174 protein-coding genes, 2 tRNA genes, 1 other RNA gene and 1 pseudogene (1 of these 178 cut by a window edge) are annotated in these 230686 nt (G+C 42.4%); 93 read left to right on the top strand and 85 right to left on the bottom strand.

Annotated elements, in window-relative coordinates; genetic code table 11:
- Positions 1-62 precede the first annotated feature (62 nt).
- Complete coding sequence (locus AB3G73_RS23620; protein ID WP_074557379.1) at positions 63-500, bottom strand: hypothetical protein; 438 nt, start codon at positions 498-500, stop codon at positions 63-65.
- An 82-nt stretch (positions 501-582) separates the two neighbouring features.
- Positions 583-3306, bottom strand: coding sequence for a transglutaminase domain-containing protein (locus tag AB3G73_RS23615; RefSeq protein WP_367745702.1), 2724 nt, complete (start codon positions 3304-3306; stop codon positions 583-585).
- Between the two features lie 324 nt (positions 3307-3630).
- Here AB3G73_RS23615 and AB3G73_RS23610 point away from each other — a divergent pair, with 324 nt between their 5' ends.
- Together AB3G73_RS23610 and AB3G73_RS23605 are read left to right on the top strand one after the other, a co-directional pair.
- Positions 3631-3768 (top strand): hypothetical protein, encoded by a 138-nt coding sequence (locus AB3G73_RS23610; RefSeq protein ID WP_167511728.1) that lies wholly within the window; start codon positions 3631-3633, stop codon positions 3766-3768.
- 93 nt (positions 3769-3861) lie between these two features.
- Positions 3862-5040 carry an aminopeptidase C gene (locus AB3G73_RS23605; protein WP_074638862.1) on the top strand — a complete coding sequence of 393 codons (1179 nt, stop codon included), beginning with the start codon at positions 3862-3864 and terminating at the stop codon, positions 5038-5040.
- A gap of 209 nt (positions 5041-5249) precedes the next feature.
- On the opposite strand, the gene AB3G73_RS23600 is transcribed toward AB3G73_RS23605, so the two are convergent.
- The 3 genes from AB3G73_RS23600 to dinB form a co-directional block, all read right to left on the bottom strand.
- Complete coding sequence (locus tag AB3G73_RS23600; RefSeq protein ID WP_074557373.1) at positions 5250-5951, bottom strand: DUF4627 domain-containing protein; 702 nt, start codon at positions 5949-5951, stop codon at positions 5250-5252.
- A 60-nt stretch (positions 5952-6011) separates the two neighbouring features.
- Positions 6012-7946 carry a heparinase II/III family protein gene (locus tag AB3G73_RS23595; RefSeq protein WP_148364414.1) on the bottom strand — a complete coding sequence of 645 codons (1935 nt, stop codon included), beginning with the start codon at positions 7944-7946 and terminating at the stop codon, positions 6012-6014.
- A 325-nt stretch (positions 7947-8271) separates the two neighbouring features.
- Positions 8272-9363, bottom strand: a complete 1092-nt coding sequence (dinB, locus tag AB3G73_RS23590; protein WP_074557371.1) for a DNA polymerase IV — start codon at positions 9361-9363, stop codon at positions 8272-8274.
- A gap of 215 nt (positions 9364-9578) precedes the next feature.
- Between dinB and AB3G73_RS23585 the strand changes: the two genes are divergently transcribed.
- Positions 9579-11006 carry a DUF4419 domain-containing protein gene (locus tag AB3G73_RS23585; RefSeq protein ID WP_367745701.1) on the top strand — a complete coding sequence of 476 codons (1428 nt, stop codon included), beginning with the start codon at positions 9579-9581 and terminating at the stop codon, positions 11004-11006.
- Positions 11007-11306: 300 nt separating this feature from the next.
- Here the strand turns inward: AB3G73_RS23585 and AB3G73_RS23580 are convergent, their stop codons facing one another.
- From AB3G73_RS23580 to AB3G73_RS23570, 3 genes are all read right to left on the bottom strand, one after another.
- Complete coding sequence (locus tag AB3G73_RS23580; protein ID WP_342989123.1) at positions 11307-12209, bottom strand: nucleotidyl transferase AbiEii/AbiGii toxin family protein; 903 nt, start codon at positions 12207-12209, stop codon at positions 11307-11309.
- Positions 12202-12966 (bottom strand): type IV toxin-antitoxin system AbiEi family antitoxin domain-containing protein, encoded by a 765-nt coding sequence (locus tag AB3G73_RS23575; RefSeq protein WP_342989122.1) that lies wholly within the window; start codon positions 12964-12966, stop codon positions 12202-12204. Before AB3G73_RS23575 ends, AB3G73_RS23580 begins: the two co-directional genes overlap by 8 nt.
- Before the next feature lie 311 nt (positions 12967-13277).
- On the bottom strand, positions 13278-13862 hold the full coding sequence (locus tag AB3G73_RS23570) for a phosphoglycerate mutase family protein (protein WP_342989135.1): 585 nt from the start codon (positions 13860-13862) through the stop codon (positions 13278-13280).
- Between the two features lie 328 nt (positions 13863-14190).
- Between AB3G73_RS23570 and AB3G73_RS23565 the strand changes: the two genes are divergently transcribed.
- Both AB3G73_RS23565 and AB3G73_RS23560 read left to right on the top strand, forming a co-directional pair.
- Positions 14191-14457, top strand: coding sequence for a hypothetical protein (locus AB3G73_RS23565; protein WP_367745728.1), 267 nt, complete (start codon positions 14191-14193; stop codon positions 14455-14457).
- Entirely contained in the window at positions 14388-14612 is a 225-nt protein-coding gene (locus AB3G73_RS23560) for a PcfJ domain-containing protein (protein ID WP_367745700.1), read from the top strand. Before AB3G73_RS23565 ends, AB3G73_RS23560 begins: the two co-directional genes overlap by 70 nt.
- 9 nt (positions 14613-14621) lie before the next feature.
- Here the strand turns inward: AB3G73_RS23560 and AB3G73_RS23555 are convergent.
- Positions 14622-15070, bottom strand: a pseudogene (locus AB3G73_RS23555) (DUF5712 family protein); the annotation flags it as partial.
- 201 nt (positions 15071-15271) lie between these two features.
- Positions 15272-15668: a transfer-messenger RNA gene (ssrA, locus tag AB3G73_RS23550) on the bottom strand.
- A 183-nt stretch (positions 15669-15851) separates the two neighbouring features.
- On the opposite strand from ssrA, the gene AB3G73_RS23545 reads away from it, so the two are divergent.
- Positions 15852-17033 (top strand): lactonase family protein, encoded by a 1182-nt coding sequence (locus AB3G73_RS23545; RefSeq protein WP_367745699.1) that lies wholly within the window; start codon positions 15852-15854, stop codon positions 17031-17033.
- 4 nt (positions 17034-17037) lie between these two features.
- On the opposite strand, the gene AB3G73_RS23540 is transcribed toward AB3G73_RS23545, so the two are convergent.
- The 8 genes from AB3G73_RS23540 to AB3G73_RS23505 all read right to left on the bottom strand — a co-directional run bounded on the left by AB3G73_RS23540 (position 17038) and on the right by AB3G73_RS23505 (position 23708).
- Complete coding sequence (locus AB3G73_RS23540) at positions 17038-17676, bottom strand: M23 family metallopeptidase (protein ID WP_148364410.1); 639 nt, start codon at positions 17674-17676, stop codon at positions 17038-17040.
- 37 nt (positions 17677-17713) lie between these two features.
- Positions 17714-18379, bottom strand: a complete 666-nt coding sequence (locus AB3G73_RS23535; RefSeq protein ID WP_195648407.1) for a B3/4 domain-containing protein — start codon at positions 18377-18379, stop codon at positions 17714-17716.
- Positions 18380-18429: 50 nt separating this feature from the next.
- Entirely contained in the window at positions 18430-19242 is an 813-nt protein-coding gene (gene pgeF, locus AB3G73_RS23530; protein ID WP_320980134.1) for a peptidoglycan editing factor PgeF, read from the bottom strand.
- Positions 19239-20405, bottom strand: a complete 1167-nt coding sequence (gene obgE, locus AB3G73_RS23525) for a GTPase ObgE (RefSeq protein ID WP_074557362.1) — start codon at positions 20403-20405, stop codon at positions 19239-19241. Before obgE ends, pgeF begins: the two co-directional genes overlap by 4 nt.
- 115 nt (positions 20406-20520) lie before the next feature.
- A complete protein-coding gene (locus AB3G73_RS23520; RefSeq protein WP_195648409.1) occupies positions 20521-21090 on the bottom strand; it encodes an adenylate kinase in 570 nt (189 codons plus the stop codon).
- 67 nt (positions 21091-21157) lie between these two features.
- On the bottom strand, positions 21158-21694 hold the full coding sequence (hpt, locus tag AB3G73_RS23515; RefSeq protein ID WP_004304676.1) for a hypoxanthine phosphoribosyltransferase: 537 nt from the start codon (positions 21692-21694) through the stop codon (positions 21158-21160).
- Positions 21695-21735: 41 nt separating this feature from the next.
- Positions 21736-23280, bottom strand: a complete 1545-nt coding sequence (locus AB3G73_RS23510) for a peptide MFS transporter (protein ID WP_367745698.1) — start codon at positions 23278-23280, stop codon at positions 21736-21738.
- Positions 23281-23483: 203 nt separating this feature from the next.
- Positions 23484-23708 (bottom strand): winged helix-turn-helix domain-containing protein, encoded by a 225-nt coding sequence (locus AB3G73_RS23505; RefSeq protein ID WP_148364407.1) that lies wholly within the window; start codon positions 23706-23708, stop codon positions 23484-23486.
- A gap of 557 nt (positions 23709-24265) precedes the next feature.
- On the opposite strand from AB3G73_RS23505, the gene AB3G73_RS23500 reads away from it, so the two are divergent.
- The 3 genes from AB3G73_RS23500 (at position 24266) to AB3G73_RS23490 (ending at position 27225) form a co-directional block, all read left to right on the top strand.
- Positions 24266-25777 carry a bifunctional ADP-dependent NAD(P)H-hydrate dehydratase/NAD(P)H-hydrate epimerase gene (locus tag AB3G73_RS23500; RefSeq protein ID WP_074557357.1) on the top strand — a complete coding sequence of 504 codons (1512 nt, stop codon included), beginning with the start codon at positions 24266-24268 and terminating at the stop codon, positions 25775-25777.
- A 72-nt stretch (positions 25778-25849) separates the two neighbouring features.
- On the top strand, positions 25850-26917 hold the full coding sequence (locus tag AB3G73_RS23495) for a DUF4831 family protein (RefSeq protein ID WP_217721614.1): 1068 nt from the start codon (positions 25850-25852) through the stop codon (positions 26915-26917).
- Positions 26918-26940: 23 nt separating this feature from the next.
- Entirely contained in the window at positions 26941-27225 is a 285-nt protein-coding gene (locus tag AB3G73_RS23490; protein ID WP_074557353.1) for a hypothetical protein, read from the top strand.
- Between the two features lie 301 nt (positions 27226-27526).
- Here AB3G73_RS23490 and AB3G73_RS23485 read toward each other — a convergent pair whose 3' ends face one another.
- From AB3G73_RS23485 to AB3G73_RS23410, 16 genes are all read right to left on the bottom strand, one after another.
- Positions 27527-27874: a PqqD family protein gene (locus AB3G73_RS23485; RefSeq protein ID WP_074557351.1), complete on the bottom strand. Its 348-nt coding sequence runs from the start codon at positions 27872-27874 to the stop codon at positions 27527-27529.
- Positions 27875-27992: 118 nt separating this feature from the next.
- Positions 27993-29381, bottom strand: a complete 1389-nt coding sequence (locus tag AB3G73_RS23480; RefSeq protein WP_074557349.1) for an MFS transporter — start codon at positions 29379-29381, stop codon at positions 27993-27995.
- 246 nt (positions 29382-29627) lie between these two features.
- Entirely contained in the window at positions 29628-30020 is a 393-nt protein-coding gene (secG, locus tag AB3G73_RS23475) for a preprotein translocase subunit SecG (RefSeq protein WP_195358722.1), read from the bottom strand.
- A 6-nt stretch (positions 30021-30026) separates the two neighbouring features.
- The gene (locus AB3G73_RS23470; protein ID WP_321020570.1) at positions 30027-30800 is read right to left on the bottom strand and encodes a tetratricopeptide repeat protein; all 774 of its coding nucleotides are present in this window, start codon (positions 30798-30800) and stop codon (positions 30027-30029) included.
- A gap of 5 nt (positions 30801-30805) precedes the next feature.
- Positions 30806-31333 (bottom strand): LptE family protein, encoded by a 528-nt coding sequence (gene lptE, locus AB3G73_RS23465; RefSeq protein WP_074557343.1) that lies wholly within the window; start codon positions 31331-31333, stop codon positions 30806-30808.
- Positions 31320-32561, bottom strand: a complete 1242-nt coding sequence (locus AB3G73_RS23460; protein WP_074557341.1) for a sigma-54-dependent Fis family transcriptional regulator — start codon at positions 32559-32561, stop codon at positions 31320-31322. The genes lptE and AB3G73_RS23460 overlap by 14 nt, the downstream gene beginning before the upstream one ends.
- Before the next feature lie 104 nt (positions 32562-32665).
- The gene (gene pdxA, locus AB3G73_RS23455; protein ID WP_367745697.1) at positions 32666-33760 is read right to left on the bottom strand and encodes a 4-hydroxythreonine-4-phosphate dehydrogenase PdxA; all 1095 of its coding nucleotides are present in this window, start codon (positions 33758-33760) and stop codon (positions 32666-32668) included.
- 4 nt (positions 33761-33764) lie between these two features.
- A complete protein-coding gene (locus AB3G73_RS23450) occupies positions 33765-34808 on the bottom strand; it encodes a DUF4837 family protein (protein WP_074557337.1) in 1044 nt (347 codons plus the stop codon).
- An 18-nt stretch (positions 34809-34826) separates the two neighbouring features.
- Positions 34827-35861 (bottom strand): 23S rRNA (adenine(2503)-C(2))-methyltransferase RlmN, encoded by a 1035-nt coding sequence (rlmN, locus tag AB3G73_RS23445; protein ID WP_148364403.1) that lies wholly within the window; start codon positions 35859-35861, stop codon positions 34827-34829.
- A gap of 103 nt (positions 35862-35964) precedes the next feature.
- Positions 35965-39315 (bottom strand): DUF4062 domain-containing protein, encoded by a 3351-nt coding sequence (locus AB3G73_RS23440; RefSeq protein WP_367745696.1) that lies wholly within the window; start codon positions 39313-39315, stop codon positions 35965-35967.
- Positions 39316-39520: 205 nt separating this feature from the next.
- Positions 39521-41662: a peptidylprolyl isomerase gene (locus AB3G73_RS23435; RefSeq protein WP_099146242.1), complete on the bottom strand. Its 2142-nt coding sequence runs from the start codon at positions 41660-41662 to the stop codon at positions 39521-39523.
- A 118-nt stretch (positions 41663-41780) separates the two neighbouring features.
- Positions 41781-43037 carry a hemolysin family protein gene (locus AB3G73_RS23430; RefSeq protein ID WP_367745694.1) on the bottom strand — a complete coding sequence of 419 codons (1257 nt, stop codon included), beginning with the start codon at positions 43035-43037 and terminating at the stop codon, positions 41781-41783.
- 53 nt (positions 43038-43090) lie between these two features.
- Positions 43091-43705, bottom strand: coding sequence for an LPS export ABC transporter periplasmic protein LptC (gene lptC / locus AB3G73_RS23425; protein WP_099146244.1), 615 nt, complete (start codon positions 43703-43705; stop codon positions 43091-43093).
- 43 nt (positions 43706-43748) lie between these two features.
- Entirely contained in the window at positions 43749-45074 is a 1326-nt protein-coding gene (locus AB3G73_RS23420) for a hypothetical protein (protein WP_099146245.1), read from the bottom strand.
- Positions 45075-45136: 62 nt separating this feature from the next.
- Complete coding sequence (locus tag AB3G73_RS23415; RefSeq protein ID WP_099146246.1) at positions 45137-46450, bottom strand: outer membrane protein transport protein; 1314 nt, start codon at positions 46448-46450, stop codon at positions 45137-45139.
- Positions 46437-47225 carry a type III pantothenate kinase gene (locus AB3G73_RS23410; RefSeq protein WP_176553111.1) on the bottom strand — a complete coding sequence of 263 codons (789 nt, stop codon included), beginning with the start codon at positions 47223-47225 and terminating at the stop codon, positions 46437-46439. The genes AB3G73_RS23415 and AB3G73_RS23410 overlap by 14 nt, the downstream gene beginning before the upstream one ends.
- Before the next feature lie 409 nt (positions 47226-47634).
- Between AB3G73_RS23410 and AB3G73_RS23405 the strand changes: the two genes are divergently transcribed.
- From AB3G73_RS23405 to AB3G73_RS23385, 5 genes are all read left to right on the top strand, one after another.
- Complete coding sequence (locus AB3G73_RS23405; protein ID WP_148364399.1) at positions 47635-48822, top strand: DUF4105 domain-containing protein; 1188 nt, start codon at positions 47635-47637, stop codon at positions 48820-48822.
- A complete protein-coding gene (locus AB3G73_RS23400; RefSeq protein WP_148364398.1) occupies positions 48822-50396 on the top strand; it encodes an alkaline phosphatase family protein in 1575 nt (524 codons plus the stop codon). The genes AB3G73_RS23405 and AB3G73_RS23400 overlap by 1 nt, the downstream gene beginning before the upstream one ends.
- 212 nt (positions 50397-50608) lie before the next feature.
- Positions 50609-53926: a preprotein translocase subunit SecA gene (gene secA, locus AB3G73_RS23395; protein ID WP_148364397.1), complete on the top strand. Its 3318-nt coding sequence runs from the start codon at positions 50609-50611 to the stop codon at positions 53924-53926.
- 181 nt (positions 53927-54107) lie between these two features.
- On the top strand, positions 54108-55214 hold the full coding sequence (locus tag AB3G73_RS23390) for a DUF6340 family protein (RefSeq protein ID WP_367745693.1): 1107 nt from the start codon (positions 54108-54110) through the stop codon (positions 55212-55214).
- A gap of 61 nt (positions 55215-55275) precedes the next feature.
- Positions 55276-55722, top strand: coding sequence for a hypothetical protein (locus tag AB3G73_RS23385; RefSeq protein WP_217721609.1), 447 nt, complete (start codon positions 55276-55278; stop codon positions 55720-55722).
- Positions 55723-55857: 135 nt separating this feature from the next.
- On the opposite strand, the gene AB3G73_RS23380 is transcribed toward AB3G73_RS23385, so the two are convergent.
- The 13 genes from AB3G73_RS23380 to AB3G73_RS23320 all read right to left on the bottom strand — a co-directional run bounded on the left by AB3G73_RS23380 (position 55858) and on the right by AB3G73_RS23320 (position 79800).
- Positions 55858-57870 (bottom strand): DUF5689 domain-containing protein, encoded by a 2013-nt coding sequence (locus AB3G73_RS23380; protein WP_217721608.1) that lies wholly within the window; start codon positions 57868-57870, stop codon positions 55858-55860.
- Positions 57870-59138, bottom strand: coding sequence for a hypothetical protein (locus AB3G73_RS23375; protein ID WP_217721607.1), 1269 nt, complete (start codon positions 59136-59138; stop codon positions 57870-57872). The genes AB3G73_RS23380 and AB3G73_RS23375 overlap by 1 nt, the downstream gene beginning before the upstream one ends.
- Before the next feature lie 22 nt (positions 59139-59160).
- Positions 59161-60912, bottom strand: a complete 1752-nt coding sequence (locus AB3G73_RS23370; RefSeq protein WP_217721606.1) for a RagB/SusD family nutrient uptake outer membrane protein — start codon at positions 60910-60912, stop codon at positions 59161-59163.
- A gap of 31 nt (positions 60913-60943) precedes the next feature.
- A complete protein-coding gene (locus AB3G73_RS23365; protein ID WP_217721605.1) occupies positions 60944-64159 on the bottom strand; it encodes a SusC/RagA family TonB-linked outer membrane protein in 3216 nt (1071 codons plus the stop codon).
- A 112-nt stretch (positions 64160-64271) separates the two neighbouring features.
- The gene (locus AB3G73_RS23360) at positions 64272-65306 is read right to left on the bottom strand and encodes a FecR family protein (protein ID WP_217721604.1); all 1035 of its coding nucleotides are present in this window, start codon (positions 65304-65306) and stop codon (positions 64272-64274) included.
- Positions 65307-65420: 114 nt separating this feature from the next.
- On the bottom strand, positions 65421-65984 hold the full coding sequence (locus tag AB3G73_RS23355; protein ID WP_120080037.1) for an RNA polymerase sigma-70 factor: 564 nt from the start codon (positions 65982-65984) through the stop codon (positions 65421-65423).
- 168 nt (positions 65985-66152) lie between these two features.
- Positions 66153-68288, bottom strand: coding sequence for an alpha-N-acetylglucosaminidase (locus AB3G73_RS23350; RefSeq protein ID WP_367745692.1), 2136 nt, complete (start codon positions 68286-68288; stop codon positions 66153-66155).
- A gap of 67 nt (positions 68289-68355) precedes the next feature.
- A complete protein-coding gene (locus tag AB3G73_RS23345) occupies positions 68356-70683 on the bottom strand; it encodes a beta-galactosidase (protein ID WP_367745727.1) in 2328 nt (775 codons plus the stop codon).
- A gap of 88 nt (positions 70684-70771) precedes the next feature.
- Positions 70772-72337, bottom strand: coding sequence for a DUF4874 domain-containing protein (locus AB3G73_RS23340; RefSeq protein ID WP_367745691.1), 1566 nt, complete (start codon positions 72335-72337; stop codon positions 70772-70774).
- 28 nt (positions 72338-72365) lie between these two features.
- Positions 72366-73676: a SusE domain-containing protein gene (locus AB3G73_RS23335; RefSeq protein WP_367745690.1), complete on the bottom strand. Its 1311-nt coding sequence runs from the start codon at positions 73674-73676 to the stop codon at positions 72366-72368.
- Positions 73677-73691: 15 nt separating this feature from the next.
- Positions 73692-75206: a RagB/SusD family nutrient uptake outer membrane protein gene (locus AB3G73_RS23330; protein ID WP_148364391.1), complete on the bottom strand. Its 1515-nt coding sequence runs from the start codon at positions 75204-75206 to the stop codon at positions 73692-73694.
- A gap of 12 nt (positions 75207-75218) precedes the next feature.
- Positions 75219-78608, bottom strand: coding sequence for a TonB-dependent receptor (locus AB3G73_RS23325; protein ID WP_309569299.1), 3390 nt, complete (start codon positions 78606-78608; stop codon positions 75219-75221).
- A gap of 169 nt (positions 78609-78777) precedes the next feature.
- Positions 78778-79800: a FecR family protein gene (locus AB3G73_RS23320; protein ID WP_217721599.1), complete on the bottom strand. Its 1023-nt coding sequence runs from the start codon at positions 79798-79800 to the stop codon at positions 78778-78780.
- 134 nt (positions 79801-79934) lie between these two features.
- On the opposite strand from AB3G73_RS23320, the gene AB3G73_RS23315 reads away from it, so the two are divergent.
- Complete coding sequence (locus AB3G73_RS23315; RefSeq protein WP_148364388.1) at positions 79935-80510, top strand: RNA polymerase sigma-70 factor; 576 nt, start codon at positions 79935-79937, stop codon at positions 80508-80510.
- Between the two features lie 316 nt (positions 80511-80826).
- Here AB3G73_RS23315 and AB3G73_RS23310 read toward each other — a convergent pair whose 3' ends face one another.
- Positions 80827-82725 (bottom strand): ATP-binding protein, encoded by a 1899-nt coding sequence (locus tag AB3G73_RS23310; protein ID WP_148364387.1) that lies wholly within the window; start codon positions 82723-82725, stop codon positions 80827-80829.
- A 117-nt stretch (positions 82726-82842) separates the two neighbouring features.
- Positions 82843-85479, bottom strand: coding sequence for a valine--tRNA ligase (locus tag AB3G73_RS23305; protein WP_148364386.1), 2637 nt, complete (start codon positions 85477-85479; stop codon positions 82843-82845).
- A 251-nt stretch (positions 85480-85730) separates the two neighbouring features.
- Between AB3G73_RS23305 and AB3G73_RS23300 the strand changes: the two genes are divergently transcribed.
- On the top strand, positions 85731-86786 hold the full coding sequence (locus AB3G73_RS23300) for a DUF3810 domain-containing protein (RefSeq protein WP_367745689.1): 1056 nt from the start codon (positions 85731-85733) through the stop codon (positions 86784-86786).
- 12 nt (positions 86787-86798) lie between these two features.
- The gene (gene mazG / locus AB3G73_RS23295; RefSeq protein WP_008775510.1) at positions 86799-87587 is read left to right on the top strand and encodes a nucleoside triphosphate pyrophosphohydrolase; all 789 of its coding nucleotides are present in this window, start codon (positions 86799-86801) and stop codon (positions 87585-87587) included.
- Between the two features lie 106 nt (positions 87588-87693).
- On the opposite strand, the gene AB3G73_RS23290 is transcribed toward mazG, so the two are convergent.
- From AB3G73_RS23290 to rpsA, 6 genes are all read right to left on the bottom strand, one after another.
- On the bottom strand, positions 87694-88161 hold the full coding sequence (locus tag AB3G73_RS23290) for a hypothetical protein (RefSeq protein ID WP_148364384.1): 468 nt from the start codon (positions 88159-88161) through the stop codon (positions 87694-87696).
- A 27-nt stretch (positions 88162-88188) separates the two neighbouring features.
- Positions 88189-88569 carry a hypothetical protein gene (locus AB3G73_RS23285; RefSeq protein WP_074557307.1) on the bottom strand — a complete coding sequence of 127 codons (381 nt, stop codon included), beginning with the start codon at positions 88567-88569 and terminating at the stop codon, positions 88189-88191.
- Between the two features lie 47 nt (positions 88570-88616).
- Positions 88617-89168: an RNA polymerase sigma factor gene (locus AB3G73_RS23280; RefSeq protein ID WP_148364383.1), complete on the bottom strand. Its 552-nt coding sequence runs from the start codon at positions 89166-89168 to the stop codon at positions 88617-88619.
- Between the two features lie 24 nt (positions 89169-89192).
- Positions 89193-90734 (bottom strand): L,D-transpeptidase family protein, encoded by a 1542-nt coding sequence (locus AB3G73_RS23275; protein WP_367745688.1) that lies wholly within the window; start codon positions 90732-90734, stop codon positions 89193-89195.
- Positions 90731-91663, bottom strand: coding sequence for a ribonuclease Z (locus tag AB3G73_RS23270; RefSeq protein WP_148364381.1), 933 nt, complete (start codon positions 91661-91663; stop codon positions 90731-90733). The genes AB3G73_RS23275 and AB3G73_RS23270 overlap by 4 nt, the downstream gene beginning before the upstream one ends.
- A gap of 324 nt (positions 91664-91987) precedes the next feature.
- Positions 91988-93790, bottom strand: a complete 1803-nt coding sequence (gene rpsA / locus AB3G73_RS23265; protein ID WP_148364380.1) for a 30S ribosomal protein S1 — start codon at positions 93788-93790, stop codon at positions 91988-91990.
- 96 nt (positions 93791-93886) lie between these two features.
- Between rpsA and AB3G73_RS23260 the strand changes: the two genes are divergently transcribed.
- A complete protein-coding gene (locus AB3G73_RS23260) occupies positions 93887-99844 on the top strand; it encodes a DUF3320 domain-containing protein (RefSeq protein WP_367745686.1) in 5958 nt (1985 codons plus the stop codon).
- A gap of 1 nt (position 99845) precedes the next feature.
- Here the strand turns inward: AB3G73_RS23260 and AB3G73_RS23255 are convergent, their stop codons facing one another.
- Both AB3G73_RS23255 and AB3G73_RS23250 read right to left on the bottom strand, forming a co-directional pair.
- Complete coding sequence (locus tag AB3G73_RS23255) at positions 99846-100976, bottom strand: retron St85 family RNA-directed DNA polymerase (RefSeq protein ID WP_148364378.1); 1131 nt, start codon at positions 100974-100976, stop codon at positions 99846-99848.
- A 204-nt stretch (positions 100977-101180) separates the two neighbouring features.
- Positions 101181-103388: a DUF5686 family protein gene (locus tag AB3G73_RS23250; protein ID WP_167511727.1), complete on the bottom strand. Its 2208-nt coding sequence runs from the start codon at positions 103386-103388 to the stop codon at positions 101181-101183.
- A 203-nt stretch (positions 103389-103591) separates the two neighbouring features.
- On the opposite strand from AB3G73_RS23250, the gene AB3G73_RS23245 reads away from it, so the two are divergent.
- Positions 103592-104779, top strand: a complete 1188-nt coding sequence (locus AB3G73_RS23245) for a DNA-binding transcriptional regulator (RefSeq protein WP_148364377.1) — start codon at positions 103592-103594, stop codon at positions 104777-104779.
- Here the strand turns inward: AB3G73_RS23245 and AB3G73_RS23240 are convergent.
- The 11 genes from AB3G73_RS23240 to AB3G73_RS23190 all read right to left on the bottom strand — a co-directional run bounded on the left by AB3G73_RS23240 (position 104768) and on the right by AB3G73_RS23190 (position 123700).
- Positions 104768-106192, bottom strand: coding sequence for a PA14 domain-containing protein (locus tag AB3G73_RS23240; RefSeq protein WP_367745726.1), 1425 nt, complete (start codon positions 106190-106192; stop codon positions 104768-104770). The genes AB3G73_RS23245 and AB3G73_RS23240 overlap by 12 nt on opposite strands.
- A 53-nt stretch (positions 106193-106245) precedes the next feature.
- Positions 106246-108570, bottom strand: coding sequence for a beta-N-acetylhexosaminidase (locus AB3G73_RS23235; protein ID WP_367745685.1), 2325 nt, complete (start codon positions 108568-108570; stop codon positions 106246-106248).
- Positions 108567-110018, bottom strand: coding sequence for a glycoside hydrolase family 125 protein (locus tag AB3G73_RS23230; protein WP_148364374.1), 1452 nt, complete (start codon positions 110016-110018; stop codon positions 108567-108569). The genes AB3G73_RS23235 and AB3G73_RS23230 overlap by 4 nt, the downstream gene beginning before the upstream one ends.
- A 15-nt stretch (positions 110019-110033) precedes the next feature.
- Positions 110034-111638 (bottom strand): trehalase family glycosidase, encoded by a 1605-nt coding sequence (locus AB3G73_RS23225; protein ID WP_367745684.1) that lies wholly within the window; start codon positions 111636-111638, stop codon positions 110034-110036.
- Between the two features lie 21 nt (positions 111639-111659).
- The gene (locus AB3G73_RS23220) at positions 111660-112802 is read right to left on the bottom strand and encodes an alkaline phosphatase (protein WP_367745683.1); all 1143 of its coding nucleotides are present in this window, start codon (positions 112800-112802) and stop codon (positions 111660-111662) included.
- A gap of 45 nt (positions 112803-112847) precedes the next feature.
- Complete coding sequence (locus tag AB3G73_RS23215; RefSeq protein WP_367745682.1) at positions 112848-113711, bottom strand: endonuclease/exonuclease/phosphatase family protein; 864 nt, start codon at positions 113709-113711, stop codon at positions 112848-112850.
- 14 nt (positions 113712-113725) lie between these two features.
- On the bottom strand, positions 113726-116659 hold the full coding sequence (locus AB3G73_RS23210) for a GH92 family glycosyl hydrolase (protein WP_367745681.1): 2934 nt from the start codon (positions 116657-116659) through the stop codon (positions 113726-113728).
- A 113-nt stretch (positions 116660-116772) separates the two neighbouring features.
- Positions 116773-118407, bottom strand: coding sequence for a RagB/SusD family nutrient uptake outer membrane protein (locus tag AB3G73_RS23205; RefSeq protein ID WP_148364370.1), 1635 nt, complete (start codon positions 118405-118407; stop codon positions 116773-116775).
- A gap of 14 nt (positions 118408-118421) precedes the next feature.
- A complete protein-coding gene (locus tag AB3G73_RS23200; protein WP_148364369.1) occupies positions 118422-121631 on the bottom strand; it encodes a TonB-dependent receptor in 3210 nt (1069 codons plus the stop codon).
- A gap of 99 nt (positions 121632-121730) precedes the next feature.
- Positions 121731-122555 (bottom strand): ROK family protein, encoded by an 825-nt coding sequence (locus AB3G73_RS23195; protein WP_148364368.1) that lies wholly within the window; start codon positions 122553-122555, stop codon positions 121731-121733.
- 152 nt (positions 122556-122707) lie between these two features.
- Positions 122708-123700, bottom strand: a complete 993-nt coding sequence (locus AB3G73_RS23190) for a phosphatidylinositol-specific phospholipase C (protein WP_367745680.1) — start codon at positions 123698-123700, stop codon at positions 122708-122710.
- A gap of 959 nt (positions 123701-124659) precedes the next feature.
- On the opposite strand from AB3G73_RS23190, the gene AB3G73_RS23185 reads away from it, so the two are divergent.
- The 13 genes from AB3G73_RS23185 to AB3G73_RS23125 all read left to right on the top strand — a co-directional run bounded on the left by AB3G73_RS23185 (position 124660) and on the right by AB3G73_RS23125 (position 144671).
- A complete protein-coding gene (locus AB3G73_RS23185; RefSeq protein ID WP_148364366.1) occupies positions 124660-126849 on the top strand; it encodes a glutamine synthetase III in 2190 nt (729 codons plus the stop codon).
- A gap of 116 nt (positions 126850-126965) precedes the next feature.
- On the top strand, positions 126966-127667 hold the full coding sequence (locus AB3G73_RS23180) for a Crp/Fnr family transcriptional regulator (RefSeq protein WP_148364365.1): 702 nt from the start codon (positions 126966-126968) through the stop codon (positions 127665-127667).
- A 34-nt stretch (positions 127668-127701) separates the two neighbouring features.
- Complete coding sequence (locus AB3G73_RS23175; protein ID WP_148364364.1) at positions 127702-128256, top strand: RNA polymerase sigma-70 factor; 555 nt, start codon at positions 127702-127704, stop codon at positions 128254-128256.
- 66 nt (positions 128257-128322) lie between these two features.
- A complete protein-coding gene (locus AB3G73_RS23170; RefSeq protein ID WP_367745679.1) occupies positions 128323-129483 on the top strand; it encodes a FecR family protein in 1161 nt (386 codons plus the stop codon).
- A gap of 29 nt (positions 129484-129512) precedes the next feature.
- A complete protein-coding gene (locus AB3G73_RS23165; protein WP_258979645.1) occupies positions 129513-133079 on the top strand; it encodes a SusC/RagA family TonB-linked outer membrane protein in 3567 nt (1188 codons plus the stop codon).
- A gap of 18 nt (positions 133080-133097) precedes the next feature.
- Positions 133098-134639 (top strand): RagB/SusD family nutrient uptake outer membrane protein, encoded by a 1542-nt coding sequence (locus AB3G73_RS23160; RefSeq protein ID WP_195648446.1) that lies wholly within the window; start codon positions 133098-133100, stop codon positions 134637-134639.
- A gap of 31 nt (positions 134640-134670) precedes the next feature.
- Positions 134671-135681, top strand: a complete 1011-nt coding sequence (locus tag AB3G73_RS23155) for a hypothetical protein (protein ID WP_195648447.1) — start codon at positions 134671-134673, stop codon at positions 135679-135681.
- A gap of 32 nt (positions 135682-135713) precedes the next feature.
- Positions 135714-136718 (top strand): peroxiredoxin, encoded by a 1005-nt coding sequence (locus AB3G73_RS23150; protein ID WP_195648448.1) that lies wholly within the window; start codon positions 135714-135716, stop codon positions 136716-136718.
- 31 nt (positions 136719-136749) lie between these two features.
- On the top strand, positions 136750-138456 hold the full coding sequence (locus AB3G73_RS23145; protein ID WP_195648449.1) for a S8 family serine peptidase: 1707 nt from the start codon (positions 136750-136752) through the stop codon (positions 138454-138456).
- 10 nt (positions 138457-138466) lie between these two features.
- Positions 138467-139606, top strand: coding sequence for a hypothetical protein (locus tag AB3G73_RS23140; RefSeq protein WP_234131898.1), 1140 nt, complete (start codon positions 138467-138469; stop codon positions 139604-139606).
- A complete protein-coding gene (locus AB3G73_RS23135; protein ID WP_229128537.1) occupies positions 139593-140768 on the top strand; it encodes a hypothetical protein in 1176 nt (391 codons plus the stop codon). The genes AB3G73_RS23140 and AB3G73_RS23135 overlap by 14 nt, the downstream gene beginning before the upstream one ends.
- Before the next feature lie 20 nt (positions 140769-140788).
- Entirely contained in the window at positions 140789-142078 is a 1290-nt protein-coding gene (locus AB3G73_RS23130) for a thioredoxin domain-containing protein (RefSeq protein ID WP_148364356.1), read from the top strand.
- A 157-nt stretch (positions 142079-142235) separates the two neighbouring features.
- Entirely contained in the window at positions 142236-144671 is a 2436-nt protein-coding gene (locus tag AB3G73_RS23125; protein ID WP_367745678.1) for a beta-N-acetylhexosaminidase, read from the top strand.
- 122 nt (positions 144672-144793) lie between these two features.
- Here AB3G73_RS23125 and trxB read toward each other — a convergent pair whose 3' ends face one another.
- Genes trxB through AB3G73_RS23110 form a run of 3 tightly spaced genes read right to left on the bottom strand, consistent with a single transcriptional unit; the run spans position 144794 to position 148940 of the window.
- Positions 144794-145744, bottom strand: a complete 951-nt coding sequence (gene trxB, locus AB3G73_RS23120; RefSeq protein ID WP_004309849.1) for a thioredoxin-disulfide reductase — start codon at positions 145742-145744, stop codon at positions 144794-144796.
- A gap of 36 nt (positions 145745-145780) precedes the next feature.
- Positions 145781-146428, bottom strand: a complete 648-nt coding sequence (locus AB3G73_RS23115) for a LolA-like putative outer membrane lipoprotein chaperone (RefSeq protein WP_367745677.1) — start codon at positions 146426-146428, stop codon at positions 145781-145783.
- A 19-nt stretch (positions 146429-146447) separates the two neighbouring features.
- A complete protein-coding gene (locus tag AB3G73_RS23110; RefSeq protein WP_234131896.1) occupies positions 146448-148940 on the bottom strand; it encodes a DNA translocase FtsK in 2493 nt (830 codons plus the stop codon).
- A gap of 125 nt (positions 148941-149065) precedes the next feature.
- Here AB3G73_RS23110 and AB3G73_RS23105 point away from each other — a divergent pair, with 125 nt between their 5' ends.
- From AB3G73_RS23105 to AB3G73_RS22995, 23 genes are all read left to right on the top strand, one after another.
- Positions 149066-149716, top strand: coding sequence for a DUF5063 domain-containing protein (locus AB3G73_RS23105; protein ID WP_217721582.1), 651 nt, complete (start codon positions 149066-149068; stop codon positions 149714-149716).
- Positions 149717-149718: 2 nt separating this feature from the next.
- Entirely contained in the window at positions 149719-150378 is a 660-nt protein-coding gene (locus AB3G73_RS23100; protein WP_148364351.1) for a 3'-5' exonuclease, read from the top strand.
- Between the two features lie 67 nt (positions 150379-150445).
- Complete coding sequence (locus AB3G73_RS23095) at positions 150446-151624, top strand: class I SAM-dependent rRNA methyltransferase (RefSeq protein ID WP_367745676.1); 1179 nt, start codon at positions 150446-150448, stop codon at positions 151622-151624.
- A gap of 408 nt (positions 151625-152032) precedes the next feature.
- Positions 152033-153271 carry a nucleoside permease gene (locus tag AB3G73_RS23090; protein WP_074558503.1) on the top strand — a complete coding sequence of 413 codons (1239 nt, stop codon included), beginning with the start codon at positions 152033-152035 and terminating at the stop codon, positions 153269-153271.
- Positions 153272-153294: 23 nt separating this feature from the next.
- The gene (locus tag AB3G73_RS23085) at positions 153295-153888 is read left to right on the top strand and encodes a bifunctional nuclease family protein (protein WP_074558501.1); all 594 of its coding nucleotides are present in this window, start codon (positions 153295-153297) and stop codon (positions 153886-153888) included.
- An 8-nt stretch (positions 153889-153896) separates the two neighbouring features.
- Positions 153897-154595, top strand: coding sequence for a 16S rRNA (uracil(1498)-N(3))-methyltransferase (locus AB3G73_RS23080; protein WP_074558500.1), 699 nt, complete (start codon positions 153897-153899; stop codon positions 154593-154595).
- Between the two features lie 51 nt (positions 154596-154646).
- Positions 154647-156194, top strand: coding sequence for a DUF4836 family protein (locus AB3G73_RS23075; protein ID WP_258979638.1), 1548 nt, complete (start codon positions 154647-154649; stop codon positions 156192-156194).
- A gap of 20 nt (positions 156195-156214) precedes the next feature.
- Positions 156215-156859, top strand: coding sequence for an ATP-binding cassette domain-containing protein (locus AB3G73_RS23070; protein WP_148364346.1), 645 nt, complete (start codon positions 156215-156217; stop codon positions 156857-156859).
- Between the two features lie 87 nt (positions 156860-156946).
- Positions 156947-158152 carry an ABC transporter permease gene (locus AB3G73_RS23065; RefSeq protein WP_367745675.1) on the top strand — a complete coding sequence of 402 codons (1206 nt, stop codon included), beginning with the start codon at positions 156947-156949 and terminating at the stop codon, positions 158150-158152.
- A gap of 47 nt (positions 158153-158199) precedes the next feature.
- Positions 158200-160851 carry a TonB-dependent receptor plug domain-containing protein gene (locus tag AB3G73_RS23060; protein ID WP_367745674.1) on the top strand — a complete coding sequence of 884 codons (2652 nt, stop codon included), beginning with the start codon at positions 158200-158202 and terminating at the stop codon, positions 160849-160851.
- 243 nt (positions 160852-161094) lie between these two features.
- Positions 161095-162015 (top strand): tRNA (adenosine(37)-N6)-dimethylallyltransferase MiaA, encoded by a 921-nt coding sequence (miaA, locus tag AB3G73_RS23055; RefSeq protein ID WP_367745673.1) that lies wholly within the window; start codon positions 161095-161097, stop codon positions 162013-162015.
- A gap of 58 nt (positions 162016-162073) precedes the next feature.
- Positions 162074-163000 (top strand): diacylglycerol kinase family protein, encoded by a 927-nt coding sequence (locus tag AB3G73_RS23050; protein ID WP_004301802.1) that lies wholly within the window; start codon positions 162074-162076, stop codon positions 162998-163000.
- Between the two features lie 144 nt (positions 163001-163144).
- Positions 163145-163945 carry a 3-deoxy-8-phosphooctulonate synthase gene (kdsA, locus tag AB3G73_RS23045; RefSeq protein ID WP_148364342.1) on the top strand — a complete coding sequence of 267 codons (801 nt, stop codon included), beginning with the start codon at positions 163145-163147 and terminating at the stop codon, positions 163943-163945.
- Positions 163946-164026: 81 nt separating this feature from the next.
- The gene (locus AB3G73_RS23040; protein WP_320974196.1) at positions 164027-166864 is read left to right on the top strand and encodes an insulinase family protein; all 2838 of its coding nucleotides are present in this window, start codon (positions 164027-164029) and stop codon (positions 166862-166864) included.
- A 23-nt stretch (positions 166865-166887) separates the two neighbouring features.
- Complete coding sequence (locus AB3G73_RS23035) at positions 166888-168381, top strand: DUF5687 family protein (protein ID WP_367745671.1); 1494 nt, start codon at positions 166888-166890, stop codon at positions 168379-168381.
- 38 nt (positions 168382-168419) lie between these two features.
- Positions 168420-169127, top strand: coding sequence for an ABC transporter ATP-binding protein (locus tag AB3G73_RS23030; protein WP_195648460.1), 708 nt, complete (start codon positions 168420-168422; stop codon positions 169125-169127).
- A gap of 25 nt (positions 169128-169152) precedes the next feature.
- Positions 169153-169776 (top strand): C40 family peptidase, encoded by a 624-nt coding sequence (locus AB3G73_RS23025; protein ID WP_195648461.1) that lies wholly within the window; start codon positions 169153-169155, stop codon positions 169774-169776.
- Positions 169777-169802: 26 nt separating this feature from the next.
- On the top strand, positions 169803-170687 hold the full coding sequence (locus AB3G73_RS23020) for a TraB/GumN family protein (RefSeq protein ID WP_367745670.1): 885 nt from the start codon (positions 169803-169805) through the stop codon (positions 170685-170687).
- Between the two features lie 38 nt (positions 170688-170725).
- A complete protein-coding gene (locus tag AB3G73_RS23015; protein ID WP_074558486.1) occupies positions 170726-171364 on the top strand; it encodes an HAD-IA family hydrolase in 639 nt (212 codons plus the stop codon).
- Positions 171365-171559: 195 nt separating this feature from the next.
- Positions 171560-171877, top strand: a complete 318-nt coding sequence (gene rplU / locus AB3G73_RS23010) for a 50S ribosomal protein L21 (protein ID WP_004316691.1) — start codon at positions 171560-171562, stop codon at positions 171875-171877.
- 21 nt (positions 171878-171898) lie between these two features.
- Positions 171899-172162, top strand: a complete 264-nt coding sequence (gene rpmA / locus AB3G73_RS23005) for a 50S ribosomal protein L27 (RefSeq protein WP_004301792.1) — start codon at positions 171899-171901, stop codon at positions 172160-172162.
- Between the two features lie 230 nt (positions 172163-172392).
- Positions 172393-173667 (top strand): serine--tRNA ligase, encoded by a 1275-nt coding sequence (serS, locus tag AB3G73_RS23000; RefSeq protein WP_074558484.1) that lies wholly within the window; start codon positions 172393-172395, stop codon positions 173665-173667.
- Positions 173668-173824: 157 nt separating this feature from the next.
- The gene (locus AB3G73_RS22995; protein ID WP_320982796.1) at positions 173825-176125 is read left to right on the top strand and encodes a bifunctional dihydroorotate dehydrogenase B NAD binding subunit/NADPH-dependent glutamate synthase; all 2301 of its coding nucleotides are present in this window, start codon (positions 173825-173827) and stop codon (positions 176123-176125) included.
- A 210-nt stretch (positions 176126-176335) separates the two neighbouring features.
- Here the strand turns inward: AB3G73_RS22995 and panD are convergent, their stop codons facing one another.
- On the bottom strand, positions 176336-176689 hold the full coding sequence (gene panD / locus AB3G73_RS22990; RefSeq protein WP_004301789.1) for an aspartate 1-decarboxylase: 354 nt from the start codon (positions 176687-176689) through the stop codon (positions 176336-176338).
- An 18-nt stretch (positions 176690-176707) separates the two neighbouring features.
- On the bottom strand, positions 176708-177553 hold the full coding sequence (gene panC / locus AB3G73_RS22985) for a pantoate--beta-alanine ligase (protein ID WP_074558481.1): 846 nt from the start codon (positions 177551-177553) through the stop codon (positions 176708-176710).
- A 142-nt stretch (positions 177554-177695) separates the two neighbouring features.
- Here panC and AB3G73_RS22980 point away from each other — a divergent pair, with 142 nt between their 5' ends.
- Both AB3G73_RS22980 and AB3G73_RS22975 read left to right on the top strand, forming a co-directional pair.
- Positions 177696-178532 (top strand): glycogen/starch synthase, encoded by an 837-nt coding sequence (locus AB3G73_RS22980; RefSeq protein ID WP_367745667.1) that lies wholly within the window; start codon positions 177696-177698, stop codon positions 178530-178532.
- Positions 178533-178552: 20 nt separating this feature from the next.
- The gene (locus AB3G73_RS22975) at positions 178553-180256 is read left to right on the top strand and encodes a DUF4270 domain-containing protein (RefSeq protein ID WP_195648466.1); all 1704 of its coding nucleotides are present in this window, start codon (positions 178553-178555) and stop codon (positions 180254-180256) included.
- Positions 180257-180478: 222 nt separating this feature from the next.
- Here AB3G73_RS22975 and AB3G73_RS22970 read toward each other — a convergent pair whose 3' ends face one another.
- The 3 genes from AB3G73_RS22970 to AB3G73_RS22960 are packed head-to-tail and all read right to left on the bottom strand — an operon-like array spanning position 180479 to position 185170.
- Entirely contained in the window at positions 180479-181933 is a 1455-nt protein-coding gene (locus AB3G73_RS22970) for a glycoside hydrolase family 57 protein (protein ID WP_195648467.1), read from the bottom strand.
- A gap of 17 nt (positions 181934-181950) precedes the next feature.
- Complete coding sequence (locus AB3G73_RS22965; protein WP_164727216.1) at positions 181951-183216, bottom strand: glycosyltransferase family 4 protein; 1266 nt, start codon at positions 183214-183216, stop codon at positions 181951-181953.
- A 16-nt stretch (positions 183217-183232) separates the two neighbouring features.
- Positions 183233-185170, bottom strand: coding sequence for a glycogen debranching enzyme N-terminal domain-containing protein (locus AB3G73_RS22960; protein WP_148364336.1), 1938 nt, complete (start codon positions 185168-185170; stop codon positions 183233-183235).
- A gap of 213 nt (positions 185171-185383) precedes the next feature.
- Between AB3G73_RS22960 and AB3G73_RS22955 the strand changes: the two genes are divergently transcribed.
- Complete coding sequence (locus AB3G73_RS22955) at positions 185384-186043, top strand: rhomboid family intramembrane serine protease (protein ID WP_367745665.1); 660 nt, start codon at positions 185384-185386, stop codon at positions 186041-186043.
- Positions 186044-186183: 140 nt separating this feature from the next.
- Here AB3G73_RS22955 and AB3G73_RS22950 read toward each other — a convergent pair whose 3' ends face one another.
- Positions 186184-186783 (bottom strand): MarC family protein, encoded by a 600-nt coding sequence (locus AB3G73_RS22950; protein ID WP_004301781.1) that lies wholly within the window; start codon positions 186781-186783, stop codon positions 186184-186186.
- Between the two features lie 137 nt (positions 186784-186920).
- Between AB3G73_RS22950 and AB3G73_RS22945 the strand changes: the two genes are divergently transcribed.
- Entirely contained in the window at positions 186921-187589 is a 669-nt protein-coding gene (locus AB3G73_RS22945; protein ID WP_148364334.1) for a Crp/Fnr family transcriptional regulator, read from the top strand.
- 90 nt (positions 187590-187679) lie between these two features.
- Here AB3G73_RS22945 and guaA read toward each other — a convergent pair whose 3' ends face one another.
- Positions 187680-189203 (bottom strand): glutamine-hydrolyzing GMP synthase, encoded by a 1524-nt coding sequence (guaA, locus tag AB3G73_RS22940; protein WP_148364333.1) that lies wholly within the window; start codon positions 189201-189203, stop codon positions 187680-187682.
- Between the two features lie 131 nt (positions 189204-189334).
- Positions 189335-189781 carry a large-conductance mechanosensitive channel protein MscL gene (gene mscL / locus AB3G73_RS22935; RefSeq protein WP_148364332.1) on the bottom strand — a complete coding sequence of 149 codons (447 nt, stop codon included), beginning with the start codon at positions 189779-189781 and terminating at the stop codon, positions 189335-189337.
- 142 nt (positions 189782-189923) lie between these two features.
- On the opposite strand from mscL, the gene gap reads away from it, so the two are divergent.
- From gap to AB3G73_RS22900, 7 genes are all read left to right on the top strand, one after another.
- Positions 189924-190934 (top strand): type I glyceraldehyde-3-phosphate dehydrogenase, encoded by a 1011-nt coding sequence (gene gap, locus AB3G73_RS22930; protein WP_143258094.1) that lies wholly within the window; start codon positions 189924-189926, stop codon positions 190932-190934.
- 172 nt (positions 190935-191106) lie between these two features.
- Entirely contained in the window at positions 191107-193167 is a 2061-nt protein-coding gene (locus AB3G73_RS22925; protein ID WP_367745664.1) for a M3 family metallopeptidase, read from the top strand.
- 24 nt (positions 193168-193191) lie between these two features.
- Positions 193192-193707 (top strand): DUF4847 family protein, encoded by a 516-nt coding sequence (locus tag AB3G73_RS22920; protein WP_148364330.1) that lies wholly within the window; start codon positions 193192-193194, stop codon positions 193705-193707.
- An 8-nt stretch (positions 193708-193715) separates the two neighbouring features.
- Positions 193716-194165, top strand: a complete 450-nt coding sequence (locus tag AB3G73_RS22915; protein ID WP_148364329.1) for a dCMP deaminase family protein — start codon at positions 193716-193718, stop codon at positions 194163-194165.
- Positions 194166-194195: 30 nt separating this feature from the next.
- Entirely contained in the window at positions 194196-195947 is a 1752-nt protein-coding gene (locus AB3G73_RS22910) for a S41 family peptidase (RefSeq protein ID WP_148364328.1), read from the top strand.
- Positions 195925-196452, top strand: coding sequence for a 5-formyltetrahydrofolate cyclo-ligase (locus tag AB3G73_RS22905; RefSeq protein ID WP_229091884.1), 528 nt, complete (start codon positions 195925-195927; stop codon positions 196450-196452). The genes AB3G73_RS22910 and AB3G73_RS22905 overlap by 23 nt, the downstream gene beginning before the upstream one ends.
- Positions 196397-197188, top strand: coding sequence for a histidinol-phosphatase (locus AB3G73_RS22900; protein ID WP_148364326.1), 792 nt, complete (start codon positions 196397-196399; stop codon positions 197186-197188). The genes AB3G73_RS22905 and AB3G73_RS22900 overlap by 56 nt, the downstream gene beginning before the upstream one ends.
- Here AB3G73_RS22900 and AB3G73_RS22895 read toward each other — a convergent pair.
- Both AB3G73_RS22895 and AB3G73_RS22890 read right to left on the bottom strand, forming a co-directional pair.
- Entirely contained in the window at positions 197175-197462 is a 288-nt protein-coding gene (locus tag AB3G73_RS22895; RefSeq protein WP_074638816.1) for a DUF721 domain-containing protein, read from the bottom strand. The genes AB3G73_RS22900 and AB3G73_RS22895 overlap by 14 nt on opposite strands.
- On the bottom strand, positions 197449-198567 hold the full coding sequence (locus AB3G73_RS22890) for a DNA replication/repair protein RecF (RefSeq protein WP_074638815.1): 1119 nt from the start codon (positions 198565-198567) through the stop codon (positions 197449-197451). Before AB3G73_RS22890 ends, AB3G73_RS22895 begins: the two co-directional genes overlap by 14 nt.
- A 160-nt stretch (positions 198568-198727) precedes the next feature.
- On the opposite strand from AB3G73_RS22890, the gene AB3G73_RS22885 reads away from it, so the two are divergent.
- From AB3G73_RS22885 to AB3G73_RS22845, 9 genes are all read left to right on the top strand, one after another.
- Entirely contained in the window at positions 198728-199411 is a 684-nt protein-coding gene (locus tag AB3G73_RS22885; protein ID WP_074638814.1) for a tetratricopeptide repeat protein, read from the top strand.
- A 153-nt stretch (positions 199412-199564) separates the two neighbouring features.
- Complete coding sequence (ribH, locus tag AB3G73_RS22880) at positions 199565-200059, top strand: 6,7-dimethyl-8-ribityllumazine synthase (RefSeq protein WP_004301766.1); 495 nt, start codon at positions 199565-199567, stop codon at positions 200057-200059.
- 50 nt (positions 200060-200109) lie between these two features.
- Positions 200110-200192 (top strand) — tRNA-Tyr (locus tag AB3G73_RS22875).
- Between the two features lie 9 nt (positions 200193-200201).
- A tRNA-Gly gene (locus AB3G73_RS22870) sits at positions 200202-200274 on the top strand.
- Between the two features lie 63 nt (positions 200275-200337).
- Positions 200338-201597 carry a Gfo/Idh/MocA family oxidoreductase gene (locus AB3G73_RS22865; protein ID WP_320978671.1) on the top strand — a complete coding sequence of 420 codons (1260 nt, stop codon included), beginning with the start codon at positions 200338-200340 and terminating at the stop codon, positions 201595-201597.
- Between the two features lie 307 nt (positions 201598-201904).
- The gene (locus tag AB3G73_RS22860) at positions 201905-203314 is read left to right on the top strand and encodes a Gfo/Idh/MocA family protein (protein ID WP_074560297.1); all 1410 of its coding nucleotides are present in this window, start codon (positions 201905-201907) and stop codon (positions 203312-203314) included.
- 114 nt (positions 203315-203428) lie between these two features.
- Positions 203429-204319: a YitT family protein gene (locus tag AB3G73_RS22855; protein WP_074560295.1), complete on the top strand. Its 891-nt coding sequence runs from the start codon at positions 203429-203431 to the stop codon at positions 204317-204319.
- A 30-nt stretch (positions 204320-204349) separates the two neighbouring features.
- On the top strand, positions 204350-207733 hold the full coding sequence (locus tag AB3G73_RS22850) for a glycoside hydrolase family 2 TIM barrel-domain containing protein (protein ID WP_367745662.1): 3384 nt from the start codon (positions 204350-204352) through the stop codon (positions 207731-207733).
- A gap of 30 nt (positions 207734-207763) precedes the next feature.
- Positions 207764-208852, top strand: a complete 1089-nt coding sequence (locus AB3G73_RS22845; protein ID WP_074560289.1) for a phosphotransferase enzyme family protein — start codon at positions 207764-207766, stop codon at positions 208850-208852.
- Positions 208853-209009: 157 nt separating this feature from the next.
- On the opposite strand, the gene AB3G73_RS22840 is transcribed toward AB3G73_RS22845, so the two are convergent.
- From AB3G73_RS22840 to truA, 3 genes are all read right to left on the bottom strand, one after another.
- Positions 209010-209675, bottom strand: coding sequence for a DUF3256 family protein (locus tag AB3G73_RS22840; RefSeq protein ID WP_074560287.1), 666 nt, complete (start codon positions 209673-209675; stop codon positions 209010-209012).
- Between the two features lie 44 nt (positions 209676-209719).
- Positions 209720-210622, bottom strand: coding sequence for a DMT family transporter (locus AB3G73_RS22835; RefSeq protein ID WP_004301754.1), 903 nt, complete (start codon positions 210620-210622; stop codon positions 209720-209722).
- 68 nt (positions 210623-210690) lie between these two features.
- On the bottom strand, positions 210691-211446 hold the full coding sequence (gene truA, locus AB3G73_RS22830; RefSeq protein WP_234131881.1) for a tRNA pseudouridine(38-40) synthase TruA: 756 nt from the start codon (positions 211444-211446) through the stop codon (positions 210691-210693).
- A 129-nt stretch (positions 211447-211575) separates the two neighbouring features.
- Here truA and AB3G73_RS22825 point away from each other — a divergent pair, with 129 nt between their 5' ends.
- The 3 genes from AB3G73_RS22825 to AB3G73_RS22815 all read left to right on the top strand — a co-directional run bounded on the left by AB3G73_RS22825 (position 211576) and on the right by AB3G73_RS22815 (position 215038).
- Positions 211576-212073 (top strand): hypothetical protein, encoded by a 498-nt coding sequence (locus AB3G73_RS22825; RefSeq protein ID WP_148364320.1) that lies wholly within the window; start codon positions 211576-211578, stop codon positions 212071-212073.
- A 20-nt stretch (positions 212074-212093) separates the two neighbouring features.
- Positions 212094-213746 (top strand): flotillin family protein, encoded by a 1653-nt coding sequence (locus AB3G73_RS22820; RefSeq protein ID WP_148364319.1) that lies wholly within the window; start codon positions 212094-212096, stop codon positions 213744-213746.
- A 161-nt stretch (positions 213747-213907) separates the two neighbouring features.
- Entirely contained in the window at positions 213908-215038 is a 1131-nt protein-coding gene (locus AB3G73_RS22815; protein WP_367745660.1) for an ATP-binding protein, read from the top strand.
- 378 nt (positions 215039-215416) lie between these two features.
- Here the strand turns inward: AB3G73_RS22815 and AB3G73_RS22810 are convergent, their stop codons facing one another.
- Positions 215417-215854 (bottom strand): DUF6078 family protein, encoded by a 438-nt coding sequence (locus tag AB3G73_RS22810; protein ID WP_008775467.1) that lies wholly within the window; start codon positions 215852-215854, stop codon positions 215417-215419.
- A 91-nt stretch (positions 215855-215945) separates the two neighbouring features.
- Here AB3G73_RS22810 and AB3G73_RS22805 point away from each other — a divergent pair, with 91 nt between their 5' ends.
- The 15 genes from AB3G73_RS22805 to AB3G73_RS22735 all read left to right on the top strand — a co-directional run.
- Positions 215946-216623, top strand: coding sequence for a DUF5715 family protein (locus tag AB3G73_RS22805; protein ID WP_234131880.1), 678 nt, complete (start codon positions 215946-215948; stop codon positions 216621-216623).
- A gap of 113 nt (positions 216624-216736) precedes the next feature.
- Positions 216737-218293, top strand: coding sequence for an ATP-binding protein (locus AB3G73_RS22800; RefSeq protein ID WP_167511724.1), 1557 nt, complete (start codon positions 216737-216739; stop codon positions 218291-218293).
- Between the two features lie 74 nt (positions 218294-218367).
- A complete protein-coding gene (locus AB3G73_RS22795; protein WP_217721564.1) occupies positions 218368-219360 on the top strand; it encodes a PhoH family protein in 993 nt (330 codons plus the stop codon).
- An 86-nt stretch (positions 219361-219446) separates the two neighbouring features.
- Entirely contained in the window at positions 219447-220391 is a 945-nt protein-coding gene (locus tag AB3G73_RS22790; RefSeq protein WP_074560066.1) for a phosphoribosylaminoimidazolesuccinocarboxamide synthase, read from the top strand.
- Between the two features lie 162 nt (positions 220392-220553).
- Entirely contained in the window at positions 220554-221291 is a 738-nt protein-coding gene (gene ubiE / locus AB3G73_RS22785; RefSeq protein WP_148364314.1) for a bifunctional demethylmenaquinone methyltransferase/2-methoxy-6-polyprenyl-1,4-benzoquinol methylase UbiE, read from the top strand.
- Between the two features lie 42 nt (positions 221292-221333).
- Entirely contained in the window at positions 221334-222080 is a 747-nt protein-coding gene (locus AB3G73_RS22780) for a shikimate dehydrogenase (RefSeq protein WP_004304542.1), read from the top strand.
- An 18-nt stretch (positions 222081-222098) separates the two neighbouring features.
- On the top strand, positions 222099-223049 hold the full coding sequence (locus AB3G73_RS22775; protein ID WP_074560070.1) for an alpha/beta hydrolase: 951 nt from the start codon (positions 222099-222101) through the stop codon (positions 223047-223049).
- A gap of 72 nt (positions 223050-223121) precedes the next feature.
- Positions 223122-224039, top strand: coding sequence for a YgcG family protein (locus tag AB3G73_RS22770; RefSeq protein WP_148364313.1), 918 nt, complete (start codon positions 223122-223124; stop codon positions 224037-224039).
- Positions 224040-224086: 47 nt separating this feature from the next.
- Positions 224087-224668 carry a LemA family protein gene (locus tag AB3G73_RS22765; RefSeq protein WP_004304537.1) on the top strand — a complete coding sequence of 194 codons (582 nt, stop codon included), beginning with the start codon at positions 224087-224089 and terminating at the stop codon, positions 224666-224668.
- Between the two features lie 210 nt (positions 224669-224878).
- On the top strand, positions 224879-226045 hold the full coding sequence (locus AB3G73_RS22760; RefSeq protein WP_004320904.1) for an AIR synthase-related protein: 1167 nt from the start codon (positions 224879-224881) through the stop codon (positions 226043-226045).
- 3 nt (positions 226046-226048) lie between these two features.
- Positions 226049-227161, top strand: a complete 1113-nt coding sequence (prfA, locus tag AB3G73_RS22755) for a peptide chain release factor 1 (RefSeq protein ID WP_074560074.1) — start codon at positions 226049-226051, stop codon at positions 227159-227161.
- Between the two features lie 76 nt (positions 227162-227237).
- Positions 227238-228062: an orotidine-5'-phosphate decarboxylase gene (gene pyrF / locus AB3G73_RS22750; RefSeq protein WP_074560076.1), complete on the top strand. Its 825-nt coding sequence runs from the start codon at positions 227238-227240 to the stop codon at positions 228060-228062.
- A gap of 30 nt (positions 228063-228092) precedes the next feature.
- Positions 228093-229322: an HD domain-containing protein gene (locus AB3G73_RS22745; protein ID WP_148364311.1), complete on the top strand. Its 1230-nt coding sequence runs from the start codon at positions 228093-228095 to the stop codon at positions 229320-229322.
- 82 nt (positions 229323-229404) lie between these two features.
- Positions 229405-230445: a UDP-3-O-(3-hydroxymyristoyl)glucosamine N-acyltransferase gene (gene lpxD / locus AB3G73_RS22740; protein WP_074706692.1), complete on the top strand. Its 1041-nt coding sequence runs from the start codon at positions 229405-229407 to the stop codon at positions 230443-230445.
- Positions 230446-230448: 3 nt separating this feature from the next.
- On the top strand, positions 230449-230686 hold the beginning of the coding sequence (locus AB3G73_RS22735) for a bifunctional UDP-3-O-[3-hydroxymyristoyl] N-acetylglucosamine deacetylase/3-hydroxyacyl-ACP dehydratase (RefSeq protein WP_148364309.1). 1148 nt of this gene lie beyond the right edge of the window; the window shows 238 of its 1386 coding nt (coding positions 1-238); it begins with the start codon at positions 230449-230451; the stop codon falls past the right edge of the window.

Below are 230686 nucleotides of genomic sequence, written 5' to 3'. Positions count from 1 at the left end.
AGAGTGGCAGAGAGGTATCAGAATAAGACACACCTCACCCAACCAAAAGAAAAGAATATTGTCTAAATGAGAATATGCGCCAATGTGTAGACGTAATACTTACACGAATATTTAGTGTAATTGACATCAAGGTCGGTATGACCCAAACGGTTCTCCGGAAGCTGAACATTCAGAGAGCTCAATATCTGTATAATCACAGTATTTGTATTGAACTTCAAGTTCTTGAAAGGAACAATGCTTCTCGGAAAAGAGATATTATCAAAAATGCAGTCACTGACTTTACAATTGGATGTCTCATCAACAAACTGCGAATGCGATTTTTTACTTGACTTATCGAAGCCGGCAGAAGAGACACAACAACATGACTCTACTTTATATTGCATATCATTAACCCGGATTTCAGTTTCTTTCTGAAATCCCTGCAAATCTTTATCGGAAACATTACTAAATCCCAATACCAGAAATGCGCATGCTAATATGCAAAAAATATACTTAGTCATAATTTGCTGCAAACGTAATCATTCTTTTCCGAAAAAAGCATATTAAGAGCAAGAATTAACGATTATTCATACAGCCTCTTTCCTATAATCCATGTACAACTTTCATCAATTGTTCCCCTAAACCGATTGTATATCCTTGAGAAACAAAGACTATCCTATTAAATGTGTCGGCAATAATAAAGACCGGCAGGATGGAATTATTCAAGTTCATAGCTGCCACAATTTCTTTCCGAATGCTGTCATCAGTATCAATACCGTAAGTGATGGTAGACGGAAGTCCCTTGAATTCGTCAGCATTAAATTTCTTGTATTGTTCTTCCGAAGGGAAAAGAAAGACCATCTTACGCCCCCACTGTTCAAAATCATTGCCTAGAGCGGCTATGTCTCTTAACGCATGATTGGTAGGTTCCTGCCCTGCCCCGAGAACAGCCACCACAAAATAGCCACGACCGCAGGTTTGCAAAATACTTTGCAGCCCGGTGTCACCGACCGGCCGATAGATCGCTTCTGAATTAAAATTGCCGATCACCTGTACCTGATCTTTGCTTTCACGCATCACAAGATCAACTGTCGTTGTCTTACCCGGTTCTATCGTAAAAAACGTAATGTTGGAAAGCACCGCGCCACTTGCCAGACGGGTTCCGGTCACCATCATATAATAGCCTTCATCAAACTCTCTCCCATATCTTAATAAATTATGCCATGTAGTCCCATCCCCCATATCTGTCTCTCCTTCGTCATAATTCAACAACTGGAAGGTACCATCTTTAAACTTGGAAAGAGTGAAATGCGAATAATATTTAGGATTATCTAATGAACGGATAGGCGTATAGGTAGCTTTCAATACTCCTTTTTGGGACAATGCGGATTCTGCTGTCTCGAAATCGACATCTTCCGGAGCAAATTCTTTATTTAAGACCTGTACCTTTCCGGTCACTTCATCAATCCAGGCAGACGCCCATCCCATGCTCCGGCAAGCTGCTACAAAGAAAATATCACGTGACTTTTCATCAGCCACCCGTGCTTTCCACACACCCATCGGAGAGATCGGAATCTGTTGGGAATTCAATTCATTATTGATTTTAATTTCTTTTCTACACCATTCTATTAATACCTTAGGATCACGCTTCATGCTATCGGGAACAGACTGGTAAACAGTTTTTTCAATCGCTTCGCGAAGTACCTTTTTATAAGGAGTCAGCATTTCATTGGCTACACGAGGAGGATTGAGGTACATTCTTTTAAAACGTTCGGTATCTATCTTTTCCCAATCCGAAAGATTCGTTTGCAAATGATCATTCAATACATCCAGAGTTACATCACGGAGGTCTTTTGCCGAAAGACTCTCTAATATCCACATGGCACGTATTTCTTCCCATGAGACAGCATCTTTCTCTTTCCTGACAGGCAAAAGGAAGTCTTTCAATGTTTGGTAGTTTCCGCGCGAAGCAACCAGAAAGTCTGCCAGTTTTTCTTTCTTTTCCGATTGTAAAGCATTTCCATACAGCTTGTCTACCCACTCTTCGGCTTGTTTTTCCGTCATCATTGTTGCCACATACGCATTACGGATGGAGTCTTCTTGCGCCATTCGCCGATCATTCTCTGCACGCTGTTCGGGAGTGACTTCGGGGATATTCGCCCCTTCTACCGGAGGAATAAGATCCATTGGCAAGGAATAAGTTTCCCCTTCTTTCTTATCTAAAGAGAGATGCAATGCATTGTCTTTTCCAAAAGATAATTTAGCATAGCCAAATCGTCCGTCACGGGATGCCCAAACCAGCATATCTCCTTTACCGGCAGTCAGGCTGGCTTTCCCTTCTGCATCTGTATACTTCGTAGCTACTGTATAGAACTCTGCATAATTGTATATCTTAAATTCAACTTTAGCGTCTGCTACCGCTTGTCCTTCGGCATCCGTCACCGTCACGATAGCCTTAGCGGTAGGCGCATAATTATCAATCACATTGATTTCCGTATAATTCGGCGTTTCAAGCATCATTTCCTCCGGACCGTTATAACGCCCGAAGACTTTCGTATGCATCAACATTCCCCGACTGGCAGGAGCATTGAACCATCCCAGATTCAAAACCGGCTCCGGCTCACAGGCTCCGAAGAAATACCAATGTCCATCCGCCCATGCTTCCACCCAGGCATGATTATCATCCGTATGCGCCCAACGAGGCGTATACACCTGACGCGCCGGAATACCAACCGCCCGGAGAGCAGCTACCGTAAATGTAGACTCTTCACCACAACGCCCATACGCCGTCTTGACGGATGCCAATGGCGAACTGGTACGCGCATCACTCGGACGATAGACTACTTTCTCATGACACCAGTGATTCACCTCTAATATAGCCTCTTTCATCGGCAGTCCCTTCACCCTATCTTTCAGCTCGCCATAAAACACACGACGGGAATCGTCCAGATTCTCATTATTCACCCGGATCGGCAAAACAAAATGACGGAACACTTCATCGGGAATCTCCTTTCCCCAAGGCATTTCGCTACGCGTCTGCTTTGACAGCCGGACATTTTCCAGATAATAATCTCCTGAATAGTCCGTCACATCCCCTATCGGCATATAAGCATAGAGAAACATCAATGCTTCGCGCTCGTAGACTGATAAAACAGAATCGGCAAAGATCGCAAATAAATCTCCATGAGGAAGTGCCTGTTTTTTCAGTTCAAAGTCTTGAGCCACTTGATTCCGGTAGGCTTCTTCTTTGAGAAAATGAGCGTTGTTACAAGCAAACAGCACAATTGACAAAATCAGGATGCACAAAAGATGGGTGAATGTTTTCATACGAGTGTTTGGTTTATTCTAATAATAAGGTTGCTGACTGACAAAAATACAAGAATATTTTCTGAAAGCCTAGATAAGTACATAAAAATGTGATAGATAAGAATAATATTGTCATCAACGGAGAATTGCGGGCATTTTGTAACAGGTTTGTAACATGGACCGTGTTCGAACCCTTATAAAAAGAAAATTCAAATGAAAAAGAAGATTTTTATGTTTTACAGCATATAATTCAAAAACAATTCGTATCTTTGCAGTGTTATTAGAGAAAACAAGATGTAAAATCGCTCTTCAAAACGTGGAGGGCAAAAAAAGAGGAAACAAATTATGAAAAAGAATGCAAATGAAAAAATTATGATGTTACAGTACCGTATTAAACGCTATCAAGCAATGGGAAATGGTGCTATGTGTCAAACCTTGAACGGTAAACTTCAAAAACTGCTGTCACAGCAGGTTGTCATGTAAATAAACACACTAATTATAATAAATAGAGCGAGGAACTTTCGAGTATCCTCGCTTTTTTTATACATTTGCAGAAGAAAGATAATAAAACACATTATGAAAAAGCTATTTATGTCGGTTGCGCTGCTTTTACTAGCCGTAACCTCTTTTGCACAAACACCCGGTTATGAATTCACAACCGTTGTATCTCACAAAGCAACACCTGTCAAAGATCAGGGCTCCACAGGAACCTGCTGGTGCTTTGCCACCGCTTCTTTTATGGAATCGGAACTGCTCCGTATGGGAAAAGGAGAATATGATCTCTCGGAAATGTTTATCGTCCGCCAGAAGTACATGAATCAGATCGAAGATAATTATCTGCGTCGTGGTAAAGGAAGCATTGGGGAAGGAAGTTTGGCACACACTTTCAAGAATGCTTATAAGAAAGCGGGAATCGTTCCGGAAGAAGTATACACCGGACTGCTAAACGACAGCAAAGATCATAACCACGGAGCACTGTCACGTTACCTCAAAGCATTGGTGGATGCAAATATTGCTTCTAAAAAGCGTACTCCGGAATATGATGCGCTCATCAACAATCTGTTCGACATTTATTTGGGCAAGCTTCCTGAAAAGTTTACTTATAAAGGCAAGGAATATACGCCTCAATCTTTCACTGAAAGTTTGGGATTGAATATGGATGATTATATCGAGCTGACCAGTTTCACTCATAAACCTTATTATGAAACCTTCTCACCTGAAGTGCCTGACAACTGGGAGAATCAACCGATGTATAATCTTCCGCTGGACGAACTGATCGGGGCTATTGACTATGCATTGAACAAGGGATATACCGTATGTTGGGATGGTGATGTCAGCGAACAGGGTTTCTCTTTCAAGAACGGAATCGCCATCAATCCGCAAGTAGAGGACGTGAAAGATTACTCAACTACCGATCGTGCCCGTTTTGAAGCTATGCCTAAATATCAGCGTATGGATGAAGTGTTCAAGTTCGAGCATCCTTATCCGGAAATCAATGTTACATCGGAAATCCGTCAGGACGGTTATGAGAAGTTTGTAACGACCGATGACCACCTGATGCACATCACCGGCATTGTAAAAGACCAGAATGGTACTAAATATTATATTACCAAGAATTCCTGGGGAGCAGAAAGCAACAAATCCGGAGGTTATCTGAATATGTCTGAAAGTTATGTACGTGCCAAAACTATTTGTGTCATGGTTCATAAAGATTCTCTGCCAAAGGGTTTGAAGAAGAAACTCGGAATCCAATAAGCCGCTTGGTATCACCCTAAATAGAGGGTTGATTATTCTATGGATGTCTATATATTAAGTATGTGTTCTTAATAATTTAGGCACGGATTACACGGATTAACACGGTTACTTTGTAGCAATGACAATACTTAAGACCGTGAAATCCGTGTAATCCGTGCCTAAAAAAGATAGCAATTTATGAGTGACAGGCACTTACCCACCCTTAGTTTTTATTTTTTTCTCAATGTCACGTCGCTGATTTCTACAACGCCACCTTTGTTTTGTGAAAGAATAGCCAGATAGCAATCTTTCAGAATAGCAGCGTCATCATCCGTGTCAGATACTTCCAAGTCAGCATTTGCCTTCTTGCTGCTAATAGCATTAACCACTTGTCCCATATCATAATAAACCACTACTTTAGTCCATTTATCAGCATCTTTAATCTTAAAGTTATACTGTGCACCCGAAGCATTCGGTTGAGCATCCGCATCATAATCTCTACGCATGAAGAAAGTGGTATTGTACTTACCATTATCGTTCTTTTCTTCATTGGTCTGTTTGATGTATACACCTACCGGAGTACCAGCTTCTTTAGCTTTTGCATAGAAAGTAAGAACATAGATGCCTTTTTCCAAACCATCGGTAATACGTTGTCCCAGAAAAGCCTTGTACCAAGAGATATTTTTTTCGGCACCGGAATTATCAAATTTCATCGCATTCGGATATTTGGCATCTCCCGTTTGTTCCCAAGCAATAGTAGTTACTCCGTCAGCTTCATTATTCAAAATAAACCACTCTCCTGCGGCAGCTTTGTTAGCGTTAGTCACTTTAGTCTTTACTTCGGTAGCGAATTTTTCATTCTTTATCAGGTTCTGTGCACTTACACTTACTCCTGCAATGACCAAAAGGCCGGCAAATAAAACTTTTTTCATCTTACTGTGATTTAAATGTTTATACTTTATTTTTTCTTATTTAAAAGAATCTACTTCATCTTACTTCACTTGTTGGATCACAAATTCATATTTACCAGTCGCTTTCTTTTCTTCTGTCTTTAGTGTGATGCGGTAAATCTCCTTGCCCCATACGTTAGACAGGCGCGGATCATCTAATTTGATTGTTTCCAGTTCTGCTTTAAATTGTGACGGATAATGCATTTCCACCTTTTGTCCCTTCACTTCGATTCGGATTTTCCCTTCAGACGGGAAAGTAACATTGCCCCAAGTTAAGAAATTCAGTTGATTAGGAGCAACAACCTCATCCAATGTATAAGTATCGCCAATAGTTAATTTATTATTATCAAGTGCGTAAGAGCGAATCCAACTTTTCACTTTCGCCTCTGCCGGATAAGCAGTAGCTATATCAGTAGAGAATGTCCGTTTCTTCTCATTGCAAACTGTATTTGTCGCTTTATACTGCTGACCGAATTTTTGCGGTACTCCGTTAATCATCGGCAAGTTGTGATAATTGCTCTGCATGGTCCAGATAGTATAGCGGTCTTTACCGAACGTCTGTTTGGTATAGGTACCTACACCGGCATCAATAATCACGGGAATCGTATTCACGTATAGAGAGAAGGTCCCTACATCATTGTGATTATGACTTTCGTTATTAAATCCGCCTTTAGCGGCAACGAACATACCATTCTTGTTCTTCATATAGCAGAATTCCGTTTCGGGATACCAGGTAACATCCGGCATATCATGTTTCGGAGTTGCTTTTGCGAGTTCATTACAGCAAAGCAGAGACTGGAGCGAACGGAAAGCATCGTTGCCCATGGTGGCATACGGCTTTCTCCCATTCAGCAGGTAAGCGGCAAAATGCATCATTTCATCGCTGTTTACAGCTTTACCGAAACGATAGATTAATAAGGGATCACCTCCTCCTTGTGCCGATGCGTCAGCAAAGTTCACCACCCAGCCATTACCCACGTATGAGCGGGACATATATTCTCCCATCCGGCGAATCATCGGTTCATTGAACAGAGACAGTTTACCACCTGTACCATCGGAGAGTATCTGCAAATAATCATAGAGTTTTCCGGCAGCATGTCCCCAGTAGGATGTACCTTCTTCACAAGCACCGTCAGACTTCACGAAATTGATAAATTTGTCGACTGATTGCATGGAGCGGTAAACGGCTTTTGCCAACTTGTCTTTATTGTTCTCCATCAGGAAGAAACATTGCAGGGCATTTGAATTACACCAGGGATTCCAGTTGTTGATGATTTCCCCCGGTTTCCAGTTAAAAGCCATCCACCACATTTCATCGTCGTTCATATATGGATCGAGAATACGTTCTTTGATTGCTTTACGCATTTGTAAAGATACCACGGGATTGATTTTGTCGAATGGTTTACGGAAGAAATAGTGTACCCAAGCCATTAAAGCTCCATATCCGCCTGAACCGAGGTCAATAATCTGTTCACGGAAATCGGGCAGTGAACGTTTGCTGCTCTGGCGAGGCAAGTGTGCGGATAAAACCCATGAATTCATTTCACAGCTCATATATGCTCCGTTCAGTAGCTGGTCGATGAAGCGTCCTTTTCCTTCAGCCAGTTCGGCGAGCATCAGGGTGTTGAGTGCCTGACGGTTGGCGTCATAAGGAACTTCCATCACTTTCCGGTTACCGCTACGTTCGTACTCCAAATAAGCAGTGGCAGGTATCAGCTGCCATTTATAGTCGAGGAGTTTTTCACCGGCTTCGATGAGGCGTTGTTTGTTAGGACCCATCAACGAGTCCCAAGCGGCGCGATCTGTATAAGCAGGGTAAGGCACCCAAGCCTGTTTCATTACCAACACGTTTTTCAACGTAGTTTCGTCTGCCGCTTTCTGCAGCATATTGCGTTCGGTATATGCGTTTGCCTTGAAAGAAAGACTTCCCAAAGCTGCTACCAGAAAAACACAAAGCAAATGTTTCATTCGAGTCATGGTATTTTCATTCATTTAAGTATTGCAAAGATAGTGTATCTGATAAAAAATGAGGTGAGCAAATCATACGAACCTAATGACAAAAAAGTACATACTTCAAAATTTGTACTCATAATTGCTTCATTTTAAGCTTTTAGGTTATAGAATAATCGATTTCACTCATATTTAAACAGAGATTTCTTCTCAAAATACAGAGATTCCGTTCCAAGAAAACAGAGGTGCAATTTTAGCTAAACAGCGGCTCTGTCTTCCTTAAACAGAGCCGCTGTTTAGTCCAAATAAAGGCTCTATTTTGACATCCTGTTCTCTTCCCGTTTTTCATACCTTAATCCCAATCGCTAAATTCAAAACTCAACTGTTCCCAAACACCGTGTTGCTCATCGGCTTCTTCTTTCGGATTGGAGACAGAAAGCCCGATGAGACGGATTGGATGTTGTTCATATTCCACACTTTTAAGCAGTTCCTTGGCAAGCGGGAGTACCCGGTCTAAGGTAGTCAGTTCCTGCGATTGAGTAAGGCTTCGGGTGATCTGGCTAAAATCATGAAACTTAATTTTCAAGGTAAGCGTGTTTCCTTTGAAGTCTTTTCGCTGGAGACGTTCAATCAGTTCTACTGCAACGTGATATAATTCGATTATGACCGATGAACGGGCCGAAATGTCCCGTTCCAATGTACGTTCACAGCCGATAGATTTACGAATACGAATTGCTTCGACAGGGCGTTCGTCAATGCCTCGCGAACATTCATAATACAGCGTACCTGCTTTTCCAAAATGACCAGTCAGCATTTCAAGAGAACATTTCCGTAGTTGAAGTCCGTTGTGGATACCCAGCAAATGCATCTTCCTGGCAGTCACAGGTCCCACTCCCCAGAAAGATTCAATAGGAAGACAGGCGATAAAATCAAGAGCTTGTTCCGGGTGAATAGTACATAAGCCGTCCGGTTTGCGATAGTCCGAAGCTATTTTAGCTAAAAATTTATTATAAGATACTCCGGCAGAGGCAACAAGGTTGAGTTGCTCGCGAATCTTCAACTTTATTTCCTTGGCTATATCCACAGCCAGGGAAATATCTTTCTTGTTTTCAGTAACATCCAGAAAAGCCTCATCCAGAGACAGAGGTTCGATGAGGTCTGTATATTCGTGGAAAATCTCATGTATCTGACGGGAAACGGATTTATAAACATCCATCCTGCCGGGTACAAAGATGAGTTGGGGACAAAGGCGTTTCGCCTTTTGGGAGGACATGGCCGAACGGACACCATAACGCCGGGCTTCATAGCTGGCAGCAGCCACAACTCCCCTCTCTTCAGCATGACCTACTGCCAAAGGTTTGCCACGAAGTTCAGGATTATCACGCTGTTCTACAGAGGCATAGAAGGCATCCATGTCGATATGTATAATCTTTCTCTGCGTCATTCTTTAGGATTAGCAGAGCAAACTTACTACAAATTCCCGAATAATTCCCGCTTATCGGCTCAAGAAATAATACGCTTATGTTTTTTATAGATATAAATCAAAAAACATTTAATATCCTGTTTAATCTACTTCTTATAATGTTATATTTGCATATCGTCTATGAAAAGCATAGACATACCTGATAAGTTTATGCCACCATAGAATCATTTAAGATTATGAAAAACATACTTTTTGGCTTATTAATATCTTGCAGTGTTCCCATATTCGCTCAAAATGGAATCACCTTTAAAGTTGAAAAGCTTTCAAAGCCTGAAGAATTACTCCATTTGAATTCCCAAGACGACATTTATAAAAGTCTTATATTATCGTACATGAACATAGAGCCTTATGAAATAAAAAAGAAGCATATCGAAATTCCTTATCATATCATTGCAGAGAGCCAATCTCCTGACAGTCTGGTATCTTTTGGTCCTAATTCTTTTTTCAACGGTATGTATCAGGCTTATGCAGATCACAGGCCATTTGTTCTGTCCCCAGACATGATTTGGCTACTAATCAGCCAGGGATTTGCCCGGCATATAAATGCCAATCAGGAATCGATGAGAAATGATCTCGTTGACTCCTCCGGCAAACTGTCCTTAATTGTAAGAGCGGACAAGAAACTGGAAGACCCTACTTTTTCATGGGAAGAGATCTTTCCCCAATTCACAAAACAAATATCAGAACACGTCGGTAACCATCTGACTGAGTTGCTTACCTGTAATTTTTCAACAACCACCTCCTTAGAGAAAGTTGCTTCTGAAATAACAATCATGGAAGCTGTGAAGCCATACTTTGAGTTTATAATCATACGCATTGTCTGTGGAATACCTGAAATAACCCTCGAAGGAACTCCGGAGGACTGGGAGAAAGTTCTACAGAAAGCCAGAAGCCTGAAAGAATATAAACTTGAATGGTGGATTTCCGAACTGGAGCCTCTTCTGGAAGAATTTGTCAAAGCCTCCAAAGGCCAGGTGGACAAAAGCTTCTGGCGCAATATGTTCAAATATCATTCACAGAAGCAATACGGCGCTCCGAATATTATTGACGGATGGATTGTTAAATTTTTCCCGTATGACAAGAAAGGAAGAAGAAATAATCTGAAACAGCTTGAAGGCAGAAATTGTCTCCCCGATGAAATAGTGAAGGTAGATGTAAAGTATCAGGAAGTATATCCCGATGCTGTCAAAGAGACCCCATTGGAATTTTGGGCAGGTTTCATCGGACTGGAGCAAAATAGTAAGAATTTTGCTCTGCGACCACAAATAGGTTGGATGGTCAGAAAGAAAGACGTTAACAATGACGGATTAAAAAACAAGTTGAGTGCTGACGCCCAAAATGATGGCTGGGGCAGTGGTATTAACATTAGGGTAAAGAAGTTTCCTACTGTCTTGTTAGAACTGAAGGAGATAAAAAGACTGGATATCCAGTTTATCGATAAGATTGATATACCGGATGAAATATCAAAGATAAAAATCAAATCGTTGAACCTATATGGAAAGATAACCAAAGAGGGAATAGAGCACATTAAAAAGCTATTGCCTGATACGGATATAAAGATTAATGGCTCACGAGGGGGAATAAATTCATTGATAGCCCCATAGAAAAGAACACTCAATGTTACTTTTGCAACATTGAGTGTTCTTTTTATAGATACTAATGATCAGTACAAAGTGGAGCTGGAGGGACTTGTTCCCAATGCTCCAAATATAGTCATATCAGATAGTTGGCTATCGCCATTTTTTCTTTGAAACGATTTGGTGACAAATCTCAAATTGGTGTTCTTGCATTCCGCGACCCTGACTCCTCGGCGGTCTAACCGTATTGCGAATACGGTGAATTTCGGACACATACACAAGTCCGAGGGTTCATTTTAAGCTTTTATAACAAGCAGATACTTACTTTCATAACCCGAAATGTCGACGCAACTTATCTACACCATCTTTGTGCTTCTCTGGATTTTTCTTTTTCAGAGTACAGATGTTCTGTAGCTTCCATTTCACCGATGGATAGGCTTCAAGATTTCCGGCGCAGCATTTCGACCAATCCGGGTCCCCTTCCTCAAAGCCGATGAGGAATTGCTTGTCCCCCTCGGTAAGACCGCCGTTCACTATCGTAATGAGTTTTGTCCTTGCTTCTTCATAATCTTGGTAAGAGAATGGGGTGTCAGTCATTCCGTTAAACTGGTTTTCCATTGCTTCTGATTGGTCTATTGGATTCGGAGCGAAAGATTCCACTATCGGCTTGTCACTTCCGAGCAGACAAAGCATGAATCCTGATTTAACGGAGTCAAATTCCTCAGCTGTTATTCCGCGGCAATCAAAGAGGTCGCGTGGATGCTGGCGGCTAAGTGCCGCGCAAATCTTGCCTCCGAACAGCTGCCCCCATGACACGATGTTGGCATAGCAGTTGAGATGAAAAGTTTCCCTTGCAGTTTCGCATAGTTGCATGATTACTGGTGGCTCGATCACGCCACGCTTTGTGCCATTGACTTCCAATTTTATCTTTGTGCCTTCCTTGAAACATTCCAGTTTCCATACATTCGATTTATGGATAACATTGATTCCAGGCACAGCTTGCTCTATTTCCTTTTTCAATCGGGATAGATGGGTGTTAATTTCATTCAGGCTTTCTTCCCGTTCCTTCAGTGGTATATAAGTCAAGTCTATATCCACCGATAGCCGTTCAAGGTTTCGATAGAATAGGTTGATTGCCGTACCGCCATGCACCGCAAAATCTTTTATACGGAACACAATAGGCATTATACGAATCAGCAACGCCACTTGGCGGCGATAAACATCATTCATAGCTTTCCAATTCTTTAGGCACGGTTATACGATAGGTTGAATTATAGACACCCTCTTTGACAAGCTGCAACTTTGATGTCGTCAATCCGATTTTTTTCAAATCAAGCATCTCCACCCAATAATGGCCGGCTTTCGATGCCATATAAAGAAACATCCTCTTTATTTTCTGTGAAGAAGTATTTTCCAATGTCTGTTGCACTCTTTCGGGGTCAAGCGCCGTCAGTTGCTCCATTATATAGTATAAATCCATATAATTATAATATTTTGGAACAAGGTACAGGCATTCCATAAATGCGAGTTCAGGTGATGATACCGACACTTCCAACTCTCCTACTTTTACATCAACCGTCATCGGCGATTTGAATACCGTTGTTTTGAAATGTACCATATTCATGTCGAATCTATCGGAATTCATCCATTCCAACTTTCCTGATTCTGCTCCTGTAACCATAAGATTAGGTTTGCCCATAGGCACATAGTGGCTGAATCCCTGTAATTCAAGTGCTGAATGAGCAGCGATTCTTGCAGACTCTCCAAGCTGACGATTATATGAGCTGACAGCGGCGAATGCCGACAACTTCTCATTATGCCTATACATCACACCGGGTACAAGCATGTCGAGCCAACCCGAATCGCGATAGCTTTTCGTAAGTTGTGCTGAATAGTCATTCTTGGCCAACCATCCTGAAAAGAACAGCCCTCCGGGAGTATGCCCCGTCAACAATCGGTTGAGTTTTGATGCTATTTCTAAAGTCATACTATATTATTCTTCTAAAATATCAACCACAAAGTTACATGAAAGGTTTGATATAACCAAATTTACTGTTGAAATAATCTTGAAATAATATAGTGTTGCTGTATTATTAGAAATATTTATCAACTCTATCCGCTTGTCAAAAGTGGTGAGAGACGGAGCTGTCTTCCGTGTTCCTGAACGCAGCAACCTGTAAGGAACTTACGACCGCTCCGTCACTCTCCGCTTGTCAGCAGTCCACGGGTCGAGACAGTGCCGACTCCGTTGCTCTACATCGTCACAGACTCACCTTTACCGGGACTGAGCGATTCCATTTAAGGAATCCAGTAATAGGGATTCTTCTTTCGGTGTTCTTTTACCCAGTTTTCAAATTCAGGCATTGTTGTTATGCCGTCGGCGATGACGGCTTCATAGTATTCCACGCCATGATAATCCTTTTCTTCCGGGGTCTCAAACTTCAGACGGAGGATTAAATCCTTTTGCTCCTGCGTCATGACCTCGACAATTCTGTCGGCCATTCTCTCGAAGTAACCGTCATATTCAGTTCCCTCTTCGATATGGATAATGTCGAACTGCCATATTTCCCCATCATCAGCCTTGTAGAACACATGCCATGCTATGCAGTGTTCATCAGTATGCAGGGCATTGATGCACTTGATTTCAGTTACTTTCGGGTTTGTTGCAATCTTAGAGGCTATTGCGAAACTGCTGTCGGTGGTGATACCGGAAGTATAGACATGTAGGTCTATATCCCGATGAGAAGCGAGTAATCCCATCCTCAGTGAACCGATTAGATTTACCCGGCAACCTGCTTTTTCCCAGATTTCAGCGATGCCGGATTCTTCCAGTGTCTCACGGGCTTTCTTTTGATTGGCGAGAGCCAGATCATTGATTTGAATTTGATTCATCGTTGTTGCGATTTGCTAAATCTGCAAAGATAATTCTTTTTCATGGATTTCAGTACCAATATGTCGTGGTTCGTTTTCCCCGGGGCGTAAACTTAGCTCCAGTTTTATGCAGTCAGTACGGCTTAGGAAGCTCTGCTTGCTCGTAGTTGAGAACGTGCGGAGAAGGGATATTCTATATCCTTTCGGCGAAAAAATCTCCAGACCTCCCGTTGGTCAGCTCGTATTTTTTCACCGAAGGGTGAACATCCCTCTAATCTCTCCGCACGGGACGGTTTCAACGAGCAAGCAAAACTTCGATAGTCGATAGACGCATAAAAAAATGTCGCACAATGAAAACGAACTACAACATATCAAATTTCCGAGGCAGAGCATCCATCTCCAGTCTCAACCGCATAAAAAGGTTCGTCCTTTGGGTGGTGGCGATAGTTGGCGTAATCATCTATTGGGTGCTGATACGACCGATATTCCGAGGTGTCGGTTGGATAATATCAATACTCATAGCGATATTGACAATCTTTGGGTGAGGATATTCGTAATCCAAAAAACATCTGTCCCCAAGATCTCAAAGACGCCCACGATGTTATGACACGGCGTGTCAATGCCAAACGAGCAAAGGAAATCGCAGAGAGAAAGCGACAAAACGAAATAGAAAGGTGTGAACGAGAGCAACAGAGGTTACTCCAAGAAAAGGAAAATGAAGATAAATTCATTGCCCTAAAATCCAAGTTCTTGTTCCTGTAATTTAAGTTATTCAGATATAAAATAGTTTTTTATTGTAATAACTAAACAAATTTTTCTGTAGACGTTGGTAACCAAATATTTTATCAAAGCCTTGCTTTACTTGTTAGAATAGACCCACACGATCAAAACCATCTTTGATTATCTTGTTCTTAGTATTTTAATGATTAGTAAGTAGTGATAGTTTCTTTTTATTGGCTTAGTCTTTCCCGTTCACTATCAAATGACAGTGCATATTCAGTTCGTTATTAGAACGGTTATGGTTAGAATGAATCTTACCGTAAAACTTTATATCTTCAGCAGAAAGTTCTTAGCATATTTAGGAATCATATATATCGTTTCATAGTCTCGTCTTGCTCTCGTCTTGTATTACTCATCGTTCGAAGTTCATATTCGGACAGACTGCCATGAATAGCATAAAACTTAGCATCTGTTTTTTGTAGAGTCTCTTTTATTGAGGATGGGGGTGAAAGGGGTATGATATATTATGTTCTCTTTTTATCATGATATCGATTAAAAAAAACGATTTTATGATGCTAGTAAACTAATTGATAAGTTAAAGTAGCATAAATCTAAAGTTCTTTTAGTGGGGAATAGAATGGGGGAATAAAGAGATTGATAAAAAGAAAAAGCTCTGATAATCAGAGCTTTCATTTGTTTTAAAGTGGAGCTGGAGGGAATCGAACCCTCGTCCAAACGAGGAAATCATAAGCTTTCTACATGCTTATCTTTGCCTAAATTTTCGTGCAGGAACAGAACCAAAGCCATCAATTCCTGCCTTATCCTCTTAAGTTTCATCAAAGGTGCGAGGCCGCCTTTGACTATCCCCGATGTAACTGCACCACTGAACCGGAATGCTTCGGAGCAACAGCTTCCGAGTGATGTCTCGTCCTGGCACCTAGTGCCTGGATTAAGCTAATCTACTGTGATTCGATTAAGCAGCAAGAGCGTAATTAGTTTCGCCAGATAAAATTTTGATAACTGATATTTAAGTGGAAATTACCGACCCACTGCATGCTTACCTACCATTTCTGCCCGCTGTCAAATCCAGTCAACCCCAAATTCTTATTCGTACAGAATAGCGATTATTTAGAACGCTTTCCAAGGGTACAAAGATAGGAAATGTTTTCTAAATTACGAGAAGACGTTAGCAAATATTATATCAAAGCATTATCTTTACAGAGCTATTTTATACTTAAAATGAAAAAGCATCATGAAGAACCAACCAATAACATGCTACTTATGAAGAAGAGATTTTTATCTAAAGCATTTATATTCAAGTCATTCGCTGCTATTTGTCTATTCGGAATCAGTATCAGTAGCTGCACATCTAAAAAAAAGACTCATATGGAAACAACCGATACTACGGAAAATGAATTAACGATGTTAGTAGGTACTTACACTTCAGGAACCAGTAAAGGTATCTATAGCTTCCGCTTTAATGAAAAAGACGGAACTGCTGTCCCGTTGAGTGAAGTAGAAATAGAGAATCCTTCTTATCTTGTTCCATCCGCTGACGGAAAATTCGTTTATGCAGTCAGTGAATTTAATGATGAGCGGGCTACTGCCAATGCATTGGCTTTCGATAAAGAGAAAGGCACTTTCCAACTATTAAATTCACAGAAAACCGGAGGGGAAGACCCTTGCTATATTATCACTAATGGTAAGAATGTGGTGACTGCCAATTACAGTGGAGGCAGTATTTCTGTTTTTCCTATTGCTAAGGATGGCTCTCTCCTTCCTGCTTCCGATATCCTGAAGTTTGAAGGTTCGGGAGTAGACAAGGAACGGCAGGAAAAATCTCATTTGCACTGTATACGGATTACTCCGGATGGAAAATACCTGTTTGCTGATAATTTAGGAACAGACCAAATACATAAATATGTCATCAACCCGGATGCAGATATTGCCAACCAAGAGAGTTTCCTTAAAGAAGGACAACCAGCAGCCTACAAAGTAAAAGCCGGTTCAGGCCCCCGCCATCTGACATTTGCCCCGAACGGTAACTATGCTTATCTGATAAATGAGTTGTCGGGCACAGTCATTGCTTTTGAATATAAAGACGGAAACCTGAAAGAGATTCAAACGATAGCTGCTGATACTGTGGGAGCCAAAGGAAGTGCAGACATTCATATCAGCCCGGATGGAAAATTCTTATATGCCAGTAATCGCTTGAAAGCAGATGGCATCGCTATCTTCCGGATTCATCCGGATAATGGAATGTTGACGAAAACAAGCTATCAACTTACAGGGATTCATCCGCGTAATTTCATCATCACGCCTAACGGTAAATACCTGTTAGTCGCTTGCAGAGATAGCAATGTGATACAAGTTTATGAAAGAGATGCAGACACGGGATTGCTAACGGACGTGCACCGGGATATTAAAATAGACAAACCGGTTTGCATACGGTTTGTGCCATAATAGTTTACTTCTTATTCTGCGCAACCCGACTATCAGGAGTGTGAGTCTTCACAACGATTTTACCCCCATTCTTGGTACACTTGATACATTCTTTCCGCAATGTTCTCTCTTTCAGGTTGAAAATCAGATTCGGATTGAAGTGCTCTCCGTTGATACGGGTTTCGAAATGCACATGTTCGGTAGTGGCACGGCCAGTACGCCCGGTTAGTGCGATAGGCTGTCCGGCTTTTACGATATCACCGCTTTTAACCAGATTCTTGAAATTGTGGCTATAAAGAGTTTCCAATCCGTTAGCGTGACGGATAACGACTAGATTCCCGTAGGCATAATATGGTTTCGACATACGTACCACTCCATCAAAAGCAGCACGAATCGTATCTTTTGCACAAGTTTTAATGTCTGTTCCCGAATGTCCTCCACGAGTTCCATAGGCGGAGATTACTTTTCCTCCGGGTAATGGAAAAGCATATTCATGGTCTTTCAAGGAGTCCAAATGCAGATAGATGTGATTCCCTTTAGCAAATAGTCCGGGAGTAGCTACCCGGACATCGCTCACTTCCCGGGCAGAGAATGAAGGTTTATTCTGTCCGTTGACAGCCAGTGGCAATAATAAAACAGTCAGTAAAATAAGTATGTTTTTCATGTGTTTTTTCTTTTTCAAGCCGGAAAAAGGAGCCTCATTATTCAAAGAACATGATTTCGCCTCCATCCGATTCTGCATAGTTTCTTAATAAAGTCTGAATCATTTCAGCAGCTTCTTTCAAGCCTTCTTTCCCGTTATAACCGTTGACTATCGCTAAAATATGAGTAGTTCCGAGATCCATTTTCGTACGTTCGTGATCGCTTGTCGGGGTTCCGATTCCTCCGAATGAATCGCGATATACGGGTAATCCTTCAATATTCAACACACCGCGCCCGATGCCTTCAAACGGTTCTCCAGCTTTACCGATACCGAGTTCAAGGTGTGTACCTTGTATTTTATCCGCATCGAAGCCACCGATAGAATGTCCCGTACGAAGAGACACGAGGTTAATCAGGTCTACCAATGTATCAATCTGATATAATGGGATTCCGCGCATCAGGCGGCGGCGCAAAGCTTCGGCTGACGGACGATAACGTCCGGGGTCTTTGCCACAACGTTTATAAGCCTCACGGGTAGCAAAGATAACAGGTTGATGTTTGATGTCTTCCATCTGTGTTGTGGAAGTCAGTTGTTCGGTGAAAGCATTGATTTCGTGCCAAAGACCTTCGCTGTAAGCAGTATTCTTCACTGCAGCATACACGGCGGCTCCGGCGAAAACCGGGCATGCGTCTTTTATTTCTTTAGATACTTTTATTTCAAACATAACTTATCATAAACTAATCATCAGTGCTATACGGTTATAGGTACTGATTATTACTTTCTAATCATTATTCCCGACAAGATACGGCCGGAGTCTATACCCAGCCTACGTGCAGAGAAGAATTCATCATGATGAATATAGGTACAGATGCCAGCTACTTCTATCTGTTCTGCAGGCACTCCGGCATTCAGTAATTCAATCCGGTTTGCTTCCCACAGGTCGATATGATACTTTCCGGTTTTCCTCTTTTTAACAGAAATAAGGGACATATCGAAACCACTTTCTTTAAAAGCTTCGTAGACCTCATCGCCTACTTCAAATGATTCGAGCGAAATACTCGGTCCGATGCAAGCTACCACATCTTCGCCTTGCGTTCCGAACATCTCATTCATGTGTTCGAGTACATTGCTGACAATATGCTCCACCGTTCCTTTCCATCCGGCATGAATGGCAGCTACCACTTGCAACTTCTTGTCATACAACAATACGGGTACGCAATCCGCAGTCGTGACGCAAACGCAATACCCCGGTATATTGGTAATTAAAGCATCGGCACCTCTCAAAACATCCTGCCTCATTCCTTCCGGAGCATCAAAGTACCATTTATCAATCACTATGCTCACGGCACCGTGTCGCTGCTCTGCAAAGAATAATTCTTGTATTTCCCACTTCATCAATTGAAGCAACCGATGCCGGTTACGGACAAGATTCATACACGTGTCATTCGTATAAGGCGAGCAGTTGAAAGAGGCATAAGTCCCGGTACTAACACCTCCGTGACGTGTAGTTACGAAATGAGCTACTTCGGGATATGACATGAGTGACTTATATCCCTTCAACTCTTTATTTTTTGTAAGTGAAATCATTTTTCTTCCCAATCTTCTTCCTCATATTCATAGTCGATATCATCGTCGTCATCATCAACATTGTCATCATATTCATAAACGATGTCTTCATCTTCGCCCATGTCTTTGAGCTCCTGTTGCAGACGGGTCACGTCCTTCGGACGGTGAACGATGTTCTCTATCTTATTACTTTCCTTATTCAGTTCTTCCCAAAGAATGTCTTTCAACACCGAGATACCCAAACCGGAAACAGAAGATATGAATACGTGGGGAATGCCTTCCGGCAATGTAGGTTCTATTTCGTCCATCAATTCCTGATCGAGCATATCGCTCTTGGTGACAGCCAACACACGTTGCTTGTCCAACATTTCAGGATTGAAAGTACGCAGTTCGTTCAGCAAGACTTCGTATTCCTTACGAATGTCGTCACTGTCTGCCGGAACCATAAACAGCAGCAATGAATTGCGCTCGATATGACGCAGGAAACGCAGTCCCAAGCCTTTACCCTGACTGGCTCCCTCGATAATACCCGGTATGTCCGCCATTACGAAAGACTTTCCACCATGATAGGAAACGATACCCAGATTGGGTTCGAGCGTAGTAAACGGGTAATCAGCAATTTTCGGTTTGGCAGCTGAAATAGAAGAAAGCAAAGTTGACTTACCCGCATTCGGGAAACCTACCAGACCAACATCGGCAAGCAGTTTCAGCTCCATGATAACGGTCATTTCCTGCATCGGTTCTCCCGGCTGCGCAAAACGTGGAGCCTGACGGGTTGCCGTCTTGAAATGCCAGTTACCCTGACCACCGCGACCGCCTTTGAGCAAGATCACTTCCTGTCCGTCTTCTGTTACGTCACAAAGATATTCCCCGGTTTCGGCATTATAAACGACCGTTCCGCAGGGCACTTCTATTACTTTATCCGCACCGTCTTTTCCGAAACTACGTCCTTTGCTCCCCGATTCACCATGACCGGCCATTGCATGACGGTCATACTTCAAGTGCAGCAATGTCCAGTAATTACGGTTACCGCGCAAGATGATATGACCTCCTCTTCCACCATCGCCCCCATCGGGACCTCCGTTAGGACAATATTTCTCGCGCCTCATGTGCGTAGAGCCTCTTCCGCCCTTACCCGAGCGACAGTATATCTTTACGTAATCAACAAAATTCGATTCAGCCATATTCTTTTTAAGTAGTTAAAGTAGTCAGTAGTTAGAGTAGTTAAGTAGAATACTCCGGCCACTGACTGACTTATTCATTTATAATAGTGTATTGATAATTAGTAAGATTACTAAATTACAATTTATCTACTGCTTCGCAGATTTCAGCAAAGATACCTTCCATAGTACCCAAGCCGTTGATGTGTTGGTATTTCTTTTCGTTCTTGTACCAGTCGATCAGTGGGGCAGTCTGTGAATGATATACGTGCAGACGTTTTTTGATGGTCTCTTCATTATCATCAGCACGACCGGAATCCTTACCACGTTTAATCAGACGTACCATCAGTTCTTCCTCCGGAACATCCAGGTCAACCATTACAGAAACATCCTGTCCTCTTTCTGCCAACATTTTCTTTAATGCTTCAGCTTGTGCAATTGTTCTTGGGAAACCGTCGAAAATTACACCTTTGCTATCTTCGAAGCTGTCGAATACGCTTGCCAGAATATCAATCATTAATTCATCAGGAATCAATTGACCTTGGTCGATGTAACCTTTAGCTGTTTTACCCAGTTCTGTGCCATTCTTGATTTCAGCACGCAATACATCTCCTGTTGAGATGTGATTGATTCCATACTTTTCTACAATACGTTCGCTCTGTGTTCCTTTTCCTGAACCCGGAGCACCGAAAATTACGATGTTCAACATTTTGTTATTTACAATTTAACGATTTACTATTTACCATTTAAACTGGTACCTATTTAATATTAACTGTTTAATCTACTACTGTATAAATATCGGGATAGTTACGTCCGAAACCATCATAATCCAATCCGTAACCTACGATAAAGTCGTTCGGGATTTCCATTGCTACGTATTCGATGTTCAGATTGACCTTGAGTTTTTCAGGCTTCACTAGCAGAGAAGCAATATGGATTGCTTCAGGGTTGCGTGTACCCAGTGTATCCAACAGGCGTTGCATGGTCAGCCCGGTATCCACAATATCTTCCACAATAACTACTGTGCGTCCGGCAATGTCTTCATTCAGTCCGATCACTTCCTTAATCACTCCCGAGGAAGTCACTCCCTGATAAGAAGCCAGTTTCACAAACGAAATCTCGCAAGGGATGGTGATATGCTTCAACAAGTCGGCGGTAAACATAAATGAACCGTTCAACACACTAAGGAAGAGCGGATTCTTACCTGCCAAGTCGCGGTTGATTTCGTTCGCTACGCGAATCACTTCTTTCTGAATATCCTGTTCCTTAATAGAAACAGTGAACTGTTTGTCTTTTATCTGAATGGTATCCATAACCGGTAATTTTAAAAATAACCTTGCAAAAATACGATTTTTTATTCTACCCCGTGCATCATCTTCTGTAATTTCTTCGAGAGAAGGAACAGAATCAATGAAGCAACACCGGACATGACAACGAATACCATAAAGAAATCGTACATGGTAGCAATCTGATAACCAAAGATTGATTTCACTTTTCCGGCTTCCGGATAAAGTCCGCTCAGCATGCCTGCAAATTTATTGGCTGTGGCAGTAGACAGATACCAGATTCCCATCATCAAAGAGGCGAAGCGTAACGGACTCAACTTATTTACCATTGAAAGTCCGATAGGTGACAAGGCTATTTCACCCATTGTATGAATAAAGTAAAGTCCTGTCAGCCAAATCATACTTACCTTCACTCCGGGGATGGCATCTTTCACTCCGAAACAGATGAAAAGATAACCTAAAGAAAGCAGTAGCAAGCCAATCGCTTGTTTGGTAGGAGAAGCAGGTTCCATCTTTCGTTTGTTAAGGAAGCTCCACACACCCGGCATTATATATGCCAGAACAACAACAAACAGAGGATTGAAGGATTGAAACCACGAAGCCGGCATTTCCCAACCTAAAATATCGCGGTTGGTCTGTTCGGAGGCAAAAAGGGTTAAAGAGGCTCCTGCCTGTTCGTAAGCCGCCCAGAAGAAAATGACAAAGAAAGCTACTATATAGATAACAAAAATACGGCTACGTTCGATCTTAGTTAATGATCCGTCCAGCAGGATGAGGACAGGGAAAACAATGCAGGCGGTAAAAATACCGATGCTCACCCAATCACCCTCAAAAGCATAATTAAAGAAGGCTATTAAAGCAACTGTAAGAATAGTGATTACAAGGGTATTACGTATCTTGATACGCTTATCCATCTTCTGGTGTGAGATATGCTCGGCTATCTCCTCTTTCTTTTCACGTTTGGCATCGGGAATAATACCGATTGGTTCTCCGGAGGGAGAGAAAAGATATTTATTCTTTTGAGTTTCAAAAAGTACAACGGTGAACAGTGTCATGATTCCGGCTGCAAGAAATCCCCATTTAAAGTCGTGCGGATCACCGGTATCACCCAGATAACCACAAATCAAAGGGGCGGCAAAGGAACCGACATTCACTCCCATATAGAAAATGGTATATGCAGCATCCAGCCGTCTGTCTCCCGGTTCGTAGAGTTGCCCCACGAGAGAAGAAACGGTAGGTTTGAAACAACCATTTCCCAAGATCAGGAATCCGAGTCCGCCATACATCATCCAGTGAGCAAGTTCCGTATTATCCAAAGTAGAGGCACTCATGAACATCAGGAATTGTCCGACTGCCATCATCACTGCTCCCCAAAACACAGAGCGACGGATTCCCCAATATTTATCAGCAATGTATCCGCCAATCAAAGGAGTTAAATAGACTAATCCGGTATAGCTACCGTAAATGGATGCTGCCGCTTCTTTGTCAAACAATAATGCCTGCGTCAGGAAAAGAATAAAGATCGCGCGCATACCGTAGTAACTGAAACGCTCTGCCGTGCTTGTCGCGAAAATCAGATAAAGACCTTTCGGATGCCCTTTCAATGCACTCATAAATTTATGTGTTTAGTAGTTTATGGGGTGCAAAGGTACGAAAAATAGATTAAATGCTTTAAAAAAAGAAAGTTCTTATCAAACAGGAATACAGGGGAATAATAAAAATGAGCATAAAAAATCCTACCGGTCCACTTCATTATTTTTTCAGCTGTATAAATAACAAAATGGAGATCCATCTTACATGCAGGTTACTTACCACTTTAGCCAAAAGTAAATTCGACATTTTCGACACTGGCAAAAAGCATTCCTTCCCTCTTCCTCAAAAAGACTTTGCTTTCTCTAGCCAGCCAACCAATAGCAAGAGCTACGTCTTCGAACGTCAAACCTAATTCACGGCACAAATCGAACATGGAAAGTTCACCTTTTTCATTTAAGATGCGCCATACTTTCCCGGCATTCAAGCCAATCTTTGTCTTTTCCATCATGCAAACTTTAAAAGATTAAACAATCTATTATTTATAATCTTATTCATTGTGAGCATAGGAAAATGATGCAATACACATCACCTACCCCAAAGATAGTATTTTTATTGGAAACCGCAAATAATCAAACACTTAAATTGTTCAAAAGCAGATTTTTCCCCAAACCAAACAGACTATGTCCGATACATTTACAGATCATTCCCAATCTATTCATAACAAAGTTACTCTCTATCAATGATAAACTTACTAATGACTCATTGAAAAGTTCCTTTTCACTAACTAAAATCTATAAATGCAACTTGCATTTATAAAAACAAAGCTTGCGTTTATATAAATGAAAGCTTCATTTATATAATCAAAAGTTGCAATTATAGTTTTCTTCCTATACTCAAAAACTTTGCAACCTATAGAAAAGAACTTTGCTATGGGTCACGGACAACTTACTTCCCTATTCCCTGCAGCTCATCTCCTTATAATTAATAAGTTTTCTTCCCACAACAAACGGGAAAAGTCAGAAGAATCATGTACATTTGTAATCCGAAAACTAAAAGAACATCGCAATGAAAATATTTCCAAGCAGCAGTATCAAGAAATTGGACGCTTATACCATTGAGAACGAACCTATTGCATCAATCGACCTGATGGAACGTGCAGCAACTGCATTAACTAAAGCCATCACAGACAGATGGAATACGGAAACACCGGTCACCATCTTTGCCGGACCGGGAAATAATGGCGGAGACGCCCTTGCCGTAGCCCGCATGATGGCTGAAAAAGGGTATAAGCTCGAAGTATATCTCTTCAACCCAAAGGGAGAACTTTCACCTGACTGCCAGACCAACAAAGAACTGGTAGAAATGATGGAAGAAGTGGCATTCCATGAAATTAGTACCCAATTCGTCCCTCCTGTCCTGACACCCGATCATCTGGTTATTGATGGATTGTTCGGTTCCGGCCTGAACAAACCATTGAGCGGAGGATTCGCTGCCGTAGTGAAATACATTAATTCTTCCCCTGCCATGGTAGTAGCCATCGACATTCCTTCGGGATTAATGGGAGAAGAAAACACATTCAACGTAAAAACCAATATTATCCGTGCCGACGTTACTTTCAGTCTGCAACTGCCGAAGCTCGCCTTTTTGTTCGCAGAAAACACTGAATTTGTAGGAGAATGGGAATTACTGGATATCCAATTGAGCGAGGACGGCATTGAAGAAACGGAAACAAACTACGAGATGTTGGAAATAGAGGAGATCCGTTCACTCATCAAACCACGCAAACAGTTTGCCCACAAGGGAAACTTTGGTCATGCACTATTGATAGCCGGTTCAAAAGGAATGGCAGGAGCTTCTGCTCTCGCCGCCCGTGCCTGCCTCCGTTCGGGAGTAGGACTGCTGACCGTTCATGCACCAATGTGTAACAACGACATCTTGCAGACTTCCATACCTGAAGCAATCGTAGAAACCGACGCCAACGAGACCTGTTTTGCCGTACCCACCGACACAGATGATTATCAAGCAGTCGGCATCGGTCCGGGACTGGGACGAAATGAAGAAACGGAAGCTGCCCTACTGGAGCAACTGGAACACTGCCAAGCCCCTGTTGTAGTAGACGCCGATGCACTTAATATCCTTGCCAACCACCGCCACGCACTTACACATCTGCCGAAAGGCTCCATCCTCACCCCGCATCCGAAGGAGCTGGAACGTCTGACCGGCAAATGTCAGGATTCCTACGAACGTCTGATGAAGGCTTGCGAGTTGGCTCATGCCGCTCATGTCCACATTGTTTTAAAAGGAGCCTATTCCGCCATCATCACCCCCGAAGGCAAATGTTTCTTCAATCCGACCGGGAATCCCGGAATGGCAACCGGAGGTAGTGGTGACGTATTGACCGGAGTAATCCTGGCACTGCTCGCCCAAGGTTATCCAACCGAAGAAGCCGCTAAAATCGGCACTTACATTCACGGATTGGCGGGCGATGTCGCTCAAAAGAAGCAGGGAATGATCGGAATGATCGCAAGCGATATTATCACCTGTCTGCCGACAGCATGGCGACTTGTAAGCGAATAAAAGTTAAGAACTTACAGTTTTTTCAATAACTTCATTAACTTTGTTTTCAAAACCAGTTAAAAAGAACCGAATATGAAAAAGTTGATTATAGCAGCGGGACTACTGATGGCAACATCCGCCTATGCACAAACCGAAGTACTGACGGGAGTTACCCGGGGAAAAGATTACGGAGTAGTCTACAGCCTTCCCAAAACCCAAATAGAGCTTGAAATAAAAGCCAACAAAGTCAACTATACTCCAGGAGAATTCAGCAAATACGCTGATCGTTACTTGCGATTGGCCAACGTCTCCACCGAACCCGAAGAGTATTGGGAACTGGCTAGTGTGAAAGTGAAATCCGTAGGAGTACCCAACAGCGAAACTACTTACTTCGTAAAATTGAAGGATAAAACAGTAGCACCGCTTATGGAACTGACAGAGGACGGCATCGTGAAAACCATCAATGTGCCTTACAGCAAAAGCAGTTCAGACAAGAAAACAGCTCCTGCTCCCACTGTCCTCTCAAAAATAGCGAATCCCCGCGAATTCCTGACCGAAGAAATCCTGATGGCCAGCTCTACCGCGAAGATGGCTGAACTGGTAGCTAAAGAGATCTATAACATCCGCGAAAGCAAGAATGCCTTATTGCGCGGACAAGCTGACAATATGCCTTCAGACGGAGCACAGCTTAAAATTATGCTCGATAATCTGAATGCACAGGAAGAAGCCATGACTCAAATGTTCTCCGGCACTCGTGATAAGGAAGAGAAGACATTCACCGTCCGTCTTACTCCGGACAAGGAATTCAACAACGAAGTTGCTTTCCGCTTCTCCAAGAAGCTAGGCGTAGTTGCTAATAATGACCTGGCAGGAACTCCGTTTTATATCAGCTTGAAAGACCTGAAATCTGTCAAGATCCCACAGGAAGACGGTAAAAAGAAGAAAGATTTGGATGGAATCGCCTACAACGTGCCCGGACAAGCAATGGTTACATTGACCGACGGTAAAAAGAAACTTTACGAAGGTGAACTTCCTATAACTCAATTCGGTGTGATAGAATATCTGGCTCCTGTCTTATTCAATAAGAATTCTACAATCAAAGTTTATTTTGATCCGAATACGGGAGGATTGTTAAAAGTGGATAGAGAAGAAGGTAAATAGTAAAATTCTAAAAGACAAAGAATATGGGTGGTGAAGGACATATGCTCGACATGATACGCCGGCTTAGCGAAGGACGGGAGGCTTCCCGTCTACGCCGTGAACGTGCCAACAACAAACTGAAGCACTTAAACCGCACCAACGAGCCTTATCCACTGCCCAACACCACTCCCGAGGAAATGGGACGTATCATCCACGACTCGGAAAAAAAGAAAGAAAAGGACAGTAATTATTTCGTTTGGGGGACGCTTATTATCATGGGAGCCCTCATAGCAACTGCTGTCATATTCTGGGCAATCTTCCTTAATTAGATAATTTATGATGATAGATGATAGATGATAGGTGATAAATGATAGATGGGAGATGGGAGATGTTTCCTAAATGATAAGGGATATTTAGTAAATAAGAAATATAAGTAACTAAAGATATTCTCAAAATATTAAAAAGGCAACTAATTCGTAATGAATCAGTTGCCTTTTTTCATGTCTTTAAACGAGATATTTAATAAACCTCCTTAGGAGGGCTGTACTACGCATATAACCAGCTATTATGCCACATAGTAACTATCATTTATCATCTATCAACTATCATTTATCAACTATCTATCACCTATCATCTAATTAAGAAAAGTTTTATAAATCCATCTTTCTGCATTTGAGAAAGATAAGCCGATACACGAGACTCGTATCCCGCTTCATTTTGAAAATGCTCTGCGAGTTCTTCTATGATCTCACGAACAGTACGTTTTCCATCTATCAGTTCCCATACAGCCGTACCGTGTTCTTCCAATCGTACATGAAGTTCTTTCGACATTCCTGCCGGTACAAGGAAGCGTTGCATCCACGGATATTTAAAACGGGGAAAGGAGAGCACAATCGTCTCCCCTTCCCTTTCTGCTGTAATATGTTCACTGCGACAGGGAATAACCTCTAACAGGTTGGTTTTCTCTTTGGCAGCCATAGTTCTTATTTCTTATTTCAAAGCATTAATACTGATTCTCTTTTATTTCCGAACCTTATACTTTCGGATTTATAGCGTTACTTTGAATCACAACAGTTACTTCGAATTGTAGCAACTGTTACTTCTGGATATTTGCCTCTTCCAAACCGTATCCTTTCTTCTTGTTCTCTGCTTTCAACATCAAAGCAACAACCAGAGCAAGTACACCAAAGAGAGCAAAAATAGTCATCGGCAATGTGTAATCATAAGTCTGTGCACCGTCTACCACCGGACCTTTACAATAAGTATTCAATACCCATCCGATTAACAAAGGAACACCCATCAATCCCCAGTTCTGTACCCAGAAAATCAAAGCGTAAGCAGTACCCAACTGTTTTTCCGGAATAATCTTCGGAACAGAAGGCCACATAGCCGAAGGCACCAGTGAGAAAGCAAATCCCAATATAATCATTATAATAGTAGCAAACCACCATATATTCAATATAGGCAGGGCAAACATGGTATGTACAAAAATCAGCATCAATGATCCGATCACCATCAATGTGGCTCCCTTACCGATACGGTCATATAACGAACCGAACAACGGAGTCAGGATAATAGCACCAATCGGCAATAATCCGGGAATCGTTCCCGCCAGTTTCGGATCCACATTATATTTCTGCACCATCAAGTCGGCAGCATATTTGATAAAGGGGAACACGGCCGAGTAGAATAATACACACAGTAATGCAATCAACCAGAATCCTTTATTTGTGATGATATACACAATGTCTTTCATGCGGAACGGCTCTTCCGGTTCCAAGCCTTCTGCATCCAAAGAAGCATCCAATTTCTTATCGTAGAAAGTATAAAGGAAGAAAGCGATGGTACCTACACACAACATAATCAGACAAAACAGAATAGGAGCAGGAATATTGGTATGGAATGCACCACTCTCGTCCGTATATCCGAAGAAGTCTGCCAAAGGAACTGTCAACACCATCGCCAGAGTTGTTCCGATACGTGCCGTAGCCATTTCAAGTCCCATAGCCAATGCCATTTCCTTGCCCTTGAACCATTTCACTATAATCTTGGAAACAGTGATACCGGCAATCTCCACACCTACACCAAAAATAGCATATCCCAATGCAGCCAAAGTCACCTGTGTTTTGAATCCGAAGAGCATGGCACCTTCCGGAAAAGTAGTAGAAATCGCATAGTATTTCAATCCACAACCAAACACCATCAATAAACAAGCTCCCATTCCGGTGAAACGAACTCCCATCTTATCCAAAATGATACCACCGAAGATCAGCATCAACAAGAATACGTTAAACCAACCGTAAGCGCTTGTGAAGAATCCATAATCAAGACTATCCCATAGTAGTTCTTTCTCAAGCATGGGTTTTAGAGGAGACATTACGTCGGTGAGGAAATAGCCGCATAGCATAGTAAATGCGACCAATGCTAGAACACTCCATCGGAGTACGGCGGAGTCATTCAATTTCTGTTTCAAATGTTCTGTCATTGTTATATTCAAAAAGTAGTTAATAATCTTATACAGCCCACAAAGGTAGTTAAATCTCGTTTGTTTCTATCACAAAGAGATTGTTTTTACAAGAAAAAGTTAAGTGCGGATTACACTGACCACTCGGAACATTGAAAATCCGTGTAATCTGCGTAATCCGCACTTAAATATCAAAGAAATGCAGCATCCGTCTGCACCTTCCCTTAAATGGTTTTATCCCAAAGCCTTACCTGACGGCGGAGCAAATTACTCTGCTTTAGGAGCAGGAGTTTCAGCCGGTGCCGGAGTTTCTGTTGCAGGTGTATTGGTAGCAGGAGCATCAGTTTGCGGTGCAGCCGTACCTGCGGGTAAGTTATACGGGTTAGTCTGTTGTTCTTTCTGTGCCTGTTCCAACACTGCGTCTTTAGCAACTGCAGAACGAGGAACTACATAAGCAGTAGCAATGCTCATTACAACCATAAAGATGGCCAGGCCCCATGTTGCTTTTTCCAGAAAGTCTGTAGTCTTGCGCACGCCCATGATGGCGTTAGATGAAGAGAAACCAGAAGCAAGTCCGCCTCCTTTTGAGTTCTGAATCAGCACGATGAAACACATCAACAAGGCTGCAATAACCATTAAGATAACGAATAATAAGTACATTTTTAGTTATTTTGAATTAGCGTTAATAATCAATTTCTCCAAAAATCTGATTTGGTCTGCAAAGTAAGCATTTTTTTTTGGATATTTCAAGCTTAATTTTTTAATTATTTCAAGAGCTTTTGAATATCGTTGCTGTTTAACATAGATTTTTGCTAAAGTTTCCGTGAAACAGCTGTCGTCTTCCTCTTCTTCCTCCATCGTTTCTTCTTCGCATACCTCGTCCGAAGCAGCTACGGAAAATACCGCTTCTTCTCTTAACGGCTTCATGCAGAGGGGGGAGTCACTCTCACTCTTTTCTATAAAATCGTCAATCAGTTCGTATCCTTTGAGTTTGGGCGTTTCTTCCGATGGCTGTTCCGTAGCCGGAGTCTCCTCCAAAAGATAGGAAGTATAATCCATCGAATAGTCGAAGCCGGTCTGGGCCGCTACTTCTTCGGGGACTGTGGACAAGAAAGCGTCAATCAATGCCAATGTGCGGTCTACAGACGGCTCGTCTTTCAGTACCTCCGTGAGAGGTACTCCTTTTTTCCGCGCCTGCACATCATAGCGGTCACCTTCAATCAACTGGAACAACTGTCGTCTGTCTGCGATGTAAAGAACCGCTTTTCGCAGTTCCCCACCAAAACTAATATCATGGAGAACATACAGGTTTTTCAAATACAGCAGACGGAGCGACTGAAAATACGGATATCTCGCAAGAAGATTGCGCAGTTCGTATAAAGTATCCCTATTCAGCATCTCGGGATGCTGTATCCATTGTTGAAAGTTAACAGAAGTCATTTATATTACCAGTTTGCTACAGTTGCATTAAAAATTTGGTCGGTGATCTCTTTAGACATTTCAGCAATCAATCCGTCCTGTACGGCAGTCAGCAACTGGGTAGAGTCGTAGGTACGGAAAGCAGAAAACTGTTGTTCAAAGTCTTCGGCATGATTGGTATTGTTGACAAAGCGTACATTGACGGTGATAGTCAATTTTGTTTCCGAAGAGTAACCGTCGGCAGATACTGCCTGGTTATACTGATTGTATCCTGTGATTTCTCCGTCAATCTGCAAGTCGGCATTCTGATTCGGCTTGAGCAGTTGCAGACGGGTTTGCCGGATGAAGATATCTTTCAGGTCTTCATTGAACTTGGTCGCCAACGGAGCATACACATACTCCGACTTGATCGGGAAATCTGCTATCGAAATAGTCTTTACCTTATCATAATTGATAGACGATCCGTTAAACTTATAGGAGACAGTGCACGCAATGACTACCACCGGTAAAACGAACAGTACCAAAGGGCGTATTATTTTCTTAATCCAATTCATATTCTTTTATTTTTCTATAAAGTGTACGCTCGGAAATATTCAAGTCCTTAGCCGCACTTTTCCGCTTTCCATGATGCCTTTCAAGTGCTTTGCGTATCATTTCTTTTTCCACTTCGTCCAGTGACAAAGGAGGTTCTTCTACATATTCTTCCGTGTCTTGTATGTCATCATCATCCTTACAAACCGCAGGCTGCATGGTATGAATGATAGCAGGTACCGAAGGCTGGTGTGTCGTCACCACCGGGGTAGTAACCACCGTTCCCACTTGTCCTACCTGCCCCACCTGTCCGGCACGTTCAGCCATCAGGTTGTGTACCATCTTCTTCAACTCCGCTACCTCCTGGCGCATATCGAACAGAACGGAATAAAGAATCTCCCGTTCACTTTCAAAGCCTTTACTTTCGCGTGTTCCCATCAGTGCCGGAAGACGTTGTATATTTTGTGCGGGAAGATAATTCTGCAAGATGGCGGCAGTGATCTCCCTGTTTGTTTCAATGATGGATATTTGCTCGGTGATGTTCTTCAGCTGGCGCACGTTACCGGGCCACGGATAAGCCAGCAATTCTTTCTTGGCATCCTCCGTCAGCTGAATAGCGGGCATCCGGTATTTCTCTGCAAAGTCTGCGGAAAACTTACGGAACAACAGGAGCACATCGTCCCCACGTTCACGCAAAGGGGGAATCTGGATAGGTACCGTATTCAACCGGTAATATAAATCTTCACGGAAACGTCCTTCGGCAATCGCTTGTGTAAGATTGACATTGGTAGCTGCAACAATACGTACATCCGTCTTTTGTACTTTGGACGAACCTACTTTTATAAACTCGCCACTCTCCAACACACGAAGCAAACGTGCCTGGGTAGGCATCGGCAACTCCCCTACTTCGTCAAGGAAAATAGTACCACCGTCGGCTTCGCCAAAGTACCCTTTCCGTTCGCCAATCGCACCGGTAAACGCACCCTTCTCATGCCCGAACAGTTCGGAATCAATCGTACCTTCCGGAATAGCACCACAGTTGACAGCAATATACTGCCCGTGCTTCCTCCGGCTATATTGATGAATAATCTGCGGAAAACTTTCTTTTCCGACTCCACTTTCTCCGGTAATCAGCACAGACAAATCGGTAGGAGCTACCTGAATGGCAACATCTATGGCGCGCAACAATGCTTCGGTATTACCTATAATACCGAAACGTTGTTTCACTTGTTGTATCTCTGCTTTTGTCATCTATTTTAAGTATTAAGCCAGTATAAAGTATTAAGTATAAAGTATTAAGTATTAACCTTGCAAATGATCGACTGTGATAATACTTAATACTTTATACTTAATACTTATTCTTCGTCTACTGTATCCAGTTTCAGTTTATCACTATCATCACGTTTCTCGTAATACTGTTTACGCAACGGATTGGCACGAGCCACCTTTTCCCGCTGACGATTACGGAACACGTCGATGGCAACATAAATTGCCTGACGGAAAGAATCTTCACAAGCCACTCCCTTGCCTGCAATATCATAAGCAGTACCATGAGCCGGAGAAGTACGTACCACCGGCAGACCTGCCGTATAGTTCACTCCATCTTCCATAGCCAATGCTTTGAACGGAGCCAGCCCCTGATCGTGATACATTGCCAGGATACCGTCAAAATAAGTATAATTGCCTGAACCCATAAAGCCATCGGCCGCATAAGGACCGTAACTAAGGATTCCTTTCTCTTCCATTTCTTTCATGGCAGGAATAATCACTTCCTGTTCTTCCATTCCCAACAAACCACCATCTCCGGCGTGAGGGTTGAGAGAGAGTACCGCGATACGCGGAGCACCAATGCCGAAATCCTGTTTCAAGCAACGATGGAATATCATCAGCTTCTCCTGAATCAGTTCCTTGGTAATCGTAGTGGCAATCTCTCTGACAGGGATATGCGTCGTAACCAAAGCTACCCGGAAGTCATTCTTCATCAAAATCATCAATGATTTATTACCGTTACCCAGACGTTCTTCGATATATTCCGTATGTCCGGGGAATGAAAATTCTTCCGACTGAATCGTATGTTTGTTGATCGGAGCTGTCACGATGACGTCGATCAAACCTTCGCGATATTCTTCAATGGCACGTTCCAAGGCTCCCAACGCAGCTTTACCCGCTTCGGGATCGGGTTTGGAAAATTCCACTTTCACCTCATCATCCGTGCAGTTCACCACACTCAAGCGGTTGTATCCCGCTTCGGTAGCAGAGTTGACAATACTGAAATTCGTCTGTATGTCCAACGCTTTACGATGATAAGCCGCTACTTTTGGTGAACCGTAAATGATCGGAGTACATAGTTCCAACATTGTAGGGTCGGAAAATGTCTTCAGAATCACCTCATAGCCCACCCCGTTAATATCTCCCTGGGTGATACCTATTCTTATCTTGTTATCTTCCATGTTTTTATTTTTTAGTTTGTTCCGCTGCCTCCTTGGATACACCTCCCAATGGAATTTGATTCTGCTGAACTTCATTCGGAAGTTTCAGTGTATAAAGAGATGCTTCCATCTGGCGTACCAGGTTGCGTTTCATTTTATCAGGTGAATAAACAAATATTTCTGCTGTAATAATTCGTTGGTTTTTCTCGTCCAGGCGAGTGTGGGAAACGTATGGGCCACCCATAAAATCACCCTTCATACGCCACAAGCCGCGTGCTTCCATCGTGTAGCTGTTCTGTACATTGATGGGACGAACGTCAGTCAGCAAGCTGTCAGTCGACATATAAACGCCTTCTTTGAATCCGGGGATATTGGCTTGCATCACAGAGTCACGCTTATGCACAAAATATTCTTTCGTAAATGTATCCTTGTCAGTATAAGGATAAGAGTACATCACAAAATTACGGTCGGCAGTACCTGTGTTGGTAGAAGCCCAGAAAAAGTTCTCACCGGTTTTAGAATTGGTCAGTTCGGAAGGCAACCAGATATTGCAGCCGAACAGGCTATCCACTTTGTTGGAGATAAAGTTACTGTGTTTTTCTTCCAATAACGTAATCTGACGGTTCATTTCCGCACGGGTAAAGAAGTCGACAATCGTCTTTTTATTCTCTTCTACAAACTTTTCAAACTCTTCTTCGTTCGGAGCCTGGATAGTCAATATCATTTGCGGATTGGCATATACGTCTTTCGCATATTTGAAAGATGCTTTCGTATATATATCCTGTATATCTACAATAATAATGTTACGTATCAGCTTCAATGTAGAATCATAGTCTTTCGGTGAAGTATACATAATCCGGAAAGAAGGTTCCGACTGCGGCAAACCGGGCATATCGGAATCGAGCGCATCATGTAAAGCCCTTCCGGCAGCACGATCCCAAACACCGTGATCTACTACAACCAGAAGCTCATAGGCACGACCACTAGAGGTGTGATTTCCTTTCAGACCACAAGAAGCAACGACAAAGGCTACCAAAGCGATGCTTAAATAAAAAAAGTACTTTTTCATGATGTTCGGTTTTATATATTAACTCTCATTATTTTCTTCCTGTTTCGCTGTCGACAACATACCACAAGCTGCAAAAATATCTTCTCCTCTTGAAGAACGGATGGTGGTGAAAAGCCCGTGTGACGTCAGATAATCACGAAAACGGGTCATCGTTTCCATGTCCGCTCCTTCGAGGTCTACTCCCGGTATGGCATGAAAACGAATCAGATTCACCCTGCAATCCAGTCCGCGAAGAAGCTTCAGTAGCTCTTTGGCATAGACCTGCGAATCATTAAGCCCTTTAAAAACAATATATTCAAATGAAAGTCGACGTTGTTTGCTAAAATCATAGTTTTTTAACAGTTCCACCATCTCGGTGATCGAATATGCCCTTTCTGCCGGCATCAATTCGGAGCGTTGAGCTGTCAATGGAGAGTGAAGACTGATGGCGAGATGGCAATCGTTTTCTTCGATAAAACGCTGCAATCCTTTCCGTAGTCCGACTGTAGAAAGTGTGATACGCTTCGGGCTCCAAGCATAGCCATAGGTAGCGGTCAGTAGTTCCAATGCTTTCAGCACCTCATCCAAATTATCAAGCGGTTCGCCCATTCCCATCATCACGACATTGGTCAGTTTGTCGCGTTCCGGCAACGAATGAATCTGGTTGATGATCTGACTGGCGGTCAGGTTGGCGGTATAGCCTTGTTTACCCGTCATGCAGAACTTACAGTTCATCTTGCAACCTACTTGTGAAGACACACACAACGTTGCCCGGTCGTCATCCGGAATATAAACCGACTCAACAAAATGATTCTCACCAACTTTATAAAGATACTTCACCGTACCATCTACAGAGCGCATTTCATCTACCGGAGCAGCTGCTCCCACCTCATAGTTCTGCTTGAGCAACTCCCGGTGTTTCAACGACAAATTAGTCATTTCATCAATCGAGGCTACCTTCTTTTCGTAAAGCCATGATGCAATCTGTTTGGCAGCAAAGCCGGGCATACCCAGTCTTTTTGTCAATGATTGAAGCTCTACAAGAGTCATTCCTAAAAGGGGATATTTAGACATTCTTCTTTCTGTTGATGGTTTATATTTGCAAATGTAAGGAAATAAAGTCGATTTCTATATAGCGAGAATGCAAAAGTTAACAAAAAAGGGAAGTAGCCCCAAGTTATGAACGAACCACATCTATATATTGAAGCAGCTTTTTCGCCATTTCCGAGTCACTACCATTCCTTTTCACTTCATGATCGTACGCCTCACGAAAACAGGACAACGCATCTTCCCGTTCATTACAAAAACTGTGTAAAACCCCTAGATTTTGACAAGCCAGAATCGTATGATCATCCTCCCATCCCAAGTACTTCTTCCGTAGTTCAAACTCTTTTAAGAAAGCATCTTTCGCCATTGGATAATTTTCCATCTTTGCATAAGCTTGCGCTTCGTAGTAACAGACCTCACTAGAAACATCAGGATCAATATCCTCGTGAATATCTAAAGTCGTTGCAATACGAATTACGTTCCCATACTCCTTATTCTCGTAATATTGTCGCATAATATCACATCTCAATGCCTCGTAACGGACAGTTAATTCAGCCAGACGCGGCTTTTCACTGAAAAACTTTTCATGCAGAAGAGACTCACGAAAAAATAAAGTAGAACTTTGTTCATCTCCACGCTCCTTCATCACCCGTTTAAACTCTTTGCACAAATGATACAACTCTTTGTGACAAGCCACGATCTGTTTCCTATTATCTATCTGTATAGCAATACCCAACGCCTCATTCACCAAACTCCACGCTTCATCATATCGCTTAATATAATAAAGACATTTTCCCTGCATACGCAAACATTTAGCCACTCCACTCGACAGTCTGCCATTCAAAGATTCGTGCATTTCAGCCACTTTCCGGAATTTCTTGGCGGCACTCTCTTCCTCATCCCTATAATAATCACAATAAGCCAAAAATTCGGAAAGTTCAATAACTTCTGCCTGACTCTTCTCGTCAGTAGAAGCCGCATGATAATTAAGCGCCCTATTCAAATAAATCGCAGCCTCATTGTATTGCTCATTGTAGTAATATGCCAGAGCCAGATTCCGACAGGTATTGGCAATCTCCAATTCCGGAGTTGGTACAATACTTTCCTGCATCACCAATGCTTTCAAGAAACAGTCGCATGCCGTTTCGTATTCTTCATTGCGGGCGTACCGGCATCCTTCATTCATCTTTAATACCGACTTGGCAATTAACGGTATCGCTTCTCCTTCCATACTTTTCTCGCTCACCTCCATTGCCGCCTTCGTCAGATGGAAAGAGCTGCTTAAGAAAGTAGCCATGTCATTAGCAATGACAGGAATCAAAAAAGAGTCAATCTGACCAAAGTCCAATTCAGCATAGGCTGCAGGCGTAAGCGAAGGGTTATCGTTCATTATCGCCTTCCAACAATCTTCTAATAGAGAATAATTAGTGCGATACAGGATTTCGAAGGTTTCCGCATCACAAATCCAATCTCTTAAAAAGTCCCAATGTTGCATCTTATAACTTTGATAAGTAATTTCCACTTGATAGCGATAAGAATCATGGTAACAAAACTGCTTCATGCGATAGTTATAATCAGCAAAAGTCAAAGGATGCGAAAGAGTATCGCTATCATCCAGAAGAGCAACAATTATTTCCTTGCGACACTCGTCTATAGACACGTCATCTTGAGCAAAACACCGTTCAATCGCCTCTATCATTTGTGTATCACAAATGCAATATCGCCCCCCTTTGTTGGTGAGCCAACTACTCATTTCCACTCTCAACTGCGACCAAAGCAGCTGATTAATACCTGTCATACTCTTTACCTCATCTTCGGTAAATCCTTCTAAAGTAAGTGAAAGCATTAAAAGCGCTCTTCCAATCCTATCGAAACCATAATCAGACGACAAACGTCGGAGCACACTGTCGTAGAATTGGGCAATCTCGTTTATCTGACAATATCCACTCATATATTCACTAAGAGTATCATATTGACCAAACGAAACTAATTCATTGAGCAATACATTTAAGCAGCGCGGTTGTTTAGCCAGCCCCCATGAGCTAAGAATATCTTCTTGCTGTGCAGACAGAGCTTTAGAATAAGTAGACAAATATTGTTTTGAAAACGACTTTGCATCAGTCTGCGAAAAGCCATTCAACCGGTAATGAACGTACCCGTTCCGGACAAAAGGCAGATATGCAGTAGATGATGCAGCAAAACTTAACACGACCTTCACATTAGACGGTATAGATCCGAATAAAGAAAACAGAGATACTTCCGTTGAATTTAGATAACTGATATCATCAATCAATAAAATGATAGCATATTTTGATCTCCCCAGCGCAGCCCATAACTGACTGAACTTTTGAATAGAATTCAAATCTTCCTCAATTTCTTTAATGTTTCGAAGTGTGTTTTCTGAAAAACCGTCCAATACATTATTCCCAAACACCATTGATTCTCTCACAATATCCAGAATCGATCTGGCTGTACCTTGAGTTGAATCTGATTCCTTTGAAACTTCAGCGGTAAACAAATCTTCTTCACCTAAAGTCTGACATTTAAGTGCATTCTGACATTTGGCAGCTAATGCCCTCACCAAAGTCTCCGGATAAGAAGACAGCGTAGTATTGTCCAGTCGATGATATATGGGAATCATCTGCGTATCATTGTTCACCCAATCACTCCAATGAGCCAGCAGAGCACTCTTACCAAGACCACGATCACCCGTTACAACCAGACACCGTTGCTCATCCGCAGCTAAGAAATCGGAAAAAGCCTGATCCGCTTCAGGTATTGGATGATAATTAAATAAGAGTTCATTACGGGTTAACTGTTCTTGCAATGCCTGGTTATCTTCCACAGTCAATACACTAGGAAACTCTTGTTCGAGCAGTTCTGTGAAAGCAGATTCTACAAATTGACATAGCTGCTCGGGCGAATCATACTCTTGCACAGGATAGCGATCCTGCTGCAAAAGACACTCTTTAAGATGCTGCAGCTTATGAAGCTCCTCTTTAGGACAAGAGGGATCAGTAGCAGACTGTTTGATATAAAAATAGGCATGCAACGGATCGGGATTGCGCAGTACTCCAAACTGCATTTCCATCTCTGTCACACTCAAGTGGTTATTCAAATCATCTTCCACCCAACTATATTCCAGGCTATCACTGAAAGTCTGCGATATATCTTCATAACTGGGACACCATCCATAGCGTTCACCTACCATGCCAATGAAGAAAGGCCGGGAATGCACTATTTCTTTCAAACAGATTTCGACCACCTTGCCACTTTTTGCATCTTCTTCTGTGATGCCCCAACGCAGGTCGACCAATGAAATGGTAACACCACGGCTGGCAGCCTTCACTTGCAAGCCCTTAAAAAGTTTGACTAATGCAGAGCGTTCCATCTCCATGTCTCTGAACGTTGACGAAAGGAATACACGAATGATACGTGAATTTTCAGTGGGAACTGAATACTGGGCTAGTTGTTTGGTCATAATATAGATTCATATTAGTTAATGAAGTATTTCACAAAGCCAATTAAAGATTGGCAAGGTATGGAAAATTTATCAGATAACAAAGATCGTAAACGAAAATGAGAATAAAAAAGGCACGGATTACACGGATTTCGCGGTTCTCTCATAAGTTAAAACCGTGTAAATCCGTGTAATCCGTGCCTGAATATCTATTCCTATTACTTCTTTAGAAGAACAGGAAGCGTGTATCTTTTACGTTTGCTTTCAGATACAAGTCGTTCATCAGACGGCTGGCAAAACGTGCGTGCATGTTAGTCAGCGTAGCTTCTTCAGCTTTTGCGTCGAATGTTTCGTTCAACTTGTCTTTACCGTATACTTGCAATACAAATACTCCGGCGTTACCTTTAATAGGAGCACTCAACTGATTTTCCGGAGCAACAGAAGCATAAGCACCTACCAGCGGCTCGCTGCTGCGCAATGCTGATACATAAGCAGGGGCTGCAAAAGTAACCATCTTCAAAGAGTCGCTGACTGCATTAGCCATATCTTTGTACTGGTTGAATGAAGTTGCATTGGCAGCTTTCATGTCAGCCATGATCTTTTCAGCTTTCTTGTCTTTCACGATTTCAGCTCTCAACTGATCCTGTACAGCTTTCAACGGACGGTATCCTTCCGGTTTAATGCTTACCAGACCTACCACCATCAGGTGATCGCTTTCGCCACATTCGTACAAGCCGGAAACATCACCCGGTTTCGCTTTATCAAATGTCCATCTCAAAGCCTCTTTTGTACCTCTCACGCCACCGATGTTATGTTCTGAGCTGCTCAAATCCATTCTGTCGAGCAATCTGTAACCAGCTTCTTCAGCGTTAGCCACCATCTTTTCTACACTAGGGTTAGCAGCGATAAACTGGCTGAAATCATTATAAGCACGGTTGTAAGTTTCTTTGCTGAACTCTACTTCACGCTTGATAACAGCTACTTTATATTTATCTTTCACAGATTTCTTGTTAGTCACCTGAAGGATTACATTTGCTTGTCCCATCGGCAAGTTCACCAGTTCGTTCACACCTGCATTGTTGATAGCAGAGATGAATTTCAGGTTGTCACCATCTAGCTGTGCACCTTCATACTGTGCAGAAGTGATCCAGTTAGCATCACCAGTCTGGCCATATTTCTTTGCAACATCTGCAAAGTTAGCACCGCCTTTAATAGCGTTATAGATACTGTCAGCCAATGTCTTTGTCTTCACTGCATCTTCTGCGTATACCTGAATCTGACGGAATTCCACAGAGTCGGCAGCAGCAGCCTTAGCAACTACTTTAAAAGAATTGATTGTATTGTCGGCTCCGTTATAGTAAGGACCATAAATAGCACCAACAGAAGCAGAGTCCAAACGTGCAACTACATCTGACGGGAAAGCTGTCTTGTTATAGAACAAGTCTACATAAGGAGCTTCCGAGCCAACCGAACGGATAAAAGAAGTATAATCATCCGTAGTGGTAGCCAACTGTGCAGTAGCTTCGTCTACTTCTTTCTGGATAGCTGCTCTGTCTTCAGCACTTGCAGTTACCTGTACATCAATATATTTGACGTCACGAGTTTCCTGATATTGCTTGAATTGTTCTTTCTTCTTGTTATACAAATCTTTCAGTTCCGATTCTTTCACTACAATTGTAGAATCTACCACAGAAGAGTAAGGAATACCAGCCATCAACACATTGTACTGGTTTACTCTTGCATCGAAAGCATCCTGTGCTTCCACCGGATTAGAAAGAAGAGCTTTAGAAACCAATGCCTGGTATTTTTCAGCCAGACGGCTCTGAATCAACGTTTTCTGGATGAACGACCAGTATTTATACATATTGTTGTATTGTTCAGCATACTGTGCCGGCATCTGTGACTCGCTCATCTTGGCATATTCCACGAGGAACTTGTTCAACATATCCTTGTCGAAGTTGCCTGTTTGCGGATTCTGGAAAGGAGTTTGTCTCAACAAAGGATGAACGCCAGCTTTCAGGATGTCCTGAATTTCAGCAGCAGAAACAGTCAGTCCCAGTGCTTTTGCTTCTTTTTCAACCAGTTTATTGTTTACGTAGGAACGCCATACTTCATCGCGCACCTGATTGGTTTGTTCGTCATTCAAGGCGGTCACCCCACGCATGAGTTTCACCACTTCGGTATATTCTTCTACCAAATTCTGATACTCTTGAGCGGAAAGAGCGTCTCCGTTCACCTCACCTACGTCATGTGCCTGATGCGGCTGCATCACCTTCCATGCGTCACCCGCAATGAAAGCAAACAGCGCCAAGCCGATAACAATCACCAATAGAGGTCCTTTCGACCTAATGTTTTGTAACGTTGCCATTTTGATTAATACGATTTATGTTATTATTATTTCTTTCTTTTGTCGTTTTAGCGCACGAAGATACAAAAAATGCTAATATGCATCTATTTATTGGCTAAAAATTTCTTGATTATCGTCATTATTCCAAGACTTTTAATCGCACGAGTTCTATTTTTGTCGCTGTGACCTTAATTATCTTGAATTGATAACGTCCTACCCGCACCACTTCATGCAGCTTCGGGAAGCTCTGGTATTGGTTCAGAATCAGCCCTCCTACCGTCAGATAATCGTCCGATTCGGGCAAATCAAGTCCGAACGTCTCATTGACTTTTTCTATCTCCAAGCGGGCGGACAACACATACTCGCGTTCGTCGATCTGCTTGCTGATGTAGGAAGTATTATCGTGCTCATCCTCTATATCTCCAAAGATTTCTTCCACGAGGTCTTCCAGAGATACGATGCCGGATGTTCCGCCAAATTCATCCACCACTACGGCAATCGTTTTCTTTTGCTGCATGAAGAGTTTCATCAATTTATGGGCGGACATGGTTTCGGGTACAATCGGCACTTGCTTCACATTCTCATGCCAGTTTTTCGGAGCACGAAACATTTCTGACGAATGGATATAACCCACTACATTATCGATATTTCCATCATACACAATGATCTTGGAGATTCCGGATTCGATGAAGCGGCTTTTCAACTCGTCCAGTGAAGTTATCAGATCAACGGCCACCACTTCAGTACGGGGAACGATACAGTCACGGATTTTTATGCTCGAGAAATCCAAAGCGTTCTGGAAGATTTTCACTTCCGTATCCAGTTCTTCCTCATTCTCGGCATTATCAATACTGCTTTGCACGAAGTAATCCAAGTCTACTTTCCCAAACGCTCTATCGGACGCATCCTTGTTGACCTTCATTCCAAAGACACGAAGAAATAAGCAGGACAAACCGGAAGCCAGTTTGGAAATAGGATATAGAATGACATAACAAACAATAAGTGGAATGGCAAAAATATTCAATACCAGATTGGGATTGATTTTGAAAATAGTTTTCGGCAGAAACTCTCCGGTCACCAGAATGATAAGGGTAGAAATTATAGTCTGCGCCAGCACCATCAGAAAATGATTGTCAATGAATCCTGCCAGCAAATTATCACCGATAATCTGTGCCATCAGGATACCATAGATGACCAGGGCGATGTTATTCCCCACCAACATGGTAGAGATAAATTCATTCGGGTTCTTGAAGAAGATGGAGAGGATGCGGGACGTAATTCCCCCCTTACGTTCCATCTCAAAACGCAGTTTGTCTACCGACACAAAGGCGATCTCCATTCCTGAAAAGAAGGCGGAGAAGACCATGGTGATAATTAGAGAGATATAAATATTCATAAGTTCTGATTTACGATTAGACGATTTACGATGTACGATTGATAGTACTTCGCCTATTTCGCTGAATCTTTTTTCACTGAATCCGGCAGTGCTTTTGTTTCCGGTTGGGGCGGACCACCCGCTTCCTCATCCACATAGAAAATGCCTTCGATATTATGGATGGTATATATGGTCATTTGCTGGTTCGAGTCGAATCCATGCCCTGTAATAATTCTGTCCGGTTGTTGAATACGTATAAACTTGTCAGAATACACCTTCTGGGTAGCTTCGTTCCAGTACAGCAGTTCCGTATTAAAACGCTCTCCTTTCCGGTTCTGTATATCTACGTTCCCTATCAGCTTCCAAAGCCTTTCTTTGTCATAATAGTAGGCAGTATCCGCTTTGATACTGGCTTCTATATGAAAGATAGAGTCGAACTGTTCCAGATATACGCCTTTCTCAAAGGCCCAATAGGATGGTTTCTTACGGTCGTACACCGACCATTCTTCCGTATTCACTCTGTAGCGTGTCACTCCGGAATCGGAGATAAGGGTGGTGACTCCCAATGTTGTCATCATCGGAAGGGAATCACGTTCAGTGATGGCCTCACCCATAGCTTTCTTCTTTCCGCCACAGGAAGATAATAAAAGAAGCATAACAATCACCCCGAAGGTGATTGTTATGCTCATGCTTTTATGCAATAAACGGTTTCTTCGTTTTCGCAACATACATTTATCTAATCGTTGTAGTCTCTCCTATCCAACCGCCGATAGTGATGCGGTCGCCTTGCTTGTAACCTAACATAAATAGGTCTTTAGCTTGCGGAGTATGACCTGAATATCTACCGATCAATTTGTTAGCTTCTTCAGCTACGCTCGGATCCACTTGTTTTGCACGTTGCAGTTTATCGATCACTGCAAAGTAAGTACACTTGTTCAGAGCAGATTCGTCGCTCCAGTTAGGACTCATTGCATAAAGGTTAGCAATCAGGATATAAGGAGCACCATAATTCTCGTTGAAACCAATTGCTTTCTGGCAATAAGCTCTTGCTTGAGACAGTTTCTTGGCAGAAGCCAGTACTGCTGCAGCAGCGTATGCTTTTTCAGCCTTCTTCATATTGTCTGTTTCCAGATTCACTGCTTCATCGAAGAATTTCACCGCACCGTCAATATCACCTTTCTTAAATGCCTGATAAGCACATCCGGTAGCTGCTTCTGCAGTAGGTTCTATCTTATAAGAATAGAAAGAAGCCTGTTGATAAGCGTCACTTTCAGTACATTTCATCATTTTCATGATATCGATTACTTTCTTCAAGTAAGCCAAGTCTGTTTGGTTAGCTTCTACTTTCGGTCCATAGATGCTTTGCAATGATTCACAATCAGCTGTTCCACTGTTCACAAACAAAGCAACCAAGTTGTCTTTGATACCCAGCAAAGATTTCTTTTTAGCTTCACTAGCCTCGGCTGCAATAGCAGCATCTACATATTCAGAAGCAGCCAGATAATCCTGAATGAACTGTTCTTTATGATTCGGATCCGTTTTCAGTTTATCCAAAGACATTTGCAGGAAATAGAAGATAGTTGCACCTGCCGATTCACCTTTCACAGCGTTTACAGACTGGCTCAACCATTGATAGGCCTGATTCACATCAATCTTCGGAGCAAAAGCAATATAATCTACCGCTTTGATACCCAGAGCTTCATCAACAGAAGACACTTTTGTACCTTTAGACAAGAATTCATCCGTATATTTGATACGCAGGTCATGCGTATTCATCAGTTCATTAAAATATTTCTGATAATCCGCACTATTCCGGTCTTTAATTTGTCCCATCAAGCCTTTCAGAATTTTATATCCGTCAGTAAAGGTATAGAAACGAAGCGTCGGGCAGTTTTCCAACACAGCTTTCCAAGGAGTATACGCATCTTTAAAATTACCAGCACGCACAGCTTCATGCGAAATACTACTGTTTGAGTTACAGTTAGACGCATCCTGTGCTACCACAGTGGTTGCTCCTGCCGAAAGGAACAACATAGCCACAAGCGTTTTAATTTTCATTGTATCTAAATTTTAGTTGTTATTATATAGTCGTCTATTCTCTCTCACATCGATTCATCCCATTATTCCACTCTGCGTTTGAAGAACCAACGTTCGTTGAACGTCAATCCGATACTCACGCGGAAGATATTTTCATTTACAAAAGCCGCTTCCTGTCCACTGATGCGAACAAACTGCCCGCTAATGCTAAGAATGGAACGGGAACGGGGTACAGGCAGACCGAAACCAGCAGTTACGCCATATTCACGGGTAGCCTCTTTGCCGCCGACCTTATAATACGGAGTCGTATAATAAGCTCCCAAACGGTATTTTATATGGGATAAATAGGAACGTCCAATCAAATTAGGAATGTATTCCGCACCCACTGATATTTTATGACGGTCGCAATACGTGTATGTTTCTTTAAAGTCTTCACGTACAGCTTCATCTGGTGTATTTACGTCAAATTTCGTTTTTGACCATTGTTGCAAACTATAATCCAGACCAACTGTTAGGCGTTTGTCATAGTTATATGTAAATCCGACGCCAAATGTATTAGGAACTTCAAACGTTGCATCCGGTTTCAATGTTGTAGTAGAAACCGCTGTGCCCGTAGAATTTGAAACCATTTGTGTCGTTACACTATAGTCATTACCCAATTGCAACTTCGGAGAATATATAGCTCCAATTGTCACTGAATGTTTTTTATCAATATCCAATGTATATTGTGCTCCAAAATCTAGTTTATAACTCGATACTGATGCAACCGATTGGTGATTATAATTATAAGCACCTGATACACTGGGATAATAAACGACACGTGTACGGTTTATATCTCCCCAGAAATAAGACGCATTCACACCTACCGAAAGATTTTTAAGAACCTTCACACCCAAACCGGCATATAATTGATGCAAACCTCCATCGCCAGTATAACTTCTGGCATAATCAGCCGTAGCACCGGTACTCGGATCTGTTGCAGTCTGTGTATCCGACACAGAATACCCCACATTGGAGAACGGCAGCAATCCGACACTCATCGCTATCCTCGGATGCAAACGAAATTGCATAGCCAGATAGTCAAAACTGGAGTTTTTAGCGTTCAGTTTCACACCGCTACCGCTAATATTCATATTTTGCAGACTGACACCTCCTTCAAAGAGGAATGTCAATGAGTCAATGGCTGTATACGAAGCAGGATTCAGCGGATTGATCTGTGCTCCATCCCGAAGTCCAAAAGCAATTCCCCCCATCGCCTTGCTGTTACCGAAACTCTGATCGGACAAGTCGCCATAGCCATATCGTGTATAAGGAGAGTTTGTATTATTTTGAGCGATTGCCATTCCGGTAACCATCGTGAGCAAAAGCGCACAAAGTGTGTGTTTAAATCCTACCATTATTATAGTTTAAAATTCTATTTAATCCTTTCAACACTAAAAATCTATCTGCAAAGATGATACTTTTTACGCTGCTATCAAAAGAAAAATCATCTCCGCCCGTTAAAAAAACCAAAAGTTCAGGATATTTATGCTTCATAGACTCAATATAACCTGAAATTTCGTATTCCATCCCTTTCATCACTCCGGCACGTATAGCCGTTTCGGTGTCCCGTCCCATCGGGAGTTTGCGCCCGTTGGTGTCTACCAGAGGCAAACGTCCTGTAAACTGATGAAGTGCTTTGAAACGCATTTGCATACCGGGAGAAATATTACCGCCATGATACTGACCTTTTGAGTCAATAAACTCATAAGTAATGCAAGTTCCCGCATCAATCACCAATATATCCCGATGAGGAAACTGCTCATTAGCACCCACTACGGCAGCCATACGGTCATATCCCAATGTTTCGGGAGTTTCGTACAGGTTGACAACCGGAAGCGGAGTCTGATGATTGAGCCAAAGCAAAGGAAACGGCAAAGCTGCCAAATCAGCTAATACCTTTTCGCTTAAATCAATGACAGTAGCCACAATCCCCTGTTCAACCGGATATTGGGAACAAAAAGCCTTCAAGCAACCCAACGACTGATTGGATTCAGCTACTACATCCACGATTTCTCCGCCGTCGAAGAAAGCAATCTTTGCCTTTGTATTTCCTATGTCGATTATTAAATTCAAATCTTTTGATTCTTTAGTGGGCGCAAAGGTAAAGTAAAAAAAGAAAAGTTGAAGCATAGAAGAGGAATTATCTTCTTTTTTCATTTTAGAAATCCCCAAAAACAAAAAAAATCGAACTATCTATTTTTAAATAGATCAATTATCTTTTATTGTTTATTATGTATTCCACTTTGCGTTCGGCAGTCTTTTTTTATTACATCATAAACAGCTAATAAGCAATAGATTACAAGAGAAAAACAGTGTTCCAAAAAGTGTTCCACTATTTTGTAATCAATTTTCCGTTCAAGCAGAAACATTATTTCACCCCAACAGAGGCTCCATTTAAAGAAAACAGAGCCTTTGTTTAAGCCATATAAAGCTTCTGCTTGTATGAAACGGAGCCTCTATTCTGATAAAATAGAGGCTCCGTTTTCCCGAATCCAACTATTCTTCATATATTTGCCACCGAAATAAAACGAACCAGCTAATGAAACGGTTTTTCTCATGCATCATCCTCTCCTTCTTCCTGTTGCTTTTGCCCGCCGGACAAGCATCTGCCAACAACAACGACTCCATCCGTTTGAGCCTGTTGACTTGTGCCCCCGGAGAGGAAATATATTCCCTGTTCGGACACACTGCCATCCGTTACGAAAATCCTTCACAAGGGATTGACGTTGTATTCAACTACGGATTGTTCAGTTTCAACACTCCCAACTTCATCTTCCGCTTCTCGCTCGGAGAAACAGACTACCAACTGGGAGCAACGGATTATGAACGTTTTGCAGCTGAATACGCATTTTTCGGACGCAGCGTATGGCAGCAAACGCTGAATCTGACCGATGAAGAAAAGACAGAACTAATCCGGCTATTACAAGAAAATTACCGTCCGGAAAACCGGGTGTACCGTTATAATTTCTTTTACGATAATTGTGCTACCCGCCCCCGGGACAAGATAGAAGAAAGCATTGCAGGAAAAGTGATTTATCCCGCAGAACCGCAGGATGGCTCCCACACTTTCCGCGACATCGTACATCAGTATTGCAAAGGACATCCGTGGGCACGTTTCGGCATCGATCTCTGTATCGGAAGTGAAGCCGATCAGCCCATCACACAACGTCAGATGATGTTTGCCCCTTTCTACCTGATGGATGCTTTCGACGGTGCACAAATTAAAGGCGATTCTATCCAGCGTCCACTCATAACGGCCAACGAGCTGGTAGTCGATGCCACTCCCGAACCGGATGAAAGCAGCCGGATGCCTACTCCGCTTCAATGCTCCTTACTCTTATTTATACTGACAGCCGCCGCCACAATCTATGGAATCCGCCGGAGAACCGGATTATGGGGAATCGACCTCTTTCTTTTTGGTATGGCAGGCATTGTGGGATGCGTCCTCGCCTTCCTCGCACTCTTCTCCCAACACCCGGCAGTCAGCTCCAATTTCCTATTATTGGTATTCCATCCGGGGCAACTTTTTTTCTTGCCATACATTATATATTGTGTCCGAAAAGGAAAGAAATGTTGGTATTTAACCCTGAATCTGATGGTTTTAACACTTTTTATAGTGCTTTTTCCTGTAATTCCGCAAAGATTTGACTTTGCTGTTGTACCTTTGGCACTCGTTTTGCTGATACGTTCAGCGAGCAATCTGATTGTGACATCTAAAAAGAAATAATGAAAGGACTACTAACTTCCCTCATCACCGTACTGACTTTCACCGGGCTACAAGCCCAGTCACTGCCTGCCGCCCCTAAATTAGTAGTAGGGCTGACGATTGACCAATTACGTACGGACTATTTGGAGGCTTTTTCGTCACTCTACGGTGAGAAAGGCTTTAAACGTCTTTGGAAAGAGGGAAGAGTGTTCCATAACGCCGAATATACCTTCTGCGGTATAGACCGTGCTTCTGCCATAGCGGCTATTTATAGCGGTACGACGCCTTCCATGAACGGAATTATTTCTCAACGCTGGATGGATGCCTCTACCCTTCGCCCCGTCAACAGCACAGACGACACGGCATTTATGGGGTATTACACCGACCAGACTGTCGCCCCCACCAAACTACTGACTTCAACCATTGCCGACGAGCTTAAAATAGCGACACAAGGCAAAGGACTCGTATATGCCATTGCACCAGATTGCGATGCCGCACTTTTCGCAGCCGGACATGCCGGAAACGCTGCTTTCTGGATCAATCCCAACACCGGAAAATGGAGCGGAACCACCTATTACGGAGAGTTTCCGTGGTGGGCAAGCCAATATAACGACCGTCAAGCGATTGATTTCCGTATTGCCGGTATGACATGGGAACCTATATTTCCCCGGGGCATGTACACTTTCCTGCCAGATTGGCGGGATATGCTCTTCAAATATAAATTTGATGATGATCGCAATAACAAGTACCGCCGCTTCATCACCAGCCCTTTTGTAAACGATGAAGTGAATGCGCTTGCCGAAGAAGCATTAAACAAAAGTTCGATCGGCATGGATGACATTACTGACTTATTGGCACTCACTTACTATGCCGGAAACTATGCGCATAAATCCGTACAGGAATGTGCCATGGAAATACAAGACACCTATGTGCGTCTTGACCGCAGCATTGCCGACCTGCTCGAAGTTCTTGATAAGAAAGTAGGACTGCAAAACGTGCTTATTTTCGTCACTTCCACCGGATATATAGACAGCGAATCGCCCGATTCGGGATTGTACAAGATTCCTGGCGGAGAGTTTTATCTCAACCGTTGTGCGGCTCTATTGAATATGTACCTGATGGCTACGTATGGCGAAGGAAAGTATGTGGAAGCTCACCATAACCAGCAGATTTATCTGAATCATAAGTTATTGGAAAAAAAAGAACTGAATCTGGCAGAGATCCAACAAAAGTCAGCAGAATTCCTGATGCAGTTCAGCGGAGTGAACGAAGCCTATTCGGCTAACCGGCTATTACTGGGTTCATGGACTCCGGAAATCTACAAAATACGTAACGGCTACCACCGCAAACGTTCGGGTGACCTCGTAATCGACGTCCTCCCCGGATGGACGATCGTCAACGAGAACGGCGGCGACAACAAAGTGGTACGTCATTCTTATATTCCCTCACCGCTGATTTTCATGGGACATTCCGTGAAACCGGCCATTATCCAGACACCTGTAACCATTGACCATATTGCGCCTACACTGGCACATTTTATGCGCATCCGGGCTCCCAACGCCTGTACTTCTGCTCCTATTACCGACCTTCGGTAAAAATTTACTCACAAAAACAGGGAGCAAAACATAAATAAATCAGCATTTTAATGTAACTTTGCGGAGGTTTCTTGATATAAAGATTCCCCAACGCGGATTAACGCAGATTTATGCGGATTAAAAAAAATCCAATTTAATCTTTCCTTTAACCTGCGTAAATCTGCGTTAATCCGCGTTGAAATTGAAATAAATAATAAACTAAATAATATAACATGGGATTTAATGAATTTTTAAGCTCGATTTTCGGAAACAAATCCACACGAGACATGAAAGAAATCAAACCCTGGGTGGAAAAGATCAAAGCTGCTTACCCGGAGATTGAAAAACTAGACAACGACGCCCTCCGTGCCAAAACGGAAGAACTCAAAAAATATATCCATGAATCGGCTACCGCTGAACGTGCGAAAGTGGAAGAGTTGAAGGCAAGCATTGAAACTCTCGAACTGGAAGACCGCGAAGAAGTCTTCGCACAAATCGATAAGACAGAAAAAGAAATTCTGGAAAAATATGAAAAAGCACTGGACGAAGTACTACCTGTTGCTTTTTCTATCGTAAAGGCTACTGCCAAACGTTTTACTGAAAATGAAGAAATCGTTGTAACTGCTACGGACTTCGACCGTCAACTGGCTGCCACGAAAGATTTCGTACGTATCGAAGGTGACAAGGCCATCTATCAGAATCACTGGGTAGCCGGTGGTAATGATACTGTATGGAATATGGTTCACTATGACGTACAGCTCTTCGGTGGTGTCGTTCTGCACAAAGGTAAGATTGCGGAAATGGCAACTGGTGAAGGTAAAACACTGGTAGCCACGCTCCCGGTATTCCTCAACGCATTGACCGGAAACGGTGTACACGTAGTTACCGTGAATGATTACCTCGCCAAACGTGACTCCGAATGGATGGGTCCTCTTTATATGTTCCACGGTTTGAGCGTAGATTGTATCGACCGCCATCAGCCGAACTCCGACGCACGTCGTCAGGCATATCTGGCTGATATCACTTTCGGTACAAACAACGAATTCGGTTTCGACTACCTGCGTGACAACATGGCTATCAGCCCGAAAGACCTTGTACAACGTCAGCACAACTATGCCATCGTCGATGAGGTTGACTCGGTATTGATTGACGACGCACGTACTCCGTTGATTATCTCCGGTCCTGTACCTAAAGGCGATGACCAGTTGTTCGAGCAACTCCGTCCACTAGTGGAACGTCTGGTAGAAGCACAAAAGGTACTGGCTACCAAATATCTTTCCGAAGCAAAAAAACTGATCGCATCCAACGATAAGAAAGAGGTGGAAGAAGGATTCCTCGCTCTATACCGCAGTCACAAAGCATTGCCGAAAAACAAACCGTTGATTAAGTTCCTTAGTGAACAGGGAATCAAGGCCGGCATGCTCAAGACGGAAGAGATCTACATGGAACAGAACAACAAGCGTATGCATGAAGTGACTGATCCACTGTACTTCGTGATCGACGAAAAGTTGAATAGCGTAGACCTGACAGATAAGGGGGTAGACCTGATTACCGGTAACTCTGAAGATCCGACTTTATTCGTTCTTCCGGATATCGCCGGACAGCTTTCGGAACTGGAAAACATGAATCTGACCAACGAGCAACTGCTTGAAAAGAAGGATGAGTTGTTGACTAACTATGCCATCAAATCGGAACGTGTACACACCATCAATCAACTGTTGAAGGCTTACACAATGTTCGAAAAAGACGATGAATACGTAGTAATCGATGGTCAGGTGAAGATTGTAGACGAGCAGACCGGTCGTATTATGGAAGGTCGTCGTTACTCTGACGGATTGCACCAGGCTATCGAAGCCAAGGAACGTGTGAAAGTGGAAGCTGCTACACAGACCTTCGCTACCATTACTTTGCAGAACTACTTCCGTATGTATCACAAACTATCCGGTATGACCGGTACTGCTGAAACGGAAGCAGGCGAACTTTGGGACATCTATAAATTGGACGTAGTCGTTATCCCGACCAACCGTCCGATCTCCCGTAAGGATATGAACGACCGCGTTTACAAGACGAAGCGCGAAAAGTATAAAGCTGTTATTGAGGAAATCGAAAAATTGGTTCAAGCAGGACGTCCGGTACTGGTGGGTACTACTTCGGTAGAAATCTCCGAAATGTTAAGCAAAATGCTTACCATGCGTAAGATTGAGCACAAGGTATTGAATGCTAAGCTGCACCAGAAAGAAGCAGACATCGTTGCTACTGCCGGTTTGAGCGGCACGGTAACCATTGCTACCAATATGGCAGGTCGTGGTACCGACATCAAACTAAGTCCGGAAGTAAAAGCAGCGGGCGGTTTGGCAATCATCGGTACGGAACGTCACGAATCCCGTCGTGTAGACCGCCAGTTGCGTGGTCGTGCAGGACGTCAGGGCGACCCGGGTTCTTCTGTATTCTTCGTGTCATTGGAAGACGACCTGATGCGTCTGTTCTCTTCCGACCGCATTGCCAGTGTAATGGACAAGCTCGGTTTCCAAGAAGGCGAAATGATCGAACACAAGATGATTTCCAACTCCATCGAACGCGCACAGAAGAAAGTGGAAGAAAACAACTTCGGTATTCGTAAACGTCTGTTGGAATATGACGACGTAATGAACAAGCAACGTACGGTGGTTTATACGAAACGTCGTCACGCTTTGATGGGTGAACGTATCGGTATGGATATCGTGAACATGATTTGGGACCGTTGCGCCAACGCTATCGAGAACAACGATTATGAAGGTTGCCAGATGGAATTGCTCCAGACATTGGCCATGGAAACTCCGTTCACTGAAGAAGAATTCCGTAACGAGAAGAAAGATAAGTTGGCCGAAAAGACTTTCAATATTGCTATGGAGAATTTCAAACGCAAAACTGAACGTCTGGCACAGATCGCTAATCCGGTTATCAAACAGGTATATGAAAATCAGGGACACATGTACGAAAACATCCTGATTCCTATCACAGACGGTAAACGGATGTACAATATCTCTTGTAACCTGAAAGCGGCTTACGAATCGGAATCTAAAGAAGTGGTGAAATCGTTCGAGAAATCAATCTTGCTCCACGTAATCGACGAAGCATGGAAAGAAAACTTGCGCGAACTGGACGAACTGAAACATTCCGTACAGAATGCAAGCTACGAACAGAAAGACCCGCTATTGATCTATAAACTGGAATCCGTGACTTTATTTGACGCTATGGTGAACAAGATCAACAACCAGACTATATCTATCTTGATGCGCGGACAAATTCCTGTACAGGAAGCTCCGGATGAATCAGCTGCACGCCGTGTAGAAGTGCGTCAGGCTGCTCCTGAACAACGCCAGGATATGAGCAAGTATCGCGAAAACAAAGAAGATTTGAGTGATCCGAACCAGCAGGCTGCTGCAAGTCAGGATACTCGTGAACAGCAGAAACGTGAACCGATTCGTGCAGAGAAGACAGTAGGTCGTAACGATCCTTGTCCATGCGGAAGCGGCAAAAAGTATAAAAACTGCCACGGAAAGAACCTTTGATTAATTAATAATTAAAAATTATAAATTAAAGGTTGGAAATTGTAGGGTAATGTGCTTTATGGCATAGTCTCTCTATATTCAACTTATAAAAGAAAGTCTCAAACGGTTAAAAACTGTTTGAGACTTTCTTTTATTCTTCCAAAGTTGTACTTTTGTTCAAATTACTAAATAGAACAAAACTATGGCAAAATCTTATTCACTGGCTTTCATCGTTTTATTCCTGCTGACTCTGGGTAGCTGTCAGAGTCTGGAACAGATCCCCATTGATTATCTGCAACCTGCCGACTTGAGCTTTCTTCCGCAACTCCGGAAAGTAGCTATTGTGAATAACACCAGCGACGCCCCGGATAATAAACTGATAACAGAGACTGAAAAAATGAAAGAAGGTACACCATTGATAAGTCGTGCAACGGCTTATGCCAATGGAGATCCTAAGACGGCCACTGAATCACTGGCAGAAGAAATTGCACAGCAGAACTACTTCGATGAGGTGGTTATCTGTGATTCTGCCTTACGTGCCAATGATAAACTGGCCCGCGAAAGTACATTGAGCCAGGAGGAAGTGCGTCAACTGGCTTCTAACCTGGGAGTGGACTTTATTATTGCACTGGAAAACCTGCAACTCAAAGCAACAAAGACGGTCCGTTATCTGGATGAGTTCAACTGCTTTCAAGGAGCGGTAGACGTGAAAGTTTATCCCACGGTGAAAGTTTATCTTCCCGAACGTAGCAGGCCGATGACTACGCTCCATCCTACTGATAGCATTTTTTGGGAGGAGTTTGGAGTTACAGCCATAGAAGCTGCCACTCGCATGATTCCCGACAAGCAGATGCTGGAAGAAGCGGCAGCATTCGCAGGAACGGTTCCGGTGAAATATATTGTCCCTATTTGGAAAAAAGGAACACGGTATCTTTACACTGGCGGTTCGGTTCCCATGCGTGACGCTGCCATTTATGTACGCGAAAATTCATGGGACGACGCATACGAACTTTGGCGTCAGGCTTTCGAAGGAACCAAGAACCAAAAGAAAAAAATGCGGGCAGCTCTCAACATCGCTGTTTACTACGAAATGAAAGATAGTTTGGCTAAAGCGGAAGAATGGGCAGAAAAGGCCCAACAACTAGCCAAGAAAATAGATAAAAAGAACATCACAGATAGTCCTCAAGCTACCATTGATGACGTGCCGAATTATTATCTTACTACCTTGTATTTAGCTGAATTAAAGGAGAGAAATGCTCAATTACCCAAGTTAAAATTACAAATGAGCCGATTTAATGATGATTTTTAAGGAAATTGTGTATCAAATCTTATTTTTTTTATACCTTTGAACTTATAAAAAGAAGGAACCCATGAAATTGAGCCAACAATCATTATCTATTATCGAATCGGCTATCCAAAAGGTAGTCGCTAAATATGCATGTAACTGTGAACAAACAGTCGTAACCGATATCCATCTCCAACCGGATCAGGCATCGGGACAACTTAATATTTACAACGATGATGATGAAGAACTGGCAAACATCATGATCGAAGAATGGGCTACTTATGAAGGGGATGATTTCCTTGAAAACGTGGAACCTTCTCTTCGCAACATTCTTTGCAGAATGAAGGATGCCGGAGATTTCGACAAAGTGACTATTCTAAAACCTTATTCTTTCGTCTTGGTAGATGAAGAGAAAGAAACCGTAGCAGAATTGTTGTTGATTGATGACGACACCATACTGGTAAATGATGAATTGCTGAAAGGGTTGGATAAGGAGTTGGATGACTTCTTAAAGGATTTGTTGGAAAAATAAAGAAGAATTGTTGGAGAAATAAAATACCGTTCTTTTTTTAATAGAGATCTTCAAGATCCATATAAAAAGATAATCGGAAGCAATCAGGATATGTCCTTTATTGCTTCCAATTATTTTATATATATTCCCTATTGATTATTTGTTGTATTTGATTGAGATATTAGCAAGTCTAAGCGGCATGAAGCTGGATACCCCTGCCGGGAGTCTGACCGGTCGCAATCTGATGCAAATATTATCACGGTTCAATAAGGCATCCGGCAACTTAAAGTCATAGACTTTATAACCAGGAATATTCTTCTCCGTCTGTCCACCTGCAGCCGTTCTATCAAACTGTCCCAGAATGGTAAACTCAGAATTATCTACTTTAATCCATTCACCATTCATCGAATAAGCATATTCAACCACTGCAACAGGGCCACCTCCCCAACTTGCATTCATTTCAACCTGAAGAGACAAGGATGTAGAAATACCTACTGTCGATATTTTGTCTACGTAGAAATATGAACTTGTAGACCACGGTTTGCTATTAAAAGCACCGCCTCGCATACGACCATAGTATCCGTCGGTCGTGTTAAGGTTAACATCTCCTCTGAAATCGTCCTGGAATCCCAGAATGTAGTCTGCATAGGTTTGCTGGAAATATTTATTTCCGTCTTTGCTAAGAAGAGCATTCGCCTGCGATGCCTCGCCACCCGTAGGATGGTAATCCGTAAAAGTAGAAGAGCCTATTTCTTTCCAATCGGGTACATTACAATCCCATTCTACAAGCACATCAGTGATCTCGTTTATATCACTGATGTTAATATCTTCTCTGTTAAGCGGAAGAATACATAACCGGCTTTCAGAGATGTCGAAATTTGTAAGTTTCACTTTCGCCACCATTCCTGTTATGCTTCCCGAACCTTTAGGAAGTGTTTCGTGAGCATAAGGAGCTTCAAACGCAGTAAGCATATATGTATTAGAACCGTTTTTATCTCTTATACAGGTCGGATAGTATCTGTAATATGCAGGGAACTTTTCTACCCAATAGTTTTTATTAATCTTACGATCGGCAGCTCCCGGGTCAGTAGTCTTGAAATTAGTGAATGCACCTACCGGAGATGCAATCTCGACATCTTTCAGGGTCACAAGACTAAATACCATATTATCCGTAAGTTCAGCAATCGTTCTTTCAGGAATTGTGAAGGTAGAAAGTTCCGAGCTGATTACGTGGGCAGCAGTGATACCGCTAATCAGTCTATAAGTAAAGCTACCCTCTGATTCTTCTCTTATCATTCCATCTTTCAGACACAATGACACTTTGGCAAATTGTGCAAACGTAATTAAAGATTCGGACTCAAACACAACTGTCTCTCCTGCCTCATTCTGAATGACATAGCGATTGCTCGGGAAGTTCTTCGAAGTGCCATTGGCTACGATGGTTCCTTCAACATATACATTGTTAGTAATTCCACCGACAGCATAACCATGTACGGTTGGATAACTGACAAGTTCCGCATTCGCATATTCAGAATATGCTTGCGAGAGATTAATGGTAGTCGTGACCTTACGCTGGTACTGATCGTCATAACTCAACACAATACTTCCTGTACGGGGTGATTGCGAATTTGTTTCCGTATTAAAATAAAGCTTTCCATCACTTATCCGATACTCCTGCACCCAGTCCACCGTTGGCGTAATAACGATATCCGTTTCGGGCACATTGGTAGAGATCTCCATTTCATATTCACCTCCTTTGGTAAACAGCTCCATCTTATCACTGGCAGGAACAATAAATGGATAACGGGATAATTGTTTTATCTTGATTACATCCGCAGTCTTACCATCTTTCGTAAATACACGAATATCACAGAAACGTTCGGAATCACTGATATTCTCATCAAAAGTCACAGTGAAATAAGTTCTTGATGACTGGGCTCCACGTATATCCGTAGAAAACCAGGTTGATTCTGCAAAATCAATGCGCCACTCGGTATTGGACTTTACCTCCACCTGAACCGGATCACCTTCCGCCTGAAGAATAATCTCATTATTTGTTATTTCCAATATGCCGGCTTCATTTTCGTCAGAGCATGACGGAAACATTATGATTGCCATCACAGCCAGAAAAGCTGTCCAGGCTATTGAATCTTTAATTTTCATGTTCATCAATTATTAGATTTAATCTCACCTGTTTTATATAGTATCTCATAAGCTTCATTCCGATCATTTAATACAAAGATCTGAAACTTCTCTCCACCCGGATAAACACGCGTAACAACATGTCCGGCAGGTTTTATCTTCAAGCCGTCCTCTCCCAACCGACTTCTGTTGCTGTCTACCAGACCGGCAGCAAAAACAGACCGTTCACCGGCATAAAGACTTTGAGATAACATCCGGCTTAGCGGGGCCGGTTGAGGATGATAGTAATCCCATACGGGAATCACGTAGGCTTGGGCTTTCACTTGGGAAATGTAGGTATCGCACATAGCGTCAGAGTATGCATGATGATTGGCTACTACCACATCTGTTTCACCCAGTAATGTAGCTACAGGTGTTTCTATATCAAACCATTCCGGTGCTTTTTCCACTCCAAGAATATCCCCGCCCGAGAAGTAATCGAAATTACCGTATGTGATACGTATTCCGCAACTGCAACGGTTCTCGTTCAACTGTTCACTCGAAGAAGCGGTAGATGGAACAAGCTCTTTGGAAGTCGTTCCGCTGCCTGTCCATATTTTACCGTTACCCACTATATTACGAACTTCGAATGTAGGATAGGAACCTGGAGCTTTCAATAGTTTGATTTGTGTGTTACTTCCTGTCACAAACCCTTCATTCTTTTTACCTTCCCGGTCACGAGCAGCAACATATAATTTATAGTTTGAGATATGAGCACCCGTGACTTTAGCCGCTGTCGGATAATCATAGGTAGGGTAGCCACGATCTATCAATGTGGAAATATCCAGAAGATTACCCACATGAGTTATTCCGGTGAGTTTGTAGTCCAGCCCTACTTTTTCGATTGCCAGTTTTCCATTCTGTCCGATATGGTCTGTATCGAAGTGAGTGAGCAGGGCATAATCAATAGCACCGTTATTTTTCAACGGCAATGAGAAATGTTTTATATATTGGGCAATCCATTCAGCAGGCCGTTTAGAGTCATTAGGAACTGCTTTCATGATCTCCTGGGTACCGGTGTGCACTCCCAAATCGCCTGCGTCCAGCAACATGGTAGTCCCGTCCGGGAAAATAAGATAGGCTGCATTCCCTCTTCCCGTGCTAATCTGATGAATGTCCAAATAACCTGCCTGCCACTCCGGAAGGTATTCATACACTTTATCTACAGCATCATCCGGAAAAGGCTTTTCCTGTTGGCAACTAGCGAATGTAGGCAGCATCATAACAGCCCCTAGAAATAATATCTTACTATTCATTGTTTTATTCTTTAATATTCTATTAATCAATTTGTTTAACACTGTATATACCGGCTTCTTCTTTAGTCATTTCATTGCCGCCTCCGTATCCCGGATTTTGCTTCAAGACATTGCTGACAGAAATTGACTTTTCCGGAATAGGAAAAAGTTCATAATGATCGTCGTTAGTAGGTTTATGATCCCACCAGGAACCTGTTGTATACAACCCCCAACGACGAAGATCGGTACGACGACGCTGTTCACCCAGAAACTCGACCATCCACTCATCAAGAATCCGGTACTTGTCGATATTCGTTTCGGTCACCGGATCAGGATCGGCTTTGTTCTCGAAATTGCGTTTACGCACTTCATTGAAAAGATTGGCTGCTTCCTTTTTATAGCCGCTTCTATATTTACATTCAGCAAGCATATAATAGATTTCAGCAAAACGAATAACTGGATAATCTGGATTAAAAGCAATGGTTTTGTCGATATTATCGGGAACCGGCAGTTTACACAAACGTATTCCGGAATTCTCTTCCCCAGTACTTATATTGGAGGGAAGTTCATTCACTGAAGAATATTCTCCATCTTTCACTTTCTTGAATTGTGCCACCTGATCGACAAATTCAAGAACCTCACCCGGATATTCGTACAGTCCCGTGCACTTCACCTCTGTGCCACTTCTTGATGTACGCTGTAATTTTCCATAAAGGAACATTCCTTCGTATTTTCCATTCCCTTTATACAAGTACAATTTTTTACGAAGATCTTTATTATTGAACTTAGCAAAAGGTCGCCCGAGCTTATCCGTATAGGGATCGCCATTGGGTTTAAGAGACGGCTGAAGATGCATACCGTTAGTAGAAGAATAGCCGCTTAGATCAAAATAGTTCTTTGCATTATAATGATTATAGCGTTCGAACTGCCATTGAAACAAAGTACCTTTTGCATATTGCGATTGAACAGACCACATTACTTCCTTAGATTTATTATTATCGAAAGTGAAAGGACCGAACCAGTCTTCCTCCAATTCGTAATAACCGTATTTACCATCTAATAAATCCTGGCAAACCTGCGCACATTCAGCAAAACGGCTCTCTCCCATGTAGACTTCCGCATTAAAATATAATTGAGCAAGAAGGGCGGCGGCAGTTCCTTGACGTAAATAGCCTTCTTCCAGCATATCTGCTCTTTTTTTCTCTAATTTGGGAATAGCGGCAAGCAGCAGTTCTTCCACATAATTAAAGGTTTCGCGTGCAGTGGAACGTGGAACCTCCTCGGTAGTAGAGCGCCGGTAAATAGGCATACCCCCATAGAAATCAAGTCCCCGCAGATAAAAATAGGCAACCAATGTCTGAAGCTGCATCTGATGATCCGCTTTCAATTCTTCCGTCATACCCAGTGATACATAATCCACACCGGATAAGTCTTCCTTACAAGCTAAAGCCATTGCCACTCCCATGCCTACCCCACGCCAGGTTTCTTCGTTGTTGGGGTGAAGAGGTGTCCAGTCGTGATGCTGCAGTTGGGAATATCTGACATCATTATAATGTATTCCTTTTTGTGTGACACACATCTCGTCCGTTGTACATTCCTGAAGAATGGCACGGTCGAATCCGTGAAACCAACGCCAATGTGTGAAAGAGCGTACCAAGAAAGAGTAGACAGTTTCCTTAGATGTGAAATAAGTGTCCGGAGTGACTTCGGAATACCACTTCTCATCCAGATTTGTACAACCGGATGACACCAGAAGGGTGAGGAAGGAGATGATGATTAAAATATTTCGTCTCATATCATTTTATTAGTTTATAGGTACTTTAATATTAGAATTGGATTTTCATACCAACGGTATATCTACGAGTTTCAGGATAAATATTATTAAACCATTCATAACCGGGGTCCAGTCCGTTGACATTTACTTCCGGGTTAAGTCCTGAATATTTCGTGAAACATGCCACATTCCGGACGGTCAGGTAAAGATCAATCTTATCTATATATTTCTGCCACTTTTTCATGTTAAGAGAATATCCCAAACTAATGGCGTCTATCTTTAAGAAAGTGCCATCCTCAAGCCAGTAATCGCAAAGCTGCTTTACTTCTTTGATGTGGCGGTTATCAATGTACGCATTGCGAAGAACGTTCTGGCCTGCTACTTCAGAAAGTCCATAGTACATATTTATGGTATTAAACACGTCGAAATCGATCCAGCTACGCAGGTTGATACCTAAAGAGAGGTTCTTGTAAGTGAAGGTATGATCCCACGATACCATCAATGCAGGAATAGCATTACCGATGTACCGCTTGTCATCATAGGTCTTCTTATCGCTAAGAATTACATTGTCGTTCTTATCATACAGAAGCCATCTTCCATTATCCGTGATACCGGCATATTTCCAAATATAATAGCTTCCGATCTTTGTTCCTGCTTCAATTCTTCCGGCTGATCCGTTCGTTCCCGGTGACGGGAATCCTACCCGATCCTGGTAGGTATTATTCCCCCACAAAGAGGTGATTTTGGAAGAAGAATGGGATAGACGCATGGTAGTTGTCCAGTTAAAGTCTTTGGTTTTGACAGGCACTCCACCAATCTCAAACTCCCATCCGGTATTCTCAAGATTACCATAATTCATAGTCGTTTTCTCGTAAACGGCAGGAGGATTGGGTACACTGATATTGTATAACATTCCGGAAACTCTTCTTTTATATATATCGAACTTTCCAAAAAGCCGGTTATTCAGAAACGCATAATCCAAACCGATGTTAAGCTCTGCTTTCTTTTCCCAGTGCAAGTCATTATTGACATTACGAGCCGGTCCATAAGAAGTGATCCACGTACCGTTATAAGGCCACATTGAATTGGAGGAGTACATGGCTGTGGATGCTCCTGCAGAGAAATTGTTATTTCCCGTCACACCATAACCGACACGTACTTTGAGGTCATCAAGAAAACTGACATCACGCAGAAAGGTTTCATTAGATATACGCCATCCACCTGATACAGCCCAGAATGTCCCCCAACGATGATTCTTTCCAAATTTGGAAGATCCCTCATGACGAACGCTTCCTGTAACCATATAACGGTCTTTATAGCTATAATTCGCCCGGCCAAAGAAGGAGATAAGACGTTCACGAGGATATTTGTGGGAAGACATAGCTGCTTTTCCATCAGAAAGCCAGCTACCTGTTCCCATGTCCCAAGCTCCTACTCCATCCACAGGGAAATCGAAATTAGACATATCAAAGTTTTCAGAATTGTTTTCCCAATAGCTATATCCGGCCACCGCACTGACCGTATGGTCTTCTGCAAAAACACGCATGAAATTAATAGTAGGTTCAAAAGAAACATTGACTGTTTTACTATATCCGTGAAATCCCTTTCCTTTATAACTTCCATTCAAAGATGTTCTGTGTAATGCGGATACATAATGCGTCTGCTGATACTGGCGATCTTCCCAGCCGAGAGTGGCTTGCGCCGAAAATCCGGCAGGCAAATTGAGCTTTACCGTAGCATCCGCCTTGAGCCATTTATCAACATTATCCGTCTGCTTGAGCATAACTTCCGCTAATGGATTATAATATTCACTGCCACCAACCAATACATTATAGCCTGTTTCACTAGTACTATCATAAACATGTTCCGTCGGATTCATCTTCAATGCCATATCGAAACAAGAACTACTGCTCCGCTGATCCCGATGTGCTTCACGGTATTCTGTGTGTAAACCTATTTCCAATAAGTCATTGAGAAGATTAAAGTTTGCATTGATACGCCCCGAATAATCTTTACGATTATCGCCTATCGCAATACCTTTCTGATCCTGTGCCATAATAGTAGCATATATTCTGGCTGTATGTCCACCTCCCGAAAGGGTGACAACATGACGCTGCGAAAGTGCTCCCTCATTTAAAAGTTCACCGTACCAATCGGTAGACGCTCCCAGATCTGTTCCCACACCGAACCTCACGAAAGCATCGCGATCCAGAACCTGTGGCCTTCTGGAAACTTGTTCGGTGGACAGTTCTCCTGTATATGATAATGTGACAGGACCTTCTTTCGCTTTCTTGGTAGTCACGAGAATGACACCACCGGCCGCCCTTGTTCCGTAAATAGCACCTGCAGAGGCATCCTTCAAAACATCAATGGATTGAATATCTTCTTGACTGATGGAACGCAAATCACCACCGGGAATTCCGTCTATCACAATCAAAGGGGAAGAAGAAGCATTGATAGAAGCTACCCCACGAAGCTGGAAACTAGCAGAGGCATTCGGACTGGAAGTTTCGGAAACATTCATACCGGAGATTTTTCCTTTCAGAGCAGTCGCAATGGTAGAGCCTCCCAATCCGGTCACTAAATCTTTTGAAGATATGGAAGTAATGGAGCTGGTCACAGCACGTTTCTCCATTGTTCCATAACCGATAACGACTACTTCATCCAGCAACTGATGATCTTCTTTTAATACCAAAGACAAGTTTGTCCGATTTCCCACCTTTACTTCAAGAGACTGAAAACCGATATATGAAATCAGTAATACAGCATTTGACGCAACTGACAGGTTAAATTTTCCATCCAAATCAGAAACTGCACCTTTCCCAGCCACTCCTTTCTCCTGGATACTGGCACCAATTACCGGATCTCCATTCGTATCTACAATCACTCCTTGTATCTTTTTCGAAGTTGCTTCCGTTTGCTCTTGTTTTACCGGTACGGGAACCAGAACGATATACCCTTTTTCTATCTTATAGGTAAATCCCGTTCCCGCGAGCAACTTATCAAGAACAACAGAGAGTTTTTGTTTCTTAAAATCAACACTCAACGTCCGATTCACATCTATTTTAGTCCGACTATAAGTAATGCTTAATTGCGTCTGACTTTCAATAGCATCAAAAGCTTTCAACAAAGTTATGTTTTTTCCGGCAATGGTAATCAACTGATTCTGCCCATAGATAGTGCCCAAAGGGACTATAAAGAATAAGGTTAACAATAAAATGCGCAAATTACTTGTATGTTTTATAGTAAAATAAGAATTAAAATTCATACTTTTGTATATTAAATGAATACTACATTTAAGGTTCACTATTTCCTAAAATTTTAAATGATAACGGTATTTATTTCGGGTTGGACAAAAGGATCAGTTTTGTCCAACCTTTTTATGGATGGGTACCTCCTTTCTTACTCTTATTCGCCGGTGAAGCTGCTGTCAGTATCACAACCTTATTGTCTGTGACCTTGCTTTCCATACCTCCGACAGTCATTGTTACAATATGAATTGCCGCTTGAAGAGGTTCACCCTTTCTAAGCTTAATGGTATATAAATCATTTGTGTATAAATGCGGTTCTGCCTTTATTTCTACATTATAATGTCGTCCCAATGTGTTCAGAATATCTTCCAGATGGCAATCGACAAAATTCAATTCACCACGTGTCCAACCGGAAGCCATCATCACATCTATTTTTCGTTTTTCATAATTCTTAGTCAAGTGATTGTATTCAAGTTGTTCACCGGGAGTAAGAATAAAACAGCTGTCTGGTGCCAGCAGGTTATTGATTTGCACTTTTCCATTTTCAAGAGTTGTAGTCGTTTTCCTGTCTTCCGAATATGCCTGTATATTAAACTTCGTACCTAAAGCACGAACTGATAACAAAGATGTCTTGACAATAAACGGATGTTTCTTATCCTTATGGACATCAAAATTCGCCTCTCCGGAAAGATAAACAGTACGTGTATCGCCTCGAAAGCTTTTCGGATAAATGATACTGCTCTCTGAATTGACCTGTACCTTTGTCCCATCCGGCAAAATCAATTCTCCCCGTTCACCCATGGGAACAATATATTCTACCAATTTGCAAGAATCAGTATAATCATTTATATAATACCACGACAATAGCACTGAAAATAAGGGGATTAATATCATAGAAGCAACGCGAAGAAGCGGTTTGATTTCCCAACGCGGTTTTATTATCGGATTTGCAAGTCCCGCTTTACGCCGAACCTCATACCATGAACGCCGGGTGGCCTCATCAGGTTCAGCGATGATATTCGTCCACTCTTCCTGTATAGCTTCTTCTTTATCTTCTGCATCAACAGGAGAAACCAGCCAACACCAAAACTTCATCTGCAAAGAGTTTTGCAGGGGATGGCGAACAAAAAAATGTATTAGTTCTGATATGCTTTTCTTTTTCATTATTCTATTCGTTTATTAATAAGATGCACGAGATAGAATACACGCACAGTCTAAAAGCTATTTTTTTCTACTTTTTTGAAAAAGGAGAATAAAAGAAGAGTTTTGTGGTCTTATTTAGAAAAGATAAAAGTGTTTCAGCATCTTGCGGATATCAGCCAATGCTTGTGTGAGATGGTTTTCTACAGTCCGTTTGTTTATTGCAAGCAGTTGCGCTATCTCATCATTGTTTTTGCCTTCTTTACGGCTCATCTCATAAATTCTTTTTCGTTGAGCGGGCATTTGCTCTACCGTATGCTGTATCAACAGCAGTAATTCTTCGGCAAACATATTTTCCTCAATGTTTTCCGCATCCTCATTCTGCTGACGGGAAAGATTCTCCTGTTGCTTTTCTCCATATTCATTCACCAAAAGTATATGTCGTAAATGCTGGTACACAGCATTCCGGGAAGTCCGATAAAGGTAGGCATTCAGATTTTCAATTTTTGCCATCTCCTCACGCTTCTGCCATAGTTTAAGGAGAATATCTTGTGCAAAGTCCTCTGCTGTTATATCATCCTGAAGTAAACCGGATATAAAACGTTTCACTCTCGGGAAATAACGCATAAACAAAACCTCAAAAGCTTTCTCATCTCCTCGTGACAAAGCTCTCAACAGTATTTGCTCTTCTGTAAATTCCATTTGCAACTATTGTGTTTAAGTATTAGTTGCAGCAAATATAAGAAATTTCCTATTAGCAATGAAATTAGAAACTCTTTATGAAAGGGGGCTAAGACAAATATAGCCGGGTAATGTTTCATACCCGGCTATATATTATGTGCATATTACTTATATATCACTTACTTTTATTTAGTTCTTCAATGTCTGTGCCTTACTCTTCTCTGCCCAGGCTTTCTCCATCCCATAGAAGTTTATTTCCTGTCCTGCAGGCTTCCCGTCCAGCTCCGCCTGTTTCTGCTCAAAGAAGGCTTTCCAACGCTGATAATACAAGTCTTTCAAGAGTCCGCTCCATTCCCGATGCGAATAATCATGTAGTCCGCCTTGATTGGCAGCAATGCTATCTCCCCAGACTGTGATTAATGCGGAAGCATTCCATTCGTACAATCGCTTTTCTTCTTCTGTAGTTCCCAAAGAACGAGCTGCATTCAACCAAGAGGAAACGGAGAATTCTTTCCGGGTAGATAACAAATGATCCTGTGCCAATATCAAGTCCAGGAATTGCTGTGTTTGTCTGCGGAAATTCTCTTTGTCCTTTCGGTCATAGCTATGTGATATTTCTTCAAGTAACACATTTCCTTTATCGGCATTACTCTGACGTACGATGTCTACCAAGTCATATTCAAAATTATTGTTTCCTTTATACTGGTCGGCAACGGAAGTAAATAGCAGGGCTGCCTTTGCTGTAGAATCCGGAGCATAAAATAGTTTGGAATATCCCCAAGTGGAAGTTCTATCCAGATGGAAACCCGGACGGGCACATAACAAAGACTCAATGGTTCCTTCACCCTGATAATCTTTCGGAGCATTGTAAACGGTGTGTTCCAATGCACGCCAAGCCTCCATTATTTCCGGTGAAACTTCTCTGCCATAACGAGCTTTCAAGTAAGTCTGCAACCATTCATCGGAAGAAAAGCGTTCTTCACGCCAAGGAAGTTCGTAAAGTAGTTCGAACATCACCGGATTATTCTCTATGCCCTCCGGGGTTGCTCCTACTCCATGCAACGTTTTCCCGTTAGTGTGTGCACAAGCATCATAATAACCGTTCACCAACTGATTCATCCGGCCGTGCAAGCCGACATTACCTCCAAAATTCAGCAACATACAATAGAGCCAGTCGTGTTTGCCAAAGCCTTTTTCCCGATACCACATGGAGTCCGGATCTCCCCATTGGGGACGTTTCTCGCTATACAAATCTAAAACGAGCAAATCTCCCTGATTAAGAGAAGCAATCATTTCTTCCCGAGGATTCGCCTGCCAAGCCTGAATGATCCAAACAGCCTTCGGATTGGCTTTCTTCATGGCTGCCATAATGGAAGCACCCGTTTTCGCCAAGTCGACTCCTTCCGTGTTGCCTCCCTCATGGAATGGGTCCATACTGTAATAGTTGGCTTTTCCATAAAGTCTCTCCAATTCCTCATAATACATAGCGGCAAAAGAATCGAAATGTTCATCTTCCGTAGAAAGGAAAGCCGGACGGGGGAAACCGCACCATTTACCGGGATCAGCGATCTGATAACCCAGCTTTTCACCAATGTTACGGGGAACCATTCCAGCATATCCGGGGAATACGGGTTCAATACCCAACTCCCGCATGCGGGCTACGATCTTCTTCTGAAGCGCTTCTTGTTGCTGATACCAGCTATCGGGGTTCGGTCCGCCCCAACCCTCGAGATTATTCATTTGCCACCAAGCCATAAAGGCCGGGCCGGAAATAAATTCATTGACTTCTTCTGTTGTGTATCCCAAACGTTTCAGCAAATTGTACCAGACCACCTCCATTCCGGTGATGCTCAAAGGCATATTGATGCCATGCATTGCCATCCAGTCTATTTCTTTTTCCCAACGCTCCCAATCCCAGAAAGCCATGGAATAAGAATAGGTACAATAGTTCAGATAATATCTGTCCTGCATGGATGTTTCCTTACGTATCTTTTCCTGTGGAAGCGGTAGTATTTCCGGTAACTTCTGCGAAAGATTATTCCAGGAAAGATGAATACCGGCTACATATTTCAGATACCAGTTCAACCCCGTAGCCAGAGACAAATCAGAGTTTCCGGTTATCAGCACTTTACCCTCTTCAGAAGATATTTCAAAATAATCTCTTAACGGATTGTTTTCATCAGCAATCATCCGAAAAAGAATACGATCTTTCGAAGTACCCTCCGTCACACGATCTGCCAATGCATTGACAGGCGACTGTTCGGTTTGGCAGCTACATATCCATGTAGCCCCCAATAATAGAATGAATAAAAGACGTGTATACATAGCTTTATTTACAATTTATCAAATATAATAATTAAGAGTCGTATTTTATCTATTTACTACGTTTTATTCAATGAAATAAGAAGAATTGTGGACGGCCATATACATTTATATCTTTCACCTTTCCTGACAAGAATGAACCTTTACGAACTTTCACGCGAAAAGCCGAAACCTTATAAATTTCTTTCAGATCTATAATAACCCGGTGAGGATGATTAGGTTCCATAGCCGCATCCGTATGCCAAAAAGAAGAGATATCTCCATCAAACAGGTTTTCCGCTATTCCCAAGTTCTTATCAGCTTGTTCGCTGCTTACATAAACGACTTCCCATTTAGTTTTGTCAATCGGTTGTCCCTTATCATCTATCAGTTCCACTTCCGAAATGCAGGCCTGATTATCCTCTGTGTAGGAAGACAGAGTCTCTATACAGAAGTGGCGGAGAGTAGTCGCAACCGGTAAATCGAATGACTGCCACTCATTAGTCTCCTGCAAAGTAGTTTTTAATGCAAGATCACCGTCTTCCAGAATCGGAGTGCCTGCCACTGCACGACGCTGGCCCTTCTGATAATTCTTATCAATACCTAGACTATCCAGAATGGGTTGATTCAATCCTTGCAAAACACGCTTACCCGTATCTTCCATTTCAAACACTACAATTTCGTTTTCTCCCTCTTTCAGCCATGGAGCGGGCAGATAGAGTGTTTGTTGAGGGCCGATATTCCAGAAACGTCCCAGAGATTTGCCATTTACCCAGACAGCACCTTTGCCCCATTGACTCATATCCACAAAGCAGTCACCTTTCTTCTCTACTGTAAACGTTCCTTTATGGAAAGCGGGAACGCCTTTGATGGTTTCGCCAAACTCCATTTCCGAAACTTTTTCTTTATACAGAGGCAATGGAGTAATAGACCATCCGGTCAACTTTTCATTTCCCCACAAAACTTGGCTGGTGATACCTTTCCGGTTAAACAGTATATCGGGGCCGTAGTTGACGCGTCCGGTATTTTCTACCAGAATCTCCAGTGTGGCAGGTGTCTTCGGCACATTCAAGGTCACACTGTTCTGATTGTAACGACGATCCAGACTGGCTACCTGCTTACCATCAATGAGGATCACAGCATAGTCACGCAAATCCTGTATGACAAGTTTCTGTCTTCCCGCTTTGGGGAGTGTTGCCTGATAATGAATATATCCGAAATCAACCCCCAAGTCTTCCATCGACAGCACATTTTCCGACTGGGTAGTCTGATGAAATGCAGTCCTTAATGGAGCACTTTCCTTTAATTCGACTGTTGCAAAAGTGGTAATCGGATTATCTGCCGGAACTTCCGGCAGTACTGTTCCCGCAGGCAGGTATTTCTGAATCACTTCCCTGAATGCATGATATTTGGGATAACAATTTCCCCATTCACCCAAGGGAGCGTCATAATCATAGCTTGTGGGCTGGGGCTGATAACCGCCTCCGGTATTGGCTCCATTGGTATACTCAAAGTTTGTACCACCGTGGAACATATACATGCTGACAGAAACACCGTGGCTCAACATCCAGTCCAGCTGTTCGGCAGGACGTTCATAAGCAACAGAGGAATGCCGTCTGCCCCACTCATCAAACCAGGCCGGATAAAACTCCGCTACAAAATAGGGACCGCCCTTTTGGTACTTATCTACCACTTTGAATATATCTTCACCAAACACTCCGTTCAATGTAGGCAATGCACCCTCAACATGTCCGGCTTCCACCTGTCCACCACCGTCACAGGTAAATAGCGGAACATTGAATCCTGCTTCTTTAATCATATCGCGGATAGCGGCAAGATACTCTTTATCCGCAGCATACGATCCATATTCATTCTCCACCTGCACCATAATAATATTACCTCCATTATTGATGGTCAAAGGAGACAGTTGTTTGCCTAGTTCTTTGATATATCGTTCACAATAGGACAGGAAACGCGGATCTTTACTACGATAAGTCAGATCCTTTTCTTTCAGCAGCCACGACGGGTAACCTCCGAAATCCCATTCTGCACATACATACGGACCGGGACGAAGAATCACATACAGTCCCTCTTCCTGTGCCGTACGGATAAATTCTGCAATATCAGCCTGTCCGCTAAAGTCAAATTCTCCCGGCTGACGTTCATGGAAGTTCCAGAAGACGTAGGCAGACACCGTATTCAGACCCATCGCACGCGCTCTCTTCAAGCGGTCACGCCAATACTCGTGCGGAATGCGGGGATAGTGCATTTCTCCACAAATCAACTGGATATCCTTTCCCTCGATAGTAAAAGTACCATTTCCTATTCTAACCTGTTCCTTGGGGGAGGAACAGGATGAAATTAGAAATGATACTATGATGTTAAGTATAACAAGTACGGTTTTATGATTTTTGTTCATCTTCATTCAAATAAGATGTGAATTCCGAATACTCCGACCGCAACATGAAATCCATTCCATACGGTCGGAAGTATTCATCAATTTATTTTTAGAATGTAACTGTTCCGAACAGGTTTACAGCGTATTTTTTTGCATCATCATACCAATGAGTCACATTTTCTGTTTGAGCAAACTTAATGGCATATACCGAATTGTATTTCCAATCGGCTACTTTTTCCGGCATCCAGATTCCTACTTTATAAGTCCCGCTCACACCGGCTTCCACACTTCCTTTGATAGTGTATTTCGCAGCCTGATTCGGTTCCTGATCAGTAGACGGAATCCAAGTCTTAGGATCCACATCCAGTTTAAATTCTTTCACTACCTGACCGCTTTCGGAAACCAGTACGAGATATACCTCTTTCGGATTAATCACCGTAGCAAAACCGGTATTCGTAATCGTCAGATCATATTCCAGATTTCCACCTTTTGCTTCTACTTTCGATTCACTTTGGAGATTCAGACGATAGCCCAAATGGTCGCGGACAAAATCATAGAATGAACGGACAACGTCATTGCCCTCCTCATCTTTAAAATAACTTTCATCGAACAGAATGTGATTATCATTTAATAAAGCGGGATTTACCTTTACCCGTTTCCAACTCATGATATTCAAATCATAGTTTTGCGTCACATCAAATGCCGAGTAACGGTGTTCGCGCAAAATACGCAGTGATTTTATCGGACTAATCAACTCTGCCAATCCCCATTCTGTATCCTCATTATAAGGGATCTCACCACTCATATAGAAATTGTTCACTTTCACCTCTTCCGTTATCTGCTTGTAATCATCCGTATTAGGAACAAAGTCATTGCCCGGTGCAAGCGGATGTTCGCCAGCTGTAAAATAATCATTCGCATATCCGATGCGTCCACGAGATCCTTCCTGTTCCAGTGTCAACGCTTTCTTATGATTCGGATAACGCATTTCTACACAATAAGGTGCAGGCAAGGCTCTCAATAAAGCACTGACGATTGCATTCTTCGCACTCTGGTCATTCATCAACGGAGAAGTATGCCACTCTCCCCAAGCACCGATAAAACCAACCTGCATGGTAGCAATTTGTCCAATGTATTCATTCAACAGAGGAGTAAGTTGCTCGATGTGCCGGAGAATCCATTGTTTGGATTCGCCACCGGAAGTATTCAGCCCGGCGTGATTGTATGCAAAACGAAGAATGGCTTTATACCCCTGCGCTTTCATCAACTCGAATATCTTGCGGATATTCGACAGAGCTTCAGCATCCAGGTCTTTACTCACCCAGTTAGTTAAGTAGATATATTGCTGTACAAGAGTCAGGTTGTCGTCCTTTGCATCAAATTGCTCTACTTTCTTCGTATACAAATCATTGCCATAAACCTCATAATCATTATATGGACTTTTCATTTGGTCGGCAAGCAAATTACATTCCAAGTGGAATCCCCTATCGGGATTCCTAAGCGACTCGATCGGTACAATATTTCCTGTTACCTCCGGAGTTTCCGGTTCACTCGTTCCGTCTTCTTCTCCATATTGTCCCGCATATACATCTATTGTATCAGAACAAAAGCTACACATAATACCTAATAATAAGGTAGATAATATGGTCATAGTTTTCTTTATATTGATTAACATGATTGATATACTTTTAATTTTCACCCGATTAATTTTCATTGTAGATAAAACGTGCAGGAGCACCGGTTGTCCAAGGACTCCACAATGTTGCCCCTCCATCATGAAGAATACATTGATGAGACATATCATCAGTGACCAACAGATAAGAATACGGTCCGGTATGATTAGTGATTGCATCACCGCTCCATTGACCGGAAGCACACAAATTGAATTTCCAGTCGTTCAAATGCGCCTGCCCTTTTACTGATTCATAATATTCAGGATCTTTCAATACATTCCATTGACCTTCGGCAGTTCCGGCTTCCGCAAACAAATTCTTATATTCCTGTATGGTCGGCAAATGCCATCCCTTAGGTGCTATCTTATCACGAATATCGTAATGATAATGCACTCCATAGGCTTTCACTCTACCTTCTCCGAGCGATGCAGGTGTATTTTTGAAATTATTCGCTTCAATATCTGTACCATCAGCATATTTAGTCGCACGCAGATTATCCGCCAACCAAACCAATGACGTTTTATCACTATAAAATATACGAACAACACGGTAAGTAATCTTTTCATCTCCACGAACATCGACGAAGCGCATCATTTCTGTCATATTCAATACTCCGGAAGAACGCGATACCCATTGCCCATCATCAGTCTTCACATTCCAATACACAGAATTGGAAGTCCAACGTTTGATGGAAAGTTTATCGAGCAGTGCCTGAAGTTCTTCATGAGTCAATGATGCTTTACCATTCACAACTCCCACACTCTGTTCGGCAACCGTCTGTATCATTTCGGGATCCAGTGAGAAACAAAGCGAGTACGAGGTGGATTCAGGCCATTCCTGGGTATTCCATTCAAATTGCACAGCAGTCTCCGGGGCATTTTCAGCCAAGGAAATCTTAGTCAAATCTTCCGGCTGCACTAATTTGCTAGTCATACGTTTCACCCGAATGGTGCGTGCTTCCGAAGCTGCTGCGGTTATATTACCTGTTTCTTTGACCGTCCAATACAGTATTGCTTCCTGTCCCGCTTTAATTCCCAATTGAGAAAAACTCTGATCGGCAGTCAATGCAGATATCGTAACAGAAGTCGATTTTCCTGCATCAATTATCACCGGTTCTTTGAATTTCCTGTCAGCACAAATAAGCAGCTTTGCTCCATTTTCCAGAGGCTTCTCCCAAGAGAAACTATATTTCTCAATCGATAAATCATTCAAATCAATGATCGCTCCATCTTGAGGTGTGCTCAAGTAAATATCCGACATCGGAATGATCACATTGTACTTGTCTTCCTTACATCCGGCAAGCAACAATATTCCTAATAGACTATATAATAAATGTTTCATAATGCTATCTATTTTTTAGTAACCGGGATTTTGAATTATAATGCCTTGTCCTTCAGTTATCAGATGAGTAGGCAACGGGAATTTCTCATATTTATATTGTCCATCCACTTTCGTTTCTATTTTACCTGTCGGTTGTCCGGCAAATCTTGCTTTGGCAAGTGCTGCTTCAATAAATTTTCCATGGCGGATCAAATCCTGACGGCGCACTCCTTCAAAATAGAATTCATGTCCACGTTCTTCCAACAGTTTATCCAGAAAATCTTCTACTGATGAGAAATCACTCAGTTGATAAGCTTTCAATCCACCATGAGTAACCCGCACCTGATTCAACAGGCCAATCGCCTCTTGAGTGATACTGTTTCCATTGCGAACGATAGCTTCCGAAAGTAAAGTCAATACATCCGCATAACGATAGATGGGCATATCTATTTCGCACTTCTCTCCTATTACACCCTCAATTTTATATTTCACCGGAATTGCACCGTAGAAAAGTATACCTGTCGTACCACCGTCACGGTCAAGCGCCCGGCTATGGTGTACGCCCTCCGTACCTGTATATTCACCAATAATTCTTTCGCGTCTCTTGTCTTTTGGATCATACGATTCGTATGCAGGCCAGGAAATTTTATACCCTCCCCAGGCAGTTACCGACATTCCGGCTGGAAGAGGATAGTCTGAAGTCAGTACGTGAGCGAACCATTTCTGTTCCATCACACCGGCCTCGGCCACACATGAGAATATGACTTCCGAATTCTTTTCACCAGATAAAGAGAACAGAGAGTTATAATCGTCTACCAATTTATAACCATATTCCGGTTTTGTCAATTCACGTCCTATTTTCTCCGCCTCATCCCATTGCTTAGTCATCATGTAGAATTTCAGCAATAATGTATTGGCCAATCCTTTGGTGAAACGTCCGTAATTTGTATCTTCATACTTATAAGGCAACACATTAGCTGCATCTTTCAAGTTGGAAACAATGTATTCACGCATGGCTTCTTCCGACAAACGTGGAATAACAATCTCCGCTTCCGGTTTTTGCAAAGTCTCCAGATCAGCAATAGGTATCGGACCGTACATATCATACATCAGGAAAGCCAGGAAACCACGTCCGCATTTCAATTCCGCCATATAGCGAGCTTTCAAGGTTTCATCCATATTCACGTCCTTGATGCGATCCATTGTCAAAGTCATGGAAGCCAAATACTGGGAATAGTCATACACACGACGATAGTCACCGTCGATATGCCAGTCATTAGCTTCATACGAATTGTATACGGTAGTCCATCCCCAAGTGTTTTCCACATAATCGGTTACCATTTCCGAAGTCGTCACATAGCCTGCCGCTACTTCAAAGATCCCCCACGGAGAGAACACATAATAAGCACTCGAATTGACCAAAGCATTTACGTCTTCAGCATTTTGGGGAAACATTCCCGGATTAATTTTATTATATACTTCCTGCTCCAGCGTACAAGACGAAATGAGGAACAAGAGAGTTGCTATTGCAGTATAAATTGTCTTTTTCATATTCATCACTTATTAGAAAGATATTGATACACCAAAATTATACGAGGTTACATTCGGATATGCATAGGTCCCGTTGTCCGTTTCCGGGTCCAGACCTGTCCAGTTAGTAATCACAAACGGATTGTTCACGTCTACATATACACGAAGATTCTTGGCAATCTTCTGGCTGACAGGCACTTTATATCCCAATGTAATGCTTCCACAACGAACATAATAGATAGATTTCACATAATAGTCACCCCATCCGCTTCCACCTCTGACGAATGTCGGATCAGTGGCTGTCAGGTTATTGCTATTGAAAGCTTTCAGGGCATAAGTAGAAACATTGATACCATTGTCCATACGTGTCCAGCCCTCATAATAACTGGCTCCTCTCTTTCTGCCGGCTTCTCCATAGAAATAGATATTCAAGTCAAAGTTCTTATATCTGAACGAGTTGTTCAGACCGTAGATTATTTTGGGGTCACCATTACCCATATATACTTTATCCTCATCTCCCAATACTCCGTTTCCATCGCGGTCTTTCAGTTTCATCATACCCGGAACCAAGTCTTTTTGAGCGTCCGGAACTTTTTCTCCCGGTTGCAGGATACCAAGCGCTTCATATTCCCACCATGCACGAATCGGATCATTTTCTTTTTCATAAGGTTTGGGTTTCCAGTTCGGGTCACGTGTCAGCCAACGGTCATTGTAATGTGACAAGGTTAATGTCGTATCCCATTCAAAATCTTTAGTAACGATATTCACCGTATTCACTGTGATTTCCACACCCTGACTTTGTGTTGATCCTATATTACCCGCTATTTTATTTATCTCATTATAAAAAGGCAATGGTTTATTTGTCACCAACAAGTCTGTAATCTTACGTTTGAAGTATTCGGCTGTCAACTTAAACCGGTTGTTGAGTATGCCTAGATCCACACCTACATTAAATTCCGTGGTCGTTTCCCAAGTCAGGCTCCTGTTACCCAAATCCGAAGCATATACTCCTGTTGATTCTGCACCTCCGATAATAGCACTTCTTCCCACTTCATAATAGTCGTAAATGCGATAACCGACATTAGAGTTACCTGTCTGTCCGTAAGAAGTTCTTAACTTCAACATAGACAACCAGTTTGAAGCTCCCTTCATGAACTTTTCTTCACTGATCATCCAACCGGCTGATATGGACGGGAAATACCCCCAACGATTTTCCGGGGCAAAATTGGAAGCAGCATCAGCACGAACTGTAGCTTCCAGTAAATATCTGCCTTTATACGAGTAATTGGCACGGGCAAACAGAGAAGCAATACTGTTAATAGAAGCCCATGAACCTACAGAAGGTTTCTTGTAATTTCCTGAACCCAAACTATTATATCCGAAACCATCTACAAGAAAGTCTTCATTTCCGGCACTCAATCCATCATTCTTAAATTTCTGGAATGAATAACCACCAATAGCTTTCACGTTATGATCGCCAAAACTCTTGGAATATTGTGCTGTCAGCTCCATCAGATAGGTAGTACTTGTTTCCTGCGAAATATCCGCTCTTCCGTTTTTGGTCTTTCCCTGCAAAGTTGTTTTAGGCAAATAGCTGGAACGTTTCTGGAAACTACGGTCGACGCCTAACTGCAACTTCACTTCCAATTCTTTCAAAGGTTTCACGGATACGAATGCAGAGCCTATGATCCGGTCTTTTACAGTGTTATCCTTTATATCCAACAGAGACACCGGATTTGCAACAAAAGGACGTTTCGGATCAATATAATAATTTCCTTCAGAATCATAGATAGGAATAGTAGGATTGGACTGGATAGCACCGGTCAATACACCGGAATATTCATTGGCATTGTCTCCCAGCGGAACATTATCATACTTATTCTGTGAGTAAGTAGCAGTCAGTCCGAAAGAAACATATTCACTCAATTCCTGATCCAGATTCAAACGGGCAGAAAAACGGCTGACACCATTATTCTTGACAATACCCTCCTGATTCATATAGTTGACAGAAGCCAGATAACGGGTTTTCTCCGTACCACCATTCACAGAAAGATTGTGCTGTTGCGTATATCCATTGCGCATCACCGCATCCAACCAATCGGTACCGCTAGCTGTCAATATTTCATCATTATTGAAAGTGGGTTTATATTGAGTAGGCGGAGTGTCCTGCTTTTCAACATATCCTTCATAGATACCCATTCCGTTCAACTTTAACCACTCTTCATACATCTGTTTATTATACATATCCATATACATACGGGTATCAAGCATCTTATAGTTGGAACGGGCTACCTGCACCGATCCCATACCGGAATAAGTCACTCTGGGCTTCTGACTCTTACCGCGTTTGGTGGTAATCAAAACAACTCCATGTCCGGCACGCGCACCATAAATAGCCGTAGAAGCAGCATCTTTCAACACAGAAATGGATTCAATGTCATCCGGATTCAATGATTCCAGTACATTATCGATATTACCCGATTCGTAGAAACCATTACCCGAACTTAAATTGGAAGTAGAAGATACCGGAAAGCCGTCGATTACAAATAAAGGTTCATTACCAGCACCTGTAGACGCCTCTCCACGAATACGGAATTTCGCTTCACCGCCCGGCTGCGCAGAAACCTGGTTCACACGGAATCCTGCTGCTTTACCTGCCAACGCACGAGATACATTCGGTACGGTATTCATCTCCACATCTCCCATGTTTACCATAGAAACGGCACCGGTCAATGTCTTCTTGCTCTGTGTACCGTAACCCACCACTACCACTTCGTCAAGTTGTTTGGAATCTTCCTGCAAAGTGATTCTCATGTTTTTTCCGGGTTGTACGGCAACCGTCTGCGACTGATAGCCGATATAGGAGATATCGAGCTGTGCCTTCGATGAAGAAACGGAGAGTTTGAAATTCCCGTCAATATCTGTTATCGTACCGTTACCCTGTACTCCTTTTTCTAACACACTGGCCCCGATAATCGGTTCCCCCTGTGCATCTGATATAGTACCGGATATGGTTATTTTCTTTTCTTGTTCCGGAGACTGTGCCTCGATGGATAATATTATCTTCTTGTCCAGTACCGAATATTTTACATTAGTGCCGGAAAAGATTTCTTTCAACACACTAAAAATGTTGCTTTTATCAGCGGAAACTGATACGCGACGATTCAAATCGACATGCTTATTATTGAAGAAAAAATCGAAATCAGACTGCGCTTCAATCTCTTTCAAAATGTCCTCCACTCGCTGATTACGTACATCAATACTGATTAAAGCCTTTTGAGCGTAACTATCGGCTGCATAGCTCAATCCGATAGAACATACAAAGAACAAAACCAATAGTCTCATAGATAATGGGATTTTTTTTGAGGTTAGCCAAAGTGACTTTACCACCCACAAAAATTGGATGCTAAAATAATTTTGCATAAATTTGTAATGACTTAAAGTTAATAAAAAGTTTATCTAAGCTTGTCGCCAAACAGGCATCAAAAAGATTTACCGATTTCCATACGGGGAGATACGCCAATATCCTCCCGTATGTTTTTGTTTAAGGGGATCTGTCTTTCATTGCATTTTTGTTTTTAAGGTTAATCAATCAATATATTTCAATTTTACTCTTTTCATCTTTTATATCCGGCGAATCAAGATAACGCCAACGGATTTGAGAAGAAAGCTGGAAATATTCCAGAATACGCTCCAAGCGTTGATTAGTAAACGTACCTGTAAATGAGTCTCCTTTCAAACGGTCGTTTTTAATAATGAATTCCACGTTATACCGCTTCTCCAACATTCGCAATCCCTCTTTGAGAGGAGTATTCTTGAATATAATCTTTCCCTCTTTCCATGCTATTTCCGACTCGCCGGAGGTGGCATAAAGCTGTACTTTACTGTCTCTTGTATCATAGACCAATTTCTGTCCGGGATCCATCAGTACTTTTTTCGAACCATTGTCAGATGAATAAATAAAACCTATCTTTCCTTCAACCAATGTTGCTGCAATCCGGTCTTCTTTTTCATAAGCCTCTACATTAAAATGAGTTCCCAATACCTCGATCTGTGACTGGTGGGAAGTAGAGACTATAAATTTCTTTTCCGGATTCTTGGCTACTTCAAAATAAGCTTCTCCCTGCAATGTTACATTTCTCGTGTCGCTATCGAAGCGTGAGGGATAACTTAAGGTAGATTCGGAATTCAGGAAAACCAATGTGCCATCGGGCAATGTCAGAGAAGTCATCATTCCGGGATTTGTCTTCACTTCCATCATTTGTGCCAATTCCTGTTCGCTTCCTCCCCAATGTTGTACCATCAGAGTAACGAGAAGTGGAATGAACAGCACTGCTGCCGCATGTTGCGCCCATTCCCACCATGTCGTTTTCCTTTGTCTGTTACCTGTCATTCTACTTTTCACCTTTGTCAATGCTTTCTCTGTGTCGACTTTCGTCATGATGTGAACGGTATCTGTGGCAAGATAGAGAGCATGTATCTGTTTGGCCATCCGCCGGTTTTCTTCCGACTCATCCATCCACGTCTCAACTTGCAGACGCTCTTCTTCCGTTGCCAGTCCCTCACAATAACGGGGAAGCAATTCTTCTATTGTATTTTTATCAGTCTTATCCATATTCGTATTTTATTGCCTTTTACTATAAGACAAGGGAGACTTTAGAGATTCCTAAACCAAATCTCATTTTTTTTCAGAAAATCTTTGTTTTCTTATAAAAAAGCTATATTTGCAGTGAAATATCGAACTAATGCATGAAAGAAATTCACCTGTCAGACAACAATTTCCTATTATCTGCCATACAACAGGGAGACCAAAAGGCATTTGACGCACTGTTTCGGAGATATTATCCGGCACTGTGCGCCTACGGCCATCGCTTCGTCGATCTGGAAGATGCGGAAGAAATTGTGCAGGATTCTCTTTTATGGATTTGGGAAAATAGAGAAAATCTGATTATCGAAACCTCGCTTAGTTCATACCTCTTTAAAATGATATACCGCAAAGCTCTGAACAAGCTTGCACATATTGATGCCACCCAACGTGCCGACACTCGATTTTATGAAGAGATGCAGGAGATGCTACAAGATACGGATCTTTATCAAGTCGAAGAGTTGACACAACGTATCAAAAATGCCATTGCCACATTGCCGGAAAGTTACCGGGAAGCTTTTGTGATGCATCGGTTCCGGGATATGAGTTATAAAGAAATAGCTGAGATTTTGGGAGTATCTCCCAAAACTGTAGATTACCGCATTCAACAGGCACTAAAGCAACTACGTGTAGATTTAAAGGATTATCTGCCGTTATTGCTACCGATTCTATTTCCTTAAAAATAAGCCAGCCATCTATTTTCTTATCTATTACTATCTATTTACTAAAGTACTGATAGATAACTTCTGTTGCATTAGAGGTAAACTTACATTCCCCTGCTGACAAACTTCTTTTTGACCGAGAGAAAACTATAATTGCAAGCTTCATTTATATAACTGCAAGTTCCGGTTATATAAATGCAACTTGCAATTATATAATCAGAACTTGCGTTTATAGTTTCTTCTTAGTCAAAGACAACTTATCCAATAAGGGAAAGGAAGTTTGCAATAAGAGCATAGCAACTTATCTACTGATAGATTGGAGAGAAGTAAAGCACTAATTCTGCCGATAAGGTAAGGTAAACCAGAAAGTAGATCCTTTGTTTTCTTCCGACTCCACTCCTATTTTCCCTCCCAGGCGATCTACAATCGTATGGCAGATAGAAAGTCCCAGTCCGGTACCTTGCACAAAGGAATTGTACTTCACAAACCGTTCGAATACATGGAGACACTGTTCAGGAGACATTCCACAGCCGGTGTCCGACACATAAAAATAAATCGTTTCAGGATCGAGCAAACGATACCCCATACGGATAGTACCCACCTCTGTAAACTTAATGGCATTAACAGTGAAATTGGCAAGTAACTGAATCAAACGGTTCTTATCCGTATACAATGTACATTGGGGCAGTCTTTCCGCAAATGTGAAAGTCACATTATTGTATCGCAGACGTAGCTGCATACTCTGCTCGATTTCTTCAAGCGCCTGGTTCACATCAATCAAGGCAGGGTAGAAATCGAATGTACCGGCTTCAATCTTCGACAAATCCAGAATATCATTAATCAACTGAAGCAATAAATCTGTATTTGTTTCAATAAGATCTGCATATTCGGACATTTCTTCACGGTTTTCGACATGAGGAAGCATATTCGAGAACCCTACAATAGCATTCAAGGGGGTACGTATCTCATGACTCATATTAGCCAGGAATGCGGATTTCAATTGATTAGCCTGCTCCGCTTTTTCCATCGCTTCATGCAGACGACTATATGCTTTCCGAAGAATGCTGATATAATATACAATAGCAACAATCAATATCAATAAAAAGAAAGAGCAGGAAAGGATTTGAACATAATACTGCTGGAAAAAAGTCCTGGGTTCATTGACATATACCGCATCGTCCGGATAACGGGAAGAAGGTATATTGTAGGATTTCAATACTTGATAGCAGAGATTGGCACTTCCTTGTCCTCCCACCTCACCGGGAATATTACGTGCCTGCTCTCCATCCAAAATACGACCGAGTATTTCCAACAAAGATTTACAGAACGATTCTGTCGAAACGTAATATCCTCCTGCAAAAGTATTGTTCGACAAGTCTTCGGGAGAAAGTAAAAACAATGGAGACGGAGTAAAATTGACAATCACCTCCTGAATATGATCGAAAAGATAGGTATTGTCATTTTTGTTATGTGATTCAAACCAAGAATAATAAATGATCCCCGTATTCGGTTTATAACCATGTAAAGTATCCAGCAACATTTCCGTAGACAACTGAGTGGTGGAAAGTAAATCCAGACGCAAGTCCGGAAAGTTCTCCTTTACAGCTTCCTGTACATCTCTGCGAGTTTCTTCACTGATATACCGATCGTCCGAAATGAATGCCAGACGTTCCATATCAGGTATCAGTTTGTAAATTAAGTCGATTGTCTCCTTTACATAATAATGTTGCTTCAAGATGGTTATATTATATCCGCGCCTCCATTCATCACCGGAAAGGGTATTGGCTTCCGTCAACGGAACGTGAGATAACAAGACCTCAAGGGAAGCCGGTAAATGGTCGCGGGCATTTGTCACGATTACCGGAACTTCTTTCCATACGTCATCAAACAATTCACGGCAGACTATCCATCCCGGATCTCCAATCAACACAACCGCAGTGGGAGGAGTCGGATATTTCTGGCGCAAATGGGTAACCAGAGCATTCACTTCCATCTCATTTTCCAAAGCAGGTACAGAAAGCGACTCCGCTTTGACAGAGATTCCCTGTTTCTGAAGAGCATCATGAAGACACCAATAAAAGTTTTTAGCCCAAGGCAGATTGAAATTAATCGAGTTTAAAACCAGTACTTCTTTATTTGTTTTTTCGGTTCGGGCTGACGCAGGGGATAAGAATCCTTCAATGAAAAGGAATAATCCAAGGAAAAATGGGATGATCCGCAGCGGTTGTTTCATTTGTGATATTCTATAAATAGCGAAAGCAAAGATAGTATTAATTTCTTTAGCGCAAAAAAAAGGCATCCCAAAACGAATTGAGATGCCCTTTATTATATAAAATTAAGTATCAGAGGACTATGATTTCTTCAAAGCCGCAATACTTTCTTTCAAAGATTTGATGATACTCTCCGCATCGGCCTGCTTCTTACGTTCCAGTTCAAGAACGGCAGCCGGAGCATTATTGACGAATTTCTCGTTGCTAAGTTTCTTCATCACTCCCTGCAAGAATCCTTCTTTATGTTTCAATTCGGCTTCCATACGGGCGATTTCGGCTTCCACGTCAATCTTATTGCCCAATGGCACGGCAAATTCGGTCGTTCCTATCATGAAAGAAGCAGCACCTTCTGATTTGCTTTCTACCACTGTTACGGAAGACAGGTTACACATCTTGATAATCACCGGATTCAATTTCTCCACCGGATGAGTACCTACAACCTGCAATTCGAGTTCTTCTTTCAGAGCAATGTTCTTCTGCAAACGGATGCTACGGACATTACTGATGATTTCCTTAGCTACTTCAAACTCTGCCAGGAACTGTTCATTTGCTCCGACCGGTTCAAACAGTTGAGTAACCATCAGGCTTTCACCCGGTTCACGCTCACGCAATTGTTGCCACAGTTCTTCTGTGATAAATGGCATAAAAGGATGCAGCAATTCAAGCAGACGCTCGAAAGAGCTAAGAACCATATCATAAACAAAGCCATTGACAGGCTGTCCATAAGCAGGTTTCACGATTTCCAACAGCCAGGAAGAGAATTCATCCCAGAATAGTTTGTAAACCAGCATCAACGCTTCGCTCAAACGATATTTGGAGAAGAGATCGGCCACTTCAACAGCTGCCGCATCCAGTCTTTGGTCAAACCACTGAACTGCCAGATGTGCATCGGTAGGAATTTCAATAGTGCCTTTGGCATTTGTCCAGCCCTTAATCAGACGGAAAGCATTCCATATCTTGTTGCAGAAGTTACGTCCCTGTTCGCAAAGTGCGTCATCGAAAAGAATATCGTTTCCGGCAGGAGCAGAAAGCATCATACCCATACGTACTCCATCGGCTCCGTATTTCTCGATCAACTCCAACGGATCGGGAGAATTACCGAGTGACTTGGACATCTTACGTCCCAGTTTATCACGAACGATCCCTGTGAAGTAAACGTTCTTAAACGGCATCTTTCCTTCATACTCGTAGCCTGCCATAATCATACGGGCTACCCAGAAGAAGATAATATCCGGTCCTGTCACAAGGTCGCTGGTCGGATAGTAATAGTTGATTTCTTCATTACCCGGATTGTTGATTCCGTCAAACAAAGAGATCGGCCACAACCAGGAAGAGAACCAAGTATCCAGACAATCTTCGTCCTGACGGAGATCTTCCATTGTCAGGGCAGCATTGCCAGTCTTTTCTTTTGCTTTTGCCAATGCTTCTTCTGCTGTAGCAGCTACCACATAACCTCCCTCCGGAAGGAAGTAAGCAGGAATGCGATGTCCCCACCACAACTGACGGCTGATACACCAGTCTTTGATGTTCTCCATCCAGTGACGGTAGGTATTCTTGTATTTTGCAGGATAGAACTTCAGTTCATCGTTCATTACCGGAGGCAATGCCATGTCAGCAAAATGCTGCATCTTGAGAAACCATTGCATAGACAGTTTCGGTTCGATCACTACGTTGGTACGTTCCGAGTAACCTACCTTATTTGTATAGGCTTCTGTCTTGTCCAGCAGTCCGGCAGCTTCGAGGTCTTTCTCTATTTGTTTACGGACGTCGAAACGATCCATACCGATATACATACCGGCAGCTTCGCTCAATGTACCGTTATCGTTGAAGATATCAATGCTAGGCAGGTTGTACTTTTCACCCAGCATATAGTCGTTTACGTCATGAGCCGGAGTCACTTTCAGGCAACCTGTACCAAATTCGATGTCTACATAATCATCTTCAATCACAGGGATGGTGCGATTTACCAGCGGAACGATCACTTTCTTGCCTTTCAGCCATTCGTTTTTCGGGTCGTTCGGATTGATACACATCGCTGTGTCACCCATAATTGTTTCGGGGCGGGTAGTTGCCACTACGGCATAGCGTCCTTCCGGATCACCTTCCACTTTATAACGGAGGTAATATAGTTTTCCGTGCTCTTCTTTGTAGATCACTTCCTCGTCAGAAAGAGCGGTCAATGCCTTCGGGTCCCAGTTCACCATACGGACACCGCGGTAGATCAATCCTTTATCGAACAGGTCTACGAAAACTTTCAGTACACTTTCACTGCGTTTCTCGTCCATAGTGAAAGCAGTACGATCCCAGTCGCAGGATGCACCGAGTTTGCGGAGCTGTTTCAGGATGATACCTCCGTGTTCGTCTGTCCAATCCCAGGCATGTTTCAGGAATTCCTCACGAGTCAGGTCAGTTTTCTTGATACCTTGAGCGGCGAGTTTGTTTACTACTTTAGCTTCAGTAGCAATAGAAGCATGGTCAGTTCCCGGTACCCAGCAGGCATTCTTGCCTTCCATACGGGCACGACGAACTAAAATATCCTGAATGGTATTATTAAGCATGTGTCCCATGTGCAACACACCGGTGACGTTCGGGGGCGGAATGACGATGGTGTAAGGTTCACGGCCATCGGGTTTCGAACTGAATAAATGATGGTCCAGCCAATACTGGTACCATTTTCCCTCCACGTCAGCGGGATTGTACTTACTTGCTAATTCCATATTGTTTTATGTATATATGATAATGTATATTCTAAAAATAACGGGTGCAAAATTAATAATTTAAATTCAAATCTTACCACCCTCGGGGTGTTTCTTCCTACTTGTAGCCATCTTTTATCCGGTTTATGTTGAATGACTTTTCCTATTACACAAGTAATAAAGCCATTGTTAACAGATTTTTTGCAAATATAGAGGTATTTTTTCGCGCGACGTCTATTTAATGCATATTTTTGTTGACTGATATTAGACAAATGATGAAAAAGAAGCCAAATGTAAGATATTTAGCCCTAGGAGCAATCTTAATCCTGGTGTGGCTAACGCAATGGATTCCTGCTCTGGCAACAATCTATTCGCAAACAATCTATCCTTTTATCTCTTACGTTTTGTCGTTTTTTTCCAATTTATTTCCTTTTGCGATAGGAGACTTATTCATCTTCCTTAGCATCACGGGGGTGATTATTTATCCTATTTACGCCCGTCTCCGCAAGAAGTTGCCTTGGAAGAAAATTTTATTGCACGACGGCGAATATCTGTTGTGGATTTATGTATGGTTCTATCTGGCTTGGGGACTGAATTATTCTCAAAAGAACTTTTACCAACGAACTGAAATCCCGTATACAGCCTACACTCCCGAAATTTTTCAGGAGTTCGTTGACGACTATATCACCCAATTAAATCGTTCGTATACCCCTATAAATAGTATCAACCAGGATTTGATACGGGAAGAAACCGTACGAATCTATAATCAGTTAAGTGATAGCTTGGGCGTGCACCGACCTCCACATGATCATCCGAGAGTAAAGACCATGTTGTTTACTCCATTCATTTCCATGGTAGGAGTAACCGGTAGCATGGGGCCTTTCTTCTGCGAATTCACCCTTAACGGAGATTTACTTCCCGCCAACTATCCTGCCACTTATGCTCATGAACTAGCCCACTTGTTAGGTATCACCAGCGAAGCCGAAGCCAATTTCTATGCCTATCAGGTTTGCACCCGTTCACAGGCAATGGGTATCCGTTTCTCCGGATATTTCTCTGTACTGGGGCATGTATTGGGAAATGCAAAAAGATTACTTTCAGAAGAAGAATATGCAAAACTCTTTCAACGCATCCGACCGGAAATTATTGAATTGGCTAAGAATAATCAAGCCTATTGGGCTGCCAAGTATAGCCCGGTAGTGGGAGCCGTACAGGATTGGATATACGATCTTTACTTGAAAGGAAACAAGATAGAAAGTGGCCGCCAAAACTACTCGGAAGTAGTAGGGTTGTTGATTTCTTACCAGGAATGGAAAAAAATGAATTAAATAGATAGATTTATGTCACATACCAGACAAGAACAGATGGAAGCCTTCGGACGCTTCCTGGACATTCTCGACGAACTGCGTGTTAAATGTCCCTGGGACCGTAAACAGACAAATGAAAGTCTGCGTCCCAACACCATAGAAGAGACTTACGAACTTTGCGATGCCCTGATGAGGGATGACAAGAAAGAGATCTGCAAAGAATTGGGAGACGTATTATTGCACGTTGCTTTCTATGCCAAGATAGGTTCGGAAACAGGAGATTTTGACATCAAAGATGTTTGCGACAAGCTGTGCGATAAGCTGATTTTCCGCCATCCGCATGTGTTCGGAGAGGTGAAAGCAGAGACAGCCGGACAAGTTTCCGAGAACTGGGAACAGTTGAAACTCAAAGAGAAAGATGGCAACAAGAGTGTATTAAGCGGTGTGCCCGCTGCCCTACCCTCACTAATCAAGGCTTACCGTATTCAGGACAAAGCCCGCAATGTAGGCTTCGACTGGGAAGAACGGGAACAGGTTTGGGATAAAGTAAAAGAAGAAATCGGTGAGTTTCAGGAGGAAGTAGCCAACATGGATAAAGAGAAAGCGGAAGCTGAATTCGGCGACGTGATGTTCAGCCTCATCAATGCGGCACGCCTTTATAAAATCAATCCTGATAATGCACTGGAACTTACCAACCAGAAGTTTATCCGCCGCTTCAATTATCTGGAAGAGCACACCATCAAGGAGGGAAAAAGTCTGAAAGATATGTCTCTCGAAGAGATGGATGCCATTTGGAATGAAGCAAAGAAAAAAGGACTGTAACTTCCTTACCGGCATAAAAAAACAGAGGCTCTATTCCCACCGGACAGAGCCTCCATTTTACTCAAACAGAGCGTCTGTTCATACGAATCAGACGCTCTGTTTTTCTTTATTTCTTCTTTGAATCGTCTCCCTTGTCTTTGCTACGATTCATACCTTTTATCATTTCACGGTGAAAACGCATCTCTGCACGTTGCACGAGAAAAATCTTCTTGCTTGAAAGAATCTTTTTAAACTTACCCAAATAAGTTTTATCAAGCTGGTCGGCAGCAATACGGTTGTTGGCCACTTTCTCGTTGATTTCTGCATATTGAGCTTCCGTTGTTTTATCATCCTTGCCTTTGCGCATCAAATCCCATGACTCATCATTCAGTTTCTTCTTTTTATCCTGGAGTTCAAAATAAACGGGAAAGAACTTGGCTGCTTCTTCTTTATTCAATCCAGCCTGTTCGATAATGAAAGCTTTTTGTTTTTCCCTGAACTCCTCCCGGGATAAATGCTGATCACATCCATCAGCAGCCCAAAGAACAGGCATAAAGCCACACAACAAAACGATCCATGCGATTAGTTTTTTCATTTTCTGTATTCAATCAGTTTTTATAAATCATTCTACACTTGCGTCACTCAAATAAACATATAACGAATAATCATCCAGCATGGCACGATCCACTGCTACATCAATCATTTCGTCAGATACAACTACTTCAGTATCTACTTCTGTCACCGCTACATCATCTGCCGTAGCAGGCTTATGGTCTGTTGACGCCACCCGGATAATCAAGGCCGCCCCTACAAACATAGCTGCCATATAGAGCAATGGTTTCAGTCTTGTCCATGTGCTGACAGGTTCTTCCTTAAAAGCGACTTTCTCTTTTTCAGGAAGTTTATTCATTATCTCCGAAGTCAGGTTCTCAAAGTAACCATCGGGCACTTTGAAGGAATTTTCCTTTCCAAGCTTCTTCAATAAAATATCTTCTTCTTTCATACGTTTTTCTCCTCTCTTTTCATTAGACAGTGTCTCATTTAAAAGGTTTAATCTATTTCTTCTAAAAACTTCTCTATTTTCTTCACCGCATGATGATAAGATGCTTTCAGTGCACCGACCGACGTGCCGAAGATTTCCGACATCTCTTCGTACTTCATTTCCTGATAATATTTCAGGTTGAACACCATACGCTGCTTTTCGGGCAAAGTCTGCAAGGCTTTTTGTAAGCACATCTGTATCTTGTCGCCTGAAAAATAAGCGTCACTCTCCAGCCTTTGCACAACTACTGCTTCGGGATCGTCAATATCTACGGTAGTCATGGCACGCTGCTTATTCAGAAAGGTAAGACACTCGTTCAGCGCGATACGATAGAGCCAGGTTGACAGCTTCGCCTCAGCACGGAAATAATCAATACTCGTCCATGCCTTGATGAAAGTGTTTTGCAGGAGATCGTTCGCATCCTCATGCGACAGTACCATCCGGCGGATTTGCCAATACAATTGCTCGCTATACTGCCCCACAATCATTTCAAATCCTTTCCGCTGTGTACTCTCCTCCTGAAGGAGTTTCAGAACTTCTCGTTCGTTATAAGGGGTCATAATCTCTCGTATCTGTATGTTTATTTATGGTTTCAAATTCAGGTTATTCATCGCCTCTAGTAAGGACGGATCATATTTATAAATGTCCTCACAATACCTCAATTTATTATCGGCAGACAGGTAAACCGTCTGATAATCTATAAATAAAGGTATATATTGTTCCAAACTATAATGTTTCAATTCACGATAAGCCACACTGATGGGCAGCTTCTTTCCCTCTTCGCTCACCGGCTTGATATCCATTGCAATACGAATACGGTCTTCCAACAATTCATCCGGCTCTTTCAACAGGAAAAACGCAAAGTCGAGGGCTTTTTGAAGACGGACACAACCGTGACTCACCGCACGATTATTCCGTGTAAAAGCCCACCGGGAGGGAGTGTCATGCAGATATACGGAATGAGGATTGGGAAAACGGAAGATGATACGTCCCAACGAATTCCCCGTTTTATTGTCCTGTTTCACCGTATAAGGTACGCCACTTCCTGCATACTTCGCCCATTTAATACTACGGGGATCTACCTGCGTACCATTCTTATCGTACACTTTCATGCGGTTACGGGTAAAATATGTCGTATCTCTACGGTAAGTAGGGATAATCTCTTTCCGGATAATGCTTTGAGGCACATTCCAGTACGGATTCAATTCCATATAATAAATCCTGCTTGACAATAGGGGAGTTTTATTCTTCACAGTCCCCACACAAATACGCATCTCCAGAATAGAGTCCGTTTCTTCGTTGACGGCCTGCAACATAAATGCCGCCACATTGGCTATCACATATTTCTGTCCTTTATCCAATGCATATTGCCAACGTGCCCGCTCCATGTTTACCAATAGCCGATCCCGATAATAATCCGTAGTATCTGTCATTCCCCAGCCATTCACACGAACCAACTCTTCCTGCATCTTATGATAAAGCGGAGAAGAGGGTTGCGCCCGACGAAAAGCAGCGTTAGGGTTTGCACGCAAAGAATCAAGGGCAGCCATTGCAAACTCCGTATCACAATGTTTCAGAGGAATGTGGTCTATCGAGTCGTTCCATCTGCGTTCCGAAGGCAGGAATCCAAATTTCAATTGACACACATACGAAAGATAGGCGGCTGTCAACTGATATTCCACGTCTGCCAGCAGACGGTTCATCGTCTTCCCTTCGCGCAGATTCAAGGTACGTATCTGTTGCAATTCTCCACGAATACTATCGACAGGATAATAATCCGGATTAATTCCATGCTGTGAAATATTTCCTAACCAGAATAACATCGAGTCCGCCACCTGTACGGCAGGTTTATCGGATATGAGAGAATCATTCAGCCAAAAGAATTCATCCTTTTCCTGATAATGTGCCAGCAAAACCGAATCCCAGGGAGTTACCGGATTTTCGTTCAGGCAAATACGAATCATCTGATGAATGCTGTCCGCATTTATTTGATAAGCAGGATGGAACAGTTCCCGGAGGGAAGACAAAGAGTCGGGTATTGGAGATTGAGGCTTCTCTTTTTTACAGGCTGCCAAACAACCAAAGAACAGGATGATTACTCCCCAAAGCAATCGACTACTTTTCATAGACAAGTCCCTCCATCAACGTCAATACACAAATTTTCTTTCGCTAAAATGGTTTGTGGGAAAATGGCGGACGCTTCATTAAGTAAGACAGATTCATCTTCATAACGGGCGGAAAAATGTCCGATCACCAGTTGTCTCACATTAGCATCCACAGCAAGCTGTGCAGCTTGTGCAGCAGTGGTATGATAAGTTTCCCTAGCGCGTGCCTGCTCGGTCTGTGCAAAGGTAGCCTCATGGAAAAGCAAATCTACATTTTTAATCTGTTCAGCAAGGGACGGACGATAGATTGTATCGGAACAATAAGCATATTTACGCGCCGGAGCCGAAGGGCGGGTTAAACGTAAATTGGGTATTACTTCTCCCTCAGGAGTTACAAAATCCGCTCCGTTCTTGATGCGGTTCAGTTCATAGACCGGGACTTTATAAAAGTCTACCATGTCTCTGATGATATGATTAGGACGCTGTTTTTCTTCAAAAAGGAAACCACAACAGGGAATACGGTGTTTCAAGGGAATCGTCGTTACAGTCACCGAACGATCATCGTAAATGAGCACCGGTTCCTTCGTTTCAAATTCATGAAAGAATACCTTGTAAGTCAGTGTCTTGCAAAAGAAAGCAAGCATCGGGGCAAACAACTCTTCCAATCCCCGTGGAGAATGGATGTGCAAATCGGCAGTTCTCCCCAATAATCCGAATGTAGAGATCAATCCCAGCAATCCGAAACAGTGGTCACCATGTAAATGAGAGATAAAGATATGATTCAACCGGGAAAATTTCAGCCGGGAACGGCGTAACTGCATCTGTGCCCCTTCACCACAATCAATCATAAAAAGCTTTTCACGCAAATTCACGACTTGAGAGGTCGCAAAATGTCGCGTGGTAGGCAAAGCGGAGCCGCATCCCAATATATGTAACTCGAATTTTTCCATGGTATGCAAAGATAGGACATTTCACATTTAATCTTGCAAAGGAAGAAACTTTTTTTCTATTCACCACAGAGGACACAGAGGACGCAGAGGGTAAAGAGGATATGGAGAGGATGCGGAGGAGAAGAGGGTAGTTTATATAAATAAATATATTACCATCGTTAGTTTGTTAAATCAATCCTTCAATCCTCTGTATTCTCCATATCCTTCCTGTCCTCTATATCCTCTATATCCTCCCTACCCTCTGCGTCCTCCGTGTCCTCTGTGGTGAACAAAAAAAGCGCCCCCAAACGGGAGCGCCTTTCACTGGAAAATATTCTATTCAGATTATTTCTTTCCTTCCAACTGTTCTTTCAATGCAGCAAGAGCGTCGATATCGCCCAGCGTAGTTGAAGCAGCTTGGTTTTGGATCATCGGAGAATCTTCTCTCTTGTTGCTGGAAGATGACTTCTTAGCACCAGAAGCAGCTTTCTTTTCTGCTCTTTCTTCAGCCTTAGCTACATCTTCGAAGATACGGCTGTGAGACAGAATGATTCTCTTAGCGTCTTTGTTGAACTCGATCACTTTGAATTCAAGTTTCTCATCCAACTGTGCTTGTGAACCGTCTTCTTTTACAAGGTGTTTCGGAGTTGCGAAACCTTCTACACCGTAAGGAAGAGCTACAACAGCACCCTTATCCAACATTTCGATGATTGTACCTTCGTGTACAGAACCTACAGTGAACACAGTTTCGAATACATCCCAAGGATTTTCTTCGAGTTGTTTGTGGCCAAGGCTCAAACGACGGTTTTCTTTGTCGATTTCCAATACCTGAACTTCGATGTCAGCACCAATCTGAGTAAATTCTGATGGGTGTTTTACTTTCTTAGTCCAAGAAAGGTCAGAGATGTGGATCAAGCCGTCAACACCTTCTTCGATTTCTACGAATACACCGAAGTTAGTGAAGTTACGAACTTTTGCAGTATGCTTAGAACCTACAGGATACTTTTCTTCGATTGTTTCCCATGGATCTTGTTTCAGTTGTTTGATACCCAAAGACATCTTACGTTCTTCGCGGTCAAGTGTCAATACAACAGCTTCTACTTCGTCGCCTACCTTCATGAAATCCTGTGCAGAACGCAGGTGTTGGCTCCAAGACATTTCTGAAACGTGGATCAAACCTTCTACGCCCGGAGCAATTTCGATGAATGCACCGTAGTCAGCCATAACAACCACTTTACCTTTCACCTTGTCACCTACCTTCAAGTCAGTGTCAAGAGCATCCCATGGGTGCGGAGTCAGTTGTTTCAAGCCAAGAGCGATACGTTTCTTTTCGTCATCGAAGTCAAGGATAACAACGTTGAGCTTCTGATCCAGTTCAACCACTTCTTTCGGATCGCTAACACGTCCCCAAGAAAGGTCAGTGATGTGGATCAAACCGTCTACGCCACCAAGGTCGATGAATACACCGTAAGATGTGATATTTTTAACAGTTCCTTCAAGAACCTGTCCTTTTTCAAGTTTACCGATAATTTCTTTCTTCTGTTGTTCCAGTTCAGCTTCGATAAGAGCCTTGTGAGATACAACAACGTTTTTGAATTCCTGGTTGATTTTAACCACTTTGAATTCCATTGTTTTGCCAACGAATACATCATAGTCGCGGATCGGTTTAACGTCGATCTGAGAACCCGGCAAGAATGCTTCGATTCCGAATACGTCTACGATCATACCACCCTTCGTGCGGCACTTGATGTAACCCTTGATAATTTCTTCATTTTCCAGAGCAGCGTTAACGCGATCCCAAGAACGAGTAGCGCGGGCTTTTCTGTGTGACAGAACGAGCTGTCCTTTTTTGTCTTCCTGATTTTCGATGTACACTTCTACTGTGTCACCGATCTTCAGATCCGGATTGTAACGGAATTCATTCAATGGGATGATACCGTCTGATTTGTAACCGATGTTCACAACTACTTCACGCTTGTTCATTGCGATTACGGTTCCGTCAACAACCTCACGGTCGTTCACCTTGTTAAGCGTACCGTCGTAAGCTTTTTCAAGTTCTTCGTGGCTTGCATTGGTTACTGATTCGCCATTTTCATAAGCATCCCAGTTGAAATCTTCAATAGGAGCTACGTTCTTTAAGTTTTCCATTAATAAATAAATTGTTTAATACTTTAATTAAATAAGACATTATATTATCTATAAATCGGGCGCAAAGGTAGAAATATTTTCTTGATTGACAAAAGAATGGCAGAAGAAAAGAGAATTATATCCGTATTTTTTGTAATATTGCAATCTTTAATTTATACAGTTTTTGCCATGGACGAGAGATTGGACAAAGTCAAGGTGCAATGCGACTATTTACCGCTTATTAATTTTGCGATACAACAAAACGGTGCATCGGTCATTCATCAGCTTTCTATTGAGAATACGACACCTGCCCCACTGAAGGACATTCAGGTACAAATCACAACAGAGCCGACTTTCGGAAACGCCGTTCCGATAGCTGTGGAACAGATTCCGGCAAACAGTTCGATCTGCCTGTCATCATTCAACCTCACTTTGTCCGCCAACTATTTCACACAGCTGACCGAACGTTTATCCGGCAATCTGAAAATTGAAATTACTTCCGAAGCAGTTTCCGTATTCAGCCAAACCTACCCTATCGACATTCTGGCATACGACCAATGGGGAGGAATCAATGTATTGCCCGAAATGCTGGCCGCTTTCATCACCCCCAATCATACAGCCATTCTGCCGATCATCAAGAGAGCCGCTTCCATCCTGGGGCAATGGACTGATAATCCGTCCCTCGACGAATATCAAAGCCGTACTCCGGACCGGGTAAGGAAACAGATGGCCGCCATCTACACGGCTATCACGGAACAACAGATTATATACAGCACCATCCCCGCCAGCTTCGAGGAATATGGCCAGCGTGTCCGGCTAGCCAACTCCGTGATGGCACAGAAACTGGGAACCTGTCTGGATATGGCCTTACTCTATGCTTCCTGCCTGGAGGCAATCGGACTGAATGCACTCATTATCATCACTCAAGGGCATGCTTTTGCGGGAGCCTGGCTAGTGCCGGAAACTTTCCCTGACCCTACCATTGACGATGTCTCTCTGTTGACCAAACGGACTGCCGAAGGGATCTACGACATAACGTTAGTCGAAACGACCTGCATGAACATGGGACATTCGTCCGATTTCGACGATGCAGTGAAGCAAGCGAACGGAAAGCTGACGGATGGAAATAACTTCATTCTTGCCATAGATGTGAAAAGAGCGAGACATTCGGGCATCCGCCCCATCCCCCAACGCATTCTGCACGGGCAGGTATGGGAAGTAGAAGAAAAGGAGACCGACATTCCCAAAAGTGCCGTTCATGCCACTCCGCAAAGTATCAATCCGTATGATTTGTCAGGCAATGAAACCCAGACCGTAATTACCAAACAACTGTTATGGGAAAGACGGTTGCTGGATTTAAGTCTGCGCAACAATCTGCTGAATATCCGGATCACCAAAAACACGCTCCAACTCATTCCGGCTAATCTATCCTGCCTGGAAGATGCATTGGCCGACGGAGAAGAATTTCGCATCCTTCACCGTCCTGCCGATTGGGAGAGTCCGGCAATGGACTTCGGGATTTATTCCTCCATACCGGAATCTGATCCTGTAGTTGGTTTCGTCAACTCTGAACTTTCACAGAAAAGACTACGTTTCTATCTATCCGAAAACGATTTAGGCAAAGCACTGACCCATCTATACCGGTCTTCGCGTACCTCTATTGAAGAGAATGGAGCCAACACGCTCTATCTGGCTCTCGGACTTTTAAAATGGTACGAGACCCCCTCCAGCGAACGCCCCCGCTACGCTCCCATCCTGCTGTTGCCGGTTGAAATCATCCGTAAATCGGCAGCCAAAGGTTATGTTATCCGTTCTCGGGAGGAAGAAACGATGATGAACATCACCTTATTGGAAATGCTCCGCCAAAATTTCGGAATCGCCCTATCAGGGTTAGACCCGCTGCCTACCGACGGAAGTGGTGTAAATGTCAAACTGATTTATTCCATCATTCGCAACAGCATCAAGAACCAGCGCAAATGGGACGTGGAAGAGCAAGCGATTCTGGGTATTTTCTCTTTCAACAAATTCATCATGTGGAACGACATCCACAACAACGCCAACAAACTGGTTCAGAACAAGATTGTGTCCAGCCTCATCAACGGAAAGATAGAATGGGAAGCCGCCACAGAGGAAATAGATGCAACGGATATGGATAAGCAACTGTCGCCCACAGACATTGTATTACCCATCATCGCCGATTCCTCACAACTGGAAGCCATCTACGAAGCCGTACATGACAAGACTTTCATCCTGCACGGCCCTCCGGGAACAGGAAAATCGCAAACGATTACCAATATCATTGCCAATGCGCTTTACAAAGGAAAACGCGTCTTATTTGTTGCGGAAAAGATGGCTGCCCTCTCCGTTGTACAAAACAGACTGGCGGCTATCGGCCTGGCTCCGTTCTGCTTGGAGATTCATTCCAACAAGACAAAGAAATCCGCCGTTATCTCGCAACTGAAAGAAACTACGGAAATTATCAGGCAGACACCTCCCGAAGAATTCAGAAAGGAAGCGGAACGCCTGCTGAATTTACGGGCGGAATTGAATCAATATATCGAAGCCCTACATAAAGAATACCCGTTCGGGGTTTCATTATACGACGCCATTATTCATTATCAATCCGTGGACGTCGAATCTTGTTTTGATATTCCACAAGTTTATCTGGATACATTAGATAAAGAAACATTTGCCCAATGGGAAGAAGCCATCGAGCTGTTAGTCCGGACGGCCAATGCGTGCGGACATCCTTATCAGCATCCATTAACGGGCATCTCGATTACCGAATATTCATCAGCCGTTAAAGAGGAGTCCTCCCAACTGCTCACCGGATTTGTCGACTTGTTAACCACCATCCGGCAGAAGCTGAATGTATTCTCCGTACTTCTAAAAGATACGGATATACGCCCTACACGCAAGGATTTCCGGACGATTGTCCACATCATCCGAAAAATACTCGACATTCCGGAACTGACTCCCGGATTGCTGACTCTGCCATTGCTCAACGAAACACTGAATGAATACCGGGAAGTAGTGGTTCACGGACGGAAACGGGATGAACAAAGGAAAGAGATAGAAACCGGATTCACCCAAGAAATCCTGTCCATCAACGCAAAGCAGATGTTAGCCGAATGGAACCGGGTATCCGACCAGTGGTTCCTTCCCAGATATTTCGGACAGCGGAAAATCAGAAAGGCAATCAACATATATGCTTTAAAAGCGATTGAAACAGAAGACATCAAACCTCTGCTTCACCGCATTATCAGGTATCAGGAAGAAACCGAAGCCGTTCAGAAATACACCGGACAACTTCCCTCCCTATTCGGACGACCCGGCAAGAACGAGGATTGGAACACCATTGAACAGATAATCGACGACATGACTTCCCTTCATTCGCATTTGTTGAACTATGCTAAAGACATTGCCAAAGTTTCGCAAATCAAGCAGAATTTGTCCGCACAACTCACAGAAGGAATTCAAACATTCAGAGACATTCATGCCCATTCCTTCAATGAACTGTATCAACTCGCAGATACACTCACAACCACCGAAAAGAAACTGTCCGACATGCTGGGTATCTCGACTGAAGAACTTTATACCGATTCAGCCGACTGGATAACGATTGCCTTGTCTAAAGCCCTGACCTGGAAAGAGAACCTCGACAAGCTCAAGGACTGGTATCAGTGGCTACAAGCCTACCAAACCCTGCATAGCCTGGGAATTGGATTTATTGCGACGGAATATAAAGAAAAGAATATTCCTACCGGGCAACTTACAGACAGCTTCCGCAAGAGTTTCTATCAGGCGGCTATCCGGTATATCATCGACAAAGAACCGACTCTGGAATTATTCAACGGTAAGATATTCAATGACATCATTGCTAAATACAAACAAATATCCGCCAAATTCGAAGAAACGACCCAAAGAGAATTGTATGCCCGGTTGGCCTCCAACATTCCGTCTTTCACTCAAGAAGCCATCCAAAGTTCAGAAGTGGGTATCCTCCAAAAGAATATCCGCAACAATGCCCGCGGCATATCCATTCGTAAGCTGTTCGACCAGATTCCCACTTTGTTGTCGCGCATGTGCCCGTGTATGCTGATGAGTCCTCTTTCCGTCGCTCAATTCATTGACACGGACGCTGATAAATTTGATTTGATAGTCTTTGATGAGGCCTCACAGATGCCTACTTATGAAGCGGTGGGCGCCATTGCCCGGGGTAAAAACGTCATTATTGTAGGCGACCCGAAACAAATGCCTCCTACGAGTTTCTTCTCGGTCAACACCATTGATGAAGACAACATTGAAATGGAAGATTTGGAGAGTATCCTTGACGACTGTCTCGCCCTCTCTATTCCTTCCAAATATTTATTATGGCACTACCGGAGCAAGCACGAGAGCCTCATCGCTTTCAGCAACTCCGAATATTACGATAACAAACTGATGACTTTCCCCTCGCCGGACAACATCGAATCGAAAGTCAGGATAGTCAACATCAACGGTTACTATGATAAAGGCAAGTCGCGCCAGAACCGGGCGGAAGCTCAAGCAGTGGTGGACGAAATAGCGAGAAGATTGAGAAGCGAGGAATTAAGAAAGAAAAGTATCGGTGTAGTCACTTTCAGCATTGTCCAACAAGCCTTGATAGAAGACTTATTATCCGACCTCTTTATCTTTTACCCCGAACTGGAAACTCTGGCGTTGGAATGCGACGAACCGTTATTTATCAAGAACCTGGAGAATGTGCAGGGAGACGAACGCGATGTCATTCTTTTCTCTGTGGGCTATGGTCCGGATGCAGAAGGGCGCGTCAGCATGAATTTCGGGCCCCTGAACCGGGCAGGCGGTGAAAGAAGATTGAATGTAGCCGTTTCCCGTGCCCGGTATGAGATGATTATCTATTCCACCCTAAGGTCGGATATGATCGACCTGAACCGTACTTCTTCCATCGGAGTAGCCGGACTAAAACGTTTCCTCGAATATGCGGAGAAGGGAACCCGAAACACCATCAACAGCGTGACAAGACAACAGTCGGAAGCAACAGTCTCCATCGAAACGATCATTGCCGACAGACTGCGCTCACTGGGTTACACCGTGCATACAGACATCGGTTGCTCCGGATACAAGATAGATATAGGTATCGTCGACACCGAAAACACCTCTAACTATCAGTTAGGTATTATCTGTGACGGCAAAAACTACAAACGCACCAAGACCGCACGTGACCGGGAAATTGTGCAGAATAATGTATTGAAAGCACTCGGATGGGACATCTACCGGATATGGACAATGGACTGGTGGGAAAAGCCGGACGAAGTAATGGCAACTATCCAAGAGGCTATCGCCCGGAAAAAGAGTTCAAAAGTCGGCTCAATGACAGCAGCCGGAACCGGCTCTGCTCCGACAGAAGTGGCAGAACCTGCACCGGCTGCACAAATAACCAACAATGAACATTCATTCGTGCTCAAGGCATCGCCTGCTACTCCTGAAAAGCAAACAGCTTCCGTTCTTTCTACTCAAAACCGGATAGAGCAAAAGTACAAGTTTGCAAAGATTACCCCATACAGTTATTCACCGGAAGACTTTTTCTTTACGGACAGTTACTCTATCCTCCTCTCCCAAATACGGAAGATTATGGAAAGCGAGGCGCCAATCAGTAAATCCCTGCTCTGTAAGAAAATCCTGTCCGAATGGGGAATCAGCCGCTTGGGAACACGGGTAGAAGCACAGATAGAAACAGCACTCGACACATTGAATATCTATCGCACAGAATACGAAGGACTTGTTTTCTGCTGGAACGACAAAGAACAATGCGCTTCCTATTCAGTCTATCGCCCGGTTTCCGACCGGGAAGCGACAGACATACCACCTGAAGAGATAGCCAATGCCATCCGGCAACTATTGACCGACTCCATCAGCCTGCCTGCAGCAGATTTGATAAAAGCATGCGCGCAACTGTTCGGCTTTGCCCGTATGGGATCGAACATAGACGCTGCCATGCAAAGAGGTATTCGCGAAGCTGTGAAAAGGAATTACGCCAAGATAGAAAATGAACGGGTAACGATTGCCAATTAGATTAATACCCTTTCTCCAAACATCTCAAACGGTTAATAGAATCGGATACATACGCATTGTCCGGTTCTATTGACCGCCAATAACAAAGTTCTCCAATCAGCCGTTTCAGATAGACAGGATCACTCGAGCCAATCCGGCGCTGATGTTCCGCCAAACCTTTCGTCAGGATAAAATAGACATTCTTCCGGATTTCTCTCTTTCTGGCTTTAGGGATTGTCAGTTTCGCACCGGAAGAGACAGATACTCCTGTAATAATCTTCCTGCCATACTCATTGATAAAACGGGTCTTCTTATGATTCGGTTCGAATTTCTCATCGCGGATAATTTGTTTGATTCGAGGAATGATTTGTTCTTTGGGAAACACATCTCCCGAAAAAGTCAGGTCATCGGCATAACGGGTGTAAGCCAGTCCGTATTCCGCTGCCAGTGCCGCTAATTTCCTATCCATCTCATACCCGACGATATTGCTCAACGACGGACTTGTAGGCGCTCCCTGCGGCAAGTGTCTGTGTAAACAACACAATGTTCCCAATACTTTAGACACATTTTCCGGATAACCGATCTTCTCAAATGTCTTTTTTACCCTCCGGCTCCGTATCGAAAAGAAAAAATCATGAATATCCATTTTCAACACATACCGTTTTCCCAAATGAGGACTGGCATTATCAACCACAGAATGACCGTTCCGGAAGCCTACTGCTGCCGGATGAATCAGTGTCACAGATGATAATATTCGAGAATTAATAGTGGTTTGAATAGATTGCAATTCTTTGTCAGGAGCAGAAATCATCCGATAACCTCCCTTTCTTTTTCTCATCCAGAACTCCCGGTAATGTTCGGAAACATCCCGTAATATTTCCTTCAACCGCACCGTTTCCACCCCCAACAGGTTGGCGCACCAGACAACAGCCGATTCATCAAACTTTTGAACATACTGCGCTCTCGGAACAGTTCCCCCCAAAGCATGCCTAAGCCAGGCTCCGTGTTCCCATTTTACCTTAGTAGTCTTTTCTTCCTTACCACTGCTTGTTGCTTTCCATCTTTTATACCCCTCCTGTTTCCTGCTTGAGGAAATCATCTTATAAACCAGGAAAGCGGTAATAACAATGATCGTTATTAAAATTCCGTCCATTTTGTATATGCATATAAAAAAAGAGAAGAGAGGATGAGTTATTTACTAAAATAAATTTAGGTATTTATACCTTAGAATTTATTTTCTAGGAAAATACCTGTGCTTACAAGGCGACTACACCTCTTTGATGCTAAATTCGGTCCTCATCCTCTCTTATACAAAGATAAGTAAAATCTTTCGATAAAACAACCGGAACAAAGAAAACTATCGGTTGAACAACTCAAACGTGAACTTACAGCCTATCCCCCCGAATTTCCAGTTTTCGCTGCTCACAAAAACTCCTACGTCAAAAATATGCGTACCGATGCCATATCCTACTTCCAAATAAGGTTGAAGGTGCGGCATAGAGAGGGCACTGATATAAATACGTTCATTCTGCACATAACGGGTGTACTTCATCAGATGCCTAAGAATGAGAAACGGAGCTTCGTAGGTGAAATGCCCCCGTACATAACGGCGGGAGGAGTTATACCAACGTGAGTCAAGCACCTGAAATACTCCGCCGATTTCATCATTCCAGCCTACGGGAAGATTATGGCGGGAAAAATTGGCAAAGTCCACAAAATACAACTCATCCTGATTGGTGAATGCTCCGAATCCGAAACGATAATAAATGTTACGCATCAATCCCATCCGGATTTGATGTTGAAGGTCAAACTCTATTCTTTCATATTCGCCCGTACTCTTGAACACTCCTTTAATACCCCGTTCATAATCAACCGAGAAAGTCGGATATAAAGAATGAAGGTTAATCTTTCGTTTTCCGTTCATATAATAATAGAGTCCCGGAGTCCACTCTATCCGGATGCGGGGAGCGAAACTGATATAAGTGTTCTTGAATTTATCCATAAATTCCGGGGGCGGCATCGGATAGTCACCGGTGATTACAAAACGTGAAGGCTCTACCGCTGTTCTTTTATGGGCGGAGAACCCCAGACCGATATCCAGTCCGTTGACTACTTCAACGGTATGTCGGAAATTGAAATACAAGTCCTTGAAATAATCGAGATGAATTAAATCGAAATTAAAGATACTGTCCGGCATAGCTTTCAGTTCGTCCAACACTTTACTACTATAAATACGGTTACCGTTACCCACATTCAACCGGAAGAATCCCCGTTTCTGCGGCCAGTATTCAAAGTCGGCATTCAGTGACCAGTAGAATTCCTTACGCGTAAAGTTATATCCGAGCTTAGGCACAATGCGAAGTAATTTATCCCCTCTGAAAAGACGGTTATAACGGAAGTCCTGTCGATAGGACAAACCGTTGCTTCCACTATAACTGAATAAGAGCGGATTGATAAACGGAGAGAACCGTACGCTTCCGATATTGGACAAATTGAATTTATAATCTTCTACCATCAAATCACCCATCGTTCCCCAAAAGGCCTGACTCTTGGATTGCTTTTGTACCGTAGTCGTGTCACGTCTAAGGGTATAGTCATGGTATAGTTTTTTCTCACTTTCATCCAAAGGGATCGGCCGCATGATAGCAAAAGTAGAAGCATCCGTCTTATATGCATTCGTATCACACTGTAAAGAGAAAGATTCCGAAAGATTATATTTTCTTTTCTCTTTCTTGCGTACTTTTTTTTCTTTCAGTTCGATGGATTTATAGTCTAAAGAAGCGGTATAATTACCATCCACCTTATTTCCGAGAAATTTAAAAAGAGCTTCTACGTCATAGCGCACCGGCAGGAATTCATTTTTCTTACCTACATCCCCCATCTTAATCCAACAGGTAAATGTTATCAGTTCCGATCTTCCCGAAAAACGAATTTCACGAACACTCCAAACGTTACTACTGACCACCATATATCCACCCACCAACTGGTCACTCTTGGTACGGGGAATAAAACGTATCCGATAATCCAGATTGTTAGGATCTCCCATCACGCTGTCTATCCGGTATTTATAATATTTCTGTCCGTTTTTAGCCAGTGGTGATAATAAGCGTTCATCATTCAACAGAGACGAAGAGTAGATATTTACATTAAAGTATTCAAGCAAACCCGGCAATCCCCTGTTTCCTCTCACAGTTCCCTGCGAGGCCTTTACTTTCTGATCGTAAATATTGGGAGCCGTATAATGAAGGTCACTGTATGTTTCAAGCAGATATTCGCGAACACCCTTTTGCAAACGAAACATAGAAGGTACATAACGGAGAATAAAATTCTTCTTCTGAATGTCCATCTTACCTTTTATATATAAGTTCGCACGATAATCGCTTACGATTGTTTCATACAAAGGTGCAAAAGTCATCACACGTTCTATGATGGAGTCAGCAGAGATTTCCTGGTGGGTATAAGGATTCATTATATAATTATTGGCTGCCCCCTTTGGAATAAAAGAGAACAGACACAATATGCATCCTATCAATATTTTATCTCTCAATCGTCGTATCTCCTTCATTAACGTAGGCAAATATAAAAAAGAATATCGAAAAGCAAGGAAAGTTAGACACTAAAAAGAGTTATCAGAAGAAAACCTTCATACAGGATGAATACATAACGGTAGATTATTAATTATAAAACATCAGACATTTGTTAGGAATATAAAAATAGAAATCTTATATTTGTGTAATCAAAATAAACATCTTTATATAACCGACGACCATGATTCGACTGATATTACTAACCGACTTCACAGAAACCTTTTCATATAATTTGCTAAAGGGTATACTCGCCTATTCAAAGAGTCATGATCCATGGGTAGTTTGCCGGATGCCACCTTCCTATAAGAACAGCTATGGCATAAAAGGAGTGTTAAAATGGGCAAAGGCTTGGCAAGCAGATGCTATTATCGGAAGATTTGACAATAATGATAATGTAGATATATTTCGCGAGAATGGTATAATTGCTTTAGCACAAGACTACAAATCAAGGTTCAACAATATTCCTAATATCACCGGCAATTACCGCGCAACAGGAAAAATGGCGGCAGAATTCTTTCTGAGTAAAGGATTTCAGAATTTCGCGTTCTATGGTTATCGAGATGCCGTATGGTCACAAGAACGCTGTGAAGGTTTCTACGAATGTATATCTGCTCATGGTTTCGGCAGTAACTTTCATGTATATCAGGATCAATCATTGGATGACTTATGGTTTTATGAATCTCCCCCCTTGCTTACATGGCTGAAATCGTTGCCAAAACCAACAGCACTCATGGCGTGTGATGATAATCAGGGAAACCGCATCACAGAAGTCTGTCGTGTGAACAATATCAGAGTGCCGGACAAAATAGCGATATTAGGGGTTGACAATGACGACATCATATGTAATCTCTCCGAACCTCCTTTGTCCAGCATCAACCATAACATCGTAAGAGGTGGATTCGAGGCTGCCGCAATGATAGATCGCTTATTAAATGATGAAGAAAGAGACTGTCGGGACGTAGTGTTACAACCGGTAAATGTTGTAAACAGGCAATCAACAGATTTCTATGCGACGACTGATGTACACATTCACACAGCCTTGACCTATATTCATCAGAATCTGGCTTCTGAAATTACTGTATCGGATATTGTCAGACAAGTACCATTATCACGCCGTTTGTTGGAAATCCGCTTTAAACAAGTTACAAAACAATCCATCCATAAATACATCTTCAATCTTAGAATGGAGCGTTTTGCGCAGATGTTACTGGCCAGCGATGCCCCTATCGCAGACGTGGCGGAACAAGTCGGAATCAGTAATTTTAAGAACTTGTCCCGCCAATTCAAAGCTTTAAAAAACGTCTCTCCCAATGAATACAGAAAAGAACACCGGATGATGAACTGTATTATCGGTGAATCAATCGGGTAAGAACAGCATACTGTCCGGCAGGGTAGTTTCCGGAACATTCCGGCCCGCATATCCTACTTCCAGTTCCTGCCCCATATAGTCTTCAAAGTACAGCAAGTGTAACTCATGAAAGCCTTTTTCAAGAGCTACCTTTCCTTCAACACGGCGAGCACTATGTCCGCCGTCATTATCAACAATCAATTTACCATCTATGTAAAGTTGGGAACCATCGTCGGAATAAGTATAGAAACGATAGACACCTCTTTCGGAGATTCTTACCAATGTACGAAAATCATAAGCAAAGTGATCGGTAACGGCAGCCTCTTTGATTGAGAAGTTACTCATTACCCCTGACTTTACTTTACTGCAAGTATCTATATCAGCAACACGCTTGCACTTTCCTTCGTAGTAAGTATATGCCACTCCGGGATTCCCGGAAGATGTTTTCACTCCCGGCAGATAAGTCATAGTCTGTTCTTCTTCAGAATTCATGCCCGACGGGTAATAATAGGAAGCTTCGCGTCCGGCAGGTGTAGTTATCCATGTATCAAATTTAAACTGATCTTCATACAGTTTAATGATACGGCCCCCTCTGGTCAATGAGCCGTAAGCATCCGTACCGGTCACCCGTCCGTACCCCAGTAGGATTCCCTTATCCATTCCAAGAAAGTCATTGTCATGATCATGTCCCACAAATACTCCCATCACATCTTTCATATCAAGAAAGGAAGAAAACATACCCGAATTAATGTTCGCTGCGGCCACTCCACCTTCCTTATCGTTTCCATAAGTTTTTCCGTCACTTCTGATTTCGTTATACTCAATGAGCGGAATATGAAAAAAAGCCAGTGCTGGTACAGGCTTTCCACCGTTAGCGACAGTGAAGCCTGCACTCTGCCTGCGATACCATTCAATCTGGTTGAAATGAATCCAATCATACGCACCATAAAGTTTATTCGGCTGATAATCATTGGAGTCCAAACAGTAAAGTAATGCTTCTACCGTTCCTTTCCTTTGCGAACCATAAACAGGAATGACACAATTGCCACATCCCATAATATCCGCCGGTCCTTTTGCTCCTACATAATAAGGGGACTTCAGAAGAAAATCATAAATATCGTCCCGCGTCATATACTCCGCATCATGGTTGCCCATAGTCACAACGAAGGGGGTTTTGGTTTCATTGAAGATATTGACTACATCCACCCAGCCTTTAAGGGCTGGATCGTCAGTCACCACATCACCGGTCAATATGGCAAGATCGGGGTGTTCGGATGCCAGAACAGCACGGATAGTGGCAGCAGTTTCAGCACATTTCGGTGATTCCGGTGTCCAGTGTAAGTCCGTAAACTGTGCTATCACAAATTTCCCGTCTTTAAAAGCAAACCGGCCCGGAGCTTGAGCCGACAGCAGAACAGGAAGAAGCGTACACATCCACAAAAACAGAAAAGAAGTTTTCTTTTTCATAACACACATTTTTTTTAAGATCAATATAATTCTATCTCATCAATAGCCAGTCTGCTTGGCTGTCCTTCGTGATAGTAACCTTTCGGGCACGGGCCGCCGTAGACAAATTCAAGGCAGACATATCGTGCCATTATCTCCGGAAACGAGAGCGATGCCGGAAAACAAGTGCCTTCGGTAGGCGTGAAATCATAGGTGAACTTTCCACTGTGCGCAGAAGTAAACACCTTGTTGTCCGCAGAAGTGGAAATATGCAGTTCGCTTACCGGCCAAAGCATATCATAGGGACGCCACAAAGAAGCGAAAGCTACTTTGCTTACAGGCATAGTCCTACCAAGATCGACTGTCACCCGAACAGTATCTCCCCTGAAGATGACCCAACGACGCAAATCACGTGCATAACCGCGAATCCCGTCCGTCAGGCCGATGCCCTCATTTTCTTTCTCTGCTGACGGAAGTGGCTTGCATTGATAGGGACGTCCGGTAGCTTTGTTTACAACAAAAGATTGATGAACAGGCTTTCCCAATGGTTTTCCATCTCTATATACTACCGCATAAACAGTAGCATCTGCGCACAAACCGACGGGCTTCGTGTAAAAACCGGAAGAGGAGGGAGACAGTACAGAATCATTCACTGCATAATATATCTCCGCATTGGGACAGAATGTCTTCATAGTCACTTCATAAGTTTGGAGAAACTCGTTCCATGCTCCTGTGAAGTTCACTTCATAAAAGTTCCGGCAAGCATTAACTCCGCAAAAATCCAGTCGCCTGAACTCTTTGTCCAACCTGCGGAGGAATGAATCGAAATTCTTATTTCCCGGTTGTGTCCATTGCACTTCAGACATCGCCAACAGGCGGGGGAAAGCCATGTATTCAAAATATTCAGGGGTCTGGATATACTCTCCCCAGATATTAGCTTGTGTACCTATGATGTAAGACTGCTCTTCGGAAGTCAGTACGGCAGGAGTCGGATCATAAGCATACACGCTGTCCAATGGAAGAAAACCGCCGATAGCCAACGGTGCAAACTCCGGACTTTCCTGATAATGGTCAAAATAACATCTATCTCCGGGAGTCATAATAACCTTGTGTTTCTGACGGGCAGCTTCAATACCTCCCTCTTCTCCACGCCACGACATTACCGTAGCATTAGGGGCAAGCCCCCCTTCCAAAATCTCATCCCAGCCAATGATATCACGCCCTTTACTATTCACGAATCGCTCCATCCGATGAATAAACCAACTCTGCAAAGCCTCTTCATCTTCCAGTCCTTCACGCTTCATCAATGCCTGGCAATGGCTGCATTTCTTCCACGCTTTCTTCGGACACTCATCGCCACCGATATGAATGTAATGACTGGGAAACAGTTGCATAACCTCTGTCAGTACATCTTCCAGAAAGGTGAATGTATTTTCTTTCGGGCAATAGACTTCATCAAAGACATCAAAATAATCGCGTACAACGTACGTTTTCCCCAATCCGCAAGAGAATTCCGGATAAGCCGCCAATGCAGCGGAAGCGTGTCCCGGCATTTCAATTTCAGGAATAACGGTAATAAAACGGTCGGAGGCATATTTCACGATTTCTTTTATATCTTCTTGCGTATAGAACCCTCTTTGTTCTTTTCCGTCGAAACGCCGCGGATAATAGTAGTCGCAATGCCCTACTTGGGTCTGGTTGCGATGAGAGCCGACTTCGATAAGTCTGGGGTATTTCTTAATCTCTATCCTCCACCCCTGGTCATCCGTCAGATGAAAATGAAACTTATTGAGTTTATACATGGCCATCAAGTCGAGAAACTTCAACACCTCTTCTTTAGGCTGAAAATTACGGCCTACGTCCATCATGGCCCCGCGATGGGGAAACCGGGGAACATCTGTCATGTTGACTGCTGGTATTTCTATCTTTCCATCATACTTCCTGCCGGCATTATAAATCTCCGCCGGCATAAGTTGCAACAGAGACTGGATAGCATAAAACAATCCTGCTGCAGTTTCATTGGAACTTATTTTTATGCCACCGGAGGAAACATCCAATGTGTAAGCCTCATCCGGCAATAAACTGTCTGTCAGAAAACAAATATCCCCCGGCTCTGTTTGAGACACACGCTTCAGGGTGACAGAAGTGTTCTTCAATGCATCAGCTAAGTAGCGGAAGACTTTCTGTGAGGCTTCATCCTCCGAGATGGCCACACTCGTTTCGCCTTGCAGAATATAGGTTCCCCGTCCCATAACCATTTCATTGGGAAGGGGAATAATGCCATTAGCCTGTATGGAAGTATGACAGCCCTCCCCACAAGAAATCAGTGTTAACAAAACGGCAATTATCCAATATACTTTCTTCATAATCTTTGTGTTAAAATATCAGGGAATTCACGAATGGTTCTGAGCACAAGCTCTCCAAACAAAGTATTCACCCATGCAAACCAAGAACGGGTGAAATCCGAAGCATTCTCCGAATGAAAAGATTCATGCATAAAACCAGTTCCTCCGTCCGTGTCACGAAGCTGCCTCAAGCAAGCCGCGATTTCCTCGCGATCGTCCGTAGTGAAAGCTTTTATTATGATGCTCATGGGCCAAATATAGTTCAGTCCTACATGAGGTCCTCCCACTCCTTCACCTGCCTTGCCTTTGAAAAAGTAGGGATTGTTATCACTCCAGATCATTTTGCGGGTATTCTGATAGATAGCATCCTTGATAGAACAGTAACCGAGATAAGGAGCAGCCAAAAGGCTGGGAACGTTGGCATCGTCCATGCAAAGCGCATTGCCGAATCCATCAACTTCAAAGGCATAAATTCGTCCGCAGACGGGATGGTTGAAAGTTCCGTATTTACGAATAGCGGCATCCACTTCGTCGGCTAACGCCGCGCATTCTTCGGCAAAGGTTTCATTTTTGCATACCTTGTGCTCTATCTCCGCCAACTGCCTCAACGATACAACTGCAAACATATTGGACGGTATCAGAAAACCGTATTGGGTAGCGTCGTCCGAAGGCCGGAAAGAAGAAACGATGAGCCCGACGGGCTTGACAGGTGCTCCCCAGCCATTATTTATCTGCGAATCAGTGGGGCGGTCACAATCGCGGGTAAAGCTATAGGGTCCCAAGCCCTGCTTGCGTTGTTGTTCCTTGAAGGTTTGCACTACCAGCTTCATGGCTTCATGCCAGTTCGTATCAAACACTGAAACATCGGCCGTCAATTGCCAATAGTGATATGCCAAACGGATGGGATAGCATAGAGAGTCTATTTCCCACTTGCGCTCATGCAGTTCTTTCACCATGTGCTGTGTGTGATCCGTTTCCCAATAACTACCCAACGGACCGTCATTGAAAGCATTGGCGTAGGGATCTGTCAGTATACATTTCACCTGTCGGTTGACCAATCCTGCCACCATCCACTGAAGGTCGCTATCGCCTTTCATCAACGGCAGGTAAGGCCATACCTGTGCAGAAGAGTCACGTAGCCACATAGCGTCAATATCACCTGTGATAACAAAAGTATCGGGACGTCCATCTTTCAATCCGTGTCTGACGGTGGTGTCGAGTGTATTAGGAAAACAGTTCTCGAACATCCAGCGCAGCTTTTCATCCTTTATCTTTTGCTTTGTTTCTTCAATGGTTGCTTCTACAGCCTTGGAAACAAAATGCCTCTTCTCCTTAGGCGGACGCAAGGAAACATATTTCAAACCAGGGATTGAAGACGCGGAAAACATGGAAGAGGGCTGCACGGTCATGGCTGCTAAAGCAAGCCCTCCGGTCTTCAGGAATTGGCGTCGTGACATTTTCTTTTTCATGGTCAGTGTTGGTTGTTAGTAAGTATGCTTACCGGGGGTAACTTGAATCCTCTTCTCTTTTCCACCATAGAGCACAAGCAACTCGAATTCTATATTTGAATCTACTGTGATGTGAGGTTCATCGCTTGCTGAACGGCGTGCTTCCGCCTTCATGCCAATCACTCCATCAGGACCGAAAGGATATCGTTCGATTCCGTTAGTCTCGGTCAGATTCATATCCCAGACAATCTGCTTTGTGGCATAGTCTCCCTGAATACCAATGATAAACTCTATCAATTCGGCAATGGGCGGCAGACCGGTCCATCCTACAAATTCTTTTCTTGCCATAAATCCCGGTTCGGCACTTTCCGGAGCATAATATTCCCAAAAGGTTCCTGTCTTCTTAAATACTTCCAACACCTGGGAATAGTGGTTGAGGGAAATTTCTCTGGCTAGTTTGCGATAGCCCTTCTTTACAAGCCCCTGCATCACCATGTAGTTAGTACCCGGCCATATTCCACCTTGCCAATAGCGGCCGTTATCCTTGTACTTGGGGTTATCGGCGGATAAAGAAGGAATCCGGTATTTACGTTTGAAGGTGGCGGGGTTATCCAGTTCTTTCACTAAACGATCCAGTCGGATGGTATCGAGCACATCGGTGAACAATGCCCAGTAAGCCCCTATCCCCTTCGTTTTGCAAAGTGTGCCGTCGGCATACTGGTCATAAAGGAAACCGGACTCTTCATCCCAAAGATTGTCATGGATGTATTCTTTCAGCATCTGAGCTTCGCTTTCAAAATCTTCTATTTCTTGCCAGCGTTCGAGGTAGAACCCCATTTCGAGAAGGAGATTGGCTGTGAACAGTTGTTGCAGGTTGGTGTCCAGCCAAATCATGTGCCCATGACTGTAGATAGGGTTATAACCTGCCGGTACGCGAGGCATATTGTCCATACCAGTCCCCCATCCGCTCGACCAATAGGTTCCGTTGCGCCAGGTACGGTTCAGTTTCAGCCATTTGTAATAACCGCAAAGCACCGGAAATATTTTGTGCAGGCGTTCCATATCACCGAACTGGTGATAATAGACCATTTCGCACCAGGGAATCAGATTGGGGCCGGTGCTGGTGGGGTCGTAGCGTTCGAAGCAGTCGGCACCGTCCGCCTTTATTTCGCGACAGATAAAACCGTCGGGATGTTGTTTGGCATAGAAATTGTTCAATGTTTGCTGGAAAGGAAAGAAGCGGGTGCCGTAACGGGCAAACATCAGAATGAAAGAGGTATCCCACATAAAAATATTTCCGTTATAGGCGGTATCCAGATAACTGGAAACAAATCCGGAACCCGGTTGGGGAGCACGGATATTGCCGATAGCTATTTCCCATGCTCTCCAATACATCTCCAGTTCCTTCTCGTGCCCGCTCCAAATGGGACACGGCAGAATTTTCCGGGCTTCTTTAAAGCTCTTCGGTTCTATTGTCTCGGGTTTTGCCACACGGTACTCATTCTCGGTGACTAACGGTTCTTTGACATAGGTATTTTTATAAGGCAGATGATATTTGTCATCATTACCACAGCTTTGAGCATTCAGCACAGTCATTGCCGGGCAAGAAAGCAAGCATGCAAATATAATGTGTTTCAGCATGGGAAATAGTTGTTTATGAATTTATAGACCGAGTAATTTCTTTATTTTGTCGCAAACAGCAGTATTCTCATAAATACCGGTGAATTCTTCGGCTCCGGGACCAAAAGCATAGACCGGAACCATCACGCCACTATGACCACCCGTAGAGAACTTACATACAATCTTACCTTCCTGCAAGTCACCGTCCACCAACGTAAGTCCACCGGTTTCATGGTCGGCGGTAACTACCACCAACGTCTCTCCATCTTCGGCAGCCCATTTGTAAATAGCACCGATCGTACGGTCGAAGTCATGCGTTTCCTGCATCAACAAGTCAAGGTCGTTAAAGTGACCGTAATCGTCCAACTGTGAGCCTTCTATCATCATGAAGAAACCATTCTTGTTCTGGTTCAGCAACTCGATGCCTTTCAGCGAAGCGCGTGCAAGGAGATCACCGCGTTCTGCCGGAAGCGGGGTGTCTACCGGATAAGGAACAGCAAATACTTTTCCGCTCTTTATACCTGCCAATTCCTCCCAACTGCGAGGGGTCTGATAACCATTGGCATGCAGTTCCTCGAACAGATTGCGACCGTCTTCACGATTTTCGAAAAGCTTGGCACCACCGCCAAAAGCGTAATCCACGCCGCAATTCACATAATCCGTCACAATCTCCGCTTCGGCATCCCTATCTTTATTGTGACAGCAGAAGTCGGCAGGAGTAGCGTCCCAAAGACGGCAAGTCACTGCTATACCGGTTGATTTGCCTTTTGCGGCAGCATAATCCACCAACGACTTCAAGGGACGTCCTTCCGTATCTACGCCTACGGCATGATAATTCGTCTTGTGTCCGGTAGCCAACGCAGTACCACCTGCACCGGAGTCAGTAATCAGTTTATTGGAGCAGTAAGTTTTAGAAAGACCTACTGTCTGGCAATTATCCAGATACAACTTTCCACGGTTGGCAGTCCATGCAGAATAAACATGCATAAGACTCATGCCGTCACCAATCATCAGAATAACATTTTTAATCTTCTTCCCTTTGGGCGGAGCTATCTTGGTTACTTCATAAGGATGTTCCAACACATACGTTTGTTCCTTGTCACGACGATCTTGCGCAAATGCGCAGGCAGGCAATAATACAACTACCAATACTGCCAATATGCAGTTTTTCCACATCTTCTTCATTGTCATTATTTTTATCAATAATTTCTTTTGTACAATTTAAAACTCTCATTCAACTGTCACTAAAACCGGTGCATGGTCTGACAGAAAAGCCTCATTTTCCGTTTCGGCGAGTACACCATATCTAAGCACATCGAATCCATTGCGAATGAACACATAGTCAATCAACGGGCGATGCTGATAAGGAATCTTGCCGAAGTCGTGAAAACTCCATGCCGGACCGTAAACAACAGGCGACGCAAGACGAGCATCCGTCAGATGTTCCGGATTAGCAGGATCAGTCACGTGCTTGATGACATCCGATTCCGGTTCCGAATTGAAATCCCCTGTAACAATCACCGGCAGTCCGCCACTCAATTGGTTCACTCTGTCCAGCATAAGGCTGATTCCTTCGCGCCGTGCCACTACGCCTACATGGTCCAGATGAGTGTTCAAGGCAAAGAATTCCTTGCCGGAAGTCTTGTCCTTCAGTTTCGCCCACGAAGCGATACGTTCGCAAGCACCATCCCATCCTTTAGAACCGGGCACTTCGGGCGTTTCGCTCAACCAAAAATATCCCGAATCAAGTAAATCAAAACGATTCTTCTTATACCAAAGAGCACTATACTCTCCTTTCTCCTTTCCATCCTCACGGCCTACACCTACGACTCCGTACTCCGGCAAGCGCTGCTTGAGGTCTTCCAATTGATTATGAAGCACTTCTTGCGTGCCCAATACATCGACATCGTAGAATCGGACAGCATTAGCCGCACGGTCCTTCCTGAATTTCCAATTGTCCAGACTGTCTTCCGGGTTGTCATAACGAATGTTGAATGACATTACATTGATTGGTGCAGGCTTGGTAGGCTGCTGTTTCACTTGGCTGCATGATGCACCAAGTATTAGCAAAGATAAAAAAGCTATTTTTTTCATGGTAGTATTGTTTATTATTTCACATATAAAGTTGAAGCAGGAACGGGTTCAAACTCTTCTGCAGAAGGAAGTTTCCACGCCCAACTGAGATGTTCGCCTTCATAATCTTCAAAATAGTAGAGTTTGTAAGGATGAAAACCTTTTCTTAAAGCAACACGTCCGGTAGCAGGAATGGCGGCATGAGAACCGTCGTTATTCACCACCTGTTCATTGTCTATATACAAAACACTGCCGTCGTCCGAGCGTGTCTGAAAAGTATAGACTCCATCTTCGGGGACGTTGATAAGCCCGGTAAATATATAACCAAAGTGATCTTCCTGTTTGGCATCCTTGATGGAAGGTTCCGACATGATGCCCGTTTCAAGCAAAGGTGTCTTTTCAATATCCGCCACTTTCTGATATGTACCCTCGAAATACTTATAAGAAGTACCGTTTAAAATGGGATTCACCGGAAGTGCAGCTTTCAATTCGGCTTTGGTAGCCTGAATAGACAAGACTTTGCTTGGGCGGAAACCTTCCTTAAATCCCTTTGCCTTTATCTGAGTGGTCTTATCCAACTCGAACGGTTTCTCATAAAGTGGAGATGACTCTGTCGGCTCACTTCCGTCTAACGTGTACCGGATTCCGGCTCCTGCGGTTGCCGTAGCAAGAGTGATTTCTGTTTTATCCATAAAGAGATTCAAATCTCTATCCACATAAGGAATGGACACCACATTTTCGCGGGTATAGGAATAAGGAGCGGCCTCTGCTGAAATTCCCCGGGTCTTATCCGGTGTATCGGTTAAAGTAAAACGAAGTTCACCACCTTCCATCAGTTGTGCATAAGTGATGAAATTGGTATCTATCCGCTTGCCGTTCAGCTCTACTTTACTGATATAAATATTCTTCTTCGGGTTGTTGGCAAGAATAGTCAGCGTCTTTCCGTTTGCCAAATTGACAACCGCTTTCTCGAACAGAGGACTGGTCAGCGCAAATTCATTACTTCCGGGACATACAGAATAGATACCCAGACTGGATAGTATGTACCAGGCAGACATCTGCCCGCAGTCTTCATTACCTATGATTCCCCCGGGCACAGGCTTATACATTTCATGAAGCAACCGGCGTGTCATCTCTTGTGTCTTCCAAGGCTGTCCTACATAATCATACAAATAAGCGATGTGATGACTCGGCTCATTCCCATGAACATATTGTCCTATTAGGCCAGTAATGTCCACAAGGTCGCCTTTCACACCCGATTCTACAGTGAAAATAGAATCAAGCGCAGTGATAAACTCTTCCTCTCCTCCGAACAGTTGTGCCATTCCGTTCACATCGTGAGGGGCGAAAAAACGATATTGCCAGGCAGTAGCTTCGGTATAGGCACGTCCCACTTCAACAGGATTGAATGGCGTTTCCCAATTACCATCCATCCGTTTGGGGCGGAAAAACTTTGTAGAACCATCAAATACGTTGATATAGTTCTGCGAACGCTCCATGTACTTTTGACAAATATCTTCTTTTCCCATCTCCTGTGCCATACGTGCAATACACCAGTCATCATAAGCAAATTCCAACAGACAAGATATGGATTCTTTTTTAATGTTCGAAGGAATAAAGCCATATTTTATATAGTAATCCGCACCTTTCTTATTCTTCTCAGAAGAAACAATCATTGCTTCCAATGCTTTTTCCGCATCAAAGCCTCTGATTCCCTTCAAGTAGGCATCCGCAATAACAGAAACCGAATGGTATCCTATCATAGTTCCCGTTTCTCCGGCAGAAAGCGGCCAGATGGGAAGTTCACCTGAAGCATCGTAAATATCAAGATAAGAATCGATCATATTAGTGACCAATGTAGTATCAATCAGCGTCATCAAGGGATTCCACGCACGGAAAGTATCCCAAAGGGAAAAAGTGGAATATTGCATTTTACCTTTAGACAACTGACCTATTTCCATATTGTGCCGGCGAAATTCACCGTTGACATCACTCACGACATCGGGCACAACCATAGCGTGATACATAGCGGTATAGAAGTTCTTCAAATCGTCTATATTGCCTCCCTCCACAGTAATGGATGAAAGTGCCTGTTCCCAAGCACTACGGGCGGCAGCACGCACTGCGTCAAAATCGAAATCTTTTACTTCAGCGTCAAGGTTCTCACGCGCGTTGTCCACACTGACTATGGATAGTCCTACTTTGGCTATAACAGGCTCACTGTCTTTATCGTCAAACGTAAGAACGGCTTGCAAATCCGTGCCGGTCAATTTAGCCTCAGCAGAAAACATCTTTCTATCCTGTACAAAACCAACAGTTTGAAAAGGTTTCGAGAACCGGGCAACAAAATAAACATATTGGTTATCTGTCCAACCTCTGGTTCTTCTCATTCCTGCAATTTCATTGGAAGCCGTCTGTTCTAACTCGGCTTCATAAATATATTCATTATCAAGCAAATGAGCCAAATCTATGATAATACTTACGGGCTTGGCAGAAGGAAATGTGTACCGGTGCACACCGACATGAGCGGTTGCAGTCAACTCTGCTTTTATCCCTTCATCTCTCAGCAATACCGAGTAATATCCGGCTGATGCCTTCTCATCTTTGTGGGAAAAAGCTGTCGGTCGGCAAATACTTCCTTCTGCTGTTAAGTCCGGTCTTTGAGTGGTGGGACGAAACAGTATGTCGCCCAGATCAATACATCCCGTTCCGCTAAGATGAGTGTGCGAAAAGCCTTTTAAAGTAGTATCACTGTAATGATATCCCGCACAAGCATCCCAGTTTCCAGCACGGGTGTCGGGACTCAATTGTACCCCACCGAAAGGAACGGTTGCACCCAGATAAGTATGACCATGAAACCCCGTCCCTATAAAGGGATCGACATAGTCAACAGGGGATTGTTTACCGGACGAACAAAAACTGAAAACAAAAAATGCAATGACTGCACATGTAAGAATTTTAAATTTCATCAAATTACATGTTTGAAAGTTTTATCTGCAAGGATTGCTACCTTTTGGGATGTCAATCCTTGCAGATCAGACTAATGTTCTATTTCATGATGGATATCTTTCAAAAAGAAAGATTAATTATAGCCGTCATTCTGTTTCAACTTACCATTAGACTTAGTTATCTGGTCATACGGATATGGGAATACCATCATATAATCTTTATAAGTACTCTTTACCTTATAGTCACCATAAGGTTCTATAGTAAAGCTGGATTCAGGATTAGAACGGTCTGCATACTTACGGATACGTGGACTAGCGTTCAGTTCCTTCTCTGCCAGTTGTTTAATTTCAGCATTTGAAGAACGATGCCAACGCTTGAGGTCGAACAAATGGTCGGTATATTCAAAAGCTAATTCACAACGGCGTTCGTGATACAAATCCGCCATAGTAGGGTTTTCAGTCAATTCTGTCAGGTTAGACCGTTTGCGAATACGGTTCAAGTCCTCTTTGGCTTTACCCGGTTGGTCTGTCATCAGATAAGCCTCCGCGCGGAACAGCAACATTTCAGCAAAACGAATCAACGGGAAGTTTATACGGGCAGTCGGCCAGTTTCCATTCGTGTTTACATACCCCTCTTTATCGGCATCCTTATGCTTAAAGGGATCCATATACTTATTGATTTGGAAACCTACATCCAGGTTCGTATCAGAATAGAACTTACGTTTTTCGCCAAAGAACTGGAATTCCTGATTATATTCCAAAATGGAACGTACCAGACGTTCATTACCTACACCGTCTTTCACCATCTCTTCATAAATATCATAAGATGGCTTAATCTGTCCCCAGCCGTTATACACACCCCAGCCTTTGTCTTCAAGAATCACACCTACAAATTCAACACCACCACCGGAAGAACCGCCGTTGGAAGGAATAGACCAAATATACTCCTTGTTCCAAAAATCTTTAAAATCAGAAGAGAATATTTCAGCAAAAGTGTCAGCCAAGTCACGGTTATAATCAGTTTCCAATGAATTAACCATAGTAATCACATTATTCCACTGGGTTGCATCCCAAGTAGCCCAATAAGCATATACTTTAGCCTTGTAAGCCACAGCGGCAGCTTTATGCGGACGCCCTTTATCGTCATCTGTATATTCCTCAAATTTAGGCAAATAAGAGATAGCTTTATCCATATCTTCTATAATATACTTATAGTCATCGATTACAGAGGCCTGCTGTGGAGGAATAGAATTATCATAGTCCCCCTCAAAATCTTCGTAGCGTACGAAAGGAACTCCCTGTTCTTTCGTTCCGTAACGGTAAGCAATCCAGAAATGGGCCATGCCACGCATAAAAAAGGCTTCGCCCAAGCTACGATGTTCTATTGCGCTCAATCCACTTTTCTTCTCTTTGTCAAGCAACTGCTTGATAATCCAGTTGGAACGAGCCATATTTTGATAGAATAAATCAAATCCTCCCTTAATAGGATCTTCATTACCGGTATAGTCAAATGTTGCCAATGAATTGTAACCGCGTGTCTTAGCCCAAACAATATCGCAGGCTGCCCCTTGTTCCCAAAACAATTCACGTCCGAAGCCCTTTTCCTGATGGATAGGCGCATAAAGTCCGTCGATGGCATCAATTGCTTGTTCATCATTCAAAAAATAGGATGTAGTAGCAGGATTTCCTTCCGGTTGCACATCCAGAAAGTCGGCGCAAGAGCATAATGACAAGGCCGATAAAGCCAATAATGGTATATATTTTTTCATAATCTCTGTTTTTATTAATAAGTTAATTTCACGCCAAAAGAGAATACCCTGGATACAGGATATTTCATAGCATCCCAGCCGCCACATTCCGGATCCATACCCGAATAATCGGTTATTGTAAAGAGATTCTCACCACTGAAGTAGACAGACATACGACTACTGCGCTCTTTCAGATGCGACCACTTTTGCAATACGCCTGATAAGTCATAGGAAACAGTCAGGTTTTTCAGGCGCAAATAAGAAGCATCCTCCAAATACCAATCAGATGCCGTACTGAAGTTTGAATTCGGATCATTCTTTGACAGTCTGGGGATATTTGAAGAGGTATTCGTCGGACTCCAGGCGTTCAGAATTTCCTTTGTACGGTTAAAGTTACCATCTACATCGCTCAACGTCATATATTTCGCAGCATAGAATGCCTGAGCACCACCTACACCCTGAAACATAGCGCTGACAGACAGTTTTTTATAAGTAGCTCCTAATGTGAAAGCATATGTTGTCTTCGGAGTAGCACTACCGCAATATTGGCGGTCTTTATCATCAATCTTACCGTCATTGTTGTAGTCTACGAACTTTAAGTCACCGGCTTTGGCATTTGCCTGAATGCCTTTCCACTCTTTGTTACCATTAGAGTCGGTAACATAAGTACCATGCTCCTTATTCCAGGCAGCAACTTCGGCATCACTCTGGAAAATACCGGCAGTCTTAATCAAATAGTACGAATTCAAAGGTTCTCCCTCTGCAGTCTGACGAGTAAAAGGAATATTGCGGAATTTAGAATCACTATCAGTCCATACGCCAGGAGTACCATCGGCATTCTTCACACCTATGTCGGAAACCCAGTTCTTCAAATACGAAAAGTTACCTGATACAAAATAAGAGAAATTCTTGTTGATACGATCGCTCCAGTTTGCTGATATTTCAAAACCACGATTGCGAACTTCACCTTGATTAATCAACATCGGATCCAATCCGATAGTACTCGGCCAATCCATGGTCTGTTCCTGAATCAGGTTAAAAGTACGCTTATCAAAGTAGTCGAACGACAAAGACAAACGGCTATTGAACATTTCGACATCCAAACCTAAATCGTACTGTTCAGAAGTCTCCCATGTCAGATTCTTGTTCATGGCAGTAGAGTTATACACGAAATTATTCCAGGTTGTATTATTCATCACACCATATTGAGCTTGTTCCTGCCAATACGTTGTTCCCAACAAAAGCGATTTGTAATTATAGTTAATAGAGCCCAAGTTTCCAACACGTCCCCAAGAAGCACGCAATTTCAGCAAACTGATGAAATCATTTTTCTTAAAGAACTTCTCGTTAGAAATCTTCCATGCCAATGTAACTGCCGGAAAGTCACCAAAATTATTTTCTTTAGGTAAACGGCCTGCATAATCGCGCCGCCAAGAGGCCGTAGCAAAATAGCGATCATCGTAAGAATAAGCCAAACGGGCCACCAATGAGACATTGGCATCAGGACCTGTCATATAATCGGTAGCCGAAGTAGAACCTGCATATGCCAGATATTGCAAATATGGGCTTTCATCGGTAAAGTTCTTACCGTTAACATCAAGACCGCGCGTTACAAAATGATCAGCTGTAGTAGAGAACAATGCGCCTACTGTATGTCTTCCGAAAGTATTATCATAAGTCAGCGTATTCTCAGTTTTCCATGCATCTCTACGATAATTCGTTATATCCATGTTATTTGAGTTATTGGGCTTACCCGGTTCATCCTGAATAGGACGGAAATTTTTATAATTATTACTCTTCAGATTGTAAGTGAAACGGCTGGTAAACTTTAACCCCTGTAGTACATTGGCTATTTGCAAACTTGTAGTACTCCAAACATCACTGGTTCTGTTAAAACGGTTTTCCGCTTTCAACAGACGTACCGGGTTAACAGCATCACCATGGGCACCTGCAAAATTGCTTCCATACTTAGCTATGTATTCAGGATCTTCAGTAGTGGTTCCTCCCCAAGTTCCATCCAACGGATTATATACAGTAGCACTGGCTGGCATATAGATTGCTGATAAAACAGGACCTGTATATGCATCGTCTGTATCCTTTGTGCGGCTCTCCGTATTTTTCCAAACAAAATCTTCGCTGATAGACACCCATTTATTCAAGTCGAACTTACCATTGTAACGTATCGAATAATTCTTATTATAAGTATTGATCAATACTCCTTCGTCATTATCAAATGAGAAAGACAAACGACTCGAAAAATTCTCTGTACCTACATTCAACGCTATGTTATGGCGTTGATAAAAAGCTGTACGGAAAATCTCGTCCATCCAATTGGTACGAGTGGTGCCAATCCACGGATTTTTTGCCACATCCCAACCATCGGGAAGTGACATATCCGCATTGGCATAAGAGCGTTTACGCATCTCTAATTCACCCTCAGCATTCAGTGGCTCCGGCAAATTTGTAGCCTGACGAATCCCATAAGTACCTTCGTAACTAAGAGTGGGCGTACCTGCCTTAGCCTTTTTGGTAGTGACCAAAATTACACCGCCTGCACCTGACTGCGCACCATAGATAGCAGCAGAGGCAGCATCTTTCAATACTACGATAGATTCGATATCACTCATTGAAGCAATAGGAGCGCCGGGAACTCCGTCAACTACCCAGAGTACGTTATCCCCACCTTGTTCAACACCAGCAATTTTACGTTTGTAAGAACCTTGTCCACGGATAGTAATCGTAGGAGTAGCAGTAGGGTCACCACCGTTGGCTTGTACCGTGACACCAGCCAGCTGACCTTGCAGCATACTTTCTGTAGAGCTGACCGGACGAGTGGTTAATTCCTCGGTATTGCTCAATACACCTACAGCCGCCGACAAATCCTGCTTACGTGAATTCGCACCGTAACCTAACACAACTACTTCATCCAGAAGTTCCGAATCCTCTTTTAGAATAATCATTAAGGGTTTACCGGTAACCTGCACTTCCTGGTTTGCATAGCCAACATAACTTATAACCAATACGGCATTTTTATCAGTTGACAACTCGAACTTTCCATCCACATCTGTAATGACTCCGTTAGAAGTTCCCTTGATCAAAACATTGGCTCCGATTGCAGGCTCACCCGTTTGATCTTTCACTGTTCCTTTCACTGTGATTTGCTGTGCATAAGCACTTGCAGACAAGAACAGCACTAACAAAATAGTCAGAATCTTTCGATAGATCCTAAAATTTGCTTGTCTCATACATTTAAAATTTAAAGTTTATAATATTGATAATTATAAATCTGCCCCAAAGGTCACAAGACAGAATTATATTCGATTTACAAAAAGATTATACTTTGATTACTTTATCAGAACAGAAGCTCCCAACAAACTAGCATCTTTCTGATGGGAAACCTTCACCTCTACTCTATCCAATATAACTTTGTAAGGAAAAATCCGCATCTCATTTTCCATAGCTCCTCTAAATAAAGGAAATGCTGGTGCAATACCTCCTCCCAAAATAACAGCCTGCGGAGCATACACCAGAAGAACTGCTTTCATAAGGTTACCCAAATGAATTCCAAATTCTTTCCATATTTCCAATGCAGCCCTGTCTCCACTATTTGCCTTTTCAGCAGCCTCAGCACCAGTAGTATTGTACCGTTTAAAAAAGAAACTACTACAATATTGCTCAAAGTCGGAATCTAAATATGGCAATGTTCCTATTTCGCCTGCTCCCATAAATTCGCCGCCATAGAGACGATGATCAATGATGACCCCTGCCCCGATACCAGTTCCTATCGTCACTCCCACCATGTTGGCATAAGGTTGCCCTTCACCGAACATTTTCACCCCCAAAGTGAAACAATTAGAATCGTTGTTGATAGCAACAGGTACTCTAAACTCACTTTCCAAAGCCTCTTTCAAATGAATTTCCTTCCAGGAGGAGATGTTTGCCACATTATAAACAACCCCTTTTTCCGAATCTACAATAGAAGGGACACCTATGCCAATGCCTTCTACATGTTCGTTCATCATTCTTTCAATAAGCTGAGATAGTAAATTGAGAATCGTAGAAGCATCTTGCTGCGATGGACAAGCAACCGATATCTTATTAAGACACCTGCCATTCTCCACTTGTGCTATCCGAACATGGGTTCCACCTAAATCTATTGACAGTTTCATAGCATTACACTTTTTTATTTTTAATTATAGACAAATGTAGGAATTGGACACCCTTTATAAAGTACCAAATGCGTATAATATTCTTCACTTTGCGCATTTCTGCTAAAAGAACTTCATAATAAAGAGATTTTGTTTGCCTCGGTAGAGTAGCCTCACTTGATATTGCTTTCAATTAAATATTCCACCAGTTCTTTACCGCCTTTATCATTAATAAAATCAATAAAAACAATGCCACAGTTCCGTTTGTGTTCCTGCTCCAGATAGTCTGCTACAGGTTGATTAATTTGGTCTGCAAAGATCTTAGGTGTTCCCAAAGGTAATCCGGTTGCACTGACAAAGCTAATACCCCACTTACGTGAAGAAGCGGGCTGGTCAGACACTACATCAATATTACGAATAATTGTTGTTATTTTCTTTCCAGCATCTTTGCCTGACTCATATTGGTACTCATCTTGAAGCAACACACGACCTTCTTTCCCATCTTTATTGCAAAGAATAAGCAGACAGGTTTTATTATCTTCCCAACCTACACAAGCAGCACCCGGATAATTAATCATTGCAGAATCCCTATGTAAAAAAAGAATCTTTCCGCGACAGTCTTTCAATGTCAGTTCAGGGTGAAAATCTGTTACGAAATAATCTTGATATACAGGATTACTCAAAGAAGCAGACACTAAAGATGCATAATCCTGCAACTCTCCGCCCTCCTTTTTCAGTGAGACAATCAATGTTTCAGAAGGATACGCCTGCAAAAAAGAAATGAAGGCGGGCAAAACATCATCTTCCCAATATAGATCCTGAAAAGCATAACTATGGAAGATACCTAATTTATTATTTTTCTTTTCCAAACGAATATCGAAAGCGCGAATTCCCAACTGCAACTGGACAGGAATGGTTTCAGACTGTGTTTTCAACATATCTCCACCTTTGGTAGTGCCACTGTCATGCGTACCGGGAATGGATATTTTGCACATTAACAGTGTATCATGAAGACACTTCATCCACGTTGTTTTTTCCACACTACCATTCAACCACATACTCGTTTCGGTACATCGAGGAGCGGCCTCAGTGCATAAGCCCGGAAAAACTAATACAAATATGGTCAAAGCTAATATATAACACATTCGTGAAAATTTTCGTCCCATAATATATTGCTTAATAGGTTATAATAAGCGCAAAGTTAAAAGGTTCATTTTTCTTATCTATTCTCAATTGCGTATTTAGTTCTTCATTTTGCGTAAACATTTTCCCCAATTACAATCAATAAAAAATGAACTAGCTGATATCGGTTCGGAAATAAACTAAACACAATCTTCCTATCAGCTTCAGAGACCTCTTTTCTGAATTTTTCGTTTCCATTTCTCATATTCTCATAGTATCCATATAAAGCGAATATAATCAAATAGATAGATTATGAGAAATGATTTCCTAAATAGGCATTTCTCATAGTTTTTCAGCAAAACACCCCCGATTTCACCTCATTTCTCATACTCGTTGGCGGTATTTCTCATAGTATATCTGGCGTGTTTTCCATCAACAGAACTGATTGCTTCTTTCTGTGTGTACTGCTTTTATTCCTACGGCAATAGCATTTTGCAAACAAATCATTGTTTGTTTATATGAAATATACTAGTTAACAATTTATTATTCAATGGATAATACCGTTTTCTCTAAGGGAGAAGTCAATCTTTGCACTCCAGTGAACGGTTCTTTGCACTCTAGTGGAAAAAACCGTTCACTGGAGTGCAAAGGTCTATTCACTAGAGTGCAACAAACTAAATGTTGGTAAGATAATACGGCTTACTATAATGTATGCATCTTGATGCCTTCAAAGGGGTACTTCACCTAATACTACACTAAGATAGACGGAGTATAGGTATGATAGATACCCATCTTTTATAGTAAAAGTATGATAGATGTTCTTCATTATATGAAATTCCGACATGGAACCCAAACGCCCTACAGTTTTCGTAAGTGCCAAATTCCTGAGGGGGCATTATCAATAAAAAATAAGTTATTTCTGAAAATACCCCCTCAAAAACAGGGGTACTTTCAGAAAAAACATATAATTTTGCGCCATCAACCGATAAAAAATAGACCATTTATGTCAAAAATGCGTTTTTTTGCTTTACAAGAGCTTTCCAACCGGAAACCTCTGGAAGTTATTGCCCCTTCCAACAAACTCTCTGATTATTATGGTAGCCACGTGTTCGACCGCAAGAAGATGCAAGAGTATCTTCCTAAAGAAGCTTACAAAGCTGTAACCGATGCTATCGAAAAAGGTACGCCTATCAGCCGTGAAATAGCAGATTTAATTGCTAACGGTATGAAAAGTTGGGCTAAGTCACTCAACGTCACTCACTACACACACTGGTTCCAACCTCTGACAGACGGAACAGCCGAGAAGCACGACGGCTTTATCGAATTTGGCGAAGATGGCGGAGTGATCGAACGCTTCTCCGGAAAACTACTGATCCAACAAGAGCCGGATGCTTCTTCTTTCCCTAACGGCGGTATCCGCAACACTTTCGAAGCGCGAGGATATACGGCCTGGGATGTTTCTTCACCAGCATTCGTAGTAGATACCACTCTTTGTATCCCCACTATCTTCATTTCTTATACAGGTGAAGCGCTGGATTACAAAACTCCATTATTGAAAGCACTTGCCGCCGTAGACAAAGCAGCAACGGAAGTCTGCCAGCTATTCGACAAGAATATCACACGCGTATATACCAATTTAGGATGGGAACAGGAATATTTCCTTGTAGACTCTTCCTTATATAATGCACGCCCCGACCTCTGTCTGACAGGACGGACACTGATGGGACACTCTTCTGCCAAAGACCAACAGTTGGAAGACCATTATTTCGGTTCTATCCCTCCACGTGTCACTGCATTTATGAAAGAACTCGAAATCGAGTGTCACAAACTGGGTATTCCCGCCAAAACCCGTCACAACGAAGTAGCCCCCAACCAATTTGAGTTGGCCCCTATCTTCGAAAACTGCAATCTTGCCAACGACCACAACCAGCTCGTCATGGATTTGATGAAGCGTATCGCCAGAAAACATCATTTTAATGTACTCCTGCACGAAAAGCCATATAGCGGAGTAAACGGTTCGGGCAAGCACAACAACTGGTCGCTCTGCACAGACACCGGCATCAATCTGTTCGCTCCCGGAAAGAACCCGAAAGGAAATATGCTATTCCTCACTTTTCTGGTGAACGCCTTAATGATGGTTTATAAAAACCAAGATTTATTGCGAGCCTCCATCATGAGCGCCAGCAACAGCTACCGTTTGGGAGCCAATGAAGCTCCTCCTGCCATCCTCTCTTGCTTTCTGGGTTCACAACTCTCGTCCACTCTTGACGAAATTGTCCGCCAAGTAGGAAACGAAAAAATGACGCCGGAAGAAAAAACCACGCTGAAGTTAGGCATCGGACGTATCCCCGAAATTTTACTGGATACCACCGACCGCAACCGTACTTCTCCTTTCGCATTCACCGGAAACCGATTCGAATTCCGTGCCGCAGGTTCTTCTTCCAACTGTGCCGCCTCCATGATTGTAATCAATGCGGCCATGGCAAACCAGCTGAACGAATTCCGCGCATCGGTAGAAAAACTGATGGAAGAAGGAGTAGGCAAAGATGAAGCCATCTTCCGCCTGCTGAAAGAAACAATTATCGCCTCCGAACCGATTCGTTTCGAAGGGGACGGCTATTCCGAAGAATGGAAACAAGAAGCCGCACGCCGCGGACTGACGAATATCTGCCATGTTCCGGAAGCTCTGATGCATTATGTAGATAATCAATCGAAAGCAGTACTCATCGGTGAACGTATTTTCAACGAAACCGAATTGAACAGCCGCTTGGAAGTGGAATTGGAGAAATACACCATGAAGGTGCAGATCGAAGGCCGTGTATTAGGCGACCTCGCCATCAACCATATCGTACCTACTGCCGTTGCCTATCAGAACCGTTTGCTCGAAAATCTTCGGGGACTGAAAGAAATATTCCCGGCTGAAGAATACGAAGTATTGAGTGCCGACCGTAAAGAATTAATTCGTGAGATTTCACACCGGGTCACTTCTATCAAAGTACTCGTGCGCGATATGACCGAAGCAAGAAAAGTAGCCAACCACATGGAAAACTACAAAGAAAGGGCATTTGCATACGAAGAAAAAGTACGCCCGTATCTTGACCAAATCCGCGACCACATCGACCACCTGGAGATGGAAGTAGACGACGAAATATGGCCGTTGCCTAAATACAGGGAACTACTATTTACTAAATAAAACGTCCACAAGATTGCACGAAAGCTCCCACTTTTGTGCAATCTTTTTATAGATTCGTTCATTTTCTCATTTTTTCTTTTTACTTTTGTGCTGTATAACACAGTTTTGTAGCACTCATGGTAAAAATGAATATGTCAGACATCGATATTTCGGAACCGTTATCCGATATGTTAGCTCCTCTAAACAATGAGCAAAAGGAGTTTCTGATGAACAATTATACGATACAAACCTACAAAAAGAATGAAACCATCTACTGTGAAGGAGAGACACCGTCTCATCTGATGTGTCTCATCAGTGGTAAAGTGAAAATCTTCAAAGATGGTGTAGGGGGGAGAAGTCAGATTATCCGCATGATTAAACCACGCGAATACTTTGCATATCGTGCTTATTTTGCCAAACAAGATTTTGTAACCGCAGCAGCAGCTTTCGAACCCTCTGTTATTTGCCTGATTCCTATGAGTGCCATCACTACTCTGATTGCCCAAAATAATGATTTGGCCATGTTCTTCATCCGCCAACTCTCCATTGACTTGGGTATCTCCGACGAACGTACCGTTAATCTGACACAAAAGCATATTCGCGGACGCTTGGCCGAATCACTCATTTTCTTGAAAGAAAGCTATGGTCTTGAAGAAGACGGTTCCACTTTGAGCATTTATCTTTCACGTGAAGATCTGGCAAATCTTTCCAATATGACTACTTCGAACGCTATCCGTACCTTGTCGCAATTCGCTACGGAAAGACTAATTACTATCGACGGAAGAAAGATTAAAATTATCGAAGAAGAAAAGCTGAAGAAAATAAGTAAGATTGGGTAAGAGAGTTTCTGCACCAATCGCTCCACCCTAAATAGTGAACATACATATAGAAAATATAATTGCAGACATAAAACGTGGTAACAAACAGGCTTTCAAAAAGCTATTTGATGACTACTATCCTATTCTTTGTGTTTTTTCATCCCACTATATCGATGACAAAGAGGTTTGCAAAGACATCGTACAAGATGCATTGTTGGTTTATTGGGAGCGAAAAGAAGATTTTGATGACATTCTGAAAGTTAAGAGCTTCCTCTATACCGTCACCCGAAATAAATGCCTGAATCATCTCAAACATGAACAATTGGATATTCCAGATTTTCCGGAACAAGAAAAGTTTGACAGCGGTTTTGAAGCTGCAATTATCGAACAAGAAACTTTCCGCATAGTTCGCAAAGCGGTAGAAGAATTGCCTACCCAAATGCGAAATATCATCTTATATTCCATGAAAGGGTTAAAAAACCATGAGATTGCTGACAAATTGCAAATTTCAGAGGGTACTGTCCATACGTTAAAGAAATTCGCCTATCGCAAACTTCGCGAAAGCCTCAAAGGCATAAACTACGCCTTATTACTATTTTTATGCAAATAAAGTAACTTTTTGATTACCCCGTTTTTTCGATTGGATTGTTTTATATACAAACAAATCCTAAAAACGATGAATTCATTCAAAGAAAACTTTAGAATTGCAAAATTCCTTGCTTCCCTATTCACTCATTCGGCTATCCCGGAGGAAGAAAAAGCCTACCGTGAATGGATTAATGAAAATCCGGAGCATCAAAAGCTAGCCAAACGAATATTGAATGAGGAAACGTATGAAAAAAACACTCAGTTAATCAAAAGTTTCTCTTCACAAAAAGCATGGGACAGAATCTACCCGCGATTGGGAGGAGAAAAAGCATCCGGTTTTCTTTCATGGAGAAAGAGCCTGAAATATGCAGCTCTTATTTTGCTTCTGATAATACCGGCTTCCTACCTTATATATAATTGGGTAGCCGGAGAACCAATCGGCGAAATCACTCCAGGAACCCATGGCGGAGAACTGACTTTAAGTAATGGCAACACCTTCAATCTTTTCGATAATGCCCTCCCGGAAGGTGCAGCTGAAATATTCATCATTGATTCTAAAGGGATCAATTATCAAACTCCTGCCAACAAGCCCAAAGTGAAAGAGATCAAGAATACGCTCCGTACACTGCATGGTATGGAATGTCACATTGTCCTTTCGGATGGAACAAAAGTACATCTGAATGCAGAATCTCAACTGACTTATCCGATTTGTTTCAACAATAAGGAACGTATCGTACAAGTTGAAGGTGAAGCCTATTTTGATGTTGCTCCGGACAAAGCACATCCATTCATCGTGCAAACACCGCATACTTCAATCCGGGTGACAGGAACCTCTTTCAATGTAAGGGCCTACGCAGATGAAGGAGTGGAAAGTACAACATTAGTGAGTGGGGGCGTAAAGATAAACAATGAAAATGAAGACTATGAATTGCTTCCAAACCAACACTTCCTTTATGACAAAAATAGCCAGAAAGGTATCGTCTCCAATGTAAATGCTGAATTATATACTTCCTGGGAGTCTGGATCATTCATCTTTATAAACATTCCTCTTGAAAATGTCATGTCATATCTATCCAAATGGTACGGATTCAAATACACTTTTGAAGACGACGCAGCCAAGCAGGTAAAAATCGGAGCTTATCTCAACCGCTATGCAAACATGAACCCTATTATCGACATGATAATGGAACTGAATATGGTAGACATCAAACAAAGGGAAGGGGTACTGCACATTGCTTATAAACAATAACTATTAATACATATTATAACTAACGCATTATGAAAAAACGAGCACAGTCCTTATCAAAGGGAGTATCTTGTGTAAGCAGACATTTCATTAAATCCTGTCTTTTATGCATATTCTCCCTTTCTTCACTTATGATTCAAGCACAAGACAATCAGCGAATCTCCGTTGATTTGAGAGGCGAAAGCCTGGAATCCACGCTTTGGTATTTGCAAAACCGCACAAAGTTCATCTTTATGTATGCAACAGAAGATATCGCTAACATAACCGATATCAGCGTAAGGGCAAAAAACAAAACGATCACCGAGATTCTGGATGAATGCTTGGAGGGCACCAACCTGACTTACGAAGTGTCAGGCAATGCCATCGTTATCAAGAAAAGAAAAACGAACAAAATCACTATCAGCGGATGGATACGTGACGCTAGTGGTGAAGCCCTTCCCGGGGCCACGGTTACCGTACGGGGTTCAAAGCACGGAGCCATCGCCGGGCTGGACGGAAACTACACTTTTAACATTCCGGCACAGGAAGGACTGATATTGACTTACTCATTCATTGGAATGGAGAAAAAAACCGTAAGATATACAGGAAAGAAAACGATTAATGTCACTTTAAACAGTTCCAGCACGGAAATCGACGAAGTAGTTGTGACCGGTTACCAGAATATTCAGCGCCGTGACTTGGTAGGTTCCATTACTACAGTAAAAGCAAAAGATATTATAATGCCTTCGTATACCACTATCGACCAAATGCTGCAAGGACGTGTAGCAGGTATGATTGTCACTAATACAAGTAGCCGTGTAGGTACTGCCCCGAAAATTCAAATCCGCGGTACAAGTACCTTACTGGGTAATCAAGATCCACTTTGGGTAGTTGACGGCATTATTCAGGAAGACCCACTGGAGCTGAATGCATCTTCTTTAATGACAGAGGACTTAAAAAACATCATCGGTAATCAGATTTCCTGGTTGAATCCTGCTGATATCGAAAGCATCAGTATTCTGAAAGATGCTTCCGCAACCGCTATCTACGGTTCGAAAGCATCTAATGGTGTTATTGAAATCACAACCAAAAAGAATACGACTGACCGCCTAAGCGTCAATTACACATCTAATTTTGTAATAGGTACGCGTCCTAACTACGGACAGTTCAACTACATGAACTCCAAAGAAAGAGTACAGTTTTCACAAGAAGCTTTTAACTGGGGAACTCCGTATGGCGCAGAACCAATCAAACAAATATATACTTATGAAGGATTATTGAATATGTATCTGTCGCATGATATATCTTCTGAAGATTTTTTGGCACAACGCAATGTTTTGGAAACACAAAACACGGATTGGTTCAAACTGCTAACCCGCCGCTCTTTCAGTCATAACCATAATATAAGTGTTTCCGGTGGAACAAATAAATACAGTTATGCAGCTTCTATGGGATATTCCAATAGTGAAGGACAGGAAATTGGAAACGACAGTGAACGTATGACCGGACGCGTTGCCATCACTATACGCCCGGTACAAAAACTGACAATTAATGCAACGATTAACGGTAGCGTAACGACGAATAATGGCTTTGCCGGGGGAGTCAACCCTATGGGGTATGCTACTACTACCAATCGCTCAATAGATCCCGATGCCTACTATCAAAAGAACGCCACATATACATACAATAGCGGAGTAAAATCATTATCATACAATTTCGTAAATGAACGGAACAATAGTGGGTCAAAATCCAAATCAAGCTTTATGTCAGCTTCATTGGACTTGAAATGGAATATTCTGGACTGGTTGACTTACCAATTCACCGGAGGATATTCTGATAATAACAGTACGAACGAAGCCTGGGAAACCGAACAAACGTTCTATATTGCTGAAACATATCGCGGCTATGATTTCAACTCTGTCTCACCAAACAGTAAAGAGTTTGGAGCAGCCTTACTCCCATTTGGAGGTGAATTATTCACAAACAACGCACAGCAGTACTCTTACAACATTCAGAATAAACTGCAATTCAGTAAAGCCTTCAATAACGAGAACCGAATTAATGCCTTAGTAGGTATGGAATTACGTTCTTCCACCAATAAAGGTGTCAGCAATACTGTATGGGGATATGCCCCGGATAGAGGAGAAGTAATAACATTGCCAACCACTCCACAAGCTTTTACACCTATTACAGGTTCTAAAGACGAAGGATGGGGGCTTTTAAAAAGGATATATGACGGTGGATGGAGAAAAGTCAATACTACAGACAATTACCTTTCCGTATTCGCCACATTGGCATATTCACTCAAAAACCGATATGTCGTTAATGCAAACATACGTAATGATGCCTCCAACCGTTTCGGTCAGGATGCTAATCACCGTATTGATCCTACCTATTCATTCGGTTTCTCCTGGAGAGCTTCAGAAGAGGACTTCATGAAGAAATATGTAAAATGGATAACAACCTTAAATTTCCGCGGCACCTATGGTATTCAAGGAAATGCAGTAACGCGGATTAGTCCGGATTTGATTTTAAATCAAGGGAAAGTAGCTAATCTATACAACAGATATCAGTCTACCATCTCCCAAATCCCAAATCCGAATCTATCATGGGAACGTACCAAATCATGGAATTTCGGTGTAGACCTGGAGTTATTCAGTATGTTTTATATGAATCTGGAATATTATACACGACGTTCCAATGCGATTGTTGAGTTGGAATTACCTTATGAATATGGAATAACATCCATGAAACGCAACGGTGGTATTATCCACAACAGAGGTATCGAATATACATTAACTTTCACCCCGATACAAAAACGAGACTACGCATTAAGTGTCAGCCTGAATGCTTCCAAGAACTGGAATGAAGGAGGACATACAGACATTGATGTCAATGCAGCTTCTTTTTTAAGCGGGCGTTCAGATATTGTACTAAAAGAAGGATATCCGCTCAGCAGTTTCTGGTCATACTCTTTTGCCGGATTAGACGGGAAAACCGGTGAAGCTTTATTCAATCTTTTGGATATTCCGGAAGAAGAACGTAGCAGACAAATCGATCCGACTACTTATCTGGTATATTCTGGTCAGAAAGAGCCTTATTTCACCGGTGGATTGAGCTTAAGTTTCCGCTATAAATCATTGACTTTAAACACAAGTTTTTCACTTCTACTTGGTAACAAGAAACGTCTACCATCGCCATATGAACAGTTCGCAAGTTCATATTATATGCCAGATCCGTATACAAATATAAACCGTGATTTACTGAACCGTTGGAAAGAACCGGGAGACGAAGCACATACAATTATTCCTTCTTTACCCAGAGCAGGTATGGCCTATGTGGAATTGCCCAATAATGAGAATGTTTATAGAATTCCATTATGGGAACAATCTGATGCTATGGTGGTCAGCGGCTCTTTCTTACGCTGTCGCAACATCGGTTTATCCTGGCAAATGAAACGCGAGTGGTGCGAAAAGATATATATGAAAAATCTATCACTCAATTTTAACATGGATAACATCTTCGTTATCGCCAGCAAACGTTTCAACGGTTTCGACCCGGAAGTTAGTAACAGTGTACTTCCACGGAATTATTCATTAGGTATTAACATTGGTTTCTAAAAAATAAAAAGATAAACAATGAAAAGAATTATATATATACTAACAGGAATAGCCTTACTATCGCTATCCTCTTGCTCAGATTTTCTAGAGCCTAAATCTCAAAGTGAGTATGTTCCTAAAGATGCAAATGCTTTGCAGGAAATGCTGATAGGCTCCGCTTATCCCAAACAAGACAAAGGTAATAGCCTGCTAGCCTTTCTTAGTTTCTTCGACGATGATATTCAGTTTCATAAAACCGATTATGAATTTAGTATTAACTCTCTAAAAGAAGTAGAGGCCAAGCAAGCTGTTTATACATGGCAACCGGATATGTTTTTCATTATGGAAAGAAATGGTTACAATATTCAAAATGTCTGGGAGGGATACTATAACTATATTTTAGGTGCCAATGCCGCTCTCGATTATATCGGTGACGTAAGTGGTACGGAAGCTGAAAAAAATTATGTAATAGCTCAATCTCTCGGATTAAGAGCTTTCTATTATTTTATGTTGGTTAATCATTTTGGAGCACCATACAACTATAACAAACAAGCTTTAGGAGTTCCGCTCAAACTAGACAGCAACCTGCTCCCTGAAGACCAACTGTTAATGACACGAAACACCGTTGAGGAAGTATACAACCAAATTGTGGACGATCTGAATGAAGCTGAACGTTTATTCCTTACTTTGAGCAAAGATAAACAATATGAGCCCAATTATCTGGTCAACCTTCCAATGATACAATTACTGAAATCCCGTGTTTTTCTTTATATGGAAAACTGGAAAGATGCAGCTATATACGCCAATAAAGTAATAAATGACTGGTCTTTCTCTTTAATAGACTTAAACGCCCTCCCTTCTCCAACAGTGGCAGAGCCTTATTATAATTTTACATCTTTAAAATCATCTGAAGTTATTTGGTTATACGGAAGCGTTTCAGACCTTACCGTGTTCAATGATCAGTCGGTAGAGTATGAGGAAGAAGGTTACTTCGGTAATACCACCTACTACAGAGAAGCTTTTATCGCTTCTGATAACCTGATTGAAAGCTTTGAAGATGGAGATTTAAGAAAAGAAAAGTATATAGCGAAAGAGTACAATAAAGATGATTACGTTTTCTATGAAGACTCTTACACAACTTTTGGCAAGTACAAACTTTCGGCTACAGGTGAGCCTAGTGGATCGGAAAACTTTGCTTTATCCTTCAGACTAGGCGAAGCCTATTTAAATCTAGCAGAAGCAGCTGCTCATAATAATGACGAAGGTACAGCACTCTCTGCTTTAAAAACCTTACTGGCTAAACGTTATGCCCCCGACAAATTTGTTGAACCTACCGGATTAACCGGCGATGCGCTCAAAACTTTCATCAAAAGTGAAAGAAGAAAAGAACTTTGTTTTGAAGGGCAACGATGGTTTGACCTCCGACGCTACGGAATGCCACAAATTATTCATAGATGGGGAGAACAGGTATATACATTAAAACAGAATGACCCTTCCTATACTATGCCTATACCAGACGCTGTCTTGATTAAAAATAAGAAACTGGAACAGAATCCTTTAGCTCCAAAACGGGAAAGTTAATAGTATATATCTGATGAATTAAACAAAGGAAATGAATATGAGAAATATATATATTTTATGGGGATTACTTGCTTGTATGGCATTCACCTCATGTTATGAAGAAGATACACTGACTCCTACAGAAGGAGGCGTTGAATTACGCTTCAAAGTACCTCAAGGAAATAATAGCTGGGACGATGACATTGCCCAAATATACGAAGACTATAATGTATATCTGATTTATAAAGATTTGCAAAAGGAAGATTTTAACCGGAGCTGGACAGGTACAACATATGGTAGTGGCTACGAAGGCCAAGGCTGTGTAAATGATGAAATGACCAATTACTATGTCGAATTTATGAAAAAGCAAATCTTTGCATACTTGAATCCGCCGATCACTTCTAAAGTTCTGCCTATGTATTGGTATTTGGGATACAATGTCCATAGCAAAAGCGTATTAGAAATTGGAGGCGTGATCCTAGCGAGTTGGATTGTGCCCATACACGAGAATCGCGATGGGTTGGATTATTGGTGCACTTGTATGTTCGGAGAAGATAATCCCGGCGATCCTTATTTAATACCTACAGACAGGGCAGTGCTTGACAGACGCCGGAAAATGATATTGGGTCCCATATTGGAAAAAGCTGTAAAAGCCGGAAACATTGTTATACCTGAAGAATTTGAGGCAGGATTCGACCATGTCACCAATCTGGTAAGAGGTTTGGGAATGGAAGATGACCCAAACTATTATCTTACCAGAGGATATCCGGGAAGTGTCAACACATATGTATTCAATAGTATCAGCACACCGGACAATAACTCTTATCCTCCAACCAATGAAGAGACTTTTATAGGATATATGCATCTTTCCATGTTCTATAACCAAGCTCAATTAGCAGAGGAATATCCGGCTGATAAATATCCTTTTCTTGCCGAAAAGTTCGCTTTCGTACAAAAATATTTGAAAGATAAATATCAGATTGATCTGGAAGCAATAGCCAACGGACCGGAAAATTGGGATTTACCTTTACCTCCAATACCGGAAACGCCCGATGAAGAATAACAACTCTGACAATTAACTATAAACTTATAATAATGACAAAAGTAAGAAATTCATTGCTAACCATATTACTCTTATGCAGTGCCACTGTATGGGGAAATAACGGACTGAAAATATCAGGAAGAATAAAGGTATTAAAACCAACGACTTTGCAAATAAAAGACATGAACGAAAGCGTTGTATTAAGCTGTCTCATCGGCACGAATGGCACATTCAGTACCGACGAGACAGACATCCTCCCTGATGTCTATAAACTTTATTTAGGAGAAACCGAGCAGGATATTTATCTAGAGAATACTCCGGTAACAATCAATGGTTACTTTGATGAAAAGAACCCCGAACAAAGTTCGCTTTCATTCACCGGCATCGATTCGTTTCTGACTTTACAAAACTATATGCCTACAGAAAGAGATCCGGATATAGCAACGATTTCTGCTTCTGTCAAAGGGAAACTGACTCCCGGCATGGCAGCCGCACTGGCCTATCTGGCAAATATAAATGATTACCAATCCAACAAAATGTTGTTGGATATGATACCGGAACAAGACAGAAAGTCTTTATCTGCCAAATGGCTGGTAAATCGGGTAGAGGTCCTCTCCCATCAAATTATCAGCGCGGAATGTCCCGACTTTACATTCATAGATGCCAACGGAAAAAATGTAAGTCTGAAAGATTTCCGTGGGAAAATTGTCGTACTGGATTTCTGTGCTTCCTGGTGTGGTCCCTGTCGCAAAGAAATGCGTAGCATGCTGACAATATACAATGAACTGAAAGCTGACGATCTGGAATTTATCAGCGTCTCATTAGATGACAGCGAAGCTAAATGGAGAAAAATGCTGGACGAAGAAAAACTCCCGTGGGTGATGCTGTGGGACAAGACAGGCTTCCCTAAAAACAGTAAAACTCCAAGTGCTATCCAGAATGCTTATGGCTTCTACTCTATCCCCTTCCTTGTAGTCATTGACAAAGAAGGCAAACTCGCAGCACGCAACGTCCGGGGCGAACAGGTGCGCGAAGCCATTTTAAAAATAAGAAAGTAACTAAACTGTATAAATTATAACTCATCCAACAATGAAGAAACTTATATTTCCTATCGTATGCTGTTTTGTCAGCATGGCAGTATCGGCCCAGTTAGTCAAACAAAAGGTAGAAACACAAAAGAAACAATCCGAACTGGACTGGTTTAACTGTTCTTTCGACCAAGACAGTGTGTACGGGGCTGAAGTAAACAAGGCCTATGATTACCTGAAAGCCAACAAAAAGAAAGCTAAAAAAAGACCGGTCGTCGCATTGATCGGAACAGGAATGGACGTAGAACACGAAGATCTGAAACAGGCTATCTGGGTCAATCCCAAAGAAAAGCTGAACCAGAAAGACGATGACAAGAATGGTTTGATAGACGACATCAATGGATGGAATTTCATCGGCGGTAAAGATGGTCAGGTCATGGAAGCCCTGACACGTGAAGGAGAACGTGAATTCTTCCGCCTCAAAGATAAATACGCTGATTATGTCTTTGATGGAAAGAAATATTATAAAATCGTTAACGGAAAACGTCAGGAGGTTCCCGCACCGGAAAATATGGAAGAATACAATTATTATCGTTTTAAGGTTATGCCGGAATCCAGAATTGGCGGTTCATACGGTGGCTTGCAACTTTCCTATGTAATTGAGGAATATATCGAAAAGTTCGACAAGGACATGAAAAAACGTTTTCCCGGAAAAGAACTGACTGTTGAAGAATTCCAGAGTTGTTATAATCCTAAAGCGGAAAGAGACAGTCTTTCTGAAGTTGCTTTTGTTTTTACAGCTTACTCATTCAGCATCTATAATACAGACAAGTGGGAAACTGTATATCAGAGAATGGGAAAGAAAAGCGCAGAAACTGCCAAAGCATCCTACGAAGATGCATTGAAGAAATATGGTACAGACAACCGGAGAGAAATTGTAGGTGACAATCCTTTGGATATTAATGACATGCATTACGGCAATAATGTACTGTTGACATCGGATGCAGCAACCGGTGTAATGAAAGCTGGTGTCATCGCAGCCAAACGTGACAATGGTATCGGAAGTAACGGTATTGCCGATAATGCCGAAATCATGACCTTGCGCATCCATCCGGGAGAAGGAGAACCTTACCTGAAAGATATGGCATTGGCCATCCGCTATGCAGTAAATCACGGAGCAGACGTTATCTTACTGCCGGAACAGAACTCCTTATATCCTGAAGAGCAGAAACAATGGGTAACAGATGCGCTGAAAGAGGCAGAAAAGAAAGGAGCATTAGTTATCGTTCCTGTTTGGGATCTGTCGATAGACATGGATAAAAGTGAATTCTTCCCGAACCGGAAGATGGGCAAGGATGGCGAGCTTACCAATTTCATGGTGGTTGCTTCATCCGACAAGAAAGGTAATCCGGTACTGAACACGAACTACGGCGCAACGACTCTTGACATCTATGCTCCGGGAACGGATATTTATTCTTCTTATATGGGCGATACTTACCAGAAAGGAACCGGTGAAGGAATGGCCTCGGCTACCGTGGCCGGTGTAGCTGCCCTTGTAAAATCTTATTTCCCCAAACTGACCGGCTCTCAAATCCGTGATATATTACTGAAAAGCGTCACCTCACGCAAAGGAGTAGAGGTAGAAAAAGGAATCCGTGTGAACGATAGTCCTTCACAAGATTTGTTTCTTTTTGACGATTTATGTATTTCCGGAGGTATCGTAAATGCTTATCAGGCAATTTTGGAAGCGGAAAAAGTCAGCAAATAAAGATTAGTCTATGAAGTATACTCGTATAACAGGAACCGTCATCGCCTTTTGCATGGCGGTCTCTTTATTCGCCCAACAATATAAAGCAACCATACCTTATCAAATGGTAGGCGGAAAAATGGTTATCGAAATGAAAGTGAACGGCACCGCACGTCCTTTTATCTTTGATACCGGGGGACGTACCGCACTCACGACCAAAGCCTGCCAAGTACTACAGATAGTGGCTACGGACTCGATGAAGGTGACGGATGTAAACAACGTGGAAAGCTATTACAAAACTGCGCGGATAGAAAATCTGACAACTCCCGATAATATTATCAACTTTAAAAATGCACCGTCGCTGGTTATCGATGAGGTAAAAGGTTGGGAATGTTTTGGAGTAGACGGTATTATCGGCAGCGATTTGTTTGCCAGTACCATTGTCAGCATAGATTCACAGACAAAAAATATCATAGTCACATCTGCAGAAAAGCCTTCTACGGTATCTTTACGGAAAATGCTGAATTTCACGAAAGATGGTGGTATGCCGATTATCAATATACAGATAGCCCCGGTGAGCAACATAACTGTATTATTTGATACAGGTAGTCCCAGTCTGTTATCTCTTATTGAAAGCGATTTTGAAAAAATCAAACCCGAAGCCTCTATGGAAGTGGTTTCCGAAGGATATGGAGAAGGGAGTATCGGAGTATCCGGTCAGGCGAACAAGGCATCTTCTTACAGGGTTCGTATTCCATTGTTATCAGTCGGAGCCACCAAATTCCGTAACGTAACAACCAGCACCAACAATCACCCATACACATTATTGGGTGTCAAGCTGTTGCAATACGGTAAAGTGACCATTGACTATCCACGCGGAAGATTCTATTTTGAAGCATTTCAACCGGACAATGAAATAAACAATCAAGGTAATAATTTTGACTTGACGGTCAAAGACGGAGACTTATATGTATCTACTGTATGGAGCAGTACGAAAGGTAAGATAGCAGTCGGAGACAAGGTGATTAAAATCAATGGCAAACCTGCTAAGAAATATGACTTCTGCGAAAGTATTCTGAACGGAATACCGGAGTTGAAAGAGAAGAAGAAAACGAAACTGACGATCAAGACAGCTTCTGGAGTAAAGGATATTATCTATGAAAAAGAATAATATGAAAAGAATAGGAATACTGACCGGCTTATGGTTGCTGTTATTTCTAAACTGCGGACAAAGAATGGCAGCGCAAATCCGGAATAAGGTTTGCGACACCATTCCTTATGAATTTATACAAGAGAAAATCATTATCCCCGTCACCGTTAACGGTATAAAAGTGAAATATATCGTCGACACGGGAGGAAGAACCGGAACTATGTATGATGCTGCGACGGAAATGAAAGCTACTGCCGCAGGATATATGCGTATTTCCGATGTGAATGCACAAGGCTCCAATTATCAGGAAGCACATGTACAGAATGTATCTATCGGGGAAAACTATAAAATCAAGCAGTTGAAGACAATGGTACTGCCAAAGAATCCATTCTTCACCGGACTAGGGGTTGTCGGTATTCTTGGAGGAGACGCTTTCGCACAGTCGGTAGTTACATTCGATTCCCGTTCTAAAATAATGGTTATCAATTATCCGTATCGTCCTGAAGGACTAAAAGTAACGGATGGGATTCCACTGTTGGATGAGACGGAGCATCATTCCATCGTCAACGTCCGCTTAGGGGATAATGATTTCAAGGTTCTGTTCGATACGGGTGCAGATGGATTTCTGCTTTATTCTACAGAAGATTATGAGAGACTGTCTGACATTTCAAAAGTTACTAATCACGGATATGGTATCGTAGCTGCCGGAATAACAGGTCTGGGCAAGCCGGTAGATATAAAGAAGGTGACTGTTCCCCCCATCAACATCATGGGGAAAGAATTCACAAATGTGGGTAGTACGACCACGGTGATGAATGGAAGCATCATCGGAGTGGATTTATTGGAATACGGTAAAGTAATTATCGATTATATGCGCAGACGGTTCTACTTTTTTCCGTTTGAAGAAGGAAAAACCGACATGGGCGGTGCTCCAGCTCTCTGGAACGTAAGTATACTGCCGCGCAATGAGAGATTTGAAATCACAACGATCTGGGACAGCATGAAAGATAAAGTAGCTTTCGGCGACCAGGTGATTAACATCAACGGTACTTCTCTGGAAGATTGTCCCATGAGCCAGATGGCTGTAGAAGATATCATGAATGCCATCCCCGGTGATACCGGTTATATTATTGTCAAGAAAGACAATCAAGAGAAAAGAATTGAAATCAGGAAAGAGAAATGAACTTTAAACAGAAAAAAGATATGAAGCGAATAATAACAAAGATGTATCTCTGTCTACTTGCATTTTGTATTGCCGGAGGAATCAGTGCACAGACACAGAACAGTATGACAGAGGTCATTCCATTCAAAACCATTGATGGAAAGATAATCGTAGAAGCCGCCATAAATGGCGAAGTGGCAGACTTTGTCCTCGATCTGTCAGGACATAACGCCCTGCTTCCTGAGGCCATCAAGAAGTTACACATCGACACGGGGAAGAACGGTACTTTTAGTGCTTATCAGGATTTTGTATTCAAACAAGTACCTGTTGGAAAAGTATATGAAATGGCAACTGTTGCTATTGGCAACAATACGTTTAGCAACGATCTTCCAGCTTTCGTTCTGGAAGACGAACCGTATCTACGCAAGCTGGGAGTGATGGGTGTATTAAGCGGTGCCATTTTCCGCACTTCTGTTCTGACCATTGATATGCAACGGAAAAAGCTCACAATTACGCAGCCCTATCGTCCCTCTTATATGAAATTAAACTACCGGGAGAACTTTGATCTGATTACAGGATTAGGAATCGTATGTCCGATATCCATTCAAGGGAAACCTGTTTCTCTTGTTCTGGATACGTGGAGCGAAGGACTGGTAAATCTTACCGAAAAAGATTTCAATACATGGAGCGCACAATACACCAAAGGAACCAACCAAAAAGTTTCCAATGGATATAAAGAAGCCACTCAAGAAGAGGAAAGCCTCATCTTACCAGAAACCATGTTCGTAAAAACAAAGATTGAAGATGCCATGGCAGTGAAGAACCCGTACTTGAAACGCTCTGTATTAGGCAAAAAAATACTGGACTACGGAATCATATCCATTGACTATATTCATCAGAAAATTTATTTCCAGCCATTTGACATGGTTCCCATACCGGAAGCGGAAGCTAAAGTAACGGAAACTAAAATTGAAGACGGTAAACTGAATCCGATTACCCGCCAATTCTTCCTCGAACACATCTTCGACTACAGAAAAGGGAATGATTTCGTTTATAACGGCGACAAACCGGTTGTGATTGATTTCTGGGCAACTTGGTGCGGACCTTGCATGCGCTTACTTCCGGAAATGGAAAAGCTGGCCGAAAAGTATAAAGGTAAAGTTGTATTCTACAAGGTTAATGCGGACAAAGAAAAGGATTTATGCAATCACTTCGGTGTACAGGCATTGCCTACCTTATTCTTCATACCTGCAGGCGGCAAACCGATTATTGAAGTCGGAGCCACTCCGGAGAAGTACGTACAAATCATCGAAGAACAACTACTGAAATAAAAACTCTCTCTTAATTATATAACTAAATTAATCTGAAACTTTAGCTAAAAGCCGGACATCGTTCCGGCTTTTTTATTTCCATATTATTGGAACTTATCATATAAACAAGTACATTTGCCCTGTCAAACCTATTTATAACTTAACACACATTTTGACCATGAAGAAAAGTATTTCTCTTCTTCTTTTGTCCTTATTAATGATTACCCCCAGTTGTCAGAAGACAAAAGAAGCGGTGAACGAGTACAACATCGTTCCCAACCCCAACCAGATTCTTCCACAGGAAGGACGCTTTGAACTAAACAACAAAGTCTGCCTCGTAGTTCCTTCGGATGCTCCGGAAGTAAAAAGCATTGCCGACAGCTTAGCCGGACAACTAAAACTGACAGCAGGAATTTCCTTGAAAGAAGCTGAAAGTGCAGACGGAAAAACAGCAATCTCTTTTGTTGTACAGGAAGGTATGCCGAAAGAAGGTTATAAATTGTCGGTTACTCCCAGTCTCATTACACTCACCGCTTCCCAACCGAACGGATTCTTTTATGGAGTGCAGACTCTTTATCAGTTACTCCCTCCGGCAATTTACGGAAAGCAGTTGGATAAGAAAGCTGACTGGTCGGTTCCTGCCGTAGAAATTGAAGATTCACCCCGTTTTGTTCATCGCGGACTCATGTTGGATGTTTGCCGCCATTATGTACCGATTGACTACATTTACAAGTTTATCGACTTACTGGCTATGAACAAGATGAATGTCTTCCACTGGCATTTGACAGACGATCAGGGATGGAGAATTGAGATCAAGAAATATCCCAAATTGACGGAAATCGGTTCCAAGCGTGAAAAGACATTGGTAGACTATTACTATGTAAACTATCCGCAAGTATTCGACGGAAAAGAACATGGAGGTTATTATACACAGGAGCAAATCAAAGAGGTAGTGGCTTATGCTGCAAGCAAATATATCAATGTCGTTCCCGAAATAGAAATGCCGGGACATGCATTGGCTGCACTTGCTGCCTATCCGGAATTGTCATGCGACTCGACACAGACTTACAAGGTATCTCCTACCTGGGGAGTATTCGAGCAGGTATTCTGTCCAAGTGAAACGACTTTCAAATTCTTTGAAGGAGTGATAGATGAAGTGATAGAATTATTCCCCAGCGAATACATTCACATCGGTGGCGACGAATGTCCCAAGACAGCATGGAAGAACAGTGCTTTCTGCCAGCAGTTAATCCGTCAGTTAGGATTGAAAGATGATACGACTCCCAGTAAGATAGACGGAATAAAACACAGCAAAGAAGATAAGTTGCAGAGCTATTTCGTTACCCGCATGGAGAAATACCTGAATGGTAAAGGCAAAAACATCATCGGCTGGGACGAGATTCTCGAAGGTGGTCTGGCTCCCAATGCGACTGTTATGTCATGGCGCGGTGTAGAAGGAGGTATGAATGCAGCCAAAGCTGGGCATAATGCCATCATGACTCCGAATCCTTATGTATATTTGGACTACTATCAAGAAGAGCCGGAAATTGCTCCGACTACTATCGGCGGATACAATACCTTGAAGAAAACATATAGCTACAACCCTGTTCCGGACGACGCTGACGAGCTTGCCAAGAAACATATCATCGGAATACAAGGTAATATCTGGAGAGAGTATATGCAAACTTCAGAACGTACAGACTATCAAGCTTTCCCGCGTGCAATGGCTATCGCCGAAACGGCCTGGACACAAAACGCAAACAAAGACTGGAAGAATTTCTGCGAACGGATGGTGACTGAATTTGAACGTTTGAAAGTTATGAACACCCAGCCTTGTCTCAATTTCTTTGACGTAAATATAAATACGCACGCAGATGAGAACGGTCCTTTAATGGTATTGCTGGAAAGTTTTTACCCGGATGCGGAAATCCGGTATACAACGGACGGCAGCGAACCGTCCAAAGCGTCCGCTTTATATGAAAAGCCTTTTGTTCTTGAAGGCAATATCTTTCCGTCTTTGAAAGCTGCTGCTTTCAAAGACGGAAAGATATTGGGCAAAGTAGCCCACAAGCCACTGTATGGCAATTTATTGACAGGAAAGCCCTATACGGTTAATTATACGATGGGATGGACAGGCGATATATTCGATGAAAACGATGTATTAGGAGCCGACCAGACTACTTTCGGACTGACCAATGGTAAACGAGGTAACAACGCTTCGTATACTCCATGGTGTAGCTTCGGTATCGTTGAAGGTAAGGATTTGGAATTTATCGTTCACTTGGATAAGCCGACACAAGTCAGCAAAGTTATTTTCGGTTCTTTATTTAATCCTGCCATGAGAATTCTTCCTGCAGGAGGAGTTGCCGTAGAAGTATCAGCAGACGGTAAGCAATACACACCGATAGCCGAAAAAGCTTTGAAACACGATTATCCGGAAACAGGAAGAATTGCATTCACCGATTCCATTGAATTTGAACCGACACAGGCTACGTTCCTGAAAGTCAAAATCAAGAATGGCGGCACACTGCGTAATGGTGTCAACTTTGAAAAGAATAACGGTCCGGAAGTCATTCCTGCCGAATTATGGATAGATGAAATAGAAGCATATTGACCAAAGACAATCGGCAAATGCTGTTCTACAAAATCACCCACGCTACAGATTAAACTCTAACGTGGGTGATTTTTATATTTATAAGGGTTTTAATCCCCTTCTATGATCGGATATAAACCGGATTAAATAAGTCCTTTGGCAGAAAGATAACGTTCTGCTTCCAAAGCAGCTTTGCAACCACTTCCAGCAGCCGTAATAGCCTGACGATAATGCGGATCGGCAACGTCTCCTGCTGCAAAAACTCCGGGGACTTTTGTACGGGGACTATCACCTTCCGTGATGATATAACCCACTTCGTCCGTATCAACGTATTCTTTAAATATTTCAGTATTCGGCTGATGTCCGATAGCCAGGAAGAAACCGTCGATAGGCAAGCTATAACGTTCTTCATCCGGTTCACCCCAACGTTTCACCAGGTTTACACCTTCTACCCCATTATCGCCAAACAAACCAACCGCATTGTGTTCAAAAAGAACTTCAATCTTCTCGTGGTTCATTACTCGCTCCTGCATAATCTTCGATGCACGCAGAAAAGGTTTGCGGACAATCAGATATACTTTGGATGCAAGTCCGGCAAGATAAACAGCTTCTTCACACGCTGTATCACCGCCACCGACTACAGCTACAACTTTCTTACGATAGAAAAATCCGTCACAAGTAGCGCAAGCACTTACCCCCATTCCGGCATATTTCTTCTCATCCTCCAGTCCCAGATATTTAGCAGTAGCTCCGGTAGCAATAATCAATGATTCTGTTTCAATAACCTTATCACCGTCGATTGTTATTTTATAAGGAGCTTTGCTCAAATCGGCCGCTGTAGCAATACCGAAACGAATGTCTGTTCCGAAACGGCTTGCTTGTGCACGCAAGTCTTCCATCAACTGCGGACCACTGATTCCTTCCGGATAACCGGGGAAGTTCTCCACATCCGTAGTAGTAGTCAACTGGCCACCCGGTTGCAATCCTTCATAAAGTACCGGACATAAATTTGCACGTCCTGCATAAATCGCTGCCGTATATCCGGCAGGTCCTGAACCTATAATCAGGCATTTTACTTTTTCTATTTCTGCCATTTTAATTTATCTTTTTCGTTTTGTTATAAACGTATATTATCTCAAATCTATCACCTCCGCATTGGGATATTGCTTTTTATCAAACGTAAAAACCTGATCCGCATAATTCTGCTTTGTCTGATAACTTGTAATGGTTATCTCATTACGTGTCTGTTGACCACGCTGTTGAAGCAAAATATACAAAGGTTCATAAGTATCCTTCGTCACAAAAAGAGTGATACGTTCCAACTCCTGTTTCTTATCTCTGGCAGTCAAAACGACTTCCCAAACAGCTTTTCCACGATACGTCTTAGTTGCTCCCAACTTATAAGAGAATCCTTTCTGATACATATATAGAAATGTATACGGATTAATCTGCTGCAACTCTTCCTGTGTCGGATTGCTGACGTTCACTTCATCATTCTTTGTCACATAACTCCACTGCGTTTTTCCATCAAACCAAGTGATGATATCCGACGTTTTCAGTACGAATTTCTCTCCTTTCAACTGAATCGTTCCATTTTCAACACCTTCTACCAGACCGTTCGTCACAGCCTTTACAGTAAAATCGGCCTTTACACCACCTGCTTTACGAAACGCCTCTGCCGTCTTATCAAGAATGACTTTAGCCTGCGACTGCTGTTGTTGGGCAATCACAGGCAAAGACAGTAAAGCTATTAAAACACTAAAAATGTATTTTCTCATTTGATTAATAAACGAACGGTTACTGTAAATTGTTCAATCGCATTTCAAGATCATTATCATCCATGCACAAGACATCGCGTGCCTTGCTTCCCTGGGTAGGGCCTACGATTCCCGCTTTTTCGAGTTGGTCCATAATACGTCCGGCACGGTTGTAACCGATAGCGAATTTACGCTGAATTAACGAAGTGGAACCTTGCTGATGAATCACTACCAATCGGGCTGCATCTTCGAACAACGGATCGAGACGTCCCATATCAATATCTCCTACTTCACTACCACCATCTTCGCTCACGAATTCAGGCAGGAAGAACGGAGTAGGATAACTTTGCTGACGAGCGATGAACTTCGTAATTTCTTCCACTTCCGGCGTATCGATAAAGGCACATTGCACACGCACCGGATCGGCTCCCTGCAAGAAGAGCATATCCCCCTTACCAATCAGGCGGTTAGCACCCGGACGGTCGAGAATGGTACGGGAGTCCATCATGGCGGATACACGGAATGCGATACGCGCCGGGAAGTTGGCTTTGATCGTACCCGTAATAATATTTGTAGTCGGACGCTGTGTAGCAATAATCATGTGAATACCGACAGCACGCGCCAACTGTGCAATACGGGCAATCGGAAGTTCCACTTCCTTACCGGCAGTCATAATCAAATCTCCGAACTCATCAATCACCACTACGATATACGGCATAAACTTATGTCCCTTTTCCGGATTCAAACGACGGTTGACAAATTTTTCGTTATATTCTTTGATATTACGCACATGCGCCATCTTCAAAAGATCATAACGGGTATCCATCTCCACACAAACAGAGTTCAAGGTTTGCACTACTTTCGTTACGTCCGTAATAATAGGTTCGCCTCCATCAGGAAGTTTGGCAAGGAAGTGATTTTCAATCACCGAATAGATACTGAATTCCACTTTCTTCGGGTCGACCAGTACAAACTTCAATTCTGCCGGATGTTTCTTATATAATAAAGAAGTGATAATAGCATTCAAACCGACAGATTTACCCTGACCGGTTGCACCTGCCACCAATACGTGCGGCATCTTGCAAAGGTCGAACATAAAAACTTCGTTCGTGATCGTCTTACCCAATACAATAGGCAAGTCATATTTGGATTCCTGAAATTTCTTGCTTCCGATCACACTTTGTCCGGAAACAATCTTCGGATTCTTGTTCGGTACTTCAATACCGATGGTTCCTTTACCCGGTATCGGAGCAATAATACGGATACCATCAGCGGAAAGGCTCAATGCGATATCATCTTCCAACCCACGGATTTTAGAAATACGCACTCCCTGTTCCGGAGTAATTTCATATAAAGTTACCGTAGGTCCTACGGTTGCTTTAATCGTACTGATTTCGATTCCGAAGCTACGTAATGTATTGATGATGCGGTCTTTATTTGCATTCTGCTCGTCCATGTCAATCGTCGGATCATCATTTTCGAAATGCTTCATCAGGTCGATAGTCGGGAAACGGTAGTTCTCCAGATCTTTAGTAGGATTATAAGGTTCAAGTTCAGGTCCCTGATATTCTTCTTCCGAAGCTGCCGGTTCTACCTCAAACCCAGGTTCCGCCTCTTCCAAAGAGTCTTCCTGCACAATAGGAGCAGGATTGGAAACTGTCGATTCAAATACCATAGTCACTCCTTCACTTTCGTCAGATACAGAAGTATCTTCCTTTTCCGGTTTATTAATAGGGAGGTTTTCTTCAGGTTCTTCAGCCTGAATATCCATCACTGGTACCGGAGGAGGTGTCTGTTTATACGTCCGTTTCAAATTGAACTCCACTTCTTGCGGTTGGGAAGTTGTAAATTCCGGATCGTCTTCTCCTTCCGGAACGTTCTCTTTTTCTTCTTTCTTTTCGCGTTTCAGGAAACTCAATGCAAAAAGTTTACGCAACCAGATAACGGTACGTGCACTTATATATATAAAGAAACAGATAGCGGTTATCAACAGGATCATCCACACACCGGGTACTCCTACTTGCGAAATCAGCCAACGACTGACATTATATCCGTGCATACCTCCCAAATAAATGAAAGAATCCTGATAATGATCCATAAAGGCAAATCCGAAGAATACGGAGAACCAGACCAACAAGAGTGTGCAGCCGATAAACCACTTCCACAGACGTACAACACGTACACGCATCAACTTCAATCCTGCCACTGCCAGGAAAACAAGTATGAAAAAAGAGGAAACACCGAAACAGTCATTAATCAAATAACTGGCCAACTGCGCTCCACGTGAACCTGCATAATTCTTCACCTGATTATTAACGGCTGCCAAGTCTGCCGAACTGCCACTATCGATAATACTTTGGTCGGCAGCCCCCGTGAAGAAGAAGGAAGAAAAAGCCAACAACAGGTAAACGGAAAAGATGACCAGCATCAATCCGATTACAAAATGAATGGTTTCATTCTTACATACAGCCACAATTTTACTGGGGGAAGAGGGAGTACGTTCCGCCTCCTTATCTAATTTCTTCTTTGCCATGAGTCTTTAATTCTTTTTTATAAAACTGGAATGAGATTCTAAGCTGCAAAAATAATAAAAAAATAACGAGCACTACGCTCATTCAATCCTTTTTCTTACCTTTGCGTTTCAAATCAATATAGATCATGGAAAAAGAAAGCCAAACGATATTTGATAAAAACGTAATTGAGTTCGTAACGGTAGCTGCCGAATTTTGTGCATTTCTCGAACGTGCCGAACGCATGAAGCGTAGCACTTTCGTTGATACATCATTAAAAATACTTCCCCTGCTCTATCTCAAAGCATCTATGCTGCCCAAATGTGAGACTATCGGGGACGAAGCGCTCGAAACGTATGTCACAGAAGAGATTTACGAAATTCTGCGCATCAACCTTTCCGGATTGATGGCCGACAAGGATGATTATCTGGACGTATTCGTACAAGATATGGTGTATAGCGACCAGCCTATCAAGAAGTCTATATCGGAAGACCTGGCCGACATTTATCAGGATATTAAAGATTTCATATTTGTCTTCCAACTGGGACTGAACGAAACGATGAATGATTCATTGGCTATCTGCCAGGAGAACTTCGGTACACTGTGGGGACAGAAACTGGTAAACACGCTCCGTGCCCTTCATGATGTGAAATACAACCAGGAGGAAGAAGAGGAAGAAGGATTTTACGAACCAAGCGACGACAACGATTGTTGTGAAGAGGATGGCTGTCATTGCCACGATGATGATTGCCACTGCCACGAAGACGGTTGCCATTGCCATGATGATGAATTAAAATAGAAATGATTGTAAGAAGAACCATAGATAAAGATGAACTAAAAGAACTCCCGAAAACTGTCTTTCCGGGACGTATTTATGTTATCCAGTCGGAAGCTGAAACGGAAAGAGCAGTAGCTTACCTCCAATCCAGACCTGTGATAGGTATCGACAGCGAAACTCGTCCTTCCTTTACCAAAGGACAATCGCACAAAGTAGCACTTCTCCAGATTTCTTCCGAAGAATGCTGTTTCTTATTCCGTCTCAATATGACGGGATTGACCCAGCCATTGGTTGACTTGTTAGAAAACCCGGCTGTTATCAAAGTGGGACTTTCACTGAAAGACGACTTTATGATGCTGCATAAACGCGCACCTTTTACCCAACAAAGCTGTATCGAGTTGCAGGACTATGTGCGTCAATTCGGAATACAAGACAAAAGTCTGCAAAAGATTTACGCCATCTTATTCAAAGAAAAAATATCCAAATCACAACGCTTGTCCAACTGGGAAGCTGATGTATTAAGTGACGGACAGAAACAATACGCTGCTACCGATGCATGGGCGTGCCTCAATATCTATAATCTGCTGCAAGAGCTGAAACAGACAGGAGATTGGGAGGTTTCTCCGCTAACAGCTACAGTCTCTCCCACGGAGGAAGTGATAGGTAATAAAATAAGTGATTAATAACCAATAATAAAACCATCTAAAACCCTTTCCCCGTTGGGAAAGAGGGTTGAGGAAAGACTACATTATGCATAAAGTATATCTCAAACCTGGTAAAGAAGATTCTCTTAAGAGATTCCACCCGTGGATTTTTTCCGGTGCTATCGCTCGTTTTGACGGAGAGCCCGATGAAGGTGAAATTGTAGAAGTATATACCTCAAAAAAAGAATTTATTGCCGAAGGACATTTCCAGATCGGAAGTATTGCTGTGCGCGTACTGTCTTTCCGCCAGGAACCTATCGATCACGATTTTTGGAAACGCAAACTGGAAATAGCATATGCTATGCGTTGCAGTATCGGCATCGCCACCAATCCGGTCAACAATACTTACCGGCTTGTTCACGGTGAAGGAGACAATCTCCCCGGACTGGTGATTGACGTGTATGCCAAAACCGCTGTTATGCAGGCACACTCTGCAGGAATGCACGTAGACCGCATGACAATTGCCGAAGCTTTATCCGAAGTAATGGGTGACAAGATCGAAAATATCTACTATAAATCAGAAACAACTCTTCCTTTTAAAGCAGACCTTTTCCCTGAAAACGGTTTTCTGAAAGGAGGAAGCAGTGACAATATCGCACAAGAATATGGATTGAAGTTCCATGTGGACTGGCTGAAAGGTCAAAAGACCGGGTTCTTTGTAGATCAGCGTGAAAATCGCTCTTTGCTGGAACGTTATGCCAAAGACCGTTCGGTACTGAATATGTTCTGCTACACTGGCGGATTCTCATTTTACGCCATGCGCGGAGGTGCGAAACTCGTCCACTCTGTCGACAGTTCAGCCAAAGCGATTGATCTGACTAACAAAAATGTGGAACTAAACTTTCCCGGTGATTCCCGTCACGAGGCGTTTGCCGAGGATGCTTTCAAATATCTCGACCGCATGGGCGACCAGTATGATTTAATCATCCTTGATCCGCCTGCATTCGCCAAACATAAAGATGCATTGCGGAATGCTTTGCAAGGCTACCGTAAGCTGAATGCCAAAGCATTCGAGAAAATCAAACCGGGCGGTATCCTGTTCACCTTCTCTTGTTCGCAAGTGGTAAGCAAAGATAATTTCCGTACTGCCGTATTTACCGCTGCAGCCATGTCAGGGCGTAGTGTACGCATCCTACACCAGCTGACTCAACCGGCTGACCATCCGGTAAACATCTATCATCCCGAAGGAGAATATTTAAAAGGGTTGGTACTCTACGTAGAATAATCGGTAAGGTGCCGGAGTCAAGTTTCCATTCGGATATCAGACATTTCTCCGGAAATATAACTGATTAGAGAAGGCAATAACAGAAAAATGGAAGATTCAAAGTTAATTAGAGTTAACAAATAAAAGATTTCCGAGAAAACATTATGTTGTATAACATAAACCCCATATCTTTGCACTGTGTTTTTCATGGTATTAGATTTAAGGTTAACAAAGATTGGCTGTCTGGGATAGATAGCCTTCTTTTTTTTATACCCTCTTCATTTGTTTTTTCACACCCAAATCTCATCTATTCTTCGCATTTATACCATTTTTATCCCCTTTTTATCAAATTACTTATCCACCTATTCAACGAAAATATTATATTTGCAAGGTTTATGAACGTGAAGAGAAACACAAATTAAAAAAGTCATGAGTATAAAAGTTCGTTTGATTATTATGAACTTCCTGCAATTCTTTGTATGGGGGTCATGGTTAATATCACTAGGTGGTTATATGGGAAGAGAACTTCATTTTGAAGGAGGACAGATCGGAGCCATTTTCGCCACCATGGGGATTGCCTCTTTGGTAATGCCGGGTATTATCGGTATTATCGCTGATAAATGGTTTAATGCAGAACGTTTATACGGACTTTGCCATATTGCAGGGGCAGGATGTCTCTTCTACGCTTCTACCGCAACGGGATACGACCAGATGTATTGGGCCATGTTGCTCAACTTGTTAGTATATATGCCTACTTTATCCCTCGCTAACACAGTATCGTACAATGCACTGGAACAATACAAATGTGACCTGATTAAAGACTTCCCTCCTATCCGTGTATGGGGAACAATCGGTTTTATCTGTGCCATGTGGGCTGTCGACCTTACCGGATTCAAGAATTCAAGTGCGCAACTTTATGTGGGCGGTGCTTCCGCATTGCTACTCGGACTTTATTCATTTACCCTCCCGGCCTGTCGACCGGCTAAATCTGAAAACAAATCATGGCTCTCCGCTTTCGGACTGGATGCGCTGGTATTATTCAAGAAAAAGAAAATGGCTATTTTCTTCCTTTTCTCCATGCTTCTAGGTGCAGCATTGCAGATTACGAATACTTACGGCGACCTTTTCTTAAGCAGTTTTGCCAGCATCCCTGAATATGCAGATTCTTTCGGAGTGAAACATTCAGTCATCCTGTTATCCATTTCACAGATGTCCGAAACATTGTTTATTCTTGCCATACCTTTCTTCCTGCGTCATTTCGGAATCAAACAAGTCATGCTAATCAGTATGTTCGCTTGGGTGTTCCGGTTCGGGCTGTTCGGTTTTGGAGATCCGGGATCGGGACTATGGATGCTGATCCTTTCCATGATCGTTTATGGTATGGCCTTTGATTTCTTCAACATTTCCGGTTCGTTGTTTGTTGAACAAGAAGCCAATTCTTCTATCCGTGCCAGTGCACAAGGATTGTTCTTCATGATGACTAACGGATTGGGAGCCATCATGGGGGGATATGCCAGCGGTGCGGTAGTTGATGCATTCTCGGTGTATGCTGACGGTAGACTGGTGAGCCGCGAATGGATGGATATCTGGCTGATCTTTGCCGCTTATGCGCTGGTGATCGGTATTCTGTTTGCCCTGATATTCAAGTACAAACACCAGCGAAAGTAAAACAAATTAAGTAAAAGAGAACGATGGACAAAAAGATAGAATTACAAGTTATAAATATCACAAACAGCCAGGCGCAAGTAGGCGCGTTTGCTATGCTATTAGGCGAAGTGAACGGTGAGAGGCAACTGCCTATCATCATCGGCCCTGCGGAAGCCCAGGCTACAGCTTTATATCTGAAAGGAGTAAAAACTCCCCGTCCGTTGACACATGATTTATTTATAACAAGCCTTACTATACTGGGAGCCAGCCTGATACGTGTATTGATTTACAAAGCAAAGGATGGTATTTTCTACTCCTATATTTACCTCAAAAAAGACGAAGAGATTATACGTATCGACGCACGGACTTCAGACGCAATTGCCCTGGCAGTGCGCGCCGACTGCCCGATTCTTATTTATGAATCTATTCTTGAACAAGAATGTCTTCATATGTCATCAGAAGAAAGAACCCGTTCTGGAAAAACGGACAACGACGAAGAGGCTGAAGAAGAACATGATTTGCCCGGTGCTACTTCCAGAACACTTGAAGAAGCACTGGAACAGGCTATCAAAGATGAGAATTATGAATTAGCCGCCCAGATACGTGACCAAATCAATTCAAGAAATAAAAATCAGTAAGTAATATTATGCACGTATTTTATACTCCCGATATACAGAAAAGCAACGAGCTTCCCGAAGAGGAAGCACAACACTGTATCCGTGTTCTGCGGTTAAGTATCGGAGACGAAATCACTCTTACCGACGGTAAAGGTAACTTTTACAAAGCTGAAATCACTGTTGCAACCAACAAACGTTGTTTCGTAAACATCAAAGAATCCATTTTCCAGGAGCCTTTATGGCCATGCCATTTACACATTGCCATGGCACCGACGAAAAATATGGACCGTAACGAATGGTTTGCAGAGAAAGCCACCGAAATAGGTTTTGACGAACTGACTTTCCTCAACTGCCGTTTCTCGGAACGTAAAGTTATCAAGACCGAACGGATTGAAAAGATTCTGGTATCAGCCATTAAACAATCTCTCAAGGCACGACTGCCAAAGTTGAACGACATGATCGAGTTTGACCGGTTCATCGGACAGGAGTTTAAAGGACAGAAATTTATCGCACACTGTTACGAAGGGGAGAAACCTCTATTGAAGAATATCCTGAAACCCGGAGAAGATGCTCTTGTCCTGATAGGTCCCGAAGGGGATTTCAGTGAAGAGGAAGTGAAGAAGGCCATCGAACGGGGATTCGTTCCGATCAGTCTCGGCAAATCACGGCTCCGTACAGAAACAGCAGCACTAGTGGCCTGCCACACGCTGAATCTGCAAAATCAATAACAGCAGTAAATATCTGAATCAATGATTATACAACTTTTAAATAACATAAGTATGGCAAAGAAAACGATTTCACGACTCTCGGTACTGGCAGTACTGATTGTTTTCCTGGCAGCATGTTCCAAGACATCGGAATATACAAATGTGATACCGGCTGACGCTTCGGTAGTTGCCTCTATCAACCTCAAATCCCTCGCAAGCAAAGCAGGATTGGATGATAAAGAGAATGAAGCTGCTAAACAAAAAGTACTGGAAGCACTGAAAAGTGGAATGAATGCCGCCACATTCCAACAACTGGAAAAGGTTATGAAGAATCCGGGCGAATCGGGAATCGATGTTGAATCTCCATTCTATGTATTCTCTTCATCTTCTTTCCCTTATCCCACCGTTATAGGTAAAGTGAACAATGAAGATAAGTTGCATGCTTCACTCGACGTGATGGCAAAAGAACAAATCTGCCAACCGGTAGGTGAAGCTGACGGTTACAGTTTTACAACGATGAACGGCGGTTTGCTCGCTTTCAATAATTCTACTGTACTGGTAGTTAACGTAAGCGGAACGACTCAAACTGATAAAGCCAAAGAAGCCATTACTAATTTGTTGAAACAGACAGCAAGCAATAGTATCGTGAAATCAGGAGCTTTCCTGAAAATGGAAAAACAGAAAAGTGATATTAACTTCTTCGCTTCCATGACAGCTATCCCTTCAACCTACCGCGATCAGATAACCATGGGATTACCTACCGAAGTGAAAGCGGAAGACATCACTCTGATAGGAGGACTGAACTTTGAAAAAGGCAAGATTGCCCTCAAAACAGAAAACTATACTGAAAACGAAGCAGTGAAAGCTCTCCTGAAAAAACAAATGGAATCTGTTGGAAAAGCGAACAATACTTTCGTTAAATACTTCCCGGCTTCTACCCTGATGTTCTTCAACGTAGGTGTAAAAGGAGGCGAACTGTATAACCTGTTGAGTGAAAACAAGGAATTCCGCAACACTGTATCTATCGCTAAGGCAGACGAAGTAAAAGAGTTGTTCAGCTCGTTCAATGGTGATATTTCAGCAGGGTTAATCAATGTTACCATGAGCAGTGCCCCTACTTTCATGATGTATGCTGACGTCAAGAACGGCAATGCACTTGAAACTATTTACAAGAACAAGCAATCATTGGGACTAAAAAAAGGAGAAGACATCATACAACTTGGCAAAGACGAATACGTCTACAAGACAAGAGGCATGAATATATTCTTCGGCATCAAGGATAAACAAATGTATGCAACCAATGATGAGTTACTTTACAAAAACGTAGGTAAAGCTGCCGACAAATCAGTCAAAGATACTCCTTATGCATCGGATATGAAAGGAAAGAGCTTATTTATAGCAATCAATGCCGAAGCAATTCTTGATTTGCCTATAGTTAAAATGGTGGCAGGTTTCGGAGGACAGGAAGCTAAGACATATATCGAACTGGCCAACAAGGTTTCTTACCTGTCTATGAGTTCGGAAGGAGAAATCAGCGAGATCGACCTTTGCCTGAAAGACAAGGATGTAAATGCCCTCAAACAAATTGTAGACTTTGCCAAGCAATTTGCCGGCATGTAATAAATGTATAAACAAACGGTATGAATAGTATTCACCTACAGCAAACACTTCCCCAAGTGTTTGCTGACCGTAATTCGGTGACTTCGGACGTATGGCATCAGGATCTTTTCTTCCGGAAAGGAGAGATGTATCTGATTGAAGCGGCTTCCGGCACCGGCAAATCTTCGTTGTGCAGCTACATCTATGGTTACCGCAACGACTATCAGGGGATTATTAATTTCGATGAAACCAATATCAAAGCATACTCCGTGAAGCAATGGGTCGACCTGCGAAAGCATTCACTAAGTATGCTTTTTCAGGATTTACGCATCTTCACCGAACTGACCGCTCTTGAAAATGTACAATTGAAGAATAACCTCACCGGATGCAAAAAGAAAAAAGAAATCTTATCATTCTTCGAACAACTGGGGATCGCAGATAAAATAAATGTGAAAGCCGGTAAGCTATCTTTCGGACAGCAACAGCGCGTCGCCTTTATCCGGGCGCTCTGCCAGCCGTTCGACTTTTTATTTCTGGATGAACCGATCAGCCACCTGGATGATGATAACAGCCGCATCATGGGTGAACTTATCATTGCCGAAGCAAAGGCACAAGGAGCCGGAGTGATCGCCACTTCCATCGGTAAACATATCGAGTTGCCTTACAACCATACACTTCAACTGTAATAAGCTGGTTAATAATAGGTAGCAGGTAATAAACAATCTCTTTTCACAGCATCATTTCAAATCGTAAATTGTAAAATCGTAAATAAAATGCCAACTCTTGTCTGGAAACTCCTTCGCCAACATATCAGTATCGGTCAATTAGCCGGTTTCTTTTTAGCCAACCTATTCGGCATGATGATTGTATTGCTTAGCGTACAGTTTTATAAAGATGTCATTCCGGTATTCACCGAAGGAGACAGCTTTATGAAAAAGGATTTCATCATAGCTACAAAGAAAATCAGCGCTCTCGGTTCTTTTGCGGGAAAGAGTAATACATTCTCTGCCGAAGAAATTGCGGATCTGAAAAAGCAACCGTTTACCAAAACAATAGGAGCTTTCACTCCTTCCCAATTCAAAGTTTCGGCAGGATTAGGAATGAAGGAAGCCGGTATCCATCTTTCCACAGATATGTTTTTTGAGTCTGTTCCCGATGAGTTTGTCGACATCAAACTCGATAAATGGCATTTCGATGAATCTACACATACCATACCCATTATCATTCCCCGCAACTATCTGAATCTTTACAACTTCGGTTTTGCGCAAAGCCGAAGCCTTCCCAAACTATCGGAAGGATTGATGAGTCTGATTCAAATGGATATTATAATGCGTGGCAACGGACGGGTGGAACAGTACAAAGGCAACATTGTCGGCTTCTCCAATCGCCTGAATACGATTCTTGTCCCCCAGTCTTTTATGAAATGGGCTAATGAGAATTTTGCACCGAATGCAGAAGCCCAACCGGCACGATTGATTATCGAGGTCAGTAATCCGGCAGATTCCGCCATCGCCAGTTATTTTCAGAAGAAAGGATATGAAACGGAAGACGGCAAGCTGGATGCCGGAAAAACAACTTATTTCCTTCGTCTTATCGTAGGTATTGTATTGGGAGTGGGTCTATTTATCAGTATCCTTTCATTCTATATACTGATGTTGAGCATCTTCCTGCTCTTACAAAAGAATACGACCAAGCTGGAAAGTCTATTACTAATCGGATACAGTCCCAACAAGGTAGCATTGCCTTATCAGTTGCTCACGGTAGGATTGAACGTTATCGTGCTTGTATTATCCATCGGATTAGTCTCCTGGTTACGCAGTTATTATATAGACAGCATCCGCTTGCTATTCCCACAACTGGAAACCGGATCATTATGGGCAGCAATCAGCATGGGCATTGTATTATTCATTGCCGTATCGGTTATCAATATAGTGGCAGTGAAAAGAAAAGTGCTTTCCATATGGATGCATAAGGCGTAGATGGAAAAGACTCGCTAAAACAAAGTTTTCACAAAGACGTATAATATATGAAAAGCATAACTACATTTTCGATTAATAGGGTTTCAATAGCTTTCTTTTTCGGAATGCTGTTCTGTTTTGCTCCATTGTCGGGGCAAAACGGACAAGATACAATCATTGCGTATTTTAATCTGCTGGAAAAGGTCCCACAGGAAAAGCTGTACCTGCATCTGGACAAGCCATTTTATGGGGCAGGAGAAAAAATATGGTTCAAGGGATATCTGGTAAACTCTGTTACACATCAAGATAATACACAAAGCAACTTCATCATTACAGAGCTTGTCAACCGTTCCGACTCTATCGTAGAACGTAAGAAGATTCGTAGAGATTCATTGGGTTTTCATAATGCTTTCACCCTCCCTCCCACTCTCCCGGCAGGTGATTATTATTTGCGGGGATATAGTAACTGGATGCTTAATCAGGAACCGGAATTCTTTTATTCACGCAATCTGAAAATCGGTAACTCGATTGATAACACGATTGTCTCGAATATTGAGTATCAGCAAGAAGACGAATCACATTATACAGCCAAGGTAAGATTTACCAGCAATGTCCAAGAGGCTTTCGGAAATACTGCTATCCGCTACCACTACTTTGAAAATGGAAAGATAAAAGATAAAGGTAAAAGAAAGACAGACGAGAATGGGATGATTTCTATTTCCCTGCCGGATCTGAAGCCTATTGCCACACGCCACATTGAAGTAGAATTCGATGATCCCCAATATATCTATAAAAAGACTTTCTATCTGCCTTCGTTTACAAAAGACTTTGACGTTAAGTTCTTCCCGGAAGGGGGAGCTCTCCTGGCCGTTGCTCATCAGAATATAGCTTTCAAGGCTCAAGGATCGGACGGCTTTTCCACAGAAATAGAAGGCTGCCTGTTCGATGCCAACGGAGACACATTAACAGTCTTCCGCTCAGAGCATGACGGCATGGGAGTTTTCACACTGAATCCGACTATAGGGAACTCTTATTATGTGATTGCCAAATCCGGTGACGGTATCAGTAAACGATTCGACCTCCCAGCTGTAGAAGAAAAAGGAATCACACTTTCCATGACACATTATAAAAAGGAAATCCGTTACGAAATCCAGAAAACAGAAGCTACCCAGTGGCCTCAAAAGTTATTCTTGATTGCACATACTCGCGGAAAGCTGATCATCCTGCAGCCAGTCAGTGTCGACAGGACTTTTGGAAGAATGAACGACAGTTTATTCAACGCAGGCATCACCCATTTCATGCTGATCGACCAACAGGGCAACGCACTTAGCGAACGCCTGGTTTTCGTACCCGACCGGAATCCGCATCAATGGCAAATTCTTGCAGATAAGCCGACATACGGAAAAAGAGAAAAGGTATCCCTGCAAATTTCAGCAAAAGATGATAACGGTACTCCGGTAGAAGGTAGTTTCTCCGTCAGCATTACCGACAGAAAGAGTATCCGTCCGGATTCGCTTGCTGACAATATCGTATCGAATCTTCTATTAACCTCCGACTTAAAAGGATATGTAGAAAATCCCGGATATTATTTTCTGCAGCAAGACCTCCGGACTCTCCGCACGGTAGACTTCCTGATGATGACGCACGGATGGCGCAGACACCATATCCGGAATGTACTGACTGCACCTTCAATGAACCTCACCAACTATATGGAAAAGGGGCAAACTATCAGCGGACGTATCAAAGGCTTCTTTGGGGGTAACGTTAAGAAAGGACCTATTTGTATTCTGGCTCCCAAACAGAACATCATCGCCACTACCACCACAGACGAAAAAGGAGAGTTTATCGTGAACACATCTTTCAGAGATAGCACGACTTTCCTTGTTCAGGCACGTACCAAAAGAGGATTTGCCGGAGTAGACATTGTGATTGACACTCCTCAATACCCGGCAACTTCACACAAGTCTCCTTTCCATGATGGAACAGCAACGTTTATGGAAGATTATTTGCTCAATACCCGCGACCAATATTACATGGAAGGTGGAATGAGAGTGTACAATCTGAAAGAAGTGGTAGTCACTGGAAGTCGTAAAAAGGCCAGTTCAGAAAGTATTTACACAGGAGGTATCAACACCTACACGATCGAAGGGGACAGATTGGAAGGATTCGGTGCACAAACAGCTTTCGATGCAGTCACCAGACTTCCGGGCATTAGCGTGACAAATGGAAATGAAATACATATCCGCAACAATCCCGAGCAACCTGTCATTGTCGTTGACGACGTGGTATATGAAGACGATAACGATATCTTGACCATGATACAAACCAGTGATATGTCGAGTTTGAGCCTTCTCCGCGGTGCCGATGCAGCAATCTTAGGCTCCCGCGGTTCGGCAGGTGCTATCGTTATTACGCTGAAAGACGGTAAAGATATCCCGGCAAGACCGGCACAGGGCATTATCACGTGTACTCCACTGGGGTACAGCGACTCGGTCGAGTTCTATCATCCTACTTATGATACGCCCGAAAAGAAGAATGACCAACGCTCGGATTTACGAAGTACAATCTATTGGAATCCTACCCTACAACTGGATGCTAATGGAAAAGCAATCATCGAATACTATACTCCGGACAGCACTGCACCGGAAGATATAACCATAGAAGGTGTGGATAAAAATGGAAAGGCATGCCGGATCATACAGGCAATAAGCAACAGATAAATGTGAAAATGATTTTGAACTAAAGGCACTTTAGCTGAACAATGCCAGTATCTTCAAGCTACTTTACCCGTATCTATGCGTTATTCTCACACGCTTCATCATCATTAGATTGAATACCAGCAATTAGAGGTTAAAATACAAATTAACCTTCCCTACTCTCTTATTTATCTTGATAAAAAAGCGATTGAATACCAAACAGGTTAAAAATATTTCGTAATTTTGCAGATATAAAAGAATGAAGCTATGCCGGACTATGATTTAATCGCCATACTCGGACCTACAGCCTCGGGTAAAACTCCCTTTGCCGCTGCCTTGGCCTATGAACTCAACACAGAAATTATCAGTGCCGATTCCCGTCAGATATATAGAGGAATGGATCTCGGTACAGGAAAAGATTTGGCCGACTATACCGTAAACGGACGTACAATCCCCTATCATCTGATTGACATTGCAGACCCCGGATACAAATACAATGTGTTTGAATATCAACGTGATTTCCTGAATTCTTACGAAAGCATCAAACAAAAAGGCTGTCTTCCCGTTTTATGTGGAGGGACAGGTATGTATCTGGAATCCGTGTTGAAAGGATATAAACTGATGCCCGTACCGGAAAATCCGGAATTACGCAACCGTTTGGCAAATCATTCGCTGGAAGAGTTGACGGAAATATTAAGTCAATACAAGGCTTTGCATAACTCCACCGACGTGGATACCGTGAAACGGGCGATACGTGCAATAGAAATTGAAGAGTATTATGCAGCCCATCCGGTTCCCGAAAGGGAATTTCCGGCACTGAACAGCCTCATCATCGGAGTGGATATTGACCGGGAACTGCGCCGTGAAAAGATCACCCGCCGATTAAAACAACGATTGGATGAAGGAATGGTGGACGAGGTAAGACGATTGATCGAACAGGGAATTGCACCGGACGATCTCATCTACTATGGACTGGAATACAAATACCTGACATTGTACGTCATAGGCAAACTGACTTATGAAGAAATGTTCAACGGTTTGGAGATAGCCATCCATCAGTTTGCCAAGCGACAAATGACCTGGTTCCGTGGCATGGAAAGAAGAGGATTTACGATCCATTGGATGAATGCAGAGTTACCAATGGAAGAAAAGATAGCTTTTGTAAAAGAGAAACTGCAAGGGAATTAGTATCTTTGGCAGTTATTATAGTGCGATTTTTAATACACAATAGGATAGATATACAAATATGAGTGTAGAACCGAAGAAATGGGGAGTGATTTACAACCCAAAAGCTGGTACCCGAAAGGTAAAGAAGCGCTGGAAAGAAATTAAGGAGTACATGGACAGTAAAGGTGTAGACTATGACTATGTACAATCCGAAGGTTTCGGTTCGGTAGAGCGTCTCGCTAAAATTTTGGCCAACAATGGTTATCGCACGATTGTCATTGTGGGAGGTGATGGGGCATTGAATGATGCCATCAATGGCATTATGCTATCCGATGCCGAAGATAAAGAGAACATTGCCCTCGGTATGATTCCGAACGGTATCGGAAATGACTTCGCCAAATATTGGGGACTTAGCACCGAATACAAGCCGGCTGTCGACTGTATCATCAATCATCGGTTGAAGAAAATAGACGTAGGCTACTGCAACTTCTACGACGGAAACGAACACCAGCGTCGCTATTTCCTCAATGCCGTTAATATCGGACTGGGAGCACGAATCGTCAAAATCACCGATCAGACCAAGCGTTTCTGGGGAGTGAAGTTCCTTTCATACGTTGCCGCCCTGTTTTCTCTTATATTTGAACGGAAGCTTTACAGAATGCATCTCCGTATCAATGACGAACATATCCGCGGACGCATCATGACCGTATGTATAGGCAGTGCCTGGGGATGGGGACAAACACCCAGTGCCGTTCCATACAACGGATGGCTGGATGTATCCGTAATCTACCGCCCGGAATTCCTGCAAATTATTTCCGGACTATGGATGCTGATTCAGGGAAGAATCCTGAATCACAAAGTGGTGAAAAGCTACCGGACGAGAAAAGTAAAGGTACTCCGGGCACAGAATGCAGCGGTGGATTTGGACGGGCGTTTGTTGCCTAAACATTTTCCTTTAGAAGTAGGCGTGCTCCCGGAAAAGACAACGCTTATTATTCCAAATTAAATATAATTAGGCACGGATTACGCGGATTACACGGTTTTCTTAATATAACCGAATTGGCAAGAACAGTGTAATTTACAGTATCTGCAAGAACCGTGTAATCCGCGTAATCCGTGCCTGAAAATAAACTTATAATAGTAGTTAAGTATGATAGAACTTAAGAACAACCCCACCGGCAACTTTTTCCTGTTGGCCGGTCCGTGTGTGATAGAAGGTGAAGAAATGGCAATGCGCATTGCCGAACGAGTAGTAAAGATCACCGAAGCACTGCAAATTCCTTATGTATTCAAAGGTTCTTACCGCAAGGCAAACCGCTCACGTCTGGATTCGTTTACCGGCATTGGCGATGAGAAAGCACTCAAAGTATTGAAAAAAGTACATGAGACTTTCGGAGTCCCTACCGTAACCGATATCCATACCGCAGATGAAGCTGCAATGGCAGCCGAATACGTGGACATACTTCAAATCCCGGCTTTTCTTTGTCGCCAGACCGACTTGTTGGTTGCCGCAGCCAAAACCGGAAAAACGATTAACATCAAGAAAGGACAGTTCCTTTCACCGCTGGCAATGCAGTTTGCTGCCGACAAAGTGGTGGAAGCCGGAAACAAGAATGTGATGCTTACCGAACGCGGAACAACTTTCGGCTATCAGGATCTTGTTGTGGACTATCGTGGTATCCCCGAAATGCAATCATTCGGCTATCCGGTGATTCTGGATGTCACTCACTCCTTGCAGCAACCCAACCAGACCAGTGGGGTAACGGGAGGAATGCCGCAGTTGATAGAAACTGTCGCCAAAGCAGGTATCGCCGTAGGTGCCGACGGAATATTCATCGAAACGCATGAAAACCCTGCCGTGGCAAAAAGCGATGGTGCCAATATGCTAAAGTTAGACCTCCTGGAAGGACTGTTAACTAAGCTAGTCAAGATACGGGAAGCTATAAAATAACTCTTTTCCCTGTCTATTTGTGATTTACAACCAAACACAACGACAAATAACACAGAAATATTTATTTAAACTAAATAGAACATGAAACATTTATTACGTGGATTATTTATTGCAGTCCTTTTTATATGCTGCAATTTCCAGCTCGTACTTGCACAACCCATGCAAGAGTTACCTGTAGACAAGAATGTCCGCATCGGTAAACTAGACAACGGGCTTACCTATTACATTCGCCACAATGCCCTTCCCGAAAAACGAGTTGAATTCTACATTGCCCAGAAAGTAGGTTCTATTCTTGAGGAACCGCAACAACGTGGTCTGGCTCACTTTCTGGAGCACATGGCTTTTAATGGCACAAAGCACTTCCCGGGTGATGAAACCGGACTTGGCATCGTGCCCTGGTGCGAAACGAAAGGTATCAAATTCGGCACGAACCTGAATGCATATACCAGCGTCGACCAGACGGTGTACAACATCAGCAACGTACCGACTGAAAATATAAACGTGGTAGACTCTTGTCTGCTGATCCTTCATGACTGGTCGAATGCTATCAACCTTGCCGACAAGGAAATTGACAAAGAACGTGGTGTTATCCGCGAAGAATGGAGAAGCCGCAACAGTGGTATGCTTCGCATCATGACTGATGCACAGTCTACTCTATATCCGGATTCTAAATATTCAGACTGTATGCCTATCGGAAGCATTGATGTTATCAACAACTTCCCTTATCAGGATATCCGCGATTATTATGCGAAATGGTATCGTCCGGACTTGCAAGGAATCGTTATTGTAGGTGATATCAATGTAGATGAAATTGAAGCCAAACTGAAAAAGGTATTCGCAGATGTAAAAGCTCCGGTAAACCCGGCCGAACGTATCTACTATCCAGTGGCAGATAATCAGGAACCGCTTATCTATATCGGCACAGACAAGGAAGTGAAGAATCCTTATGTGAACATCTTCTTCAAACAAGACGCTACACCGGATTCTTTGAAAAATACCATTGCTTATTATGCTACCCAGTATATGGTCAGCATGGCTATGAATATGCTGAACAACCGTTTGAACGAACTCCGCCAAACTGCTAATCCTCCTTTCACTAGTGCAAGCGCAGAATATGGAAACTATTTCCTTGCCAAGACTAAAGAAGCACTCGCACTTGATGCAAGCAGCAAAATAGACGGCATCGATTTAGCAATGAAAACAGTTTTGGAAGAAGCTGAACGTGCACGCCGCTTCGGATTTACCGCATCAGAATATGAACGCGCACGCGCCAACTATCTGCAAGCCGTAGAATCTGCTTACAACGAACGTGAAAAGACTAAAAGTAGTTCTTACGTCAACGAATACGTTAACAATTTCCTTGAAAAAGAACCGATTCCGGGAATCGAAGTTGAATATACACTGGTAAACAAACTGGCTCCGAATATCCCTGTAGAAGCTGTCAATCAGGTGATGCAACAACTAATCACTGACAACAATCAGGTGGTTTTACTGGCCGGTCCGGAAAAAGAAGGCGCTAAATATCCTACTAAAGAAGAAATTGCTGCTTTATTGAAACAAATGAAGTCATTCGATCTGAAACCTTATGAAGATAAAGTTTCTAACGAACCGCTGATCTCTGAAGATATTAAAGGTGGCAAGATTGTTTCTGAAAAAGCTGGTGATATTTATGGTACGACTAAGTTGGTGCTTTCCAACGGCGTAACTGTATATGTGAAGCCTACTGATTTCAAGGCTGACCAGATTGTAATGAAAGGTGTAAGCTTCGGTGGTACCAGCGTATTCCCGAACGAAGAAATTATCAATATCTCTCAATTAAACGGAGTAGCTCTGGTAGGTGGAATCGGTAATTTCAGCAAAGTGGATCTGGGTAAAGCTTTAGCCGGCAAACGTGCAAACGTAGGTGCGGGTATCGGCAACACTACGGAAACTGTTTCCGGTAGTTGTGCTCCGAAAGACTTTGAGACAATGATGCAGCTTACTTATCTGACTTTCACATCTCCGCGTAAGGATAATGAAGCATTCGAATCTTACAAGAACCGTTTGAAAGCCGAACTTCAAAATGCGGACGCTAATCCGATGACTGCTTTCAGTGACACAGTTACAAGTGTACTATACGGTCACCATCCGCGTGCCATCAGAATGAAGGAAAACATGGTAGACCAGATCGACTATGACCGTATTCTTGAAATGTACAAAGACCGCTACAAAGATGCTAGTGATTTTACTTTCTTCCTGGTAGGAAACGTAGACTTGGCTACAATGAAACCGTTAATCGCCAAATATCTGGGAGGTCTGCCATCTATCAACCGTAAAGAGACTTTCAAAGATAACAAGATGGATATCCGCAAGGGAGAGATCAAAAATGTATTTGCAAAGACACAGGAAACTCCAATGGCTACCATCATGTTCCTTTATAGCGGCACTTGCAAATATGACTTGCGCAACAATGTCCTGCTTAGCTTCTTAGATCAGGCTCTGGATTTGGTTTACACTGCTGAAATCCGTGAAAAAGAAGGAGGTACATACGGTGTAAGCTGTAACGGAAGCCTTGGTAAATACCCGAAAGAGGAACTTGTTCTTCAGATTGTATTCCAAACTGACCCTGCCAAGAAAGATAAACTGTCTGCTGTTGTTGTAGAACAACTTCACAAAATGGCAAAAGAAGGTCCGTCTGCCGAGCACATGCAGAAGATCAAAGAATATATGCTGAAGAAGTATAAAGACGCCCAGAAAGAAAACGGCTACTGGCTTAATAATATGGACGAATACCTCTACACGGGTGTGGATAATACCAAAGACTATGAAAAGTTGGTCAACAGCATCACAGCGAAAGAAGTGCAAGAATTCCTCGCCAATTTGCTGAAACAGAACAACGAAATTCAAGTCATCATGACCGTGCCGGAAGAAAACAAATAAAAATTCTCTAGTATATCTACTGAATGATGATATTCAACGAATTACGCAAACATGGAAGGCTTGCCGCCAAACGGCATCCGATGTATGAAAAGAACAAAGTTGCTAAAATACTCGGTTATGTCATGGGCGCATTCTGGGCCGGTTACCTGATATTCTTCGGTACGACGTTCGCGTTCGGATTTTCTGATATGGTTCCCAACCGGGAACCATATCATGTGATGAACGCAGTGGTTCTGATCTTTATCCTGGCACTGGACTTTCTGTTGCGTGTTCCGTTTCAAAAAACACCGACACAGGAGGTAAAACCTTACCTCCTGCTGCCGGTTAAACGAATTCGTGTCATCGACTTTTTACTAATCCGCTCGGGACTAAGTCTGTTCAACCTGTTCTGGTTGTTTCTGTTTGTCCCTTTTTCCTTCATCACTATTACCAAGTTTTTCGGTATCTCCGGTGTCATCACCTATCTTATCGGTATCTTGCTATTGATTATTGCCAATAATTACTGGTACTTGCTTTGCCGCACTCTTATCAACGAACGTATTTGGTGGATTCTATTACCTATCGCTTTCTACGGTGGAATAGGCTGCCTTCTTTTCATTCCCGAAGATAGCCCCCTCTTCTATTTCTTCATGGATCTGGGAGACGGATATATACAGGGCAACATTCTATATTTTCTCGGCACCATACTTGTGATTGCCATTTTATGGCTGGTTAACTGCAAGATCATGTCCGGACTTATCTATGCAGAGCTGGCAAAAGTAGAAGATAGTCAGATTAAGCATGTCTCCGAATATAAATTCTTCGAACGCTACGGGGAAGTTGGCGAATATATGAGATTGGAACTGAAAATGCTTTTACGTAACCGCCGCTGTAAAGGTGCATTACGCAATATCGCTATTATAGTGGTGGCTTTCTCCGTTGCACTTAGCTTTTCCAGTGTCTACGACGGCAATTTCATGACTTCCTTCATCTGTGTATACAACTTTGCCGTATTCGGAATGATTATCCTTTCACAGATTATGTCCTTCGAAGGCAATTACATTGATGGCCTGATGTCTCGTAAAGAATCAATTATGAGTCTGCTGAAAGCCAAATATTACACATACAGTATTGGTGAAATCATACCTTTCATACTCATGATTCCCGCCATCATCATGAATAAACTCACTTTACTGGGCGCCTTCGCCTGGTTTTTCTATACCATCGGCTTTATTTATTTCTGTTTTTTCCAACTGGCTGTCTACAACAAACAGACGGTACCCTTAAACGAGAAAGTGGCAAGCCGGCAAACGAATAGTGCTATACAGATGGTGGTTAATTTCGCGGCTTTTGGTGTGCCTCTCATCTTATACAGTCTATTAAATGCATTTTTAGGTGAAACAATCACTTACATAATTCTGTTAGTTATCGGTCTCGGATTTACCCTGACTTCTCCTTTATGGATTAAAAATGTATATCATCGTTTCATGAAACGGCGATACGAAAACATGGAAGGCTTCAGAGACAGCCGCCAATAAACGCTCATGAATCATTAACCATATAAACATTGAAGATCATGATTATCATTGACAAACTTAAAAAGAATTTCGGTGAGAAGATTGCCGTAGACATAGAACACTACGAAATCAATCAAGGCGATATGCTCGGATTGGTGGGAAACAACGGTGCCGGTAAAACAACTCTCTTCCGAATCATGCTGGATCTGCTAAAAGCAGACGATGGTAAGGTGATTATTAATGATATTGATGTCAGCCAAAGCGAAGACTGGAAAAACATTACCGGTGCTTTCATTGACGATGGTTTTCTGATTGATTATCTCACTCCGGAAGAATATTTCTATTTCATCGGAAAGATGTACGGACTAAAGAAAGAAGAAGTGGACGAACGTCTGATTCCTTTCGAACGTTTTATGAGTGGAGAAGTGATCGGGCACAAGAAGCTAATCCGCAACTACTCCGCAGGTAATAAGCAAAAGATCGGAATTATTTCTGCCATGCTTCATTACCCGCAATTACTGATACTGGACGAACCGTTCAACTTCCTCGATCCAAGTTCTCAGTCTATCATCAAACATCTGCTCAAGAAATATAATGAGGAACATCAAGCTACGGTTATTATATCCAGTCACAACCTCAATCATACCGTAGATATATGTCCGAGGATCGCTTTATTGGAACACGGTGTCATCATCCGGGATATTATCAACGAGGACAACTCCGCAGAGAAAGAACTGGAGGATTATTTTAATGTAGAAGAAGAGTAAACGGTAAATAGGGAATGATAAAATAATGAATGGTAAGTATTCATCCTTACCAAAATTATTGCATAAACTAATTATGATGAGATATATAACAGAAAAGTCTGATACCCATAAGTCTAGTATAAAGAAACCTGATAGAAAGAAAAGATACTTCCTGCAATTCGTCCTTTTATTAGGACTGGTTGCCAGCCTTAGCTCCTGCCGCACCTCCGCTCCCCGGCTGGATTATCAAGCATTGGCGCAGGCTTCTATATTGTTGGGGGTAGATATCAATATGGAGGATAACCATAAGCTCTATCTGGAAGCAGCCGACTGGATAGGAGTTCCCTATCGTGGTGGAGGTGATTCGAAACGAGGAGCCGACTGTTCGGGATTAGTTTATCAAGTGTACCGTAAGGTATACCGCACCCAAGTGCCGCGTAACACGGAAGATCTGAAAAAAGAAAGTAATAAAGTCGCCAAACGGAATCTCCGGGAAGGAGACTTGGTATTCTTCACCAGCAGCCGTTCAAAAAATAAAGTAGCTCATGTAGGCATTTACCTCAAAAACGGAAAGTTTATCCATTCCAGCACCAGTAAAGGAGTGATCGTCAGCAACTTGAACGAGAACTATTATAGCAAACACTGGATAAGCGGCGGCAGGATACGTTAATTATCAACTTCTAATGATATAAAATTATGAAATCATTCATCGGAGCAATTCTATTTATTTGCGTGGCATTCAGCGCCAATGCACAGCTTTTATGGAAAGTGTCCGGCAACGGACTGAACCAACCGTCCTACATCATAGGCACTCACCATCTGGCACCGTTCAGCATCATGGACAGCATTGCCGGACTTAAAAAGGCTATGAATGAAACCCAACAAGTATATGGAGAGATGAAAATGTCGGAAATGCAATCGCCCGCCACCATGGGAAAGATGCAAAAGGCAATGATGATTGAAAGTGATACCACGCTGAACTCTCTCCTTTCTCCGAAAGACTTTGAGACTGCTAATAAATTCTGCAAAGAAAACCTGATGGTAGATTTAAATATGGCTCCGAAGCTAAAGCCTGCCTTCTTATTAAATAATGTAGTGGTGATGGCTTACGTAAAACATATAGGGAAATTCAACCCGCAAGAGCAACTCGACACATTCTTTCAGAGCCAAGCCATCCAAAACGGAAAAAAGGTGGACGGACTGGAAACTGCAGAATTCCAATTCAACCTGCTTTTCAATGGCAGTTCACTACAACGGCAAGCACAACTATTGATGTGCACTCTTAACCATATAGAGACTGAAGTAGAAAATCTGAAAAGGCTCACAAATGCCTACATGAAACAAGATCTGAACACCATGCTTAAAATCAGCGAAGAGCGTAAAGGTGATCAATGTGACGCACTTCCCGGCGAAGAAGATGCTATGATTTACAACCGTAATAAAGCGTGGGCTGAAAAACTACCGGCAATCATGAAGGCTGCCCCGACTTTTGTCGCAGTAGGCGCCCTGCACCTCCCCGGAGAAAAAGGATTATTAAACTTACTAAAAAGACAAGGATACACAGTAGAAGCTGTGAAATAAGAAAAGTATTTAGTACTTTTGCGGAAAAGTTTTCCCCAATGAACTACAAAACCTATTTATTCGATTTCGACTACACACTAGCCGATTCGTCGCGTGGTATCGTTAAGTGTTTCAGAATTGTGCTTACCCGGCATCAGTATTTAACCGTTACTGATGAAGCTATCAAGCGTACAATCGGCAAAACATTAGAAGAATCATTCAGTATCCTTACCGGAATTACCGACCCGGCACAGCTGGAGGCCTTCCGGCAGGAGTACAGACTGGAAGCTGATGTACACATGAATGTAAATACCCGTCTTTTCCCCGACACATTGTCTACGCTGAAAGAATTGAAGAAACGGGGTGCCCGTGTCGGAATTATCTCTACCAAGTATCGTTTCCGGATATTGAGTTATCTGGAAGAATATCTGCCTGAAAATTTTCTTGATATAGTAGTGGGAGGAGAAGATGTAAAAGCACCGAAACCTTCGCCGGAAGGAGTTAAATTTGCATTGGAACATCTAGGAAGTAGCCCCGAAGAAACATTATATATTGGAGATAGCACCGTAGATGCCGAAACAGCGCAGAATGCAGGAGTCGATTTTGCAGGTGTGCTGAACGGAATGACAACAGCAGAAGAACTTCGTGTTTATCCACACAAAATCATTATGCAGAATTTAGGAGAATTAGTCCAATAGGCTACAATGAGAGCTAAAATGCTCATTTATTTGCCGTAATCATTTTATCTCCTATAAAAAAATAAAAGAAATATTTGTCGGGAACGAATAAAAATAGTACTTTTGTGCCCGATTATTCCGCAACGGGTTCGATAAAGAGTTCTTTAAGTGATTAAAGACCACCCGCCGGAGCTAACTTATACATTTATATATAAGATGTACGCAATTGTAGAGATTAACGGTCAGCAATTTAAAGCAGAAGCTGGTCAAAAGTTGTTCGTTCACCACATCGAAGGTGCAGAAAACGGTTCAACAGTAGAATTTGAAAAAGTTCTTTTGGTAGACAAAGACGGAAACGTAACAGTAGGTGCTCCTACCGTAGAAGGCGCTAAAGTTGTTTGCCAGGTTGTTTCAAACTTGGTTAAAGGCGACAAAGTTCTTGTTTTCCACAAGAAAAGAAGAAAAGGACACAGAAAACTGAACGGTCACCGTCAACAGTTCACTGAATTAACAATTACAGAAGTAGTAGCTTAATCAATTAAAAAGTAAGAAGAAATGGCACATAAGAAAGGTGTCGGTAGTTCTAAGAACGGCCGCGAATCACAAAGTAAAAGATTAGGCGTTAAGATATTTGGTGGCGAAGCTTGCAAAGCAGGTAACATCATCGTTCGTCAAAGAGGTACTGAATTCCACCCGGGTGAAAACATCGGAATGGGTAAAGACCACACTCTTTTCGCTTTAGTAGATGGTACAGTTAGCTTCAAAGTTGGCAAAGAAGACAGAAGATATGTTTCTGTTGTTCCTGCTACCGAGGCATAATTGCACAACTGAAAATATTTAAGAGAAGGAGATGTAATCCAATGGATTACATCTCCTTTCTTTTTATATCTAATTCACTTCATTGTATCAGCACCTAACTAAGATTTCCCTCATAAAATGTGTATTTGATATGCATATATGTATCAGATAATACACATATACTTGCTTGATTATTCGTTTTTTCTTTATCTTTGTAGCCTTAAATAAGAAAGTTCATAAAAAGTATAGATATGCTTACCATTAAACAAATTACAGAAAACACAGAGGCGGTACTCCGCGGACTGGAAAAGAAGCATTTCAAAAATGCAAAGGAAACGATCGATCAAGTGATCGCTCTTAACGACAAGAGACGTAGCACACAAAATGAATTAGATAAGAATCTGGCAGAGGTTAACTCGCTTTCACGCACCATCGGTCAACTGATGAAAGAAGGCAAGAAAGAGGAAGCTGAAACTGCACGTGCCCGCGTTGCCGAACTAAAAGAAGGTAACAAAGTATTAGACGCCACCATGACACAGGCTGCAACAGATATGCAGAATGTACTTTATACCATTCCTAACATTCCTTACGACAGTGTGCCCGAAGGTGTAGGCGCTGAAGATAACGTAGTGGAAAAAATGGGAGGTATGGAAACTGAACTTCCTAAAGATGCACTTCCTCACTGGGAACTGGCTAAGAAATATGATTTAATAGACTTCGACCTGGGTGTAAAAATCACAGGTGCAGGTTTCCCTGTATATAAAGGTAAAGGCGCACAACTCCAACGCGCTCTTATCAACTTCTTCCTGGACGAGGCACGCAAATCCGGATATACTGAAATCATGCCACCGACAGTAGTTAACGCTGCTTCCGGTTATGGTACAGGACAGCTTCCTGACAAAGAAGGACAAATGTATCATTGCGAAGTAGATGATTTATATCTGATCCCGACAGCAGAAGTGCCTGTAACCAACATCTACCGTGATGTGATTTTGGAAGAAAAACAGTTGCCAATCATGAATTGCGCCTATACACAATGTTTCCGTCGTGAAGCTGGTTCCTATGGTAAAGATGTACGCGGACTGAATCGTCTGCACGAATTCTCCAAAGTAGAATTGGTTCGTATTGATAAACCGGAACACTCCAAACAATCTCATCAGGAAATGCTCGACCACGTAGAAGGTCTGTTGCAAAAACTGGAACTTCCATATCGTATCCTCCGCCTCTGTGGTGGTGATATGAGTTTCACTGCTGCCCTTTGTTTCGACTTCGAAGTATATTCAGAGGCACAGAAACGCTGGTTGGAAGTAAGTTCCGTATCCAATTTCGACACCTATCAGGCCAATCGTCTGAAATGCCGTTACCGTAATGCAGAAAAGAAAACCGAACTCTGCCATACATTGAACGGTTCAGCATTAGCATTGCCACGTATCGTTGCCGCCCTACTTGAAAACAACCAAACTCCGGAAGGTATTAGAATTCCGAAAGCATTGGTTCCATATTGCGGCTTTGACATGATAGACTAATATTTGACATGACAGACTAATAAAAGTACCGTATATAAAGAGCCACTCATCAAAAGAGTGGCTTTTCTTTTATATTTCGTAAATTAGCTGTATCTTTGCCAAAATTTATATCATTCTGATAGCAGTTACGTAATAAAAACAACAAATTAATTAGATAATGAACAAAATCATTAGCAAGGAACGCTTTTCTGAAAAAGTATTCAAATTTGAAATTGAAGCTCCTTTAATTGCTAAATCTCGTAAGGCCGGACACTTCGTCATCGTACGTGTAGGCGAAAAAGGAGAACGTATGCCATTGACTATCGCAGGTTCCGACCTGAAAAAGGGCACCATTACTCTGGTAGTACAGGAAGTCGGGCTTTCTTCTACCCGTCTCTGCGAGCTGAATGAAGGCGAATCTATTACTGACGTAGTAGGCCCACTCGGACAAGCTACCCATATAGAGAAATTCGGAACAGTAGTCTGCGCTGGTGGTGGTGTAGGTGTGGCTCCGATGCTTCCTATCGTACAGGCTTTGAAGGCTGCCGGCAACCGTGTTATCACCGTATTGGCTGGACGCAATAAAGACCTTATCATCTTGGAAAAAGAAATGCGTGAAAGCTCTGACGAAGTAATTATCATGACGGACGACGGTTCTTACGGTCGTAAAGGTCTGGTGACAGAAGGTGTAGAAGAAGTTATCAAACGTGAGAAAGTAGACAAATGTTTCGCTATCGGCCCTGCCATCATGATGAAATTTGTTTGCTTGCTGACTAAAAAATATGAAATTCCGACAGATGTTTCGCTAAATACGATCATGGTGGACGGAACTGGTATGTGCGGTGCTTGCCGTATCACTGTGGGAGGAACAACAAAGTTCGTTTGTGTAGACGGTCCGGAATTCGACGGTCACCAGGTGAATTTCGACGAAATGCTGAAACGTATGGGCGCGTTCAAGAATATCGAACGCGAAGAAATGCATAAGCTGGAATCGGAATGTGAAGCAACCAAAGAAATCGATGAAAAAAGTCGTAATGCTGCTTGGAGGCAGGAGTTACGTAAATCCATGAAACCCAAAGAACGTACAGCCATTCCTCGTGTAGAGATGAATGAACTCGATGCTGAATACCGTTCACATAGCCGTAAAGAGGAAGTTAATCAAGGATTAACAGCAGAACAGGCTGTTACAGAAGCCAAACGTTGTCTCGATTGTGCTAATCCGGGATGTATGGAAGGCTGCCCGGTAGGCATTGATATTCCCCGCTTCATTAAGAATATCGAACGCGGCGAATTCCTCGAAGCTGCCAAAACATTGAAAGAAACAAGTGCGCTTCCGGCTGTTTGCGGTCGTGTGTGCCCGCAAGAGAAACAGTGCGAATCAAAATGTATTCATCTGAAAATGAATGAAAAGCCGGTAGCTATCGGTTATCTGGAACGTTTTGCAGCTGATTATGAACGCGAAAGCGGACAAATCTCCGTACCTGTCATTGCAGAGAAAAATGGTATCAAAATAGCAGTTATCGGTTCAGGACCTGCAGGATTGGCATTTGCCGGAGACATGGCTAAATATGGATATGATGTAACTGTATTCGAAGCGTTGCATGAAATTGGAGGTGTATTGAAATACGGTATTCCCGAATTCCGTTTGCCAAACAAGATTGTAGATGTAGAAATCGACAATCTTGGCAAGATGGGCGTTAACTTCATCAAAGACTGTATTGTAGGAAAGACTATCGGTGTAGAAGACTTGAAAGCGGAAGGTTTCAAAGGAATATTCGTGGCTTCCGGTGCCGGACTGCCAAACTTTATGAATATCCCGGGAGAGAACTCCATCAATATCATGTCTTCAAATGAATACCTCACCCGTGTCAATTTAATGGATGCCGCCAGCGAAGATTCGGACACTCCGGTAGCTTTCGGTAAGAATGTGGCAGTAATCGGTGGTGGTAACACAGCTATGGACTCTGTCCGTACAGCAAAACGTCTTGGCGCTGAACGTGCTATTATTATCTATCGTCGTTCGGAAGAAGAAATGCCGGCACGTATCGAAGAAGTAAAACATGCCAAAGAAGAAGGAGTTGAATTCCTCACTCTGCATAATCCTATCGAATATATTGCTGATGAACAAGGTTGCGTAAAACAGGTTATTCTGCAAAAGATGGAATTAGGAGAACCGGATGCTTCCGGACGTCGTAGCCCTATAGCTATCCCGGGAGCAACAGAAACAATCGATATAGACCTGGCCATTGTCAGCGTTGGGGTATCTCCTAACCCGATTGTTCCAAGCTCTATCAAAGGACTGGAATTAGGACGAAAAGGAACTATCGCAGTAAATGACAACATGGAATCTTCTATCCCAATGATTTACGCAGGTGGCGACATCGTTCGCGGCGGAGCTACTGTAATTCTGGCGATGGGTGATGGCCGTAAAGCTGCCGCTGCCATGAATGAGCAACTGAAAACAAACGCCGGCAACTAACTGCCGCTTATTAACACCCGGGCTAAACTTCCCTAACACGTGGGATAACTACATCTGACACGTGGGCGGAAGTTTATCGAGAGGTGGGCTAAAGCCAACTCATATGTGGGTAGAACACCGATCATCCCCGGCATAAAAAATAGAATAAGAAAAGCCCCGTTTACGAAATGTAAAACGGGGCTTTTCTTATTCAAATATCAAAGATACTTTCTACTTTACCACTTTGTTCGTCGCAGGATCAGGGAAAATTACAGCCGGTTTAAACGACTTGGCTTCCTCAAAATCCATCAATGCATAAGACATGATTATCACAATATCATCCGGTTGCACCTTGCGGGCAGCAGCACCATTCAGACAAATTTTGCCCGAACCGCGTTCACCTTTGATAATGTAGGTTTCAAAGCGTTCACCGTTGTTATTATCAGCAATATACACTTTCTCTCCCGGAATCATGTTTGCAGCATCCAGCAGGTCTTCATCAATCGTGATACTACCCATATAGTTCAGATTTGCCTCTGTGACACGTGCACAATGAATTTTCGACTTCAACACTTCAATCATCATAAGGTTTCGTCTTTTTAGTTATTCTTTATATTTAATGTTATCAATCAGCCGGACTTCTCCACAGAACACTGTGATGCATCCCACCGCATAGGAAGTATCTTCCCAATTACTAATTTTCTGCAATGTGTTTCCGTCTACGATCTCAAAATACTCCATACGCAAACCCGGAGCAGCTTCAATCGCATCTTCAACCATCTTTTGCGTCTCGCTCACTGTATGAGTGGCTGCAAAGTTACGACTTTTAAATAAGGTGCGAGAAATATTTAAAGCATTTTCACGTTCTTCTGCAGATAAACGTTTGTTCCGGCTACTCAATGCCAGTCCATCTTCCTCACGTACAATTGAACAACCTACAATTTCAAGATTATATTTCAATTGCCGAACCATTTCACGAATAATCGCTAACTGCTGGAAGTCTTTCTCTCCGAAATATGCCCGATCCGGCAGTACAGCATCAAACAGTTTACTGACAATTTGGCAAACACCGTTAAAATGTCCCGGACGGAAAGCTCCTTCCATCACCGTATCCAATGGTGCATAGCTAAATTGACGAGTATCCGGTTCCGGATACATTTCGCTAACTGAAGGAACAAAAGCGAAATCCGCCCCGCATTCTTCCAACAAACGACAATCTGCATCCAATGTACGCGGATATTTCTCCAAGTCATTTTTATCGTTAAACTGTGTGGGATTCACAAAAACACTCACAACAGTTACACCATTCTCACTTACGCTGCGCTTTACCAGAGATGCATGTCCCGCATGTAAAGCACCCATTGTAGGAACCAGTCCCACCTTTTTACCTTGGGCTCTTAGGGCAGTCAATTCTGCCTGTAAGTCCTTGATAGTGTGCACTACTTTCATTTTCGTCAATTGGTTTATGTTTTACTCGTTTGCAAAAACTCTGCAAAATAAACTAATATTTGCCACATAAAGAAAGAATATCTTATTTAATGTGTCTTTTTTTTCGTATCTTTGCAGAATATTATAGTGAACTATTGTTATTATGACAAAGGCGAATAAAGTTTTATTTATTACTCAAGAGATTACACCTTACGTTTCAGAATCCGAAATGGCCAATATAGGTAGAAACCTTCCACAGGCGATACAAGAAAAAGGCCGTGAAATCAGAACCTTTATGCCTAAATGGGGAAATATCAATGAGCGCAGAAATCAACTGCACGAAGTGATCCGCCTCTCTGGTATGAACCTGATTATCGATGATACTGACCACCCCTTGATTATAAAAGTTGCTTCTATCCAATCCGCACGCATGCAGGTATATTTCATCGATAACGATGACTATTTCCAGAATCGGATGCAGACAACGGATGAAAATGGTATAGAATATGATGATAATGATAGCCGTGCCATTTTCTATGCACGCGGTGTATTGGAAACAGTGAAAAAGCTCCGCTGGTGTCCTGATGTCATTCACTGTCATGGCTGGATGACAGCTTTAGCTCCTCTTTATATTAAGAAAGCCTATAAAGACGAACCTTCTTTCCGCGACGCTAAAGTGGTATTCTCTGTTTATGAAGATGATTTCAAGAATACACTTAGCGACGATTTCGCAACAAAACTGATGCTGAAAGGTATTACCAAGAAAGATTTAGGTGATTTGAAGGAACCGGTAGACTACGCCGCTCTTTGCAAACTCGCTGTTGACTATTCAGACGGAGTAATACAAAACAGTGAAAAGGTAGACGAGTCTATTATTGAATATGCCCGCCAATCTGGCAAATTGGTACTTGACTACCAGAACCCGGAAAACTATGCGGATGCCTGCAACGAGTTCTACGATAAAGTATGGGAAGCCACTGCAAACGAAGAAGAAGAATAAAAAATCAAGATACGACGATCATGAAAGCAAAATACGCCTTAATAGCTTTACTGGCAATCACCTTTTGGGGTTGTGATGACAACACTGCCGGACTGGGATTGGGAATGTTTCCGGGAAGCGACCAAAATATCAATGGAAAGCTATCTACATTTGATGTAACTACCGAATCCGTTCATGCCGGTAAGATATATGCAATGACCAATGTGGGGTATGTAGGAAAGTTCACTGATGAAACATTCGGAACTTATCAGGCAGGTTTCTTGGCGCAACTTAACTGTCCGACTGGAATGACATTCCCCGGAGTATATGATGGTACTGCTTTGGACAGTAAAGGGAAAGCTACCCGGGTAATGGTAGGGGACGATAATGAATATAATAAAGATGTGACTTTCATACGCGATGATAAAAATAATATAATTGGCAACATCCATACAATTGAACTTTATTTGTGGTACAGCAGTTATTTTGGAGATTCATTAACAGCCTGCCGCCTAAGTGTTTATGAATTAGGAGGTGAAGGGAAGAAAGAACTAAATGCAGATAACGCTTACTATACTGATATCAACCCAGAAGAGTATTACAATTCTCAGAATATATTAGGTACTAAAGCATACACAGCTGTTGATCTTTCCGTAAAAGACTCTATCCGTAACCTTAGCACATATGTCCCAAGTGTACATGTTTCTTTCAAGAATGAAGCTGCAATAAGAATAGGTACAGAAATAATAAAAAAATCCAGAGAATTAGGTGTCAATCTTGATAATAAAGCATTCAAAGATATATTTAAAGGAATCTATATAAAAAGTGATTATGGTGACGGTACGGTACTTTATATAGATCAAGCACAAATGAATGTAGTATATAAATGCTACGCTGTTGATACACTTAAGGGTACTATCCTACCCAAACAAGTAGTAAAAGAAGGAGAGTCTAAAGATTCTACTTATTATGGCTATCGTACCTTTGCTACTACTCGTGAAGTTATTCAAGCTAATCAATTAAACAATGACAAGGATGCTATTCAAAAGTGCATTGATGAAGATACTTGGACATACCTAAAGAGTCCAGCAGGAATTTTTACTCAAGTAACCATTCCTGTTAGCCAGATAGCAGAAAAACTCCAAGGTGATACATTAAATGCTGTCAAGTTAGGAATGCCTATCTATAATGAAACCAATGATAAAAAGTTTGGTATGTCTACTCCTAATAACGTTTTATTGATACGTAAAAAGTATAAAGACAGTTTTTTCAAAGACAACCAGCTAAGTGATGGTATAACCTCATCTCTATTTACCCCTACCACAACCAACTTTACTCAATATACATTCAATAATATCACTCAAATGATAAATGATTGTTTAGCAGATAGAGAGAAAGCTGAGAAAGAAATACGGGAAAAGGGATCTATAACAATCAAAACAACTGATTTAGAAGGAAACAGCAAAAATGAATCGGTCAATGATATTAAAGACTGGGAAAAGTTAAGTGAGTGGAACAAATTCGTACTTATCCCAGTACTTGTGACTAAAGATTCTTCTTCAAGTAATAGCTACTATGGTTCCAGTAATATTATCAGTATACAACATGATTTAAAACCTGGTTATGCACGTTTGAAAGGAGGTAGCAAAGGAAGTATACAAGATACTCATGGTAACCCTTCATATCCAGAGTATTTACTCAAACTTGAAGTTGTCTCTACAAACTTCGGAACAAAATCGAAATAAAAGACAAGTAAAATAATCTATAAAATAATAGCACAGGTAACATTAGAGTAACCTGTGCTATTATTTTATAGATATATTCAGATGAAGCAGCCAAGGCAAATTTCACTCTTTGTATTATAAAAAAAGACATTCATTGAAATCCCTTAAAATCTCTATCATAAAAAACCGTGAGTGTCTTTTATCTTACCCACGGTTCCAATATATAATAATTCTTATACTCCCTTATTTAGCAGCAGCCTTTTTAGCTTTACCTGTAGCCTTCTTCGGCTCCGCAGCTGCTTTCTTAGCTTCAGCTTTCTTTGCAGCAGGCTTTGATTTAGCAACAGCTTTCTCTTTTACTGCCGGTTCTTTAGCATCAGCAGCCTTTTTGACTGTCGTTTTCTTTGCCGCTTCTGCTTTTGCCTGCCATTTAGCCACTTCTTTTTCCAACTCGGTAATCTCATCTCCCTGGTTCTTAATTGTAGTCAACAAAGAATTTAATTCTTCACTGTCTACATCAGCAGGATATAGTGCATCTACCCGTTTGATAAAGTCACCCAGAATATTCATATAGTTGGTGAAAGCATCATAAGGAGAATCATAGATCCCACGATTCAGCCACATACCATTATTCTTCGTTGTCATGAAACGGAAGTTATTGCTAGCCTGCAAATAATCCCAATCCTGTTTGATACGACGGTCGTCACACAAATGCACACGTTCAGCTACACTATACAATTTATTGAAAGCCTCGCGTTGCATAACATTACCTAGCCAACAACTAGTATCTCTTTCTTCATCTACCCATGACATCGGATATGCAACATCAAGCTGTGACACTGATTTCAACTTCGTTACAATTTCTGTCGGTGTAGAGAAAGTGATTCCCTTAGCCTTTGCGCATTCCGGCAACGCTTTCAAGAATTCAAGAATATTAGAAGATAACGGTTGAGCCATACCAAGTGCGCTCAATTCCATGAAGATATTAATTACTTGTTCTTCTTGCGGTAATGCATCGATCCAATTAATATATTTATCAGCGAACAAAGGATATTCCGCCCAATCCGAATTGGAGAAACGCAAGCTGATATCGTCAGAAAGTTTGAAATCTCTCAACAAAAGCTTAAGACTGGGAGCTTGATTACAGTGATAGACATAATGCGGACTCTTCCATCCCAACACATGTTTAGCACCTTCCGTTAACATCCCCTTAAAACCCATAGAAGCTACCAAGCCACCAATTTCATCAGAATAAATCAGACTAGAATTGCGGAACACTTTCGGTTCTTTACCAAACATCTGTTTCATCTTATCACGTTGACGAAGCACTTCTTCGCGGAAGCAATCCTCGTTGGCAAGTGAAGACAAACCATGTGAATAAGGTTCACACAAGAACTCACAACATCCTGTTTCATTCAACTGATGCAATAAATCAATGACTGCCGGAGCATGAATTTCCAATTGTTCCAAGGCTACCCCCGAGATAGAAAGCGCTACTTTAAAGCCCCCCCCCGAGTTCTTCACCATCTCAATTAAAGTATTGAGAGCAGGAATATATGAACGTTCAGCGACCTCATTCATACCCGTTTCATTCGCATAATCATCGTAATAATAATGATCATTACCAATATCGAAGAAACGATAGCGTTTCAAATGGATAATTTGATGTATTTCAAAATAAAGACAGATAGTTCTCATTTTTATTTATTGTTTTGTTATTTACCATAGTTTCTTAACACAGCATCATAGAGAGCACGGATTCTCAAGCCGACTTTTTCCCAAGTAATCCCATCCACTTCTTTCTTACCTTCTTCCTTGAGGTATTCGAAAAGAGACGGATTAGTACAAAGAGAGTGGATAGCGTCAGCCATTGCATGAATATCCCAGTAGTCAGTTTTTATCACCTTATCAAGAATCTCGCCACACCCTGACTGCTTAGAAATGATGGAAGGCGTTCCACACTGCATCGCCTCCAATGGAGCAATACCGAAAGGTTCAGAGACAGACGGCATGACAAACACATCACTGTTCTTATAAACTTCATATACCTGCTTACCTTTCATAAAACCAGGGAAATGAAACCGGTCAGCAATACCACGCTCGGCCACCAGATTGATCATGGCATTCAACATATCACCCGAGCCAGCCATAACGAAACGAATATTACGAGTACGACGCAACACAAGAGCAGCAGCTTCTACAAAATATTCCGGCCCTTTCTGCATCGTAATACGTCCGAGGAAAGTGACCACCTTTTCTTTTGAATGATCGGGACGTGGAATGTCCAGCAGCTCCTGCGACAATGGATAAACAGCATTATGCACTGCAAATACTTTTCTAGGGTCCTGATGATACTCGTTAATAACAGTGCGGCGAGTCAACTCGGACACGCACATGATACAATCGGCATGATCCATACCATTCTTCTCAATCGAATAAACAGTAGGATTGACTTTGCCACGAGAACGGTCAAAATCAGTGGCATGCACATGAATACAAAGCGGCTTTCCACTTACCATCTTGGCATGTACACCGGCAGGGTAAGTGAGCCAGTCGTGAGCATGAATAATATCAAACTCCTGCTGACGGGCTACTACTCCGGCAATGATCGAGAAATTATTAATTTCTTCGTGCAAGTTCCCAGGATAGCCACCTGCAAATTCCATACATCCCAAATCATTCACATGCATATAAGAAAAATCGGCATAGATATGATCACGGAAAGAATAATACTCCTCCGGTGTCATTTCCAACAAACGGGACTTCAAGTAATCGTAGTGGACATCACGCCATACGATGGGTACTTGATTCATACCGATTATTTTCAAGAACTTTTCTTCTTCGCCGCTAGGCTTAGGCATACAGAAAATCGTCTCCATATCACCTTGCAGACTCAATCCTTTAGTTATTCCATAAGAAGCAACCGCAAGACCACCATATATTTTGGGAGGGAATTCCCATCCAAACATTAAAACTTTCATCTTCGTTCCTCCTTTTTTAATAATACTTAGACAGTAGCTTTAAGACACGCAGTATTTCTGCTACATTCATCGCGAACGACACCGCGCCACGTCCTTTAAAAGGCGGGTTCCCATCGAACAACTCGGGAATGGAACCAACACAATGGCTTGTCATCTCGTCATCATAACTAATAAGCTGGCGTTCAACAAATGACAATCCGCTCATCTTATAAATTCGAAGATAAGCTTCCAGATAGAATCCCATCAACCAAGGCCAAGCAGTTCCCTGATGATAAGCATAATCCCGTTGTATCTGCGGACCCACATAGTTAGGATTATATCCACCACTCTTCGGACTCAACGAACGAATTCCTTTCGGAGTGAGCAGCTCTTTGGTCACAATATCAAGCACCTGTTTCTTTTGTGCACGATCCAAAGGAGAATAATCAAACGCTACGGCAAATATCATGTTAGGACGTACACTCCAATCCATCATATTACCGTCAACATAATCAAGCAGATAACCATATTCGTTACGGAATACCTCGACAAAAGACTTTCCGGTTACTTCCGCCTGCGCATCGAGTTCATCCGCCAAGTATACGTCTCCCCCTTCGCGCACCAAATCAGCGATGAAACGCAGCGCATTATACCACAACGCATTAAATTCAACAATATATCCTGTACGAGGAATCACCGGATGTCCGTTCACAGTAGAGTTCATCCATGTAATCGCCTTATCCGTACCGTTAGCAAAAAGTAATCCATTGTCATGCAAAAAGAGATTCTCATGTTTCCGCTGACGGATAAACTCCATCATATCTTTCAGGAGTTCTCCATATTTCTGACGACATTGCTCACGGGAAGTCTCTTTTGCATATTGCTGCAAAGCCCAGACAGCCCAAAGCAAAACGTCCGGATGCTCCATTTCATAAATCTTGTATCCGACAGGTTCTTCATTAATAAAGTTGCGAATCGCTTTTTCCGCCGTTTTCATCACATCCTCAAACTGGTCGACCTCATCGAGCGCAAGCGTCAGCCCCGGCAGTGCAATGAACATATCACGCGCACGACACTTAAACCACGGATAACCGGCAAGAATATAATGTTCGTCTTCCTGTTGGTTATGGAACTGATGAGCGGAATTCTTCAGGCAGTGATAAAAGCTATCACGCGGGGTACGATCAGCCACTTCAGCCTCAAATGTCTGTTTCAATCTACGGGGAGTCACTTCTGAAGTTCCGGCAGAGAATACGATACTCTCCCCTTTCTTTATATCCACCTCAAAATAACCGGGAACATAAAGGTCTTCATTGAAGTCATACCCTCGTTCTTGCTCTTTCGGGTATTCAATCCCCCGATACCAGTCAGGCATGAAATGGAACTCACACTTTTTATTCAACTGCATATAAAGTTCCGGATAGCCGGGATACATACAGGTTTTAATACCATTTTCCACAAGTTGATACTCGCGGCTTGCCTGCCCATTTTCATGTGTGTACTCGCGTACACTCCTGAAAGCGAGGAACGGGCGAAAGCGCAAGGTTGTGGCCGAATGCGCATCAAGTAACGTATAACGAATCAGGATTCTATTTTCATGATGTACAAAGATTTTTTCTTTGCGGAGGATAACACCTCCGACACGGTAAGTTGTTGCCGGGATATGCTCACAGTCAAACTCACGGATATACTTGTGTCCGTTAGGACTAAAGTTGTTTCCTTGATATTTGTGCAACCCCAAGTTAAACTCCGCACCGTGTTGAATTACCGTTTCATCAAGAGAAGATAGCAGCACATGATTTTCATCGTCGAGATTGGGAACTGGAATCACCAACAGGCCGTGATATTTGCGTGTGTTACAATCAACAATCGTCGTACAATGATAAGCTCCTGCTTTGTTCGTCCGGAGGATTTCTCTTTGAAGAGATTCTTCCAGATTCGTCATGAGGGTCTTGTCAAATCGTAAATAACTCATAGTTGTGCATTATTAAAGGTTAATTATTGGTCATTATATCGTATATCTATTTATTGTTACATACCGTATATATTGGCTGTAGCATCATATACAACGGGTATAACGCCCAAATGTACAAATTATAGATAAAAACAAAAATAAAAAGGCTTTTTATTTTCAGATTTTGTGCAAATATTCGTAGTATTGCGTAAAATATCTAAAGAAAAGAATGTCATGAAGCAAGATATTCAGCGTATCATGCTGGCTGCAGCAAAGCCTTTGTTCCTTATTTTTATCCTCTATTTACTCAAGATTATGGAAGTCGGAATGGACTGGGACTTCTCTCGCTTGGGGGTATATCCTATGGAGAAACGGGGACTGGTAGGTATTTTAACTCACCCGCTGATACACAGCGGATTCAGTCATTTACTGGCAAACACAATCCCTTTATTTTTCTTGTCATGGTGTCTTTTTTACTTTTACCGGGGGATAGCAAATAAAATTTTCATCCTAATCTGGCTAGGAGGCGGACTACTAACTTTCCTGATCGGAAAACCGGGATGGCACATCGGTGCCAGCGGATTGATTTACGGACTTGCCTTCTTTCTCTTTTTCAGTGGTATTCTCCGCAAATATGTTCCACTCATTGCCATTTCTCTACTCGTCACCTTTTTGTATGGAGGAATTATATGGCATATGTTTCCTTATTTCTCCCCCACCAATATGTCGTGGGAAGGTCATCTCAGCGGTGGAGTTATAGGAACATTCTGTGCTTTCGTTTTCGTCAATCACGGTCCACAACGACCGGAACCTTTTGCAGACGAAGCGGAAGAAGAAGAGAATATAGAAGAAGCAACGGCAGAAGAGGAAAAAGAAGAGAAAGAACCATTATAAATGCCACCTCATGCCACCGTACTGTCACAACTGTGCCATCGTATTGGCACAATTATGACATAGGCGTGGCACAACTGTGCCACCATGGTGGCACAGTTAATATAATAGCTTTCCAGTTCAATAAGATAATCTGAATTCAATCAAGACCGATGCAACGCCTCAATCAATAACGTTATATTTGCCGTAAACAATCTTACAGATATAGCCAATAAGATGATGCCGAAGAACTTACGAATAATATAAATACCTCCTTTTCCCAGGAAACGTTCTACACGACCGGTCATACTCACTACAAAGTAAACCCAGATCATGTTCAAGACTAAAGCTATAATGATATTAACACTGGCATATTCCGCCCGGAGAGAAAGCAAAGTGGTGAAAGCTCCGGCACCTGCCAACAGAGGAAAGACGAGCGGTACCAAAGTTGCTTCTTTGATAGGACCTTGGTTCTTGAAAATCTCAATATCCAGAATCATCTCCAAAGACATGAGGAAAATGACAAATGCGCCGGCTACTGCAAACGACTCAATATCTACATGGAAGAGTTTCAGCATCATATCTCCCGCATAGAAAAATCCGATCAGCAAAGCAAAAGAGATGACAGTAGCTTTCATTGCATTCACATCTTTCCCTTTTTCTTTCAGGTTAATTATAATAGGTATAGAGCCGATAATGTCTATCACGGCAAAAAGTACGATAAACGCACTGATCATCTGTTGCCAATTGAAGCCTGCGAACATAATTTCCTCCTTTTTTTCTGCAAATATACTCTATTTTTATGCATTCAAACAATAAAAAAAACAAAAAGAACGCTCAGATATTGACAGCAGTATTGTATTATGAGTAAATTTGTACGATTAACAAGAGATTACAACATATGGAAACAATGTTCGACACTTTGCTCCAATTGCCTTTATTTCAAGGTCTTTGTCATGAAGATTTCACAAGTATTCTGGATAAGGTCAAGCTACACTTTATCAAGCATAAAGTGGGAGAAACTATCATAGAAAATGGTAGTCCGTGTAAACAACTCTGCTTTCTGTTAAAAGGAGAGGTTTCTATCGTCACAAGTTCCAAAGAAAATATATACACCGTCATTGAACAGATGGAAGCACCTTACCTGCTGGAACCACAGTCGTTGTTCGGCATGAACACCAATTACACTTCCGCTTATATAGCACATACGGAAGCACACACTGTCAGCATCAGCAAAGCGTTTGTACTTAGCGACCTGTTCAAATATGAAATATTCCGGCTCAACTACATGAACATTGTCAGCAACCGGGCACAAAATCTTTATTCCCGTTTATGGGAAGAACCGACACAAGACTTACAAGAGAAAATCATTCGCTTTTTCCTGCTACATTGTGAAAAAACGCAGGGAGAAAAGATATTCAAAGTAAAAATGGACGACCTTGCCCGCTACTTAGATGACACTCGGTTGAATACATCAAAAGCACTCAACGAGCTACAAGACAAAGGATTATTAGAGTTACGCCGGAAAGAGATTCTTATTCCGGACGCACAAAAGCTGATAAGCGAATAGATACGAATTAACCAACAAAAGAAATTATCTATCACAAAAATAGCCTCAACAGGAATTTCCATTGAGGCTATTTTTATGATACAAAGTGTATTATTCCCATTCAATAGTTGCCGGCGGCTTGGAACTGATATCATAGGTGACACGGTTCACTCCTTTCACCTTATTAATAATATCATTCGATACCTTACCCATAAATTCATAAGGCAGATGTGCCCAGTCAGCTGTCATGGCATCAGTAGATGTCACAGCACGCAAAGCAACCGCTCTCTCATAAGTACGTTCATCTCCCATTACACCCACGGACTGTACCGGCAACAAGATAACCCCCGCCTGCCATACTTTATCATACAATCCCCAGTCACGCAATCCCTGGATAAAGATATCGTCAGCATCCTGCAGAATACGTACTTTTTCAGGAGTAATATCTCCCAGAATACGCACTGCCAGTCCCGGTCCCGGAAACGGATGACGGGTAATCAGATGCTCCGGCATACCCAACTCACGGCCCACCCGGCGAACTTCATCCTTAAACAACAAACGAAGCGGCTCACACAACTTCAGATTCATCTTTTCAGGAAGTCCCCCTACATTATGATGGCTCTTTATTACCGTACCCGTAATAGACAATGACTCAATGCAGTCCGGATAAATAGTACCCTGCGCCAGCCATTTCACGTCTTTTATCTTATGAGCTTCTACATCGAACACATCGATAAAGCCCTTACCTATAATTTTACGCTTACTTTCCGGTTCAACCACCCCAGCCAGTTCTGCGAAGAACTTTGCACTGGCATCAACGCCAATCACATTCAAACCGAGACACTCATAATCCTTCATCACATTCTTGAACTCATTCTTACGCAGCATACCATGATCTACAAAGATACAAGTCAAGTTCTTGCCAATAGCCTTGTTCAGCAACACTGCTGCAACCGAAGAATCGACTCCGCCACTCAAACCGAGAACGACTTTATCATCCCCCAACTGCGCTTTCAGCTCGGCAACCGTACTTTCAATGAATGAAGCCGGCGACCAGTCTTGTTTGCAACCGCAAACATCTACCACAAAGTTCTTCAGGATTTGAGTTCCGTCTTCACTATGGAATACTTCCGGATGGAATTGAACACCCCACACTTGCTCACCTTCTACCTGATAAGCAGCAATCTCCACTTTATCTGTTGAAGCTATTTTCTTGAAATTATCGGGAATAGCAGTAATCGTATCTCCATGGCTCATCCATACCTGCGACCCATCACGCACTCCTTTAAACAGCACATTATCTTTGCAGAATGAAGCCAAGTGAGCACGTCCATATTCGCGTGTTCCGGCCGGTTCCACTTTTCCGCCATTAGTGTATGACATAAATTGTGCACCATAACAAATACCCAATATCGGATATTTACCACGAATTTCACTCAAATCTACTTTGAAAGCATCTTTATCGTAAACCGAGAAAGGACTTCCGGAGAGAATAACCCCTTTAATAGTCGGGTCTTCTTTAGGAAATTTGTTATAAGGAACAATTTCACAATACGTATCCAATTCGCGTACACGACGACCTATAAGCTGTGTTGTCTGCGAACCGAAATCAAGAATTATTATTTTTTCCTGCATATCAATGGTTGGATTTTGAATAAATTGAGTTGCAAAAGTAGAAAAAAGTACGCAATCTATATTAATAATGAAGAGAAAAATAAAGGAGATTCACCAGTTTACACTTGGAACCTCCTTTATTTCAATTAGAATCAACGATTCTTTTCTTTCAATAAATCACGTATCTCCGTCAACAAAACCTCCTCCTTCGTTGGCGCAGGAGGAGCTGGAGGAGTGGCTGCCACTTCTGCCTGTTTTTTAGTTGTCAACTTCGTAATCAACCGTATAAATAAGAATATAGCGAAAGCTATAATCAGAAAATCAAAGGTGGCTTGCAGAAACTGGCCATAATCCAACGTCACGGCCGGAGCTATCTCCTTGCCGTCAGCACCAATCTCCGCTGCTTTCATCACCCATTTCAAATCTGTAAAGTTCACACCGCCAACCAGTAAACCAATCGGAGGCATGATAACATTAGCAACCAATGATGATACGATTTTTCCAAATGCACCACCAATAACAACACCGACAGCCATGTCAATGACGTTACCTTTCATAGCAAACGCCTTAAAGTCCTGTAAAAATGTGTTCTTTCCCATCTTTTTTCAATATTTAATGTGAATTTAATATGCGAATATAAAAACATTTTTGTAATTTTGCACCGCATTTGAAAATAAAACAAGTGCGAAGGCTGAGAGATATTTGAACAAATATTATAAAACCCTTAAAAGTTTAAACAAAATGATTAAAGTAGGTATTAATGGATTCGGACGTATCGGACGTTTCGTTTTCCGCGCTGCAATGACAAGAAACGATATTCAAATCGTAGGTATCAATGACCTTTGCCCGGTTGATTACTTGGCTTATATGCTGAAATACGACACAATGCATGGTCAATTCGATGGTACTATCGAAGCAGATGTTGAAAACAGCAAACTGATCGTTAACGGTCAAGCTATCCGTATCACAGCTGAAAGAAACCCGGCTGACCTGAAATGGAATGAAGTAGGCGCAGAATACGTTGTTGAATCTACAGGTTTGTTCTTGAGCAAAGACAAAGCTCAGGCTCACATCGAAGCTGGTGCAAAATATGTTGTAATGTCAGCTCCTTCTAAAGATGACACTCCGATGTTCGTTTGCGGTGTAAACGAAAAAACATACGTAAAAGGTACTCAATTCGTATCTAACGCTTCTTGTACTACTAACTGTTTGGCTCCTATCGCTAAAGTATTGAACGACAAGTTCGGTATCCTTGACGGTTTGATGACTACAGTTCACTCTACAACTGCTACTCAGAAAACAGTTGACGGTCCTTCTATGAAAGACTGGAGAGGTGGTCGTGCTGCTTCTGGCAACATCATCCCTTCTTCTACTGGTGCTGCTAAGGCTGTAGGTAAAGTAATCCCTGCATTGAACGGCAAATTGACTGGTATGTCTATGCGTGTTCCGACTTTGGACGTATCTGTAGTTGACTTGACAGTTAACTTGGCTAAACCGGCTACTTACGCTGAAATCTGCGCTGCAATGAAAGAAGCTTCTGAAGGCGAATTGAAAGGTATCCTGGGTTACACTGAAGATGCAGTAGTTTCTTCTGACTTCTTGGGTGACACTCGTACTTCTATCTTCGACGCTAAAGCAGGTATCGCTTTGACTGATACTTTCGTTAAAGTTGTATCTTGGTATGACAACGAAATCGGTTACTCTAACAAAGTTCTTGACTTGATCGCTCACATGGCATCAGTTAACGCTTAATTAGAAGCCTGAACAATATAGAAACCGCTGCGGGAAACCGTAGCGGTTTTTTTATACATTTCATTTTATATATTGTTAAAAAGCAACGTGTTATCCGTTGAATAAGCTACAATTTTAGTAGCTTTGTACCTCTATGAAGAGATTAATACTAACATTGATACTAGTTTGCACTATGAACAATATAATAAATGCCCAGAATCCTTTCTACGGGCAATATCATACGCCGCACGAAACCGTGCCGTTCGACCGGATTAAAACCGAACATTATGAACCTGCTATTCTGGAAGGAATCAGGCTGCAAAATGCTGAAATAGAAGCTATCATACAGAATCCGGAAAAGGCTGACTTCACCAATACAATAGAAGCTTTCGACGAATCCGGAGAATTACTGGATAAAGTAGTAGCCGTCTTCGGCAATATGCTAAGCGCAGAAACGAATGACGACCTGCAAGAACTGGCTCAAAAGATAATGCCGTTGCTTAGTGAACACAGCAACAATATCACACTGAACGAAAAGTTATTCGCACGTGTGAAAGAAGTGTATAACCAGAAAGAGGCTTTGCAACTGACACAGGAACAAAAACAGTTACTGGAAAATGCATATAACAGCTTTGTACGCCATGGCGCCAACCTGGAAGGAGAAGCACGGGAAGAATACCGTCGCCTGACTACCGAATTGAGTAAACTGACTCTAACTTTCAGTGAAAACAACCTGAAAGAGACGAATGCTTATCAAATGCTGTTAACAAAAAAAGAAAGCCTCGCCGGACTACCCGAAATTATCATAGAAGCAGCTGCAGAAACAGCCAAGAGCGAAGGAAAGGAAGGATGGGCATTCACGCTTCACGCTCCGAGCTATGTTCCTTTCATGACGTATTCCGATAATCGGGATTTACGTCAAAAACTGTATATGGCTTATAACACCAAATGTACACACGATAACGAATTCAATAATATCGACATCGTAAAAAAAATAGCCAATACACGCATGAAAATAGCCCAATTACTGGGATACAAAGATTATGCGGAATATACGCTAAAGAAAAGAATGGCTGAAAACAGCAAGTCGGTATACAAGCTACTCAACCAACTGTTGGAAGCATATACTCCTACTGCACAGCAAGAATATAAAGAGATACAAGAACTGGCTCGTAAAGAACAGGGAGCTGATTTCGTTGTCATGCCTTGGGACTGGAATTATTATTCAAACAAACTGAAAGACAAAAAATTCAATATCAACGAAGAAATGCTTCGCCCCTACTTCGAACTGGAACAAGTGAAGAAAGGAGTGTTTGGTCTGGCTGAAAAGTTATATGGAATCACGTTCCGGAAAAACACAGAGATTCCGGTTTACCATAAAGAGGTGGAAGCCTTTGAAGTGTTTGATAAAGACGGTAAATTCTTAGCCGTCCTATACACCGACTTCCATCCGCGTCCGGGAAAACGTGCCGGAGCCTGGATGACGAGTTACAAGGAGCAATGGATAGATAAAAAGACCGGTGAAAACAGCCGTCCGCATGTATCCGTTGTAATGAACTTCACCAAGCCAACCGAGAATAAGCCTGCTTTATTGACTTTCAATGAGGTAGAAACATTCTTACATGAGTTCGGACATAGCCTGCACGGTATGTTTGCCAATTCCACTTACAGGAGTTTAAGTGGAACTAACGTATATTGGGATTTCGTGGAACTTCCCTCACAAATTATGGAGAATTTTGCCATAGAGAAAGATTTCCTCAATACCTTTGCCCGCCATTATCAGACGGGAGAAGTTTTGCCGGATGAATTGATAAAACGTCTTGTAGATGCATCAAACTTCAATATTGCGTATGCTTGTCTGAGACAAATAAGTTTCGGTCTACTTGATATAGCATGGTATACGCGTAACACTCCTTTTGAAGGAGATGTGAAAGCTTATGAACAGGAAGCCTGGAAGGATGCGCAAATATTACCGGTAGTACAAGAAGCTTGCATGAGTACGCAGTTCTCCCACATCTTTGCCGGTGGATATGCCGCTGGGTACTACAGCTACAAATGGGCGGAAGTATTGGATGCTGACGCTTTTTCATTATTCAAGCAAAAAGGGATATTCAATCAGGAAGTGGCAGACTCATTCCGCAATAATATTCTGTCGAAAGGAGGAACGGAACATCCGATGGTACTTTATAAACGTTTCCGCGGACAGGAACCGAGCATTGATGCTTTGCTAATCAGAAATGGGATAAAGAAATAAGTATTAAGTTATTAGATATTAAATATGAAGAGAAGTATATTTCAAATAGTAGGATTGCTTTTATTGCTTCCTTTATTTTCTGGATGTAATGATTCGGACGATGTAGCTGCTATCTTTACAGGAAAAACTTGGAAACTAAATTATATCACAGTAGATGGAGGTCATGAGATGTTTGGCTTTTGGGAGAATGAAGAACAAGAAAAAGCAAGTATTGAAGAGCTTAATAAAAACGGTACATACAACATCGTATTTGATGGTACAGTAGATGGAGATGTTATCAACGGAAATATAAAAGGAAGTGTAATTGCAACCAGTACTTTTGAAGGGAAATGGAATGCCAACGCCAAGAACAACAGTTTTAAAGCTACAGTCACCACCGCTGGTAGCTATGGCAACGATAGACTCGCCAAAAATTTTATAGAGGGACTTAATACCGCCACATCTTACGAAGGAGACAGTAACAACTTATACCTTTTATACAAACCGGCATCCGGAAAACAAACTTTCCGCATGGTTTTCCGGGTAGTCAGCAATAAATAGTAAACAACATGGATACTAAAAAGAAACAATTAGAACTTGACAAACGTTATATACGCATGGCCAGCATATGGGCTGAAAATTCCTATTGCCAACGCCGTAAAGTAGGAGCTTTAATTGTTAAGGATAAAATGATTATCTCCGACGGATATAACGGGACACCTTCCGGATTCGAGAATGTATGTGAAGATGAAAACAACCTGACAAAACCATACGTTCTGCATGCGGAAGCCAATGCCATTACCAAAATAGCGCGTTCAAACAACAGTAGCGACGGTGCTACCATGTACGTCACCGCCTCTCCTTGCATCGAATGTGCAAAGTTAATCATACAGGCAGGAATCAAACGGGTAGTTTATTCCGAGCATTACCGCCTGGAAGATGGAATAGAGTTATTAAAACGGGCGGGAATCGAAGTTATCTACACAGAGTTAGATGATAATTCCTCTCCCAATAAATAAGAAGACGAACGTTTTAAAAAAGGAATAGACATGAGTACAAAAAACTCTTCACGTTTCACACCTGTCATCATAGCAGTCAGCGTGGTAGTCGGGATTCTTATCGGTACATTTTATGCCAAGCATTTTGCCGGCAACCGTTTGGGTATCATCAACGGTTCCTCCAATAAGCTAAACGCATTGTTACGCATTGTAGACGATCAATATGTCGACACCGTAAACATGGCCGATTTGGTAGAAAAAGCCATGCCGCAAATTCTAGCCGAACTGGATCCGCATTCAACTTATATCCCAGCCCAAAATCTCGAAGAAGTCAACTCTGAGCTGGAAGGCAGCTTCAGCGGAATTGGCATCCAGTTTACCATACAGAATGACACCATTCATGTCAATGCTGTTGTTCAGGGAGGTCCTTCTGAAAAGATAGGATTAATGGCGGGCGACCGCATTGTTACTGTAGACGATAGCTTGTTTGTCGGCAAGAAAGTAACGAACGAACGGGCTATGCGCACCTTGAAAGGTCCGAAAGGCTCACAAGTAAAATTGGGAATCAGACGAACAGGAGAAAAGGACTTATTACACTTCAACATCACGCGTGGAGACATTCCTCAAAATACCGTAGATGCCGCTTATATGTTAAATGACAATATCGGTTATGTGAAAGTCAGTAAATTCGGACGTACCAGTCATGTAGAATTGCTGAATGCATTAGCACAGCTCAACCATAAAAAATGCAAAGGTCTAATCATTGACCTACGCGGTAATACCGGAGGATATATGGAAGCAGCCATCCGCATGGTTAATGAATTCCTGCCCGAAGGCAAGTTGATCGTATATACTCAAGGCCGTAAATATCCACGTGCAGAAGAATTTGCTAACGGTACAGGTAGCTGTCAGAAAATGCCGCTTGTTGTATTGATTGACGAAGGTTCTGCTTCTGCCAGTGAAATCTTCACCGGAGCTATTCAAGATAACGACCGGGGTACAGTTGTAGGACGCCGTTCCTTCGGTAAGGGACTTGTGCAACAGCCCATCGATTTCAGTGATGGATCGGCTATCCGCCTGACAATCGCCCGCTACTACACCCCATCCGGACGTTGCATCCAACGCCCGTACGAAAGTGGTAAAGACCGTAACTATGAGCTGGATTTATATACCCGTTACGAACATGGAGAATTTTTCTCACGTGATAGTATCAAGCAGAATGAGAGCGAACGTTATAATACCAGCTTGGGACGTACTGTGTATGGCGGTGGTGGTATCATGCCGGATATATTCGTACCGCAGGATACGACGGGAGTCACTTCTTATCTATCGACAGTTATTAACCGGGGATTGACTATTCAGTTCACATTCCAGTACACCGACAACAATCGGAAGAAATTAAGCCAATACGAAACAGAGGAAGAATTGCTGAATTATCTTCGTCATCAGGGTTTGGTGGAACAGTTTGTCCGTTTTGCTGACAGTAAAGGAGTGAAAAGAAGAAACATCCTCATTCAGAAATCATACAAATTATTGGAAAAGAACCTCTTCGGCAACATCATCTACAACATGCTTGGATTGGAAGCTTATCTCCAATACTTCAACAAGACAGATGCTACTGTTATTAAAGGTATTGAGATACTTGAAAAAGGAGAAGCTTTCCCAAAAGCTCCGGTAGCCGTTGAAGAGGAAGAAGTGACGAAGGATAAAAAAGATGGAAAGAAAAAAAGAACTGCGCAAGCATATAGCATTACTGAAGACCCGACACGCGGATTCAACTATGCGAAAGCTGCAATCAGCTAACATACTTGCCGCCCTCGAAGCCCATCCGGCTTTCAGGGCGGCAAATACAGTATTACTATACCATTCGCTGAATGACGAAGTAGACACACATGCCTTTATTCAAAAATGGAGGACTGAAAAGCGGATCCTACTCCCCGTAGTAGTAGGCGATGATTTAGAACTACGGATATACACCGGACCGGAAGACATGTCAATCAGCGGTATCTACGGTATAGCAGAACCAACCGGAGAAATATTCACAGACTATGCAGCCATAGACTTCATCGTCGTTCCCGGAGTAGCTTTCGATGCTAAAGGTAACCGTCTGGGACGGGGAAAAGGATATTATGACCGTCTCCTGCCACGCATACCATCAGCCTACAAAGCAGGAATCTGTTTCCCATTTCAATTAGTAGAAGAAGTTCCGGCGGAATCATTCGACATCCGCATGGATATAATTATAACAATCAATGAAGACGAATTATCACACCCATACCACCCGCTGCCATCATGCGACAGGGAGTGACGAAGAATTTGTTTTAAGTGCCATCAAAGGCGGCTATCAAGAATTAGGTTTTTCTGACCACACTCCGTGGAAATACCACACTGATTATATATCCGACATCCGGATGCTTCCCGAAGAATTAGCGGAATATGTGGAAAGCATCCGTTCGCTGCAAGAGAAATATAAAAATCAAATCAGCATAAAAATAGGATTGGAATGCGAATATTTTCCTGAATACATACACTGGCTAAAAGGAGTCATCAAAGAATATAAACTGGACTATATCATCTTCGGAAACCACCATTTTCACACAGATGAGAAGTTTCCCTACTTCGGCCGGAATACAGACTCGGTAGACATGCTCGAACTCTATGAAGAGAGTGCTATTGAAGGAATGGAAAGCGGACTATTTGCCTACCTTGCCCATCCGGATTTATTTATGCGTTCTTACCCCGAGTTCGATCGTCATTGTAAGCTAGTCAGCAGGCATATCTGCCGGACAGCAGTACGGTTAAACTTACCGTTGGAATATAATATCGGATATGAAGAATATAATGACATTCATGGTATTACTACCATTCCTCATCCGGATTTCTGGAAAATAGCCGCCCATGAAGGTTGCACCGCTATCATCGGCGTGGACGCCCATAACAATCAATATTTGGAAAATCCTTTTTATTACAACCGTGCAACCGAAACACTCCGGAAGCTAGGCATAAAGGTGATAGACAGAATATCTTTCTTCAACGAAAAATAATATTTGTAATAACGGTAGCCCCGACTTTCTGATTCAGCGTGCGTACCAATACCTCACGCCCCATCATCAATTCCTGACGAAGAGCAGCAGAAGTCAGATGCACATACAATGTCTGATTACGAATATAAAGATTGCTGGTATAAGCCGCCGCCGGTCCCAAGATTTGAGGCCAGGCATCCAGCAGCCTTTGTTCGTTCAGCGGAGATTCCAAACTCTCCTGACGAAGAAACTGTTGAATCAGTTTTCCTATTTGTTCGGCATCATTGCGCTTCATTTTCAGCCTCCGTTTCTTGAATTGTACCCTCCTCTACACGAAATATTTTATAATCGCTGCCTACCTTATGTAAAATACGATCGAGATGTCCTCGGTTCGTATCCGTTATAAATATCTGCCCGAAATTGTCTCCGGCCACCAGCTTCACAATTTGCTCTACACGGGAAGCATCCAACTTATCAAAAATATCATCCAGTAATAATAAAGGAACAGTCCGACCGGTACGTTTCAAAAAATCAAACTGTGCCAGTTTCAATGCTACCAGATACGTTTTGTTCTGTCCCTGCGAACCTTCTTTCTTTATCGGGAATTCACCCAACAACATATTCAACTCATCTTTATGAATGCCACGCAAAGAGAATCCCATTATCTTATCCCTCTCCCTGCTTTGCTTCAACACTTCCAACAAAGAAGCATCCCGCGCATGAGACTCATAAGATAGTCCCACCACCTCTTTATCTTGCGAAATAAAGGAATAGAAAGATTGGAAAATAGGAATAAACTCCCGGATAAACGCTTCACGCTTCTGGAATACGATTGCACCGGCTTGCGCCATCATCTCCTCCCATACAAGAAACAGCTCCTCCTCCACCGGAAACTCACTCTTCAACAATGTGTTACGCTGCGCCAATGCTTTATTGTACCGTATCAGCGCTTCAAGATATTCCTTATCATACTGCGAAATCACTACATCCATAAACCGGCGGCGCTCCTCACTTCCTCCGGCTATCAATTCGGAATCGGCAGGTGAAACCATCACCAGGGGCAGAAAACCGATGTGGTCCGAAAAACGACTATATTCTTTCTTGTTCCGTTTAAATTGTTTCTTCGAACGGCGTTTCATCCCACAATAAATCTCTTCAGGAGTTCCGTCCTCCGCTTCATAAAAGCCCTGAATCACGAAAAAGTCTTGTTCATGACGAATATTTTGAGAATCAATCGGGTTTCCGGAGCTCTTACAGAAAGACAAGAAATACACCGCATCCAGCAGATTCGTCTTTCCCATTCCATTCAGTCCGAAAAAGCAATTCAGCTTAGCAGAGAATCCCAGTTCTACCTCTTCCAGATTCTTATAGTTTAATACAGATATTCGTTTCAGTATCATTGTGTACACGTTAATTTGTTCACAAAAGTAGCAAGATTTTCGTGGTTTTCGGGTGTAAAACAAAAAAAGATGCTTCTAAATTTCGTTTGTAGATATAAAAAAACTACTTTTGCGAGTCGAAATATCAAACGGTGAATAATAACAAAAAGAATCATATAAAATGGCAGAACAAAAGAATCAGAACGAACATCTGAACGTAGAAGATGCACTGACACAATCGGAAGCATTTCTTATCAAGTACAAAAACGCAATTATTGGCGGTGTTGTTGCTGTGATTATTATTGTAGCAGGTTTTATCATGTACAAAAACCTCTATGCTGAACCACGTGAGGAAAAAGCACAGGCAGCTCTTTTCAAAGGACAGGAATACTTTGAACAGGATGCTTTTGAGCAGGCTTTGAATGGCGACAGCATCGGTTATGCAGGTTTCCTGAAAGTTGCCGATGACTACAGCGGAACAAAAGCGGCAAATCTGGCAAAAGCTTATGCTGGTATTTGCTACGCACAACTTGGCAAATATGAAGAAGCAGTGAAGATGCTGGACAGTTTCAATGGAAAAGACCAAATGGTTGCCCCGGCAATCTTGGGTGCTGCAGGTAACTGCTATGCACAACTTGGCCAATTAGACAAAGCGGCTTCTACTTTACTGTCGGCTGCAGACAAAGCAGACAACAACACATTAAGCCCGATCTTCCTGATACAAGCCGGTGAAATCCTGGTAAAACAGGGAAAATATGACGATGCTGTAAACGCTTACACTAAGATCAAGGATAAATACTTCCAATCTTATCAGGCTATGGACATCGACAAATATATCGAGCAAGCTAAATTGATGAAAAAATAATATACCTTATTATATAAGGGAATCGAGGCACGGATTACACCGGATTAAGCGGACTATCTATTAAAACCGTGGAATCCGTGAAATCCGTGCCTTTCTTCTTAATCTCTCATACTCTCAAATTTCCATTTTATAATCCTCAACTTTTAATTAACTATGGCAACAGCTTACCATAACTTATCCGAATATGATTTCAATTCCGTTCCGAATGCAGAAGCAATGAAATTTGGTATCGTCGTATCCGAATGGAATTTCAATATTACCGGTGCTTTACTGAAAGGTGCAGTCGATACATTAAAAAAACATGGAGCAAAAGACGAAAATATTCTGGTGAAAACTGTACCGGGAAGTTTCGAACTTACTTTTGGAGCCAACCAAATGATGGAAAATTGCGATCTTGATGCAATTATTGCAATTGGTTGCGTAATTAAAGGAGATACTCCACATTTTGATTATGTTTGCATGGGAGCAACCCAAGGAATTACCGAATTAAACGCAACTGGCGATATACCAGTTATTTACGGATTAATTACCACAAATACAATGGAGCAAGCAGAGGATCGTGCCGGTGGCAAACTGGGTAACAAAGGAGATGAATGTGCAATTACTGCAATAAAAATGATCGATTTTGTTTGGAGTTTAAATAAATAGTTGTATCTTTGCACCGCAATTGAGAAACAAACCTCCTCAAAAGCAAAAAAGGGCAAATACCAGAGTGGCCAAATGGGGCAGACTGTAAATCTGCTGTCTTTCGACTTCGGTGGTTCGAATCCATCTTTGCCCACAAAAAATTGCGGAAGTAGCTCAGTTGATAGAGCATTAGCCTTCCAAGCTGAGGGTCGCGGGTTTGAGCCCCGTCTTCCGCTCTCCAAAGAGAATCTGAGAAATTAGATTCTCTTTTTTTTGTTTAACTTTAGTCCGCTAAGCTTATGAAGAATTCTCCGGTACAATCGCACGTACTCCGGCTAGCACATCCCCCTATCCCCACTGTCCGCATCGGGATTATAGGACTGGGCAATCGAGGATTGCTCACCTTACAACGTTATCTGCAAATCGAAGGAGTAGAAATCAAAGCTCTTTGTGAAATAAGAGAAGGAAATTTAAGTAAGGCTCAACAACTATTAAAAGAAGCCGGCCGTTCCGAAGCCACCGGATATACTGGAGTGGAGGGATGGAAAAAGATGTGCGAATCGGACGAAGCAGATTTAATATTCATCTGTACCGACTGGTTAATGCACACTCCAATGGCAACCTTCGCAATGGAATGCAATAAGCATGTAGCCATTGAAGTTCCGGCTGCTATGAGCGTGGAAGAATGTTGGCAGTTAGTAGACACTGCAGAAAAAACCAGGAGACACTGCATCATGCTCGAAAATTGTTGTTATGATCCTTTTGCACTAATGACCCTCAATATGGCCCAACGAGGACTGTTCGGAGAAATCATGCATGTAGAAGGAGCCTACATTCACGATCTTCGTTCAATGTATTTTGCCGAAGAGAGCGAAGGCGGCTACCACAACCATTGGGGAAAAAGATACAGCATCGAACATACAGGCAATCCTTATCCCACTCATGGGTTAGGCCCCGCCTGTCAGATACTGGATATTCATCGCAGCGACAGAATGGAATATCTCGTTTCCATGTCTACTCATCAGGCAGGAATGAGCGAATATGCCCGCAGACTATTCGGCGAATATTCACCGGAAGCCCACCAGAAATATCAATTGGGAGATGTAAATACCACTCTTATCCACACGCTCAAAGGGAAGACGATCATGCTTCAATACGCCATATCCACCCCACGTCCTTACAGCCGCCTTCAAACAATATGCGGCACACTGGGATTCGCCCAGAAATACCCTGTCCCCTGTATCGCCCTGGATCCTAATGGAGACACTCCACTTGAAGGAGAACTGCTAGAAAAAATGATGGCACGCTATAAACATCCTTTTAGCGCAACCATTGGCGAAGAAGCACATCGCAGAGGCCTACCTAATGAGATGAATTATGTAATGGATTACCGCCTTATTCATTGTCTGCGCAACGGGCTTCCACTGGATATGGATGTATACGACGCTGCCGAGTGGTCGTGCATCACAGAACTAAGTGAAAAATCTGTACTGAATAAGAGCATGGCAGTAGAAATTCCGGATTTCACCAGGGGAGCCTGGAAAAAATACAAATACTAGGTTCCAACAGAAGTACAGCTGAAGCAGGTAGCTTACCCCAACAAGAGTAGTAAACGTTAAGCAATTCTAAAAAGGTGACTTTTTTTTAGGAAGAGTCTCTTTATGACATGTCTTTTATATGTATTTGACGTCACATAAGCCTACACAAAATCAGGTAGAAAAAGCCTGACTCATTTTTTTACCTCATAATAGAAACTTATCTGATGAAAATATCGATTATAAATACAAATAATTGGCTAATTAATTACTATTTTTGACACGTAAATGAAAAACAGCGAATAACCCCTATTAAAAACTTTAAAATATGATGAAGAAACTACTTACAGTCACTGCCATCGGCTTGGCTTTGTTAACTTGGCACACCAGTTGTACTCAACAACCAAAGGCTCCGGAAGCCTTTACTCCCATCAAAGTAGAAACTCCTGCCCGCCCTGCCGGACAAGAAGATGTAATCCAACTCGTTACTCCTAAAATTGATACCGTTCGTGTCGGTTTCATCGGATTAGGAATGCGTGGTCCCGGCGCCGTGGCACGCTGGACCCATATCCCGGGAACTAAGATTGTAGCATTATGCGACCTGCTTCCCGAACGTGTTGAAAAATCACAAGAAATTTTGAAGAATGCCGGACTTCCTGAAGCTGCTTCTTACAGCGGTTCGGAAGAGGCATGGAAGCAACTTTGTGAACGAGACGATATTGATCTGGTATACATAGCCACCGACTGGAAACATCATGCAGCAATGGGTGTTTATGCCATGGAACATGGCAAACATGTAGCTATCGAAGTTCCTGCCGCCATGACACTGGATGAAATCTGGCAGCTAATCAATACTTCCGAAAAGACCCGTAAACATTGTATGCAGCTCGAAAACTGCGTATATGACTTCTTTGAACTGACCTCTTTAAACATGGCACAACAAGGCGTATTCGGAGAAGTGCTTCATGTAGAAGGTTCATATATCCACAATCTGGAAGATTTCTGGCCTGAATACTGGAATAACTGGCGAATGGATTATAATCATCTGCACCGTGGCGATGTATATGCTACCCACGGCATGGGTCCTGCTTGTCAGGTACTTAATATCCACCGTGGTGACCGCATGAAAACATTGGTATCAATGGATACGAAAGCTGTCAACGGACCGGCTTATATTAAGAAACAAACAGGAGAAGAAGTGACCGACTTCCAGAATGGTGACCAGACTTCTACCCTGATTCGCACAGAGAACGGAAAAACAATGTTGATTCAGCACAACGTAATGACTCCACGCCCATACAGCCGTATGTATCAAATAGTGGGAGCCGATGGTTATGCAAGCAAATATCCGATTGAAGAATATTGCCTGAGACCTTCACAAGTTGATTCAAAAGATGTGCCTAATCATGAGAATCTGAATGCACATGGTTCTGTACCTGAAAACGTAAAGAAAGCCTTGATGGATAAATATAAAGATCCTATTCATATAGAGCTGGAAGAAACAGCCAAGAAAGTAGGTGGACACGGTGGTATGGACTTTATCATGGACTACCGCCTGGCATATTGCTTGCAGAATGGACTGCCATTGGATATGGACGTTTATGACTTGGCAGAATGGTGTTGCATGGCTGAACTTACCAGACTTTCTATCGAAAACAATTCAGCTCCGGTAGAAGTACCCGACTTCACTCGTGGTGGATGGAATAAAGTACAAGGCTACCGTCACGCTTTTGCAAAATAAAACAGAATATTTCCTTTTAGCACGAGCATAATGAACCAATCCGGCTTCTCCCCCAAAGCCGGATTATTCATGGGTTCGTGTTTGAACATTTTATAGATTATCATTATCACGTTTATGAAAACAGCTATTCCAAAGCCTTCTAAGCAAAGCATTATCCGTGAAGCCAGAGATTATGTAATGATTGCCATCGGCATGATTTTGTATGGTATCGGTTGGACCGTTTTTCTGTTGCCTAACGATATCACCACCGGGGGAGTACCGGGTATTGCTTCTATCGTATATTGGGCCACAGGTTTTCCGGTACAATATACGTACTTCAGCATCAACCTCTTCTTGCTGTTACTGGCACTCAAGTTGCTGGGACTAAAGTTTTGCATCAAAACTATTTTCGGTGTATTTACTCTCACCTTCTTTCTGTCCGTCATTCAAAAACTGACGGCAGGTTTCGGTCTTCTCCACGACCAGCCTTTTATGGCATGTGTCATCGGAGCATCCTTCTGTGGAGGCGGCATAGGTGTTGCCTTTTCGGCCAATGGAAGTACGGGAGGTACAGATATTATTGCAGCCATCATCAACAAATACCGGGACATCACATTAGGAAGAGTCGTGCTTATCTGCGATATGATTATCATTTCTTCCAGTTATTTTGTCTTAAAAGACTGGGAAAAAGTGGTGTATGGGTTTGTAACTCTTTATATTTGTAGTTTCGTTCTCGACCAGGTAGTGAATAGCGCCCGCCAATCCGTACAGTTCTTTATCATATCTAACAAATATGAAGAAATAGGACGGCATATTAACGAATATCCACACCGGGGAGTGACGATTATCAATGCAACCGGCTTTTATACAGGACGAGAAGTAAAGATGATGTTTGTATTAGCCAAGAAAAGGGAATCGCCTATCATCTTCCGGTTGATAAAAGACATAGACCCGAATGCATTTGTATCGCAAAGTGCTGTCATCGGAGTGTATGGAGAAGGATTCGATCATATCAAAGTAAAATAAAAAAGAAATGAAAAACCAATATTGAGATACATGAAATTTCGACCAACCCCCAATTTATTAACAGGCATTTTCATGGGAATATTTTCCCTGACAACACTTAGTACAATGGCTGAGAAAGCCGTGAAACCTTATTGGCAGGACGTGCAGGTAGTTGAAGTCAACAAAGAGTATCCACGTACTTCTTTTATGACATACAACAATCGCGCTGATGCTTTGAGTGGCAAGTTCGAACGAAGCAAGTATTACCGCTTGTTGAACGGAACCTGGAAATTCTACTTCGTAGACTCTTATAAAAAGCTTCCCGACAACATTACCGATCCGAACACCAATACAGATTCGTGGGATGATATTCAGGTGCCCGGAAACTGGGAAGTACAAGGACACGGAATAGCCATCTACACCAATCATGGTTATGAATTCAAACCTCGGAACCCGCAACCTCCTACTCTTCCCGAAGCCAATCCGGTAGGAGTTTATCGCCGGGACATCGATATTCCGGCAGACTGGGACGGGCGGGATATCTACTTGCATCTGGCAGGAGCTAAGTCCGGCGTATATGTATATATCAACGGACAAGAAGTAGGATATAGCGAAGACTCCAAGAATCCGGCAGAATTTCTTATCAACAACTACGTGAAGCCGGGAAAGAACGTACTCACAGTTAAAATCTTCCGTTGGAGCACCGGTTCCTATCTTGAATGTCAAGACTTCTGGCGTATGAGTGGCATTGAACGCGATGTTTTTCTGTATTCACAACCTAAAGCCGCTCTCAAAGATTTCCGAATTAAGTCTACGCTGGACGACAGTTACAAAAATGGAATCTTCAGTTTAAATGTCGATTTGAGAAATCATGAAAAGGCTGCAACTAATCTTACATTAGTTTATGAACTATTGGATGCACAAGGAAAAGTTGTAGCTACTGAAGAGAAGACAGCCTATATTCCATCGAACGAAGTGCGTACACTTTCTTTCGATAAGAATCTGACAAATGTCAGCACATGGACTTCCGAACATCCGAATCTATACAAACTGTTGATGACAGTAAAAGAGAATGGCAAAGTCAATGAAATCATTCCTTTCAATGTAGGATTCCGCCGGATTGAGATCAAGCCTATCGAACAGAAAGCTGCTAACGGAAAACCATATGTCTGCTTATTCATCAACGGTCAGCCTCTGAAACTGAAAGGGGTAAATATCCACGAACATAACCCGTCAACAGGTCATTATGTAACAGAGGATTTGATGCGCCGTGACTTCGAATTGATGAAGCAGCATAACTTAAACAGTGTACGCCTTTGCCACTATCCGCAAGACCGCCGTTTCTATGAGCTTTGTGATGAATACGGACTTTATGTATATGATGAAGCCAATGTGGAAAGCCACGGAATGTATTATGATCTCCGGAAAGGCGGTTCACTGGGAAACAACCCCGAATGGCTGAAACCACATATGGATCGCACCATCAATATGTTTGAACGTAATAAGAACTACCCGAGCGTTACATTCTGGTCGCTGGGAAATGAAGCCGGAAACGGATATAATTTCTATCAGACTTATCTGTGGGTGAAAGAGGCTGACAAAGACCTGATGAATCGTCCGGTCAACTATGAACGTGCTCAATGGGAATGGAATTCCGATATGTATGTTCCGCAATATCCGGGTGCCGACTGGCTGGAAAATATCGGAAAGAATGGTAGTGACCGTCCTGTAGCCCCTTCCGAGTACGCACATGCCATGGGAAACTCCACCGGAAATCTGTGGGGACAATGGCAGGCAATTTACAAATATCCGAATCTCCAAGGCGGATATATCTGGGACTGGGTAGACCAGGGCCTTCTCCAAAAAGATAAAAATGGAAGAGAATACTGGGCTTACGGAGGTGACTTCGGGGTAGACGCACCGAGCGATGGTAACTTCCTCTGCAACGGTCTTGTCAATCCGGATCGTGGTCCGCATCCGGCAATGGCTGAAGTGAAATATGTACATCAGAATGTAGGTTTTGAAGCAGTAGATGCCGCAGCCGGTATATTCAAAATCACCAACCGTTTCTATTTCACTAACCTGAAAAAGTATCAGATTCACTACCATATACTCGCTAACGGGAAGACAATAAAAGGTGGAAAAGTATCTTTGGATATTGCTCCGCAAGCCTCTAAAGAGTTCACCGTACCGGTAAATAGTCTGAAAACCCAACCGGGAACAGAATATTTTGTCAACTTCAGTGTAACAACCACAGAGCCTGAACCGCTGATTCCAACCGGATATGAAATTGCATACGACCAGTTCCAACTTCCTATTCAAGCAGAGAAGAGTATTTATAAAGCAAACGGTCCGGCATTGAAAACAACAACCCAAGGAGATGAATTAATCGTTTCTTCCTCCAAAGTAAACTTTGTATTCAACAAGAATAGCGGATTAGTAACCTCGTATAAAGTAGACGGTACTGAATATTTCAAAGACGGATTTGGTATTCAGCCTAACTTCTGGCGTGCTCCTAATGATAATGATTATGGTAACAGCGCTCCTAAACGCTTGCAGGTATGGAAGCAATCAAGCAAAAACTTCCGCATAACGGATGCTACCATGACAACAGAGGATAGAGCAGTTTCTTTAAATGTGACCTACTTATTGGCTGCCGGCAACTTGTATGTCGTCACTTACAAAATCTATCCGAACGGAATAGTCAACGTAAATGCCAAGTTCACATCAACGGATATGCAGCCTACAGAAACAGAAGTTTCCGAAGCTACCCGCATGGCTACATTTACCCCCGGAAGTGATGCTGCCCGCAAGGCTGCCTCCAAATTGGAAGTCCCCCGTATCGGGGTGCGTTTCCGCTTGCCGGCACAGATGAATAATGTACAATACTTTGGCCGTGGCCCGGAAGAGAATTATATCGACCGCAATCACGGAACGCTCGTTGGCGTATATAAGACAACAGCGGATCAAATGTACTTCAACTATGTGCGTCCACAGGAAAACGGACATCACACAGATACCCGTTGGATCGCCTTATCTCCTAATAAAGGAAACGGTCTGGTTTTGGTAGCGGACAGTCTTATCGGATTCAATGCCTTGCGCAACTCTATCGAAGACTTTGACTCTGAAGAAGCTCTGCCCCACCCTTACCAATGGAATAACTTCAGCCCGGAAGAGGTTGCCAATCACGATGAAAACGCTGCCCGCAACGTATTACGTAGAATGCATCATGTCAACGACATCACTCCCAGAGATTTCGTTGAAGTTTGTGTGGATATGAAGCAACAAGGAGTAGGCGGATATGACAGTTGGGGCGCTCGCCCGGAACCTTTCCACCAAATCCCGGCTAACCGTGATTACCAGTGGGGCTTCACATTAGTGCCCGTTCGCTCGGCTAACCAGGCCAACGAAGCTGCTAAATATGATTATCGATAACCTTTGTATAAATTTTTAAAGAAAAAAAACATGAAAGATTTATCTAGCATCGTAGCTAAATTTAAAGTCCAAGGTACGATAGAAGAAATCAAACCTTTGGGTGCAGGACTTATCAACGACACTTATAAAGTAAATACCAAAGAAGCAGATGCTCCCGACTATGTTTTGCAACGCATCAATCATGCCATTTTCCAGAATGTAGAAATGCTTCAATCCAATATTACTGCTGTTACCAATCACATTCGCAAGAAACTGACGGAAGCCGGAGAATCGGATATAGACCGCAAGGTGTTGAGTTTCCTCGAAACAGAAGAAGGTAAAACATACTGGTTCGACGGTGACAGCTATTGGCGTGTGATGGTATTCATCCCACGTGCAAAAACGTATGAGACGGTGAATCCCGAATATTCCAACTATGCAGGAGAAGCCTTCGGCAGCTTCCAGGCTATGTTGGCCGATATTCCAGAAACATTGGGTGAAACCATACCCGATTTCCACAACATGGAGTTCCGCCTCAAACAACTACGTGAAGCCGTTGCAAAGGATGCTGCCGGACGGGTATCAGAAGTGAAGTACTATTTGGATGAAATAGAGAAACGCGCAGATGAAATGTGTAAAGCTGAACGTTTATATCGTGAAGGAAAACTTCCCAAACGCGTTTGCCACTGCGATACGAAAGTGAATAACATGATGTTCGACGAGGATGGTAAAGTGCTTTGTGTCATCGACCTGGATACGGTAATGCCTAGCTTTATATTCTCCGATTATGGTGACTTCCTACGTACAGGTGCCAACACAGGTGATGAAGACGACAAAGACCTTGATCGTGTAAACTTCAATATGGAAATATTCAAAGCATTTACCAAGGGTTATCTGAAAGGAGCTAAATCATTCCTGACGCAGATCGAGATTGAAAATCTTCCTTATGCGGCTGCTTTATTCCCATACATGCAGTGCGTACGATTCCTGGCAGATTATATCAACGGAGATACTTATTATAAAATCAAATATCCGGAACACAACCTCGTTCGCACCAAAGCACAATTCAAATTACTTCAAAGTGTGGAAGCAAACACACCGGAAATGACAGCGTTCATCAACGAATGCTTGTTAAATTGAGAATTAAAAATTGAGAAATAGGGATTATTCAATAATCCCGCTGATTAAAAATATCAAAAAGGCAACTAACTCGTAAAGAATTAGTTGCCTTATATTTTTTTATTTTGAGAATATCCAGAGATAGCCACAGCGCAGCTTATTTCTCAATTTTTAATTCTCAATTCTCAATTCTCAATTTAACAAATGCTCCATTTTTCCAATGGTAGACTACAGGGCGGCGGAGAAACGGTTTCAGTTTCTCTGCTGTTTCTTTTGACATATAGTCGGGGGTTGTTAACGTAAGTGTCAGTTCCGTATTTTCTTTATTAAAATCGGCTTTCATCAATAGCATATCTGCCGAACGACGTGCTTCATCAAACTTATAAACTCCTATTGAATCAGGAGCATTCAGAAAATCATCCATCAAGGGCAAGGTAATAAAGAGAGATGTAGTAAGCGGTTTCCAGTCGTCCGTATAGAAACGGATGCTGCTATCACAAGCAGGAGCACAAACAGTAGAGACTGTACAGATTACGTTCGTTGAATCATTTAGTGCCAACACTTTCATCTGCCAGGTAGATTGAGCTGACATTTGCATACGGATATAGTCTTTACCAAGATCAGTCATCTCCGACTTCTTGCCGAAACGGTTTTCCACTTGCGCTTTCATCTTACTTTCCAGAAAGTCTATACAATCTTCACGATTCACTTTTGTAAGCAAGGGACTTAAAGAATCCGGCATATTCACAAACAAAGTTTTGGCTTCTTGCGCCTGAAGAGCAGTCGAAACAAAAAGTCCGACAGCAGAGAAGAATATAGTGATAACAAGTTTATTTATTTTCATATCTGTCTTATTTAACCTATGACAAACAGTCTTGTGTTACTGTTTTAACTTTTAGACCCCAAATATAAGAATATCATTCCGATTAACACCAGTATAAGGTCAATCGCTTTGCTTTTTAAATTCTTTTCACGGAAGAAAAGCGCACCGAAAGTGAAAGAAACAACCACACTTCCCCGACGCACCATCGAAACGATAGAAATCATCGAATCGTCGTAACTTAATGCGTAAAAGTAAACAAAATCGGCAGCAGAAAGGAAAATGGAAATCAGGATAATCGTCCAATCCCAGCGGAACGGAGTAGTGGACTTTCTTTTAGGCCACCAAAGCAACAGCAGGATAGGACACATGATAAACACCTGATAAACATTATACCAAGATTGCACCAGCATCGGATTCAGAGACTTCATCAGATATTTATCATACAAACCGCTGATAGCACCTGTAATGGCAGCCAGTACAATAAAAAAGATCCATTTGTTATGCTTAAAATCAATTCCTTCTTTCTTTCCCGAACGGCTCAACATAAAGAAAGAGGCAATGGCCAGCATCACGCCAATCCATTGATAGAGATTCAATCGTTCACCAAATACCAGCATAGCTCCCACGAGCACCATCACCGGACGGGTGGCATTGATAGGTCCCACAATGGTTATGGGTAAATGCTTCATTCCGAAATATCCGAATATCCACGAAGACAATACGATGAACGACTTGATGATAATATATTTATGCTGTTCCCAACCAGCAACGGGAACATTGAATATCGTTCCTCCCAACAAATCCGGTTGATAAACGGATATCAGGATAAACGGTAGAAAGATGAGACTGGAAAAAAATGTATTTAGAAACAAGACAGGAAGTACTGCATTATCTTTCAACGATTTCTTCTTGAATACATCATAAAAGCCCAGCAAAGTAGCCGATAGGAATGCTAATAATAACCACATAAGATGATTTACGATTTGACGATTTACTATTTACGATTGAAATTTCCTAAATGATAAGATGCTATTGGTCAGGTAGATTCAAATATATTTTCCGGATACTCCACATTGACTAAAAACAGGGCTTGCCCCGGAGCAGATGTCCCGGCTTTGCAACGGTCCTGCTGTTCTATAATCCGCCGGAAACCTTCAACAGTCAGTTTCCCGCGTCCCACTTCAATGAGTGTGCCTACGATGGCTCGCACCATATTCCGCAGAAAACGGTCGGCACGAATCGTAAATACCCAGGTAGCATCTTCTTCTTGCGTCCATTCGGCATGGGTGATATGACAAATATTGGTCTTTACATCCGTATGAAGTTTACTGAAACTCGTAAAATCGTTGTACTCGAAAAGGATACGTGCAGCTTCGTTCATGCGTTCATAATTCAACTGGTTATAAAGCCGCCAGCGATATTGCCTGTTAAAAGGATATTTCGATGTCGTCACATAATATTTATAAGTTCGCGCAGTCGCATCAAAGCGGGCATGGGCATCCGGCCGAACCCGGCAAACACGATAAATGGAAATATCGGGAGGCAGCAGACGATTTAATTTATCAGTAACAGAAGTAGTATCCAACGGTTCATCGGAATCAAAATGAGCAACCATCAGAGAGGCATGCACTCCCGCATCCGTCCGGCCTGCTCCTATTACTTCAATTTCGCGACGCAGAAAGGTAGACAATGCTTTCATCAGACATTCCTGCACACTAATCCCATTCGGTTGAATCTGCCAACCGTGATAGTTGGTTCCGTCATAAGCCAAATAAATAAAATACCTTTGCACGCTAATTCCTCTCTTTTAGGGTTTTCGCGCGCAAAAGTAGTCATTTTATCTCATTTATCTTTGTATAATTCGCATAAACCTGTATATTTGGAGAACAAAATAATCATGATTCACTAATACCTCACAATTATGAGTAGTACCATTTTCCTTATTATTGCCCTTGTGACAACAGGAATATTTGTAATCCAATTCGTTCTATCCATCTTTTTCGGAGACATAGATGCCGATGTAGACGTGGATGCTGACATCAGCAGCGTAGTTTCTTTTAAAGGACTAACTCATTTTGGAATCGGATTCGGTTGGTACATGTATTTAGCGGGAAACACTGAAATTCAAAGTTATGTCATCGGTATTCTGGTGGGTCTTTTCTTTGTTCTGGCTGTGTGGTTTCTCTATAAGAAAGCTTATCAACTGCAACAAGTGAATCATTCTGAACAGACAGATCAACTTGTAGGACGGGAATGTACCATCTACTTCAAGCAAAGTGACAGCAAATATACAGTACAGACAAGCCGGGACGGAGCAATGCGCGAAGTAGACGTCATCTCCGAATCCGGAAAAGCATATCAGACGGGTGACAGAACAATCATCACCCGTTATAAAGACGGAACGCTATTCATTCAATAACTATTCAAATACACAATTCTATGACACAAGAAATGTTGATTATGGCTGCTATATTAGTGGCAGTCATCCTACTCACTTTTATTGGTATCCTTTCTCGTTACCGCAAATGTAAGAGTGATGAAGTCCTCGTTGTATATGGTAAAACAGGAGGAGATAAGAAGTCAGCGAAGCTATATCACGGTGGTGCAGCTTTCGTATGGCCGATTATCCAGGGATATGAATTCCTTTCCATGAAACCCATGCAGATTGAATGCAAACTGACGGGTGCACTGTCTGCTCAGAATATCCGTGTGGACGTGCCGACTACCATTACTGTAGCTATCAGCACTGATCCCGAAGTAATGCAAAATGCTGCTGAACGTATGCTGGGTTTGACGATGGACGACAAACAGAATTTAATTACCGATGTCGTATATGGTCAGATGCGTATGGTGATCGCCGATATGACTATCGAAGAATTAAATTCAGACCGCGATAAGTTTCTGGCTAAAGTAAAAGACAACATCGATACTGAACTTCGCAAGTTCGGTTTGTACCTGATGAACATCAATATCAGTGACATTCGCGATGCTGCCAACTACATTGTCAACTTAGGTAAGGAAGCTGAAAGTAAGGCTCTGAACGAAGCACAAGCTAACATCGAAGAACAGGAAAAGCTGGGTGCTATCAAAATTGCCAATCAGATTAAGGAACGCGAAACCAAAGTTGCAGAAACGCGTAAAGATCAAGATATCGCCATCGCAGAAACGAAGAAACAACAGGAAATCTCGGTTGCCAATGCAGATAAGGACAGAATTTCTCAAGTAGCCATCGCCAATGCGGAAAAAGAATCACAAGTAGCAAAAGCTGAAGCTGAAAAGAACATCCGTATCGAACAGGCGAATACCGAAAAGGAAAGCCGTGTTGCCGAACTTAACTCGGATATGGAAATCAAGCAGGCGGAAGCTGCCAAGAAAGCTGCCATCGGACGCAATGACGCACAGAAAGAGGTGGCTCTGTCAAATTCAGAACTGGCCGTGACGCAAGCTAATGCCGACAAGCAAGCCGGTGAAGCTGCCGCCAGATCGGAAGCTGCCGTACAAACGGCACGTGAAATTGCCCAGAAGGAGGTAGAAGAAGCCAAAGCACGTAAAGTGGAATCTTCATTGAAAGCTGAAAAGATCGTTCCTGCGGAAATCGCCAGACAGGAAGCTATCCTACAGGCTAACGCCATTGCCGAAAAGATTACTCGTGAGGCAGAAGCACGCGCAAAAGCTACTTTGGCACAAGCGGAAGCAGAAGCAAAAGCTATCCAGATGAAACTGGAAGCAGAAGCGGAAGGTAAGAAACGTTCATTACTTGCTGAAGCGGAAGGTTTCGAAGCAATGGTAAGAGCAGCCGAATCGAACCCGGCCATCGCTATCCAATACAAGATGGTAGACCAATGGAAGGAAATCGCCGGCGAACAGGTAAAGGCATTCGAGCACATGAACTTAGGAAATATCACGGTATTCGACGGAGGAAACGGTGGCACAAGCAATTTCCTGAATACATTAGTAAAGACAGTAGCTCCGAGCCTTGGTATATTGGACAAGCTTCCTATCGGTGAAACAGTGAAAGGCATTATCAATCCGGACAGTAAAACGGAGGAAGAGCCTGCAACGAAAGCTGAAGAGAAGAAGGATAAGAAATAATCCTGCTCCGACAAATAATAGTGCGCTGATGAAAGAACAATCATTTTCTTTCATCAGCGCACTATTTATATACACATAAACAAAAAAAGTCTTTGAATATTCCCCAATTATTACGTTCTTTGTATTACATAAAATATGTAACATAAAAGATATAATAAGATATGAAACTATATAATCCATTCCTTGTGTACGGTTACAACAGTCCGGAATACTTTTGTGACCGGGAAAAAGAAACTGATAAAATGATTTCAGCGTTACAAAACGGGCGGAATCTGACATTAATATCTCCTCGGCGTATGGGAAAGACGGGACTCATCAAAAATGTATTCTACCGGATGAAACAGGAAAAGAATCCGAATACCGCCTATTTCTACATGGATATCTATCCCACACGCGACTTAAAGGCATTCATACAATTGCTTGCTCAAAATGTTCTCGGAAAATTGGATACCCTGTCCCAAAATATACTCAGGCAAATGACCGCTTTCTTCAAATCTTGCCGCCCCATAATCAGTACTGACGAAAGAAGCGGTATGCCTACCGTAACTCTGGACTTTGCCCCTGCTCATGCCGAACAGACACTAAAAGAAGTGCTCGACTATATGGCAGCTTCAAAAAAACATTGTTACCTTGCCATTGATGAGTTCCAACAGATTACAGAATATCCGGAAAAAGGTGTAGAAGCATTGCTCCGTTCTCATATCCAATTCATGCCAAATGTACACTTTATCTTTTCCGGAAGTAAAAAACATGTAATGGAAGAAATGTTCAGTTCTGCAAAACGACCTTTTTATCAAAGTACCCAGATTATTGTATTAAAGGAGATTCCATTGGAGAATTATTATTCATTCGCACACTCATTCTTTGCCAAAGAAAAAAGAGAGCTACCGTTAGAAACATTCTCCTACTTATACCAACTTGAAAACGGACACACCTGGTACATTCAAAGCATACTCAACCGATTGTATGAGAAGAAAATCAACCCTATTGATAACCGACTGGTAGATAGCTGTATAAACGACATTTTAGATGAACAGGAAACCATATACCAAAGTAACCTGACACTACTAACCAACAATCAAGTGGATCTATTGAAAGCTATTGCCACAGAAGGCTGTATAAAAAGTATAAATGCCAATGACTTTATCAAAAGGCATCATCTAAAAACGCCCAGCAGCGTTAACGTGGCACTGAAGTCCTTACTAAATAAAGAACTGATATATAATACACCGGATGGTTATATTGTCTATGACCGTTTTTTCGGAAAATGGCTGAAAGACACAGTGATCTAACCACACTAGAAATGATTTGGCAATTTCATTTCTCATATTCTCATAATATTTGATTAATAATCTACTAATCAACAATATATAATATGAGAAATACTTTTCAATAAGGTATTTCTCATATTATTTTGCCTGAAAAGTCGTAAATAAACGGTATTTCTCATACTTATCATCATGCATTTCTCATACCGAAACTGATATTCAATAAACGGAAGTATATACCTTCTTTTTACTTTCATCACAGACTTCCTTTGTCCCATATATTGTGGGAAGAGATTCCCTAGCTGGAGGGAAAAGATTCCCCCATTTTGTGGGAAAGTATTCCCACATTTTATGAGAATACTTTCCCACAATATATGGGACTATCGGAACTAATAGATATCCTTAACCTAGATCATAGTATTCTATGTATTCGTCAAATTGAGGTGATCCGGCAACGCCCCTCTTGCGGAAAAGTCCTTGTATATATTCCTGCTCCTTCGGCTTTATCAATCGCTCTTTGTTGCAGCAACGGTAATAAACAGTCTTGCCGAAATAGGAAATCATCTGCCGTTTAATAATGTTGGCATCAGCAAGGGGCACACGATCCAATATATGTTTCATTCCCCGTGCAAAAAGCAAAGGCTTTTCATCAATAAAGTAAGTGCAGTCTCCGCCATCGGAAGTGATATGTTCGGGATTGATAACCGTTACAGCAGCCCGTTCTTTCGGCATCCGGAGAGTTACTTGTCGACGCAGACATTTGTCCGCGCGCAAACAATGTCCATTCAAGCAATGAGCAAAGCTGACGGGCATAGAATTGTAATCGAAATCTGTTTTCATGTGTGTTATGTTTAGTGTGAAATGGTCTATTTTTATAAACCGCTACAAATGTATAAAAAAATAGCGTATATTTGCGGGCAAAAAATACAAAATGACTATTTATAAGCTTCGCATATTACCGCTATTTTTATTAGTTATTGGGGTGACAACGCTTACTTCGGGCTGCAAAAAGAAAGATATGTCACTGAAACTGAATGAGCCACGCAACATTCGGGGTGTTGTCAGCTACAAACGTTCTTTCCCTGATTTGAACGACGCACATCTGAAAGCCGCTAAAAAGATCGGTATTAGTCCGCTGGCAGACCGAGAGGAAGCGGAAGCAATGAAAGAAAAGCTGACTCATATCACTGATAATGAATTTTATGCAGTGGATTCATTAACACACTCCATTCCCTACCTCGTTCCACGCGCCAGTGCATTGCTCGATACAATAGGTTCCAACTTTCTCGATTCATTGGCTGCCAAAGGTTTGAATCCTAATCAGGTAATCATCACCTCCGTACTACGCACCGAAAACGATGTGAAACGTCTCCGCCGCCGCAATGGAAATGCCTCCGCCAACTCTGCACATTGCTTTGGAGCAACCTTTGACGTCAGTTGGAAACGTTTCAAAAAAGTAGAAGACAAAGATGGAAGACCGTTGCAAGATGTAAGTGCCGACACACTGAAACTTGTCCTGTCCGAAGTTTTAAGAGACCTGCGACAAGCCGAAAAATGCTACATCAAATACGAATTGAAACAAGGTTGTTTCCATATTACTGCCCGATAAATATCTTTTTCCAAAATCTTTGACCAGCATATCATAAAACCTTCAAGGTAAATTTTGCGTTAAGATGAAAAACTGCTATCTTTGTATGATTCCAACGCTAAAAAAATCAGATTATGGGCAAGCTTTATCCTATCGGCATACAGAATTTTGAAAGTCTTCGCAAAGACGGTTATCTCTATGTAGATAAAACCAAACTTATCTATCAATTAGCAAAGACCGGCCGTTATTATTTTCTTAGCCGTCCCCGCCGTTTTGGAAAAAGTCTGCTGATATCTACCCTTGAAGCTTATTTTTCGGGGAAAAAGGAACTTTTCAAGAATCTAGCCATAGAGGAACTGGAAAAAGAATGGATCAAACATCCCATCCTCCACATTGATCTCAACACCGAAAAATACGATACACCGGAAAGTCTGGAAAATATCTTAAACTTCACACTGGTAAAGTGGGAGCGACTGTATGGCACCTCTTCATCAGAGACCACCTTTTCTTTGCGCTTCCGTGGAATCATCGAACGGGCTTATGAACAAACCGGGCAACGTGTCGTCATTCTTATTGATGAATACGACAAACCCATGTTGCAAGCAATTGGCAACGAAGAACTTCAACAGAAGTTCCGCAACACAATGAAGGCTTTCTACAGTGTATTAAAAACAATGGACGGATTCATCAAACTCGCTTTCCTGACAGGTGTCACTAAGTTCGGAAAAGTGAGTGTATTCAGCGATCTCAACAATCTGATTGATATTTCAATGGACGAACAGTACGTGGAACTCTGTGGTATCACAGAGAAAGAAATCCACGACAATATGGAAGAAGACTTGCATATATTGGCAGACAGACAGAAAATGACTTATGAAAAAGTATGTTCTGAATTGAAAGAATGTTATGATGGTTACCACTTCGTAGAAAACTCCATAGGAATATATAATCCTTTCAGTCTACTCAATACGTTCTATAAAATGAAATTCGGTAGTTACTGGTTTGAGACCGGCACTCCGACTTATCTGGTAGAATTACTTAAAAAATCCAATTATGATCTTCAACGTATCACGCATGAAGAAACGGATGCAGATGTACTGAACAGTATTGATTCGACTTCCCGAAATCCGATACCGGTTATTTACCAAAGTGGATATCTTACAATCAAAGGATTCGACAATCGTTTTGGGATTTATAAATTGGGATTCCCTAACCGGGAAGTAGAAGAAGGCTTTGTTAAATATCTTCTTCCTTTCTATACGAATATAGATTTAATTGAATCCCCTTTCCAAATACGTCAATTTGTGGATGAAGTGGAACAAGGTGATTACAACGCCTTTTTCCGCCGCCTGCAAAGTTTCTTTGCCGATACACCTTACGAATTGATACGCAATTTGGAGCTGCATTATCAAAATGTGCTTTTCATCGTATTCAAACTCATTGGGTTCTATGTAAAAGCAGAATATCATACTTCTCGGGGACGCATTGACCTCGTCTTACAAACCGAGCGTTTCATCTATGTTATGGAATTCAAGTTGGATGGAACTGCCGAAGAAGCTCTGCAACAAATCAATGACAAACATTATGCACAAGCATTTGCCACAGACAAACGACAAATATTCAAGATAGGCATCAATTTCAGTAATGAAACAAGAAACATCGAAAAGTGGATAGTGGAAGATTTGCAGTAAAATTCACCTCTAAACAATCAGAGAATCCAAAACGTTTCATTAAATTTGCAGAAATTTTTCTTTAATACAATTGAATGATAGAGAAACTGATTGTTCTTGAGGATATTGATCCGGTTATTTTTTACGGCGTAAACAACGCCAACATACAGTTAATTAAAGCTTTATATCCAAAGCTACGCATAGTTGCCCGAGGTAATGTCATCAAAGTGCTGGGCGATGAGGAAGAAATGTGTGCCTTCGAAGAAAATATCACCAAACTTGAAAAGTACTGCGCCCAATATAATTCACTGAAAGAAGAAGTTATCATTGACATTATAAAAGGAAATGCGCCGCAAACGGAACAGACAGGAAACGTGATTGTGTTCAGCGTCACGGGAAAACCTATCATCCCCCGAAGCGAAAACCAGTTGAAACTGGTAGAAGGATTCGCCAAGAATGATATGGTATTCGCCATCGGTCCGGCAGGTTCGGGAAAGACATACACCGCTATCGCTCTCGCCGTACGTGCATTGAAGAATAAAGAAATCAAAAAAATCATCCTTAGCCGCCCCGCCGTAGAAGCCGGAGAAAAGCTCGGTTTCCTGCCCGGCGACATGAAAGATAAGATCGACCCATACCTGCAACCTTTATACGATGCCCTGCAAGATATGATACCTGCTGCCAAGTTAAAGGAATACATGGAATTGAACATTATCCAGATTGCCCCGTTAGCCTTTATGCGCGGACGCACGCTGAATGATGCAGTCGTGATTCTTGACGAAGCGCAGAATACTACCGCACAGCAAATCAAAATGTTCCTCACCCGCATGGGTATGAACACCAAAATGATTGTGACGGGAGACATGACACAGATTGACCTTCCCGCTTCACAAACGTCAGGATTGGTGCAAGCTCTCCGCATCTTGAAGGGAGTGAAAGGTATCAGTTTTGTTGAACTGAATAAAAAGGATATCGTACGCCATAAACTGGTGGAACGTATCGTGGATGCTTACGAAAAATTCGACAAAGAAACGAAAGCCGAACGTAATGGTTCACCACAGAGGACACAGAGTACACAGAGGATTTAATCCTGATATTTCAATAAACTCTCTGTGTACTCCGTGTCCTCTGTGGTGAAATTAAAGAAAGAAGCATAATTTTAATATATATCATTATGAATGCATTAACAAAAACAGATTTCAACTTTCCGGGACAGAAAAGCGTGTACCACGGAAAAGTGCGCGATGTATACAACATCAACGGCGAAAAACTCGTCATGGTAGCAACCGACCGTATTTCGGCCTTTGACGTAGTACTTCCTGAAGGTATTCCTTACAAAGGACAAATGCTGAACCAGATTGCAGCTAAATTCCTCGATGCCACTACTGACATCTGTCCGAACTGGAAAATAGCTACTCCGGACCCAATGGTAACGGTAGGTGTATTGTGTGAAGGTTTTCCGGTAGAAATGATTGTACGCGGTTACCTGTGTGGTAGCGCATGGCGTACTTACAAAAGCGGTGTACGCGAAATTTGTGGCGTGAAGTTGCCGGACGGAATGCGCGAAAACCAGAAATTCCCGGAACCCATCATTACTCCGACTACGAAAGCTGAAATGGGATTGCACGACGAAGACATCTCTAAGGAGGAAATCCTGAAACAAGGACTGGCTACTCCGGAAGAGTATGAAATTCTCGAAAAATATACATTAGCCCTTTTCAAACGTGGTACTGAAATCGCAGCAGAGCGCGGACTGATCCTCGTAGATACAAAATACGAATTCGGTAAGCACAACGGTACTATCTACCTGATGGACGAAATCCACACTCCGGATTCAAGCCGCTATTTCTACTCTGAAGGTTATCAGGAACGTTTCGAAAAAGGCGAACCGCAGAAACAACTTTCTAAAGAATTCGTTCGTGAATGGTTGATGGAAAACGGTTTTCAGGGCAAAGACGGTCAGAAAGTACCGGAAATGACTCCGGCTATCGTACAAAGCATCAGTGACCGTTACATCGAATTGTTCGAAAACATCACCGGTGAGAAATTTGTGAAAGAAGATACTAGCAATATCGCTGAACGTATATTCAAAAACGTCGAAACTTTTTTGAATAGCTGATTAGCGATAAATGACAGATAATAAATGATAGTTGATAGATGATAAATGATAGTTAATATGCAGCTTATCGCATATAACTATTGACTCTGTCATCTTACAACTATCATTTATCAACTATCTTCTTCAACTATCAACTATCATTTATCAACTATCAACTAAAAAATGGATTACCCGCAACAACATATCAAGCCTTACGACGAAGAAGGGAAAAAGACCGAGCAAGTGGAACGTATGTTCGACAACATCGCACATGCCTACGACAAGTTGAACCATACCTTATCTTTAGGTATCGACCGCAGCTGGCGCAGAAAAGCTATTGCCTGGTTACGCCCTTTCCAACCGCAGCGCATGATGGATGTAGCGACCGGCACAGGGGATTTTGCTATCCTCGCCTGCCGCAAACTGCAACCTGCCGAACTGATCGGCACGGACATCTCGGAAGGTATGATGAATGTGGGACGTGAAAAAGTAAAAAAGGAAGGACTGTCGGATAAAATATCTTTTGCCCGAGAGGACTGTACTTCACTCTCTTTTGCCGACAATAATTTTGACGCTATCACTGTAGCTTTCGGTATCCGCAACTTCGAAGATCTCGACAAAGGGCTCTCCGAAATGTGCCGCGTACTGAAACCGGGCGGCCATCTTGTAATTCTGGAACTAACCACTCCGGACCGTTTCCCGATGAAACAACTGTTTTCCATCTACTCTAAAGTCGTCATTCCATTATTGGGCAAGCTTCTCTCCAAAGACAACAGTGCCTACCACTATCTGCCGGACACGATCAAAGTATTTCCTCAAGGGGAAGTTATGAAAGGAGTCATCGCACGAGCCGGATTTAGCGAAGTCAACTTCAAACGGCTGACTTTTGGCATTTGCACTCTTTATACCGCGACAAAATAGCACCAAATCATTATGAATGATTAATTTAATCCTGATTGCATTATGGAAAAATATGGTTTAATCGGCTACCCTCTGCGACATTCATTTTCTATCGGATACTTTAATGAGAAATTCAAATCCGAAGGTATCAATGCAGAGTATGTGAATTTCGAAATTCCCAGCATTAATAACTTCATGGAAGTCATCGAAGAGAATCCCAATTTATGCGGGCTTAATGTGACTATCCCCTACAAAGAACAAGTGATTCCTTTTTTGGATGAACTCGACCGTGATACCGCAAAGATAGGTGCAGTGAATGTCATTAAAATCATCCGCCAGCAGAAAGGAAAAGTCAAACTGGTTGGCTACAACTCCGACATCATCGGATTCACTCAATCCATTCAGCCTTTATTGCAGCCTCACCACCAAAAAGCTTTGATTCTGGGTACCGGCGGAGCTTCCAAAGCCGTCTACCATGGGCTGAAAAACTTGGGTATTGAAAGTATATTCGTATCACGAACCCACAAAGCCGATGATATGCTGACTTATGAGGAACTGACTCCCGAAATCATGGCAGAATACACAATCATCGTCAACTGTACTCCCGTAGGAATGTTTCCCAAGGTAGATTTCTGTCCTAATATTCCTTATGAGCTACTGACTCCAAACCATTTGCTCTACGATTTGTTATATAATCCTAATGTTACGCTGTTCATGAAAAAAGGAGAAGCACAAGGGGCTGTCGTTAAAAACGGTCTGGAAATGTTGCTGCTCCAGGCATTTGCCGCATGGGAGATATGGCATAAATAAGGATTAGAAAGAATTTTTATGAGGAGAAAAGTTGTATATAGCATCATTATTATCATGCTGGCATTGACCGGCTGCACCATCGGAGGAAGTTTTTATATGTTAAACTTTTCATTGACTCCGAATGCCAAGATTTTGTCTAAAGATGCCGACTCTTATCCCTTCATGTATAGAGACTACCCTTTCCTACGTCCATGGGTGGACAGCCTGAAACAAGTGGACGCACTGAAAGACACTTTCATCATCAATCCGCATGGAATACAACTTCATGCGTATTATGTTGCTGCTCCCCAGCCCACCAGTAAGACAGCAGTCATTGTACATGGATATACAGATAATGCTATCCGTATGTTTATGATTGGTTATCTATATAATCGAGATTTAGGATATAACATATTACTTCCCGACCTGCAACATCAGGGAGAAAGTGAAGGTCCGGCCATCCAGATGGGATGGAAAGACCGTTGGGACGTATTGCAATGGATGAACATTGCCAATGAAATTTTCGGAGACAGTACGCAAATGGTTGTACACGGCATTTCAATGGGAGGTGCGACAACCATGATGGTGTCCGGTGAGAAACAGAAGCCATTTGTTAAATGCTTTGTTGAGGATTGCGGCTACACCAGCGTATGGGACGAATTCTCACATGAACTTAAAGCCAGTTTCCACCTTCCTCCTTTTCCACTAATGTATACCACAAGCTGGCTCTGCGAAAAGAAATATGGATGGAATTTCAAAGAGGCATCCTCACTGAAACAAGTAGCTAAGTCACAACTTCCGATGCTGTTTATTCACGGGGATAAAGATACGTATGTACCGACCTGGATGGTATATTCGCTCTACGAAGCCAAACCGGAACCCAAAGAACTATGGATTGTGCCGGGAGCGGCTCATGCTGTTTCATACAAAGAGAATAAACAGGAGTACACCGACCGAGTCCGTGCATTCGTCGGGCGATACATTCATTAAACCTATTATAACAACGAGTTGTAGATTCATAACAGAAAAAGTTTCTATATTTGCATACATAAAATATTCGTTATGAAATCAATATTGACTTTTATACTAGCAACTATTCTTCTGTTCCCACTACAAGCTCAAGAGAAAGTATACACGGTGGACAACCTCCCGAAAGTTCACCTGCAAAACAAAATGCAATATGTTTGCAACCCGGCCGGCATACTTTCACAGGCAGCTTGTGACAGTATAGACTCCATGCTTTATGCCTTGGAACAACAAACAGGAATTGAAACGGTAGTTGCCGTAGTTCCTTCAATCGGAGAAGAAGATTGTTTCAATTTCTGCCACCAGCTACTCAACCAATGGGGTGTTGGGAAGAAAGGCAAAAATAATGGATTGGTCATTTTGTTGGTCACAGATCAACGTTGTATCCAGTTTTATACCGGTTATGGACTGGAAGGAGTGCTCCCCGATGCGATCTGCAAAAGGATTCAAACCAAATATATGATTCCTTACCTGAAAGACGGAAATTGGAATGCAGGAATGGTGGCTGGTCTTAAAGCAACTTGCCAGCGTCTTGACGGTTCCATGGAAAACGATGCCCTCTCCGATTCGAACGACGGTGGCTCCTTTGATTTTGTTCTTGCCATCCTTTGCTTTATTGTCATCGGTGGAGGTCTTGCTTTCTTTTCTGCACGCAGGCAAAGCCGTTGCCCGAAATGCGGTAAACACCAATTGCAGAGAACAGGAAGTGCAATCGTATCCCGGATTAACGGAGTGAAAACTGAAGATGTCACCTATACATGTAGAAACTGCGGACATACCATCATACGTCGTCAACAAAGTTATGATAGCGACTACCATCACCGGGGAGGTGGCGGAGGCGGTCCATTTATCGGCGGCTTTGGCGGAGGTAGTTTAGGAGGCGGAGGCGGTTTCGGTGGAGGCAGCTTCGGCGGAGGAATGGGAGGCGGTGGTGGTGCCGGCTCACGTTTCTAAAGAAAATAAGAAAAAACAGATTATCAAATTCAATAAAAACAAGAAACATGAAGAAGTCAATTATTATCATCTTAGCCGTTGTGGCTATCCTTGTCATATGGGCAGTAAGTGTATATAACGGTCTGGTAACTATGGACGAGAATGTAAGTGGTCAATGGGCAAATGTAGAAACTCAATACCAACGCCGTGCCGACTTGATTCCTAATTTGGTAAATACCGTGAAAGGATATGCAACACATGAAAAGGAAACATTAGAGGGAGTTGTTGCCGCACGTAGCCAGGCAACTCAAATTAAAGTGGACGCCGCCGATCTGACACCGGAAAAGCTGGCGCAATATCAAAAGGCGCAAGGTGCTGTAACATCAGCACTGGGCAAGTTATTAGCTATTACCGAGAATTATCCCGACTTAAAAGCTAATCAAAACTTCCTGGAATTACAGGCTCAACTGGAAGGAACTGAAAACCGTATCAATGTAGCACGCAAAAATTTCAATGATGCTGCACAGGCTTATAACACCAATATCCGCCGTTTCCCTAAGAATATCTTTGCAGGAATGTTCGGCTTTGATAAGAAAGCATATTTTGAAGCAGAAGAAGGAAGCGAGAAGGCTCCGAAAGTAGAATTCTAAAAAAGATCAGATAAAGCCCTTACATATTAAGAGTTAAAATCACAGTTCTCATTACTATGATTTTAACTCTTAATTTTCTATTATTATTCTCCTTTTCAAGAGAATATTCTAAAGTAAAATAGTTAATGATTAACATTTGCCAGTACCTAGTTGGCTGTACCAAAAAAAAGCAGTACTTTTGCAGCCGTATACAATATAATTCTATAACTCATGAGTAATCAACGATACATGATGCGTGGAGTAAGCGCATCAAAAGAAGATGTGCACAACGCCATCAAGAACATCGACAAAGGAATCTTTCCGAAAGCATTCTGTAAAATTATTCCCGATATATTGGGAGGTGACCCGGAATATTGCAACATTATGCACGCCGATGGTGCCGGAACCAAATCATCTCTTGCTTATATGTACTGGAAAGAAACGGGTGATTTGTCCGTTTGGAAAGGTATCGCACAGGATGCATTGATTATGAATATCGACGACCTGCTTTGTGTAGGTGCCGTAGACAATATTCTTGTCTCTTCTACCATTGGACGTAATAAACTGTTGATTCCCGGAGAAGTAATTTCCGCCATCATCAATGGAACAGATGAATTGCTGGCCGAACTCCGTGAAATGGGGGTAGGTGTATACGCAACCGGTGGTGAAACAGCTGATGTCGGCGACTTGGTTCGTACAATCATCGTTGACTCTACCGTAACTTGTCGCATGAAACGTTCAGACGTTATCGACAATGCCAATATTCGTCCGGGTGACGTGATCGTCGGTCTGGCTTCTTACGGACAAGCTACTTACGAAAAAGAATACAATGGCGGTATGGGCAGCAATGGTTTGACAAGTGCCCGTCACGATGTATTCGGAAAATATCTTGCTGAAAAATATCCGGAAAGCTACGATGCTGCCGTTCCCGAAGAATTAGTTTACTCCGGCAAGTTAAAACTGACAGACAGTGTAGAAGATTCTCCGATTGATGCAGGTAAGTTGGTGCTCTCCCCTACTCGTACATACGCACCGGTAGTGAAGAAATTACTCGATGCACTGCGCCCGGAAATCCATGGAATGGTACACTGTTCCGGTGGTGCACAAACCAAAGTTTTACACTTTGTTGAAAATGTTCGTGTAGTAAAAGATAATCTTTTCCCCGTTCCTCCTTTATTCAAAACTATTCAAGAACAAAGCGGTACGGACTGGGCAGAAATGTACAAGGTATTCAATATGGGACATCGCCTCGAAGTCTACTTGTCACCGGAACATGCAGAAGAAGTAATTGCTATTTCCGAGTCATTCGGTATCCCGGCACAGATTGTAGGACGTGTTGAAGCATGTGAGCAAACAGAATTAATCATTAAGAGCGAATTCGGAGAATTTAGATACTAAAGAATGGCAGATAACAGTACCATATTAGAAAAATTAGACGGACTCGTAGCCCGTTTTGAAGAAATATCTACCCTTATCACAGACCCGGCAGTGATTGCCGATCAGAAACGTTACGTCAAGTTGACTAAAGAATATAAGGAATTAGACGACTTGATGAAAGCAAGGAAAGAATATATCCAATTACTGGGTAATATTGAAGAAGCTAAAAATATCCTTGCTAATGAATCGGACACCGAAATGCGCGAGATGGCAAAAGAAGAAATGGACAATAGTCAAGAGCGCCTTCCGGTATTGGAAGAAGAAATCAAACTGATGCTTGTCCCTGCCGATCCGCAAGACAGCAAGAACGCAATTCTTGAAATCCGTGGTGGTGCAGGAGGTGATGAAGCAGCGATCTTTGCCGGTGACCTCTTTCGTATGTATGCCAAATTCTGTGAAACCAAAGGTTGGAAGATGGAAGTCTCCAATGCAAACGAAGGGACAGCAGGAGGATTCAAAGAAGTTGTTTGTAGCGTCACGGGCGATAATGTATACGGAATCTTAAAATATGAATCGGGAGTACACCGCGTACAGCGTGTTCCTGCTACCGAAACACAAGGACGTGTTCATACTTCTGCCGCATCAGTGGCGGTACTTCCCGAAGCTGAAGAATTCGATGTAGTCATCAACGAAGGAGAAATCAAATGGGATACTTTCCGAAGTGGTGGTGCCGGTGGACAGAATGTAAATAAGGTAGAATCCGGAGTACGTCTGCGTTATATCTGGAAGAACCCGAATACAGGTATTGCCGAAGAAATACTCATTGAATGTACCGAAACACGTGACCAACCGAAAAATAAGGAACGTGCTTTGGCCCGTCTCCGTACGTTTATCTATGACAAGGAACATCAGAAATACATCGATGACATTGCCTCCAAACGTAAAACAATGGTATCGACCGGAGACCGTTCTGCTAAAATCCGCACCTACAACTATCCGCAGGGACGAATCACCGACCATCGCATCAATTACACGATTTATAATCTTGCTGCATTCATGGACGGGGATATTCAAGACTGCATCGACCACCTGATCGTAGCAGAAAACGCGGAACGCTTGAAAGAAAGCGAGCTTTAGAAAAATGAAGAGTTGATCGTTGAGAATGATTTCTTAGAAATAGTCAATAGTAAATTGTATAATAGTAAATAACAAGATGGATAAGCAACAATTATTTGAAAACATAAAGCGCAAAAAATCATTCCTCTGTGTAGGACTTGATACTGACATCAAGAAAATCCCGGAGCATCTGTTGAAAGAAGAAGATCCGATCTTTGCATTCAACAAAGCCATCATCGACGCGACAGCAGATTTGTGCATCGCCTATAAACCCAATCTGGCTTTCTATGAAAGCATGGGCGTAAAAGGATGGATCGCATTTGAAAAGACAGTAAAATACATCAAAGATAACTATCCGGATCAATTCATCATCGCTGACGCAAAGCGTGGTGACATCGGAAATACTTCTGCCATGTACGCCCGCACCTTCTTTGAAGAGCTTAATATCGACTCTGTAACGGTAGCTCCTTATATGGGCGAAGACAGTGTTACTCCGTTCCTTACCTATGAAGGTAAATGGGTGATCCTGTTGGCATTGACTTCCAACAAAGGTTCGCATGACTTCCAACTAACAGAAGATGTAAACGGCGAACGTCTGTTCGAGAAAGTATTACGTAAATCACAAGAATGGGCTAGTGACGACCGCATGATGTATGTGGTAGGTGCCACTCAAGGACGCGCTTTCGAAGATATTCGTAAAATTGTTCCGAACCATTTCCTTCTCGTACCAGGTGTAGGAGCACAAGGCGGCTCGCTCGAAGAAGTTTGTAAATACGGAATGAACAGTACATGCGGAATCATTGTTAATTCCTCACGTGGTATCATCTACGTAGATAAAACAGAGAAGTTTGCAGAAGCTGCCCGCACCGCCGCACAAGAAGTACAGGCGCAAATGGCTGAACAACTCAAAGCAATTCTCTGAAAAGAGAAAAAGGATCTCTAAAGAAAACGAATGCCTTACGAAAGAAAGATAATTAACGACCCCGTATTCGGGTTCATCAATATTCCAAAGGGGTTACTGTACGATATAGTACGGCATCCCCTTTTGCAGCGTCTTACCCGCATCAAGCAGGTAGGATTATCATCTGTTGTATACCCCGGTGCACAACATACCCGCTTCCAACACTCTTTAGGTGCTTTTTACTTGATGAGTGAAGCTATCAGCCAACTGGCTTCTAAAGGTAATTTCATCTTTGACAGTGAAGCGGAAGCTGTACAGGCCGCCATCCTGTTACATGATATAGGACATGGGCCTTTCTCACATGTACTGGAAGATACTATAGTAAAAGGGGTCTCCCACGAAGAGATTTCCCTCATGCTGATGGAACGGATGAACAAAGAGATGAGTGGTCAGCTTAGTCTTGCCATTCAAATCTTCAAAGACGAATATCCAAAACGCTTTCTCCATCAACTTGTAAGCGGTCAGCTGGATATGGACAGATTGGATTATCTTCGCCGCGACAGCTTTTACACAGGTGTGACAGAAGGAAATATCGGTTCCGCACGGATTATAAAAATGCTTGATGTAGCGGACGACCGCCTGGTTGTCGAATCCAAAGGAATCTACTCTATCGAGAATTTCCTTACGGCACGTCGCCTGATGTACTGGCAAGTATATCTGCATAAGACGTCCGTCGCATACGAAAAAATGCTTATCAGTACCCTATTACGTGCTAAAGAACTGGCATCACAAGGAGTGGAACTGTTCGCATCACCCGCATTGCGTTTTTTCCTTTACAATGATATCAATCCTACGGAGTTCTATAACAATCCCGACTGTCTGGAGAATTTTATTCAACTGGACGACAATGATATATGGACAGCCTTGAAAGTCTGGAGTACTCATGCAGACAAGGTACTTTCTACTTTAAGCATGGGAATGATAAACCGAAATATCTTTAAAGTAGAAATTTCATCGGAACCGATTAGTGAGGACAGAAAAAAAGAATTAACTTTGCACATCAGCCAACAATTAGGTATAACCCTTTCCGAAGCGAACTATTTTGTCTCTACCCCCAGCATCGAAAAGAATATGTATGACCCGGCAGATGACAGTATTGACATTATCTACAAAGACGGCACTATCAAAAATATTGCCGAAGCATCGGACATGCTGAACATCTCATTATTGTCCAAAAAGGTAAAGAAATACTATCTCTGCTATCAGAGATTACACAGATAAGTATAAAATATTCATGCAATAACACGGAAATCTGAAAAAAAAATCCGTTATTTGTGAACTAATTAAATTTTAAATTAAAGACATGGAGTTCTCGGCTAAGCAAATTGCAGCATTTATCCAAGGGGAAATCATTGGAGACGAAAACGCTACGGTACACACATTCGCTAAAATTGAAGAGGGAATGCCCGGAGCAATTTCTTTCCTGTCAAATCCCAAATATACACCTTACATCTACGAGACACAATCAAGCATTGTCCTGGTTAACAAGGACTTCACTCCCGAGCACGAAATAAAAGCTACTCTGATTAAGGTAGACAATGCATATGAAAGTCTGGCTAAATTGCTCAATCTTTATGAAATGAGCAAACCTAAGAAACAAGGTATAGATTCATTAGCTTTCGTTGCACCCAGCGCCAAAATTGGTGAGAACGTATACATCGGTGCATTTGCCTATATCGGTGAAAATACCGTGATCGGAGATAATACCCAAATTTATCCACACACTTTTGTTGGAGACGGCGTGAAGATAGGCAACAGTTGCTTGCTTTACTCCAATGTAAATGTTTATCATGATTGCCGCATAGGTAACGAATGTATCCTGCACTCGGGTGCAGTGATCGGAGCTGACGGATTTGGCTTTGCTCCCACTCCGAACGGATACGATAAGATTCCGCAAATCGGAATTGTCATTCTGGAAGATAAAGTAGATATAGGTGCTAATACTTGTGTAGACCGTGCTACAATGGGAGCTACGGTAGTGCATAGTGGTGTCAAATTAGACAATCTGATACAAATAGCACATAATGATGAAATAGGTTCGCATACCGTAATGGCTGCACAAGCCGGAATTGCCGGTTCTACCAAAATTGGTGAATGGTGTATGATCGGAGGCCAGGTAGGTATTGCAGGACATTCCAAGATAGGAGACAAAGTTGGTTTAGGCGCACAGTCAGGTGTACCCGGAGACATCAAATCCGGTAGTCAACTTATCGGAACTCCTCCCATGGAACTGAAGCAATACTTTAAAGCATCCGTCGCACAAAGAAGCTTGCCGGATATGCAGAAAGAATTGCGTAATCTGCGCAAAGAAATAGAAGAATTAAAACAACTATTAAATAAGTAACCAATGCTGAAACAAAAAACGCTGAAAGATAGCTTTTCACTGAGCGGGAAAGGTCTTCACACTGGACTTGATCTCACTGTAACATTTAATCCTGCTCCGGACAATCACGGATATAAGATCCAGCGCATTGACGTAGAAGGACAACCAACTATCGATGCAGTAGCCGACAATGTGACAGAAACCACTCGTGGTACTGTATTGTCGAAGAATGGAGTCAAAGTAAGCACCGTTGAACATGGTA

The sequence above is a fragment of the Bacteroides sp. L008 genome (genome assembly GCF_040812255.1).
GTDB lineage: Bacteria > Bacteroidota > Bacteroidia > Bacteroidales > Bacteroidaceae > Bacteroides > Bacteroides vicugnae.
This window is presented reverse-complemented; position numbering and strand designations above follow the sequence as displayed.

Excerpts from the sequence above, each read along its gene's own strand:
- AB3G73_RS23620 (WP_074557379.1), bottom strand. The coding sequence starts at position 500 with ATGACTAAGTATATTTTTTGCATATTAGCATGCGCATTTCTGGTATTG.
- AB3G73_RS23615 (WP_367745702.1), bottom strand. The coding sequence starts at position 3,306 with ATGAAAACATTCACCCATCTTTTGTGCATCCTGATTTTGTCAATTGTG.
- AB3G73_RS23610 (WP_167511728.1), top strand. The coding sequence starts at position 3,631 with ATGAAAAAGAATGCAAATGAAAAAATTATGATGTTACAGTACCGTATT.
- AB3G73_RS23605 (WP_074638862.1), top strand. The coding sequence starts at position 3,862 with ATGAAAAAGCTATTTATGTCGGTTGCGCTGCTTTTACTAGCCGTAACC.
- AB3G73_RS23600 (WP_074557373.1), bottom strand. The coding sequence starts at position 5,951 with ATGAAAAAAGTTTTATTTGCCGGCCTTTTGGTCATTGCAGGAGTAAGT.
- AB3G73_RS23595 (WP_148364414.1), bottom strand. The coding sequence starts at position 7,946 with ATGACTCGAATGAAACATTTGCTTTGTGTTTTTCTGGTAGCAGCTTTG.
- dinB (WP_074557371.1), bottom strand. The coding sequence starts at position 9,363 with ATGACGCAGAGAAAGATTATACATATCGACATGGATGCCTTCTATGCC.
- AB3G73_RS23585 (WP_367745701.1), top strand. The coding sequence starts at position 9,579 with ATGAAAAACATACTTTTTGGCTTATTAATATCTTGCAGTGTTCCCATA.
- AB3G73_RS23580 (WP_342989123.1), bottom strand. The coding sequence starts at position 12,209 with ATGAATGATGTTTATCGCCGCCAAGTGGCGTTGCTGATTCGTATAATG.
- AB3G73_RS23575 (WP_342989122.1), bottom strand. The coding sequence starts at position 12,966 with ATGACTTTAGAAATAGCATCAAAACTCAACCGATTGTTGACGGGGCAT.
- AB3G73_RS23565 (WP_367745728.1), top strand. The coding sequence starts at position 14,191 with ATGTCGCACAATGAAAACGAACTACAACATATCAAATTTCCGAGGCAG.
- AB3G73_RS23545 (WP_367745699.1), top strand. The coding sequence starts at position 15,852 with ATGAAGAAGAGATTTTTATCTAAAGCATTTATATTCAAGTCATTCGCT.
- AB3G73_RS23540 (WP_148364410.1), bottom strand. The coding sequence starts at position 17,676 with ATGAAAAACATACTTATTTTACTGACTGTTTTATTATTGCCACTGGCT.
- AB3G73_RS23535 (WP_195648407.1), bottom strand. The coding sequence starts at position 18,379 with ATGTTTGAAATAAAAGTATCTAAAGAAATAAAAGACGCATGCCCGGTT.
- pgeF (WP_320980134.1), bottom strand. The coding sequence starts at position 19,242 with ATGATTTCACTTACAAAAAATAAAGAGTTGAAGGGATATAAGTCACTC.
- obgE (WP_074557362.1), bottom strand. The coding sequence starts at position 20,405 with ATGGCTGAATCGAATTTTGTTGATTACGTAAAGATATACTGTCGCTCG.
- AB3G73_RS23520 (WP_195648409.1), bottom strand. The coding sequence starts at position 21,090 with ATGTTGAACATCGTAATTTTCGGTGCTCCGGGTTCAGGAAAAGGAACA.
- hpt (WP_004304676.1), bottom strand. The coding sequence starts at position 21,694 with ATGGATACCATTCAGATAAAAGACAAACAGTTCACTGTTTCTATTAAG.
- AB3G73_RS23510 (WP_367745698.1), bottom strand. The coding sequence starts at position 23,280 with ATGAGTGCATTGAAAGGGCATCCGAAAGGTCTTTATCTGATTTTCGCG.
- AB3G73_RS23505 (WP_148364407.1), bottom strand. The coding sequence starts at position 23,708 with ATGATGGAAAAGACAAAGATTGGCTTGAATGCCGGGAAAGTATGGCGC.
- AB3G73_RS23500 (WP_074557357.1), top strand. The coding sequence starts at position 24,266 with ATGAAAATATTTCCAAGCAGCAGTATCAAGAAATTGGACGCTTATACC.
- AB3G73_RS23495 (WP_217721614.1), top strand. The coding sequence starts at position 25,850 with ATGAAAAAGTTGATTATAGCAGCGGGACTACTGATGGCAACATCCGCC.
- AB3G73_RS23490 (WP_074557353.1), top strand. The coding sequence starts at position 26,941 with ATGGGTGGTGAAGGACATATGCTCGACATGATACGCCGGCTTAGCGAA.
- AB3G73_RS23485 (WP_074557351.1), bottom strand. The coding sequence starts at position 27,874 with ATGGCTGCCAAAGAGAAAACCAACCTGTTAGAGGTTATTCCCTGTCGC.
- AB3G73_RS23480 (WP_074557349.1), bottom strand. The coding sequence starts at position 29,381 with ATGACAGAACATTTGAAACAGAAATTGAATGACTCCGCCGTACTCCGA.
- secG (WP_195358722.1), bottom strand. The coding sequence starts at position 30,020 with ATGTACTTATTATTCGTTATCTTAATGGTTATTGCAGCCTTGTTGATG.
- AB3G73_RS23470 (WP_321020570.1), bottom strand. The coding sequence starts at position 30,800 with ATGACTTCTGTTAACTTTCAACAATGGATACAGCATCCCGAGATGCTG.
- lptE (WP_074557343.1), bottom strand. The coding sequence starts at position 31,333 with ATGAATTGGATTAAGAAAATAATACGCCCTTTGGTACTGTTCGTTTTA.
- AB3G73_RS23460 (WP_074557341.1), bottom strand. The coding sequence starts at position 32,561 with ATGACAAAAGCAGAGATACAACAAGTGAAACAACGTTTCGGTATTATA.
- pdxA (WP_367745697.1), bottom strand. The coding sequence starts at position 33,760 with ATGGAAGATAACAAGATAAGAATAGGTATCACCCAGGGAGATATTAAC.
- AB3G73_RS23450 (WP_074557337.1), bottom strand. The coding sequence starts at position 34,808 with ATGAAAAAGTACTTTTTTTATTTAAGCATCGCTTTGGTAGCCTTTGTC.
- rlmN (WP_148364403.1), bottom strand. The coding sequence starts at position 35,861 with ATGTCTAAATATCCCCTTTTAGGAATGACTCTTGTAGAGCTTCAATCA.
- AB3G73_RS23440 (WP_367745696.1), bottom strand. The coding sequence starts at position 39,315 with ATGACCAAACAACTAGCCCAGTATTCAGTTCCCACTGAAAATTCACGT.
- AB3G73_RS23435 (WP_099146242.1), bottom strand. The coding sequence starts at position 41,662 with ATGGCAACGTTACAAAACATTAGGTCGAAAGGACCTCTATTGGTGATT.
- AB3G73_RS23430 (WP_367745694.1), bottom strand. The coding sequence starts at position 43,037 with ATGAATATTTATATCTCTCTAATTATCACCATGGTCTTCTCCGCCTTC.
- lptC (WP_099146244.1), bottom strand. The coding sequence starts at position 43,705 with ATGAGCATAACAATCACCTTCGGGGTGATTGTTATGCTTCTTTTATTA.
- AB3G73_RS23420 (WP_099146245.1), bottom strand. The coding sequence starts at position 45,074 with ATGAAAATTAAAACGCTTGTGGCTATGTTGTTCCTTTCGGCAGGAGCA.
- AB3G73_RS23415 (WP_099146246.1), bottom strand. The coding sequence starts at position 46,450 with ATGGTAGGATTTAAACACACACTTTGTGCGCTTTTGCTCACGATGGTT.
- AB3G73_RS23410 (WP_176553111.1), bottom strand. The coding sequence starts at position 47,225 with ATGCTTCAACTTTTCTTTTTTTACTTTACCTTTGCGCCCACTAAAGAA.
- AB3G73_RS23405 (WP_148364399.1), top strand. The coding sequence starts at position 47,635 with ATGAAACGGTTTTTCTCATGCATCATCCTCTCCTTCTTCCTGTTGCTT.
- AB3G73_RS23400 (WP_148364398.1), top strand. The coding sequence starts at position 48,822 with ATGAAAGGACTACTAACTTCCCTCATCACCGTACTGACTTTCACCGGG.
- secA (WP_148364397.1), top strand. The coding sequence starts at position 50,609 with ATGGGATTTAATGAATTTTTAAGCTCGATTTTCGGAAACAAATCCACA.
- AB3G73_RS23390 (WP_367745693.1), top strand. The coding sequence starts at position 54,108 with ATGGCAAAATCTTATTCACTGGCTTTCATCGTTTTATTCCTGCTGACT.
- AB3G73_RS23385 (WP_217721609.1), top strand. The coding sequence starts at position 55,276 with ATGAAATTGAGCCAACAATCATTATCTATTATCGAATCGGCTATCCAA.
- AB3G73_RS23380 (WP_217721608.1), bottom strand. The coding sequence starts at position 57,870 with ATGAACATGAAAATTAAAGATTCAATAGCCTGGACAGCTTTTCTGGCT.
- AB3G73_RS23375 (WP_217721607.1), bottom strand. The coding sequence starts at position 59,138 with ATGAATAGTAAGATATTATTTCTAGGGGCTGTTATGATGCTGCCTACA.
- AB3G73_RS23370 (WP_217721606.1), bottom strand. The coding sequence starts at position 60,912 with ATGAGACGAAATATTTTAATCATCATCTCCTTCCTCACCCTTCTGGTG.
- AB3G73_RS23365 (WP_217721605.1), bottom strand. The coding sequence starts at position 64,159 with ATGAATTTTAATTCTTATTTTACTATAAAACATACAAGTAATTTGCGC.
- AB3G73_RS23360 (WP_217721604.1), bottom strand. The coding sequence starts at position 65,306 with ATGAAAAAGAAAAGCATATCAGAACTAATACATTTTTTTGTTCGCCAT.
- AB3G73_RS23355 (WP_120080037.1), bottom strand. The coding sequence starts at position 65,984 with ATGGAATTTACAGAAGAGCAAATACTGTTGAGAGCTTTGTCACGAGGA.
- AB3G73_RS23350 (WP_367745692.1), bottom strand. The coding sequence starts at position 68,288 with ATGTATACACGTCTTTTATTCATTCTATTATTGGGGGCTACATGGATA.
- AB3G73_RS23345 (WP_367745727.1), bottom strand. The coding sequence starts at position 70,683 with ATGAACAAAAATCATAAAACCGTACTTGTTATACTTAACATCATAGTA.
- AB3G73_RS23340 (WP_367745691.1), bottom strand. The coding sequence starts at position 72,337 with ATGTTAATCAATATAAAGAAAACTATGACCATATTATCTACCTTATTA.
- AB3G73_RS23335 (WP_367745690.1), bottom strand. The coding sequence starts at position 73,676 with ATGAAACATTTATTATATAGTCTATTAGGAATATTGTTGCTTGCCGGA.
- AB3G73_RS23330 (WP_148364391.1), bottom strand. The coding sequence starts at position 75,206 with ATGAAAAAGACAATTTATACTGCAATAGCAACTCTCTTGTTCCTCATT.
- AB3G73_RS23325 (WP_309569299.1), bottom strand. The coding sequence starts at position 78,608 with ATGCAAAATTATTTTAGCATCCAATTTTTGTGGGTGGTAAAGTCACTT.
- AB3G73_RS23320 (WP_217721599.1), bottom strand. The coding sequence starts at position 79,800 with ATGGATAAGACTGATAAAAATACAATAGAAGAATTGCTTCCCCGTTAT.
- AB3G73_RS23315 (WP_148364388.1), top strand. The coding sequence starts at position 79,935 with ATGAAAGAAATTCACCTGTCAGACAACAATTTCCTATTATCTGCCATA.
- AB3G73_RS23310 (WP_148364387.1), bottom strand. The coding sequence starts at position 82,725 with ATGAAACAACCGCTGCGGATCATCCCATTTTTCCTTGGATTATTCCTT.
- AB3G73_RS23305 (WP_148364386.1), bottom strand. The coding sequence starts at position 85,479 with ATGGAATTAGCAAGTAAGTACAATCCCGCTGACGTGGAGGGAAAATGG.
- AB3G73_RS23300 (WP_367745689.1), top strand. The coding sequence starts at position 85,731 with ATGATGAAAAAGAAGCCAAATGTAAGATATTTAGCCCTAGGAGCAATC.
- mazG (WP_008775510.1), top strand. The coding sequence starts at position 86,799 with ATGTCACATACCAGACAAGAACAGATGGAAGCCTTCGGACGCTTCCTG.
- AB3G73_RS23290 (WP_148364384.1), bottom strand. The coding sequence starts at position 88,161 with ATGAAAAAACTAATCGCATGGATCGTTTTGTTGTGTGGCTTTATGCCT.
- AB3G73_RS23285 (WP_074557307.1), bottom strand. The coding sequence starts at position 88,569 with ATGAAAGAAGAAGATATTTTATTGAAGAAGCTTGGAAAGGAAAATTCC.
- AB3G73_RS23280 (WP_148364383.1), bottom strand. The coding sequence starts at position 89,168 with ATGACCCCTTATAACGAACGAGAAGTTCTGAAACTCCTTCAGGAGGAG.
- AB3G73_RS23275 (WP_367745688.1), bottom strand. The coding sequence starts at position 90,734 with ATGAAAAGTAGTCGATTGCTTTGGGGAGTAATCATCCTGTTCTTTGGT.
- AB3G73_RS23270 (WP_148364381.1), bottom strand. The coding sequence starts at position 91,663 with ATGGAAAAATTCGAGTTACATATATTGGGATGCGGCTCCGCTTTGCCT.
- rpsA (WP_148364380.1), bottom strand. The coding sequence starts at position 93,790 with ATGGAAAACTTAAAGAACGTAGCTCCTATTGAAGATTTCAACTGGGAT.
- AB3G73_RS23260 (WP_367745686.1), top strand. The coding sequence starts at position 93,887 with ATGGCAGAAGAAAAGAGAATTATATCCGTATTTTTTGTAATATTGCAA.
- AB3G73_RS23255 (WP_148364378.1), bottom strand. The coding sequence starts at position 100,976 with ATGGACGGAATTTTAATAACGATCATTGTTATTACCGCTTTCCTGGTT.
- AB3G73_RS23250 (WP_167511727.1), bottom strand. The coding sequence starts at position 103,388 with ATGAAGGAGATACGACGATTGAGAGATAAAATATTGATAGGATGCATA.
- AB3G73_RS23245 (WP_148364377.1), top strand. The coding sequence starts at position 103,592 with ATGATTCGACTGATATTACTAACCGACTTCACAGAAACCTTTTCATAT.
- AB3G73_RS23240 (WP_367745726.1), bottom strand. The coding sequence starts at position 106,192 with ATGTGTACGCTTCTTCCTGTTCTGCTGTCGGCTCAAGCTCCGGGCCGG.
- AB3G73_RS23235 (WP_367745685.1), bottom strand. The coding sequence starts at position 108,570 with ATGAAGAAAGTATATTGGATAATTGCCGTTTTGTTAACACTGATTTCT.
- AB3G73_RS23230 (WP_148364374.1), bottom strand. The coding sequence starts at position 110,018 with ATGAAAAAGAAAATGTCACGACGCCAATTCCTGAAGACCGGAGGGCTT.
- AB3G73_RS23225 (WP_367745684.1), bottom strand. The coding sequence starts at position 111,638 with ATGCTGAAACACATTATATTTGCATGCTTGCTTTCTTGCCCGGCAATG.
- AB3G73_RS23220 (WP_367745683.1), bottom strand. The coding sequence starts at position 112,802 with ATGAAGAAGATGTGGAAAAACTGCATATTGGCAGTATTGGTAGTTGTA.
- AB3G73_RS23215 (WP_367745682.1), bottom strand. The coding sequence starts at position 113,711 with ATGAAAAAAATAGCTTTTTTATCTTTGCTAATACTTGGTGCATCATGC.
- AB3G73_RS23210 (WP_367745681.1), bottom strand. The coding sequence starts at position 116,659 with ATGAAATTTAAAATTCTTACATGTGCAGTCATTGCATTTTTTGTTTTC.
- AB3G73_RS23205 (WP_148364370.1), bottom strand. The coding sequence starts at position 118,407 with ATGAAAAAATATATACCATTATTGGCTTTATCGGCCTTGTCATTATGC.
- AB3G73_RS23200 (WP_148364369.1), bottom strand. The coding sequence starts at position 121,631 with ATGAGACAAGCAAATTTTAGGATCTATCGAAAGATTCTGACTATTTTG.
- AB3G73_RS23195 (WP_148364368.1), bottom strand. The coding sequence starts at position 122,555 with ATGAAACTGTCAATAGATTTAGGTGGAACCCATGTTCGGATAGCACAA.
- AB3G73_RS23190 (WP_367745680.1), bottom strand. The coding sequence starts at position 123,700 with ATGGGACGAAAATTTTCACGAATGTGTTATATATTAGCTTTGACCATA.
- AB3G73_RS23185 (WP_148364366.1), top strand. The coding sequence starts at position 124,660 with ATGTCAAAAATGCGTTTTTTTGCTTTACAAGAGCTTTCCAACCGGAAA.
- AB3G73_RS23180 (WP_148364365.1), top strand. The coding sequence starts at position 126,966 with ATGGTAAAAATGAATATGTCAGACATCGATATTTCGGAACCGTTATCC.
- AB3G73_RS23170 (WP_367745679.1), top strand. The coding sequence starts at position 128,323 with ATGAATTCATTCAAAGAAAACTTTAGAATTGCAAAATTCCTTGCTTCC.
- AB3G73_RS23165 (WP_258979645.1), top strand. The coding sequence starts at position 129,513 with ATGAAAAAACGAGCACAGTCCTTATCAAAGGGAGTATCTTGTGTAAGC.
- AB3G73_RS23160 (WP_195648446.1), top strand. The coding sequence starts at position 133,098 with ATGAAAAGAATTATATATATACTAACAGGAATAGCCTTACTATCGCTA.
- AB3G73_RS23155 (WP_195648447.1), top strand. The coding sequence starts at position 134,671 with ATGAATATGAGAAATATATATATTTTATGGGGATTACTTGCTTGTATG.
- AB3G73_RS23150 (WP_195648448.1), top strand. The coding sequence starts at position 135,714 with ATGACAAAAGTAAGAAATTCATTGCTAACCATATTACTCTTATGCAGT.
- AB3G73_RS23145 (WP_195648449.1), top strand. The coding sequence starts at position 136,750 with ATGAAGAAACTTATATTTCCTATCGTATGCTGTTTTGTCAGCATGGCA.
- AB3G73_RS23140 (WP_234131898.1), top strand. The coding sequence starts at position 138,467 with ATGAAGTATACTCGTATAACAGGAACCGTCATCGCCTTTTGCATGGCG.
- AB3G73_RS23135 (WP_229128537.1), top strand. The coding sequence starts at position 139,593 with ATGAAAAAGAATAATATGAAAAGAATAGGAATACTGACCGGCTTATGG.
- AB3G73_RS23130 (WP_148364356.1), top strand. The coding sequence starts at position 140,789 with ATGAAGCGAATAATAACAAAGATGTATCTCTGTCTACTTGCATTTTGT.
- AB3G73_RS23125 (WP_367745678.1), top strand. The coding sequence starts at position 142,236 with ATGAAGAAAAGTATTTCTCTTCTTCTTTTGTCCTTATTAATGATTACC.
- trxB (WP_004309849.1), bottom strand. The coding sequence starts at position 145,744 with ATGGCAGAAATAGAAAAAGTAAAATGCCTGATTATAGGTTCAGGACCT.
- AB3G73_RS23115 (WP_367745677.1), bottom strand. The coding sequence starts at position 146,428 with ATGAGAAAATACATTTTTAGTGTTTTAATAGCTTTACTGTCTTTGCCT.
- AB3G73_RS23110 (WP_234131896.1), bottom strand. The coding sequence starts at position 148,940 with ATGGCAAAGAAGAAATTAGATAAGGAGGCGGAACGTACTCCCTCTTCC.
- AB3G73_RS23105 (WP_217721582.1), top strand. The coding sequence starts at position 149,066 with ATGGAAAAAGAAAGCCAAACGATATTTGATAAAAACGTAATTGAGTTC.
- AB3G73_RS23100 (WP_148364351.1), top strand. The coding sequence starts at position 149,719 with ATGATTGTAAGAAGAACCATAGATAAAGATGAACTAAAAGAACTCCCG.
- AB3G73_RS23095 (WP_367745676.1), top strand. The coding sequence starts at position 150,446 with ATGCATAAAGTATATCTCAAACCTGGTAAAGAAGATTCTCTTAAGAGA.
- AB3G73_RS23090 (WP_074558503.1), top strand. The coding sequence starts at position 152,033 with ATGAGTATAAAAGTTCGTTTGATTATTATGAACTTCCTGCAATTCTTT.
- AB3G73_RS23085 (WP_074558501.1), top strand. The coding sequence starts at position 153,295 with ATGGACAAAAAGATAGAATTACAAGTTATAAATATCACAAACAGCCAG.
- AB3G73_RS23080 (WP_074558500.1), top strand. The coding sequence starts at position 153,897 with ATGCACGTATTTTATACTCCCGATATACAGAAAAGCAACGAGCTTCCC.
- AB3G73_RS23075 (WP_258979638.1), top strand. The coding sequence starts at position 154,647 with ATGGCAAAGAAAACGATTTCACGACTCTCGGTACTGGCAGTACTGATT.
- AB3G73_RS23070 (WP_148364346.1), top strand. The coding sequence starts at position 156,215 with ATGAATAGTATTCACCTACAGCAAACACTTCCCCAAGTGTTTGCTGAC.
- AB3G73_RS23065 (WP_367745675.1), top strand. The coding sequence starts at position 156,947 with ATGCCAACTCTTGTCTGGAAACTCCTTCGCCAACATATCAGTATCGGT.
- AB3G73_RS23060 (WP_367745674.1), top strand. The coding sequence starts at position 158,200 with ATGAAAAGCATAACTACATTTTCGATTAATAGGGTTTCAATAGCTTTC.
- miaA (WP_367745673.1), top strand. The coding sequence starts at position 161,095 with ATGCCGGACTATGATTTAATCGCCATACTCGGACCTACAGCCTCGGGT.
- AB3G73_RS23050 (WP_004301802.1), top strand. The coding sequence starts at position 162,074 with ATGAGTGTAGAACCGAAGAAATGGGGAGTGATTTACAACCCAAAAGCT.
- kdsA (WP_148364342.1), top strand. The coding sequence starts at position 163,145 with ATGATAGAACTTAAGAACAACCCCACCGGCAACTTTTTCCTGTTGGCC.
- AB3G73_RS23040 (WP_320974196.1), top strand. The coding sequence starts at position 164,027 with ATGAAACATTTATTACGTGGATTATTTATTGCAGTCCTTTTTATATGC.
- AB3G73_RS23035 (WP_367745671.1), top strand. The coding sequence starts at position 166,888 with ATGATGATATTCAACGAATTACGCAAACATGGAAGGCTTGCCGCCAAA.
- AB3G73_RS23030 (WP_195648460.1), top strand. The coding sequence starts at position 168,420 with ATGATTATCATTGACAAACTTAAAAAGAATTTCGGTGAGAAGATTGCC.
- AB3G73_RS23025 (WP_195648461.1), top strand. The coding sequence starts at position 169,153 with ATGAATGGTAAGTATTCATCCTTACCAAAATTATTGCATAAACTAATT.
- AB3G73_RS23020 (WP_367745670.1), top strand. The coding sequence starts at position 169,803 with ATGAAATCATTCATCGGAGCAATTCTATTTATTTGCGTGGCATTCAGC.
- AB3G73_RS23015 (WP_074558486.1), top strand. The coding sequence starts at position 170,726 with ATGAACTACAAAACCTATTTATTCGATTTCGACTACACACTAGCCGAT.
- rplU (WP_004316691.1), top strand. The coding sequence starts at position 171,560 with ATGTACGCAATTGTAGAGATTAACGGTCAGCAATTTAAAGCAGAAGCT.
- rpmA (WP_004301792.1), top strand. The coding sequence starts at position 171,899 with ATGGCACATAAGAAAGGTGTCGGTAGTTCTAAGAACGGCCGCGAATCA.
- serS (WP_074558484.1), top strand. The coding sequence starts at position 172,393 with ATGCTTACCATTAAACAAATTACAGAAAACACAGAGGCGGTACTCCGC.
- AB3G73_RS22995 (WP_320982796.1), top strand. The coding sequence starts at position 173,825 with ATGAACAAAATCATTAGCAAGGAACGCTTTTCTGAAAAAGTATTCAAA.
- panD (WP_004301789.1), bottom strand. The coding sequence starts at position 176,689 with ATGATGATTGAAGTGTTGAAGTCGAAAATTCATTGTGCACGTGTCACA.
- panC (WP_074558481.1), bottom strand. The coding sequence starts at position 177,553 with ATGAAAGTAGTGCACACTATCAAGGACTTACAGGCAGAATTGACTGCC.
- AB3G73_RS22980 (WP_367745667.1), top strand. The coding sequence starts at position 177,696 with ATGACAAAGGCGAATAAAGTTTTATTTATTACTCAAGAGATTACACCT.
- AB3G73_RS22975 (WP_195648466.1), top strand. The coding sequence starts at position 178,553 with ATGAAAGCAAAATACGCCTTAATAGCTTTACTGGCAATCACCTTTTGG.
- AB3G73_RS22970 (WP_195648467.1), bottom strand. The coding sequence starts at position 181,933 with ATGAGAACTATCTGTCTTTATTTTGAAATACATCAAATTATCCATTTG.
- AB3G73_RS22965 (WP_164727216.1), bottom strand. The coding sequence starts at position 183,216 with ATGAAAGTTTTAATGTTTGGATGGGAATTCCCTCCCAAAATATATGGT.
- AB3G73_RS22960 (WP_148364336.1), bottom strand. The coding sequence starts at position 185,170 with ATGAGTTATTTACGATTTGACAAGACCCTCATGACGAATCTGGAAGAA.
- AB3G73_RS22955 (WP_367745665.1), top strand. The coding sequence starts at position 185,384 with ATGAAGCAAGATATTCAGCGTATCATGCTGGCTGCAGCAAAGCCTTTG.
- AB3G73_RS22950 (WP_004301781.1), bottom strand. The coding sequence starts at position 186,783 with ATGTTCGCAGGCTTCAATTGGCAACAGATGATCAGTGCGTTTATCGTA.
- AB3G73_RS22945 (WP_148364334.1), top strand. The coding sequence starts at position 186,921 with ATGGAAACAATGTTCGACACTTTGCTCCAATTGCCTTTATTTCAAGGT.
- guaA (WP_148364333.1), bottom strand. The coding sequence starts at position 189,203 with ATGCAGGAAAAAATAATAATTCTTGATTTCGGTTCGCAGACAACACAG.
- mscL (WP_148364332.1), bottom strand. The coding sequence starts at position 189,781 with ATGGGAAAGAACACATTTTTACAGGACTTTAAGGCGTTTGCTATGAAA.
- gap (WP_143258094.1), top strand. The coding sequence starts at position 189,924 with ATGATTAAAGTAGGTATTAATGGATTCGGACGTATCGGACGTTTCGTT.
- AB3G73_RS22925 (WP_367745664.1), top strand. The coding sequence starts at position 191,107 with ATGAACAATATAATAAATGCCCAGAATCCTTTCTACGGGCAATATCAT.
- AB3G73_RS22920 (WP_148364330.1), top strand. The coding sequence starts at position 193,192 with ATGAAGAGAAGTATATTTCAAATAGTAGGATTGCTTTTATTGCTTCCT.
- AB3G73_RS22915 (WP_148364329.1), top strand. The coding sequence starts at position 193,716 with ATGGATACTAAAAAGAAACAATTAGAACTTGACAAACGTTATATACGC.
- AB3G73_RS22910 (WP_148364328.1), top strand. The coding sequence starts at position 194,196 with ATGAGTACAAAAAACTCTTCACGTTTCACACCTGTCATCATAGCAGTC.
- AB3G73_RS22905 (WP_229091884.1), top strand. The coding sequence starts at position 195,925 with ATGCGAAAGCTGCAATCAGCTAACATACTTGCCGCCCTCGAAGCCCAT.
- AB3G73_RS22900 (WP_148364326.1), top strand. The coding sequence starts at position 196,397 with ATGAAGACGAATTATCACACCCATACCACCCGCTGCCATCATGCGACA.
- AB3G73_RS22895 (WP_074638816.1), bottom strand. The coding sequence starts at position 197,462 with ATGAAGCGCAATGATGCCGAACAAATAGGAAAACTGATTCAACAGTTT.
- AB3G73_RS22890 (WP_074638815.1), bottom strand. The coding sequence starts at position 198,567 with ATGATACTGAAACGAATATCTGTATTAAACTATAAGAATCTGGAAGAG.
- AB3G73_RS22885 (WP_074638814.1), top strand. The coding sequence starts at position 198,728 with ATGGCAGAACAAAAGAATCAGAACGAACATCTGAACGTAGAAGATGCA.
- ribH (WP_004301766.1), top strand. The coding sequence starts at position 199,565 with ATGGCAACAGCTTACCATAACTTATCCGAATATGATTTCAATTCCGTT.
- AB3G73_RS22865 (WP_320978671.1), top strand. The coding sequence starts at position 200,338 with ATGAAGAATTCTCCGGTACAATCGCACGTACTCCGGCTAGCACATCCC.
- AB3G73_RS22860 (WP_074560297.1), top strand. The coding sequence starts at position 201,905 with ATGAAGAAACTACTTACAGTCACTGCCATCGGCTTGGCTTTGTTAACT.
- AB3G73_RS22855 (WP_074560295.1), top strand. The coding sequence starts at position 203,429 with ATGAAAACAGCTATTCCAAAGCCTTCTAAGCAAAGCATTATCCGTGAA.
- AB3G73_RS22850 (WP_367745662.1), top strand. The coding sequence starts at position 204,350 with ATGAAATTTCGACCAACCCCCAATTTATTAACAGGCATTTTCATGGGA.
- AB3G73_RS22845 (WP_074560289.1), top strand. The coding sequence starts at position 207,764 with ATGAAAGATTTATCTAGCATCGTAGCTAAATTTAAAGTCCAAGGTACG.
- AB3G73_RS22840 (WP_074560287.1), bottom strand. The coding sequence starts at position 209,675 with ATGAAAATAAATAAACTTGTTATCACTATATTCTTCTCTGCTGTCGGA.
- AB3G73_RS22835 (WP_004301754.1), bottom strand. The coding sequence starts at position 210,622 with ATGTGGTTATTATTAGCATTCCTATCGGCTACTTTGCTGGGCTTTTAT.
- AB3G73_RS22825 (WP_148364320.1), top strand. The coding sequence starts at position 211,576 with ATGAGTAGTACCATTTTCCTTATTATTGCCCTTGTGACAACAGGAATA.
- AB3G73_RS22820 (WP_148364319.1), top strand. The coding sequence starts at position 212,094 with ATGACACAAGAAATGTTGATTATGGCTGCTATATTAGTGGCAGTCATC.
- AB3G73_RS22815 (WP_367745660.1), top strand. The coding sequence starts at position 213,908 with ATGAAACTATATAATCCATTCCTTGTGTACGGTTACAACAGTCCGGAA.
- AB3G73_RS22810 (WP_008775467.1), bottom strand. The coding sequence starts at position 215,854 with ATGAAAACAGATTTCGATTACAATTCTATGCCCGTCAGCTTTGCTCAT.
- AB3G73_RS22805 (WP_234131880.1), top strand. The coding sequence starts at position 215,946 with ATGACTATTTATAAGCTTCGCATATTACCGCTATTTTTATTAGTTATT.
- AB3G73_RS22800 (WP_167511724.1), top strand. The coding sequence starts at position 216,737 with ATGGGCAAGCTTTATCCTATCGGCATACAGAATTTTGAAAGTCTTCGC.
- AB3G73_RS22795 (WP_217721564.1), top strand. The coding sequence starts at position 218,368 with ATGATAGAGAAACTGATTGTTCTTGAGGATATTGATCCGGTTATTTTT.
- AB3G73_RS22790 (WP_074560066.1), top strand. The coding sequence starts at position 219,447 with ATGAATGCATTAACAAAAACAGATTTCAACTTTCCGGGACAGAAAAGC.
- ubiE (WP_148364314.1), top strand. The coding sequence starts at position 220,554 with ATGGATTACCCGCAACAACATATCAAGCCTTACGACGAAGAAGGGAAA.
- AB3G73_RS22780 (WP_004304542.1), top strand. The coding sequence starts at position 221,334 with ATGGAAAAATATGGTTTAATCGGCTACCCTCTGCGACATTCATTTTCT.
- AB3G73_RS22775 (WP_074560070.1), top strand. The coding sequence starts at position 222,099 with ATGAGGAGAAAAGTTGTATATAGCATCATTATTATCATGCTGGCATTG.
- AB3G73_RS22770 (WP_148364313.1), top strand. The coding sequence starts at position 223,122 with ATGAAATCAATATTGACTTTTATACTAGCAACTATTCTTCTGTTCCCA.
- AB3G73_RS22765 (WP_004304537.1), top strand. The coding sequence starts at position 224,087 with ATGAAGAAGTCAATTATTATCATCTTAGCCGTTGTGGCTATCCTTGTC.
- AB3G73_RS22760 (WP_004320904.1), top strand. The coding sequence starts at position 224,879 with ATGAGTAATCAACGATACATGATGCGTGGAGTAAGCGCATCAAAAGAA.
- prfA (WP_074560074.1), top strand. The coding sequence starts at position 226,049 with ATGGCAGATAACAGTACCATATTAGAAAAATTAGACGGACTCGTAGCC.
- pyrF (WP_074560076.1), top strand. The coding sequence starts at position 227,238 with ATGGATAAGCAACAATTATTTGAAAACATAAAGCGCAAAAAATCATTC.
- AB3G73_RS22745 (WP_148364311.1), top strand. The coding sequence starts at position 228,093 with ATGCCTTACGAAAGAAAGATAATTAACGACCCCGTATTCGGGTTCATC.
- lpxD (WP_074706692.1), top strand. The coding sequence starts at position 229,405 with ATGGAGTTCTCGGCTAAGCAAATTGCAGCATTTATCCAAGGGGAAATC.